We start from the raw sequence: 230,004 nt of genomic DNA on the forward strand, positions 1-230,004 counted from the left end.
ATCAAATCCGCGACAAGAACCACATCGGGGGTATGTCTCGCATTTTGCAAAGGGCGAATAATTCCAAGTTATGTGAATTTGCGTTCCCGTTATGGTTACATGATGCAATCCATATTGCAACCAACGCATATCTGCAGACGGACAAATCTAGATGTACTCTCTGTCCCAAAATTGTACCGTAATTCTCTCAAGCCAGTTCGACTTCGACCCAGAGCCCGCCAGAGCCGAATGCTGGATCACGTACGCCATGCTTGACGGACCGAATCGAGCCTGACGGAACCTGAAAACCCGGCTTCCCGTTCTTGTCCGCAAGCCAGGCGTCATCGGCGCGCACAACGCGCTTGCCCGTCTTCGCCTCAAGATCGGCGACGATGGTATCGTAGGGCATGTCGCCCCAATGGACTTTCGTGGCATCGCCCTTGTTGGTGGGAATGAACGCGGACAGATCCGGGTTCGTCATCATCGAAAGACCCTTAGCCATGGGCGTGGCATTCTGGCTGCCGTGATGGGCGACCTTCAGGAAAACCGTGCGGCCAAGCAGATCCGCGGCATGCACCGTCGAGCCGCCAACCTCCCACGAGCTGTCCTGCCAGCTCAGCCAGTTGCCGATCTGGGCATCGCCGGGAAACAGAAAGACCCGTCCGCTGTCGACCAGTTCGAACGCCAGCACTAGGCTGGTATTGTTGACGCCCCGGTCAAGCTGCATGGCCAGATCGGCGGCAACGCCCAGCCAATCGGCATCGATCCTGCGCCACGACTGGTCGCGCACCACCACGTCGTCGATCCTGGGTTTGGGGCCGGTCGCGGGCAGGCTCTTGACGTAGTGGGCCTGCACGAACTCGGTGATCGTCGATGCAAGGTTTCCTGAAATAGCACCGCTGAGCGGTTCGCCGATATGGGATTCGAAGGGGCTGAGACTGTCCCCACCGCCATCCGCCGGACCCTCGGTGGCCGCAAGGCTGGCAGTCAGCCGCTCGGCAAGCGGATACATTTCGCTCGCCTTTTCCTCCAGTCTGAGCGCCTTCCGGTCGCGGGGTGGGCCCAGCACGTAGACCCTGACATTGGTCAGTCCGGGAATGATGAATGGCTGTGTTTCCGGTCCGAAATAGCTCGGCGGCTGCTTCTTTGACAGGCCCGACGCCGCATCGCGCGCCGCACGCACCCTTTCCCCCGCCGCGCCGAACTGGAAGCCTAGCAGCGACTGCATGCCGTCCCTCAATCCTGCGACAAAGCCTTTTTCTTCTGCCGTTTCGGCATCGAGCCTGCGGCTTGCGCCTTGCAGCGCGGTGATTGCCGCCCCCTTGAACTTGTCGAGGGCGACGGCATCGGGATCGCCCGGATTCTCGCTCCAGGCCATCCAGACCTCGCCGACGCTGATGGTCTTGAATATCTCGGCGGCGTAAAGGAAACCCGACACATGGTCCCAGTGCTCGTGGGTGACGACCAGCACATCAAGCTTGCCCCCGCAGGCCTCCTTGATATCCGCCGCTATCGCCTGGATGAGCTTCGAACCACCCGACACCGAGGAGTGGACACCGCAATCGATCAGCATCCGAAACGGCGAACCGTCGGGCTTGCTGAAGGTCAGCAGATGGCTGTCGCCGATCCCCTGGCAATAGTGGCGCACCGTCAATTTTGGCGCTGGCTGCTGGTGCGGCGAAACGTTGACCGCGGCGCTGACTTGCGCCTTTGCACGGGTGCCCTTGCGCCGTGTCCGGTTGGCTGGCTTCCTAGGCATCTTCTCCCTCCCCATGGTCGCCATGCAGGAGTGCGAAAGGCTCCGCTGCGGTTGCACCGAAATAAAGCGCCCTCAGCGGCGACATGAAATGCGCCGCGGCAGTTTTTGATTGCCGATCCTGCCGATCGTGACTGCCGGTGTTCTTGATGATGGCATAGCGTATTTCGGCATTGTCCTCCCGCGGGTCGATGATCACCGTCGCGCCACCCCTGAACCAACTGAAATTCTCGCCCTCGGCAACGCCCTCAAGCGCAATCTTGCCATCCAGCCGCAGCGGCAAACGCTGCTGGACAACCGCGATCAGTTCGATCCGGAATGACCCGTCAGGATCCACCCGGCGCGTTGGCCGAACGCCCAAGACATCGAACGTCGTTTCCCCTGCTCTCGCCTTCCGCTTCAAGGTTCCGTTCTCATTGTAGCGCGGCAGATCGGCCTGTAGTCCAAACTGACGACAGACATCGGGATCACTTTTGAAGATAGCCTTCAGCTTGCGCCAGAACGTCCAGCGATTGGCCTCATGCAGATCGAATATCTTCGAACGGTCGAAACGATTGTCCCAGCTGAGATCGATGTCTTTCAGCAACCCCGGCAGCCAGTCCGGCGACGGGTCCGCTGGCGCTTCCCAGGACAGCGTTTCATCCGAGAATACCCGCACATTGCGCGGCAACAGCTTCCATCGGCGGAAGGCATCCATGAAGGCAAGCCGGTAATTGAGGCTGTCGACGGGATAGATATCGATATCGGCGGTGATGATCGCCCGAAGATATTCGCCGAAGGTGATATCAACCGCCGGACAATAATCGAGCGCGCGAATGCAGATCGTCAGGACATGATCTGCCGTCTTGCTGACTTCCTCGGTGAGCCGTTCCACCAGCACGGGATGAAGCGCCCCCTCCGGCAGGATCCGGGTTCCGTTGGTTGCAAGACGCACGAGGTCATTTGTGCGCCGCTCGACAATTTTCAGAAAGGCCTCGTAGACCGCATAAACCAGGATAGAGCCGCGGGCATGGGCTTCGAAACTCTTGTTGTAGTCGAGCCCGACCATGCCGCTCTCGCCATAATTGCGGAGCGGCCCCTGGCGCCCGGTTCCTTCGCCAAACTGCTTGGCAAGGCCGGAGAGAAGATTGCGCGAGGAAGCAATGCCCTTTTGGGTCTTGGCCATTTCGAAACGGACGAGCTCCTTCATCGTGAAATGCTGGAACAGGGCAACGATGTCGGCAAAGGCTTCATGAAATGCCGGGACATCGGGATTGGAGGCTTCCTGAAAGCGCCTGTGCAACCCGTCCAGCAATGCATGCGAGGTCTCATGGGCGATGATGTCCGACGACAGGCAGGAGAAAACCATCGATCCCTGCGGCGTGTCCACCTCAAGATCGCTTTCCGCCGGAAAATAGCCGAACAGCAGGGCCTTCTTATCGGGGCTGTAATAGGCATTCTCTGCGCGCAGGGCATGCGGATAAATGCGCAGTCTGGGGACGTCGTAGCCCTTCATGCGGGTCACGCCACCACGCCCCTTGTATTCGCCGTAACGCGGCGCCCAGAGTGCCTTGCGGCCAAGCGCCCGCTCAAAATGCCCGATCGTCGTCATGGCGACCGCATAGACCATTTGCTGGTGGAATTGCGGGCTGCCCTCCGAAGGAGCAAGCCCATCCTGCGCCAGCAGCGTCTTGTCGTTCAGATCGACCGGTGCGTAGACCCTGTTCGAGGCGGGATCGACGTCAATGACCTCAAGATATTCGCCGATAGGGCCAGGAAGCAGCGGGTCGGCCACCGGCCCATCGTCCCAAGGAACGCTCAGCGTCGCCTCATGGATTTCGACAGTCGAGATGTTCTTGGCGATGGACGGATCAAGCGCAAAGACACGCAAGCGCCTGGGCGGCGGCGGCGGAACACGCGGCTTGCGCCGTACAGTTTCAGTCGGCCGTGGCGGCTCCTCGACCGCCACCGCGGCAACCCGTTTCCTTCCAAGTGCTGCTTCAAGCACGGCCTTGAGGGGCTTTGATGGATTGCCCTCCTCAAGGGCCGCCTCGAGATAGCGGCTGCGCGCCGTTGGCGGTATCTTGCCGGGATCGGCGCCCGGATCCGGGATCGCCTCGTCCACCGCGGATACGCGCTGCGCCATCTGGGTCAGTTCAAGCGCCAGCATGCGCTGCTTCTGTTGTGCCGCCGTGCCAAGCGGCGCAAGGCTGACCCCGCCGCCAACGAGCATGTCGAGCCAGCTCCAGCTCTCCCGTGCAGGCTTGAGTTTCTTCAGCTTGGCTTCCGCTAGCGGCGCAATGGCCAGCGCGTCCTCGGCACGCAGCACGCCCTGCCCGATCTTGCGGTGTGTCTCCCTGGCATCCATCATCGGCGTCGACTTCTGTGCCGCCGCGAACAGCGCGTAGCGGACGGCCTCGACCCGCATCCAGGGCTCAGAATAGGTCTTCACCTTGTCCCAGTGCTCCGCCAGCCACAGCGCCGCCGCCGCAGCGATCTGCGGTGTGGCCGCAGAGGTCCCCGCGCCATCCATGTCAACGACCTTGCCGCAATCGATCTCGGCCCAGGGAACGTTTGGCGTATAGGCGCCCAGCGCCGTATCCATCTTCTCGTCCGGCCCGTAATTGCCCTGCATGGTTCTGAAATGCAGCCCGGAATAGGCCCGGCCGTCGGCCATCACGCCACAGGCGGCCAGCACGCGTTTGTAGCGTGCCGGGAAAACGATGCTCTTCGGCGGAAGCGGCACGCCGGCATAATTGTTGCCTGCCGCTGTGACCATCACCAGCCCGCTCTCATAGGCGAGATTGACGGCATCCACGAGCGCCGAAGAGGACACGCCCCCCATGCTCATGGTCAGCACATGCGCGCCCTGCTGCCGCGCATAATCGAACCCCTGAACCATGGTGCCGACCGAAAACCGGGCCACCCAGTTGGCAATGCGAACGGGAATGATGCGGGCGAGCGGCGCGGCGCCGACATAGTCGGCAAAACCGCCCCAGCCCGGAGAATGGCCGTCAAGCTTGTTGCCGGCAAGCAGGCCGAGCGTGCCAGTGCCATGGCCGCGATTCGCTATCGGACTGCCGGCGGGGGCATGGTCAACCGCATCGTTCGGCCCATGCCCGTCATCGACGAAGTTGCGCCAAAGCGCCTGTTCAACAAGATGCTTTGGCACTGTGGCATGCTTCGGGTCGAGTCCCGTATCGAGATGGGCAATGGTGATCTTTTTCTGCTTGCTGCCGACTTTCGCGCACGCGGCGGCAAACTGGCTGTAGGCGTCGCCGAAATTCCATGCGGCGACATCCTCTACGCCGGCCTTTCCACCGCGCTTGTCCTGATCGTCGAACTTGCAGCTGGGACTGGCGCTTGCCGCCATCCCGCGCAAGCCGCCATCCCTGTCGGTATAGTCCCACAGCTGTTCGAAGTCCGGCTCGACGGCGATGACCGCCGGGCCGCCGGCGGCGTTGAAGGCTTCGCCCCGTTCGAAGAGCGCAAAGGCATCATCCCAGGGATTGTCCGATCGCCGCGCCGAACCGCCGATTTTCAGCCAGGTCGCACCCTCGCCGCCGGTCAGGCCCATCGGTCCTCCCGTTTCGGGCGGCAATGTCAGGATGGGCTGGGTGCTCGCCTTGCTGAGCCCAAGCGAACGGTGGCCCCTATCGAAATTCGCCCCGTCGCCACGTATCTTGATGAGGAGTCCCGTGGAATTTGGCATGCCCAGTCACCTCCACTCGCCTTGGCCAGGCCAATCTAAACAACTGCGCTTCCCTCCATACCCATATATTCCCGACCAGAAGAATACAGTACACAACCGTTACGAGAATTCAAGACGAGGCGCCCTGCCGGGCAGTTTCGACGTCAATAATCATGTCAAACGGTCGTCACTTTCCCTGGACTCGAACCAACACCCTGTGTCTTTGTTTGCCAGGGTATCTCATTCTTCGTCGCCCCCATCTATTACACGGCAGGTGATGCGTGCATCACCGAGAGGGCGAGATCATGCTTTTTTGAGCAGACGGTTCTCCAAAGTCAGGTCGCCGAAGCACTCCTTCAGCGCGCCGGTCTCGCGACGCAGGTCCTTCACGTCGTCGGTGGTGGCAGCCCGTGCTGTGTCACAAGCCAGGCGGCGCTTGCCGGCTTCCATGAACTCCTTCGACCAAGTGTAATAGAGGCTCTGGGCAATGCTTTCCTTGCGGCGAAGCTCAGCGATGCTGTCGTCGCCGCGCAGGCCCTCCAACACGATCCGGATTTTGTCTTCCGCTGAGAAATGCCGACGTGTCGCACGACGGATGTCTTTCACAACCTGCTCAGCAGGCGCTTGGCGCTTGAGGATTTGGGTCTCATCTTCGTTCCTTCGATACTACGACGAAACCAAAACCCTCCTCAAATCACAACCTCAAATCTGGGCCATAGGTGCTGACATGGAACAGTTCTTACTTCGATCTCAAAAGTCGGACAGACCCACCACTTTCGTGTCGTGACGCCAAACCGTCGCTCCCGCAGACTCGAAGTGCCCCCCAATAGATCATCCATTGTTCTTGACCGAATAAGGGACTGCAAAATCCCGATTGATTTTATTTGTAGCAGTTATCTGATCCCGTCCCGGCGAGTTCCTTTACGCCAACGCCGTAGGTTTCGGCATAACTGTTTGCCATAAAGTCCGCATATGGTTTGTAGAGGCAATAGAAGGAACGGGCTTCTGGCTGGAAGAAATCCTGGGCGGACTTCTTGTCGCAAAGCTTGCTGCGCACACAGATCGCAAGTTCGTCGAAGAACGAGATGAGTAGGGACACATCTTGCTCGAGATCAGCCCGGTTCCCGCCCGGCAACGAATTCAGCACACTGAAGACCAGTTGGCGGTGTCTTCGTTCAAATCGAGCGGGATCCACGCTGGCCGCGCGCAATTGCTCCAATTGCGCGCGGGCAGTCAGCCAAGCCTTGCCAAGATCGATACGCGCTCCGAGCAACCCGTCCTTGCCATACCTCTCGACATAGTTAAGGGTTTGGGTGACTCGGCGTTGGTGCAGAACATCGGCGAACTGGACAAGGCCCCAAGCAAAACCAACGGCGGCGAGCACCAGGCCGATACCTTTCAGCCAAAGATCGATCTTATCCTTGAGTGTCATCATGGCCGGTCCGCTGCTGTCGCAGTGTTCGTTGTCGAGCAATTTCCTAGGTCCAATTTCGTCTGCGCATACTCGACCCCAATTACCACGCCGTGGCCCCAAGAGAGATCGACAGACGGCGCCGATATTGTGCTGGCGTGTTGAACGAGGCATTTCAGTCCGTCCTTGCGGATTGCAAGCCGAACTGGAGGTGCCGCCGTCGGATCAGGCCTCATCGACACATCGGGAGTGCCGATCCGTACCGAGTTTTCGATACTTTCGCGATCGACGCTCGCCGGACAGAGATCGCCGAAGAACTCCAGCGGGTCATCGGGCAACGCTTGCAACCAGCCAGCATTGTCGACGAGGCATCTCACTATTTTGAGGGAAATTTCCTTTGGCTCCATGTCCTGACCAGCCGCAAAAGTCGATGCTTGCGAAACATAGATCATACAGCCCGAGATAAGGGAAAGCGCTGTTTTTTGCGGAAAAACTCTCATGATCCAAGTGCACCCGTGTAGATTAGCCCTGCCCAATAATATGGGGAATTGAAGACGGGAAGTCGGCCGGACGATGCAAGATAGGCACGGAAATTTGCCAATGCTGAACGAGCTGAACTGTCGCGCATCGCCAGCGGCAAGTACCGGCTCTCGACGATCGCAAGTAACTCTGAGGCTGGCGCGTTGGCAAGCCAGTTCTGAGCCAGCGAAAGCGCTCGCGGCGGCGCCGCGCCATGTCTCATTTCCTGGTGAAACCGTTCCATCAGCAACATGGTGGCGAATTCGTTGACCGGCCATAGGCTCGCGATAACGCCATCCGCGCCCAGCGCCAGAAATGCGCCGGCCAACCCTTCATATTCGTTGCTGGCTGTCCTTACGCCGACAATTCCAGTCTCGCAGGCCGACAGGATAACCAGCCGCGGGGCACCACTTCCTCCGGCGCCTTGGATCTCCGAAACAGACAGTTGATCGCCATTGGCCATCACGAGGTAGGACTTGAGCGGATCAACTGGGTCATACTTGCCATGGCCAACAAACAGTAACGTCCCCGCATTTTTAAATGCAGTGAGGAACCGCGCCGGCGTGACTTCTCTTGGGGAGAGGTTCTCGCTCTTGCCCTTCCATACTTCGGAGGCAACCTTAGCCTCAATGTTGGACACAGGAAGACCGTAGTCATTGCTCGGGTTCGATACGGTGACGAGCAGGTCGGGCTGCTTCTGCGAAGCCTTTCCTGAAAGGAATGCCAAGCTTGGTAGATAGGAAACCTCATAGTCTGCGATCAGCCGCCTCCCGCCTGGCAGGATGGCGGAATGAAGCGGCAGAATCGCAAGCTCGCCCTGAACAGATAAGGCAATTTGATTGAACGGCAACGAAAATTGCTGTTTTGACCAATCCAGAACTGGCGCAGCGAAGGCCGTTCCCAGCCATAAATCTATGGCGTCGATGCCTTTGGGAAGTTGGTGCGCAACCTGTGCGCCCAAGCTCCCTGAAGCCGTTTCGGCATCGGTCGCCGTCTCGTAGCTTTCTAGCCAACCTCCCTCGCCCGCAACATGCGCCACGACGCTGTCGGCATCAAATCCTTCGAGAAATAGCACCGCGATCGTGGGGCCCTTCGGTGTATTCATAATGGCAAGAACCATAGTGCCCTTTGTGGTGATGACCGGAACAAGCACGAGAACGCCGTCAGGAGGAGGACTGGGACGCCATTGCAGCGCCGAGGGGTAACCGGCATCCTCGAGGTTTTCGCCAAGCCGTTTTTTCATCGCCCGGGCGCGACCAAGTTCCACGACTGATAGCGCCTCCCAAAGTTTGCCCTCGCGGGCGAGTGCATAAGCTGCTCGCTCAAAGCGACGCTTTGAATCCTCCAACGCTGCCTCGCGGATAGGACCATCCATCGCCTGGAACAAGTCCAAGTGCTTGGAGAGCACCGTCATGTAAAGGCTCGCGGCCTCCTGCCATTGCCCCGAATTGAAATCAAGGCTAGCCAAATTGGTGATAGTATCAACATACTCTGACGGCAATGCTTCCGTCGTTCGAATAGTCAGCGCCGCCGTATATGCCCGACGCGCAGATGGAATCAGGTCTGTTTGTTTGCGGTTGGCATAAAGGTTGCCGAGATTATTTTGAAGGGACGCCCATATGCGCAGCTCATGGTTTGCTGCCGCAAACGCAATCGCCTTCTGATAGGCCAGCTCGACGTCCGCAAGCGTCGCGTTTCCCTCAATCAAATTCAGTTGCGTCAGCTCCGCAATATCACCCAGTAATGCAAGTTGCTGGGATATTTCGAGCATATCTTGCTCGCTCGCGGCATCCGCAATAGCTTGTTCAGCATCCTGCAGGAGCTCGTGATCGAGCGTAGCCTGGGACAGAAGGACTGTACCCAAGAGCTGATTGGCGTGAGCACGATTATGATCTTCAAGCTGCTCGACGAGGGCGCGGGCTCTTTGTTCCGCTTCGTCGAGATAGGCTTCGACATTTATCGCCGAAGACGACAATGCCAGAATCAGATTGAATTTTGCGGTCACTCTCATCGGATGGTTTTTTGGAAGCTCACTGACCGCCCGCCGATAGGCCTGGACAGCTCTCTCATTTCTGGTCACGCCGTCGCTGGTGATGCCTTGAAATAAAGCGTTCCCCAATACGAGCAGAGCGCTTCCTTTGGTAGCTGGATCCTCAGCGGCGTCGGCCGCCTGCTGTGCCAGATCCGTTGCCTGCCCAAGCGCGGCCGGTGTTCCTACCGAGATCAGAGATGTAGCCAAGTTGATGCGCTCTCTGACGGCCTTCTGCGGGGCACCTAGCCGTTCGTATTCGGAAATCGCCTTTTCGTGTGCGGCGACACCCGCAGCAAGTTCATCTTCGGTGGGCTTCCGTTCCGCAGGACCAAGGCCCAGTAGCACTGCCTTCTGCGCCAAAAGGTCGGTACGCAGCAGTTCGTCGGCGAATGAAGCAGAGCCCAGCGCGGTGTCGATGGCCGCCAATGCCCGTTGCCAGCCATCTGGGTCACGCCACGTCCGGAGTGCCGACTCGAGCCAAACGGTCCGCTCGAGCACTTCGATGTTATCGACATTTTGTGGAGCCGACTTGCGAAGTTCCTCCAGGAGCGCCCGGGCCTCATCCAACGGCTCTCGGCTGCCTCGCAGTTCGGATTCCTCTTCAAGCAGCCGCAAGCGGACCAGTCGGATTTGTCGCCAGTTCAGACGATCGCTTTGTTTGAGTTCGGAGTCGGCTCTCTCAAGGTACTTGAGCGTTTCCAGTACCTTGGCAAGCGGGTCATCATTGCTCAGATAGGCTTCGATCGATAGCTCATATGCAACCTGCCCGAGGATCGCACGATCGACACCACTCTTACACTCGAGCGCTATCTGGAGCTTAGCTCTGCGGGTCTTTCCAGTATCTTCTAGAAGGAGCTTTTCAATTGCGGTGTTTGCGCAAATAGTGTCGGACAGGGCGGGAGATGCAGTAAGCGTGGCGGCGGCAATAATCATCTTTGAAATGAAGTTAACAACTGCCGGTGCAAGAACACTGTTCGCAAACATGCCCGTTCCTCAGATCTCCGGTGCCTATCTTGCCATTCATTGCATTGTTGAGCAACGACCATTTCGAAAGCGGCGTCGGTAATCCCCCCGCAAAATAACTGGCTTCAAAAGTAGAATTTTCTCGGCAATATGATCGAGGAGATTTTGATGAAGACGAGCAGATTTAGCGAACCACAAATCCTGGCGATCCTGCGCCAGGCCGAAGGCGGCGTCCCGATCCCAGAGTTGTGCCGGGAGACGGGATGAGCACTGCCTCATTTTACAAATGGCGCGCCAAATATGGCGGCATGGATGCGTCTATGATCAGCCAGATGAAGGCTCTGGAAGACGAGAACCGTCGGCTGAAGAAGATGTATGCCGAGATGTCCATGCAAGCCGAACTTCTTAAAGAGGCTCTTGGAAAAAAATGACACGGCCATCTCAACGCCGAGAGATGGCCGGGAAGGCAGTGGCGTTGCGCGGGGTGAGCATTGCGCTTGCCTGCCGCACCTTCGAGGTCAGCGAGACCTGCTATCGGTACAGTGCCAAGCTGAACGACGAGAACGAGCAGATCGCCGACCTGCTGATCGGACTGACGCGGGCGAAGAAGAGCTGGGGCTTCGGCCTATGCTTCCTTTACCTGCGCAATGTCCGGGGACATCACTGGAACCACAAGCGCGTCTACCGCATCTACCGGGAGCTGGAGCTGAACCTGCGGATCAAGCCACGCAAGCGCTTGAAGCGGGATAAGCCCTACACACTGGCCGTCCCGGATCAGCCAAACATGGTCTGGTCCATGGACTTCATGGCGGACCGTCTGGAGGATAGAAGGCAGTTCCGGCTGCTGAACGTCCTGGACGAATTCAACCGCGAAGGGCTGGGCATCGAAGTCGATTTCTCTCTTCCCGCCGAGCGTGTGATCCGCAGCCTGACCCAGATCATCGAATGGCGCGGCAAGCCATATGCCATTCGGGTGGAAAACGGCCCGGAATATGTCAGCGGCAAGCTGATGGAATGGGCTGAGAACCAGGGCATCGCCTTGAACCACATCCAGCCCGACAAGCCGCAGCAGAATGCCTATGTCGAGCGCTAAAACCGCACCGTCCGGCATGAATTGCTCGACCAATACATCATCGAAAGCATCGAGGAGGCACAGGAATTCGCCACGCAATGGCTATGGACCTGCAACAATAAACGGCCCAATATGGGCATCGGCGGCATCACACCCGCACAGAAACTGAAAATGGCTGCGTGAATTCTACTGCAGAGCCCCGTTAAAAACGGGGGGATTACCACCCGTCGAGTTCGAAAGACAGCAGGAAATGAGCACCGAGGGCGTCTAGGAAACTCGGGGCTATTCAATTACAGTTATGCTTGTTCGAGAATGTTCTCATTCATCCTCATCCGTTTCCATGTATTGTAAATCTTTAAAGCTTGAATTTCTTTCAATGAACTCCAAGAATAGCTCACGAGATTTTGACTTCGCCCCCCGTGAATTTGATTGCATCACATTTGTTATGGGGATCACTGGCAGTTGATACTGCATGGCTACCTCCGGAAGCGGCAGCGGTGTCGCAAATCCAGTGCTGTTACGATCTAGCCAGTTGTTGAGGGCGTGCCGCATGGGTCCTAACTGAACATCGAGCGCCCACGTATCTCTATAGTTCGGCTGCATATTCGGCGCCCGCACTACGCTGGCTTGAAGGATTTTTCCTAAGGGAGACCAACGATCCGGCACTCTAAGATCACGAAGGAGGTTTGTTCTTCCCAATTTGAACAATCGGCTCAAAACGTTAGCAACCATGTCAGATAACTCCTCTGCCGGGTTAGGAGCCACCGCGCACTCAACTCTTGTTAGTAGCAGGCTCCAAGCCATAATCGAGACGGCGATATTCTTGCTATCTCGTATAAGGCTTCCTGCCTTAGCAACATCAAAGTCCGTCAAACTGACGGCAGAACCAAAACAGCTAATAAACTCCGGCCATGCGGTGGATTTGTTGAACTGTAGCGGCCAGTCCGCGCGCGAGGGGGTCAAATCCAATAGTGTACTGATGTAGCCAAGGGGAATGGGGAGATGCATACTAAAAGCTGCATCAGACTCCGACTCGCTACCCAATGTTCGCAACCAGCCGGTTATAGATTTTGGATTTGGGTGGTTCAGAAGAAACTCTTCTACTCCCTCCTTCACGAGAGAGGCATACATAGGATGCTGTTGATGATCAGGTGGGTTGTTGACCATATGGTCCGCCACCAAAAACTCAGCAAATGACCTATGCTGAAAGAAGTAGGTGCTACCGCCTTTTTCCTCAAGAAAAGCGCCTAAAAGGTATTCTCGCTTCTTTGATTGCTCATCGCTACTATCACCATCATTCAGATCATCTAATAAAGACGGCGGGATGTCGAAAGCACTGAAAGCGGTTTGTCCAGCCTGTTCGGACCACAACCAGAAGGCCAAGCGTCGGAGGAATTCTAGCCGATTCTCCTCTCCAATTGGGCGTCTTGCATCTTTTTCTACTTCTTTCCTGAGTAAAGATCGAAAGAACAAATCATAAAGTTGCCATTGGCTCACCCGGCGACCGAACTCGTGCAGATCGATTGACGGATCCGAAGCAAGATCGCTAAGTATCTTCGCATGAACAGGTTTGCCAAACACCAACGGCTCAGCTTCGGCTAGTCGATTCACTTCTTCGACACGTTGCTTGATCCACTCCTGTCCGGCATCCTCGGAGCTCACATATGACAGATAGCGCATGACAAATTTCGCGCGATCTTCCGCCGAGAAATCCCGTAGGCGATATTCGGTAAATTCGGGCCAGTCTGGAATTCTATACCAACGATCGTCGGCAATCCGTGCCCGACCTCTCAACACATAGTGTCGCTCATCCACTGAAAGAAATGCATTTGGTCGCCCAAGTAATAATACTCTACTGTTACCACGAACGAGTTTATTGATTTCAATGAGCTGTGAACGAAAATCAGCAAAGGTCATTGCGTGTTTCATTTCATCGAATCCATCTAATATAATTAGAAGACGTCCTTCTGCGTTTAGTTCGAGGAATCGATGAGTGTTAAATGACGGCACCGGGAAATCGTGAGTAAACATAGCGCCAAGCAACCCTTCAAGTCGGGTGTGACCGGTGAAAACGCCCAACTTGATTAAGATTGGGCGACGCAAGCTGGGGTCTTGTAGGCAAAGCTTCGCTTGATAAGAAGCAATCCGTTTTGCCAAGCTGGATTTACCTGCACCATATCCGCCTAAGATGGCAATTGGCTTTGGCGAGTTTCCGGCGACCCACTCTTGGATGTCGGCGAAAATTGAACTGCGTTCTACCTCGGACGAAATATCATGAGTTATTGGACTGTATTCGACAAGAGTGGCCTTTGCTTCAATATAGTAGTTTGATAGCCCGTCTTGGGTAAAAATATTTTCTAGAGTTTCGATGTAGTCAGATAAACCGAGAATTTTGTTTTCAAGCCGCCAAATTGTCTCGTGCCGCATCTGGGTCTGCTCGTCATGGATATAACTTTCCGCATCTGGTGTGATCCCATTGCGTGTGATCAACAACAGCAGGGCCGGAGCGTGTTTCCGGACTAGACCTGAGTAGGCGGCCCAAATCTGCTCGACAGCTCTTCGTCCAAGCGGACCTGCATAGTCTTTACACTCGATGAATACAGCTTCCCTGCGACCAAAATGCTCGTGAACAAAAAAGCCATCGGCCCTCTTACCGTCGGTGCGGACCTCTGCCTTGACTGCGCCATATCGGGCTGAGAGCAAGCGTACTGCATGGTTTCTCAATTCGTCGCCGGGCTTAATATGCATCCTATAATCCTTGACGCGTCGTATATGTTGTAGATCTGTGGGCTGCAATTTTTAGTCTATGAACCCTCAACATTGTTCCGGCAAATATACTATGATTTTACAGGATTGATTTGCGCTGAGGGCTTACTTCAGATTCGTGTTAAGAATTGGCTTTGACTCTGACCATCCAGATTCTGACCGCCAATTATTGGGAGATCGTCAGCTTCCCCGATAAGAACCACAGCTGAGGCACGTAATTCCCCGCCCCAGTTCCCGGATTACTTCAGTTCTTTCGTTTTCTATCAAGCATACCGTACTTTGGTCCGTCATCAACGCCATCTTAGTAGAAGTAATCCATTGCCAACGTCGAGATCAGTCCTGATAGATCCCGCTATGCGACCGCATCGACACACTCGCTAAACATTCGGTCTGTGCAGTCTTGTTAGGCCGAGACGGAGTCAATATGCGCGCGTTTGGCTCCGCAAACATTCAACCGCCGCTTCCAAAAGATTCTCGTCCGGTTGAAGCGCGCCCCATTCTTTCCAAAAATCTCGGGTAGCACTGTCAGGTTGAACTTGGGGTTGATCGAGCTTTATCCTCGTCGGCAATAGAACGGCATCGCCCAAAAGCAGTGCCTCGCCAGTATCGAGCAATGGTAGCATCGCGGTAAGGCCAACAAGAGAGTCCGGCATTAGCCGTTTGATGACATTCTGATCGCTATCGTTTGTTAGCCGCAATGCGAGAAAATTATTGCACTGTGAAAGGATCGTCCTGCTCACATCCGAGGGTCGTTGACTTACTACAAGCAGCGAGAACCCATACTTTCTGCCCTCCTTCGCGATCCGTTCGAACGAGTATAGCGCCTGCCTCTGGACTGCATCGGCGTCATCTTTGACGGGCAGATACAGATGCGCTTCGTCACAGAGGAGCGTGACCGGCGTACGCGCGTCAGCGTTCATCCAGAATTGTACGTCATATAATAGACGCGCGAGCGTTCCCGTGACTACCGGGAGGATGTCCGCAGGAACCTCGGAAAAGTCGACGATCTTGATGCCGTTTCCGGTATCTGCGCGCAGTAGCTTTACGATTTGCTTGGCGAGCCAACCATAGTCCAATGCCTCCGCAGGGGGCGCGAACATAAATCCGTAGCGGCGATCATCAAGTTTTGCCTCAAGGCGTGAGATAAATCGCGTGAGCTTGTTTTCCCAATCTCCGGTAACGGCTTTACCTGTGGCGGCAGATACGCCTTTTGCCGTGTTATCCTCATTGAGTTTGTTCACTAGGTCCGAGATTTTGTAAGGAATCGGCGAGTCAACGGTAAAGGTCTCTTTGACCTTTGTTTTACCGGATGCATCCAACGTTCCGCCCTTCAAATCACGGACATGAAGGGTGAAGCGGGACGCCTGGTTCGGGGCGTTTTGGTCGCTGCGATCTAAAATCATCGACAGCATCTCATCCCTGTTCAGCAGCCAGTACGGCAGAAACAGCGTGTCATCCTTTGACGCGGCGAGATCTCCGGGACCGGCAATTCGAAAGCGCTGAGCAAAGCCGCCGTTGTCCTTGTCGGAAAGAGGCTTGTATTCGCCGTGCATGTCGAACACAATAATATTTGGGTATTTTAGCTTTGCAGCTCTTTCGAGAATAAGTGCCACGGCCCAGCTCTTACCCGATCCGGTACTCCCCAAAATCGCGGCGTGCCGTTGAAAGAACCGATCCCCGCTGGCGATTGCTTCCGCACTGCGGTCGGCGACGAATGTCCCCAGTTTCAAACGCTCGTCGTCAGGAAATCCTTCGCCAAGGATGCCCATGAAACGTTGGAGGTTTCCACCTTCAATAACGAAGCAATGCCGGTCGATTTGAGGGAAGCTATCGGCCCCACGCTTGAATGTGTTAGTTTTGTCGCCGTCCACCGTACGGTACGTGCCGATGACAAATGCCTGCATGTGATCGGATGGTAACACGGTAAGGGCTGCGAACCCGCCACCCTCCGGGTCAGGCAAGTCCTCGCGAAGCGACCGTGTAACCCGATCGGTCATCGCAATGAGATATTCAGCTTGCGTCGCGCCTTTGATGGCGACCAACTGGCCTATCCCAACGCGGGTGAGCATTTCGGAATTAGTAACATCTATAGCCACGCGGCTGGTATCAACACCCGCCACGCGACCAATCTGGTCGTTCTCTGTAAATTCAAGCGCTGCGCCAGTCATGCGGATAGTACCCCCTTAACAAATCCCTCCAAGTCCCAATAATCAATATCAGCAGAAAAAAACTCGTTGCCTTCAAATATGATGTTCGCACCTTGCACCTCGGCCACTTCGCGATATTCGATGGCCACCACATTTTTGTTTTCCAACGCAATTTCTTTAGCTTTTGGAGAAAGCATATGGGTCAGGATTACGGTCTTTACGCCTGATTTTATGCGGGGTGTGAGGTGGGTCTCTAGATGGTCGTCATTGAACCCGTAGCCAACAATGAGAAAACGCCGAGCTTTATCGATGGCATCGTTGCCCTTTTCGCGGTGTTTATCAAAAGGGCTTTCATACCCGTTTCTGAATTTATTCAGCCCCGGCGTGATAATTAGCCGGGGTAGCGGAAGCGTGCCAGCATAGCGAACCGGATTGCCCTCCCGATGATACCAATCAAGGCTACCGTGCGGCTTGAAAACATTCGCTTTGGGCGCCCATTTAAATCGAACGATCTTCGCAACTAACTTTGCATTACGGCAAAAGCTCCACAGACTGTCTAGCGGCGCTAGCTTCGCCGCGAAATGGCCGCAGAACATCGTGTCCACGCCGAGGCCGGCCTCCTCGCACGCAAGTTCGACGAGGCGATCGTAGTTCGTCGTGACGATAGGGATGCCCGTATCTGGTTGGAGCAGATAAGGAAGAAGTTTGGTAAGGCGGAGAGTTTTCGTATGGGTGAATATGTCGGCGATAATTGCCGCTTCGGCATCAGCGATAAAATCCGCTGTGCTTTGGACGATGGCGACCTCCAAAGACTCTGTAGGGGTGTGTTTAAGGAGCGCCGCCTCAAGCCCAACCGTTGAGATCAGCGGATGAATCTGTTCCCATAGATTGTTGTCTTGCTCGGAAAGTCTGGCCGGGAGGGTCGTGACGAGGTGATGGCCAAGTGCTCCCATGCCTGGAACACCTTCGGCACAAGAGAGCCCCGAACCAATCACAAGGACGAGCCCGTCACCGAGGTGCTCCTGTAGCTGTTTCTTTAACGCACTAAGTTTCACGAGCCTCCCACTGACGTCGCTGCGCCATTTCGCGGTTAGGTTACATGGATTACCTTACCGCACGCAAGCAAGTCATTCACAGAAACGGAGATTATTGAACTGCGTGGTCCAGTGTGCGTAAGCACTGGCCGCATTCAATCCGCGCAGGGTTGATCGAGGGTTCCAAAGGGGCGCTAAATGCCCCTGGGTCATGGGGCGTCGGGGAGCTCGAAGGCTCCACCGACTGGCGAACGGACGGCCAGACGTTTGGCCAGGGTTTGGTGCCGATGGGGAGGGAAATCTCCAAGCTCGGCAAGTGGGTTCCGTGAGGGGCAGCGATACACCCTTCACGTCGATGGGTGCAGGGAGAGCGAAGTCTCCTTGTGAGTGATCAACCGGCGAAACGGTTGGCTGGCGTTTCGAGGCTCAAGGCTGAGAAAGTGCCACAGGCCGGGAGGCGCGCAGCGGGCCTCCCTTACCAAGATGGCGTGGGTACTACCACGCACATCTTGCGACCTGAGATACTGGCATATTTCAACTTGTACTACTGCGATGGAATGATGCATCCCTAGCTCATTTAGCCGATGTGACCTGCTCCCCATGGAGTCCGCGTCTATAAGTTAGCCCTGTTCAGGTTTTGGTATTCCTTTGACCGATTAGCATATTCCCGTGTTGTCAAACCAGCGAGGCTTGAATGTGGGCGGTGATTGTTAAAATCGTCACGCCATTCCGCTATCAGATTACGGGCATGGCGTAGGTTGTCGAACAGGTGCTCGTTCAAGAGTTCGTCGCGCATCCGGCCATTGAAGGATTCAACGAGGGACTGTCACGAATTCTGTGCTTCGGGTCATGATGATGGAAAAAGGAGTATCATCGCATGGCCATATCGAAACAGATTTTGGATCAGTTGCTTGGCGACCGCGACCCTAAAGAGGTTTTCAGCAAGGACGGGTTGCTTGACGATCTGAAGAAGGCGCTTGCGGAGCGCATCCTGAACAGCGAGCTCGACCAGCATCTGGAGAACGAGCAGGGCTCGGGCAAGGCGAACCGCCGCAACGGCACCTCACCGAAGACGGTGCAGACGGAAAGCTCGAAGGTGCCGCTGGACATTCCGCGCGACCGTGCCGGCACCTTTGATCCACAGCTGATCGCCCGTTATCAGCGCCGTTTTCCGGGCTTCGACGAGAAGATAATCTCGATGTACGCCCGCGGCATGACGGTTCGGGAGATACAGGGCCATCTGGAGGATATCTATGGCGTCGACGCCTCGCCGGCACTGATTTCCCGGATCACCGACACGGTGATGGAGGCGGTAAAGGAATGGCAGGCCCGTCCGTTGGAAGCCTGCTATCCGCTGATCTTCTTCGATGCGATCCGGGTCAAAATCCGCGACGAGGGCTTCGTCCGCAACAAGGCCGTCTACATCGCGCTTGGCATCCAACCGGACGGCACCAAGGAAGTTCTTGGCATCTGGATCGAGCAGACCGAGGGGGCCAAGTTCTGGATGCGAGTGATGACTGAGCTCAAGAACCGTGGCATCGCCGATGTCTTGATCGCCGTCGTGGACGGGTTGAAAGGCTTCCCGGACGCGATCACCGCCGTTTTCCCCAAGACCGTCGTCCAGACCTGTATCGTCCATCTGATCCGAGCCTCGATGTCGTTTGCCTCCTGGAAGGACCGCAAGGAGGTGGCCAGAGAGTTGCGCGCCGTCTACCGCGCCACCGATGAGACGGCCGCCCTGGAAGCGCTCTATGCCTTCGAAGACAGCCAATGGGGCCAGAAATACCCTCCGATCGCGCAGAGCTGGCGGCGGGCCTGGGAGCATGTCGTTCCATTCTTCGCCTTTCCCGAGGCCGTTCGCCGGATCATCTATACGACGAATGCAATTGAAGCTTTGAACTCAAAGCTCCGCCGGGCAGTCAGGACACGGGGCCATTTCCCCAATGACGACGCCGCCATGAAGCTGCTATATCTGGTTCTCAGCAACGCGGCCGAGGACTGGAAACGGCCGCCGCGCGAATGGGTCGAGGCGAAAAACCAGTTCGCCATTCTCTTCGAAGAACGCTTCAGAGCGTATGAATGAAACCGGCCCGAGCACAAGATTCTGGATAGTCCCTTCAACGAAGCCGTTCTGCATGGGCTTTCCTGGCGCGATGTAGTGCCACTCGACCTTGCTGTCTTCTTGCCACTTCAGGATCGCGTTCGACGTCAGCTCGGTGCCGTTATCGCTGACGACCATGCAGGGATAGCCCCGCATCTCCGCGATGCGGTCCAGTTCGCGCGCGACCCTGATGCCCGACAGTGATGTATCGACAACAGCGGCCAGACATTCCCGGCTGAAGTCATCAATCACGTTCAGGATGCGGAACCGGCGACCACACGACAGGCTGTCTGATACGAAGTCCAGACTCCACCGCTGGTTCGGACCCTGCGGGATTGCCATCGGCGCTCTGGTGCCCAAGGCACGCTTCCGTCCGCCACGTTTGCGCACGGTGAGCCCTTCCTCCTTGTAGAGGCGATACAGCTTCTTCCAGTTCACTTGCCACCCCTCACGCCGCAGCAAGACATGCAGACGCCGATAGCCGAACCGCCGTCGTTCAGACGATAAATCCTTCAGCCGTGCTCGTAGCTCAGCATCTTCCGTCCGTGTTGGCGGCCGCCGATAAACACGTGGATCGATAACCGCCAAAGCAAAGGCTCGCCGCTGATGGTATCCCTTTTGTGTCATGGCCCAATTCGCGGCACGCCGCCGCGCACCAGGCCTTAGAAGTTTTTTCCCAGCATTTCCTTCAGCGTCGAGACATCCATCATCTGCTCCGCCAGCAGCTTTTTGAGTTTGGCGTTCTCAGCCTCCAACGCTTTCAGCTTCTTGGCATCCGATACTTCCATGCCGCCAAACTTCGCGCGCCACTTATAGAAGGTCGCGTCGCTGACGCCGTGTTTTCGGCATAGCTCCTTCGCACCCAGCCCTGCCTAGTGCTCCTTCAGAATGCCAATGATCCGTTCCTCGGTGAACCTTGATCGTTTCATCGTCTGTCTCCTTCAGTAGGAACAGACTAACCTCAATTCGAGGACGTTTCAGGGGAGCAGGTCAGGCCGCAAGAATTCGGGAAACCGGGATTTGCACGTTACGTCTACAAACTTTGACGAACCGAGGGGGCATGCCCTCTGATCTGCTCCCCTTCTGATTCCACCGAATGATCTGGTAGCCAAGCTCCCGCGAGCCCAATTTTTGCGGCAGATCATCCAATGGAAAAAGCGATGGGGAGTTTCAGCGGCGGCGCTAAATTATGCGCTTAGTAAGAACGAACTGATTTCCGAATGGCACTATCGCGGCAATTATATTCAACTGAATAAACTCGGCCGGGAAAACGAACCCGACGCTATGGAACAGGAAACATCTCAGGTCTGTAGAAAAATCCTGACGGCGCTATGGGCCGAGGGCGTATCCACATCCCATATAGCGAGAGTACTATCTCTCCCTGAAAGGGAAATTTCAAATCTGCTGTTTGGAATTGTGGCTGCAACGAGTGGACCAGCATTCACTGATGGCCAAAATAGACTTCGCCTCGTGAAGGGATAATCTTGCGCGAATCCCACTATGGCCTTTTCTCGGCAGATATATTGGCGATTTCTTGTCGAATGGAGGCATTATCTTTGCTTAGCGAGGCAATCATCTGAGACATTTCAGCAATTTTCTTCTCTAATTCTGCGTATTGGTCGAATTTAATGCCTAATTCGTCTGCCTTCTTACTCAACGATTCATTCATCGCGAGCGCATCTTCAAGCCTTTTCTCCGCAATTGAAATGTAATTATTGTACAGCGCCAATTGCGATACGTTATATGAATACTGCGTATAGACTAGTGTTACCAAACCAATAAATCCGGCCAAGATCGCTAAACCCGCAGCCCATGATATTTTTGCAGTGTACTTTCTAGCAATTGAAGCGTCGTTTCGTGCAGAAATTGCGTCCTTTCGAGAGTCGCTTACGACTTTGTCAATCGAACTCTGAATTTCTATTAACTTACCATTCCCATTTTCTTTTGCGGCTTTCTGTATAAACTCTGTAATATCCCAGAACTCAGATGTACTTGCATCTGCACCAATGGCCGCGTCACCAGAAACAGTCGAAGTGGTTTTGGTAAATTCCACCCAAATCAGCCCCTCCTCCAGAGGGATATAGTAATCTTCAGACGTCAAGTTGTGTAATGGAATGCACAACTTTCCCCAAAATCCAGGATCGACGATAGGACCCGTGCCGAGCAAAAGCCCTCGATGAACATGTCGAATTTGAAGATTAAAGCGCAAAGCAATGTATTCCGGCAATCTAAAATCTAGATCGCACTCTACAAAGACGATGGAGTTTGCCTTTACTTTCAGCTTTTCGCCTTCAAACGGAACCTTCTTTAGTACTCTTTCTTCGTAAGTATAAGCAACACTTCCAATACGCCCCTCATACGATGCTTTCTTAAGCCGCCGCTTTTTCTTCCCACCCTCAAAAAACGGGCTGATCAGTCCGGTGGCAAGAACATACTCTCTGATATGCTCCGCAGATAATAATGACGGCGGTATTTTCTTTTTGGCAAGAGGATCCGCTTTGTATCTGTGCGCACTGGCAAGCTCAGAAGCACTCTCTCTTGTAAGAGAGCACCATTCGGTGGCTGCGACTACACTCTGAGTCATGCTAAACATTCCTGACGCTCAATTACGTCAAAAGGCGAAAATCCCAACCAATCTGCTTTGCGCGAAATACTGGCCTCAATACCCAGAATAAAACGCCTTACTTGACTCTCAGATCGACCAATATCAGATGATTCACCGATATAGTCCAAATGATTTAATACAACTCGATTTGGTAAATTTACGTCGATAGATTTTCTTACGAGCATAGAATCAAAATGTCCAACTCTGCGAAGCTTTTTAGTTACTGTTGTATACTCTCTGATGTCATTCTTTCCGGTTTTTGCAGCGATCTTTTCCCAGGTCGTCTCGTTAGTTAGCTGGCCTGATTCCCCGGCAACTCGTATCGGAAACGAACGTATCACCATGGTTACGTCATCAACGTCCCTTGGACTTAGCCCTGCTTCAGCAAGAACACCCGCAGCAGTAGTACAGCGCGAGGTGGCCTTCGGCCAATATCCACCGTCAAGCAATGATAACCCAAACCCTTGGGTACCCTCAATCACGATACGAAAGCCCATATTTAGCTGATTACGCAGCAAGGTGGCCACGTCGGCTACAAACTCTTGCAGAGGAGCAAAGTGTGCCGCATCGGGAGAAGGAAGCGGGAAATTTGCGGCTTCACGAGCCACTGACGCCATTACAGCGCCGCCGACACCAGAGCCCGTCGAACCGATAGAGCCCGTTAGTCCCGCCTCCCTTTCCCAGTTTTTATGTTCTGGTAGAATGATTCGAGCGTACGGGCTTACGAATACACGTTCTTTGGGATACTGCAGCTCTTCAATCTCAGATAGCAGGAGTTCGACATCGATATAAGACCCGGCCGGAAATACGACATCTACGTTCTTGTCGATACACGACGCCGGCATCTGCCTCAGAGCCCACTTCTTACCGCTACGATCGTACCCAGTATGACCTGAGTTTGGCCCGCCAACACGGATTACGGTCACAGGCCCTTTAGCTCTGCGGGCAATTTCCAAAGCGACCTTGCCTTTTCCTTCAGAGCCAAACTGGCCCCCTACGACGATTGAAACAGGCATGATTTCCCCTCAGTCAGTTTACTTGCAAGCTCACTCGCGCGATTTTTGAGTGTTAATTTATCTGAGTCGTTGACGAAAATCTCGTGAGCCAGCGACCGCAGCTCTCCCACACGACCCTCAACCTCTGACTTTGCAGCCTGCTCAAAATTCCCGTCACTCATCCGCTCATGGTACCGGATCTTTCTTACACGTTCAGTGGCTTCAATATAGATGTGATGGAAATTGGCTCCAAAACGTTCCACGAGATATGCGTGATCCTCGGGAAAGCGCAGGCCATCGACCACAATCGCAACGCCGCCCGAGACCCGCTGTATGGTCTTTTCGGCCAGCCACCGTTGACGCCCAGTCGCATTGATTTCTCGTCCCAGTTCCTGACGATTGTAACGCGTCAATTCGACTCCGCTTTCGCGCAACATATCATCGATCACCAGGCTGAACCGAGTGTATGAGAAGCCGAGCGACTGAAGTTCTTCGGCAAACGTCGTTTTTCCCGCAGCAATTGGGCCGCTTACTCCGACAACTATCGGATTCGCAACGGCGTCAAGTTTCGGAATAATCAAAGGCGGTTCGTTTTCCGTGCCCAGAGCCTCAGTCAATCCTGCCATATGGAACGTGCCGACCAAAGCCGATGTTATTGCATCAAGTTCGTCATGGGTCACGGTATTTTCAACATAGTCACCCGAGATACCAAAACCATGGAGACCCAGCTTCAGCCATTCAATGCCAGCGCCTTTGCGAGGGATACGCATTATGTCTTGTGCTGCCCCCGGATAGCTCTCGATTACAGCGACCCCGCTTTGTCGGAGCGTGTTGGCAAGTTTCATTCCTCTGGCGGTTAGCTTCTGCATGCTTGGAAGCAGACAAGGGTATACGTTGACACCGCGCCTTTTCAGTTCCCGCTCGCATTGTCGCATAATGCCATAGAGGTCTCTTCCAGGATCAGAGTCTTCAACGGTCACCCGACCGAACGGCAAGCACAGAGGAGAATCAATGGACACCAGCTTGGGCTTAGCCTCCAGAGTGCGCGTTAGAATATCCTCGTCAGAAAATAGCGTTGCGGTCGTGGCATTGTTTCCGTCGAGGACACACCAACCTGTACCCCGTGCTTCCGAACCAGTCAGATCAATTCCGACAATCTTTGCCTTGGCCGCAGGCCCTCGCCCCAGAACGTCCTCAAAGTGAGGCGCCTTTGTCAGGTGGCCTCCCGCCGGATTAAACTTCGGCAAATCCTGCCAACCAGCGGGTGCGGACCAATTAAAGAAACCGACCGCTTGAGTAAAAAGGTCCGGCTGAATTTCAAATTGCCCCCAGACGTGATCGAAGATTGCTCCCATGGCTGCGATATCAAGACGATTGTATCGGACCAGCTTTTCCAGAGCACCGATTTCGCCCCTCAAATAACGATGCCACAATAGAACAGCTGCAAATCCATCGACGTCGGAGAGGTCAGTGCGAAGATCCAGATCAAGCTGCTTTTCAATCGACTTCTGGCCACCGGTAAGACCCACGCGCCTGCAGAGGTACATCAGATCAATATGTGTTTCCGGCAACCGAACGTCTGGAAATTCTTGTCGAAGAAAACGCTGATCAAAGCGAATGCCGTTGAAAGTCACCATCGCTTTCGCCTGACGTGCGTCTGCCAATAGGTTGCGATGATCATCACCCTTAACAAAGGTCGAGGCTTTGCCGTTATAAGCCCATCCAACCACTGTGATTTCGTCGTAGTAATGGCTGAGACCTGTCGTCTCGATATCTAGGAACAAAACCTGGTCAGGATAAGACGCGCAAAGTGCCAAATTTTCCTTCAGATGTCGTGGCAGACGACGAGGTACAGTTGGAGTCATTGTGGACATACGACGTGCATCTGGCATCAGAACTCCAAAGCTACACGCCGTGCGCGCGCACCCAAAATGTGTACAGGACTAAATTCTCCCGACTTCCCCAATTCGTTCGAGAGGCTTAGGATTCCTCTCCGCAGTCCTGTTGCAGTTGTCATAGTGGCTTTGCCGATTGTGATTCTACCGAAAACACAGTAGCTTGAATGGCTAATCGTTACGAGTTCACATTCGGACGACACACTGCAATATTATTGTGACACCGCTAGGACGAGCAGCGCATGAAGCGAGAAAAGTCGACCTACGACCTTGGAGATTATGAGGTTTCCGTTGAACTAATTGTCAACGATGAATCGCGACTCCATGACTACGGAATTCGGCGCTCGGCCTGGCTTCGTGGCGTTCGGATGATGAGGCGCTACGGACCGGAATTAGCTCTCGAACTTTTGGACGAGCGCGCGGAAAAATGCTATAATAGTAAGAATATCGCCATGTGTTATCGTTTGCGTGACCTTATGGTAGCAATTCATGCGATGACTGAAGATGAGATCCAGCCGAACGATCGAGTTCATTGAGGTGCTCTTTCTTCGGTCAGCCATTTGATCGACCATGTTCCCTTCCCCCCACCTAATTTCGAAGCTATATCTCGGCAAAGAAGTGTAGCTTTTTCATCCATTCTCCATGGAGTATTGCAAATAATGATGCCGCTTCCGGCCAAATTCACTCCGTCTTTCCTGAACGGAAGGAATTCAATTCGCAAAGACTTTGGATACTGAGCAATAACAACAGCATCCGCCAGCGCGTCACCTATTTTTGAATCCTTGATTGGGTACCATAGGCAGAAAATACCCGTAGACCATTTGCGTAGCCCCTTTTTCAGGGCGGATATCATGCTTTGAACTTCGTCTTTTTGTTCGAATGGTGGATCGACAAAAATAAGGCCTCGTCTTTCGAGTGGCGGAAGTAGAGCGTTAATGGCATCATATCCACTCCTATTCTGAACTGTGACACGCTGATCAAAGTGGTATCTGTTTTCAAGCTGGATAGCGTCGTCGGGATGCAATTCGCAGGCGATCAACCTATCGGTCGGACGAAGCATGCGACATGAAATCTCGGGGGAGCCAGGATAGTACCTGAACTTACCCGGGTTAATTGACTTAATGATATCGAAATAACGCGGACAAGATGGAATACCAACCTCATTGATTTTTTCTACGCCATTAATTTTCTCACCGGTGCACTGAGATTGCTCCGAGTCTAGGTCATACAGACCTATTCCAGCGTGTGTATCGAGCACCATGAAAGGTTGCGTTTTCTGCAACAGATGCTCCAGAATCAGAACGAGAACTGCGTGCTTGAACACCTCGGTATGGTTTCCTGCATGGTAGGCGTGTCTATAGTTCATCTAAAATGCGCTCAATGTACGTTGATTCTTAAGGTTAACACGGAACAAGGCCGCGTGCTCCAATGCGGTGATCTGTGCTTAATGTTAGTGCATGCGCGGTTTCGCCGCCACTGCTGGCGTTGAAGGCGGGCCTTTTTTTTGCGAGCCCATGCGGTGCTGTAGTGCTGCTGACATATACCTACCAAGTATCCCAACTCCCGAGTGGACTTGCCGCGCAAAGCAAGCATTGCTGTTCGAACCGCTTGGGGTCTAAGTAGCCGGCTCCCGGGGCACAAGACCCTACCACCTGCTCATTGAGCGGGTTTTGCTCAGTGCGAGCGTCGGATTGGCCGGCGCCAGGCCTGAGGAAAAATTCAATGACGCAAATCAATCCAGACGATAAGCCAAGCTTCGAGGCCGAACGAATCGGAGACAGTGGACCTGCCACTGAATCGACAGTTGCCAAGAAGCCCGAACGTCGGCGGGCAGCCCCCAAGACGGCGGCCAAAGTGACTAATTCGGCTAAATCGACTGCGTCGAAATCAGATATAGTCCTCAAAAAACTCCGGGCTAAGAATGGCGCCACCCTCGAAGCGCTCATGGAGGCCACTGGCTGGCAGGCCCATTCGGTGCGTGGATTTCTGTCAGGGGTGGTAAGGAAGAAGCTCGGCCTCCCCCTGACCAGCGACATAGGCAAGGACGGCAAGCGACGCTATCGGCTGGCTGGACCAGAAGCAGGAGCGGAGTGAACCTCATGCACCCGAACGAAACACTCGAACTGGAGATCGGCGCGATTGGCGTTCTCTCGCGGGAAGATCTCGCCGACCGATGGGTGCGGGCACATGGCTGTCCGCCTCCAAAAGGGGTGAAACGTGCACTGCTCGAACGCTCTGCAGCGTGGCAGCTTCAATCCAAGCGGCTTGGCGGACTATCCGCTGATACGAGGCGGCTCATGCGACGCCTACATGCCGCCAAATCTGCCGCGCTTGCTGGCGAGATTGTATCCGGCGCCGGAGCTGACAACGTTCAGTCGCATAATAGGGGCAATCATGCGGATCAGCAGACTGCCATTCTGTCCCGCAAGCAGCTCGACCCAGGGACTCGGCTTGTCCGCGAATGGAACGGCAGAACCCACGTCATCGAGGTTATCGAGAACGGCTTCATCCACGACGGAAAGACCTATAGATCGCTGTCTGCCATCGCCAGACGGATAACAGGAACCCGATGGTCAGGTCCGAGGTTCTTCGGGCAATGAGCACTCCCCCACGTCTACGCTGCGCCGTCTACACCCGCAAATCGACCGAGGAGGGCCTAGATCAAGATTTTAACTCGCTTGATGCCCAGCGCGAAGCCTGTGAAGCCTTCATCGCATCCCAGGCAAGCCTCGGCTGGAAACTGGTTCCAGACCGCTACGACGATGGCGGCATCTCCGGCGGCACCATGGAGCGCCCTGCCCTGCAGCGCATGCTCGAAGACATTAAAGCGGGCCGGATCGATGTCGTCGTCGTCTACAAGATCGACCGCCTTACCCGTTCTCTGATGGACTTCGCCAAGATCGTCGACATCCTCGATTCCAAGAATGTCTCGTTTGCCGCTGTCACCCAAGCCTTCAACACCACCACGTCGATGGGCCGATTGACGCTGAATGTGTTGTTGTCATTTGCCCAGTTCGAACGCGAGGTCACCGCCGAACGAATTCGTGACAAGATCGCTGCCTCCAAGAAGAAAGGCATTTGGATGGGAGGTGCGGTACCGTTTGGTTACCGGGTGGAAAACCGCAAACTGCTTATCAACGAGGATGAGGCCAAAACTGTCCGGCTTCTGTTTAGCCGCTACTGCGAACTGAAATCCGTCAGACTGCTATCCGAAGAAGCAACCCGTTTGAAGCTGACCACGCCGAGGACTCTTCGGCGGAATGGCAAACCTTATGGCGCCGGGATTTTTGAGCGCACTTTTCTCCACCGCCTGCTTTCCAATCCGATTTACGTCGGAAAGATCCGGCACAAGGACGCGATCTACAAAGGCGAACAGCAACCGATCATCGACCCGCAGCTGTTTGAGACGGTGCGGGATTTGTTGGCAACTCAGGCACCGGATCGCGGTCATGCGACAAACCTGAAAGACATCCATCTGCTGACCGGCATCCTGTTCGACGAGACTGGTGATCGGCTCAGCCCGACCCACGCCAACAGACACGGCAAGCGCTACCGCTATTATGTCTCCAACAGGCTGATCACAAAAACCCGCAAAGATGATGAGGATGGTACCGGCTGGCGAATCCCCGCGTTAGAGCTCGACCGCATCGTCGGCCACGAACTCGACCAGATCCTTGCCAACAGCAGCCAATTGATGAAATGGACAGAGCCCTGGTGTCCGACAGACAGCTTGCACGAACTTCTGAACAGGGCAGAACAACGACGCGACGAGTGGAATGGGCTGACATCGGCATCGAAGCGTTCCACCACCACGAAGTTGTTTCGCAGCATCACACTGGCGCCGAATTGGATCCGGTTGGATCTTGATCGTCGTGAACTCGTAGAATGGCTGCTAGGTGAGGTAAGCGTCCAATCTGAATCGGACACCGATCCAATCGAGATCCTGGAGCGGCCATTGTCGATGCGGCGCCGTGGGGTGGAATCGCGATTGATCCTCTCCAACGGCAACTCAGCATCGCGAGCGCCCGACGCCGCGCTGGTTGATCTCATCCTCAGGGCCAACAGCTATTTCGCAGCACTCACCGATGGTTCGGCCAAAAGCATGGCGCAGATCGCAACCGAGCATGGCACAGATTTTTCCGAAGTCAGCCGGCTTTTGCCGCTGGCCTTCCTGTCACCCGCAATCGTCGATGCAATTCTCACCGGCAAACAGCCGGTCGAGCTTAATGCCCAGCGTCTTTCACGCATCACCGGTCTGCCCAATTCTTGGGCCGCGCAATCGGCGCTCATCGGTCTCACGGCCTGACAATCACAATCATGCAGCGCATCAGCCAGCAATCGGCGACCATCGTCTCCGCAAACACTTGGGCAAGGAAAGGAGCCTGCAGAGACTGGGCGAGGAAATCCCGCGGAAATCGCCCGAAATCTGCGTCTCTCCGCCAAGCGTTTGCGGAGTTGCCGCGCAAGTCATTGAAAATGCGATATTATTTTCGACTCTCTGGAGACCCTGCGAACGTGGGGAAAGCTGTGGTGGGCCCGGAGGGACTCGAACCCCCAACCAATCCGTTATGAGCGGACGGCTCTAACCAGTTGAGCTACAGGCCCGGAGGTTCACGACGGCGTCTGCTGCTGCGCGAAAGCCGCAATTTTGAAAATTGCGGGCACTATCCCCCGCCGGACTTGCCGTCCGGACGTTGGCGGTTTAGCCCAAAACATCTGCCTTCACAAGCCGTGCCGTGGCGCGTTCGCAGCCATGGCAGCCGATCAAACGGCGCCCGAATTCAGCCCAGCCAAAGATGCGGCGAAATGCGATGTCGCGGCTTGCGAAACTGCTGGCTGACTGCCACTTCTCCGGTCGCCGCAATCCGTCCACATTCCCTCGCCATTAGATCCGGTGACGGGACATTTGACACAAGATCGGAGTTTTTCATGACCTCAGTTTTCACCAACCGCCGCCGCATGCTTGCTGCCGGCGCGCTTTCAGCCTTGATGTTTTCTCACGTCGCACCGGTTTTCGCCGATGAGGCAAAGCGGCCCGAGCCCGGCGTGATATCCGTCTCCGGCGAAGGCGTGGCTGCAATTGCGCCCGACATGGCGGTCATTTCGCTCACCGTTCTGCGCGAAGCCGAGACGGCGCGCGCAGCACTTGACGCCAACAACGAGGCGATGACGGATGTTCTCGCCGCGATGAAGGCCGAAGGCATTGCCGAGCGCGATCTGCAGACCGGCGCCTTCTCGGTGCAGCCGCGCTGGGTCTACCCCAACAACAAGGATGGCCAGACGGAAGAGCCGAAGATTGTCGGCTACACCGTCAACAACACGCTGACTGTGCGCATCCGTGACCTGAGCCGTCTCGGCGCCATTCTCGACACGTCGGTCAGCCTCGGCGTCAACCAGGGCGGCGACGTGGTGTTCACCAATGACGACCAGGACACCATCCGCGAGAGCGCGCGCCTTGATGCCATTGAAAAGGCCAAAGCCAAGGCCAAGGCGATGACCGAAGCGCTGGGCGTCACTCTTGGCCGCATCACCCAGGTTTCGGAGAATTCCTACTCCGCGCCGCCGGTGCCGATGATGCGCGCCGAAATGGCGATGTCGGCCAAATCGGCCGATTCAGTGCCGATGGCCTCGGGCGAAAACGAATACCGCGTCACCGTCAGCGTCACCTGGGAAATCGCCCAGTAGGCCAGATGTAAGACCAAATACGCAATCATACCCCGCTATTCGCGCGCGGGGACAAATTGAGTTCAGACATGACAAGACCCCGGGAGGCAGGCTCCCCCGGGGTCTTTTTGTATCCGGTTACAGGTCCCGGATCAGCGGCGGAAGTCGATGACCGGGCAGCTGCGCTCATTGGCGAAAACAACCTGCACCGGGCGGTGATGGCGGAAGCCCTCGACCACGACATTGCGGCGACCGGCACGGACGACGTCGGCCCGGCGTACACCCATGTCACGGGCCTTGTTAACGGCCTGGTTCGGGTTGCAGGCATCGCGGTGACCTTCGAAGCGGTTGAAGCCGCCGCGCCTTCCGTCGAACCGGTCCCCGCCGCCGCGGCGATCACGGTCGCTGATGACGATGCCGCCACCGGGGCCACCGATGGAGAGTTCGAAACCCAGCCCACCGGCATTGGCGGGTGCGGTAGCTGCGACGCCGGCGGTGGCGACAACGAGGATGGCGAGTGTGGTGCGAAGCAAGCGGTTCATGACTTTGTCTCCTGGTGTGGCGTGGTGTGCGCGTGGTGTGCGCCCGGGGGGTGGTTGGTGTCTGTCTCGACCGGCTGCCCCGTTCGATTGATATGACCTTAGTCCCGCCCACCTGAACCGAAGCGGAACCACCCGTTCATGGTGCATTCATGCTTGTTCAACCGGCTCGGTGTTCAAGTGGACCGGCGGCCTCGGTCACACCGTCGCCCACGGCCATCTCAGAACGCAACGAAACCCCGGGAGGGAGGCACCCCCGGGGTTTCGGTGTGTCCGATTGCGTTCGGACTAGCGACGGAAGGCGATGACCGGGCAGCTGCGCTGGTTGGCGAAGACAACGCGGACAGCGCGGTGATGGCGGAAGCCCTTGACGACGACACGGCGGTGATTGGCACGAACAACATCAGCGCGGCGCACGCCCATGTGGCGGGCCTTCTGCACGGCGCGGTGTGGCCGGCAGACGTCACGACCACCACGATGGCCCTCGAACCGGTCGCGACCGCCATGACGGCGATGATCGCGGACGACAAAACCGCCGCCGGGGCCGCCGATCGAAAATTCGAAACCGATGCCGCCGGCGTTGGCGGCAGGGGCGGAAGCTGCGATGCCGGCTGTGGCGACAACGAGGGCTGCGAGTGCATTGCGGATGAAGGTGTTCATGACTGTTCTCCAGATTTGGCGGCGCCTGGCGCCTGTGTGGGTGTCCCTGATTTGGATCTCTTGTCTCGACCGGTTGTCCCGTTCGATTGATCCCACACTAATCCGCCTCGCCTGAACCGAATTGGAACTGGTCATTCATCCTGTGTTCATGAAAATCACGGCCCATCCGGGCGCTTGCGGCATCGCTTGGGAAACCGCGCTTCAGAGTTCCCGGCCCCAGACCTGCAGCGGCTTGGGGCTTTCGGCGGACGCGCCGATGTCGCGCCAGGAAAATTCAGCCAGCAGGCCGGGATAGGGCTCATACCCCAGACGCCGCCAGAAGGCGTCGAGCGGCACGTAGGCCTCGGGCCGGGCCGGATGATCATGAGGCCGAACCACCGCGGAAAACACAGTGTGCTCGAAGCCCTGCGCGCGCGCCGCAGCCTCGCGCATTTCGAAGAACTGACGCCCCGCCCCCTGGCCCCGATACTCGGGCAGCAGCACCGATTCAGCCAGATAGAAGAAGGCGTCGGGATCAAGCCCGACACGGGCGAAAGGTACAGCGAATTCATCCGCGTGGTCTGACAGCGGTGCGGCCGTTGCCGCCCCCACCATGCGGCCATTGCCATCCCGTGCGGCCACCACCACTGCGCCCGGCGAAGCGGCAAAGCGAACCAGATAGCGCGCCTCGTACTCCGCGTCACCATCGTAGAGATAGGGCCAGTCGGCAAACACCGCGATCCTGAGCCGGGCCAGATCCTCAAGCGCCAACTCGACCTCGTCAGCCGTGAGAAGCGAGAAACTCAGACCGGACTTAGAGGCCATCAAACGCAAACCTCAGCCGGCTTTGACTTGCGCGATCCAGTCGGTGAGATTGTAGCTCATCGTCACCCGGCTGATCAGATCGTCGTCGATCTCGAAGAAGATCCCGGCTGGCAGCGTGTAGCGCTGGCCGTTGGCCTCGGGCAGGCCCTCATCGGTGGAAAGATAGGTGCCGCGCACCGTAAACTCCGCCGCCGCATGGCCACCGCTGTCATCGACCATGATGACGATGTCGCCGAGTTCCTCGTCATAATGCCGGGTCATCTTGGCGTTGAACCAGCGGAATTTCTCCTTGCCGATCTCGCGCCCGCCCTGATTGATGTCATGCGCCACGTCGTCGGACAGACAGTCGAGCATGCCATCCGAACTCTTGGCGTTGAAGGCTTCAAGATAGCGGCGGATCAGGGCGGCGGTGTCATCTCGGCTCATGGAAGGCTCCAGTATCAAAAGTCGGTTACCCACAGGTGCCACATGCGGACAGCATCGGGCAAGGGGCGTGTACCAAGAGAACGGGCATGGATAGCCAGTCGTTCCAGCCAACGGGTATTTATTCTACATCAGTGCTTTCTGACCGTGCATTATTAGCAATTGCACCATTAATTATGGCTGATATTAAGATTCCGGGTCGGATTTCTCCGACGAATCACCCAGCATCGACAGGAAGCAATCCAGTGAAACATATCATCAGGGCAACCGCAGCCATCAGCATGGCCGCGTTTATGGCAACAGCGGCGCAGTCTGAAGATATCGACACCGCAGGCGACTGGAGTGGCTTCTATCTCGGTGGAGCCGTTGGCTGGCTCAATGGTGTCAGCAATCCAAACTCCTCCACCGTTCAGGGAACCTATTTTGTCACCCAGAACCTGGCGTTGCTGGATTCTGTCCTGAACCGCAATATCCGCGGCGATGCGGTCAGTGCATCGATGATTTTCGGCTACGACATGCAGTCAAACCGTTACACCTACGGCGTTGAAGGCGACCTGACGCTGAGCAATTTCAAGGAGACCCGGGCTTCCGGTGCGGTCAGGTATCTCAACACACCCAGAGATTTCTTCATGGACACCACGGTGCGCTCCAGCGTTTCCGCTGCCATGCGGGCCAAGATCGGCTATTCATTCGGCTCGACTCTCGTCCATGTTTCTGCCGGCCCGGTGATCGCCAACATCAAGTATTCGGCCGCCTTTCGCGATACGTTTTCGCCCGCGACAACCGTCGCCCGGCTTGATGCATCAGAAACCGCCATCGGCCTTTCACTCGGCGCAGGCCTGACCCATCAGCTCAACGCAGGCTGGGCGGTGCGCGGCGATTACGTGTTCAACTATTTCCCCAGGGCGATCAGCGGTACATCCTCGTTTACCGCTGGCGGATCGTTCAATCACAAGGTTGATTTCCAGTCCCACAACCTGCGTCTGGGCCTGATCAAGCGGTTCTGACCGGCCCGACAGGCCGGGGCATCTGTCGAGAGATCGTCGGCGTTGCTGAACTCACGCCAAATCCTCCGCCGGTGACATTTCGCCGGCGGGTGGAAAAAATTCGGGCTCCGGAGGGCCGCGCGCGGACTGCACCTCTGAATGAAGTATGAGTTTGGGTGGCGCATTCCGCGCGCGGGCCCGAACTTCGCCGGATGATGTCCGCATCCGACAGGCAGTCACCGCTTCGAAACGCCTGCCCTGGACAAGGGAAGTGGTCGAAGCATGTCTTGCGCGGTTTCCGGCACGAAGCATCTGCGCGTCTTAAGACCGCCTGTCCGTTATCGTTCAAGCGAACCCGCTTGAACGCGACAGGCGAAACGAGCAAACCTCCGCCACAGACCCGGTCCGCTGTCCAATCCGCCCCTCCGCCCGAAGGCGATTGCGGATTGCGAGGACGTCCCGGTGGCCGACTGAACCCGGGTCATCATTTGCGAAGACCGGGAACGCCGACGGAGCCACACTGGTCACCGCCTCCCCTCAAGCCTCGCCGCACGTTAAGGTGAGATTTGAAGGGCATTCCTCCCGCCTGGTCCGATACGTTCGCGATCCATCCGGCAGCGGGAGCACGGGAAGTGTGGCATGAGGTTTGGGGGGTGGGGAAAAAGTCGGGCGATTTTTCGGAATTTCGGGGTGTAAACGCCCCATCCGGTCCGTTTTGCAAAGGACCTATTCGGTCTGCGCGAAGCCAAATCTCCCCCCATTGCGGGGGAGATTGGAGCACGTGCAAGCCCCCGCCCGCACCCGTCAATAGGACGGAAAGCCCCTTGCCTGCCACTGTGACCGCGGGATCGCGTTGCCGACCTTGAAGGTGAAGTCCACGACCCTGAGCGCATCGGCATCGACGGTGCAGCGGAAATTCAGATCGTACCAGATGCCACGGGCGCGGAAGGCGGCTTTGGGGACTGAGAGCACATTGCCGCCGGGAAGACGGTAGGACGGCAGCAATTCGGGCTGGTAGGGCTCGGGCGCGCGGCGCAACTGCTCGCGCAACTCGGTTGTACAGAGCTGGCTGCCGCGTGCATCGCGCGGCATGTTGCGCATGGCGGTTGTCGCAACAGCGCGGCCGGTGTTGACGCTGGAAGACAGCTGCCGCACCCCGGGCAAGCCATTGTCGCTGGCAGGCGCGTTGTCTGCTGGCCGGGGGTCGGCTGGCGGCTCTATGACTTTGGCTGCGGGCTTTGCCGGCTCGGCAGGTTTTGGCTCGGGCACGGCGGATGCCGGATCAGCGGGGTCTTCGGGCAACGACGCCAGCTCGGTCTCGGCGGCAGCGTCTGGCAGAGCGCCGGGCGTGTCCCCGGCCAGCTCGGCATCAGGCAGGGTGATGTCGTCCGGCATCGCCAGCACCGGGGCAGGATCGGCTGGCGGCTGATCCGCCGGAGTATCGGTTGGCTGCTGATCCTGCACTGCGGTTTCGGCTTCGGGCTCCGCGGCAGGCTCCGGTGGTGGCGTCTCCAGCAACTCCTCGACAGTCAATTCTTCGGCTGGCAGTTCTTCTGCGGGCGGCTCTTCAGCGGGCGGCTCTTCGACGAGTGTCTCCTCAACGGGCGCTTCCTCGGCCGGCGCTGCGCTGGCGCCGCCATCGAGCGCAATTTCCGGCCCGGCATCCTCTTCGCCAAACTGGAACACCGGCCTGAGCACCGGGATCGGCACGCCCTCGCCTTCACTTGCATCGGCTGCGGCAGCCGGGAGCTCCGGCACAGCTTCTTCCGGCGCAGGCTCTTCGGGGGCTGGGGCTTCCGGCTCTGGCGTCTCAGGTTCTGGCGTCTCAGGTTCTGGCGTCTCAGGTTCCGGTGCAGCCTCTTCTGGTGTCGGCTGTTCGGGCTCGGGCTGCTCGGGTTCGGGCTCAGGTTCGGGCGGAGGCACGATGGTCACGGTGACCACCTGTTCCTCGGGTTCGGCTTCCATCTCCGGCTTTGGCAGGTCGATGAGCAATGCGGCTACGATCAGCCCATGCAGAAACAGCGAGAGAAGCACTCCCGCGCTCAAGGCGTTCAGCCTGAATCTGCTGGTATCGATCATCAGCCGATGCATAGCAGAAAATCAGGCGAAACAAGGGTGAAGAGCTCAGATGACGACAATTTGTTCACGAATTTTGCCTGCCCGGAGATTTGGACCTGTCACGCTGTTTCATTCAATTGGAACGGCTTGGGCCCTTTTGCGTTGGCAAGGCAACAGACCTTTACCAAGGAGCATGACCCATGACCGCAAAGACCCTCTTCATCACCGGCGCATCAAGCGGAATCGGCGCAGCAACCGCCCGCGCCGCACGACTGGCCGGATGGAATGTCGGGATGTTTGCCCGCTCGGACAACAAGCTCAACGAACTGGCCGAAGAACTCGGCGACCGGTCGCTGGCGCTGCCCGGCGACGTGACCAGCATGGATGATCAGAACCAGGCGCTGGCGATGCTGCGCCACACCTATGGCGGCGTCGATGCTGCTTTCGCCAATGCAGGCATGGGCGTGCAGACAGCCGGCACCGAACATGGCGACCCGGAGGAATGGAGCAAGCTTGTCGACGTCAACATCAAGGGCCTGCTCAACACCGCCAAGGCAGCGATGCCGCATTTGCGCCAGCGCAAGGGCCACATGGTGATGACCGGCTCGGCGGCAGGCCGGGTGCATATCGCAGGCTCGGTCTATGGCGCGTCAAAATGGTTCGTGCATGGCTATGCCGGCAACCTGGCCGAAGAGATGAAGGAATGGGGCGGCCGCTGCACGGTGATCGCGCCCGGCATGGTCAACACCGCCTTCTTCGATGAGGCAAAGCCCGACAAGCTGCAGCCCGAGGATATCGCCAATGCCGTGGTGTTTGCGCTCGACGCTGACCCGCGCGCAACCGTGCGCGAGGTTTTCGTGATGCCGACCAACTAGGCGTTTCACACGCTCCCCCCTGCTCCGCTCCGCCTTGCCGATGTGCCCCGATGCTGCCATGACAGATGCATGCGCAGCAGACGGGGGACGACCACATGAGCGGATACACGCTGTACTGGAAACCGGGCTCGGGCTCGATGGTGGTAGAGGCAGCGTTGCGACTGATCGGCGTAGCCTTTGACGAAGTCCGGGTTGACGATGCGGACGAGCAGGCAAGGCAGCAACTCCTGGCCCTCAACCCGGCCGGCAAGGTGCCTGTTCTCAAGCTCGCCTGCGGTCCGGTGATCGCCGAGAGCGCCGCCATCCTGATTTCGCTCGACGACATGTTCCCCGAGGCGCGGCTCCTGCCGCCGCGCGGCAGGTCAGGTCACGTCAAGGCGGTGCAGTGGCTGATCTTCATGGCCACCAACATCTACCCCGCCTGCCTGCGCTACTATTACCCCGAGCGTCACACCGCCGACCCGGCGCCCGAGGCCGCCGAGGCGATCCGGAGCCAGGCAGCTCTCGACATGGACCGCGATTTCGCCCAGCTCGCAGCAGTGGTTCAAGGCCCGTTTCTCACCGGCCAGACCATGACGATCACCGATGTCTACGCGGCAATGCTGGCCGACTGGTACGATCCCGCCAAGAACACGCCGGAGATCAAGGCGCTGGTGGGCCGCGTGCTCGAGAACCCTGCCGTCAGCGACGCCTGGCGGCATCACGAGTTTCGCGCGTAAGGAAAAAGCGCGCGGGGATCAGGCCCTATTTGACCGGGTACACCGTCAGCGCCAGCTTGAGCCCGGCGATCAGGAACGGCGTGGCGTGCATCAACAGGTCAAAAATGTCGATCGGCTTCGACAGCGTTCCGGACGCCAGCATCTTCAGCTTCTCCCAGATATGCGGTTCTGGAAAGAAAGGCGCCAGACCCAGCGTCAGACACAGGATAATGACGATCGGCCAGGAAAACTGGTTGAGGATCTGGGCAAGCAATTCCATCGCGACAGGCTCCGGCGTGAGATGGCCGCGCGCGGGACGCGGGCGGCTTTGATGCAGATGTCATGCGGATGGGCGGGGATTTCCAGCAGAATATATTCAATTGCGCGAATATGTCGCGGTGGGGTAGTCCGGTTCAATTGCCTTCGACTATTCTGATGCTGTTGTAGAAGAGCCCGTCCTCTGTGCCCCAACCGGTAAGCTCGATCCGGGTTCCGGGCTCAAGCTGCCGGCGAAGGGGCTTCGGGATGCCGCAAACATTGTCAGGCAGGAACCGCAGGGACTGAAGCTGAGCTCCGTCCGAGCAACCTTTGACCTGTCCGATGTGTACCCTTGCTATGATATATCCCAAGGTGATCTCCTCGCCGCTCAATGCTGCGCGGAGCATCGGATAGACGTTCGTCACCACCATTGAGGCGCAAAAGGCCAACAAACATGGCAAGGCCAATTTGCTGAAAAAAGACTTGGAGTCCGATGGCGGTTTTCCGGTCCACTGACTTAACCAGCGCTTGGGAGTGCTTGTGAACCAGAAAACAAACATCGACCCGGTGGCCACACTAACCGCAAAGAAATACGCAACGAATCTACTCGCCTCAGTGAAAGCGGGTGATGGCAAGAATTTGACTTGCGCAATATCCAGCAGGATTGGTGCCGTACCGATGAACATGAGGGATAACGTGACATAGCGCAGCCATCGGTCGACCGGACGCATCTCGAGACCGGGGTGCTTTTCTGACGCCTGCCCATTCGTATCATTCATTTCCTGAAACCGATTACCTGCGCAATATCCGTTAAGTATCCGCCGCAGGTTCTCACACAGACGCCTACACGTCAAAGCTGCGCCCCGCGCAACAAAAAACCCGGCGCGGTGGCCGGGTCTTTCTGTTTCCGTCAGTCCCTGCGATCAGCTATCCAGAAAGCTCCTGAGCTTCCGTGACCGGCTCGGGTGCTTCAGCTTCCGCAAGGCCTTGGCTTCGATCTGGCGGATACGTTCGCGGGTGACCGAGAACTGCTGGCCGACTTCTTCGAGCGTGTGGTCGGCGGCATATAGCCGGTGCCAGACATGCGCAGATCCGGTCTCAGCGGTAGGCTTGCACAAATCCCAATCCAGAAACCGAGCTGGAGACGCGCAGCGAAACCCGTCCGTACTCGGCATCCCATTCACTTTCCAGAGGCATGAGCAGACCGTCGACCATGCCGATGGCCTGTGGCCGGGTGGTCACCTCCTCCACTGGAATGTTCACATTGATGGATGCCGACGGCCGGTCTTGAATTCCGTTGATCCACATGAAGGGCACGCTGCCTATGGGCACACCGAAATCATTCAGGAGCAGGTCGGACGGGCGCAGGGAAACATAGGAACCCGCAGCTTCGGCAGACCATGACCACCCCGGGGCAACCGTCACCTGCGCATCATCCGGTTGCTCCAGGGTTCCCGGTTCAAAGATGTCCGCAGCCGCTTCATTGGCCAGCATCGAAAACAACATCGCAACCGGCGCCAAATCAACCGGCTCTCCACCGAGTGCCTGTTCCAGACGCTCCATTGCCATGCTGTGCTGGGGGGAATCGACCTTGCCGAGCGCGCGAACCGCCTCCAGCATCTGCTCGAGCACCGGCGACGGCACCGGCATCGGCCGTGGAACGACGATATCCTCGGGATTGCGCACTTTTGGCAGCAATTCCAGCCCCGTGCAAATGTTGCTGTCCGGCGTCACCCGCATGTATTTGCACATGTCGGTGAAAACCGCGCGGGTTCGGATCAGCTGAGTGAGCACATTGACGACCGGGTACAGATCAGCAGGCCCGCCCGGACGCGGCGGCGGAGCCGGTGGATAAGGCATCGTGTAGGCGTAGACTGCGACATTGTTGCTGGAGGTCCGCTCGGGAATATGTCCATCCGGGTCGACCTCGACACGGATCTGGATTGTCCGATTCTGAACCGCGCAATGATTGTACAATGAAACCACCAGCGTGCGCGCTTCTCCGGCTCCCAAGTCTGGCTTGAGCTTGTTCCAGTGTGCAGAGACACAATTGAGAGATGTGGAACCGGCATTGGTTACCGAGACGCTGGTTCGGGCGCCGAGCACCGGCAGAGGACCTTCATTGCGCACGGTGAAGGCGAGCCGAATGGGCGTTCCTGGCAACAATTGCGTCGCCGATGCCGGGCTTTGCACGGCCAGATCATTGAGCTGCAGAACAAGCTTGGCATGGTTGTCGTCCTCGTTTGCTTCGAGAAACTCGCCATCGCTCAAATCCGGGTCAGGCATCACATCGACATCAAGTTTCAAGACGATCGAGTCCTGATCCGGCATGACGCCCTTTGTCTGGAACTGGCCAGTGAACACGCTGTTGGCAGCGAGAGTACCTGTCTGCGTCTCCCTAAAGAACTGTCGCGCGGGCGTAGCGGTGTCATCCACGCTGACCATCAGCTTGACATCGCGCGCGACAAAACGGTTGTCGTTGCGGACCTTATAGCTGCCGCGCAGCGAATTGTTTTGCCAACTGGCGCCGTTGATGGAAGCGGCCGCCAGTTCGATCGAGCTGTAATGCCAGCCGCAGCGTTTGAAGGATGCCGCTACGTCGGCAGGCCGGGACGACGCGCCACCGGCAATCCAGGTTCGGATGTCGAGCATGGCCATATCCTTGAAGCAATTCTCGATCTCTCCGACGGCGTCCCTATGTGTCTTCGGCAGGGTGAAAAATTTTCCGGACCGCACTGTAAACGACGGCTCCGTTGCCGGCATCCAGATTTTCTCATCCGGCGCGAACAATGCGACTTTTTGGCCCACCGAAAATGACAAATAATCCTCGACATAGAAACTCGTGCCGAAACCGTGACAGCGCGAACATTCATTCTGCGGATCCGGTTTCATCCTGATGTTGGCATCCCATTGCGGAAGCTTCGTCCCCCCGGTACCGCGCCGCATGGAGAAATTCGCGTATGGCCGGTCATACCAGTCGAGACGCCCTTCCATTTTCTTGAACCCCGGCAAGGCATTTGAATCGTCAGTGCGCGCCAGGAACGGGGTGACGATGTAGGGATCGGCGTCATGGCAGCTGTTGCAGACACTGCCAGCGATCCCTGCCTGGGACAGCGGCGCCCAACTGCCAGCCTGCTGCGATTGTTGCGGAGAAGTGGCTGGCGGATCCAGCTTGGTCGCAACGCTAAGACGGTTATGGCCCTGTGTATGGTACCAACACGTCGTGCCGGTTCGCGTGTTGTGATGAATCCCGATGACGGAATTCAACACTCCCTTTGTACTGCCTGACCGACAGAGGAAAACAATCTCCGTGTCGGGCGTGTTGTTGACCGGGTTGAGCCGCAGAAGCCGCGACCCCGAACTGCAACCGGTATCGGGAAGCAATGACGGTTCGTGACACAGGTCTCGGCCGAACTGGTCCTTCCCGGCAGAATTCACCACTATTTCCGTGCCCTTGCTGCAATCTATCAGTGGGATATCGCTTATCAGTTTTTCACAGAGTGCAGCATATTGGTGCGCCGGGACCGACTGGGCCATGCTTTCAGGCGTCGAAACAAGGATCGGCACCATGAAAATGACGATGGTCCAAATACACTTAATCATCTGGGACATATCAGACTCCCCTGACACTTCCACGTCCATTCCAGCAACTTTTCAAACTGATGATGAACCAATCAGGAACGGAAGCCAATACTTATAAGTTTCGGAAATTACTGTCGGCCAGAACTGCGCTCAGCTCACAGGATCGAGCTAGGGTGAGCCCGGGAGACTTTTCACCGATGCCCATGAGCTGCGAAGGAGTTCGCAAGCCAACAAAAAACCCGGCACAAAGGCCGGGTTTTGCAATTTTGATTTCCTAGATCCCTTAGCTGTCGAGGAACGACCTGAGCTTCCGCGACCGGCTCGGGTGCTTGAGTTTTCTCAGCGCCTTGGCTTCGATCTGGCGGATACGTTCGCGGGTGACCGAGAACTGCTGGCCGACTTCCTCGAGCGTGTGGTCGGTGTTCATGCCGATGCCGAAGCGCATGCGCAGCACGCGTTCTTCGCGCGGCGTGAGCGAGGCAAGCACGCGGGTGGTGGTCTCTCTGAGGTTTGCCTGGATCGCCGCATCGATCGGCAGGATGGCGTTCTTGTCCTCGATGAAATCTCCGAGATGCGAATCTTCTTCGTCGCCCACCGGCGTTTCGAGAGAGATCGGCTCCTTGGCGATCTTCAGCACCTTGCGGACCTTCTCGAGCGGCATGGCGAGCTTTTCGGCCAGTTCTTCCGGCGTCGGCTCGCGGCCGATCTCGTGCAGCATCTGGCGCGATGTCCGGACGATCTTGTTGATCGTCTCGATCATGTGCACCGGAATACGGATGGTGCGGGCCTGATCGGCGATCGAACGGGTGATTGCCTGCCGGATCCACCAGGTGGCGTAGGTCGAGAACTTGTAGCCGCGGCGGTATTCGAACTTGTCGACCGCCTTCATCAGGCCGATATTGCCTTCCTGGATCAGATCGAGGAACTGCAGGCCGCGGTTGGTGTATTTCTTGGCAATCGAGATCACCAGACGAAGGTTGGCTTCAACCATTTCCTTCTTGGCGATGCGCGCCTCGCGCTCACCCTTCTGCACCATCTGCACGATGCGGCGGAATTCGGAGATCGAGATGCCGGTCTCCGTTGCCAGGAACTGAATCTCGGCGCGGATTTCGCGGATATTGTCGAGCTCGGACTTGGCAAAATCCTTCCAGCCCTTGGCCGACAGGTTGGCGATTGACTTCAGCCAGTTCGGATCAAGTTCGGCACCGGAGTACTGCACCAGGAAGTCGTCGCGCTTGACGCCATAGCTTTCGGCGAGCCGGAGCAGACGGCCTTCGTTGGAGACCAGACGCTTGTTGATGTCGTAGAGCTGCTCAACAAGGCTGTCGATGCGGTTCTGGTTCAGCGACAGCGATTTCACCGCAGTGATCAGCGCGTCTTTCAGTTCCTTGTAGCGGCGCTCCTGCGCCGGCGACAGCGTGCCGGTGGCGGCGAGACGCGCCTCGACCTGCTGGTCCTGCAGCTTGCGCAGCTTCTTATAGGTCTCGGCGATGGTGTCGAGGGTTTCCATCACCTGCGGACGCAGCTCGGCTTCCATGGCGGCGAGCGAGAGATTGTTCTCGTCGTCGTCATCCTCGTCTTCTTCATACTGGCCTTCGCCGCCGACATTGGTAACGTCGTCGGACGCGGCTTTCTCGGCGCGGACCTTTTCCTTTTCCTCGGCCACCTTGCGGTCGGCCTCGATCTTCTCGGGGCTCTGGAACTGCGGCGCAGCCTTGGCCTCGGGACCGGAATAGGTGGTTTCAAGATCGATGATCTCACGCAGCAGCGTGGCGCCCTCGTTGAGCTCCTCACGCCAGATGATGATCGCCTGGAAAGTCAGCGGGCTTTCGCACAGGCCCGCGATCATGGTTTCGCGGCCGGCCTCGATGCGCTTGGCAATGGCGATTTCGCCCTCGCGCGACAGAAGCTCAACCGAGCCCATTTCGCGCAGGTACATGCGCACCGGATCATCGGTGCGGTCGGTCGGCTCTTTTTTCTTGGTCGCGGCAACAGCAGAACCCGAAGCAGTGGTGATTTCCCCACCTTCGCTTTCGGTTTCGGTATCGTCTTCCGCTTCCTTGTCTTCGCTGGCTTCGTCTTCCTCAACCACATTGATGCCCATATCGGAGAGCATCGAAAGGATGTCCTCGATCTGCTCGGAGGTCACCTCCTCCGACGGCAGCACGGCATTGAGCTCGTCCATGGTCACGTAACCCCGTTTTTTCGAGGTCTTGATCATTTTCTTGACGGCATCATCCGACAGGTCGAGCAACGGCCCGTCAGGCGTATTGCCCTCGCGCTCGGTCTCAGTATCGTCTGCTGCTTCTTTTACCTTGCTTGCCATGGGCAGTCACTTTCCCCGGATTTCATTCGGTTGATATCTGCTGCGCCTTTTTAGCTGGCGCATGATGCCCGCCCGACAGGCAGACAGTTTTTGCGAATCATCCGGATTGTTGTGGCGTATGCATGCTTAATTCCCTATTAACCATGCCGGTCATTGAACTCTTCGGTCCTTGGCTTTGCGGTCGTATGCACCACGGGTAACGCAACATCATCACATACCCGTCGAGCCGCATGATCCCGCGTGTTTTATATCAAACAGGTGATTCCCACAAAAAACCTATCCGTCAAGGCTTTGCGGGCAAAAACCACTCCGATTCGGAGAATAGCGCGCAATTGCCTGCATTTTCGGTTTCATCGCTAGATCACCCTATTTAGGGGCCCTGTTTGATTCCACAAGAGCAGCAAGGCTGAATCGCAAGACTCAGGCGCATCTATCAGCTGCCGCGGCCGCCCTTGATGCGGCCGGACAGGACGCCGAAACCGTCAATGATAGCTTCCTGGTTTTCAAGCCGCACCACTTCCAGCTGGACTTCCTGAAGCGCAAGCATTAATCCCGGAATCGTTACGCCGTCGCCGGCTTCGGTGGCCTCCGCAATGTCGCGCTCAAGCTCAGCCTTCTGCCATTTGAGCGCACGGGTGCGTTTGTGCAAAGCCAGCGCCTGCTGGTAGCCTTCATGGGCGTCTTCCGCCGCCGCTTCCACGGTTGCCGTCCAGATCCGCGCATTGCGGATCTGCGCTTCAAGCCGGGCAATGAACGCGCCCTGCCCGTCGGCCTCCAGCGCAGCATAAAGCCGTTCACGGTCAAACCGCCCGCCAACCGAAGCCGCATCGAGCATCACCTGCCAGACCCGCATCAGCCCCTTGTCGTCAAACTCGAGTGCGGCCAGCTCGTCAAATTCGTCGTGCAGCATCTGCGGATGGTTGGCCACCGTCATCACCAGCACGGTTTCGCGGAGCGACGGCATGGCGCCATGGCCGCGCACCATCCCTGACTGGCTGAGCCGCTCGGAGACAGCCATCGTGCGCGAAGATTGCAGCCCGCCGCCGCCTCGCCCGTCACCGGGCCGTCCGCCACGCCCGCCGCCATTGCGGTCAAACCCGCCACGGCCATAGGATCCGCTGCCGGATTTGCCTTGATCGCGGTTGCCGTAACGCGGACCACCGCCAAAAAACGCCTGCATGCGGTCGCGCATGTCCTGCTGGTAATGGCGGCGCAGGCTTTCATCCGCAATCAACGAGGTGGTCTGCCTGAGCTTGGCTTCAAGTTCGGCCCGGCTTTCAGGGGTTTCGAACACGCCGCTGCCGGCCTCGCGCGACCACACCACATCGGCCAGCGGCCGCGCAGAGGCAATCACCTGGTCAAACGGATCGCGACCGTCATGGCGGACAAGATCATCGGGATCCTTGCCCGAGGGCAACACCGCGATCCGCAACGACCGTCCTGCCCCGATATGCGGCAAGGCCAGATCGACCGTACGGTGGGCGGCACGTTGACCTGCCTCGTCGCCATCAAAGCAAAGCACCGGCTGCGGCGTGACCCGCCAGAGCAGCTTGAGCTGGTTTTCGCCCAGCGCCGTGCCCAGCGGCGCCACCACATTTTCGATGCCCGCCTGCGCCAGCGCGATGACATCCATATAGCCCTCGACCACGATCAGCGTACCATCCTGACCGCAGGCGCGTCGGGCACGGGCAAAGTTGTAAAGCACATTGCCCTTGTGGAAGAGCTCGGTCTCGTTGGAATTGAGATATTTGGCAGGCGCGCCCTGCGCCAGCGCGCGACCGCCAAACGCAATCACGCGCTCCCGCGATGACAGGATGGGAAACATGATGCGGTCGCGGAACCGGTCATAGGACACCGCGATCTCGGGCCCGTGCACGACAAGCCCGCAGGCCTCGATCTGATCCTTGTCGACACCGCGTGAGGCAAGATGCTCTTTGAGCGCGCTGCGGCTGTCATTGCTGTAGCCAAGACGGAAGGCGGCAATCGTACGTCCTGAGAGACCGCGGTCACGCAGATAGGCGCGCGCTTTGGCGCCCTGTGGCCCCTGCAGTTCGGCCTCGAAATAGGAGGCAGCCATTTCCATGACATCCTCGAGGCTGGCGCGCTGGCGCTCGCGACGCGCCTCTTGCGGGTCCTGCACCGGCGTAGCGATGCCCGCCATGTCAGCCACACGCTGCACGGCCTCGGGAAAGTTCAGGCTTTCAAGCTCGGTGAGAAACTTGAAATGATCGCCCGACACACCGCAGCCGAAGCAATGATAGCGACCCTTGCGGTCCTCGCAGTGAAAGCTCGGAGATTTCTCGCCATGGAAGGGACAGCACGCCCACCAGTCACCGCGCGAGGTGTTGGTTTTCTTGCGGTCCCACGTCACATGTCTGCCAATCACGTCCGAGATCGGAACGCGTTCGCGGATATCGTCAAGAAAGGACGGTGAAAACCGCAATATCGGCGCGCCTCCGGCGCAAGCAGGGATCGGGTTGAAGATGACGTCTATATAGGCACGGCAGTCGGCGCTGGCAAAGGCCTTGATGCCACCCTCCACGTTATGCACACCGGCCCGCCCAAGCAGACACCCAGCTGAGTGAGCGGGTATGATGAGTCACCCAATCGTTCGAATTTTAGGCATATTTCAAAACATGCTTTCATAAACTACTGTTATTTATTCCTCAGGTGCAGTGGGGACGAGATCCGCGGTCATGATGACGCCGGCCACTGCACAGCCGCACGCAACGGCATGTTCGGGATATTTTCATATGGGTCCTGGCCAATCCAATTTCTGGCCTGACCACCGAGGCGGCGCCTATGGCTGAAAAAGAAAATCATTACGGCACAGGAATTAATTCCCTGGGTTTCAGGTTGACGGCAATCTACGCCACGCTGGCGAGCATGTGCCTTCTGCTTGTCACAAAACCATTTCTTTCCGAGCACAGCGCGGAAGACACGGGTGTTCACTTCACCTATGCGCTCATCGGTCTTGTCGGCACCGCTGCTCTGATGGCGCTGATGAGCCGCAAGCTGACCGGACCTATCCGCGAGCTCACCGCGGTGGCCAAAGCGATCGCGAAAGGCAACCTGGATGTCAAGGTGCCGACCAATTGTTCCTGCGAAATCGGCGCACTCAGCAAGAGCATGGACACAATGGTCAGACGCTTGCGTGATTCGACCGCCGAAATTCGCGACCTTGCCGACAATGATCCCGTCACCGGGCTTCCCAATCGCCATCGCTTCCAGACTTTGCTCGAGCGACAGATGGCAGCCCAATCAACGGATGGAACGAATGCGAGCGGATCAGTCTTTTTTATAAAGGTCATAGAGCTTCGCAAGGTAAGTGACCGGTTTGGTCATGAGACCGCTGACACTTTGCTCCAGAACGTGGCAAACCTGATCGTCAGGGCCTCGCCTTGCCGCACCCTTTATCAAAACCAGCAGAATCTGAAGAACGACGCGACTATCTTTGCTCCGGTCATTGCCAGATTCGGCGGAACGGAACTGATCCTGTCCATACCCGGGCTGACGGACCCATCCGCGATTGAAGCGATTTCGAACCGGCTTCACGAGGCTATGGTGGACCTCATCGAAGTCACAGGCCGCCAGTTTCAGCCGAAAATCGCAATCGGCATTGCGAGGTATCCCGACGATTCCGTCTCGGCAAAAAAGGTCAAGCAATACGCGGCGCTGGCCTGCAACCATGCCATGAGCACACCTGAAACAAGAAAGACCGCGCTGTTTCAATCCAAGATGCTGGAGGTGATCAAGACCCGTGAATCTATTGAGCGCGATCTTCGCACTGCGATCGCTGAGAACCAGTTTGAAGTCTACTATCAGCCCAAGGTCAGTGCCCATGATTGGGCCGTGACGGGTGTTGAGGCATTGGTTCGACTGAACCACCCGGAACGAGGTGTAGTTGGGCCCGGCGAATTCATACCGGTCGCCGAAATCACCGGACTCATCTTCGACATCGGCCGAATTGTCCTTGAGGACGCGGTTGCCCAATGCGCCGCCTGGGCGCGTGCCGGACGACTGATCGAAGTCTCGATCAACGTGTCAATCGAACAACTCCAGAAAGCCGATTTCTCAGAAATGCTGGTTTCCATCATCGAAAAAAATGATTGTCCCGCCCATCTGATCACGATCGAAATCACAGAAACCATCGCCAACACCGACATTGGTGGTGTTGCAGGTCACATCGCCACGCTCCGCTCGGCAGGAATTCGCATCGCAATCGATGATTTTGGCACCGGCTATTCAAATCTCGCGCAGTTGAACGATCTGAAGTTCGACATCCTCAAGGTCGACCGCTCCTTCGTTTCGGGGATAGAGAACGAGGGCACCTCCCGGGAAATTTCAAGAGCGATCATTCAACTGGGCAAGAACCTGGGATGCAGGGTAATCGTCGAGGGAACAGAAACCGCTGGACAGGTGACTGCAGCCGCGGCTCTCGGATGCGATGAACTGCAGGGCTTCTACTTTTCCAAGCCGATGAAACGCTGCGATTTCGAACTATGGACCACACTGAGAAGCAAGAATCCGCTGAAGGACAGCCTCAATCGCATTGCCGCCGGAGGGCTGTTAAAGAGCCCATCCCTAGGTACCGGAATGGTTGCGCAACAGTGTCATCTGCAGTCACTCAGGTGAGCGCCAGCAGTCCGCCAGACGACTTATTTGAACAGGCCCAGACGCATTGCGTAAACCACGGCATGGGTGCGGTTGGAACAGCCCAGCTTCTTGGTCGCAAGCGTTGCATAATGATTGACCGTGTGCTCCGAAAGACCGGTAATCCGGGCAATCTCGGGGCTGGTCTTGCCTTCTGCGGTCCACTTGAGAATCTCGACCTCGCGGTCATTGAGAACCGATTTCGCCGCATGATCTGCAACGCCGATTTTCGATATCTGTTCGACAAGCATGGAGGCGAACAGGGAAAGCGTCGACAACTCCTCCATAGACAGGGGATTGCGATCCCCCATGAAGGAAACCGCATGGCGCAAACCGTGGCTGTCATGTACCGGAAAATAGATGCCCATCGTCAGACCGAACCTGCCAAACAGCTCGCCTGCAGTGGCCGGCTCCTGACCGGGGCGAACACTGTTGACAGCATCAACCCGGAAGATGATCGGCGTGATCTGCTTGCGCAACTGTTCGAGGATGGGACTGTTTCGCGCAAGCCCCAAACGGTCGTATTCCGCGATCAGCTCGGGCGGCCAGCTTGAAATTGTTGCGAGATGAGCAATCGAGTGGTCGTCGCCGGAAACCGAAGATGGCAGGGTGATCACCGAAAAATACTGGAATCCGTAAGACAGGCACGTCTTGCGCAGCACCTGCATGGCATCGAATATGGTGCGGACATCCCCGATCGAATCGAACGGTGTGGAGCGATGAGGCGGGGTTTGGAAAATACTCATTGCTCGCCGCCCTCAAGCACCACCGCGCGCACCATGTCATGGTACTCATGGCAATACCCGATCAGCTCCCCCCCATTGTCCGGCCTGAAGCGGCCGGCGACGGCGATTAACCTGTAAGCCCCCCTGCCATCCTCAACCCGCATGACAAAACGGAAGCTGTTGCGCCGGTAGGTCGCCGATCCCAGCAATTCCTCAATCAGTACAGCGTCTTCGGGATGATAGCAGGCAAGCAGCCTTGCCAAGCTGAGCGGCTCGGAAGTTGGCTTCATACCATGGACGTGAGATGCATCCTCGGTCCAGAAGACACGACCCGTCCTGATCTCCAGGCGCCATGTTCCAAACGCATAGAGCGATCCCAGCAAAGCCACGACTTCGTCACTTGATACGCCCACCTGCTCATTCTGCGGCTCAGGCTTGCGATCAACATGATCGAAATGCACCGGTGATTTGGATTTCAGCAACATCTGGATTACCTCTGAGTGCCAGCCATTACGTCACCGGCTCACACATCCGACGCGACCCCGTGGTTGCAAGCGCACATGCAGTTTTCCCGCTCCGGCATCAAGGAAGCCAGATACGCATTCGTGTCAGACAGAATCGAATGCGCACAGACTTGCCTCGATATATAGAATTTACCTGCCTCTGGAAATGCGTTTACTGCAACAGTCCCTTGACCATGCCGCATGCCTTGGAAAAGTCCATCTGGCCGGGATAACGCTCCTTGAGAACGTTCATGCATTTGCCCATGTCGCGCAGGCCCGAAGCGCCGGTTTCCGACACCACTGACTTGCACAGCTCGCGCACTTCCTCTTCCGGCAACTGCTTAGGCAGGAATTGCCGGATAATTGCAATTTCATCCCGCTCCTGCTGGGCAAGCTCAAGACGTGCGTTTTCCTCGTAGATCGTGGCGGATTCCTCGCGCTGCTTGATCATCTTGGTCAGAATCTGAAGGATATCGTCATCGCTGACAGGATCCTTGCCGCCGCCGCGATTGGCGATATCACGATCCTTGATGGCAGCCTGAATCAGCCGTAGCGTCGACATACGACGCGTATCCTTGGCGCGAATCGCGTCTTTGAGCGTTTCGGTAAAACGTTCACGCATCATCTAACTTTCTCCGGCAGTTCCTTCACATCCCTTTCGGGGCTGCACATGCAGAAGCTGAGGATTACCCCCTTGGCGCCGTCCTGTTCAAGCGAATTATTGGTCGATCCACGCCACGGTATTGATTGACCGCAGCTTGCGGCTTCTCTATTTACCGGGATTTGAAAGACCGGACGAAGATCCATCCATCGCGAGAACTGCTGACCGCGACTGGCTTCCGGACATCATAAATGGCGATGCCCCGATGTAACATCAAGGGGGCCTCAGCCCGGTGTGAACCGGCTTTGCAGCTGTGAACGGAGTTGACATGACCACAAGCCCCTGGACTGAGAAGAAACCAACCGCGGTGCTGGTTTTTGCGGACGGTACCGTCATTCACGGCCATGGCGTCGGCGCCACCGGCCAGGCCCGTGCTGAAGTGTGTTTCAACACTGCGCTGACGGGCTATCAGGAAATCCTGACCGATCCCTCCTATCTCGGCCAGATCGTCACCTTCACGTTCCCCCATATCGGCAACATCGGTGCCAATGACCAGGATATCGAGGATCTGACACCTGCGGCCCACATTGGCGCGGTCGGAGCGGTTCTCAAGGCAGACATCACAGAACCCTCCAATTACCGCTCTGCCACGCATTTCGACACATGGCTCAAGGCGCGCGGCATCATCGGACTGTCGGGCGTCGATACCCGCGCGCTGACAGCGTGGATCCGCGAAAACGGCGCTCCCAACGCAATTATCGCACACGATCCATCGGGCAATTTCGACATCCCTGCGCTCACCGCGCAGGCGGCTGAATGGAGCGGGCTGGAAGGTCTTGATCTGGCCAAGGATGCGACATCGGGCCAGTCATCTAGCTGGACCCAGGGCCCCTGGCTCTGGAACGAGGGTTTCCCTGAAACCGGTGAACCGGTGGCACACATCGTGGCCATCGATTACGGCGTAAAGCGCAACATTCTCAGGCTGTTCAACGGGCTCGGCTGCAAGGTCACCGTGGTTCCGGCCACCATGAGCGCCGAAGAAATTCTCGCCATGGCCCCCGATGGCATATTCCTGTCCAACGGACCCGGCGACCCGGCGGCAACCGGCGAATACGCCGTGCCTGTCATCAGGAACCTCATCGACAGCGGCATTCCGGTGTTCGGCATCTGCCTTGGCCACCAGATTCTGGCACTGGCGCTAGGCGGCACGACGGTGAAAATGCATCAGGGCCATCACGGCGCCAACCACCCGGTCAAGGATTACACCACCGGCAAGGTCGAGATCGTGTCGATGAACCATGGCTTCGCGGTGGATGCGAAGAGCCTTCCAGAAGGCGTCGAGGAAACCCACGTCTCGCTGTTTGACGGCTCCAACTGCGGCCTTCGTCTGGTCGGCAAGCCGGTGTTCTCGGTCCAGCATCACCCGGAAGCCTCCCCCGGCCCTCAGGACAGCCACTACCTGTTCCGCCGCTTCATGAACATGGTCGGCGAACGCAAGGGCCTTGAGGTCCTAGCCGAGCGCTGAGGCCCCAAAGGCGACATCAGCCTGCTGGACGGATGGAGAGGCACAATGATTGGCTACGTCACGGTCGGTGCCGACGACATCCCGCTCGCCGAAAAGTTCTACTCGGCATTCCTGCCAAGCCTCGGCTATGGTCTGGAAGTGTCGTCTGAAGGCCTGAGCTATTCGATCCCGGTTACCGGGGACCAGGGCCACGAACCACCCGATTTCTACGTCAAGCCGCCCTATAACGGGCAAGCGGCATCGACCGGCAACGGCGCCATGGTGGCGTTCCAGATCCCAACTCAGGCCATGGTCCGCGAACTGCACGCCGCAGCACTCGCCGCTGGCGGGCAAGACGAAGGTGCACCCGGCTTCCGGGCCGAGTACAGCGCGCATTTCTACGTGGGCTATCTCCGCGACCCTCAGGGCAACAAGATCGCACTGTACTGTAACAACAGGAGCGAGCCCGGACGACCGGACTGACTGCTTGCAGGAACGCCCCAATCATCCAAAATTGACAGACAATGCCGCAGCAGGAGACACCCGCCGCGGGAAATGGCCGAAATGCATGTCGATCAGGCGTGGGCGTGACGCGGTTGCCGGAAGGCGAGCAGGAACAGCACCACGAAGCTGATATTGCCAACCACGTTGAGCGGGACGCCGGCCATCACCGATCCAATCGAATCCACCACAAACCAGGAGTAAAGCCCGGTCATGGTGATCGAGCGAACCGCGGCCAGATGCTCGGGCATCAGATAATCGGCCGTTTTCCAAAGCGTCACGCCCCAGCCGACCATGACGCCGCCGGAAATGGCGATGAAGACGCGGGTTTCGTGGGCTGCAAGGTTTTGCAGTCCGTCTAATGGCCAGATCAGCAGATCTGCCAGTAACACCACCGGCCCGGAAAGAGGCGGCCACGCCGCAGCCGCGAGAAGCAGCCCGAAACCGATAACGACGGCCGACGCCGCCTTGACCCATGCCAGTGCAGGTGTGCTTTCCATGTCAAGATCTCCGTTGTTGAGGCGACCAGAAAACCGCCTCCCCTGACGTTGATCAATTACCTCCGAGGTAAGTGACAAGGCTGATCACGGATCTATGATACGGGCTGACGGAGGCACGCATGACGACACAATTTGGCGGACTGCTGAGGGAGTGGCGCGAAACCAGGAAGCTCAGCCAGCTTGATCTGGGGCTCAACGCCGATGTCTCGGCGAGGCATATTTCCTTTCTTGAGACCGGGCGAGCTCGCCCCAGCCGTGCCATGGTTCTCAATCTCGGCTCCGTGCTTGAGGTGCCGCGCGGCTCGCGCAATGCCATGCTGCATGCAGCGGGGTTTGCACCCGGCTACCGCGCCCGCGATCTCGACGAAGCCGACATGGTGCCCGTCAAGGCAGCCCTTGAATGGATGCTCGAACGGCATCTGCCCTATCCGGCCATGGTGCTGGATCGTCACTGGACTATCATTCGGTCAAATGCGACCGCGCAGATGATGCTTTCGCAGGTTGGCATCGGCGAAGGCGACAGCCTGATCGACGCGCTCCTTGATGCCACTCGCCTGCCCTCCGTGATCGAAAACTGGCAGGAGGTGGCGCAACATCTGGTCCATCGCCTGCGCGCCGAATCCGCCCATTTTGGCGGAGATGCCTGTCTCGACGAGAGGGCCGCGCAACTGGCCGCGCAGATTGGAACCTTCGCGCCAGGAAGTGGTGCAGGCGGCGAGGCGATCGTTCCCACCCGATACCGGATGGGGACCAGCACCCTGTCGTTTTTCTCGACGCTGAGCCAGTTCAGCACTGCCGAGGACATCGCGCTGGCCGACTGCAGGATTGAACACCTGTTTCCAGCTGACGAGCAGACACGGGAGGTGCTGAAGGCGCTCGTCGCAAGTGAGGGCTGAGCCGCGAGGCTGGCTGTGGGGGGGCATTGTTCTCGACCGGACTGGGCGGGGAGAGGAAGTTCGCAGCTGAAGGATCAAGCGGCAACTTTACATGTTGGACATCAATCGACGACTAATCAGGTTCGATGCAATGGGCGGCGGGTTCTCAACTGCTTCAATTCAACGTCATTTCTCGAATGGAGCGGATGACTGCAGTCGGATCATAAGGCTTCACCATAAACCGAGCCTCCACAGGCAAAGCATCGACATCGACTTTGCGATGTCCCGACGTAACAATAATCTTTATCGGCGGCCACCTGTCACGAACCGATGCCGCGAGTTTCAGACCATCGACGCCACCAGGCATATCTATATCGGTGAACATCAACTCGATGGTGGTGTTGGCAATAAGAACCTCAATCGCCTGCGCCGCGTTCGACGCCTGAAACACTTCAAAGCCAGCGTCCTCCAGTTCTTCGACTATGCTCATTCTGATGAGCGCCTCATCTTCTACGACAAGAACCGCAGTGCGTTGATTATCCATTAAGCGTTCATTCTATTGTTGGCCCGTAGCCGCCTTGTCGGTCGGCATCGAGTTTCTGGTCATCTCCTACCGCCCATTAGATGATGTTAAACTTGCAGGACGATTAATTGTTTCTCATGAGCCTACTAAAACCATCACGAGTAATTTGGGAGCTGTCGTGTCAGAGATCAGGCAGCTTCTGGAGTGAGTAGCCCTTACATTTGTAGACGCCTTCTAACCAAATTTTGAGACAAGGAGACCACCACAAGCACAGCCAAATCCAGTGATGATTTCCAACGCGATGCTTTAAGCCGGTTGCGCCTGCAGTCTGGTTTGCTCTGCATTTGACTGCTGCTGTTCTGCTATTAACTGTCTTGCGTCCTCCCCGCTCATCGGCCGGCCAAACAGGTATCCCTGGATCAGATCGGGCTGAAGGGCCGCCAGAAGGGTCATCTCGTCTTCGGTCTCGACGCCTTCAAGCACACACCTCAAGTTAAGCTTGGAGCACAACCCAATGATGGCTGCCACAATTTCACGCGAAGTGATGCTGTGGGGAACCTTGCGAATGAAATTCCTATCGATCTTGACCTTGTCGAGCGGCAGTTGATCGAGATACTCGAAACTGGAATAGCCAGAACCAAAATCATCGAGCGCGATTTTGCAACCGCTGCTTCTCAAACTGTCGAGAACTGCGCTGGATGTTGCCAGATCAGACATGACCGCGGTTTCGGTTATCTCGAATTCCAAACGGCTTGGCGAGATTTCCGCCTTCATGATCTTACCGAGAAGAGAGAGGACGAAGGTCTGGTCTGAAATGTCCCGTGCTGAAAGGTTGAAGGACAGGCTGATGTCGTCAGGCCATCTCTTGAGTTCCGCCAACCCCTTACGGAACAGAATGTCGGTGACCTTCTGGATGAAGCCGGAGCGTTCGGCCACACGAATGAAATGGTCAGGGCCGACAAGTCCAAGTCTTGGATTTCGCCAGCGGGCCAGCGCTTCGAAGCTCACGACACGCTGCTTGCTCGGTGAGTATTGCGGTTGGAACAGAATGAAGAGTTCCTCTTCGAGGTTGCCTTCACGCAATTCCCGCTCGATGGCGATTGCGTGTTCCATTTCCTTGTTGTCGGTGGTGTCGAAAAGGATGCATTGACCACGGAAATGGGTTTTGGCCTTGTAGAGAGCGAAGTCAGCCTGCTCATAAAGCTGGGCGCTGTAGGTTCCCATATTCGGAAAATGCGAGAAACCCGCCGAAGCCCCCACTGAGAGTTCCTGGTTTTCAATTATGTACGGAGCAGTGATAGCTAATATCCGACTGCCGACCAGCTTCTTGACCTGCAGTTCGGTAAGGTCACCGGGAATAATGGCGGCAAATTCATCACCACCGATCCGGCCGATCATAACCCCCTCGGAAGCCATTTCCATGGCCCGCTCGACTGCTGCGCGCAATAGGCGGTCACCCATCGAATGACCATACACATCATTGATACCCTTGAACCCATCGAGGTCAAATATTCCCAGCCAGAATGGCGTACCTCGTTCGACCAGATTGTCGATCCTCTCGAAGATCGCACGCCTGTTGGGAATCCCGGTTAGCATGTCGGAGTCGGCAAGGGTCTGCGCCTTCACTGTCATTTCATCGGCAAGTAATCGTGCATCGATCTGACGAATGATCGCATGCCTGAGAAGTCCCGTCATACTGATCGAAGCGAAGGCGGTCGCAACGGTAATGGAGACATATTCTGCGTAGAGGTCGCTGGGAAGCGAAGTGGAGAACCAGTAAAGCGTCGCCAGCGTCAGTGGAACGCTGATCATTACCGTGCGTGTTGTTGCGCCAGTTATGGCGAAAATGAATGCTAGCACCACGAAATATATATAACGCGTTTGTACATTGTAGACGAGAAGATAGCTTAGAAGGTTGAGATACATGAAAAGATGCATTGCCAGACCATGCATTTCGAGCCTGGCCAGAGACATTTTCCGATTGCTCGTCAGATACCTGTGAAACAGATAGAAGCTGAGAGCCGTCGTTGTGCTGATCAGGGAGAACATGACCAGCATAAGACCGGTCTGCGTCTGCCAATGCTCCCATGTAACGAATAAGTAATAGGCGCAGGCGGGTATTAGGATAGGCCGCAGAATAGGTGCATATGCATCCGCCATTGCCTGCTGTCGTGCCGGATCGTCCGATTTTCTGAGATAGTTGACCAGGGTGGCGAGTCTCATGGAAAGATTTCTTTATCTACGAGGATTGCGTGCGGCAGCGGCCCAGCCTAATTTCTGGTCAGTCATCAGTAGCTTTATATATTAGCGCGTTTTAACATAAGGTTACGCTGGATTTCATGCAGTCATTTTCAGTGTGTGCAGGTGTGGCTCCGCCGATGCCCATGTCGAGCCATTCATGAATGTCTGCATCATATCTGTTTGGAGATGTAGCTGCCGTTCGTTGCATTCTTCGTCAAGGTCCGCAAAGGGCCGAAAGTGCCATTCTTGCACATTGCCGGATCCGGTGGCCTGATCCCTTATGGCGCCGTTCAGGCCTCGCTTCATGCAGGGCCGGGGCGGCTCTCTGGTCCGATGGGCTTTGATGTCTGCCAGCCTGTTGGTGCCTGACCAGCCCGGTCGCGGGGCGCCTCAGGTCTTGGCGACGTCCAGAAACAGGTGCCGGTTGGCAAAGCGCAGGTTGAGCAGGACCGACGCAACGCCGAGGCCGATGGCGAGGCCCGCCCAGATGCCCGGACCGCCATAGCCAAGACCGAAGCCAAGCCCGTAGGCTGCCGACAGCCCGATCGGCCAGTAGCTGATCACCGCCATCACCATCGGAATGCGGGTGTCCTTGATGCCGCGCAGAAGCCCTGCGGCGATGGCCTGGATGGCGTCGACCAGCTGAAACGCAGCCGCTACCAGCAAGAGCGGCACCGCAACCCCCAGGAGTTCGGCTGCGTCGGCATTGGTCTCGTCAAGAAACAGGCTGACAAGCGCCTCCGGGAACGCCCAGAACAGAGCGCCGGAGGCCAGCGCGATCACCACCGCAAGCCCCATCACCGTATGCCCCGCACGTGCCAGTCCAGCCTTGTCGCCGCGGCCATAGGCCTGACCGACGCGCACGGTGGCGGCATTGGACAGACCCAGCGGCACCATGAAGCTGATCGAGGCCAGCTGCAGCGCAATGCCGTGGGCGGCAAGCGAAACCGTGCCGAGCCACCCCATCATCACCGAAGCCGCCATGAACAGGCCGACCTCTGCAAGAATGGTGAAGCCGATAGGCAAGCCCAACCGGAAAACCTCGAAAAAGGCCGGCCACTCAGGCCGCCAGAACCGCTGGAACAGCCGGTATTCCTTGTGCCCCGGATGCAACACCGCCCAGCCCGCCATGATCAGGAAGATCACGGTGGAACTGAACACGGAAGCCATCGCCGCGCCGCGAACGCCCATTTCAGGCGCGCCGAAATGGCCGAAGATCAGCACGTAATTGAGGATACCGTTCACCACTGTCCCGATCAGCGCCGACCAGAGCACGATGCTGGCGCGCGAGCGCGCGGCAAAGAAGGTCCGCAGCGCCATCATCATCAGCGCCGGGAACATGCCCCACTGCGCGATCCGGATGTAGTCACTGGCAAGTGCGGCAAGCTCAGGCTTCTGCCCAAGCGCAAGCAGCATCGGCTCCAGAAACCACAGCAACGGCATCACCACGACGGCATAGATCAGCAGGATCCACATCCCCATGCGCACCGAGCGGCGCACGTGGGTGGGATCGTTGCGGCCCTCTGCCTGCGCTGCCAGAGGCAGGATCGCGTTGGCAAAGCCGGCACCAAAAATATAGACCACAAAGAAAGCCTGCGAGCCCAGCACGGTGGAAGCCAGCTCTTCCGTGCCGTACCAGCCGAGCATGACCACATCTGTGGTGGCAATCGCGATTTGCGCAATCTGGGTGCCGACAAGTGGCAGGCCAAGCGCCAGCGTCGCCCAGATATGAGCACCCCAGCGTTGCTCTTTCCGTTTATCCACGGATGAACCAGTCATGAAAAACTCCAAAAATCAGTGACCCGCTTATGGTCGGAAGCCTCGGTATTGGCAAGGCATGACCGGGCCGAAACAGTGTGGGGTCGGCATCCCGCGTTTGCCGGGCGCAACAGGCAAGGATCCTCGGTCAGTCACATTGCGATGCGGACAAATCAAGGTCAGCCGAACTCAGCGCTTCTCAAGCAAGCCATTCGCTTCCATAATGATTTCATGGATAGCATTGACCTCCCCGCCTACCTGCAAGCCGTCAGGACCTTTGCCGAGACCGCGAAAGCCTATTTCGGCCTGCCCTGGACCTACTACCAGATTTTTATCGTGGCAGCCTGCTACCTGGCTGGCTGGCTCGTCTCGCGCAAGGTCGAACCGCGTGTCGAAAGCTGGGCCCGCACCATCAAGGGCAAACCCAGCCTGCTGCGTCTGCTCATTGCGGTGATGCGCAGGACCAACTGGATATTCTTTCTGCTTTTCCTGGCCATTGCCCGGCTGATCACGCTGGAGCTCACCTGGCCATCACGTACCTATCTGATGGCGCTTGCCCTGGCACTGGGCTCCGCCTGGCTGGCGATTTCGGTCTCGAGCCGGATCATCCAGAACAGGACCATCGCCCGCCTCGTGGCACTCGGCATCTTTGTCTATGTCGCGCTGGGCATCCTCGATCTTCGCGTCGAGGCAGCGGCCTTTCTCGATCAGTTGGCACTTCAGATTGGCGATCTGCGGATCTCGGCGCTTTTCGTTTTGCGCACGGTGATTGTCACCGCAGGCTTTCTCTGGATCGCAAACATTGTCGGCAATTTCTTCGAAAGCCGCATCAATACGATTGAAGACCTCTCTCCATCGTTCAAGGTTCTGGCCGGCAAGGTGGTCAAGATCGCCTTCATCATCTTTGCTGGCATGATGGCCCTGTCCTCGACAGGTATCGACCTGACCGCGCTCACCGTATTTTCCGGCGCTGTCGGCGTTGGCCTCGGCTTCGGTCTGCAGAAGGTGGTGTCCAACTTCATCTCCGGCGTCATCATTCTGATGGACAGATCGATCAAGCCCGGAGACACGATTGCGCTCGGCGATACCTTCGGCTGGATCAGGGAACTGCGCGCGCGGTTCGTTTCGGTCATCACCCGTGACGGCCGCGAGTATCTAATTCCGAACGAGGACTTCATCACCCAGCAGGTGGTCAACTGGTCATTCTCCGACAAGCTGGTCCGCCTCGATGTGGATTTCGGCGTCTCCTATGACAGTGACCCGCATGAGGTGACAAAGCTTGCAATCAGCGCCGCAGGGTCGGTTGACCGGGTGCTGACGTTACGTCCGCCAGTCTGCTGGATGACGGAGTTTGGCGCCTCGTCGCTGGATTTCAAACTGCGGTTCTGGATTTCCGATCCGCAGGCCGGCCTCACCAATGTGCGCGGCAAGGTGCTGATCGCGCTGTGGGACATATTCAAGGAGAACGGCGTCAACATTCCGTTCCCACACCGCGAGATCATCATGCGCAGCCCGGTCGAGGTGGTGCGCCGCGATGCGCCTGAAGCCGAATAGACTGAAGCGGCTGAGGTTCGTCTGCCTGGACTGACCGGCACCAGACGATCATGGAGTGCAACAAGCGCCTTCGCACAAAGAAGCCGGGAGCCTTTTGGGCTCCCGGCAAGCTGATGAAAACACCCTGATATGGATCCGGTCAGAACTCGGACCACTCCTGCTCGACGGCAGCAGAGCCGTTGGATGCAAAAGCCTGTCTGACCTTGTTGACCATGGAGCGGGCCGGTGATGGCCGGGCCGCAGAGGCCTGCGCAGCAACAACCGGCCTGGAGGGCTCCCGGACAGTTCCGTCAAGACGGAACCGCTGAACCAGGGAAGCAAGCCGGGTCGATTCATCGGAAAGGCGATGCGTGACCGCGGTGGTTTCTTCAACCATGGCTGCGTTCTGCTGCGTGACCTGATCCATCTGACTGACAGCGGAACTGACTTCCTGCAAGCCGGTAGACTGCTCCCTCGCAGCCGTCGCGATTGAATGGATGTGGTCATTGATATCGACGACGTACCCGGCGATGGTCGCAAGGGCGGTGCCGGTAGCCTTGACCAGGTCTACACCGCTGTCCACCGCCTCCGAGGACTTGCCGATCAGGGTCTTGATTTCCTTGGCCGCCGTTGCCGAGCGTTGCGCCAACTCGCGCACTTCCTGGGCCACAACCGCAAAGCCCTTGCCCGCCTCACCGGCGCGCGCTGCCTCCACACCGGCATTGAGCGCCAGCAGGTTGGTCTGGAAAGCAATCTCGTCGATCACACCGATGATCTTGGAGATTTCCTCGGATGCGCCCTTGATGTTGCCCATTGCCGCGACGGCATCGGCAACGACACGGGTCGAAGCCTCGCTGGCAGTCTTGGCTTCGGAGACCTTCGCGTTGGCATCCTGCGCGCGGTTGGACGAACTGGCGACCGTGGAGTTGATCTCCTCGAGTGCTGCGGAGCTTTCCTCAAGCGCTGCGGCCTGCCGTTCGGTGCGTTGCGACAACTCGTCGACCGCGCTGCGCATTTCCTGCGCATTTGCGGAGATGTTGTCGGTGTTGTTCTTCACCTCGATCATCGTTTCGCTGAGCTTGGCGACAGAACCATTAAATGACATGCGCAGGTTATCGAGTTCACCGACGAAGGGCTGCGAGATATGGGCGGTCAGATCGCCATCGGCCAGTTTGCCAAGCCCGTTGGCCAGCGCCGTGATCGCCGTTTCCAGATCCCGTTTGCGCTCTGCATCCACGCGGGCTGCCGCTTCGCGGCGCTCCCGATCTTCTGCATCGCGCGCGCTGGCCGCCTGCTGCTCCTGATGGGCTTTCTCAATCGCGAGCGCCTGACAGGCATCGAAAGCAACGGCAATCTCGCCGATTTCATCCTTGCGATCCCGGCCTTCGATGACAACGCCGTTTTCCCCACGTGCCAGTGCCTGCAGCGCTGACACGGTCGCAGCCAACGGCTTTCCGACAGACCGGGCGACCATGACAGCGACAACACCGATGACGAGGATGGCAAGTCCTGTCACCAGAACGACGATCTTCGCAATACTGGCCTTTGCAGCTTCGAGATTCTGCGCGGTTGCGTCCCGATTTTCGAACACAAAGGCCTGGATTTCAGCCAATGGCGGCTCGATTTCAGTGTAAATCGCAGACAGTTCGGTCCGAAGAGCCTGTTCTTCCAAAGTGGCCGCTGCGAATGAATGGAAGTCAGCCTGGTACTTGTCAATCAGCTGGAAGATCTCATCGCGTTTGCTGATGGAACCGAATGCGGCAACCGGAAACTGCTTGAATTCGGCAATACGCTCATCCAGGCTGTTCACGTATTTCTCGTCGACGCGCATGATGAAATCTTTCTCGTGGCGTCGCATCATCAGCATCTTTACGGTCAGTTCAGGCTGCTCGAGGGTCCCCAGCTCGCCCTCCGCTTCCTTCACCGCGTCCCGCAACGAACCCTGCAGTCCTGTCTTTTCATCAAGGCCCAGCAGCTTGACCTTCTCGACCAGCTTGTCGAACTGCACGACATACCGGCTGAAACCGGCATTCAACGCTTCGATCTGGCTATCAAGTGCGGATGGGAAATCCTGCTTGGCGAGTGTTTGCAGCCGCTCGATCTGTTCGGCGGCTTTCGCGGCCACCTCGGCATGACGGGTCACATCGCTTTCCCGCTTGCGCAGCAGGAAGTCTTTTTCTGACCGTCTTGCCTGAAGCAGCGACATCTCGATGTCCTGATCCAGCGTGTAGAGTTCCTGGATATTGTCGAGGTTGGTGCGATGCTCCTGCTCAACCAAATCCCCGTAATAGAAGATCCCACCCACCATCAACATGCCGAGGATCGCGAGCGGTGCGAGAAGAAAGATTCGTGCCTTGAGTGTCATATCGTCTGCCTGCTTCGAAATTCAGGGGGAGGAACCGTTCATCGGTCCGAAGTGCAGCGTCATGCCACTGATCTTTGCCGAGCCAATCAGGCCCGTTGTTTTAGTTATTTCTCATGCGGCTCACTCACAAAGGGTTAAGCACGTCCCCCAAAATATTAGAACAAGCGTATTTAAGTGAATTTTATGGGGTTCCGGCCGCGGTTCGTCGCTATCAGTCCGAAGCCACGCGCACGAAATTGACAAAGGCACGCAAAGCAGCAGGCATATCTTTGCGCCCCGATCGCACTGCCCGTTAGATCAAAAAAACGGGGGCCCAAAGGCCCCCGGTAGATAGTGCTGAAACCATTCCGTTTCGAAGCGATCAGAATTCCGCCCATTCCTGTTCGACAGCGGCAGATCCGTTGCTTGAAAAAGCCTGCCGCACCTTGTTGACCATGGCCTTTGCCGGCGACGGACGGGCGGCAGCGCCCGATCCCGCAGCCACAGGCGCGCTCCTGCGCGCCGAAGCGGACGATGCATCGGTGGTGAAGCGCGACACCAGAGTGCTAAGTCCGTCAGCCTCGCTCGCCAGGCGGTGCGTGACAGCGGTGGTTTCTTCAACCATGGCCGCGTTCTGCTGGGTCACCTGGTCCATCTGGCTGACCGCGGAGTTGACCTCCTGCAGTCCGGTTGACTGTTCCCGGGCTGCCGTGGCGATGGATTCAATGTCCGCATTGATGGCGACCACATGAGCGGCGATCTTGCTCAGCGACTCGCCGGTGGCTTTCACCAGGTCGACGCCATTCTCGACTTCCGAACTCGACTTGCTGATCAGGTCCTTGATCTCCTTGGCGGCGGTGGCTGAGCGTTGAGCAAGTTCCCGCACTTCCTGCGCAACAACGGCAAACCCCTTGCCAGCTTCACCCGCCCGGGCGGCCTCTACACCTGCATTGAGCGCGAGCAGGTTGGTCTGGAAGGCGATTTCGTCAATCACCCCGATGATCTTGGCGATCTCACCGGAGGCGTTTTCGATGCGGCTCATGGCGCCGACGGCATCCGCGACGACCAGGGCAGAAGCTTCGCCGGCTTTGTTTGCCTCCGAGGCTTTCTGGCTGGCTTCCTGTGCCCGCTCGGCGGAACTCTTCACCGTAGCAGTGATTTCCTCAAGCGACGCCGAGGTTTCCTCGAGCGCGGCTGCCTGCTGTTCAGTACGACGCGACAGGTCTTCCACTGCCGAGCGCATTTCGCCGGCATTGCCATGGATGGAGCTGATGTTTACCTTCACGTCCGACAACGTCTCTGCGAGTTTCTCGACCGATGTATTGAAGTCGGTCCGCAGACGATCCAGATCGCCGGCAAACGGGGTTTGCAGACGGACCGTCAGGTTGCCGTCGGAAAGGCCCTGCAGGCCCTTGGCGAGCGCTTCGATTGCGACGTTAAGGCTTTGGGCTTCCGCGGCCTTGGTGGCTTCGCGTTCCGCCCGTTCCTTTTCGCTCAGGCTGCGGTTCTCATTGCTTTCGCGCTCCATGCGCTCCTTGTCGATGGCCGCATCACGGAATACGAGGATGGATTTGGCCATTTCTCCGATTTCGTCGCCACGGTCTTGATAGGGGACCTCTACATCGTTCTTGCCGGAGGCGAGTGTCGCCATGGTCTTCGTAAGCGAGGACACCGCGCCGCCGATATGGCGGGTGAGCATATACGCGAGAAGCGGACCGATCACGAGGACGGCGGCAATGCCGGCGAGGATGGCCATCTGGCCGAAATTGATCGCATTGGCACGCATGGCGCCGCGTGTGCCGAGCAGCCCGCTTTCGGCCGTTCGGAACTCGTCATAGGCACCCCGCAGCGCATCCATCAGGCCCTTACCCGCGCCCGATGTCTCGATGGCGCGCGCCTGCTCAATGGTGGCGGGATCCTTCATCAGAGCGATCTCGCGTTCGGCAATCGTCGTCCGCCACTCGTTTTCGAGCTGCTGAACCCTCTTCAACCGTGCCTGCTGCGCGTCATTGTCCGATGTCAGATCGAGCAGCGTCTTCATCTTGTCGGCGAATGTGGCCTTCCCGGCAATGAAGGGCTCGAGAAAGTTCTCGTTAGCCGAGACGAGATATCCCCTCACCCCGGTTTCCTGATTGACGACAGCGGCAATCAGTGCATCACCATTCCCGAGTACTTCATAGGTGTGATTGTTCCAGTCACTGGCGGTCTTGACTGTGCGCAGGCTGAAATAGGTCGTTCCGGCGACAGCCAGGAACAGTGCGATCAGTACCGCGAAGGTGGCCGCAAATTTGGCTCCAACTTTGAATCTCGTCAATTGCATTGCTGTTTGATCCCAGCGTTATTTCCAATGCCGGCCTCATGCCTGATATTGAAACCCGTGACGTCTGGACTTCAATCCAGCAAAAAGCACAGTGTTGAAAGCAACAGACCATTGGATCATCCCGGTCCTTTGCCTATCTTTAAAATTGCATGGTTTCTGAATTGCTAAGTTAAGTATATAAGAAACTGCAAAATTTTTCTAAAAGCTTCTAGGAAGCATTGCTCTCAGGATAAAATCCCGACCAACTATATCCAAGATGAAGGCAATGTAGCCGAAATAAGCAATCTTGGAGTCTGTGGTCGCGGAGCGCGCTCTCGCCCGGGAAGCCATCATCAGTCAGGTCAAAGCCGTTCACACCGGGTTGTTGAACGTGTCGCAGGCGTCCAGCCGGCCACTCTCGAAGCCGCGGGCGAACCATGTCTTGCGCTGCGCCGAGGTGCCGTGATTGAAGCTTTCGGGCACGACATAGCCTTGCGTCCGGCGCTGCAGCGTGTCGTCACCTATCTGCTGGGCGGCATTGAGCGCTTCTTCCAGATCGCCACGTTCAAGCAATCCCTTCTGCTCGGTGAAATGCCCCCAGATGCCGGCGAAGCAATCGGCCTGCAGCTCGACCCGGATAGACATCTGGTTCTGCTCGGTCTGGCTCATCGACTGGCGCATCCGGTTGAACTCGGGCAGCACGCCGATCAGGTTTTGCACATGGTGGCCGACTTCGTGAGCAAGCACATAGGCCTGGGCAAAATCGCCCGATGCCTTGAAGCGCTGCGCCAGCTCGTCATAGAAGGAAAGGTCGATATAGAGCTTCTGATCGCCTGGGCAGTAGAACGGCCCCGACGCGGAACTGGCATTGCCGCAGGCGGAACTGACCGCGCCTGAAAACAGCACCAGAGTCGGCTCCGGGTAATCCATCACTTGCGATTTCATGATGCCATTCCAGACGTCTTCGGTCTCAGCCAGAACGGTGGCGACGAACTGGGTCATCTCGTCCTGCCGCGCCGGCGACACCTGACGTTCGGTCTGGCTCTGTCCGCCAGCGAGCCCACCGGGGTCTCCGCCGGCCAGGATCTGAAGCGGATCAATGCCGCAGGCCTTGAGCACCACGAACAGTATACCCAACACGATAATTGTCTTGAAGCTGAAGCCGCCTGAGCCGCGCATGCCGCCCGAGGGCAGCCTGATGCCGCCTCGTCCGAACGGATTGCCGCCACGCGAGGAACGTCCCCGCCGATCTTCGATATTGTCGCTCTGGCGACGGCCTTTCCAGTCCATGGTCTCAGCTCTCCTGCCGGCATTAGACACTGCTTGACTGAGCTTGTACGTGGCGCCGGAACCAGTTTCAATACTATGCTTCCGCCGTCAACCGCTCATCAGCGGCGCCGAGCGGGTTGTACCCCGCCTGGGCCAGGGCGCGAGCCGCCATCAGCGCCGCACAGAAAACCGGCAGCAGCGCAAAAAGTTCCGTCACACCCTGCATTCTGATAATTTCCGGCGCGATGGCAGCAAGCGTGCCTGCGGCAAAGCGGCTGGCGAAGATGCCGAGGATGGCAAACAGCGAGATGAATTCGCCCTTCACCCGCACCCGGTTTCCCGGAAGCATCACAACCGGCACCGCGCGCATGGACCACAATCCGGCAAAGAGGCCAGCCGAGGCCCCGGCGATTGCAGCGGCAAGGGTCGAACCCGTCATCTGCGCGCTCATGGTTGTCGTTAGCGAGACCCCGGTCAGGATCACAGGCAGCAATAGCAACCGCCACAACGGCATGTCGCGGTCACGCATGCGGCTGACACCAAGCGCAACGAGCGCCAGCAGCAGCGGCCACACCCAGACCGGCGCGCCAGCCGCCACCTGTACACTCAGCGGAACGGCAGTTTGAGCCGGTTGGGCAGTTGCGCTGGAGAACACAACATCATGCATGATCCGGCCCGGCAGCAGTGTGAACAGTCCGGCAATGCCGATGCCGCCGAAATAGAGCATCTTCACAATCCGCTTGTGCTTGGCAAAATTGCGCTGCCGCGCCGAGCGGATCACCCCGACCGAGGCCACCAGCACCACCAGCGACAAAAGGTGGATCGGCGAGAAGCCGTGAAACATGTTGATCTCGTGAATGAAGAAAGTCGACAGCGCGGTGAGCATCATCAGTGCAATCCACACCCGGCCTCCCATCCGGTGGATATAGGTTCCTTTATTCGCAAGCAGCATGGCGCCGCCAATCAGCGCCGCGGGCACCACGGTGAGAACATGGAACTGGACGGCCGGGGTGGCATTGAGCAAAGGTTCGAGAGTCATGGTAGAAGGTCCGTTGTTGTGGATCGCGGCTGGCAGAAACCTGAAAAGCCCGTGATCCGATTGCCAAATCTGCCCCCATCGGCCATGGTCGCCGCAAATCCTCAACGCCTCATGCGCCTGTGACCCGGAGAACTTCGTGAGCGACACGTTGCTGCAATCCACGCTTCGTGAACTGCACACACTCCTGGCAAGGCCGAGGCTTTGGCTGGTGTTTGCACTGGTGAGCGGACTGTTTGCCGTGACCGGACCCTTCGGCAGCTATGAACGGCTGCCATTCGTTTCGCGGCTCGGCTACTGGCTAACCGTAAACACCGCAACCTGGGCGACGGCGCTGATCTGCATTTCCTTTGTGAAAGCAGCCCTCATCAGCCGTATACCGAACCAGATCACCCGCTTGATGATTGGTGGATGTATATCGGCCCTACCGGTGGGACTGGTGATCACGGTGATCAACACCGCAGTGATCAAGTCGCCGCTAAACCTCGATCAGCTTGCCGGCAACGTGCTCATCGCCCTGCCGATTGCCATCGGATTCTGCCTGCTATCCTGGCTCAGCCTCAGCAGCGGCGAGCAGGCCCCGGAAACGCTTGAGGCCTACCCGCTGAACACAGAGCACGTTTCTGCACCGGCATCAGCGCCCACCGCAAACCGATCTGCTGCCGACGTCGCCACTGGCGACTTGCCGGACCGCCCTGCCCTTCTCGACCGAATGTCTTTGGACAAGCGCGGCCCCCTGATCCGGCTCGAGGTGCAGGATCATTATGTGCTGGCGGTCACCACCAGAGGCTCGGAACTTCTGCTGATGCGGCTGGCCGACGCGATGGCCGAGGCCGGCGCGGGCCAGCAGATCCACCGGTCGCACTGGGTCGCCGATGCGGGCCTCAAATCCGTCACCCGACACGGCGGCAAGAACCCGCGGCTCACTGTGGAAACCACCGACGGCCAGTCACTGCCCGTCAGCCGCAGCCAGCTGGCCGAGGTCCGCACCCGCTGGAGCGACCGGATCAGCGGCTAGGGTGAGATTGGCGCTGCCACGTCTGCGGATGTCCCGATTGATCCGCGGCGGTTAGCAGAGCGCACAGGCACGGAGCCGCTGGATTTCGGCATCAATCGGCGCAAGACGAAATGGGCCGAGACAACCAGTACAATCGACGCATATCCGTCAATCGCATAATGCCAGCCTAGAAAGACCGAACTGGCCTGCACGACGCCGACATAGACTGTTGCCAGAATACCCCATGACCGGGAGCGCTCGAACACAAACATCGCGTTCATGGTAGCGAGCGCCACATGCACGCTGGGGAAGGCCGAGATGCCGCTGGCAATGCCCGGCATGCGCGCCTCATAAAGCATCCAGAGATACTGCTGATACTCCTGGACCGAACGGGTGCTCTGATCCAGCGCCAGGAAAGCCAGCAATCCGGCGAACCGATCCGTATCACCGGTAACCTGACCGTAATAAACTGGCCCCGCGGACAGGAAAGCGCCTGCCAGCAGATTGCCGATCACGACCCAGACAAACATGAACATCATCAGATAGCGCATCCGGTAACCATCAGCCCGGGGGGATGTGGCCACAAAAAACAAAACACCGAAACACAGTGAAAACCAGATCGGGCCATAATTGAAATTGATGATGGCCGTGATGGTTTCCTGGCCCTCCATCACATGCAGAAAACGCCAGGGATCTATGCCAAAATGCAGCATAGCGTCGAGATCAGCCTGGAACCGGTCATAGAGAAACCCGTCAAACATGATCGGGAGCGTTGTCTTGACCGATGTGAAGGTCCCGTAGAAAACAATGATACCGGCCATCATCAGCAGCCCGGCCAGCAGGCTGGCCAACCGCTTGCGCGAAAACACCCGCCTGAAGGCTAGCGATCGGCGCTGATCAAACCGGACAATGACGGCAATCCCATCATAGCTCAGCGCCACCGCAGGCGCGAAGATCAGCAACCACTTGATCCCCGGCATGATGTAATTTGAATAGGATGTACCGCCGATATTGCCCGCGGCGGCGAGAAACATCAGGCCGGCAACTGTGTAGACAAGCACCGCACAATAAAACCACGCGTCCCGCCAGACACGCGCCATAACATCCGACAAGAGGGCACGGTCAACGTGCTGGTGTGATGACGGTCGCGATAACATACTTAAGCCGGTGCAGAGCAATCATGCAGCGAGACTGCTGGCATTTGCTTAAAATGCAGTTACCCATACGCCTTCCGCCCTGCGCCTTTGCGGCTTCCGTCACGCAAATTGACCGGGATCAAGGCGCGCCGCGCGCCGCTGGCGCATGCTCCTGACAGGATATCGGCATCCGTCCCAAATGAACAGGAAACCCATGGAAATTCGACAGAACAAGACCGCTTCCTGTGCAACGGCCCTTGCCCTGCTCGCGCTGAACGCATTGTTCCTCGCGGCAACGGCATCGTCGGTCCGGGCAGATACCGCCGCAGTGGAACGCGGCCAGGCCGTGGTCGACGAATGGTGCCGCGACTGCCATGTCCGCGAGGGCGAAAAACTGACCCCCGAAATGGCCCCGCCCTACTCAGACCTGGTCTCGATCCCCGGCCGCGACCGCGCCTGGTTCGAGGCGTTTCTTCAAGCCGACCATTTCCCGATGACGACGTTCCGCCTGTTTGATCACGAGAAAGCAGATGTGGTGGAGTGGCTGCTGGATTTGCAGAAGCGGGAGAAGTGAGCGTATTCGCAAAGACATATAATCTCCCCCATCCCGCCATCCCCCTGCTAGTCCCCCACTTTCCCCTGAACAAACCCGCATTGGGGGTTCCCTCAACGCATGCATTTCCCTATAAGCCGCGTCTAGCCTCACATATTGCGCATGGCGTCTCCCGAAGGGTTGATATCCGACGGGGGATTTTTGCGCGAAGCCTGCTCAACAGGGACCCGGACCATGCCAAAACGTACCGATATCAAGTCGATCCTCATCATCGGTGCAGGGCCGATTGTTATCGGTCAGGCCTGCGAGTTCGATTACTCCGGCACGCAAGCCGTCAAGGCGCTGAAGGAAGAGGGCTACCGGGTCATCCTGGTCAACTCCAACCCTGCCACCATCATGACCGATCCGGGGCTGGCCGACGCCACCTATATCGAGCCGATCACGCCGGAAGTGGTGGCCAAGATCATCGCCCGCGAACGGCCTGACGCGCTGCTGCCGACCATGGGCGGCCAGACCGCGCTCAACACCGCGCTGTCACTCAAGCGCATGGGCGTGCTCGAGCGCTACAATGTCGAAATGATCGGCGCCAAGCCGGCTGCCATCGACATGGCCGAGGACCGGGCGCTGTTCCGTGAGGCGATGGCCCGCATTGGGCTTGAGACACCACGTTCGTTCCTGGCCAATGCCACAGACATCAAGGACACCGACCGCAAGCTGCATGAGGCCGAGCGAAAGGTGCTGCGCGACAAGCTCTCGGGCGACGAACTGGACACCGCGCTCGACGCGCTGGAGAACACCTGGAACCTCGGCGAATCCGATCGCAAGCAGCGCTACATGAGCCATGCCATGGCCCAGGCCGTGCAGGCGCTGGATCTCATCGGCCTGCCCGCCATCATCCGCCCGTCCTTCACCATGGGCGGCACCGGCGGCGGCATCGCCTACAACAGGTCCGAATTCTTCGACATCATCGAGAGCGGGCTCGATGCCTCGCCGACCACCGAAGTGCTGATCGAGGAATCGGTGCTGGGCTGGAAGGAATACGAGATGGAGGTGGTGCGCGACACCGCCGACAACTGCATCATCATCTGCTCGATCGAGAACATCGACCCGATGGGCGTGCACACGGGTGACAGTATCACCGTGGCCCCGGCGCTGACCTTGACCGACAAGGAATACCAGATCATGCGCAACGCCTCGATCGCGGTGCTGCGCGAGATCGGCGTCGAGACCGGCGGATCGAACGTGCAGTTCGCCGTCAACCCGGCTGACGGCCGCCTGGTGGTGATCGAGATGAACCCGCGCGTCTCGCGCTCGTCGGCGCTGGCCTCGAAAGCCACCGGCTTCCCCATCGCCAAGGTCGCGGCCAAGCTCGCGGTTGGCTACACGCTCGATGAACTCGACAATGACATCACCCAGGGCGCGACGCCGGCCTCGTTCGAGCCGTCGATCGACTATGTCGTCACCAAGATCCCGCGCTTTGCATTCGAGAAATTCCCCGGCGCCGAACCGACGCTGACCACCGCGATGAAATCCGTCGGCGAAGTCATGGCGATTGGCCGGACATTCGCCGAAAGCCTGCAGAAGGCTTTGCGCGGGCTTGAAACCGGCCTGACCGGGCTCGACGAGATCGAGATCCCCGGCCTTGGCGAAGGCGACGATGACAACGCCATAAAGTCAGCCATCGGCACGCCGACGCCGGACCGGTTGCGCATGGTGGCCCAAGCCTTGCGTCTTGGCATGAGCGCAGAAGAGGTGCATTCGATCTGCAAGATCGACCCGTGGTTCCTGGCCCAGATCGAGGACATTCTGGCCATGGAAGCCCGCATCCGCGAGCATGGCATTCCGACCGATGCGGAGAACCTGCGGCTGGTGAAATCCATGGGCTTTTCCGATGCGCGGCTGGGCTCGCTCACCGGCAAGCGCGGCCATGAAGTGGCCAAGCAGCGCCGGGCGTTGGGCGTCCGCCCTGTCTACAAGCGGATCGACACCTGTGCTGCCGAGTTCGCCTCGCCCACGGCCTACATGTACTCAACCTACGAGCTTCCGTTTGCCGGCAGCCTTGCCTGCGAGGCCCGCGTTTCAGACCGTACCAAGGTGGTGATCCTCGGCGGCGGTCCCAACCGCATCGGCCAGGGCATCGAGTTCGACTATTGCTGCTGCCACGCCGCCTTCGCGCTGAAGGATGCCGGCTATGAAGCGATCATGATCAACTGCAACCCGGAAACCGTGTCGACCGACTACGACACCTCCGACCGGCTCTATTTCGATCCGCTGACCGATGAGGACGTGCTCGAGATCCTGACCAAGGAACAGGAAGCGGGCAAGCTTCTGGGCGTCATCGTCCAGCTTGGCGGCCAGACACCGCTGAAGCTCGCGGAAGCCCTGGAAAAGGCCGGCATCCCGATTCTCGGGACCGCGCCCGACATGATCGATCTGGCTGAGGACCGCGACCGTTTCCAGAAGCTCCTGCACAAGCTCGACCTGATCCAGCCCAACAACGGCATCGCCTATTCGGTCGAACAGGCGCGGCTTGTGGCCACAGACATCGGCTTCCCGCTTGTTGTCCGCCCGTCCTACGTGCTTGGCGGCCGAGCCATGCAGATCATTCGCGACGAGTCCAATCTGTCCAACTACCTGCTCGGCACCGTGCCGGAGCTCGTGCCCGAGGACATAAAGGCGCGCTATCCCAACGACAAGACCGGCCAGATCAACACCCTGCTCGGCACCAACCCGCTGCTGTTTGACACCTACCTGACCAACGCCATCGAAGTGGATGTCGATTGCATCTGCGACGGCACCGACGTCAATGTTACCGGCATCATGGAGCACATCGAGGAAGCGGGCATTCACTCGGGCGATTCCGCCTGCTCGCTGCCGGTTCACACCTTGTCGTCCGAGATGGTCGACAGGCTCGAAGTGCAGACCATCGCGCTCGCCAAGGCACTCAATGTCGGCGGGCTGATGAACGTGCAGTACGCCATCAAGGACGATGTGATCTACGTGCTCGAGGTCAACCCGCGCGCTTCGCGAACCGTGCCATTCGTGGCCAAGACCGTCGGCTCGCCGATCGCCAAGGTGGCCACACGGGTGATGACCGGCGAGAGCCTGGCAGACGCGTTTGCGGCTTACGGCGCTGTGCCCAATCATCGTACCCTGACCCACATTGCGGTCAAGGAAGCCGTGTTCCCGTTCGCCAAGTTCCCCGGTGTCGACACGCTGCTTGGACCGGAAATGCGCTCGACCGGCGAAGTCATGGGCCTCGACCGCGACTATGCGCTGGCCTTTGCCAAGGCGCAGCTCGGCGCCGGCGTCGACCTGCCGCGCTCCGGCCGGGTGTTTGTCTCGGTGCGTGACGAGGACAAGCCGCGCGTCATCGAAGCGATCCGCATTCTGGTCGACAACGGCTTCAAGGTGATGGCGACATCAGGCACAGCCGATTATCTGCGCGCTGAGGGTTTTGAGGTCGAGCACGTCAACAAGGTGCTCGAAGGCCGCCCGCACATCGAGGATGCAATCCGGAACCGTCAGGTGCAGCTGGTGATCAACACCACCGAAGGCGCCAAGACGATCTCGGATTCGAAATCGCTCCGCCGCGCGGCGCTGATGCAGAAGGTGCCCTACTTCACCACCATGGCCGGCAGCCTGTCGACCGCCCAGGCCATCGCCGCACTGAGGGCCGGAAATCTGGAAGTACATCCGCTGCAGAGCTATTTCCCGGCGGCTTGAGGGGTGAGTTGGGGGCTTAGTGCCCTCACCTTCCGCCTCCCCGACTTGAGCCGGGATAAGCAACCGCGCGGCTTTGCGGTGAAGCACTGTTAAGATAGACATCGGGCAGGAGCGGAGCATGAGCGACACGATCGAGATCCTCAACAGCCGCTTGTTCCTGGTTGACCGGGCAACGCTGTTCGATGCCTTCGCCGATCCGCAGAAGCTGGCCCTATGGTGGGGACCGGAAGGGTTCACCAACCACATCTCAACCTTCGATCTGAAACCCGGCGGAAGCTGGCTGATCACAATGACCGCCGACAACGGTACCAACTTCCACAATCGCTGGAGCTTCGAGGAGGTTGTCCCGAGCCAGATGGTGCGGATGACGCACCACGAACCGGTTCATGTCTTCACGCTCGAGATGCGCTTTGCCGATGACGATGGCGGCGCGCGCATGTCATGGCGCATGCAGTTCGACCGCACGGACGAGAACGAGGCCATGCAGAAGTTCCTGCACGCCGCCAATGAGCAGAATTTTGACCGGCTTGGGCGGCTTCTTGAAGAGAGTCAAGACGACCGCTGACATCTCCCCGCGCTAGCCCGAGCCCTGCCTTGGACGAAGGTCGCCCTCCCCCTCCGATTGCACCATCGTCCACCTTCGCGTACCATCCTCCCGGTGGAGGGCCGAGCGATGGCCAAAAACATCGTCATTCTGCTGGACGGCACGTCGAACCAGATCTCCGGCGACCGGACCAATGTGTTGAGACTCTATGGCAGCCTCGAGCGATCGAAGAGCCAGCTGGTGTTTTATCAGCCAGGCGTCGGCACTTTTGGCCTGAGTGGCTGGTGGCAGCGGTTCAAGTCGAAAACCCGGATCGTGCTTGGCCTCGCCACTGGCGCAGGCATTTCTGACAATGTGATGCAGGCCTACGAGTTTCTGGTCAGAAATCATGAGTATGGCGACCGGATCTATATTTTTGGCTTTTCCCGCGGGTCCTACACCGCCAGGCTGCTGGCCGGGTTCATCCGGATTTTCGGGCTGGTGCGGGCCGAGCAGCTGCAGCTGGTGCGCTATGCCTGGCGGGCCTACGCGCGGCTTGGAGAGCCGGGATCCGAGGGGTTCAGGGCCGAGATCGGCCATTTCCAGAAGATCCTCGATGGCTCGGGCGTCCGCATCGAATTCATGGGGCTGTGGGACACGGTCGCCTCGGTATTCGACGCCACTGCCGGCTTCCCCTGGCTGACCACCACGCAGAAGGCCTACACCAACAAGAACGACCGGGTGAAGATCGTCCGCCACGCGGTCGCCATTGACGAGCGACGGACCTATTTCCAGCCCTCGCTGTGGGAACCGGGGCAGAGCTATGAGGCATGGTCGCAAAAGACCCGGTCCTATGAGAAGTCCCCGCAGGATTTTGAGGAGGTCTGGTTCACCGGCTGCCACGGCGATGTCGGCGGCGGCTACCCGGATGCCAAGAGCGGCCTCGCCAAGATCCCGCTCGAATGGCTCTACCGCGAGGCCGTGGCAGCTGGCGTGGTGGGCGACGAAAAGGTTTTCGAGCTCCTGACCCACGGAACCATGCCCAAGGGCGGTGCCGAGATGAACGCCGGGCAGGCCCGTGACCAGGCGGAGAAAAGCACGAAGAGCTATGGCGCACCCGACCCTCTGGCCGACATCAACAATTCGATGAATGCCGCGTGGGCCTTTGTCGAGTTCCTGCCGCGCAAGGTGCCAAAGACATCGTTTTATCGGCAGCTGCAGATCGGCAAAGTCTACTGGCCGGTCTTTGACTACCGCCGCATTCCCGAGGGCGCAAAACTGCATGAAGCGGTGATCGAGCGGCTCAGGAAAAGGCCTGACTACAAACCGCCGAACCTGCCCAGGACCTATGAGGTGGTGAAGACACAGACTGCGCCCGGATCTTAGTCAAAGTTCCCTGCCTGCATCAAAGCGACGGGCCTGGCACCAGTCGACTGCCGTCCGTAAACCGGGAAAACCGGAAGCGCGAGAGATCATGGCCGGTGGGGCGGCCGGCGGCGAGATTGGCAATCGCCTTGCCGAACCCCGGGCCGATGCCAAAGCCGTGGCCGCTCATGCCGGTGGCGACAATCAGGCCCTCATGCCCGGGCACACGGTCGACAATCGGAACCACATCCGGCATGGCGTCGATCATTCCGGCCCAGACATTGAGCAGCTCCGGCGCGCCAAGCGATGGAAAGCGCGCGGCGAAACGCTTGCGCGTCGGCTCGGTGCGGCGGTGTTCGGGATCGGGATTGAGCACCCTGCAACGCTCGAACGGTGTCTCCTCGTCCTTGCTCCAGCTGCGTTTCGTCCCCCATGCATCGGGATAATGTCTGGGCGCAAACGGCAGAAAGCGGGTGTCACCGAGCGATTTCATCGCCACCGGCAACCAGGTCACAAAGTGCCGGAACGCATCCGGGCCGATCATCAGATCATGACTGCCAAGCGCCGAGACGCTGTAGCCGCCATCCTCGCGGCGGCGAAAAGCCAGTTCCTCGTCAAGCGCGTTGCCGGAAAACACCTCAGCCATCGCCGCAGTGCGCGCAACACTCGAACGCACCGCCAATTGCGGTATCGAAACGCCATGGCGTTTCAGCAGCAGCGATGTCCAGGCGCCACCGGCGACGACCACCTGCGAGGCGGCGATGAAACCGTCTTCTGTATGAACCCCGGTGATCTTGCCGGCTGTCGTCTCGAAGGTCCGCGCCGCGCAGTTCTCGCGGATGCCCACGCCTTCGCTTTGTGCCAATCCGGCCACCGCCGGCACGGCAGCCCAAGGCTCGGCACGCGCATCAGTTGGCGACCACACACCACCGGCCCAGCGCTTTCCGCCCGGACCGGTATGAACCAGATCGGCAACGCCCGCGCTGTCGAGCAGCTTCACATCGAGCTGATGCCGCATGGCCACATCAAGCCACTCAGCCTGCTTGTCGAGATCCGCCTTGGTGCTCGAGAGATACAGGATGCCAGAACGCTTGAATCCGGTGCGGCTGCCGGTCTCGGCATCGAGTTGCTCCCAGAGCTTTGAGGCCTCCATCATCACCGGCAGCTCCGCTTCGTCGCGCCCGAGTTGGCGAATCCAGCCCCAGTTGCGCGACGACTGCTCGCCGGCGACCCTACCCTTCTCGACCACGAAGGCAGAAAGCCCAAGCCGGTTGAGATAGAGCGCACTCATGATCCCGATCACGCCACCGCCGATGATGACGACATCGACTTCGGCAGGCAGCGGATCGGAGAACAGGATCGGAGAGGCAGCGGTGATGGGCGCCGCGGGGTGGGACAACATACAGGCTCCGGAAATGGGTCGAGACAGGCAGCAGGATCAGTGAAGCCCGGTTTTGCGGACCCTTTCCGTTGAAATCAAGACCTGGGGACCGATATTCTCGTGTCTTCGGTCACGATCACGCGACCACCCTGCCCTGCCCCATCGAGGTCATCGGCACTGGCGGATGATCCGCCGAACCGCGGTCCTGGTGAAAGGACTTCATCGGTGCGGGTTGTTCGGGTTGAGCACAGCACTTGTAACCCGCCCTCAGAACACCAAAGTAATACGGGGCCATTGCGGTCGACCACAAGACCGCCAGCATAGCGGTTTACCATCTCTTTTTTCAGGTGAATTTTCTTATCGAATTTGATAAGCCTGAAAGAAGGGACTCTGGAACGGCTCCGAAGTGTGTGCTTCGGGGCGCGTTTTGTTTTTGTGTCCTGCCGCCAGTGATGCTGGCGTCGGGGCGATAGGGATAAGGAAAAGACTGATGGTTGAGAAGGTTCCGATGACGCAAGGAGGCTATGCCAAGCTGCAGGAAGAACTGCGCTGGCGTCAGCAATCCGAACGGCCGCGGATCATCGAGGCAATTTCAGAAGCGCGCGCCCATGGCGACCTGTCCGAAAATGCCGAATATCATGCTGCCAAGGAAGCCCAGAGTCACAATGAAGGCCGCATCGGCGAGCTCGAAGACTATGTTGGCCGCGCCGAGATCATTGATTTGTCGAAGCTCTCGGGCGACACCGTCAAGTTTGGCGCCACCGTCAAGCTGGTTGATGAGGACACCGAAGAGGAAAGGACCTACCAGATCGTCGGCGATCAGGAAGCCGATGTGAAGGCAGGCCGGATTTCGATTTCCTCGCCGATCTCCCGCGCGCTGATCGGCAAGTCGGTCGGCGACAGCGTCGAAGTTGTAGCACCCGGTGGCTCCAAGGCCTACGAGATCCTTGCGGTGAAGTGGGGCTGAAACCCGACACGCGTGAATTGAGGTCCGGGGGAGATCCAGTGCTTTCCGATCCATCCCGGACCCTTGTCATCGCTCCTAATCTCAAGCGGCGCCTGTCCGGGGTGACGACGTCGATCATCCAGCTGATCCCGGTGCAGAACCGGCTTGGACAGAAGATTGCCGTTTTCGGCCCCGGCCTCCCCGACCACTTACCGAAGCTGCGCTTCCGCGACCTGCCTCGGCTGTGGCGTGCGCCCGAAGGCCGGCCTTTCCGGATCTGGCACGCAAGGCGCAATGTCGAAATGCTGATGGGCGTGGTGATGCGCGACATCCTGCGCATGCCGCTCAGGCTGGTTTTCACCTCAGCCTCGCAACGGGTGCATTCGCGTTGGACGCGGTTTCTGATTTCCAGAATGGACGGTGTCATTGCCACCAGTCACAAGACTGCATCCTACCTGAAAGTGCCGCACCGGGTGAGCCTGCACGGCATCAATGCCGAACGATTTTCGCCGCCGGCTGACCGCAGCGAAGTGCGGCGCGCACTTTCGCTGCCCCCGGGCCAGAAGCTTGCCGGCTGCTTTGGCCGCATCCGCCACCAGAAAGGCACCGATGTCTTCGTTGATGCGATGATCCGTCTGCTGCCGTCGCGGCCGGGCTGGAGCGCGATCGTTGCCGGCCGGACCACCGCCAGCCACACGTCCTATCTGGCGGAGCTGAAAGCCCGGGTCACGGAAGCAAAGCTTGAAGACCGGATCCTGTTTGTCGGAGAGCATTCCGACATCAATGAATGGTACCGGGCGCTCGACCTGTTCGTTGCGCCACAGCGCTGGGAAGGCTTTGGCCTGACACCGCTTGAAGCCCAGGCCAGCTCCGTGCCGGTGGTTGCCAGCGATGTCGGCGCGTTCCAGGAAATCATTGCGCAAGGTACCGCGGAAACCGGCCTTGTCGTCGCCAAGGATGATCTCGAGGCCCTCGCCGGCGCCATCGCAGCCTTCACTGACGATGACGCCAGGCGCGACGCTGCCGCAAACAGAGCGCGTCCGCATGTGCTGGCGAATTTCACCATAGAGGGCGAGGCAGAGCGGCTTTCCGAGAGCTATGAAGAGGTATGGCAGCGGTTCCAGGCTTGATATTTTAGAGTCAGAATCCGCACCGTTGATGGGGATGACCGGCAGTCCGTCGAGGATGCGGCGATAACTGTGCCTGGCTCGGGTCAGCCACAGGAAAACAGCACCATTTTGTGGTTTTTGGCGCGGCCATTGCGAAACTCCGACAGGCTCATTGTCAAAAACCGGGCGTTGTCGCGGAGAAACGGATTTGCGTCGATGACATGGGCGGTTTCGTACCCGTGCCGACTGATCAAATCCAATACGTCCAAGAATTTCTGACGATGTTTTCTTGCTCGCATTTCCATCGCAAGCAGCGGCCGGTGCGCGCGAAGGGTCTGCGCGGCCCCCTCAAGCGCTTCCAATTCATGACCCTCTACATCGATCTTGATGAAACTGATCTTGTTCTCTGGATTTTCAGCGAGAAAACTGTCCAGCGCAACGACATTGAACAGCAAATTTGGGGTTTCCCCATCTGCGATGCGCGCTCCGCCAATGTTGAAATCGTCCACAATGGCCGGCAATTCAGCAGTACGGTTGGACAGGCCATAATTGACCACGACGACGTTGTCGGCGAGTTCCGAGTTGAATTTCAGCAGGCGGAACGTCCTGTCATTCGGCTCAAAAGAGACAACCTTCTTGAACATTCGAGCGAAAAACAGAGAGTGATTCCCGATATTGGCGCCGACATCCAGACATGTTGCGAGATCTACATTCCTGTGGCGAACAAAATGCTGGAATGCGAGAAGTTCACGCTTTTCAAAAAGTCCATCGATCATGATCTTCTGTGAAATGATATCATGCGAAAAGCAGGCGATTTTTCCGCCCAGGAGTTTTTCTTCTTTGGAAGCAATATCCAACAAAATCTTTGCCAGCTGCCGGTAGATAAAGTTCATATCGATTTGTTGCTTTCATCTGACATTCCAGCGATCGGCATCTCCACCCGGTTACAGCGCCACCAGTCCCTCGTTCTTGACCTGACGGATTGTCAGCATGGTGCGCACAGTATCGACATTGTCCGTTGCGGTCAGTTCCTCGATCACGAAATCCTGCAGATGACTGAGATTGCGCGCAACGCAATGCAGCAGAAAATCACTCTCGCCCGACACCATCCAGGTTTCCCGGACAATCGGCCACTCATTGGTCTTGGCGGCAAATGCCTTCAGGTTTGCATCCGTCTGGTGCTGGAGTCCGACCATGCAGAAGGCGACGAGGTCAAACCCGAGGCTTGGTGCGTTCAGTTGCGCCCGGTAACCGCTGATGATTCCGGCCTGTTCCAGCTTGCGCACGCGCCTCAGGCACGGCGGTGCGGAGATACCCACCCGCTCCGACAGGTCGACATTTGTCATGCGACCATCGTTCTGCAACTCGCGCAGGATCTTGAGGTCAATCGCATCGAGTTCGGCCTTGATCGCCATGAAATCTTCCCTGTTGTCAACGCCGCGGTCCTGCCTCAGGACACCGGGACGGCGAAACTTTATTGCGTCAGCGCGCAGCATCTGTAAAGCCTCGGCGGCTTTCCTAAAGCGAAGTTCTGTGCGTAACTCTGCCGGCAAGCTTGAAACACTGGCTTGCGCGTACCTAAATGGTGGATAGTCACAGCGCATTGTGACACAGACAGCCGAATTCCGGGCTTACGTCATTGATGCGTCACCGGGTATGTCCCACACTGGTGCCAAGCAACATTTGTTTCAGGATCGTTCCATGTCCACTCGCCACGTCCCCGTCCTCATCATCGGCTCAGGCCCTGCAGGCTACACCGCCGCGATCTACGCCGCGCGCGCCATGCTCAAGCCTGTGCTGATCGCCGGCATGGAGCAGGGCGGACAATTGATGATCACCACGGACGTCGAAAATTACCCGGGCTATGCTGACCCGGTGCAAGGCCCCTGGATGATGGAGCAGATGCTCAAGCAGGCCGAGCATGTGGGAACCGAAATCGTCAATGACCTGGTCACCGAAGTGGAGCTGACCAACCGGCCGTTCACGGTGAAGACTGATTCCGGCACGGTCTGGACCTGCGACGCGCTGGTGATTGCCACCGGCGCCCAGGCCAAATGGTTGGGCATTCCCACTGAAAAGGAATTCATGGGCTTTGGCGTCTCCGCCTGCGCCACCTGTGACGGGTTCTTCTATCGTGGCAAGAATGTCGTTGTTGTCGGCGGCGGCAATTCCGCTGTCGAGGAGGCGCTGTATCTGTCCAACCTGGCCGCCCACGTCACCGTGGTTCATCGCCGCGATTCGTTCCGCGCTGAAAAGATCCTGCAGCAGCGATTGTTTGAAAAAGCCAATGTTGATGTGATCTGGGACACCGAAGTTGTCGAATACCTCGGCGCGCCGGCAATTCCGCCGATGCCCGCCTCGGTCAACGGCGTGCGACTTCAGAACCGCAAGACCGGCATCATCACCGACATGCCGATTGACGGCATATTTGTCGCCATTGGCCACGCGCCTGCCGTCAGCCTTTTCAAGGACAAGCTCAAGCACAAGCCGAACGGCTATTTGTGGACAGCGCCAGACTCGACCGCAACAGATGTACCGGGTGTCTTTGCTGCAGGCGATGTCACCGATGACATCTACCGTCAGGCCGTCACGGCGGCGGGGATGGGATGCATGGCGGCCTTGGAAGCCGAGCGGTATCTGGCAAGTCATGTCAGGCACGCGGAAGCTGCCGAATAGGCGCATCCGCGCCATTTCAAGGTCCGAACAACGGGCCAGGGGGAAAGAGTTTGGTGCCGTTAGACTGGGACAAACTGCGCATTTTTCATGCCGCTGCGGAAGCAGGCTCCTTCACCCATGCGGCCGAGAAGTTGCATCTGTCGCAATCCGCCATCTCGAGGCAGGTCTCTGCGCTCGAGATGGACATCGGCGCAAAGCTGTTTCACCGCCACGCGCGCGGCCTGATCTTGTCAGAGCAGGGCGAAATTCTCTACCAGACTGCTCATGAAGTGCTGATGAAGCTGGAGACCGTCAGGAACCAGCTCACCGAAACCCGAGAGCGCCCCTCGGGCAAACTGCGTGTCACCACCACCGTCGGCTTCGGCCAGGGATGGCTGACCGAAAAGGTGCAGGAGTTCCAGACGCTCTATCCTGACGTTCAGGTGCAGTTGCTGCTCGACAACGAGGAACTCGACGTCAACATGCGGCAGGCCGACTGCGCCATCCGTCTGCGACAGCCGCAACAGCCCGACCTGATCATGCGCCGCCTGTTCACCGTTCATATGCATGTCTACGCATCGCAAACCTATCTGGCGCGTCATGGTGAACCCAAGACCATCGAGGATCTGGACCACCATCGAATCATCACCTTTGGTGAGCCCGCTCCGGCCTACCTGACTGATGTAAACTGGCTTGAAACAGCCGGACGAACGCCCGAGAACCGACGGCAGGCGCAGCTGCAGATAAACAATCTGCCGGCTATCCGCCGGGCCACGTTCAACGGCGCCGGGATTTCGTTGCTGCCCGACTACATGATCAATCGTGATCTGGCACTGGTGCAGCTCAATCTTCCCGCCGACATTCCGACCTTCGACACCTATTTCTGCTACGCTGAGGAAATGAAAAACGCGGCTAAGCTCAAAGCCTTCCGCGATTTTCTGATCAGCAAGGCCCGCAACTGGAATTTTTGATCAACGCTTGTGACATGTCGAGCGGGACCGGGAATCAAGAAGTGGTCACGAAACTTGCGTCGCGTTTTTTGCCTAATTATTGAACAGAAATCAGCCATGCATTGCCCGCATGGCTGACATGCGCATCATTCCCTTGCCTAATGCACAAATAAGCACCATATCGGTTGCAGCTGATGCACCTTTGGCGGCCTACTCCTCCCAGTGCCGCCGCATGAGCTGTTCCCCTCTGGAGGTTTTTTGACCTTCATACCTATTGGGCCCGAGAGCAATCTCGTGGCCCATTTTTTTTGGCCGGATCGGACCCAGGTCAAAGCTCCGCCATCTGCGGGTTCAGCGCGGCCCTGCGCAACACGTCGAGAGCGACGATCAGCATCAGCAGGGAATTGGCTGGATGAAACGCATCGATCCATGCGTTCCCCATCTGCATACCGGCGCCAACCAGAGCGAGTTGCAGCAGATAAAACAGAAGCAGCAGCGATCCCGGGCGGCGGTAGAGCCAGCCGCCTGATCCGAGCCAGCCATAACAGGCAAGTCCGATGATCGGAATGGACAGCGAGCCGCCAAACATGCCGTGCACCGCCCAGCCGCCCGAAGTCCCGAAGACAGCAAGCCCGGCCAGGTAAACCTGACCGACCAGACCGCCTGCAATGATGACCGCAAACACCGGCGCCGGGGTCCTCCAGTTGATCTGCCCTGCCCTCATGCCGAAAGCCTCGTTTCACCTGCAACCTCAAGGCTCTTCGGCGTATCCGGGCCAGCTTGCGCGTCAAGACAGCCAAGACTGCTCAAGGTTTCCCGAACCGCCTGATCGATCGGCGTGCGTGGCTCGACGCCAAGCCGCGCCACAAGCCTGTCATTCCGCATATGCAATTCTCTCTGCCATAGATAGCGCATTTCCGTGAGCTCCCGAAATACGGGTACAAAGGGCTTTGCAATGCGCAACATCCACCATGGGAAGCGTTTGGTCGGCAGCTCGGTCAGGCCGGTGACCCGGCGTATGGCGTTGCCCAACTGCTTACCATCAGCATCCCAGAAGCCCTCCATGTGAAAGCGTGCAAAGGTCGGCAGCTCATCCGCCCGGGCGACCAGCCGTACCATCGTCTCGGCAACGTCAGGCAGGTAAGCCCACTGATGCCCCACGCCAGGAGCAGCCGGATTGGTGATGGCCTTCAAAGGCGCACCAGGCTTGACCACCGCCTGGGCAAACCAGTTGTTGCCAGCACCCGGACCAAAGAAATCCCCTGCCCTGACCAGGATGACCTGTATCCCGCGACCGGCCGCAGCCTCAAGCCGCTGTTCCAGCGCCACGCGGATCCCGCCCTTGAACGTTACCGGGTTCTGTGGGCTGTCCTCGGTGATGGTATCAAACGTTTCCGGTGCGAAATTGTAGACTGTCCCCGGCATCAGGATACGGGCGCCGACGGCTTCGGCGGCAGCAATGGTGTTGTCGATCATCGGCAAAACCAGCGCGCCCCAGTTGCGATATCCGGGCGGGTTGACTGCATGCACGATCAGATCGACGCCGGAAGCGGCTTTCATCACATCATCGCGGTTCATCGCATCGCCGCTCACCCATTCATACTGCGGTGACTTGGTGGCGTTGGCTTCAGCATTCCGGTGCATCGCCCGGACCGTATAGCCATTGGCCAGCAGTTTTCCCGCAACCGCTCCGCCAATGCCACCGGTTATGCCCAGAACGAGCGCTACCGGCTTGCACGCCGCTGCACTCTCATTGTTTTCAATCTCAGCCATTGTCATTCTCCTTCGGTTTCGATGAAGGCACCATGACAGCAGGCCGTGTTAAACGAAATTGCCTTAATTATTGGATCTGATATACATAAATGTATGGCTATGATTTCTCTCGACTGGGATCACTACCGGACATTTCTAGCGATCATCGAGGAAGGGTCGCAGTCCGGTGCTGCCCGCGCGCTCGGGCTCACCCAACCCACCGTCGCACGGCATCTGGACGCGCTGGAACTTGCAGCAGGCAAACCGCTGTTCCTGCGCTCCTACCAGGGCCTGCTGCCCACCGAGACAGCACTGAGCATGCGCAGCTATGCCGAGACCATGGCTGCGAGCGCCTCAGCGCTGGCGCGGGCCGCCTCCGGCGACACTGAAAGCCCCGAAGGCACCGTGCGGATCAGCGCCAGCGAGGTGATCGGTGTCGAAGTGCTACCACCGATACTGACCGAGCTGCAGGATCGCTATCCGCGCCTGGCAATCGAGCTCTCGATCTCAGATGCCGTCGAGGATCTGCTCAAACAGCAGGCAGACATCGCCGTCCGAATGGTGGAACCAACCCAGGGCGCACTGATAAGCAGGCGGATTGGCGGCATCCCGATCGGCCTGTTTGCCCATCGCCGCTATCTCGAAAAGCATGGCACGCCAAAGACCATTGAAGACTTGTCTTCGCACCGGATGATCGGCTTTGACAGGCAACTCGCCTATGTGCGCGAGATGTTGAAAAGCCGTCCCGAAATCGCTGACATACGCTTCGACGTCCGCACCGACAGCAACTTGGCTCAGTTGGCCATGATCCGTGCCGGAGGCGGGATCGGCATGTGCCAGGTCGGGTTGGCCGCCCGTGATCCTGATCTGGTGGGGCTGTTTGCCGGGCAAGCCGATCTGCACCTGATGACCTTTCTGGTCATGCACGAGAACCTGAAGATGGTGCCGCGCTGCCGCGTTGCCTTTGACGCTCTCGCCGACGGCCTGCTTGCCTATCGCGGATCGATATCCGGGATTACGCTCTGAGTGGCAATACCAGTCTGCGTTCAGCCCTTTGCCTGGCTTGCTCAACCAGATCCCGGATCTGATCTCAATGCAGCAGTGATCCACTGCTTCCGCCCCCCCGTACAGTGTGACGAATGTAAGGTGCGATGGAACTTTGGCGCAGCAAGTTTGTTGTCTTGGGTCGTTCCATTCTCACGGGGTCTCAAATGCGCATCACCATGATACTCAATCAGGACGGAGGCACCATTCGCGGAATGGACGCACAGCAGTTCGGAGATATGGCCTGTGCCAGACTGTCCGAACGCGGTAGCGAATGTGTTGTGCGTCTGGTGACGGGCGAGAATCTGATCAAGACACTGGAAGAAGTCGCAAACGACGGCGAGACGGACACCATTGTGGCCGGCGGTGGCGATGGCACTATCTCTGCTGCTGCTGGTGTGTGTTTCAAGTCCGGCAAAACACTTGGTGTGCTCCCGCTAGGAACGATGAACCTGTTCGCGCGCAGCCTTTGTCTTCCGCTCGATCCATCTGAAGCGCTTGATGCACTTGTGACTGCCGACGAGCGCGAACTTGATATCGCCACCGCCAATGGCCGCCCCTATGTGCATCAGTTTTCAGTCGGCCTGCATGCGCGCCTCGTTCACCAGCGACAGAAACTCGACACTTCGACGCGCTTTCGCAAGATCACGTCAACGATCAAGTCCCTTGGCCAGGTTATCCTGCATCCGCCACGTTTCGGAGCCGAGATCGATACCGGGTCTGGGCGGACACGCCAGATCGTTTCCGCAGTCTCTGTGTCAAACAATCTGTTTGGAGACACGCCTTTGGCCTATGCAGAGGCACTCGACGAAGGCGTTCTAGGAGTCTACCGGTCCCGCGCACTCGAGCCCGGCAAGGTTTTTCGCATGACCCTGCGCGCGGCATTTGGCAAGATCAAGGAAGACCCAGACATGAGCGTCGAGTCAGCGCACAAGGTCACCTTGAGTTTCCCGAATATTCGCAGTGGAACGAAAGCCGCGATCGATGGCGAGATCATCCCGCTGGAGCGAGACGTTGAATGCGTGTGCCACCCAGGCGCACTGCGCACGCTCGTTCCCAAAGCCTATGCAGCCAATGCCAGAACCAACTTCCATTTGCTTAAACAGGCATCGGCGTAAATCGCGCTATTACCCAGAAAGGCTATTTCCCATGACCCGAAAGATCCTGCTCACGTCTGGCCCCGCTCGAAGCGCAGCACCCGCTGAGGAGGCAACACCATGATCCCGGCAGGATTTCTCAAAGCATGGGCCGGAACCGCGGCTTTCATCCTTGTAATTGACGCCGTCTGGCTCGGTCTTGTCGCCAAGGGGTTTTACAGTCGCTATCTCGGCGACCTGATGCTGGACTCGCCGCGTCTGTCGATCGCGGCCTTGTTCTATGTAATGTACTCGGCGGCCGTTGTTATGCTGGCGTCGGCTCCAGCCTTCCGGTCAGGCTCGCTTCAGGACGCACTGCTGCTTGGCGCCATTCTGGGCTTTGCTGCCTACGGAACCTATGACATCACGAATCTGGCCACGCTCAAGAACTGGCCGGTTGTCGTGAGCCTTGTCGATATGGTTTGGGGAACTGTGATCACAGCCGGCGCAGCTGCGACCGGATACTGGATGCTGCGCTGGGTCGGAAACTAAAAACGACCGCCCGATGAGGCGGTCGCAATGATCAGGCCGCGGCGTTGTTCGGCGCCGCGGCAAATGTGAACCTGCTGCTCAGCGCAGAGCCGCGCAGAACCGCTGGATCCGGTTGCAGGCTTCTTCCAGCAGTTCTTCCGACGTGGCGTAGGAAATACGGAAGTTCGGACCTTGACCAAAGGCTGAACCGTGCACCACGGCAACACCCTCGGTTTCGAGCAGTTCGGTAACAAAATCCTCGTCGGTTTCGATCACCTTGCCCGATGGCGCGGTCTTGCCGATCAGATCGGCGCAGGACGGATAAACATAGAAAGCGCCTTCAGGAACCGGGCACTTGATCCCCTTGGCCTGGTTGAGCATCGACACCACCAGATCACGGCGGCCACGGAAAATTTCCTTGTTCTCCGGAATGAAATCCTGCGTGCCGTTCAATGCTTCCAGCGCTGCCCATTGTGCGATCGAGCAAGCACCCGATGTCTGCTGGCCCTGGATCATGTCCATCGCCTTGATCAACTCGAGCGGGCCGGCCGCGTAGCCGATGCGCCAGCCGGTCATGGCATAGGCTTTCGACACGCCATTCATGGTCAGCGTGCGATCATAAAGAGCTGGCTCGATCTGGGCAGGCGTGGTGAAGACGAAATCTCCATAGGTCAGGTGCTCGTACATGTCATCAGACAGGATCCAGACATGCGGATGGCGCATCAGCACATCCGTCAGCGCCTTGAGTTCGGCTTCGGTGTAGGCCGCGCCCGAGGGGTTGGATGGCGAGTTGAACATCAGCCATTTGGTCTTCGGCGTGATGGCAGCCTCCAGATCGGCGGCGTCAAGCTTGAAACCGTTTTCGATTGTGGTCGGCACGAACACAGAGGTGCCGCCGCAGATTGCCACCATTTCCGGGTAGCTGACCCAGTAAGGCGCGGGAATGACTACCTCGTCGCCCGGGTTCAGGGTCGCCATGAAGGCATTGAACAGGATCTGCTTGCCGCCGGTGCCGACAATGGTCTGCTGCCAGTCGTAATCGAGATTGTTCTCGCGCTTGAACTTTGCGGCAATCGCCTTGCGAAGTTCCGGGATACCCGACACGGGTGTATATTTGGTCTCTCCGCGATTGATAGCATCGATCGCCGCTGCCTTGATATTGTCAGGCGTGTCGAAATCCGGTTCACCGGCGCCAAGCCCGATCACGTCGCGACCCTTGGCTTTAAGTTCCCGCGCCTTCTGGCTAACGGCGATGGTGGCGGACGGTTTGACCCGGGAAAGGGCGTTGGCGAGAAAGGCCATGGAATGCGCTCCGGTGCTGAGACGTAATGCAATGGGACGCGGCGCCCGCGCCCGTTGCCTTCTATGTCGTAAGCCGACCCCCGATGCAAGCCACCAGGTAAGCTTGTAACGGTTGATTTAACCTTGGGGAAAGTTTTAAAGTCTAAAATTCGCAGTCGTCACGAAAATGAATCGGAGTCCAGGACATGATGGCCGGGCATCGCGAACCGCATTTTTTGCAAGATGACAGAGGTTTTTACACAACGTCCTACGGACCATTTGTCCTGCGTTCAGCCTTCCAGCCGATTTTCAGCCAGAATGATCAGGGTCACCTGACAATCGAGGCTTTCGAAGCGCTTATCCGCGCCCAGCAGGACGGAAAACCGGTCTCGCCCCCTCATTTCTTTTCAATGGTCGAGAAAAAAGACGCCGTCACGGTCGATACGCTGTGCCGTGAACTGCACATCCTCAACATGGGCAAACTCGGCCGCCGCAAGGCGCGGCTGTTCATCAACTTCAATCCCGGCCTGTTTGACGTCATCGCCAACATCGACGCGGAAGTCGATCGCATGGTCGATGTCACCTTGCGGGCTGGTCTGAGACCGGGCCGCATTGTCTGCGAGATCACAGAACAGGGCAGCGGCAACGAGGAAGTGCTCAATCGACTTGTCAACGGTCTGCGCTCGAGACTGTTCAAGATCGCAGTCGACGACTATGGCGCCGACGATTCAGATTCGAAGCGCGTCAACGATCTCAAACCCGACGTGCTCAAGTTCGATGCTGCCTGGGTTCGCCGCTTTACCGAAACTTCGGCAGGCATGGGACTGCTCAAGCTGATGGTCGAACAGTTCATAGAACGCGGCATCACCGTTCTGTTCGAGGGGCTCGAGGAGGATCACCAGATCGAGTTCTGTCAGAAAATCGGCGTGCAGCTGATGCAGGGATATGCACTGGCACGACCGGAAATAGTGCCCAGGACATTTGATGACCGGTTTCCCGAACCTGCACTTTCCCAGGTCGGCGACCCTGCTCCAACTGCCTACAAAACGGCCATTCGGCACGATCTGCCCGAGGCCACGCAAACGAGCGAGTTCACGCCGCGAACCGCTGTGCCGCGGCGGGCGGCAGCCTTCGGCAAACGCCTGCGTTAACCCGAAACACAATCTTGACACCACAATACTCCGGCACCGCCACAATCCGGTCCGATTGGCGACGCCTTCGCCCCGTTAGATGACACCCGAACAGCAATGATCGGGGAACGACCATGATTCCGGAAGATGACTTCCTGCTAAACAAGCCAGCCCGTCGAGAATCCGTCACGGCCTTGAGAATTGCGCTGATGGCGTTGTTGGGATGCCTTATCCTGTTGGCAGTCCTGGTCATTCAGGCCCGCGCTGAGCCTGACGCAATGCTCGACCGGCAACTCAGGGAAATGCGCCAGCATGAGCTTCTGCAGCCAGCTGTTGTGCAGCCGACTGTGGGCCCACAAGCCACATCATGATCAGCCAAATCTTGATCAGCCAAGTCTTGATCAAAAAGCAGCGCTGGGCCGGTGGAACGCTTTGCACCGGGCAGAGAGATCATCCATCGCAGCATTCGGGCTCGACAGCCCTGAAACGACCACCGGCGAACCGTTGTTCCTCTCGATAACGAGCGAGCCAGCGCCGGTGATCCAGCCGGACAGACCGTTGCGCAGCGACAGTCCGGTTACCTGAGCATAAGCCACGCTCACCGGATCACGCGCCGGAAAGCCCGGATGAACCTCCAGATGAGCTCCACGAAGCGTAAGCCGCGTGGTCGACAGGCGCAGCCCGGCATAGGCAAGCAGTGACGGCACGACAAGGATCAAGACCATCAGGCAGACACGAGCCAGAGCCCCATCTCCCCTTCCGTTGAAGTACAGCGCCGCCCACAGCGCGCCATATCCGGCAGCGACCACCAGTGCAGGAAGAAACAACGCAAACGCGCTTGCCTGCCACACGGCGCGGCGCTGGGCGCCGTCGGAAGCAGGGTGCGAAGACTTGATAGGCGAATCAGCGCTGTCCATTACCGGCGAGTTTAGCCGGATTTTTGCCACCGTCACCGGCGCTGTCATCGCTTCAAGGGCTTTTCCTGCGCCTTTGCAGCACCATATCTATACCCAGACCCAAACAGAGACCACACGCGAGGAAACAATGGCAAAAGACCGAATCTACTCACGGCCGCGAGCTATCAAGACACTCATTGGCCTCTCCGCTGCAATTTGGCTGGCTTCTTCCGCGAGTGTTCCAGCTGGCGAAATCACACCGACAAACGAAGTGAACGTTGATGTGGAGGTCCTCGCCACCGGCCTTGACCACCCATGGGGCATAGAACCGCTGCCCGATGGCGCATTGCTTGTCACCGAACGGTCGGGCAGCCTGCGACTGGTGCGTGACGGCACAGTCTCCGCGCCGATTTCAGGCTTGCCGGAGATCGCATCCGCTGGCCAGGGCGGCCTGCTCGATGTTGCGCTGGCGCATGATTTCGCCGACAGCCGGGTCATTTTCATCAGCTACTCCACCCGCAACACCAATGGTCTGGGCACGGCAATCGCCCGTGCTCGCCTGTCAGAAGACGGCAGCGCATTGATGGATGTAAAAGAAATCTTCCGGATGAACCGGTTCACGGAAGTCGGCAGGCACTTCGGATCACGCATCGCAGTGGCAAAGGATGGAACCTTGTTCTTCACAATCGGCGATCGCGGCGAAGGTGAGAGAGCACAGGATTTCGGTGATCATGCCGGCGCGGTGCTCAGGATCAACGCCGACGGCACGATTCCCTCTGACAACCCCTTTGCACCCAATCAGGCAAACGCCACGGGTAATGAGGCAGCAGAACTCTGGTCCAAGGGCCACCGCAACCCGCAAGGTCTTGATATCGATCCCAAGACCGGCGTTCTTTACGCCGTTGAACACGGCGCTCGTGGCGGCGATGAAGTCAACCGACCCGAGCCGGGACGCAATTATGGCTGGCCCGAGGTCTCCTACGGGCGTCATTATTCCGGGGCGGAAATTGGTATGGGCACCGCGGCCGAAGGGTTCGAGCAACCGATCCATTATTGGGATCCCTCGATCGCGCCTGGTGGCATGACCGTGTATCGCGGAGAGATGTTTCCGGAATGGGATGGCGACCTTCTGGTCGCTGCACTCAAGTTCCAGTTGCTTGTCCGGCTTGACCTCGACGAGGAATCCGGCGAAATGCTATCGGAAGAACGCATGTTCAAGGGAACATACGGACGAATTCGCGATGTGCAGGTTGCAGCCGACGGCGCTGTTCTGATGGTAACCGACGAAGATAACGGCTCTATTCTGCGGGTATCGCGCGCACCAGCTTCGAGCAATTAGGGACCCTGGCCCTGATCAACCAACTGTGGGTCTCACCCTCGCCGGTCGTGCGGCAGGGCCCGCCCCGCAAGAAGGCCAAGAACGACAATGGTAAAGACAGTGATATTGGGCGTCATCGTTCTTATAGGCGCTGTAATCGCTGCCTTTGTCCTCATCGGTCGGGAGCGCAGTTGGGAGCTGATCGCAGGCTCGCCGGATCGGGGACAGCACGATTTCGATGCCGCCCGGCGCAGTCCCCATCCCAACGATGCGCTCGCCTGCAGTCCCGGCCTTTGCAGCGAGCCCGATTTTGAAATCGCGGCAGTCGAGGATGCACCGGCAATTGCCATAGAGCGCCTGTCACAACGCCTCGTCACCTCCGACCCGCTCGCCCGCCGGGTCGATGACCGCAAAGACCCGTCCAAGGCGCGCTTTATCACCTATTCGCCACTGATGCGGTTTCCCGATGTCATCCATCTCGAAGCCAGGCCCATGCCCGACGGCCGCACCGGAATCATGGCCTATGCCCGCGCGCAACTGGGCAGCGATGACATGGGCAAGAACCGCGCCAGGCTTGAGGCCTTGTTCGGCAAACCCTGACCGACGTCCGTTTGCCAGGATCTTGACGATCTCGGGGACGCACGAGCTTGCCTCTTGCCCCTCCTGAAGCCAACTGCTAGCCGTCCGCGATCAATAATGCTGCCCGGACAATCCCATGCCGCGTCATCTCGCCAATCTGCTGTTGCTTTCAGCCGGAGCCATCTGGGGTGCGGGCTTTGTCGCGCAATCGACGGCGATGGATCATATCGGTCCGTTCCTGTTTATCGGCCTGCGCTTTCTCGTCGCCGCAGTCGTACTGGCTCCATTCGCCTGGCTTGAATCCCGAAAGGCAGAACATCCGGTTTCGGCTGTCCATCTTCGTGGCTTCGCGCTGATCGGACTGGCGCTGTTCCTCGGCATGGCCCTGCAACAGGTTGGCCTGACCATCACCACCGTAACCAATTCAGGCTTCCTGACCGGCCTTTACGTCGTGTTTGTTCCCTTCATCACATTGCTGGTGTTGCGACAGCCGCCGCATCCCGTGATCTGGCCTGCGGTGCTGATGACATTCGCCGGCATCTGGATGCTGGCAGGCGGCAGTCTCGCCGACCTGAACAACGGCGATTTCCTGACCATCGGCTGTGCTGTTCTGTGGGCGCTGCAGGTCATTCTGGTCGGCCGTTTTGTCGGCCCAAGTGGTCGCCCGCTGACGCTGTCCTTTGTGCAGTTCTCGCTCGCCGGCGCGCTTGGCCTCGGCTTTGGCCTCACATTGGAAGGCTTCAATCTCGCTTCGGTGATAGCCACATTGCCCGAAATCCTGTTTGCAGGCGTGATCGCCACCGGACTTGCTTTCACGCTTCAGGTCATTGGCCAGCGCTACACCACAGCGCCACAAGCGGCAATTTTCCTGTCAACGGAATCGCTTTTCGCCGCCTTGTTCGGGGCTCTCGTTCTCGGAGAACAGATCCCGGCACTTGGCTATGCCGGCGGCATGCTGATATTTTTGGCAATCCTGCTGGCTGAACTTGGCCCGATTCTCAGGCCCAGGCCTGTCTCCTGATCCCGATTGCACATGCAGGCGCAAGGTTCGTGATCGGGCTTACATGCGAGGAGCCGCAGGCTCGCCATGATCCGGGCCAAAACAGGGCGAAGCCAACCCCTTGCCGGGCCAGAGATCCGAAGCTCCGCAGACTGTAATCGCCAAATCTCGCCGCCAGACCCGGCTGCAATATGGCAAGATTATGTCATTGATATTGTTGATTTTATTTACGCCAAGTGATTTGCTCAACGCGTCAATCGCCCCCAGATTATGTCCTGCAAGCACCAATAACGGTGCGCAAGCAAGACAAGGGAGACATGACCATGAAGAAGATCATTATCACCGCAGTTTCAGCACTGAGCCTGACGGGTGCTGCTTACGCTGCCGAAGTCGAAGGTGTTGTGACCAGCTATGACCCAGCCACCAAGATGATCGTTCTGGAAAGCGGTGAGGCATTCAGCGTCGCCGATGGCGTTCAGCTCGACAACCTTCAACCCGGTGGCAAAGTTGTCATTACCTATGACGACGGCACCACCGATGCCACGGCCGTGAGCATGGTGGAGTAATTTCCAAGGATTGGTCAGACATAAACCTGCCTGGCCAAACTGCCAAAATTCAAGGCTGGAATGTGGACAAAAAGACAGATCGATCTGATCCGATCATGGCAAAATTGTGCTGCTTTCAGCCTTGAAAATATATCTTTTTGCCGCTTGCGCGGACCTCTCAACCGGCGCATATCAGCGCCGCCCCGCCACTGCCGACTTCAGTCTGGCACATCTGCCAACCGGTTGTGGATCGGGTAACAACCTATGGAAAACATCAATGAAAAAGATCGTTGCAATCGCTTTCGCATCCGCAGCCATGCTCTCGACCGCCTTCGCTGGCGAAGTCGAAGGTGTCGTCAAGACACTTGACCAGGCTACGAGCACCATCGAACTGGAATCCGGTGAAGTCTACACCGTAGCCGAAGGCGTTGAACTCGAAGGCATCGAAGCCGGCAAGACTGTGATGATCATGTTCGACGACGGCACCACCCAGGCCACCGAAATCGCGATCGTCGAGTAATCGCACCTGCCTGGCCGGATCACGCAAGGTGGTCCGGCCAGGAACGGCAACCTGCGTTGGCAGACGCCAACAAACTTTTGCTTGCCAATTTCCAACAAAACAATCATCTTTGTTCCGTTCGGGCAATTTGCGAACACGGGAAGACCAGAAACATGCGCGCCGAAGCCGCACAAAAAACTTCGGACGACTTCAACAAAAGCCCACACGCACAACTGCGTGAAGGGGCGAAGCCGTTACAATCGGGACCTTTCCAAACTTTTCAAAAACTGCCTGCCATAACCCCCGCGCCAATGCGGGATATGACATGATGCGCGCCGACCGGAACACCCGCGCGGAGACCGGAAGGCAATCAAAGGACCTGACAGCATGGGCGAAACTGGTACCGTAAAATTTTTCAACGTCGACAAGGGCTTCGGCTTCATCAAGCCTGACAATGGCGGTGCGGACATCTTTGTTCACATCTCCGCAGTGCAGGCTTCCGGAATGACCGGCCTTGAGGAGAACCAGAAAGTAGCTTTCGACACCGAGCCCGATCGCCGCGGCAAGGGACCAAAAGCCGTTAATCTGCGCCTCGCCTGATTGACGTTGACTCCACAACAGTTTGGAAAGCCCGGCGCCGCAATCGCCGGGCTTTTTATTTTCAGGTTTGCTGCCGTCCGTCTGATTTTCAACCGATAGAAGTGTTTGGATTTCGTTCAGCCACCGTTCAGCTTGGCCTTGATAGTGTTCATGCAAGCCGGAAGCATCGGCCGAAGCAAGATACCTCAACCGGGAAGGACATTCCGATGAACCAGTTCGCCAAGAAGCTCAGCATCACCCTGCTCACAGCAGTGACCGCGATTGCGCCATTGACCACAAGCATGGCCCAGGCCGGCGACCGGTCTTCCTGGCATCAGGGACAGCGTCATCGCGATCACGGCTGGCGCGATGTGTCTCCCCGGCGCCATCATGGCGGCGACCGCGTCCGGCGTCACGGCGACAACAATGACGCCCTTGTTCTCGGCATCATCGGTCTCGGCGCTGCTGCCATCATTGGCGGAGCAATCGCCAACAGCCAGAACAATCCGCGTGTGATCTACAGGCAGCCAGTTGCCCCCCAGGCGGCCAGCGGTGGCGGCTACGAGCCCTGGAGCCGGTCATGGTATCGTTTCTGTTCCAACAAGTACCGCTCTTTCAATGCCTCGACAGGCACCTATCGGGGATATGACGGTCGCGACCACTTCTGCGAAGTCAACTGATCCGAGACTTCACTCAGGCCCTGCAAGTAATAACCGGCCATCGCATCGCGAGTGGCCGGTTTTTCTATTGTGGCAACGACAGCGTCCGTGAACTTTACACGAGCGGACTGTTGCACCGCCAATCTCCACTTTCGAGCTCGATCCAGGATAACGAGGATAAGCTGCGCGCGCCGTCCTTGCACGGAACGAGAACTGGCTCTCACTTGCCTGAACCAATTCAAAAGATTCAAGAAAAACAATAGGAAGAGCAATTTCTCGAGCTGGACCATTCATAAGTGATTAAAGTTTTAAGTTTAGGTCATGAGCTAATGGAACAGGGCAATACTCTCACGCGAGAGACCTGCAATTGCGACTGTTGCACAACCTGAAATCTGGTTCTCGTTTACTCCTACCTCGAAAGTGTCGCGCCATGCGAAATCTAAAAATCTCCCATCAGCTGTTCTTGCTCATAGGCGCCCTGATGGTTGCCTTCGCAGCAACTACATATTTCCAGATCAAATCGGCCTCCGAGGCGATCTATTCCGAACGTTATGACATGCTGCGCACACAGACGGAATCGGCACGGTCGCTTATGGAGTACTTCCATGCAGCCGAAGTAGCAGGCGAGATGACCCGAGAAGCGGCACAAACTGCTGCTTACGACGCTATCGAAGCCATCAGGTTCGAGCCAGATGGCTACTTCTTTGGCTATGACTATGATGCAAACCGCATCTTCTATCCTGGCAAGGTGAGCATCGGGAAGAACTATGCAGGCCTGACCGACAGCGCAGGCAACAAGTTCCTCATGGACATCATCAAGCAGGCCCGCAGTGGCGGCGGGTGGACCGAATACGAATGGCAGAAGCCTGGCGAGCCAAAAGAAAATCTCTACCCCAAGGCAGCCTACGCTCTCGCCTTTGAACCTTGGCAGGTCACCATCGGGACCGGCGCCTATCTCGACGATCTCGATGCCTCCATCGCCGAAGATATCAGGGGCGCAGTCATACTGGGCTTTGGCGTGCTGGCAGTGGCCCTGATCTCCGCCTGGTTCGTCATCCGCGGGATCACCAATCCCCTGGCCTCCATTCATGGCGCGTTGCGCGCCGTTGCGGACGAAAACGTAACCATAGAGATACCCCATACCGACATGAGCAACGAAGTCGGCATGATGGCAAAGGCTACAAAGGAACTGCAGGAAAAGGTCCGCGATCGTCATACGATGGCCAAAAGCCAGCAAGAGCAGCAGCAGCAGCTCAATACGGAACGCCAGCACAATGCCGACATGCAGCAGGAAGAGACAGTCCAGCAGGCCCGTGTTGTCTCCACCATCGGTGCTGCTCTGGGGCATCTTGCCAAGGGCGACCTGACAATCCGTTGCGACGATCTGGGAACCAAGTACGCAACCCTTCGCGACAACTTCAACGATGCCCTCTCCCACCTCGAAGCCGCCATGGCCAAGGTCAACGCCAAGGGCGTGGATATTTCCGGCTCGAAGGAAGAAATCCGTCGCGCATCAAACGAGCTGTCGCAGCGTACCGAACGGCAGGCCGCAAACCTTGAGGAAACGTCCGCAGCACTTGACGAGCTGACCGTTGCAGTCCGTCAGACCGCCGACGGCGCCCATGAAGCCGCAAAGCGGGTGACCTCGATCAGCGAAGAGGCAACCAAATCCGATGCCATCGTGGCAGAAGCAATTGGCGCGATGAGCGGCATCGAGCAGTCATCGGCCGAGATCACCAAGATCATCGGTGTCATCGACGAAATCGCTTTCCAGACCAATCTTCTGGCACTCAACGCAGGTGTCGAGGCGGCTCGCGCCGGTGAATCAGGTCGTGGCTTTGCTGTCGTCGCCCAGGAAGTTCGCGAACTGGCCCAGCGCTCGGCCGCGGCTGCCAAGGAAATCAAGGGCCAGATCTCCAACTCCTCCGGACAGGTCCAGAACGGCGTGCAACTCGTCGGCGAGGCTGGCGAGGCGCTGAAGCGGATTTCCGACCAGATCAAATCGGCCAACGACATTGTCACCAAGATTGCCCACTCCGCCTCGGAACAGGGCACGACCCTGGGCAGCATCTCGTCGTCCATGAACCAGCTGGACGTGGTGACACAGCAGAATGCCGCCATGGCGGAAGAGACCACGGCTTCGGCCGAAGTGCTCGCCACCGACACAGAGGACCTTCTGGAACTGATCCGCAGCTTCAAGGTATCAGCCGGTTCCGCGTCCGGTCAGAACCTCAGGAATATGGCCCAGACCATGCGTCGCGCCAGCTGATCTGACAGAACGAAACAAAAAGGCCGCCGCGAGAGATCGCGGCGGCCTTTTGCGTAACGACTGGCGATAAAGGCAGATAGCCTCGGCTACAGGCCTTTTAGAAACGGATTGGTGCGGCGTTCGTTGCCGATCTTGCCACCCGGTCCGTGGCCGCAGATGAAGCCGGTCTCATCGCCCAGCGGAAACACCTTGTCACGGATCGAGTTGAGAAGCGTCTGGTGGTCGCCGCCCGGCAGGTCGGTGCGGCCGATCGAGCCCGCAAACAACACATCGCCCAGATGGGCAAACCCCTCTGCACGATTGAAATAGATCACATGACCTGGCGCATGTCCGGGCGTGTGCGAGACCTCGAACTCGTGCACCCCGAAAGACACCTTGTCGCCTTCATCAAGCCATTGGTCCGGCGTGACGTTGCGCACGTCCATTTCCAGACCGAACATCTTGGCCTGCGCCTCGAGCCCCGACAAAAGCGGAAGATCGTCCTTGTGCGGGCCGATGATCTTGACGCCCAGTTTGTCGCGCAACTCGTCGGCACCGCCGGCATGGTCGATATGCCCATGCGTCAGCCAGATCGCCTCGATGGTAAGCCCGTTCTCGGTGATGGTTTGCATGATCACGTCAACGTCACCGCCCGGATCGATGACGACGCCAGACTTGGTGTCCTGGTCAAACAGCACCGTGCAATTCTGCTGGAAAGGAGTGACGGGGATAATGCCCGCTTGCAGATTTCCCATAAGGCTTGTTCCTGTTCTTCGACTCATTGGCGGTAAATTGGACGCACGGACGACGGATGTCACCCTGCAAAGTCCGTGCTTGCCGGGGTGGTGCAGATTATTGCTGGGCCTGATCCGAACCCGTTTCCTGCGGGTCTCGCGGTTCAAGGTCCAGGGAACCGGAATAGGTGACCTGTGGGAACGGGATCGAAATGCCTTGCGCGTCAAATGCAAGTTTGGCGGCCTTGGTCAACTCTCGGCTTGTGGTCCACCAGTCCGATGTTGTCGTCCAGTAGCGCAGCGTCACAGCTACCGCGCTATCGCCAAGTTCAGACACAAAGGCCCAAGGCTCGGGATTGGACAGAACCCGACCGTCCGCTCTTGCCAGATCCATCAGAACCGATTGTGCCTTTTCGATATCATCCTCGTAACCGATCCCGACAACCAGATCATACCGACGCTCGGACAAACGCGAATAATTGGTCACCTCGACATTCCACAGCTCCGAGTTGGGCGCCATCCGGTACAAACCGTCCAATGTCTTAAGTTCAGTCGCGAAAAGCCCGATCTCCACAACGGTACCGGTGATCCCGCCCGCATCAATATATTCACCGACGCGGAAGGGCCGCAGGACCATCAGCATGATGCCCGCGGCGATGTTTTGCAGCGTGCCCTGCAGCGCCAGACCAATGGCCAGACCTGCCGCACCAAGGGCGGTGATGATCGAGGCCGTTTGCACACCGAACTGGCCAAGCACCATGATGACGACAACGACCAGAACCGCGTAACGGACAAAGATCGAGAAAAATCCGGCGACTGTCGGGTCTATGCGCTGAGTTCTGGACAGCAGCTTGTGCACCCAGCTGCCCAACAGGCGAGCCGCTGTCCAACCAACGATGAGAATAACAATCGCGCCGATCACCGACAATGCGTAGGTCACGACCAGAACTTCAAGACCCTTGATCGCATCACCCCAGGTGCCCAGTATGTCGCCCAATCCCGATGGAGATGCCGTCGTTGTTTCATTTTCCATATTGATTATCTTAACTCTCTGAATCCGCGTTTGTGTTCGAGCAGCCGAATTGGCCAAGCCAGGACAACGCGAGTCAAGAGATTTTGTTCCACCGAATTGGTGCAAGACGCATCAGACGCCTTCGATCCGCACATCAACGCTCGATTGAGGACGGACTACCGGGATTGTCAACGAGCAGCCGAGCTGCAACTCAAACCGGCAGCCCGCCGCCCTCCTTCAATGTGTCGAGAACGATTGCGGTTTTGACGTGCTGGACGGATTCATGTGGCAGAAGAACATCACTGACAAAGGCTGACAGACTGCGCAGATCCGGCGTCACCACCTTGATGATGTAGTCCATCTCCCCTGTCAGCGAATAGGCTTCGAGAACCTCAGGCAACGCTCCGATCAGCCGCGCAAAGCGCTGGGCGTTGTCGCGATTATGCGTCGCCAGCGTCACCGTGATCAGGTTGACGATACCGATACCGAGCTTCTCCCGGTCCAGATCAGCCCGGTAGCCCCTTATGTAACCCTCCTGCTCCAGCCGGGTTCGACGCCGTGAGCATTGCGAGGCCGACAGATTGATCTTCTGCGAGAGCTCGTTGTTGGTAAGCCGCCCATCCGCCTGCAACAGGCGAAGCAGTTTGCGGTCGAATTCATCCAGATGCACGATGATGGGCCTCTTGAAGCAGAATGTGCACGATATGTGCATCAATTCTCGCCAAACTGCGATCAACGCATGCACCTTGCAGCAAATATGCAGCATCATGCGCAACAGTCAACAAGCGCGGGCGGCTATGATCCGCGCGTACAAAAGAGGAGAGACAAGATGGGCCCGTTTCCGCACGACGCACCGCGCGCAACCATTTCAGAAGACAACCCGGCAGGCACCAACGGGTTCGAGTTCGTCGAGTTCGCCCATCCTGAGCCCGAAGCGCTGGAAGCGCTGTTTGCCCGCATGGGCTACGAGCCGGTCGCCCGCCACCGCACCAAGGCCATCACTGTCTGGCGCCAGGGTGACATCAACTACATCCTCAATGCTGAAAAGGGCTCTTTTGCAGACCGCTTCGTCAGCACCCACGGCCCCTGCGCTCCGTCGATGGCCTGGCGTGTTGCCGATGCCAAACAGGCGCTCGCCCATGCAGTTTCGAAGGGTGCGGAAGAATACACCGGTGACGACAAGACGCTCGATGTCCCGGCCATCGTCGGCATCGGCGGATCGCTGCTCTATTTCGTTGATACCTGGGGTGACGAAGGATCGGTTTACGATGCCGATTTCGAGTGGCTGGGTGAGCGCGACCCGAAGCCAGAAGGTGCGGGCTTCTATTATCTCGACCACCTCACCCACAATGTCATCCGCGGCAACATGGACAAGTGGTGGGATTTCTATCGCGACCTGTTCAACTTCAAGCAGATCCATTTCTTCGACATCGAAGGCAAGATGACCGGTCTGGTCTCGCGTGCCATCACCTCGCCGTGTGGCCGGATCCGTATTCCGCTCAACGAGTCCACTGACGACAAGAGCCAGATCGAGGAGTTCCTGCGCAAATATAACGGCGAAGGCATCCAGCACATCGCCGTTGGCTCCGACGACATCTATCAGGGCACCGACTGGATCGCCGACAAGGGCGTCAAGTTCATGCCCGGACCGCCGGAAACCTATTACGAGCTGTCTAGGACACGCGTGCACGGCCATGACGAGCCGATCGAAAAAATGAAGAAGCACGGCATCCTGATCGATGGCGAAGGCGTGGTCGATGGCGGCATGACCAAGATCCTGCTGCAGGTCTTCTCCAAGACCGTGATCGGCCCGATCTTCTTCGAATTCATCCAGCGCAAGGGTGACGAAGGCTTTGGCGAGGGCAACTTCCGCGCCCTGTTCGAATCCATCGAGGAAGACCAGATCCGCCGCGGCGTTCTGACCGACGCTGCAGAGTAACAACCGCATCCCGAAAATGAAAAAGGCGGCGCTCCATCCGGAACGCCGCCTTTCTTGTTTCTAGGGGAAAGACCTACTCCGCGGCAGCCTTCTTTGGCTGCACCTCGGCCATGTAATCATTGACCAGGTTCATCGCGATCTCGCCGACCGTGAAGGAATAGGGTCCGATTTCGGACACCGGCGTCACTTCAGCCGCGGTTCCAGTCAGGAAGCATTGCTCAAAACCTTCAAGCTCTTCCGGCATGATCGCGCGCTCGATCACCTCGTAACCGCGCGTCTTGGCAAGACCGATGACGGTGCGGCGGGTGATGCCGTCGAGGAAGCAATCAGGCGTCGGCGTGTGGATCTTGCCATCCTGGACAAAGAACACATTTGCGCCGGTAGCTTCCGCCACCTGGCCACGCCAGTCGAGCATCAGCGCATCGGCATAGCCACGCTCCTCGGCCCGGTGCTTGGACAGCGTGCAGATCATGTAAAGCCCGGCAGCCTTGGACTTCGACGGTATCGTGCGCGGGTCGGGCCGGCAGTACTCGGCCATATCAAGGCGAATGCCCTTCATCCGCTCTTCCGGCTTGAAGTAGCTTGGCCATTGCCAAATGGCGATCGCCAGGTTGATCGTGTTCTTCTGGGCTGACACGCCCATCATTTCTGATCCACGCCAGGCGATCGGGCGGACATAGGCGTCCTCGAAACCCTGCCGCGCCAGAAGCTCGACACAGGCCTGATCGATTGCGGAAACACTGTAGGGGATCTTGAAGCCGAGGATTTCACCGGATGTGTGCAGCCGCTCGGTGTGCTCGGTCAGCTTGAAGATCTCGCCGCCATAGGCGCGCTCGCCCTCGAATACGGCGCTGGCATAATGCAGCCCATGGGACAGCACGTGAATTTTCGCATCTTTCCACGGCACGAACTCGCCATTGAACCAGATTTCGCCTTCGAGCTGGTCAAAAGGTACGGACGCCATCGCGTTTCCTCCAGGCGGTATGCCGCCGTGATAATGGTTGTCTGAAGCCGGTGTCGGTGACCGTGGCACAAGCGCCGGAGCGCGGTGTGAGACAAACGGACATTGGCAAGCCGGCGGGCAAGGCCAGTTTGCCTCGTGCGCAATTCCTAGCTAGCAATTGCGCCAATTTATGTCAACATAGCTGACGTATTCGAAAGGAAAAGTCGCCATGAGCCTTGAGGGCGCAATCAAGTCCGATTCAGCAGGAATCCTCGACCAGCCGATGGGGGAAACCGAGGGCATTGATTTCGAAATCATAGAGCTGCTGTTTTTCGCCTACCGCGACTTCATCTCGGACCCCGATGCGATCCTCGATACCTCTGGCTTTGGCCGGGCCCATCACCGCGTGGTCCACTTCGTCAACCGCGAGCCCGGGCTGACGGTGGCGGCCTTGCTCGACACGCTGAAGATCACAAAGCAGTCGCTTGCCCGGGTGCTCAAGCAACTTATCGATTCAGGCTATATTGAACAGGTCGCAGGACCCGAGGACCGCAGGCAACGCCGCCTTTTTCCAACGGACCGGGGACGCGAACTTGCTCTGGCGCTGGCAAGGCCACAGTCTTGCCGTATCGCCAATGCAATGGAAGGTCTTGACGAAAGTGGACGTGCGGCGGTCAAGACGTTCCTTTCCGGCATGATCAATCCTGTCACGCGCGGAGCGGCGCTTGATGAGGACGACACAAATGAGGGACAAGAGCAATGACACCCCCCTTGCCGGATGATGACGCGGCCCATCTCCTCGTCGTCGATGACGACACCCGTATCCGTGATCTGCTTTCACGCTATCTCACCGAACAGGGGTTTCGTGTCACCACAGCCGCTGACGCCAGCGAGGCACGACGCAAGCTCGAGGGCATCGATTTCGATCTTCTTGTCATCGACGTCATGATGCCGGGCGAAAGCGGACTGTCGCTGACCCGGTCGTTGCGCGAGATCAAGACCGTTCCGATCCTGATGCTCACAGCACTTGCAGAGGGCGAAGCCCGCATCGACGGCCTGGAAGCCGGTGCTGATGATTATCTGGCAAAGCCCTTCAATCCGCGCGAGCTGGTGCTCCGGATCAACAACATCCTCAAACGCGGCGGCCAGCCTGCCACACCCAAGGTCGAACAGGTGGTCTTCGGCCCCTTCACCTTCGTCATCGCCCGCCGGGAACTGAAGAAATCCGGCGAACCGGTGCGGCTCACCGACCGGGAGCGCGAGATCATGGTCACCTTCGCCGAGAATGCCGGCGACACCGTCCCCCGCCATGAACTCGTCGGCGCCGACATCGAAGTCGGCGAACGCACCATCGACGTCCAGATCAACCGGCTGCGCCGCAAGATCGAGGATGATCCGGCCAACCCGGTCTGGCTACAGACCGTGCGCGGGATAGGCTACCGGTTGAGTGTCGAGACCAAGGTCTAGAGATCCGTAGTATCGCTTGCGACTGAAAGCCGTGCTCTTGAGGCAAAAGCTTTGCTGTCGATAAAGTTGCAGACTAAGATAATATTCCCGGAATTGAACAGGTCCACACAAACAGGAGGGGACAAACTCCATCCTGCACTCTTGAATGAATTCATACTGGAACAACCTCGAAATACCATAAGATTAGTGTACACTTTTATTAACCAGAAAAGACTAGATTTACCCCCAAAATATGGGGTGTAAATATGTCGATCTTCTCTCGCTTCGGTGTGGTCAAAACTGTCACTGTTATGACCATTGCTATTCTTCTCATCGCAGTTGCAGTATTGGAACTTGCGGTCTCCTCCACCATCAGCACACGAATCCAGGCACAGGCCATTGACAGCCAAAACGCCAGTTTGCGCACAGCGGCAACAATCGTTACGCGCGATCTTCCGGGCACGAACGTGACCTGGGCCGAAGATGGCAACGTCAAACGCATCGTGATGGAATCGATCCCGACCGGGTTCGAAAGCCATGACATGATTGACACCATCGGCCGCATGACCGGCCAGACTGCGACGATCTTTGCATGGGATACTGAGACCAAGGATTTCTGGCGCAAGACCACCAACATCATCAAGCCTGACGGCAACCGGGCCGTCGGAACGCCGCTTGGTCAGAAAGGTGCGGTTTATCCGGTGCTGACCCAAGGCAAGACGTTCCGTGGCGAGGCCGTGATTCTGGGCACTCCCTATTATACGATCTATGAACCGATCTTCTCGCCAACAGGTGAAACCATCGGCATCCTCTACGCCGGGGTCCGCTCGGCGGAGATCAATGCGGTGGCTAGCGAACTCGCATGGACCATCAGCATCGCCGCCATTGTGGTCTTGCTGATAGCAACCGCCATCGCAGCACTTGTTACCAAGCAGGTTCTTGGAAGGATCCCGCGCTTGACGGCTGTCGCAACAGCTCTCGCAGACGGAAATCTCGAAATCGAAGTCCCGGGCCAGAACCAGCGCAATGAAATCGGCTCCCTCGCCCGTTCCCTGGTGGTGCTGCGCGACGGCGCCATCGAGAAAATTGCCCTGGAATCCGACTCCGTTCGCAGCCGCCAGCAAACCGACCAGGAGCGCCAGCGCCGCGAGGCTGACAAGGCCGCCCACGATCAGGAGATCGAATCCGCCGTCGCTGAACTGGGCGCAGGCCTGAGCGAACTGAGCAAAGGCAATCTGCAGGTCAGACTTGAACACTCGTTCTCCGGCGAGTTCGAAAAGCTGCGCACTGATTTCAATCAGACAGCCGAACGGTTGAGCCATACGATGGGAGAGCTTCGTGGTGAGACCCACGAGATCAATGCCGGTGCATCTGAAATGCAGGCTGCGACCGATGACCTGTCACGCCGCACCGAGCAGCAGGCTGCCTCGCTTGAGGAAACATCGGCTGCACTCGATGAGATCACCGCAACAGTCCGCAGTGCTGCCAACCGTGCCGAAGAAGCCCGCGACATGGCGGTGAAGGCACAGGGCAGCACCGTAAACTCCCGCAGCGTAGTGTCGAACGCAGTCGAAGCCATGTCGCGGATTGAATCGGCATCGGGCGAAATCTCAAAAATCATCACCGTGATCGACGAGATCGCCTTCCAGACCAACTTGCTGGCACTCAATGCCGGCGTTGAAGCGGCCCGCGCAGGGGAAGCCGGTAAAGGCTTCGCCGTCGTCGCCCAGGAAGTCCGTGAACTGGCGCAACGCTCGGCGAGCGCCGCAAAGGACATCAAGGAGCTGATAACCAAATCAGGGACCGAAGTCGCAAGCGGTGTGCATCTGGTCAACGAGACCGGCGAAGCTCTCGGCACGATCTCCGAGCAGGTTGCCGCGATCAATGATCATATCGCCTCCATCGCGACTTCTGCCCGGGAACAGACAACCGGCCTCGGCGAGATCAACAGCGCGGTCAACCAGATGGACCAGGTCACGCAACAGAACGCAGCCATGGTTGAGGAGGCCACGGCTGTCATGCACAAGCTTGCAGACAGCGCCCAGAAGCTCACCAGCATGGTCGACCAGTTCGACATCGGATCAGGCCATAACGCTGGACGTTCCGCGCCCCGGCACGCCAGAGCTGCCTGAGCTTTCCCGGGCAGCTGGCAACAGCTTCAACTCCGCACAGCCAACAAAAAGCCCCGCAATCAAAATTGCGGGGCTTTTGCGCGTCTGGAGCAAATTCTCCCAAACAAATTGGTGACTGCGCCATGTGTCACCCGGTAATTTTTGGTTGTATTATGATTACCATTGCAACCAAAAATCTTGAGGTGACATGATGACATCGCTCCAATTCCTGTACCGCCTGTTGCTGCCGATGATAAGCGCAGCGGTGATCTCCGCCCTCGCAGTGACCGCCGCTCAGGCGGAAAAGGTAACGGTCAAGATTGTCCCCCGCCCCGCCCAGGCCGCTGCTGTGACCGGATGGAGCCCGCAGCTAAACACAGATGTTGCCGCGGCGCTGACAGGAAAAGCACTTGCGGCCGGTGTCACCAACGCGACCTGGACCGGCAGGAACTTCGCCAAGCATCACATTATCCCGCAAACCTATCTGCAGGCGGCGGCAGGCCTTGCCCTGCTGAACACTGTCGGCGATCAGAGTTTGCGCGACCGGTTGGTGGCCGCCATTCGGACCATCTCGGCGGGTGCTGCAGGTGGCCCTCCGGCAGCCTGGAACCTTGGTCCGGTGGTCTGGGCACCTATCAATCTGTTTGAAGGCCCTGACGGCTTCTATCGCTCTGACGATCCCGGCGAAGGCGGAGAGAAGACGCGCCCGAGATCTTTTGATCAGACGCGCTGGACCCTGCTTCAGACAGCGCTCAAATCGCTCGAGAACGCCGGAAAGATGACGGCTCAGGCCTACACCTCCAGCACGGATTACCTCAACAAGATGCAAAAAGGCGGCAAGACCGGGTTTGGCATCATTGTCGAGGCTTTCGAGGGACTGGCAAACTTTCAGGGCGGGCAAGCCGGTGTCAGCGCTTTCGCAAGGACCGACTGGGTCGATAACTCCAGCAACACTTTTGTCGTGGCCGATCTGATTGTCTACTTGAACAGTCAGGTCGTGGCGCAACTGTCCGGCGCCAAAAAGAATGCCTATCACCTCAGATAGTCCGCGACGTCTTGTTGCGGGCCAATCGACGATTTACCGAACCCTGCTGTAGCTCTTTGCCCATCGACTTGGCTATAAAGGCTGAGGCGCGCGCCGCGACAGGCGCCGCCCGAGGAGGCAAACCGGGCTAATTGACATGACCAGCATGGACTCCATTCGCCGGGAATACGAGCGCTATCCGCCGAGCGGCTTGCGCCGTTTCACGCGCTGGTTCACCAAGCGTATCCCGACCCGGCTCTATGCACGTGCGCTGCTGATCATCATCATTCCAATGGTGCTGCTGCAGTCGGTGATCGCGTTCGTCTTCATGGAACGGCACTGGCAGACCGTGACCCAGCGGCTGTCCATGGCGGTCACGCGTGATATCGCCGCCATCATCGATGTGCTTGCTACCTTCCCGCAAGATGCTAATTATGACCAGATCATCCGCATCGCGCGCGAACGGTTGGAACTCAACATTGCCATCGAGCCGCCGGGCGACTTGCCCGCTCCGCGTCCCAAGCCGTTTTTCTCGATCCTGGACCAGATCCTGTCGGAAGAGATCACCCGCCAGATCCGGCTGCCGTTCTGGATCGACACGGTTGGCAATTCGAACATTGTGGAGGTGCGGATCAAGCTCGAAGACAAGATCCTCCGCGTCTTCGCCAAACGCAGCCAGGCCTATGCGTCCAACACTCACATATTCCTGTTGTGGATGGTCGGCACCTCGCTGGTGCTGCTGGTCATCGCCATCCTGTTCCTGCGCGGGCTGGTACGGCCGATCCTGCAACTGACGCAAGCCGCGGAAAGCTTTGGCAAGGGTCAGCGCATGCCCGATAACTTCCGGCCACGCGGTGCAGACGAGGTGCGCCGCGCCGGCCTCGCCTTCATCAAGATGCGCGAGCGCATTGAGCGCCAGCTCGAACAGCGCACCGCCATGCTCTCGGGCGTCAGCCACGACCTGCGGACCATCCTGACCCGGTTCCGCCTGCAACTGGCGCTTGTTGGCGATGGCCCCGAGATGGACGACCTCAACAAGGACATCGACGACATGCAGTCGATGCTCGACAGCTATCTGTCCTTCGCACGTGGCGAAGCCGAGGAAGACGTTGGCGCGGTCAGCCTCAACAGCGTGATCGAGAAAATCGCGGCAGACGGCCGCCTGCGCGGAACAACAGTGGCTGTGTCAGTGGAAGGGAACGATGAGATCAGTGTACGGCCCAACGCCTTCAATCGGCTCCTGACCAATCTGGTGTCAAACGCCTGCCGCCACGCCGACGAGGTCTCCATCGAAGCGGTAAACCGCGGCAGATGGCTCACCATAACTATTGACGATGATGGACCGGGCATTCCCGCCGACGCGCGTGAGGATGTGTTCAGGCCGTTCTATCGTCTTGATGCTGCACGCAATCAGGATGAAACCGGCACAGGCCTCGGACTGGCAATCGTCCGCGACATTGCCCGCAGCCATGGCGGCGATGTCACCCTGTCCGACAGCGCCATGGGCGGCCTGCGCGCCACTGTGCGCCTGCCCGCGTAGGTTCAGAAGCATTTCAGAACCATGCTTCAAAATTCCGGATGAAGGCTACCGCCTTTGCGCAGGCTTGCGCCAATGCGCCCCACTCGTTTCAGGAGCCCGCAGCACCCCGCCCGGCTTTCGTTCGCATCACCCAAAGCGCCAGCAGTGGAAAGCCGATCAACTCGATCAGCAATGACGGGGCAATGTCCGAGCCAACAAGCAGGCTCACGTCTGTGGCGCTTAAGCGTGCCAATCCACCAGTCACGAACAGCAAGGCGATAATCGGTACAGCAGTTCTGGCAAACTCGAACCTGAAACCGGAATAGGCGAGCAATCCTCCGATCGCGATCAATGTGCCGCCGATAAACCGGATGTGGTTGTCGCGGATATCGAAGACCTGCTGGTTGGTGATCTCGAAGAACTCCGTCGGCCCCTGCAGCCCAAGTGTGCTGATGCCTCCAATGCCGACATTCAAGCCCAGAAGAGCCACAATGAGACCGGTGGAGACAAGGACCGCTCTGAGTATTCTGGTTGACATTCTTCATCTCCGCTTATTTTATCATACATGTATATTTTATTATTTAATGTACGCGTATAATTATTTATTTGCGGAGTCAAGACGCATGAGCAGCAACCCAAGCCCACCCGACGAGCGCGCGCCTCCCCAAAAGCGCGGACGGCCCAGGAAAACGGACGCGCAACAGGCAGCGGTCAGACAAGAGATCGCCGACACCGCGTCTCGTCTGTTCAGGAGCGAGGGCTATCATGCGGTCTCGATGCGCCGCCTTGCGAAAGAGATGAACGTGACGCCAATGGCGCTCTATTCCTATTTCCCGTCGAAACTTGCGATCTTGAGCTGTCTCTGGATAGACATACTGGAGGAAGTCCGCGGGGAAATGACACAGGCCGCCGCCGGCGCCCAAACGCCAAGAGCCTGCCTGTTGGCATTGTCACAAGCATACGTTTCGTACTGGTTGCAACGACATGATTACTATCACCTGGTGTTCATGTCTGCCGGCCTGACGCAGGCTGATGTGACCGAGTTTGTCGCTGAAGGATCGGCCGTTTCCAAGTTGGAGCTCTTCTTTGAAGCCATTGCGGCAATCACCGCATCAGACCGCAAGGACGAACAAGTCAAACAGAAGGCTGACCAACTTATCTGCTGCCTTCACGGTGTCATGCATTGCATCATCACCGTACCCGGCTACCCGTGGACGGATACAAATGTTCTGGTCAAGAACATCGTGCGCGATATCTGATTGCGGCTCTGATCCGGCTCACATCAGCCGTGAACCGTTGGCGACCTTCCTGTCGACCCCGGCCAGCACCACTGCGCCCTGCTCGTCGAGAAATCCGAGCGTCAGCACTTCCGACATGAACGGCCCGATCTGGCGCGGTGGAAAATTCACAACCGCCATCACCTGACGTCCGACCAGCTCATCTGGAGAATAGTGCTCCGTGATCTGCGCCGAGGATTTCTTCTCGCCGATCTCGGGGCCAAAATCGATCCGCATCTTGATCGCGGGCTTCCGCGCTTCGGGAAACGGCTCGGCAGCAATCACAGTTCCGGTTCTGATGTCGACCTTTTCAAAATCGTTCCAGGTGATGGTGTCAGTCATTGAAAAACCCGTTTCAAGTCTGCTTCAGCCAGCCAGCTCGCGGGAGCGATCGGCGGCTGCCTTGAGCGCTTTGTCAAACAGCGGCTGGATGCCGTCTTCCGCCATCAGCACCGACAGCGCCGCTGCGGTCGTGCCATTGGGGGACGTCACGTTCTGTCTCAAGGTTGCTGCGCCGTCAGGGGACCGGTGCATCAGTTCACCACCCCCCGTGACGGTCGCGCGTGCGAGCCGCATGGCGAGGTCCGCCGGCAGGCCGCATTTGCGTCCCGCCTCCGCCATGCACTCGACCAGGTAAAACACATAGGCCGGGCCGCTACCCGATACCGCTGTAATGGCATCGATCAGGGCTTCATCCTCGACCCATTCGACAGGGCCACAAACCGACAGCAAAGCATCGATCTCATCTTTGGCCTCGGCACTGACGGCAGCATTGGCAACCGCGCCGGTGATGCCACGGCCAACCATGGCCGGCGTATTCGGGATCGACCGCACAATTGCGCCACCGAGACGTTCCTCGAAATAGGCGATGGTCTTGCCTGCCGCGATCGACAGACTCACAGTCTTGGGACCGACCAGACCGGTCAATCCTTCGAGTACGGCATCCATGACCTGCGGCTTTACCGCAAGCATCAGGATACCTGCCGTCAATCCCTCAGGTACGGAACTTTCACAGCGAACCCCGGCCGCAGCCAGCCGCGCCGCCATCGCTTCCGACGGCTTGGGGTCAATCACCACAATCGCAGCAGGATCGGTTCCCGCGTCCAGCCACCCATTCAGCATGGCGCCGCCCATGTTTCCGGCACCGACAAGAACCAGAGGGTTGGCGGGAGAAACCATCTTATGCCTCGCCGCGGGTTTCGAACATCACTGCAGTGATCGCGGACTTGGCGTCCATCCCGGACCAGACGACAAACTGGAAGGCCTGAAAATAGGCTTCGCAGGAATCGAGCGCATTCGACAACAGCACCTCGACCTGACGGTTGGTCGGCTCAGCCCCACCGGCGAGCAGCAGCGACTGGCGGAAAATGATCACGTGCTCCTGCTGCCACAGATCGAAATGCCCCATCAGCACCTGACCGTTGACGTGAGACAGAAGCTTCATAACCTCCGTCACGCGAACGTCGGGCACCTTGATATCGAAGGCGCTGGCGATGTGAAGCGCCTCGCAATCCTCCATCCAGGAAAACGAGACGTGGTAGTCCGTCCAGTGCCCCTCGACCGTCATCGCGATTTCATGCTCGCCCGACCGCTCGAACGTCCAGTCGTTGGACGCCGCCACGAACTCGATCATGTCTACCGGATTGGAGTGCCGTTCGAATTCGAGATTACTGAGATTCATGCCCCACCCTAGTTTCATTTCAAGCGTCTGCCGCACCGCGCTAACGGGAACCAGACAACAACATTTTCTACGCATGATTCACCCGCGACCCGGGGCGTCCGCACTTGCGACTTCTGCCGGGGCATTTTGACGCCCGTTCCGAATCATCATTTAGAATCAGTGTATAAATGCAGAGTCTGAGCGCCAGTCCCCCAACCGCATTTTGTCAGCCGCTGCCTGTGGACCAAGCTGCCAATCTGATTCCGCCGTGACTCATAACTGACTCACGCAAAAGGCTTTTTAAGCTTCGCAGTGCGGTGGATAACCTGCGTAAAAAAAAGTGGGTACAATCTGCGGTCAGGCGTTCTTGGTCGAGGCCTTCTTGGCTGCAGACGGTTTTTCGCCTTCCGCAGTGTCCTTTGCAGACTTTTTCGCTGGATTTTGCTCCAGCGCGTCGAGCCGTGCCGACAGCGCATCATTCTCTTCGCGCGCCTTGATCGCCATGTCGCGAACCGCCTCGAATTCCTCGCGCTTGACCAGATCCATGGAATTGAGAAGCCGCTCGAGCTGACTGCGCATCGCGGTTTCCATTTCCCGCCTCACACCTTGTGCCGCGCCCGCAGCATCTGTCATCAGCTTGGCAAGTTCGTCTAGAAGTCTGTTCGATCCGCTGTTCATCATCATCATCCCTGTTTCGGGTCCAGTTCGGGCAGTTCTGCGTATGCAGTCAACACCCTTGAGGTAGGCGCTCCAGCACCCGGTTGCAAGCCAAAGCATATGGCGCAAGGCTTGCGCAAAGCACGTATGGCATGCCACAGGAGCAAAGTTTTACGGAATCCATGTGGGAAACCTTCGTTGAAGCCATAAATATGCTGGTCCGGCCGTATAAGACAGAACCGGAAGCAGGAAGGATGCCGCTTTGGAGTATACAGCAACGCTGTTGTCGCTCATGGCCTTTCCGGACATTGATCCGGTGATCTTTGCCATCGGCCCGGTTCAGGTGCGCTGGTATGGTCTTGCTTACGTCATCGGCATCCTGCTTGGCTGGCGCTACGCCCGCAAGCTCGTTGAGAACGAGAAGCTCTGGCCAGCCACCGGCCCGCGCATGACAGCGCTCGATGTCGATGACTTCCTGCTCTGGGCAACGGTCGGCATCGTTGCAGGCGGACGGATAGGCTACATCCTGTTTTACGACTTTGCTGCCGTATCAGCCAATCCTGTGCGTGCTCTCGAGATCTGGAATGGCGGAATGTCGTTCCATGGAGGATTGCTCGGAACGCTTGTCGCCATGCTGCTTTTTGCCCGCAGCAGAAACATCCCGGTCTTCAACCTGTTCGATGTGGTCTGCGCGGTTGTTCCCGTGGGCCTGTTTTTCGGCCGGCTGGCGAATTTCATCAATTCCGAACTCTGGGGCAAGCTGACCGATGTACCCTGGGCATTCGTGTTCCCCACCGGCGGCCCCTTCCCGCGTCATCCGACCCAGCTCTATGAGGCCGCGCTCGAAGGCCTGCTGCTGCTCTCGGTGCTGGCCTGGATGATCTACCGCCGCCAGGCGCTCAAGCAGCGCGGGCTCATAGCCGGCAGTTTTGTCATGGGCTACGCACTGTCGCGCATATTCGTCGAGTTTTTCAGGGAGCCTGATATCCAGATCGGATATCTCGCCGGCGGCTGGCTGACCATGGGCATGGTGCTGTCCCTGCCGATGCTCGCTGTGGGCCTCTTTGTCGTCGCCACCGCAAGGTCGCGCGCTTGAGCAGGTCCGGAAAGGTCCCAGCCATGACGCCGCTTGCCGAGAAAATCAGGAATCTGATCGCGCAGACGGGCCCGATCAAGGTATCGGATTATTTCGCCATGTGTCTGGCAGATCCGGATCACGGCTATTACCAGACCCGCGAGCCTTTCGGCGAGTCAGGCGACTTCACAACCGCGCCGGAAATCTCGCAGCTGTTTGGCGAGATGATCGGAGTCTTTCTGGTGCAGGCCTGGCAGGTGCAGGGTGCGCCCGAACAGGTGCGCATCGTCGAGATCGGCCCCGGTCGCGGAACCCTGATGTCGGATGCCTTGCGGGTGATCGCTCGTCTTGCTCCGGAGCTCTATGCGTCAGCCACCGTTCACATGGTCGAAACCAGCGAGCGGCTGCGCAACGTGCAGCGCCAGACGCTGGTGAGGATGAAGCAGCGGATAACCTGGCACGACGCCTTTGAAGAAATTCCGGCTGGCTTCACCCTTATGGTCGCCAATGAATTGTTCGACGCGATTCCCATCCGACAGTTCGTCAAGACACCGCACGGGTTTTACGAACGCATGGTGGGCCTGGACGACAAGGGAGCGTTGACGTTCGGCCTCGGCCCGGACGGCCTCGACATATCGCTCCTGCCCATTGATGAGGACCGGATCCCCAATGGAGAGATCTTTGAAATCTCACCGGCAAGGTCAGCTGTCATGCAAGCTGTTGCGGCAAAGATAGTGAGCGACGGAGGCACTGCGCTGACCATCGACTATGGCCATCTCATCACCGGTTTCGGCGACACGCTGCAGGCTGTTCACCAGCATGAATTCGATCCGCCACTGGCTCGGCCCGGTGAGTCCGACCTGACCAGCCACGTGGATTTTCAGGTCCTGGCCGACGCCGCCAGGGCAGCGGGCGCCCATGTCCACAGACCCGTCACTCAGGGAGATTTTCTCGTCGGTCTCGGCATTGTGGAACGCGCCGGCGCCCTCGGGACAGGTCGTGACACTTTGACTCAGGCCACCATTAGCGACGCGGTCAATCGCCTCGCAGGAGAAGGCGAAGGCCGCATGGGAGCATTGTTCAAGGTGCTCGCCATCAGTGGCAAGCCGGTCCGGATCTCACCCTTTGATCCCCAGCCTGCGTGAGTTGGTGAATTGACAGACGGAGCCCGGATGGCCACCATCGGCACGGAGTAAGGCATAATCTGCGGATTCGCCTCGCCCTTTGGGCCCACGGGAGGACTAATTCATGACGGTTGACCGCAGCGCACCCGATCCGGTGCGGAGCGCACTGCTGGGTGACAGTTCCGCTGCCAATCCGATCGCCCACGGTTTCTTCAACCGGGCCGGCGGCGTGTCCAAGGGGCTCTATCGCGGTTTGAACGTCGGACTGGGCTCGAAGGACGACCGGAGCGACGTGATCGAAAACCGGACCCGGGTCAGCAAATGGTTTGACCTCGATGTCGACCGGCTTGTCACCGTGCACCAGGTTCATTCGCCGCGCGTCCAGATCGCAACATTGGAAAACCGCAACGAACGCCCGGAGGCCGATGCGCTGGTCACCAACACGCCCGGTCTGGTGCTGGGCGTACTGTCGGCGGATTGCGGACCGGTGTTGTTCGCAGACCCGGAAGCCGGCGTCATCGGCGCGGCCCACGCCGGCTGGCGCGGTGCCTTTGATGGCGTACTCGAAAGCACAGTTGCCGCAATGCAGAGCCTCGGCGCTGAAACAGGCCGCATCATAGCGGTGCTAGGCCCTTCGATCAGCCAGGACAATTACGAGGTCGGACCTGAATTCGTCGATCGCTTCCTGCAGCAAGACCAGGCCAACCAAACCTATTTTGTGCCGTCGGCCAAATCAGGCCATGCACTTTTTGACCTGAAACAGTATACAGTCGATCGGTTGCGCTCAGCCGGACTGAAGGCAGGGATGCTGCCCAAGTGCACCTACGCCGATGAGGACGCCTGGTATTCCTACCGGCGATCCACCCATCGCAACGAACCGGATTACGGACGACAGATCTCCGCTATCGCCATCAAGGAGGATGCCCATGGCCCTGCATTTTGAACGCGAGGAATACGCCGCCCGTCTGGAAAAGCTGACAGCCAGCATGCGCGAGGAGAAACTCGACGCCATGCTGCTGTTTGCCCAGGAGAGCATGTACTGGCTGACAGGCTACGACACGTTTGGCTTCTGCTTTTTCCAGTGCCTTGTGGTCAAGGCAGATGGCACGATGACGTTGCTGACGCGTTCGGCGGATCTGCGTCAGGCCCGCCAGACCTCGAACATTGAGCGCATTGTCGTTTGGACAGACCGGACCAATGCCGACCCTGCGCTGGATCTGAAGAACCTGTTGTCCGATCTGGATCTGCTCGGCGAACGCATTGGCGTGGAATACGACACGCACGGGCTTACCGGCGCGAACTGCCGCAAGCTCGACAATCAGCTGCAGAGCTTTGCCGAACTTGTTGACGAATCCTATCTCGTCAGCCGGTTGCGGCTGATCAAGAGCCCAGCAGAAATCGCCTATGCCAGACGCGCAGCCGAGCTGGCCGACGCGGCACTCGATGCGGCTCTGCCGCTGATCAAGCCGGGAGCCAATGAAGCCGACATTCTCGCCGCCATGCAGGGCGCGGTTTTCTCGGGCGGTGGCGACTATCCGGCCAACGAGTTCATCATCGGCTCGGGCGATGACGCGCTTCTGTGCCGCTACAAGGCCGGGCGCAGGCAATTGACGGCCACCGACCAGCTAACGCTGGAGTGGGCCGGGGTGTTTGCCCATTACCATGCGCCCATGATGCGCACCGTCATCATTGGCGAACCGACGCCGCGCCATGTCGAACTCTATGAAGCCTGCCGCGAATCGCTCGACGCCATTACCAGCATTCTCAAACCCGGCACCACGTTCGGCCAGGTTTTTGACGCTCATGCAGAGGTGATGGACGAACGCGGATTGACCAGGCACCGGCTCAACGCCTGCGGCTATGCGGTTGGCGCACGGTTTACGCCAAGCTGGATGGAGCACCAGATGTTCCACACGGGAAATCCGCTCGAAATTGCCCCTGACATGACGCTTTTCGTTCACATGATCATCATGGATTCTGAAACCGGCACCGCCATGACCCTGGGGCAAACCTACCTCACCACGGCAGACGAGCCTCAATCCCTGTCGGCCAAATCTCTCGACCTGATCACCGCATCCTAGGGACACATGCCTCCTGTGTGCCCCGCACAGCTTGTCAGTCGCAAGACCTGTCAAACCTTCAAAGATTGACAGGGCCGCCTCCGGGATTTCATAACAACAACGGAAAACGGGCGGGAACCATGATGCAACGCATCAAGACAGTCGGCATGATAGGGGCGTTGGCCGTAGCGATTGCGGGCTGCAACAGCACCGAGCAGACGCTTCAGCCCATTCCCGGGGACCAGCAGGCCACGGCAGACACGATGACGCCGGGCGGCGTTGATCCGTTTGCTGGCACCCCAAACCCTGCGACTGGACCTCAGGCACCGGGAACCGCGCCCGCTGCAGCACAAGGCCAGGCCTCCCTGCCCGCAGGACAGATGCGCGGGCAGATCCGTTTCATGCCGGTTATCGGCGCACCCGTGAACGCAGTGACGCCGCTGTCGCGCCAACTTGCTGTGGAAGCACGCAATCGCGGACTGGCGATTCTGAGCGCTTCCGATCCCGGCGGCGACCACGTCCTGAAAGGCTATTTCTCAGCCGACAATTTTGATGGCCAGACAACCGTGTTTTACGTCTGGGACATTCTGGATTCAGCAGGCAACAGATTGACCCGGATTCAGGGACAGGAGGCCTTCCCTGGAGGCAGCGGCGATCCATGGGCTTCGGTGTCAGCCGAAGTGATGGAACGGATCGCAACCCGGACCTTGGCGGACTACGCCGCTTGGCGCCGTCTCTGACAGCTCGAAAGCCGGTTCTTCTGTGCTTTGCCGGCGTCACTTCTCAAGAAGTTTAACAGAAAAATTACATCGCTGACCGATGCGCGCTTGCAATCATCAAATCCCCCGCTAAAACGCGGGCCAACGGGTTGGCGCCCCGTCCTGATGCGTGATCCTGCGCATGAGCGACGCGGCCGGAAAAACAGGCGGTCCCAAATGAAGGTTTTCGCAGGAAACTCGAACCGGCGTTTGGCGGAGTCCATTTGCAATTATCTCAATGTGCCTTTGGGCAAGGCAAGCGTCCGGCGCTTTGCCGATCAGGAGATATTTGTCGAAATCCAGGAAAACGTTCGCGGCGAAGACGTTTTCATTCTTCAGTCGACCTCCTATCCGACCAATGATCACCTGATGGAACTGCTGATCATGATCGACGCCTTCCGCCGCTCCTCGGCCAGGCGCATCACTGCGGTGCTGCCCTATTTCGGCTATGCCCGCCAGGACCGCCGCGCGTCGGGACGTACGCCGATTTCGGCCAAACTCATCGCCAACCTGATTACCGAAGCCGGCGCCGACCGTGTTCTCACACTTGACTTGCACGCAGGCCAGATCCAGGGATTTTTTGACATCCCGACGGACAACCTGTTCGCCATTCCGGTGATCGCACGTGACATCAAGTCGAAGTACGAGCTCGAAAATGTCATGGTCGTATCACCTGACGTCGGCGGCGTGGTTCGCGCCCGTGCGCTGGGCAAGCGACTGGGCTCCTTGCTGGCGATCGTCGACAAGCGTCGCGACCGGCCGGGTGAATCCGAAGTCATGAACATCATCGGCGAAGTTGAGGGCAAGGACTGCATCCTGATCGATGACATCGTCGATTCCGGCGGCACCTTGTGCAACGCCGCCGAAGCCCTTCTTGCCAATGGCGCAAAGTCAGTGACGGCTTACATTACCCATGGTGTGCTGTCGGGTGGCGCGGTGGCACGCGTTTCGTCTTCAAAGCTGAAAGAGCTTGTGATCACGGATTCGATCCAGCCGACACAGGAAATTCAGCAGGCTCCCAATATCCGGGTGATTTCGACCGACGCCCTGATCGGCGAAGCCATCAACCGCACCGCCGCCGAACAGTCGGTCTCCAGCCTGTTCGACTGACATCGGTCAGCTCAACAAGACGGCTGCGATACCGGCCAGCGTGGCGGCGCCAAGTAGCACGAACAGGTTGATGTGGAAGCGGAGCAGCGCCACGCTGGCACAAAGCGCAATGGCGAGTGCGGCTATATTAAACGTCGAAACATCCGGAACCGGCAGGGTGAACGGCCAGAACGCGGCCTCGCGCACACGTCCGAACAACACGTGAAGCGCGAACCAGACCGCAAGATTGCAGATCACGCCGACCACGGCTGCGGTGATCGCCGACAATCCGGCTGACAGCCATTTGACCGAGCGCAGCCGCTCGATGTGCGGCGCACCGGCAAAGATCCAGAGGAAGCACGGCGCGAAGGTAAAGAACATCGCCAGCGTTCCGCCAATCAGCCCTCCCGTCAGCGGATCAAGCCCCGCTTCCCGCGCGCCACCGAGAAAACCGACAAATACAAGCACCAGGATCAGCGGCCCCGGCGTCGTCTCCGCAAGCCCAAGGCCCGCCAGCATATCGCCGGGCATCAGCCATCCATGCACCTCCACCGCCTGCTGCCCGACATAGGCCAGCACCGCGTAAGCGCCGCCGAAGGTGACAATCGCCGCCTTGGAGAAGAACAGCGCCATGGCGGCATAAGCATCGGGAACGCCGGGCACGAGAAGCAGCATGGCCAGCGGCGAAAGCCAGATCAGGCCCCAGACAAGAACCGCCCGCAGCGTCGGCCCGGCCAACCCCGGCAAATCGGTGGCCAGTTTCTCCAGATGCAAGATTTCACCTGAAGGCCGGATCACCGAAGCCAGGATGCCGATTGCCCCTGCCCCAAGCACAATGAGCGGAAATGGCAATTTCAACAGCGCGATGGCGACAAACGCCGAGACCGCCAGCACCCAGGCGAGACGCGACTTGAGCGCACGCTTTGACACCCTGATCAGCGCCTCGACGACGATTGCCAGCACCGCGGCTTTCAGCCCGAACAGAATGCCCGCCACCACCGGCAGATCCCCGTGATGGAAGTAAAGCGCGGACAGTCCCATGATCACCACGAAGCCCGGTAGGACGAACAGCAGACCGGCCAGCAGGCCGCCACCAACACCCCGCAGCAGCCAGCCCGAATAGGTCGCCAGCTGCATGGCTTCAGGCCCGGGCAGCAGCATGCAGAAATTCAGCGCATGCAGAAATCGCGGCTCATCCAGCCATTGCCTTTCCTCGACCAGTTCGCGGTGCATCAGCGCGATCTGGCCGGCTGGCCCGCCGAAGGACAAAAGCCCGATGCGCCCAAAGATGCGGAACAGTTCGCTGTAGGATGGCGTCGCAATGGAGAACTCACGCATCGGTGTCAGCCACCGGCTCGACCGGAAGACCGGACTGCTTCCAGGCTTCGAAGCCGCCCTCCAGCAGCACAGCCTCGATCCCCGTATCAGCGAGATAACCGCGCACTGCCTGGCTCACCTCATGTCCATGGACGCAATACGCCGCCACCCTCATTCCCTTGAATTCACCCGCCCAGTTTGCCGCATCGAACGGATGCCGCCAGCGCGCGCCGGGAATTGCCAGACCGGACCCAGATCGTGCTGCGGGCTTTCTGACATCAAGGATGATGATTTCGTCCCCAAGCGTTTCCAGCTCGGTTGCCGATACAGATATTTCGTTGTGGTTTTGTGACATGAGTGCGCTCCGCAAGATCTTGCGTTTTTCGCGGAGCTTGGAGCCACTCCAGCACGTGGTAGGCTCTCAACGGGAGGTCCGGATTTCCCCGTTCGTGAAAACTACTCATGTGGAGTTGCATGGTCAATACGCAGCATTGGAATGCCCCCTCTCGCACTCAGTGCCTCGACCATCTCCTGTGCTCAGCCCGCCGGTCAGGCCATCGCTCTCTTGATGATATCGTTGAGAACCGCGTCCCGGTCCTCTGGCGCCTTGCAGTCCGGGAAGCCAAGTCTGTCGGAAATGTAAAGCTCCGAAAAACCATGCACCATGCTCCAGATCGCCATCACATCGGTCATTGCCGTTGGCTCTTCGAAAGGCGACACGCCTCGCAGCCGGGCGACCCCATCAGCCAGATGCATGAACGAGGCCTGTGCGGCTGCGGCCAGTTCCTCTGATTTGACGTTCGACATGTCGGTCGCGAACATCAGCCTGAACAAGGCCGGCGAGCTGATGGCAAAATCCAGATAGCCGTGACTGGAGGCAAGCAATTGCTGCCGTGCGTCCTTGCTCGTCTCGGCTGATTGTCGCGCCTGCATGGCCGCGAGAAAACGCCTGAAGCCTTCAGTGGCGAGCGCATCAAGCAGTCCCTTTGCATCGCCGAAGTGATGCGCCGGCGCCGAATGGCTGACACCGACATTCTTGGCCACCGATCTGAGCGAAAAGCCCGCAACCCCGGTTTCCGAAAGCACGGCTTCGCCCGCCTTGATCAGCGCCGCGCGCAGGTCGCCATGATGGTAGCTATCTTTTGATTTGAGCATGAGCGAACAATAGCGCGCCATCTGGACAGCGTCAATTTCATCTTGACAATGACAAGATAAAGCCTCAGCCTTGATCTAGTCACTGTCCAGATGGAGTTCTCCCATGCAATCCGACACCCTCTTTCAACTCTCCGGCCCGCTGGCGATGCTCGGCTGGCTGGCCTTGGCGGCATCCCCGCTCGCCCCTCGGCTGACCCAGCTTGCAGCCAGCCTTGTCATTCCGGTCATCCTGTCGCTCGGCTACACCGCTCTCATTCTTGCCAACTGGTCGGGTGCGGAGGGCGGGTTCAGCAGCCTGCCCGATGTCATGCTGCTCTTCACCAATCCGGCAGTCGCTCTTGCCGGCTGGCTGCACTACCTCGCATTCGACCTGTTCGTCGGCGCCTGGGAGGTTCGCACCGCGCGTTCCGCGTCCATCCCGCATCTTCTGGTCCTGCCCTGCCTGGCTCTCACATTCCTCTTCGGCCCCATCGGTCTGCTGGCATTTCTCGGCCTGCGGCTGGTGCATGGCCGGTTCGCAACCCAGACCACCAAAGGTGCCGCATGACCGACATGGCTTTCGCTCCCCTCTCCCGCTCAACCCGGAAGCCCGGCCTGTTTGACGCCGAGCCGCTGTTTGCAGCAACCGGGCTGCTGATCGGCCTGTCGCTCGCCCCCACTTTGGCGGCCATGGCGCTAGACCACAGGCAGTTTCTCGGCGAAAACGTCTGGCTCAAGCCGATCAAGTTCCAGATCGCGCTGACGCTCTATCTGCTGACGCTTGCCTACTTCGCCCGCTGGCTGCCAACAGGCATGACCGCACGCCGCAGCTATCGGCTCTACTCAGGCGTTGTCATCTTTGCGATCGTGGCAGAACTGGCCTGGGTCAGCGGCGCTGCCATGTATGGCGTCGCGTCCCATTTCAACGTGACCACTCCGGTGATGCAGGGCATCTATGGCCTCATGGGGCTCTTTGCCGTCCTGCTCACCTCCGCGACGCTTGTTCATGGCATTGCCATCTGGCGCAATCCCCGGACCGGCCTGGCGCCAGCCCTGCATCTGTCCATTGCGCTCGCTCTGGTTCTGACTTTCATTCTGACGCTGATGGTCGCGGGAACCATGGCCTCGCTGCCCGGTCATCTGGTCGGCACGCCTTTGACGGGAGCAACTGTGCCGATCATCGGCTGGTCACGCGAGGTGGGCGACATGCGGGCCCCGCATTTCTTCGCCACCCATATGATGCATGCATTGCCGGTCGCCGGACTGCTGGCGGTAGCACTGCTGCCGCAACGATTGGCATCACTCGCCGTCTGGGCCTTTGCCATCCTTCTCACCGCTTTCATCACGGCAAGCTTTGCCGGCGCCCTCGCGGGCCTGCCGCTGATCCCGCAGTTCTGAACCGGACGATCCGATATGGCCGCAGCAATCGCCCGGGCAGACGGGCGCTCAACGAAAGCCAATCGACCAAAGCATAAATCGCACAACTGCTCCATCCGCCATGCAGTTCCATAAATGCGTCCTCATCCCGCAGCGCCTTTGACTTATCGGCTTGCGGAAATGGCACATTGCCATTTCCCATGCTGGGCTTGTCGTTCTCCATCTTTGTCTCCTTTCAAAATCCGCCGGGCCGCTCCCTTGACGTGGGCACGTTTTAATGGCTCGGTGCGGGCAATGAAATGAAACGCTTTGAACAGTTCTTTTCATGAATGAAACGAAAATCAGCTGGGACGACCTTCACCTGTTTCTCGCGGTCGCGCGTGAAGGCGGCTTGTCGCCTGCCGCCAGAGTGACCGGACGCAGCGCCGCCACGCTCGGACGGCGCATGCTGGCGCTCGAACGCTCGCTCGGGCGGGAACTCTTCGTTCGCCATGAACGCGGCTATGAGATGACGGAGGAAGCACGCAAATTGCTCGACGATCTGGCCGAGGTGGAAACCCGCATCGCCAGACTGCCTGCTTCATCTGACAGCAAGGACCGACCACTGGTAAAAGTCTCCGCAGGAACATGGACGACCCTCGCCCTGCTTGAAGGACTGGACGACATCACCGGAGAACCCGCCGACATCCGGATCCGCTTTGTGTCCGCCGAAGCCACTCTCGACATTCAACACCGCGAAGTTGTCATTGGCTTCCGCAACCAGCGTCCGACACAAGACGGTCTGGCCGGACGGAAATTGTCACGCGTCGAGTTCGCACCCTTTGCAAGAAAGGATGCGCCCGAACGCTGGATCAAGGTCCTGGCTGACACCCCATCGGCACGCTGGCTCGACAGGATGATCGGCAACGATGCCGTCTGCGAGGTCACATCGCCCCGCAACAGCCTAGACCTGGCGCTGGCCGGCAAGGGCATCGCGCTCCTGCCAACATTCCTTGGTGACCGGCAGAGCGGGCTCAAACGAGCCGGCGGCACCATACCCGAGCTCGACCATGACCAGTGGATCGTCACCCATCACGATGATCGCCATCTGCCTGAAGTTCGCCGGACCATCGACCGACTATGTCAGGTTCTTGAACCGGGGCATCGCTAAGGCCAAGCCTAGTTCGGCTTCAATGGCCACCCTGCCTGCAAAAAACATCCGAATGCCTTGCCGGTGAACCGTCAGCAGGTCGCTGAACCTGCCAAAGCCTTGCAAATGCCCCTCGCAAGCTTGCTTTTGCGCGGTCGCTCGTCTATAGCGGCCACGTCCGTGCAGACACCCTTGGAGGCAACGCGGATGAAGCGCCGGAAACGGCGCTTGATGTTTTTTAGGACCGACGCAAGCCGGTGACCGAAAAACAGCCCCATATAGAACCTCGAAAGGTTATGCCATGAGCAATGCTGCATATGAGCTGAAGGCCGAGGCGCGCGCACAGGTTGGTAAGGGGTCCGCCCGTGAACTTCGCCGCAACGGTTTGATTCCTGCTGTCATCTACGGTGACAACAAAGACCCTGTTTCCATCGCGCTCTCGCGCAAGGATGTGACCAAGAAGATCCACGACGGCGGTTTCCTGACCACTCTCGTGACCATCGAAGTCGACGGCAAGAAGCACTCCGTGCTGCCGAAGGACTATCAGCTTGATCCCGTCCGTGACTTTCTGATGCACGTCGATTTCCTGCGCGTGTCGAAAAACACCCAGGTGACTGTGGAAGTTCCGGTTCACTTCGAAAACGAAGAGAAGTCCCCCGGTCTCAAGCGCGGCGGCGTTCTCAACGTCGTGCGTCACACGGTCGAGTGCAACTGCCCTGCAAACGCCATCCCGGATTCGATCACTATCGATCTTACCGGTCTGGAACTCGGCGCAGGCATCCACATTTCGCACGTCACCTTGCCTGAAGGCGTCGAGCCGACGATCACCGATCGCGATTTCACCATCGCCACCATCGCATCGCCTGCCGGCCTCAAGAGCGACGACAACGCCGCTGGCGGCGACGACGCTTCTGAAGAAGCTGAAGACGAAACCGAAGAATAAGCCGCTTGGCGGATTTTTGAGGGTCTGGCTCCATGTTGCTCATCGCAGGACTTGGAAATCCCGGCCCTCAATACGCCAGGAATCGGCACAATGTCGGATTCATGGCGGCGGACGCAATTGCCCGCCGCCATTCGTTTTCCGGGTTTTCGAAAAAATTCCGGGGTGAAATCGCCGAAGGCACGCTTGCCGGCGAAAAAGCACTGATCATCAAACCCATGACCTTCATGAACCTGTCGGGTGACAGCGTCGGCGAAGCCATGCGGTTCTACAAACTCAGCCCTGCCGACATCATCGTCATTCACGACGAACTCGATCTTGCGCCCGGCAAGCTCAAACTCAAGCTCGGTGGTGGCAATGGTGGCCATAATGGCCTCAAATCCATCGACGCCCATTGCGGCAAGGACTACCGGCGGCTCCGGATCGGGATCGGCCATCCCGGGCACAAGGACCGCGTCAACCCGCATGTGCTGGGCGACTTTGCCAAGGCCGACGCCGAATGGCTGGAGCCGTTGCTCGATGCGATTGCCGACAATGCCGAGCTGATCGCCAAGGGCGACGACGCTGGCTTTTTGAACAAGATCGCGCTGGCCACGGGAGCTGCTGAGCCAAAGCAGGCCAAGCCCGAAAAGCCTGCGAAAGCCGGTGCCGGCGGCAAACCCGCTGCGACGGCAAAATCCCACATCCGGCAAGCCCACAACTCCGCTCAGCCGAAGAAACTGCCGACCTCCGGCCCGATGGCCGACATGCTGAAAAAACTGTTCGGCAACAAGGACGAGTAAGCCGCTTCTGCACGGCGATCAGACAGCAGGACAGCTTATTAGCTGCCTGCTCATTCCTCCGGCTCAGTGGCAAACATCAGCGGGAAACCAGCCTGCTTGGCGAGATCCGTCGCCTCCTTGGCCTTGGTCTCAGCCACATCCTTGGTGCACACCACGATGACACAGCTGCCGAAACGGTGCGCCGTAAGCATCAGGCGGTAGCCGGTGTCCTCGCTCAGACGGAAAACCGCCTTGAGCACCAGAATGACGAACTCGCGCGGCGTGTAGTCGTCGTTGAACAGAATGACCTTGTAGAGCTTTGGCTTCTCGAGCTTCGGTTTCACCTTCTGCTTCGGCGCCACTTTGGTGTTGTTGTCGCTCATCGAAAAAACCTCCTGAGAGGGGTGGAGCGTTGACACACCTTGATACTTGCATCACGGCCGCGGTGTTTCAAGGTGCTGCACCGCGGCGGGGCGTTATCACGGATTACCATGACGCAGCTCACACGATCGTCATTCCCGCTTGAACGGCGAATTTGCTAGGCTCTGAATTGAAGATCAAAGCCCGGAGGAGCGCAAATGACCATGATCGAAAAAGCAGGCAGAACGATAGCCTCGTCATTTCTGGCCTTTATGATCCTTGCGGGCGCGGCAATCGCCGGCGACAAGAACCTGACGTTCCACGGCATAGCGATACAGGGCTACGACCCTGTCGCCTATTTCACCGATCACAAACCGGTCCCCGGCAACCCCGATATCACCGCGGCGCATGACGGAGCGATCTATCAGTTCGCTTCTGAGGACCACAAGGCGGCCTTCGACGCCGACCCGGAAAAGTATGTCCCGCAATATGGCGGCTACTGTGCCTATGGCGCATCTCAGGGCTACAACGCCTCGATCGAGCCTGAGCAGTTCACCATCACCGACGGCAAGCTCTATCTCAATTACAATGCCGATGTCCGCACGCGCTGGGACCAGGACCGAGCCGGTTACATCAGCAAGGCGGATGTCTACTGGGCTTCGCAATAATTTCAGGCAAATCCGGCAAAGCCCGAGCGATTACAGTTCCGCGATGCGCTGCCAGAACAGATCGACAAATGCGTCGATGCCAGCATCGATAAGCTGGGCAATACCAACTCCTGCACCATCCATGAACAGCATCGCGGCAAGGCCACCCAGGACGCAGGACACCACGTAAAGCCGCAGGTTCTTGAGGCTGTCGAGGCGGTAGTACCCGGCATCATCGAATTCCGTGCCCCAGATATGGTCACCCCAACTGTAGTCGCCGGACACGAATATGTTGACCGCCGGTGTATCGGAAATCTTGTCGGGAAAAACGTTGAATACCGCCCGACCAACATGCGCGAGCACGCCAAACAGCGCGAACGCAAAACCGGCGACAACAAAATGCCAGGTGGCAAGCTCGGTTTCCATGACACTCTCTCCTGGAACTGACCGTCGCAGGATCATACAAAAACCTTTCCACCGGGTTGATTGCCCTGACGCCGCAGGGACCGGCGATCTCGGCCGGCCCCTGCTCGCAACAGCTCCTGACGTGGCGCCCGTGACTTACAGGTACATTCCGCCCGACACTTCGATACGCTGCGCGGTCATCCACTGGTTATCGCCCAGAAGGATCGAGGCCACAGCACCGCCGATGTCATCAGGCAACCCCACCCGGCCCATCGCGGTGTTGCTCGCCACCATGGCGTTCAAATCCGCAATATCGCGAACCGCGCCGCCGCCGAAATCGGTCTCGATGGCACCAGGAGCGATTACATTGACGGCAATGCCGCGCGGCCCGACTTCCTTCGCGATATAGCGGCTCAAAACCTCGACCGCCCCCTTCATGGCGCTGTAAGCGGCATAACCCGGCAGGCTGAAACGGGCCAGGCCTGAAGATACATTGAGGATGCGACCACCATCGGCCATCAGCGGCAGCAGCCGCTGGGTGAGGAAAAACACACCTTTGACATGGACATTCATCAGCGTGTCGAACTGCTCTTCAGTTGTCTCTGCAAAAGCAGCGTTGATGCCCATGCCGGCGTTGTTGAATAGGAAGTCGAATGTGCCTCGCTCCCACACAGTCCCGAGTGTTTTGGTGAACTGGTCTGCAAAGGCGTCAAAGCCTGCCGTCTTCCCGGTATCGAGCTGCAGGGCCGCAGCCTTGCCACCAAGTGCCTCGATTTCCGCGACGACTTCCGCCGCCTCCTCGGCGCGGGAGAGATATGTGATGACGACACCCACCCCTTGGCGAGCGAGATGAAGGGCTGCATTGCGGCCCAGGCCGCGGCTGCCGCCGGTGATAAGTGCGATTTTGTTGGTCATGACAGGTTCCTTAGGTTGGCTGTGTGCCCTTGTAAGCCGCAGCGCGGGCGAACAGCCTGCCATATCCTCCGGGAGTTCTGCCCATTCCTCCGAAACAGCAAATCCGAGAGTGACCTGCCGCCCCCGAGAGCGTATCTCTTTGAAGTGAAAGGAACACGTCATGACCACGCTGGATTTCGCTCAAAAAGTCGATGAGTTCATCGGCAAGAGCACCGATACCATCAAGAGTTCCGCAACGAGCATCTCTGGACTGTGGGTTCACCGTCAGACAATGCCCAATGCTTACGAAGCGACGATCTATGAGCCGGTCATTTGCCTTAACCTCCAGGGGCGCAAGGAAATCTCCATCGGTGACAGGACGGTGGAATTTGGCGCCGGGCAATCCCTTATCGTAAGCCACGGTCTGCCGGTGATGGCACGGGTGACAGAAGCCAGCCCGGAACGCCCCTATCTGGCAGTCATCGTGGCACTCGACAGCGCAATCTTGCTAAGTCTCAGCGATGAAGTCGGAAACGCCTTTCTCGAAGAGCGCCAGGCGCGATCGCTTTCGACCAACATGACCGATTTCAGGCTGGTTGAGGCGATTGCACGGTATTTCGCCCTCACCTCCGACCCCGTCGAGGCCAAGGTGATGGCGCCCCTCATCCTCAAGGAAATCCATTTCCGGCTGCTTATGGCAAGTCATGGCGGCATGCTCAGGCAGTTGATGCAGCGCGACAGCCATGCCAGCCGGATATCCCGTACCATTGCCAAGATCCGCACTGATTACCGCGCACCACTGGCAGTGGCAGGCCTTGCCGATGAGGCGGGCATGAGCCCGTCATCGTTTCACGAGCACTTCAAGCAGATCACCGGAACCACGCCGCTTCAATACCAGAAGGATCTGCGCCTGATGGAAGCGCGGCGCCTGATCGCCATCGATGGGGTATCGGTATCGTCTGCGGCCTATGATGTTGGCTACGAGAGCCCCACCCAGTTCAGCCGTGAATATTCGCGCAAGTTCGGCACCCCTCCGCGAAACGATGCCTATCGTTCCGCCATCGCGGTCTGAGCGGCCTTCTTTAACCGGGCGAACGCACTAATTTGGCGGCAAGTTGGCAACTCGCCGCCGGATCGCCCCTTGACGCGGCACGCCACATCCATACAAAGCCGCAAGTATCTACTCGAAGGACACCAATTCCATGGGTTTCAAATGCGGCATCGTCGGCCTGCCCAATGTCGGCAAGTCCACACTGTTCAATGCGCTGACGCGGACGGCCGCCGCGCAGGCGGCAAATTATCCGTTCTGCACGATTGAGCCCAACACCGGCGAAGTCGCAGTACCCGACCCGCGGATGCAGAAGCTCGCGTCGATCGCCGGCTCCAAGGAACTCATCCCGACCCGGATCTCGTTTGTCGATATCGCCGGCCTTGTGCGCGGCGCCTCCAAGGGCGAAGGTCTCGGCAACAAGTTCCTCGCCAACATTCGCGAAGTCGACGCCATCGTTCACGTGCTGCGCTGTTTCGAGGATGATGACATCACCCATGTCGAGGGGCGCATCAATCCGGTTGGCGATGCAGAGACCATCGAAACCGAACTGATGATTGCCGATCTTGAAAGCCTTGAGCGCCGCACCGAGCAGACCCGCAAGCGCGCCGGCTCCAAGGACAAGGAGTCAATGACGGTCCTGCCGATGATGGAAGCTTCGTTGAAGCTCTTGCAGGACGGCAAACCAGTCCGCACCATGCTGAAGTCCCTGGCCGCTGAGGACATCGAGATCCTCCAGGGCCTGAACCTTCTGACATCGCATCCCGTGCTTTATGTCTGCAACGTATCCGAGGAAGATGCTGCAACGGGTAATGCGCACACTGAAGCCGTCGCCAAGATGGCCGCAGAACAGGGTGCCGAAAGCATCGTCATTTCTGCAGCCATTGAATCGGAAGTGGCGCAGCTGCCGGATGAGGAATCAAAGGAATTCCTCTCAGCCCTTGGTCTGGACGAAGCAGGCCTCGACCGCTTGATCCGCGCGGGCTACCAGCTCCTCGACCTGATCACCTATTTCACCGTTGGCCCGAAGGAAACCCGCGCCTGGACGATCGAGCGCGGCACCAAGGCACCTGCCGCCGCCGGGGTCATCCACACGGATTTCGAACGCGGCTTCATCCGGGCCTTCACAATTGCCTATGATGACTATGTCACGCTCGGCGGTGAAGTTCCCGCCAAGGAAGCCGGCAAGGCGCGTGACGAAGGCAAGGAATACGTCGTTCAGGATGGTGACGTCATTCACTTCCGCTTCAACACCTGAGGGCATACGCTCTCAAAGCTGAGGCAGCCATTTTGGCGGGGTCGCCGGTGCCACGGTCGGCGCTCACGGGCCGCAAGTGGCGAATTCCCGGCTTGCCTTGGCACACAAACACGCCCGAGCTTGAAAACTCGGGCGCACGGCCGACAGACAAGCGCCGCTGCGTCAGGCCTTCTTGACCGGACAGGTAGATAGACCAATAATCGAATAGAGCGGACAAGTGCCAAACAGGCCGGTCGCGAGCGGGACAATTCCAATCAGCGCAAAGTAGCGCCAGGATGCATCAGGATAGACAAAGAACAACGCGATCAACACCAGGCCTGCGATGATGCGCAGTGCGCGATCCAGGCCACCGACATTTGAATTGAACATTTATAGCTCCTGTTTTTCTTTCATTCGGCAAACACACCGAATTTCAAACAAACTAGAGCATGCAGGAACAAGCGCTTTGACGGGGATCAACATATAAGGCCGATGCGATCGCCAGTCTGTTCAGGCAGGCCAGCGGGACCAAGGCAAAATCAATTAGCCGGATCGGCGCTGACCTTCCATACCTGAATAAATTCCAATAGGTTAGGTTTCAAGCCATACAGAGGAAGCTTCAAATCCATGCCCAAGGACGACCTTCTCCATTTTGAGGACATGCCCCCCGGGAAAGTGTTCCCTCTCGGACCCAAGAATGTCACGGCGGACGAAATCATTGCATTCGCCATGGAATATGATCCGCAGCCGATGCATCTCGATGCAGAAGCGGGCAAGGAGTCTATTCTGGGCGGGCTGGCCGCCTCGGGTTGGCACAGCTGCTCCATGATGATGCGCATGATGACCGATGCCTACCTTCTCCGGACAGCGGCAGAAGGTGCTCCGGGCATCGACTACGTCAAATGGAAGAAACCTGTCCTCGCCGGCGACGTGCTGTCCGGGGAAACACGGGTGCTCGACAGCCGGGAATCGCAGTCCAGGCCAGGCATTGGCATTGTCAGCCTTCGCCATGAATTGCGAAACCAGAACGGTGAAACCGTGCTGGAATCGGAAAACCCGGTGATGATCCGTCTACGGAACCCCGGGAGTGCCAGTTCATGAGTATCGATTCTTCGTTAGAGCCAGGCGCTCGCAGGGAATTGGGAAGCTACGTATTCACCGCGGATGCGATCATTGCCTTTGCGCAACAATTTGACCCGCAACGCTTTCATGTTGACGCGGAAGCCGCAAAGGCCAGCATGTTTGGCGGCTTGTGCGCATCAGGCTGGCAGACTGCGGCGACGTGGATGAAGCTCAACATCGCTGCCAGTGAGGCTGACACAAAGCAAGCGGTCGCCGAGGGCCGTTCACTCCCCGAATTCGGTCCCTCTCCAGGGATCCGTAATCTGAGATGGTTCAAACCTGTCTTTGCCGGAGACGAGATTTCTTACTCGCGCACTGTCAGGGGCACAAGGCCATTGAACTCACGTCCCGGCTGGTCGATCCTCGAATCGTCCGCAGAAGCCCGGAACAAGGCTGGCGAGCTGGTCATGAGCTTTGATTCCGCAGCACTGATCCGGCTCCCTGACGGCATCGACCAAACGACCTGACATCCCGGCGCAGAACACACGTTCAGCGCGACATCTGGCCCACGGATAGCTGCCGCCAGCAGCAGCCTCTTGCAGCTGTCAGTGGCCTTCGTAGGACACCAGCGTGCGCACCTGAACGCCGAGATCCTCGAGCTTCTTGCGGCCACCAAGGTCCGGCAAATCGATCACGAAACAGGCGGCAACGATGTTGGCGCCCATCTGACGAAGCAATTTGACGGCACCTTCCGCCGTGCCACCCGTTGCAATCAGGTCGTCGACCAGAATGACGCTTTCACCCTCAGCCACCGCATCAGTGTGCATCTCCATCTCGTCGACGCCATATTCGAGGCTGTAAGCCACGCGGACGGTGTGGTGCGGCAGCTTGCCCTTCTTGCGGATCGGCACAAAGCCTGCCGACAACTGATGCGCCATCGCACCGCCGAGAATGAACCCGCGCGCCTCGATGCCGGCAACCTTCGACACCCTGAGACCCGCATAGGGATGCACCAGCTCGTCTACCGCACGCCGGAAGGCTCGCGGCGCACCAAAAAGGGTGGTGATGTCACGGAACAGAATACCCGGCTTGGGATAGTCCTTGATGGTGCGGATGGACGCGCGAAGTTCGTCTTCGAGATCAGACATGTTAGCTCCTGTATGGATGTCTCAATGTGCGGCGGGCCCACCCCCTGTGCAAGCCTCTTTCGTGGCCAGGCCAACTCCACGACACGTGCGGCCCATCGGCTCGCCTCAAGTCTGGCAAGCGTCAAGGGGAAAGCACTGAACATGAAAACGCCGCCCGAAGGCGGCGCTTTCGATACAGAACGGATCCTGAGAAAGGGATCAGTGCTCCTTGTTGGAGTACACAGCCTTCTTGGTCAGGAACATCAGCGCCGAGAAGATCGCCAGGAACAGGATCACCATGAAGCCGGTGTGCTTGCGGTCTTCCATGTGCGGCTCTGCTGCCCACATCATGAACGCAGCGACGTCATGAGCATACTGGTCCAGTGTCTCGGGCGATCCGTCATCATAGGTGACATAACCGTCATCGATCGGCTGAGCCATGGCGAGCGCTGCAGCACTGATGAAGTACGGGTTGTAATGCGTGCCTTCAGCAATCTCCACACCTTCAGGTGGCTCTTCATAGCCGGTCAGCAGCGAGTAGATGTAGTTCGGACCGCTCTCGTTGTAGCCGGTGAAAATGTCGAAAATGAACTGCGGGAAGCCGCGCTCGACATACCGTGCCTTGGCAAGAAGCGAAAAGTCAGGCGGAATTGCACCATTGTTGGCGTAGGCGGCCGCCTGGTCATTCGGGAAAGGCGACGGGAAGTAGTCCGCCGGAATGGCAGTCCGGGTGAACATCTCACCTTCATCATTCGGACCGTCCTGAACTTCATAGTTCGCCGCGAAAGTTTTGACCTGGTCTTCGGAATAACCCAGATCTTCCAGTGTGCGGAAGGCGACAAGGTTCATCGAGTGACAAGCCGCGCACACCTCGGTGTAGACCTTCAGGCCGCGCTGCAGCTGGCCCTTGTCATAGGTACCGAAGGGCCCTGAGAACGACCAGGACTGCTCTTTTGGATGATGAATGGGGTAGTGCGGGGTTGCGCCCTCCCCTTCGGCTGCGACAGCCGAGCCCGCGCCAATCATGGCGACCAGAGCGAACGGAACGATGCTTGCAAGAAGCTTTTTCATATCTCGGATCCTTTCCGTCTCGCCGCTCAGCCGCGGGTTTCTGGTGACGCAGCCGCGGATGCCGCAGCCCCGCCATTGCCGCCCTTTTTGGCGAGCACGGCTTCGGTAATGGAGTTCGGCAGACGTTTCGGCGTTTCGATCAGACCCAGCACTGGCAGGATGATCAGGAAGAACCCGAAGTAGTACAATGTCGAAATCTGCGCCATCGTCGTGTAGGTGCCTTCAGCAGGCTTGGCGCCGAGCCAGCCTAGGAAGATCGCGTTGGCCACGAAAATCCAGAAGAACAGCTTGTACCAGGGCCGGTAGACCGCCGAACGAACCTTCGAAGTGTCGAGCCAGGGCAGCACGAACAGCACCGCAATGGAGCCGAACATGGCAAGCACGCCGCCAAGCTTCGAGTCGATCGGTCCGATATTGAAGGTGATGGCGCGAAGGATCGCGTAGAATGGCAGGAAGTACCATTCAGGAACGATGTGCGCCGGGGTCTTCAACGAGTCCGCAGGGATATAGTTGTCCGCATGGCCGAGGAAGTTCGGCATGAAGAAGATGAAGTAGGCGAACACCATGAGGAAGATGCTCATCGCCAGACCGTCCTTGACGGTTGCATACGGCGTGAACGGCACGGTGTCGGTCTTCGACTTCACTTCAACGCCGGTCGGGTTGGTCTGACCGGTCACATGCAGCGCCCAGACGTGCAGGATCACAACGCCGGTGATCATGAACGGCAGCAGGTAGTGCAGCGAGAAAAAGCGGTTGAGTGTCGGGTTGTCGACCGCAAAGCCACCAAGCAGCAACTGCTGAATCGGCTCGCCGATGCCCGGGAAAGCCGTGAAGAAGCCGGTGATCACCGTAGCCCCCCAGAACGACATCTGGCCCCAAGGCAGAACGTAGCCCATGAACGCTGTTGCCATCATCAGAAGCAGGATCACGACGCCAAGGATCCACAGCACTTCGCGTGGAGCCTTGTAGGAGCCGTAATACATGCCGCGGGCGATGTGGATGTAAACTGCGACGAAGAAGAACGACGCGCCGTTGGCATGCATGTAGCGCAGCAGCCAGCCGGAGTTCACATCGCGCATGATTTTTTCAACCGACTGGAAGGCGATCGCGGTGTCAGCCGCATAATGCATCGCCAGCACGATGCCGGTCAGAAGCTGCACCACCAGCATCACCATAAGGATGCCGCCGAAAGTGTAGGCGTAGTTCAGGTTCCGCGGCACCGGGTAGGAGACGAAACTGTCATGCACCATCCGCATAAGCGGGAGGCGTGCATCCATCCACTTTCCGAAACCGGTAGCGGGCTGATAGGTCGAATGATCACTGCTCATGGTCTACTGCCCCTTAACCGATTTTGATGACGCTGTCAGACACGAAGGAAAACACCGGAACCGGCAGGTTTTGCGGCGCAGGACCCTTACGGATACGGCCAGCCGTGTCGTAGTGCGAGCCGTGGCAAGGGCAGAACCAACCACCGAAGTCACCGGCCTGTCCGAGCGGAATGCAACCCAGGTGGGTACAGACGCCGATCATCACCAGCCAGTTTTCCTTGCCTTCGCCAGCCGAACGATCAATGTCGGTCGCCTCGGCCGCACCGGAAATATTTGCGTTGCGCGCAACCGGATCCTTGAGATCGGCAAGCGCAACAGCTTGTGCTTCCTCGATTTCAGCTTCGGTGCGGTTGCGGATGAACACCGGCTTGCCGCGCCATTTTACTGTCAGCGACATTCCCGGCTCCAGGCTCTCGACGTTGACCTCAATCGAGGACACCGCAAGTGTCGAAGCATCCGGACGCATCTGGTCGATGAACGGCCAGGCGAAACTGCCTGCGCCGACCACGCCCGCCATTCCGGTAGCGATGTAAAGAAAATCGCGACGGGTCGGTTCGCCCGTGCCTTCGCTTTGTGTCATTGGCTCACTCACGGCTCAACGTCCTCTTCAAGCTGCGTCTGGACAAGTATCCCGTCTCACTGCCCCACGCAGATCCACTTGGTCCGCTATAGGCAGATTCGGCCACGAACGACAATGCGGCGGAATTCTGTCAATCGCGCGGTTTCTATGCGGGATAGAAGGAGAAGTCCAGACCAGACAAGAGCAAAGGGGCACAATGTCGCGGGGAAATTGGGCCAACTACTCCGCGGCTTCATCAACACCAATGAATCCGCCTGACTGACGGGCCCACAAATCGGCGTAAAGCCCGCCACGCGCTATCAATTCGGCATGGGTGCCAGTCTCGAGAACCCGGCCATTGTCCATCACCACGAGGCGGTCCATGCGGGCAATCGTCGAGAGCCGGTGTGCAATGGCAATCACGGTTTTGCCCTGCATCAGCTCATCCAGATTTTCCTGGATCGCCGCTTCGACTTCCGAATCGAGCGCTGATGTGGCCTCGTCCAGCACCAGGATCGGCGCGTTCTTCAGCATCACCCTTGCAATGGCGATTCGCTGGCGCTGGCCGCCTGACAGCTTGACCCCGCGATCACCAACATGGGCATCAAGCCCCTTGCGTCCGCGTTGGTCATATAGCTGGTTGATAAAATCGAGCGCCTCGGCCCGCCGCGCCGCCTCAAGGATCTCCGTGTCATCGGCGTCTGGACGGCCGAACACGATGTTCTCGCGGATCGACCGATGCAGCAGCGACGTATCCTGGGTCACCATGCCGATCGAGTGACGCAGCGATTCCTGGTTCACGCTGGCAATATCCTGGCCATCGATCTCGATCCGACCCGATTGCAGGTCATAAAACCTCAGCAGCAGATTGACGAATGTCGATTTGCCCGCGCCGGACCGGCCAACGAGGCCAAGTTTTTCCCCGGGCGCGATCATCAGCGACAGGTCGTCGATCACCGGCCGCTCGGCGTTGTAGCCGAAACTCGCCTTGTCAAACCGGATGCCTGCCTTTTGAACCACAAGCGGCTTGGCATCGTCTCGATCCTCAAGGCCAATAGGCCGCGCCACCAGCTCGGCCGAATTCTGCAGCGTGCCGAGATTGCGCATCAGCCCGTTGAGCTGGGTCATCATCCGTCCGAGAAGCATGTTGAGCCTGAGAACCAGCGACAGCGTGAACGCGACCGAGCCGACCGAGATGGCGCCAGCCAGCCACAGATCGATGGAAAAGCCAGCAATGATCGCAATCATCAGCCCGGAGAGTGCGGCCAACGAGGCGCGAACCCCGGTCAGATGCCGCGTGAACGGCAGAATGGTGGCAATGAACTGATCAAACCCTTCACGGATATAGCGGTCATTGTCTGCGTCACGCGCGTAGAGCTTGAGCGTCTGGATGTTGGAATAGCTGTCCGTGATCCGCCCCGTCAGCATGGCGGAAGCCTCCGCACTTGCCCTGGCGTGACGGCGGATACGCGGCACGAAGAACCGGGCCAGCAAGCCGAACACCACGATCCACACGAGAACCAGCGCTGACAACCGCCAGTCCAGCTGCGCCACCAGCGCCATGGTGGTGACGGTGTAGATCATGATGAACCAGACCACCTGCAGCAGCGAGACCATGAAATCGCCGGTGGCCTGGCCCGCCGACCAGACCTTTGAGACAATGCGGCCTGCAAAATCGTTCTGGAAAAACGCCAGGTTCTGCCGCGACACATGGGAATAGGCCTGCCATCGCACGAGATTGAAGAATCCCGGCACCACTGCCTGCTCCTCAACCAGCGCCGCGATGGTGACCACAGCAAACCGCGCCAGCACCACAACAAACAACATGAAGGCCAGCGCAGGACCATGCGCGGCGATCAGTCCGTCCCATCCTGCAGCGGGTTCCGACGCATCAAGCACATCGACCAGCTGTCCGACGAAATAGAATAACGCCGCCTCGAGCAGCGCCACCAGCCCGCCAAGCGCCAGCATCGCGGCAAACGCGCCTTTCGCCTGTCCGACATAGTGCCACAGGAATTTGCGCGTCGAATTGGGCGGCCGGTAACTCGAACGCCGGACAAACGGATCAATCCAGCCTTCAAAAAGGTCAAGCAGTGGTCTGAAAATCATGGTCGACAGAATAGAGCGGGCGACGGGTTTGGCAATATGGACATCACCCTACTCCGCCGCCGTCGCATCTTCGTGCGCGTCGATGAACCCGCCCGATTGCCGCGACCACAGGTCGGCATAAATGCCACCTGTCTTGATCATCTCGTCATGCACGCCGGTTTCCACGATCTCGCCCTGGTCCAGCACCACCAGCCGGTCCATTTGCGCAATGGTGGATAGCCGGTGCGCAATCGCGATCACGGTCTTGTTCTCCATCAGCGCAAACAGGTTCTCCTGGATCGCCGATTCCACCTCCGAATCGAGCGCAGACGTTGCTTCGTCGAGCACCAGAATCGGCGCGTCCTTGAGGAAAACGCGCGCGATGGCGATGCGCTGGCGCTGGCCACCCGAAAGCTTGACCCCGCGTTCACCGACATGAGCGTCCATTCCTGTGCGCCCGGCCAGATCCTCGAGACCTTCAATGAAGTCGAGCGCATTGGCCTTGCGCGCCGCCTCGATGATCTCGGCCTCCGTCGCCTCTGGCCGCCCGTAAGCGATGTTGTCGCGCACCGAGCGGTGCAACAGAGACGTATCCTGGCTCACCATGCCGACCTGGCCGCGCAGACTGTCCTGGCTCACCTGGGAGATATCCTCGCCGTCAATCAGCACACGCCCGGATTCCAGATTGTAAAACCGGAGCAGCAGATTGACGAGCGTCGTCTTGCCCGCACCCGACTTTCCGACAAGACCGATTTTCTGACCCGGCTCAATCGTCAGAGACAGATCTTCGATCACGCCGCTCTGCTTGCCATAGTGGAACCGGACATTGTCGAAGATGATGCCGCCCTTCCTGGCCACAATATCGTTGGCGCCTGGCTCGTCGACCACGTCATGCGGCTGAATCATCATGCTCATGCCGTCCTGAACAATGCCGATATTCTCGAAAAAGCCCGAGACTTCCCACATGATCCACTGCGACATGCCGTTGATCCTGAGCGAAAGCCCGATGACGACAGCAATGGAGCCGACCGAGACAATGCCGGTCATCCAGAACCCGATCGACATTGCCGAAACGAGGAACACCAGAACACAATTGTTGAAGTACACGAGCGATTCAAACAGGGTCACCTGGCGCATCTGCCGGTGCACAGCATTAAGGAACATGTCCATGCTTTCCTGCGCGTAAGCCTCCTCGCGGCCTGCGTGGGAAAACAGTTTGACTGTCGAAATATTGGTGTAGCTGTCGACCACTCGCCCCGTCATTGCCGAGCGGGCATCGGCCTGATCAGCAGAAATGCGTTTGAGCTTCGGCACGAAATGCATGATCAGGCAGATATAGATCGCCAGCCAGATCAGCAGAGGCAGCACCAGCCGCCACTCGGCGCTCGCCACCATGCCGATCATGGCGATGAAGTAGACCGAAACAAAGACGAACACATCGAGCAGCTTCATCACCGACTCACGGATCGACAACGACGTCTGCATCACCTTGGTGGCGACCCGACCAGCGAATTCATTGGAAAAGAAGCTCAGACTCTGCCTGAGCAGATAGCGGTGCATCTGCCAGCGCGCGATCATCGGGTAGTTGCCCAGAAGGGTCTGATGCACAATCAGCGAATGCAGCATCACCGTGATCGGCAGGCCGACAAGCAGCACGGCACCCATCAACACAAGTCGCAACCATTCACGCTGCAGGAACCCTTGCGGGTCGGTGTTGGACAGCCAATCGACAATCGAGCCCAGAAATCCGAACAGCATGACTTCGCCAATGGCAATCAGCGCGGTCAGGACAGAGAGGACGATCAGCCAGGGTGCGGCTTCCCGCGAATAATGCCAGCAAAAAGCCACGAGCCCTTCGGGCGGCGCAGTCGGCACCGCCTCGGGATAGGGGTTTAGTCGACGTTCAAACCATCCAAACATGGATGTCTCCTTGAAGAACTCCGCATGCCGGCATCTCGGATGCACCGGCAGGACAGAGAGTCAGGCTAAGGTCACGAGAGGATGACTGCCGCCCGGCGATTCGGGCACGAAAGCTGACTTGTGAAACTGAAACCGCGTTAGACCTGTATGTTCAGCGTGGCTTTGCCGCTGCAAGAAAGCTGGTATCGATGATGCGCATGTCAGCCTCCGTCAGGTTCGCGTTGAAGATGCAGCCATTTAGACAGGATTTGCCAATTCCGCCAGATTGCGCCGTCAGTTTTTGCTCCATGACCTGACATCCTTGCTTGATATTGTGATAAAATGACCACAGAAACCGTCTCCATGACCAAACCTCTCATCGCGCTTTACCAACCCGACATCCCCGGCAATACCGGATCCATCCTGAGGCTCGGCGCCTGCCTTGGCCTCGGCGTGCACATCATTGGCCCTGCAGGCTTTGACATGACCGACCGGTCGCTCAAGCGCGCCGGGATGGATTACATCGAGATGGCCAACCTCACCCGCCACGACGGATGGGAAGAATTCGAGATCTGGCGGCAGTCGGAAAGCCGACGCCTGGTGCTGATGACCACACAATCCGCCACGCCCTATATCGACGGCAGCGAGGAGACGATCATGGCCCGTGACGTGGTGCTGTTCGGACGAGAAAGCGCGGGCGTCCCGCCCAAGGTCCATGAGGCCGCCGACGCGCGTCTGACGATTCCCATGGTCGAAGGCCGCCGCAGCCTCAACCTCGCCATGAGCGTCGCCATCATTGCCGGCGAGATCACCCGGCGGTTCGGGCTGTAGCCAAACACGCCATCAGTCATAGCTGACCACCTCGAACTCGATGCCGTTTTCATCCTCGAAATAGAAGCGGCGTCCGGGCTCGTAATCGGCATGGTTGAACGTCGCATACCCCTGCGCCTTGACCTTGACCTCAACGGCATCGAGATCATCGACCACGATGCCGATGTGGTTCATCGCACCCGTCGCATCCCCGCTTGAGGTACTTGGCAAGGATCCGTCCTTAGGCGTGAACACCACCAGATAGTCATCGTCCGAGCCAACATGGATCGACTGACCGCCACTGCGCGCGGCTCCCTGCCAGCGGACCTTCCAATCAAACACCTCGCACAGCCATCTGGCAGTTGCAGGTGCATCTGGAACGGTAAAATTGACATGTTCGAGAACGGCTTGGGACATGGTCCTACTCCTGAAATTCGCGTGATTGCCTAACTTTGGAACCATGCTACTTTCTCAAGTTAACTTGAGGTCAAGAGGTTTTTTCATCATGCCCGCAAACAGCAATCAGGGTCTCCTCACAATCGGCGAAGTGGCCGGCCGTACCGGCCTGGCGGTCTCGGCGATCCGCTACTATGACGATCAGGGGCTGGTCTCGGCGCGGCGCACGCCGGGCGGAAAGCGCATGTTCATCCGCTCCGACATCAGGCGCCTCTCTTTCATCCTGATCGCGCAACAAATGGGATTTTCGCTCGAGGACATCCGAACCCAGCTCAAGCAATTGCCGCTCGAGCGCACGCCAAACAAACGCGACTGGGAAAAGATCAGCCGCGGCTTCCGGGCCCATCTCGATGCCCGCATCGGCATGCTCGAACGGCTGCGCGACCGCCTCGACGGCTGCATCGGCTGTGGCTGCCTCTCGCTCAAAGCCTGCAAGCTCTACAATCCTGACGACCGCGCCCGCGAAACCGGAACCGGGCCACGGTTGGTGGTGCAGAAATCTGTGAAGGGGAGTTGAGACTGAATTCGAGTTGGACGATCAATCTGCAGTCGGCAACCGGCGCATGGTGAATTCGATCGTGTCACCCTCGCCCGGCAGTGAACGCCAGCTTTCGACTTCGGTCCAGTAGGCGGCCTTCGGCCAGGTGGAAAACCACTCCCGCGCCTTATCGCGCGCCTGGCCCCGGCTTAACCGATAGGTCTCGCGCACGAAGCTGCCAGATGATTGACCACCGGATTTTTCCTGGCGCGCACGGGCGATCTCCCGGCGCAGCCCCTCGAGCGGGGGGCGTTGCTGATACCGTTTCATGGTCCTTCCTCGGCCTTCATGGCTCCACAGATAGTAACCCAAAACATTTTGCTCGGCGAGTCTCGTCTCGACAGCCGCAATCGGGAGCTAAGGTAAGGTTTCATCGAACCAACTCTGCTGCTATGACAGGTCAAAAGCCAATACGAGGAAGCCCTATGCAACGCCCAAGCCTGCCGGTCGGCCTGCCCGACGACATCGAGGAAAAGAAGACCAAAGCGCGCCAGTGGTTTGAGCAGCTGCGCGATCAGATCTGCCAGAGCTTCGAGGCACTTGAGGACGAAGTCGACAATCCGCAGTCGACCGGCGAGCCGGGGCGCTTCGAGCGCACGCCCTGGCAGCGCGACGAAGGTGCCGGCGGCGGCGGTACCATGTCGATCATGAAGGGCCGGCTGTTTGAAAAGGTCGGCGTCCATACCTCAACAGTCCACGGCGAATTCTCGCCCGAATTCCGCGCCCAGATTCCGGGCGCCGACGAAGACCCCAGGTTCTGGGCCTCGGGCATCTCGCTGATCGCGCACCCGACCAATCCGCATGTGCCGACCGTCCACATGAACACCCGCATGGTGGTGACGACGAGCCAGTGGTTCGGCGGCGGCGCTGATCTCACGCCTGTTCTCGACAATCGCCGCACCCAGACCGATCCTGATACGCAGCTGTTTCACCGCGCCATGGAAATCGCCTGCACCCGCCATGCGGTCGCCGATTACCCGAAATACAAGGCCTGGTGCGAGGAATACTTCTTCCTGCCGCACCGTGATGAACCCCGCGGTATCGGCGGCATCTTCTACGACTGGCTGCACACAGATGACAAGAACGGCGGATGGGAAGCCGATCTTGCCTTCACCCAGGATGTTGGCCGGGCGTTTAACGTGGTCTATCCGAAGATCGTGCGGTCCAATTTCAACAAGCCCTGGAGCGAGGCAGAACGCACCGAGCAATTGATCCGCCGCGGCCGCTATGTCGAGTTCAACCTGCTCTATGACCGCGGCACCATTTTCGGGCTGAAGACCGGCGGCAATGTCGCCTCGATCCTCTCCTCGCTGCCACCGGTGGTGATGTATCCATAAGAGAGAACCGGGCTTCCATGATTTGCGCGACGCTTAAATCCTGCGCAGCGCTTCATCGACCATATGGTTTGCGATCTTCATGCGGATGGTGGCAGCCTCTCGCCATTCCGCGGGCGTACGGTCCGGGTGATTAAGCCGGGCGAAGCTTCGGCGTTTTGATTGAAGCTCGGCCGCTGTATCAGAGGCCAGCAAATTTATGTCCTTCGCAACCTCCTCGGGGCTTAGCCGTTTGAAGAGCGAAGTGTCGATGGTCGGTTTGGGTTTAGCCTTTTGCAGCGGCGGCTCTTGCGGGAGCTGGGGAACAAGTGTGTCGGTGTGACAAGCCGAAGCGGCCAACCCGGGCTGTTCCCTGCTTGGCCAGGGTTGAGCCCTGAGACCAGCCGCAATGAAACTCGAATTCCAGCCGTGCCGTGCTGACCATGACCCTGATCTCTGGGTCGAGGTGTCTTCCTGTTCATGGCTCACGCGATCCAGAACGGCTTCGAACGAACTCAAACCCACAATCATCCCTGAATCCTGCAAAAGGAGCGAAATCGTCATGTTCACTGCTAGGGAAACAAGGTTAACACTTTCGAAAAATTGACAGAGGCCAGCATGATCAGTTTGATCGCCGGGCAAACGATTAGGGCGAAAATCGAACAGCACACAAAACGTAAGCCTCAATCTCAATCGAGCTCCGCCGGTGGTGGTTTACCCGCAAGCGGTCCCCGGTCCGGGGTGCGTCAGTGGCGTTTTTGATGTAGGATGATTTACCGTCGGCCGGTGCGCCGGCTTGGGCGGGCTCTTGAACTTCGACATCGAAAAGAGGAGACAGCCATGAAAACCTTCCATTGCGGATCCCTCGTTCCCGGTTGCGACTGGCACACGCGGTCTGACAGCGAAGCAGAGATCGTTTCCCGCACCGTTAACCATCTGCGACAAACCCATGGCGAGACCATCATCCGTCCATCGATCGTGGAGCAGATCAAGCAACGGACGCTTGAGGAGACTGACGCCGCCTGACGGGGCGCCGATCATCCATCCCGTAATCAGTTCTTGGCTTCAAGCAGCGCTGTCTTGTCGAGAGTGAAATTGCTCTCGACCCAGCGCTGTTCAAGCGCTGAAAGGTGCTTGCCCATATCAGGGCCGGGCTCGACGCCCAAAGCGATGAGATCCGCGCCGGCAACCGGGAAGACCGGTTGCTCCCAACTCAGTGCCCGAGCAAGATGACGGCTGTGCCCTGCGGTATCGGTCAGCGCTGAGGCATCGATCTCGGTGCGGCTGCGCGCGGAAACCAGCGACAGCCGGATGCGATCGCCGAGCGGCTGGACGCCATGACGGTAAAGCAAACGGTCGAGCGCCGTGATTGCCAGCGTCGGCGCAATCGCCGGCGCCTCCGCCCATTTGACCAGCCGGTCGGTTTCGGCGCGCGACATTTTCAGCCTGGATGAAAGCTCACCCATCCGCGCCACATCCGGCGGTACCATGGCCATCAGCCGCAGCATTGGATCGGGTTCCCAATCGAGCGCGGTTTCCGCGGCAATCAGCGGGCCGATGGAATCAATGCCCCATTTTTCGCTCTCGGGCAGAACCGCAGAAAGCACGCCCGACTGACGCATCCATAATAATGCCCGCCCCGGATCGCGCGCCTTGAGCAGGGTCTTGAGCTCTTTCCAGACCCGCTCCGCAGACAGTTTTCCAAGCCTGTCACGCGCTCTGGCGCAGGCTTTCAGCGCTGCGGCATCGGGCCGGCCGGTGCCGTAGTGGGCAAAGAAGCGAAAATAGCGAAGCACACGCAGATAGTCCTCGGCAATACGGGCGTCGGCGTCCCCGATGAACCGCACGGTGCGGGTCTCGATATCTTCCAGCCCGCCGACAAGATCGATGATCGTGCCAGCCTGATCGGCATAAAGCGCATTGATGGTGAAATCCCGCCGTTCTGCGTCTACCTGCCAGTCCTTGCCAAAGGTCACCTTGGCGCGCCTGCCGTCGGTTTCGGCATCATGACGCAGCGTGGTGATCTCGAACCCGCGGCCGTCGATCACCAGCGTCACGGTACCGTGCTCGATGCCGGTCGGCACCGCGCGAATGCCTGCAGCTTCAGCCCGCTTGACCACCTGCTCGGGCGCCCAGGTCGAGGCCAGATCGGTATCGGTGACCGGCAGGCCCATCAGGGCATTGCGCACCGCGCCGCCAACCACGCGTACTTCCTCGCCGTCCTGGTTGAGCAGCGCAAAAATTCGCGCCAGCGCCGGATCGGTGAACCAGCTCTCGTCAGCCACGTTCGCTTCAGTGCTCATGCGTAAAGTCTTTCATACAATGTGCGGATGATCCCGGCGGTAACACCCCAGATATGATGTTCGCCGTAGGGCATGACATAATAGTGCCGCTCGATGCCCTCCCAGACGCGGCTTTCGCGCCGGTGGTTGGCCGGATCCATCAGAAATGACAGTGGTGTTTCAAACACCGCGTCAACTTCATCAGGGTTTGCAACAAGGGTGAAGCCCGGCCGCACCACCGCAAGCACCGGCGTGATCCGGAAGCCTGTGGTGGTCATGTAGACCGGCAGCCGTCCGACAGGTTCGACGAACTTGCGATCCAGCCCGATTTCCTCTTCGGCCTCCCGCATGGCTGCAATTTCCACGCTGCCATCTTCCGGATCAACCGAGCCGCCAGGAAACGCCACCTGCCCCGAATGCCTGCGCATGGCGGTCGAACGGCGCGTCAGGATCACTTGCGCTTCAGGCCCGGTATCTGTGACCGGAACCAGAACGGCAGCCTCTCTCAGCTTGGCGCCGACCAGTCCCGAAACCATACCGGGATTGAGCACATGATCGCCATGTCCGAGATGCGCCGGCTCAGACCCGAAAGCGTGATCGGGATTGTGGTGCTGCGCACGAAATCTAAATCCGTTGGCGTCGAACCCTTGCGGCATGGTGGACACGGTATCTGTCAAACACCCGCCTCCAGCCTGGCCATCGGCATCACCGGAAACACCGCGCCGGCTGAGCGGATCGCATACATCGCCTCGCCATCGATCTCCACTTCCTCGCCCAGCGCCAGGAGATCGTAGGTCACAGCCCGGTTGACCAGCGCTTCCAGCCGGCCACGCACCATGAGATAGGGCTTGAGCTGATCAGTCTCGCCGGTGACGACGAATCGCAGCGGATTGTCCGGCCCGGCGCGCACGACATCGCCGACATTGGTGCGGAAAGTCAGCACCTGGGAGCCATCTTCTTCGCCCACAGTCATCTCGACACCCAGAAAAGGCGCATCAACGACGCGGATTCCGATCTTTTCCACAGGCGTGACCAGATAGGTCTTGTCGTCGTCATCGCGCCGCAAGACCGTGGAAAAAAGTCGCACCAGGGCCGGACGCCCGATCGGGGTGCCCATGTAGAACCAGGTGCCATCTGCACGGATTTCCATGTCGATATCGCCGCAATAGGGCGGATTCCAGTGCTCAACCGGCGGCAAACCATCCTTGCCGGCGTTCCGGTCGCCCTGGGCGCGCGAAATCAGCGCGGCAAGATCGTCCGCATCTGATTTCGTGTTGGTCCTTGTTTTTGCCATTGTCCTGTCCAGCTATGGTTAAAGGTAACCAGATAGTCATCTGAAGGGCTCTTGTCAGCCTTTGAGCGTAGAATAAGCTGTTTGCCAGCCACGAACCAGAACGCGCGGAGAGACCCATGGGACGCATCGACACTGGCGCAAAGCCAATTGACGACAAGGCAGTCATCGCTGCCGCTGAACAGGCGCTGGCGGAAATTTCCGCGATCAAGCAGGCCGTGTCCGACGTCATCTTTGGTCAGGAAAGCGTGGTGGAGCAGACCCTGCTGGCGGTTCTGTCCGGCGGCCATGCGTTGCTCGTCGGCGTCCCTGGTCTTGCCAAGACCAAGCTGGTGACAACGCTCGGCACCGTTCTCGGTCTCAATTCAAACCGCATCCAGTTCACCCCCGATCTGATGCCGTCCGACATTCTCGGCTCGGAAGTCATGGACCAGGACGAGACCGGGCGCAGGTCCTTCCGCTTTGTTCCGGGCCCGGTGTTCACGCAACTGCTGATGGCTGATGAAATCAACCGCGCTTCGCCGCGCACCCAGTCGGCGCTTCTGCAGGCGATGCAGGAATACCATGTGACCGTGGCGGGAGCCGCGCACAACCTGCCGCGCCCCTTTCACGTGCTGGCAACGCAGAACCCGCTTGAGCAGGAAGGCACCTACCCGCTTCCCGAAGCCCAGCTTGACCGCTTCCTGATGCAGGTCGACGTGCCCTACCCGGAAATGGCGGCTGAACGTCGGATCCTGCTCGAAACCACCGGCTCTCAGGAGTCAGTGGCACGACCCGCCATCACCATGGAGCGGCTGGCCGAGATCCAGGCGCTGATCCGTCAGATGCCAGTGCCCGAATCGGTGGTCGACGCCATCCTCGACCTTGTCCGTTCCGCGCGGCCCGGCCATGGCAACGCCAAGGTCGACGAAACAGTCTCCTGGGGTCCTGGCCCGCGTGCTGGTCAGTCCCTGATGCTCTGCGCCCGCGCCCGTGCGCTTTATGATGGCAGGCTTGCCCCGTCGATTGACGATGTGCGCGCGCTCGCCGAACCCATCCTGCAGCACCGCATGGCGCTGACCTTCTCGGCCCGCGCAGAGGGCATAGGCATTCGCGACGTCATCGCCGATCTTATCACCCCGAAAGCGGGGTGAGCCGATGGCCCCGATCGGCCAGCTGACCCAGCAGACCGCGCGGCTTGATGCGCTGGCACGTGCCCGGCAGCGTGCAGCACTGTTGCCCGATTGCCTGGCCGAAGCCCGTCGCGTCGCCAATACCGTGATTGCCGGCTGGCATGGCCGCCGCAAACGAGGCATCGGCGAAACCTTCTGGCAGTTCCGGCCTTATGTCGACGGTGAATCGCTGTCACGCATCGACTGGCGGCGCTCGGCCCGCGATGACAACCTCTATGTCCGCGACCGTGAATGGGAAGCCGCTCACACGATCTGGCTTTGGGCCGACCAGTCGCCCTCCATGCTCTACAAATCCGATGTCGCGCTTGTCAGCAAGGAAAGCCGCGCCCTTGTGCTGATGCTGGCGCTCGCGGAAATCCTGTCGCGTTCCGGCGAACGTGTCGGCTGCCCCGGCGTCATGGAACCTGTTGCTTCCAGAAACGCTGCGGAACGACTTGCGCTGGCTCTGGCCCATGCACCGATACAAACCGCCCTTCCCGATCTGGGTCAGATCGGGCGGATGAGCGATGTCATCCTGATCAGCGATTTTCTTGATGCCGACGACACGCTTGAAACCTGCATCGGACCTGCCTCAAGGCGCGGAATTCGCGGTCACATCATCGAGGTTTCCGATCCGGCTGAGGAAACCTTTCCCTATACCGGACGCACCGAATTCCGCGATCCCGAAACCGGTCAGAAGCTGATCGCCGGCCGCGCCGAAACGGTCGCTGCGGACTACCGCAAAGCCTGGCTTGCCCGCCGCGAGGCGCTGGGACAAGGCGTGCGGCGCATGGGCTGGAGCTTTCTCGCCCATCGCACCGACCGGCTGGCATCCGAAGCCCTTGCCGCGGCGCACGGCCATCTGTCCGGCATTCCGGCAGCCAAGAAGGCGGCATTGTCATGATTGCAGGCATCCCATTGGCCTTTGGCGCACCGGCGATCCTGTTCGGACTTCTGGCCCTCCCGGTGATCTGGTGGCTTCTGCGCCTGACCCCGCCGCGCCCGCAGGCCGAACCATTTGCACCGCTGGCTATTCTTGCCCGCGTGCTCAAGGCCGAGGAAACCCCGTCCCGCAGCCCCTGGTGGCTGACCCTTCTGCGTTTGCTGATCGCCGGACTTGTGATCCTGGCGCTTGCTGAACCGGTGCTCAATCCACGCGACCGGGCCTTGTCATCGAACGGCCCGCTGGCGCTGGTCATCGACAACGGCTGGGCCACGGCACCTGACTGGCAGGCACGGACCGAGGCCGCCGAAACGCTGATCGCGGAAGCCGAGGATCTCGATATTCCGGTGTCGATCGTTTTCACCGCCAACCGCCGCCATGACGCGACGCCGACCAGCTTCGAGCGCGCCCGGGATCAGCTGCGTGCAGCCAAGCCGCAACCGCTGCGCCCCGAGCGCAGCGCATCTGTGACCGCGCTGATCGCAGCACTGGGCCAGACCCGGCCCGGCACAATTGCCTATATCTCCGATGGCATCGACACCCCGGACGCCACAGATGCATTCAGCCGCCTCTCCGCGCTCGAGGCCTCGGCGATCCGCATCATAGGAGCAGACGACACCAATGCGCTCGCTCTGACAGGAGCTGATAATGGCGCCGAAGAACTCAGCGTGACCGCGAGCCGTCTGAATTCCACGGACGCGGCAAGCTATGGATTGACCGCGAGCGACGGCAAAGGCCGCGAAATTGCCGCCGGCGAAATCCGCTTCGACACCGGCGAAGCTGAAGCAACAGGCACGATCTCGACGCCCTTCGAGATCCGCAACGACATTGCCCGCCTTGATGTCACCGGAATTGACACTGCCGGCTCAGTGCGGCTGCTCGACGACAGTTTCCGCCGCCGCCGGGTGGCACTGATATCGGGAGAGGCAAGAGACATTGCCCAGCCGCTGCTCTCGCCGCTCTACTACATAAATCGTGCACTCTCGCCCTTTGCCGATCTGATCGAGGCCGACAGCGAGGAAATGTCCGTTTCAATCCCGAAACTGCTGGAGCAATCCCCCGCAGTGGTGGTGATGTCGGATATCGGCACGCTGCCCGAAGACGTGAGCCAGAGCCTGAATGAATGGATCGAACGCGGCGGCACGCTGATCCGCTTTGCCGGCCCGCGTCTGGCCGCAGCCCCGGGCAATGATGAGCTGCTGCCTGTGCTGTTGCGCAAGGGCGAGCGCGAACTCGGCGGCGCCCTCTCCTGGATCGAGCCGCAGCCACTGGCAAACTATCCCGCAACCGGGCCGTTTGCCGGGTTGCCGACACCGCGCGACATCACCGTAAGGCGTCAGGTTCTGGCCGAACCCTCGGCTGATCTTGCTGCCCGCACCTGGGCAAGCCTTGCCGACGGCACCCCTCTGGTCACCGCCGCCGATCGCGGTGCTGGCCGGATCGTGCTGTTCCATGTCACCGCAGAGGCGAGCTGGTCCAACCTTCCGATCTCGGGCCATTTCGTCGACATGCTGCGCCGCGTGGTGCAACTGTCACGCGCGGTCTCGGGCGGCGGCGAAGCCGGATCTGGCATCCTTCCGCCATGGCGTCTGCTCGATGCCAACGGCGCGCTGCTGCCGGCAAGCGGAGACGCAAAGCCGCTTGACCTTACCGACCGCACGGCCGTTGTGCAGGCAGGCCCCGACAACCCGCCGGGTCTTTATGGCGGCGAAGACGGTTTCGTCGCACTCAACCTTTTCAGTGCCGATGAGACCTTGGCCCCGATTGCCATCCCCGAGTTCGAAGCGCCGGTCACCCGCTCAGCCATCACCGGCGACAGCACTGTTGATTTCAGGCCATGGCTGTTTGCAGCGGCCCTGTTCGCCTTGCTGGTCGACACGCTGATTGTGCTGCTGCTCAACGGCGCCTTCCGTCGCAAGACATTCAAACAGGCGTCTGCTGCAGCCCCTGCGCTTTTCATCGTCGGCCTGTCGCTGGCAATGTTCACTGCCCCTGGAACAGTCCGTGCCCAGGATGCCCAGCCCGGCGACGTCGATCTTCTCGAAAGCCTTGATCGCACCCGTCTGGCCTATGTGATCACCGGCGACGAAGAAGCCGACAGAACCAGCCAGGCGGGTCTCGACAGCCTGTCAAACTATCTCTTCAGCCGGACCGCTCTCGAGCCCGGCACAGCGATTGGCGTCGATCTCGAGACCGCACCGCTGTCGCTCTATCCGCTGATCTACTGGCCTATGAGCGAGGATGCCGATACGCCGTCGCCGGAAGCCATAAGCCGGCTTGACGCCTACATGAAGAATGGTGGCTCGGTGCTGTTTGACACCCGCGACCGGATTGTTGATCTCGGTGGCGGCTCCAGCGCTCTGACGGTGAGACTGCAGCAGATCCTTGCCGGCCTCGACATTCCCCCGCTTGAGCCGGTTCCCGCCGATCACGTGCTGACAAAATCCTTCTTCCTGCTCGACACTTTTCCGGGCCGCTATTCCGACGGCCCGCTCTGGGTGGAGGCAACGCCTGAAACCAACGACCCGGCAGAGCGCCCTGCGCGTACCGGAGACGGCGTCTCATCGATCCTGATCACCGGCAATGACATGGCAGCGGCCTGGGCGCTCGACGATCAGGGGTTTCCGATGTTCTCCACCATCCCCGCCGATCCCTGGCAGCGCGAATACGCCTATCGCGCCGGGGTCAACATCGTGATGTACATGCTGACCGGCAACTACAAGGCCGACCAGGTGCACATCCCGGCACTGCTTGAACGGTTGGGGCAATAAGATGAGCCTGGCATTTGATCCATTCCTGCCACTGCCCCTGATCCTGGCAATCGCCTTTGTCGCGATCCTGCTTGTTGGCTGGGCCATTGCCAAGCGGATGCGCGGCGCTGCCCTTCGCGCGCTGGCGCTTGCAGCCCTCGTTCTGGCGCTGGCCAACCCGGTCGCCAATTTCGAAGACCGTGAACCGGTCACCAGCGTGGTCGCCATCGTTGTCGACCGCAGTCCGAGCCAGATGAGCCCGGACCGCACCGCAAGGACCCATGCTGCGCTCAAGGCGCTCACCGAGCGCATCGCCCGGTATCCGACCTTTGAAGCCCGGGTCATCGAATCTGTGTCTGATCCTGATGCGCAGTCGCCATCCACCCGCCTGTTTGAAGCACTGTCCTCCGGCATTCGCGATGTTCCAAGTTCCCGGCTTGCCGGCGCGGTGATGATCACCGACGGACAGGTCCACGACGTTCCCGGCTCGCTCTCGGCGCTCGGCCTGGACGCGCCGCTTCACGGGCTGATCGTTGGCGAGCCGGATGAAATCGACCGAAGGGTCGACATCGTACGCAGCCCCCGCTTCGGCATCGTCGGCGAGGACCAGGAAATTGTCTACCGCGTCAATGAAGATGGCGCCGCATCCTCCGGCACTCCGGTCAATGTCACTGTTCGGGTCAATGGCGAAGAAATTGCCACTGAAACTGCCCCAACAGGCCAGGAAAGCTCGTTTTATCTCAACCTGCCGCGCGGCGGCGAGAACATCGTCGAGTTCAGCGTTGATCCACTGGATGGCGAGGTAACCACCGCCAACAACCACACGGTCACCCTGATCGAAGGCATTCGCGAAAACCTCCGCGTGCTGCTGGTCTCCGGTGCGCCGCATGCCGGTGAGCGCGCCTGGCGCAATCTGCTCAAATCCGACGCCTCTGTGGATCTGGTGCATTTCACCATTCTGCGCCCGCCTGAAAAGCAGGACGGCACGCCGATCTCCGAACTCTCGCTGATTGCCTTTCCAACGCGCGAACTGTTTGTCGAGAAGATCGATGAATTCGACCTGATCATTTTCGACCGCTACCAGAACCGGGGCGTGCTGCCGGTGCTCTATTATGATTATATCGCCCGCTATGTCGAAGATGGTGGAGCCTTGCTGGTTGCCGCTGGTCCCGAACTTTCTGGAATGGAATCAATCGCGGAAACCCCGCTGGCGCCGGCGCTTCCTGCCGTGCCAACCGGTGATGTCACCAATGCGGGTTACTATCCGCGATTGTCGGACGATGGCCGACGTCACCCGGTCACAAGAATGCTTCCCGGGGGATTGAACGAGCCTCCAGCATGGGGCCGCTGGTTCCGCAGTGTTGGCGTTCGCGACACCGTTGGTGATGTCGTCATGCGTGGCGCGGACAATGAACCGCTTCTGGTGCTCAACCGCTACGGTGAAGGCCGGGTGGCAATGCTTTTGTCCGATCACGGCTGGCTCTGGGCGCGCGGCTTTGAAGGTGGCGGTCCACATGTGGCGCTCTACCGGCGTATTGCCCACTGGCTGATGAAAGAACCGTCATTGGAAGAAGAGGCTCTCAGAGCAACCGCCAATGGCAGAACGCTGGTCGTCGAGCGTCAGACCATGGGCGACACCACGGACCCTGCTACCATCACGCTGCCTTCGGGTGAGACCCGTGAGGTGATCCTGGCGCCAGCCGGCGACGGCCTGTTCCGGTCCGAACTGGTGCTTGATCAGCCAGGTCTTGTCCAAGTCACCTCCGGAGATCTGCGGGCACTGGCCCATGTCGGCGCCGTCGATGCGCCGGAATTCCGCGCCACCGTTTCGACCACCGATGTGATAGCCCCGCTGTCTAAAGAAAGCGGGGGCCTGACAACACGGGTCAATGCAGCCGCCACCGATCTTCCGCAGATACTGCCAACCCGGTCAGCGCGCATTGATGCGGGCGAGCGCATGGGCCTGCGCGCAAGCAACGAAACCGTGCTCAAGGGCGTACGTTCTGTGCCGCTGTTTGGCGGCTTCCTCGGCCTTGCCTTGATGATCCTGGCGCTCGGCGCCACGTGGTTCCGCGAGGGCCGCTGAAACGAAAAAGGGGAAAACCGCGATGGTTCTCCCCTTTGTTCCAAGCCGATTTCAGGCCGGTAAAGCGTTTATGATCAACTGGCCTTCGACATTACCTTGTCGTCGACGAAATAACTCATCTGATCTTCGGCCCAGGCCTTGATGCCATACTTCTGAACTGTCTTGCGCATCATCGTCATGCGCTGCCGGCGCTCTTCCTCAGGCATTTGCAGCGCCTGCTCAATGCCCATGTCCATGGACCGGTGCGAGAACGGATTTGTAATGACGGCGGAGGACAGTTCAACCGCAGCGCCCGCAAATTCCGAAAGGACCAGCACACCGTCGCCATCGACGCGGGCTGCAGCATATTCCTTGCAGACCAGGTTCATGCCATCGGCCAGCGGCGTGATCCAGCAGACATCAGCCAGCTGGTAATAGGCAATCAGATCCTTGAAAGGCACAGCGGTCGAAATCAGCGCCACCGGCTGCCATTCGAATGAACCGAAAGTTCCGTTGATCCGGCCGGCCACCTGTTCGATCTCGCCCTGGATCTCTTCATAGGCGGCCATGCTTCGATTGGCACCAACAGAGACATGCATCAGCCGCACATTGCCGTGCAATTCGGGGTGGGCGTGCAGAAGCCGCTCATAGCTTTCAAGCTGCTGAACACCACCCTTGGTGTAGTCGGTGCGGCCCACCGACAGGATCAACTTGCAATCGCCGAGTTCCGAGCGGATGGCGGCCGCATTTTCGCGCGTTTGGTCTGAAGCCGCCAGGTCCTGGATGAAGTCCCAGTCGATCCCCACCGGGGCACTGGAAATCTTGATCTCGCGACCCTGATACATCACCGCTTCGGGCACGCGCCGATCTGAAAGCGCCGTCCCTTCCCAGATGAAATCGGGATTCACATCCTTGCGCGTGACCGGGCCAACGTCGAGAAGGCTCTGCGCCACATGAACGAAGTTCACGGCGTAACGCGGAATATGGAAGCCGACCACATCACAGGCCAGAAGGCTCTCGACGATCTCGCGCCGCCACGGCAGAACGTTGAACATGTCGGCAGATGGGAAAGGCGTGTGATGGAAAAACGAAATCCGCACATCGGGCCGCAATTTGCGCAAGTAGCCTGGAACCAGCCAGAGATTGTAGTCATGCACCCAGACCACAGCGCCGGGGGCTGCTTCCGCAGCGGCGGCTTCTGCAAAGGACCAGTTCACTTCACGAAATGTCGGCCAATCAACCGGGTCGTAATTGTAGCGTTCCTTGAACGAATGCAGGATCGGCCAGAATGCTTCCTTCGAGGTGATGTGATAGAAACTTGAAACCTGATCAGGAGTCAGAGGTAGACGGGTGACGGAGTATTTTCCGTAACTGTCTTCAATTTCGATGACGCGCTCAAAATCAGGATTGGAAGCATCTTCGGCCAGTTTCCAGGCAACCCAGGCGCCTTTGTCGACACGGCCAAAAAAGCCCTTCAGCGTCGGAACGATGCCGTTGGGGCTTTTGTTTTCCTTGAAAACGATCTTTCCGTTTTCTTCGACTTCCTCGTAGGGTTGACGGTGATAAACGATGACAAGATCGCTGGCCATGAACTCAATATCCTTTTGGTAGTTCGTGCATGTCGAACGCACGAATAGCCTCCAGTATGCCCGCAGCGCCGTGCGCTTGCGCCATATGAAGGTGCTCGAGATGAGCAACGCGCTCAACCAGAGAAGGTTCCGAATTTCCTACCGCGACTGCGGGCAAGCCGCATTCGAGCATGGAAAGATCGTTGAGCGTGTCGCCGGCGCACAGAACGCGGGTTGGCTCGATTTCCAGATAGTTCACCAGCCTGCGCAGCGATGGTCCCTTGCTCACGCCATCGGGCAGAACATCAAAGAACCGGTTGTCGGAAATCAGCCATTGATGCCCCATCTCCTCGATGATCGAGCAGGCGGAATCGTCAAAGTTGGCGGAATCGAGATCGTAGCTGACGCGGTAGCGGAAATTGGTCGGCTGCAAGGCAAGGCCCGGATGGCCATCTAGTCTGGCGCGGACGATTTCGCCTGCATTGCCCCACCGTTCAGCAATCTCTTCTTCCAGATGCAGGATCGGCGAGACACCGTCTTGCTGAGACACGGTGGCAATGGTCGTGCCGACATCGCCCACCGCATAGTCCGGCCACGGCACCCCTCTTTCAGAGCAGAGCTCACCGATGAATTCCGGATCCCGCCCGGTGACGAAAATCAGCCCGACAGTGTCGCGATTGTCCTCGATCCAGCCATAGAGCCGCTTGCGGTCTTCTTCGCTGCCGCCAAGAAATGTGCCGTCGAGATCCGTGGCCAGCACGAATTTTCGGGTGTTCAGCGCATGGCTCGCTGTGGATATGGAGTTCATTGGACGACGTCCCCTGTCAGAGCGTGGGGGTGATCGATATAGATTGACAGCCCCCGCCTCTCGCCTTGAATTGGTCGCGACCAGTACTCGGCAAATGTTTCCTTCACATCAGCACCCTGATGCAGGATCCGGTACACGCTTTCGCAAATCGGCATGTGGATGTTCATCCGCCGCGCAAGGTCCATGACGGAGACCGAGTTCACCTCGCCCTCCACCACAACCGGTCTGCCTTCGAAGCACTGATCGCGCGGAATGCCCTTGCCGAGCTGAACGCCCAGCGACATGTTGCGCGAGGTCTGCGAGGAGCAGGTCAGCGTCAGATCGCCAGCGCCTGCAAGGCCTGTCACGGTTTCTCGGCGACCGCCGAACACGTCGGCAAGCGTCTTGATCTCGTCCATGCCGCGAACGATCAGCGCTGCCCTTGTGTTTTCGGCATAGCCGGAGCCGGTCATCATTCCGCAGGCGATAGCGATGACATTCTTCACCGCACCGCTGACCTCGACGCCGACCAGATCATCAGAAATATAGGGCCGGAAAAAATCCGACCCCAGCGACAGCGCCAGACGCGCCGCTGGACTGGAAGCGGTATCGAGCCTGTCGGCATAGGAAAACTGGAACGCGATTGTCGCCGCCGTCAGGTGGCCGAGTGCAGTCTCGGTGGCAAAGGTCGGTCCAGACAAGGCCCCGATCTGATGATCCGGCAGCATCTCCGATGCGACTTCGCTGAGCAGATATCCGGAACCGGCTTCAATCCCCTTGGCACAAAGCGCGATCGGAACCCCTGCCGCAAGATGCGGTCGCATCTGGGTACAGATATCGCGCAAGGTCCGCGACGGTGTAACCAGCAGCACCGCCTCCGCCCCTGCCAGCGCCTCCGCCATATTGGTGGTCGCAATGATTCCCTCTGGCAATTCGATACCCGGAAGGTATCGGGGATTTTCATTGCCGTTGTTTATTGCATCGACGGTAGCCTGATCTCTTCCCCATATGGCCGTGGTTCGGCCGGCGCGGCGCGCCACGGAGGCCAGTGCGGTCCCCCAGGCTCCCGCACCGATAACGCAGATTTTAGCGTAGGGACGTGCAGGAGAAGACAGGTCGTCGGCTTGTTCGCCTAGATAAGTCATGGGGTTCTATTTAGGCTGCCTCGTGCTGCAGCGCAACCTCTTGGCTGCTGCAACGCAACCCCGACAGGCAAAAACCTGTAGATCAAGCCCCGGCAAAGGGAACCGGAACCTGCCCTTTGCCGCACCTGAACGCCAGGCCGTGTGAGCAACTCCAGACCCTACGGAACGACAGTGCCGACCTGAGTGCCTCTAGCTGTCGCGGTGGCGGATCTCACCGGCAAGCGCCATAGGATCAACACCTCCGTAGCAGGCCGCCAGCAGCCGGCGTGCATCGAACGGCCCCGGCATGGTGAGCGCGCCGGGCTTTGTCGGTGCAAAGCCGAGCGGTGCATAATAGGGCGGATCACCAACCAGCAGAACGGCATGGCTGCCGCCTTTCTGCGCCGCAGCCAGAACAATGCGAACCAGTTCGCGTCCGATGCCGAGGTTCTTGTGCGACGGCCGAACCGCTAGCGGCCCAAGCAGGTGGCCCTCCACTGTGCCCGCATAAATCGGCGTCATGCGAACAGACGCGATGATTTCCCCCCGGTCACTGGCAACAAATGAAAGCTGCTGGTCATGGGGGCCCTGTTCACGCACCCTTTCAGACGAGCGCACGAACCGGCCCGGCCCAAAGGCTTCTTCATTGATGTGATTGATGACCGCGTCGTGAGAGGCGTCTTCGGTCAGAAAGACAATATCCTGGAAAGTCATGATGGTAATCCGGAAAGAATCGACAAGACGTGTTGAACCGCCCCACATATCGAGCAGGGGAAATATCTGTTCAGCGTCGTCGCAAGGCCGTGGCAGGCATCCGGTTATCCTTCTTGTCCTTCGCCCATAGCAAAGCTTCTCCCCGTCGTCCAATGCAAAACGCACCGTTCACCCTATCGGCCTTCGCTTTTTGAGCTCGCGGACTTATGTCTTGTCAAAAGGAGAATGCAAATGGGAATGCTTGTAGATGGCGTCTGGAAGGACGTCTGGTACGATACGAAATCGACAGGTGGTCAATTCAAGCGCTCGGAATCGGCGTTTCGCAACTGGGTAACCGCTGATGGATCAGCCGGCCCGTCAGGCGTCGGTGGCTTTGCGGCCGAAGCCGGTCGCTATCACCTCTATGTCTCGCTCGCCTGCCCCTGGGCGCACCGCACGCTGATCTTCCGCAAGCTCAAGGGTCTGGAAGACGCGATCTCCCTGTCGATCGTGGATCCCTACATGGGCAAGAACGGCTGGGAGTTTCATGAACGCGATGGCGGCACCAGGGATCACCTGGGTGGTGCAGATTATCTCTGGCAGGTCTACACGGCAGCCAAATCCGACTATTCGGGCCGGGTGACGGTTCCTGTTCTGTGGGACAAGAAGACCAACACCGTGGTCTCAAACGAATCCGCTGAAATCATCCGCATGCTCAACTCCGCCTTCGATGCGATTGCCAAGCCTTCGCCCGATTACTACCCGGCGGCGCTTCAGTCGGAGATCGATGAGATCAACGAGATCGTCTACAACACGGTCAACAACGGCGTTTACAAGGCAGGCTTTGCCACGACCCAGGAAGCCTACGTGGAAAATGTCGATGCCCTGTTCGACACGCTCGACATGCTCGACAAGCGCCTGCAGAAGACCCGGTATCTGGTGGGCGACACGCTGACGGAAGCGGACTGGCGGCTGTTTACGACGCTTGTCCGCTTTGATCCGGTCTATGTCGGCCACTTCAAGTGCAACATCCGCCGCATCGCTGACTATCCTGCGCTGTCGGGTTATCTGCGCGAACTTTACCAGATGCCCGGCATTGCCGAGACCGTGAACATGGATCACATCAAGAACCATTATTACGGCAGCCACGACACCATCAATCCGACCGGCATCGTGCCCGTCGGCCCGGCGCTTGACCTGCTGGAGCCACACGGTCGCAACGGCTTGCCGAAAGCCGCCTGAGCGCTCTCCCATCGCCCTCCGTCAGGGGCACGACGTTGATATCTCGTATATTGAATACCATATCAATGAGTATCCCTGACGGCAGGTGAACCTAGGAGACAAAGCTATGGCCTACACAATCGACAGAGCATTCAGCGCGTCCTCGTTCGATGACATCACCGAACGGACCCGCAAGGCGCTTGCGGACCATGGTTTTGGTGTTCTCACCGAAATTGATGTTGCTGCGACGATGAAGAAGAAGCTCGACGTCGACATGCCGAGCTACCTCATTCTCGGTGCGTGCAACCCGTCCATGGCCCATCAGGCCATCGGCATCGAACCCCGGATCGGCGCAATGCTCCCGTGCAATGTCATCATCCGCGACAGCGGCAATGGCGAAGTGACAGTCAGCGCGGTTGACCCGGTCGCCTCCATGCAGGCTGTGGCCAACGACCGTCTGACAGAGGTCGCCGGCGAAGTCCGAACCATGCTCGATAACATGGTTCGCGACATCTGACCCCTTTGGGGTCGGTTGCCTTTCGGCCTCAGGTCTTGATCTTGTAGCCGGTCTTGAAGGTCCAGCCGATAATTCCAAGACAGATGAACATGAACGCGGCGATCATCATCAGGCTGACGCCGATATTGATGTCGGCAGTCCCGTAGAAGGCCCAACGGAATCCGGAGATCAGATAGACGACCGGGTTGAACAGGGTCACCGTCTGCCAGATTGGCGGCAGCATCGAGATCGAGTAGAAGCTGCCGCCGAGAAACACCAAGGGCGTGATCACCAGGAGCGGCACCATCTGCAGCTGTTCGAAATTCTTAGACCAGACACCGATGATGAAGCCAAACAGGCTGAACGATATGCAGGTCAGCGCCAGGAACGCCAGCATCGCACCCCAGTGCAGGATCTCGAAATCGACGAAGAATTCGGCCGTTCCAAGAATGACCAGCCCGATCAGCGCCGATTTGGTGGCCGCAGCGCCGACATAGCCAAGCACGATCTCGACGAACGATACCGGCGCGGTGTGCAACTCGTAGATCGACCCCAGGAATTTTGGAAAATAGATCCCGAACGAGGCGTTTGAAATGCTCTGGGTCAGCACCGAGAGCATGATCAGACCCGGCACGATGAAAGCGCCGTAACTGACGCCATCGATCTCGTCGATGCGCGAGCCGATGGCTGCCCCGAAGACGATGAAATAGAGCGACGTCGACAGAACAGGCGAAATCAGGCTCTGCGAAAGAGTGCGGAAAAACCGCGCCATTTCAAATGAATAGATGGATTTTGCTGCAAGAAGATTCATGACTTGTCCTCAACCAGACCGACGAAGATATCTTCGAGCGAGCTTTGTCGTGTTTCGACATCACGCAGGATGAGGCCGGCCTTGCTCAGGTCCGCAAACAGCGACGCAATGCCGGTGCGTTCGCCATTGGCCTCGTAGGAATAGACCAGCGTCTGCTCGTCTGCCAGATAGTCGAGATTGTAACGAGCGAGCGCTTCCGGAATTTTATCGAGCGGCTGCATCAGCTCGACCCGCATCTGCCGCTTGCCCATGCGCTGCATCAGCGTTTCCTTCTTCTCCACCAGAAGCAGCTCACCACCGCGGATCACGCCGACCCGGTCGGCAATCGCTTCGGCTTCCTCGATGTAATGGGTGGTCAGGATGATGGTCACGCCATCTTCCTTCAGCTGCTGGACGACGTCCCACATCTCCTTGCGCAATTCCACATCGACGCCAGCGGTAGGCTCGTCGAGAAACAGCACCCGCGGCTCGTGACACAGCGCCTTGGCGATCAGCACCCGGCGCTTCATGCCGCCAGACAATTCCATCGTCTTGGCGTCTTTCTTGTCCCACAGCGACAGTTTCTCAAGAATGCTCTTGAGCAGCGCCGGGTCATTGCGCTTGCCGAACAGGCCGCGGGTAAAGCGCAGCGCGTCAAGCACGGTCTGAAACGGCTCCAGCGCAATTTCCTGCGGCACCAGTCCGATCAAAGACCGGGCCTGGCGATAGTCGCTCACCACATCGAAACCGCCCACCTTGGCAAACCCGGAGCTGGCATTGACCAGGCCGCAGATGATCGAGATCAGCGTCGTCTTGCCGGCCCCGTTGGGCCCGAGAAGCGCCAGGATCTCGCCCTCGTCGATCTCGAGATTGACATTTTTCAGCGCCTGAAAGCCGCCATCATATTGCTTGGATAGGTTCTGAACCGAAAGAATCGCGGTCATGGTCTTCTTTTCAAAATGAACGGAATGACCCGGCAGCTGCACAATGGCCGGAAAGGGAGAGCAAGTTTCACAAGTTGCCAAGAGTTAAGCGCTCACAGCCTGTGTTCAAGTGCCGCAGGGCAAAGTCGTGTCAATTCCTGTCAGCAGCCTTAGCCGCGACGAGCCTATGTCGAGATACAAATCGGCACGCTCCAGTGTTGACGCGCATCACCATTTCTCGCTGATGGCCGCACGACCGGCCAGTTCCTCGAGCCGTCGCCATGTCGCCGGCGTCACCCCGTCCGGCAGCGCATCGAGAGCGAAAAATCCGCTTTCGACGATCTCCCGGTCCGCAAGCTTCAGTGCTGTCTGCGTGACCCTGCAACGGTAGAAAGCCACATGATCGCGGCGGCTGGTGCCGCTGTTGAAATAGACCGCGAACAGCTCCGCGTTTCCGATGATCTGAAGATTGCCCTCTTCGCTGAGCTCCTTGATCAGCGCATCATTCAGCGTCTCGCCGCGTTCGACACCGCCACCGGGCATATGCCAGCCCGGCACATAGGAATGACGCACCAGAAACACCCGGCCCTCATCGTCAAAAGCTGCGCCGCGAACCCCCAGCGTCATGCCGCGCGAGAGCGCAAACCAGATGTGAACCACCCTTGTTACCAGCCGCGCCCGCCAGTTTCGCATCTCGGGCGGCGGCGCAGTCTTGCCATCCACCGCTTGCGGCGCTCTCGCAGGATCGCTATTGCTCACATCATGTTCCGACTTGCTCATCTTTCCGATATCCATCTCGGCCCCCTGCCACGGGTGACCATGGTCGAACTCGCGTCCAAGCGCATCACCGGCTATGTGAACTGGCATCGCAATCGCCGCAAGCACCTTTTTGGCAACACGCTGGAGAATGTGCTGACCGGTCTGCGTCTGTCGGCACCCGATCATGTGGCGATCACCGGCGATCTGGTCAATCTGGCGACACGGACCGAAATCGAGGTTGCCCGGCTCTGGCTCGAGACCCATTTCGATCCGCTAAAGACCACTCTGGTGCCCGGCAATCACGATGCCTATGTGCGCGGAGCGCTGGGCAGGACCACGGCTGCCTGGCGGCCTTGGCTGTTGTCCGACAGTCCTGCGCCCGACGGCTCGCTGTTCCCGAGTTACCGCCAACGCGGGCCCATTGCGCTCATCGGCCTGTCGACCGCCAACGCCACGCTGCCCTTCATGGCCACCGGCGATTTCGGCCGCAAGCAGGCGCGCGCGGCAGGGCAACTGCTCGAAAAGGCCAAGCAGGATGGGCTCTACCGCGTGGTGCTGATCCATCATCCGCCGGTGCGGGGCGCAGCCAAATGGCACAAGCGGATGCGCGGTATCGGCCATTTTTCAAAGATGCTGAAGCAGCACGGCGCCGAACTGGTGCTGCATGGTCATACCCATCTCGATACGCTGCACCATCTCAAGGGCCGTGACGGACCGGTTCCGATCGTGGGCATTGCCTCGGCAAGCCAGGGACCGGGCGGTCGCAAACCGATGGCAGGTTTCAACCTGTTCGAGATCGACGGCGAACCGGGCAACTGGCAGACCATTCATCGCCGCATGCAACTGGGCACCGATGGCCCCGGCCTGATCGAAAATCCGGAAGGTCTGATAAGGTTCGAAAGAGACCTTAGCTGATCATTGCCGACAGCCGGTCCCAGAAGGCCACCACAAGGGCGGCAGCGCCTGCGACACAGCCCAGAATGAACCATGACGCGCCAAGCACCAGACCGGCACCGCCGGTGCGTGCAGAAGCGGACGCCGCGGGTGTCTTGACGGGCGCAGCGCTGGCAGCAGGCTGTGCCGGTTGGCTGACAGCCACATCCTGTCGGCTCTCTTCCTGCTCGGAAAACGCATTCATTGCACGAGGCATGGCAGCAGGCGCCGGTTCGCTGGCCTCATCCGACACCGCATTTCCTGCAGCACCGGCCTTCAGCGATTCGAAATCGCCCTCCAGGATCCGTTCACGCTCTATCACCCGTTCGGCGATGTAGCGTCCGACCGAATCCGCCGTCGCCGCCATGTCGCTGGTATCCGACATGATCACCCGGCCAAGCCGCGTGTCGCGGACAAAGCGGAACACCCGGCGGTCATGGCCCATGTGCACATGCGCAACCGCATCTATCCACAGCCGCGGCTGCAGGCCGGTGGAAATGCCAAAATCAAACCGGTCGTCGCTCGGTTCGATATCGCCGAGCATCGGGCGGACTTCGTCGGCCAGCAGTTCCAGCCGGGCGCGATCGGCGTCACGCATGTCGACGACCACGTCGGTGCGGTCAGCAGCGGCGATCTTGACCTCGCGCACGATATCCGACAGGCGGCGGTCATTGGCTGGTGTCTTGGGTCGGTCGGTCATGGCAATGTTCCGGACAGGGTTGGTTAACAACTCCTTACCACAGACCGGCGTTGATGGCGACAATGCGGCAGCGCCCGATTGTGGACGTGGTAAAGGGCCACAAACCGGGCTCAGCCGCGGTTTGCACCGGATTCACGCCCCTGTGTGGGCAAGCCTACTGCCGGTCGTCAGGCGCCGCTGGTCAGCGCCTGCCCCAGCACCCGGATGATCGCGTCAGGTGATTCCTCGGGCAGCATGTGGCCAAGCTCGGGCAACACGCTGAAAGCGAAGGAGGCAGGCAGCGAACTTGGCGACGGACAGGGCAGAACCGTGTCCTCGGTGCCCCAGATCACGAAAACGGGCATCGCAAGGGCCGCAAGCGCATCGCCCGGCAACACGCCCTGCCCCTCCTCCGCCCCGTTCGGGAACATCGCCTGATAGGTCTCGTCCAGCGCCTCGAGCTGACCGGGCTTCGAGCGGGCGGCGACACAATGCGCAACCACAGCCTCGGACATCACAAACCCCGGCGCCGACATCTCGTTGAGACATCCACGGATTTCGGCCTCGGTCGTGGCCTTGGCATAGCGATTGAGCAGATCGGCATTGATCGCCTTCGCCATGCCGCCGGGCGCCACCAGTGTGAGCGATTTCACCCGTTCAGGCGCACGCATGGCCATCAGCGCCGAAACCGCGCCGCCCATCGAGTGCCCGCCGAGATGGAACCGGTCGACGCCTGCAGCCTCAAGCCCCGCGAGAATGGCCTTGGCCATCCTGCCTGCGCCGCCACGACCATCAGCATTGAGCGAGCCGCCATGCCCGGGCAGATCAACCGTGATCACCCGAACCGTGCCCGGCAATCCGGCCTTCACCGCATCCCAGGTGGAGCCGTCGCCGCCAAACCCGTGCAAGAGCACCAGCGGAATACCGTCTTCGGGTCCCGAAATATCAAGGTGAAGTTCGCTCAAGCTGCTCTCCTTCCAATGCATGTCGCGTCAAATTCGTTCAGTTGCACGATAAGTTACATGCACCATTTCAAACTGTCGCAGTCAAAAACAAACCGCCGCGCCTGGTGGGGCGCGGCGGTCCATTCATGTCATCTCAGCTCTTGGCAGCCAGCGCCCGGTTGGCCGCCGATACCACCGCTTCGAGCGACGCCGCCACGATGTTGGTGTTGACGCCCGCGCCATAGAGCTTGCCCGTCGGCGTTTCCATCTGCATGTAGCAGATCGCCGCCGCATTCGATCCGTGCTGCATCGAATGCTCGGAATAATTGGCCACCGTCAGCTCGATGCCGAGATAGGCGTTGAGCGCGTTGACAAACCCGTCGATCGGGCCGGTGCCGCGGCCCTCGATGCGCCTGGTCTCGCCATTGTCGGTGATCTCGGCCGAGACAATGCGGATGCCCTTGTTGTTCGGGTCGGTGTGTGTGTGATGATCGACAAACCCGAGCCGCGAACCCGGCTGGCTGACATAGAGCTCCATGAAGCTCTCGTAAATCCGCTTCGGCGGAAGCTCCACGCCCTCTTCATCGGTAATGCGCTGGATCTCCTCACGGAACTCCACCTGCAGGTTGCGCGGCAGGTCGAGACCGTAATCCTCCTTCAGGATATAGGCGATGCCGCCCTTGCCCGATTGCGAGTTGATCCGGATGATCGCCTCATAGGAACGACCCACATCGGCCGGGTCGATCGGCAGGTAAGGCACTTCCCACTCGGGCTTGTTGGCCTGGCGGATCGCCTTGATGCCCTTGTTGATCGCATCCTGGTGCGAGCCGGAGAACGCCGTGTAGACCAGTTCGCCGACATAGGGATGCCGCTCGGGGATCTTCATCTCGTTGGAATATTCAAACACCGCCTTGATCCGCTCGATGTCCGAGCAGTCAAGCTTCGGGTCCACCCCTTGGGTGAACATGTTCAGCGCGAGCGCAACCACATCGACATTGCCGGTGCGCTCGCCATTGCCAAACAGCGTGCCCTCGACCCGGTCGGCGCCTGCCATCAACCCCAGTTCCGTCGCCGCAATTCCGGTGCCGCGGTCATTGTGCGGATGCAGCGAGATCAGCACGTTCTCGCGGTTGTTGATGTTGCGGCACATCCACTCGATCTGGTCGGCATAGATGTTCGGCGTCGCCATTTCCACCGTCGACGGCAGGTTCAGGATCAGCTTGTTGTCCGGCGTCGGCTGGATGATGTCGATCACCGCATTGGAGATCTCCAGCGCCACTTCGAGCTCTGTGCCGGTGAAGCTTTCGGGCGAATATTCAAACCGGAAATCGCCACCGGCCTTCTCGGCCATGTCCTTGACCATCTTCGCCGCATCAACCGCAATCTGCTTGATGCCCGCCACATCCTTGTCAAACACCACGCGGCGCTGCAATTCAGACGTCGAATTGTAAAAATGCACGATCGGCCGCTTCGCACCCTCCAGCGCCTCGAAGGTGCGGGTGATCAGCTCCGGCCGGCACTGCACCAGCACCTGCAGCGACACGTCATCGGGCACCCCGCCCTGTTCAACACACCAACGGGCAAAATCGAAATCGGTCTGCGAGGCCGAGGGAAACCCGATCTCGATTTCCTTGAAGCCCATGTCGATGAGCAGCTGGAACATCCGCGCCTTGCGGTCATGCCCCATTGGGTTGATCAGCGACTGGTTACCGTCGCGCAAATCCACCGAGCACCAGATCGGCGCCGTCTCGATGCGCTTGGACGGCCAGGTCCGGTCGGCAAGATTGATCAACGGATAGGCATGGTATTTCTGGGCAGCCGTCGGCATGCCCTTCTGTCCGGATGAAGAATGTGCGGTCATGAGTGTCTCTCGTTTCCTGGCCCAAATCCCGGGAGCCGCGCTTTGGCGACATCAACCGGCCTCAAGCCGTCATGTTGCATTCAGGAAAAAATGTAAAGTCGCGAGAGAGGAGCGGGTCGCGCAAACGGCGGTCTCGACCGCCGGACGCTCCTCAACGAGCCCGGCGATCGCCGCTAAGCGCGAGAAGAAGTAGACCGCCCAGACGCGCATGCGAAACCACCGCCGCTGCAAAGCGGGCAAAGTTGGTCTCGGAGGAGCGCGTGGTCGGGTTCATGGAGGCGATTATTAGCGGGGGTGGGATGGGTTGGCAAGGGGGGATTGGTGGGCTAACCCAGACGGAGGCCCGAAAAGGCATTAAACAACAATCAGGCGATAGAATCTGTTATTGCCACCAAGACCGGACAATGCGTCAAACATCAGATCTCCGAACTCATAAGATTCGGTCATCCACTCTTTGCTATTTTTCTCGAACTCAGCGATCAGCTGGTCTTTGGGCTGATCAGTTCTTTTCAAGAACTCCGCATATTTTTCCAAAAGCTTATAAACTGTAGAATGAACAGCTTCAAATTCTGACTTCTCCAACAACCACCGCAACCGATCCGTAGGGGTAAGTTGCGTCATTATTTTTGCACGTTCCGGAGAGACGGTTCGATCTAATTCAAAAACCCCAAGAAGATATAAAAGCGCTGAATAGCAAGTAAGCATTCGACTGTGCTTCAACTTATAGTTTTTTATCTTACCTTCTATTTTCTTATCGTGCGGATCGCGCACTGTTTTAGCCTCATAGTTCACGCAAAATGTTCGCCACAAACGCAGGATGTCGTTTGCTAGAAACGCGGGCATAAAACCTTCTGCATGATCACCATAATCGCGCCAGTACGACGCAATAACATCATCAATGATATCACTGTATGCAATCTCACCCAGCAAAGGCCGGCTCTCAAGAAATAACAATAATCGACCAGTCAAAGTGTTGCTGGCATCGTCGTCGGGAGCGCCAATGGAGGAAGTAAATTGGGTAACTGAGTAGTGCCCCAAATATTTACCGTCAGCATCAAAATCAGGAATACTCATTTTACGGATTGCACGGATTAGCTCTGCCTTCACCAAAATCGCATCCAAATTACGGAGTTGGCTAGTTGTTGCGCCATCAACTTCCGCAATCTTACTTACTATAAATAGATCTAAGTCGCTTTTGCTACCGGCCTCAAGGCGCCCAAACGATCCTGTTGCATAAACACAAGCCTTATCTCCCAGCTGATTGGCCGAATCCTTTAATTCAGCCTGGAGCTTACTTAAACGCAATTCCGTGTCGACCTTACGAGTTGCAAGATACTCCAATTTCAAGCCTCCCATTCGAAGACATTTGCAAAAATCTCAGCCTGCTCAACAGCGTCATCAAGGGCATGATGCGTATGTGGCCCGGAAGGAAGAAGCTGCCTCGGAAGCTTCGACCTGCCAGAGTCTGCAATTGGAAACCCCGTTTTCACCGAAACAGCAGTTTTAATATCAAAGCATCTAGAATGCCCGAACGGGGAACCATGCTTTGAAAAGCGAACAAAATACCAATAGATCCAGGTCCAATCAAAACTCAAAGGATAAGCAACAAATACCGGGTCGCCGTTACCAGCAATATCCAAAACCCAATCCCTAGCCTCCTCCATTGCCCGTTCGGGGTTCATCCCATTCTCAATAAGCGACAACCGATCAAGTCCGTTGACCTCAAGAGCTTCCTTTTCGTAATTTGGCGAAATCGGCTTTAATTCTCGATAAAAGCTTTGTTCATAGTTTTTTGGCCGCCTAAAATGCTTGCCGTCATACGACCCAGCGTAAACCAATGCGAATGACAAAATCGAATATGGTCCAGGTATCGGTCCGTCTGTTTCAATGTCAGCGGAAAAATAAACGTCCAATTTGCTCTCCGATGCCCTATTAGAAGGGTGGCCCCGCATGTCAGACTCCACGACCGTCGCGCGTGACTGCTCTAAGCTCATTTGGACCATTTGGCTTTATCCTTATCTTCCGAATCGAGACTGCACTAGCTAGCGTGTGCGAGGCTTTCAACAACACCGATCCAGCAGAGTCCACAATGGCAACCGAAAGAAATCGTGTTTTACCAATGCGTCTCAAATACCGGTCTTCTCGTCCAATGGTCAAAGATCGACATATCTCATGCGGGACAGGCCGCGCTCAATCTGATGCATGTCCAGAACGGACATCAGAAACTCACCAAAATTGGCCTTAGTATCTATTTCACGGACGGTGGACAATGGCGGCTCCTTAATTGCGGCTCGACAGACAATACAAAGATTATCTGGCCTTTGGGAAGGCCCCTCCCCACAGTTGAGCGGGGCCCACCAGCTCAATGGAGCACAAGCGAACCACTGCCCCCAATCTCCCCCTTGCGGCGGGGTCCGAAGGACGGGCGAGACCCGTGGCTCGCCCTTGGTCGCCGTAGTTGACAGAGGGGGGTGACACCGCAAACACCGAATCCGGATCATTACCCCCCTCTGCCCTGTCGGGCATCTTCCCCGCAAGGGGGGAGATCGGACGTCGCGCCCGCAGCACCCCACCTCCCCCTTGAGGGGAGGTCGGAGAGACAAGCGTCAGCGCAGGCGATCCGGGTGGGGGTATCTTGGCCTGGGTGAAAAACATTCGAAATCAACATCTGTGCGGAAGCCCACCCCCACCCCTGACCCCTCCCCTCAAGGGGGAGGGGAAAAGCCGCACGTTCCAATTAAAACAACCCCTTAGCCAAAATCCACCCCCATTTCATCCCCACCTTCCACCCCCATGCCATACTTCGTCCGCTCCCGCTGCCGGATGGACCCTGAACGTGTTGGACCAGGCGGGAGGAAGGCCTTTCGGGATCTGCCGTAACGTGCGGCAGGTCGCGCAAGGAGGCGGAGGCCATCGGGGCTCCGCTGGCGGGCGGTCGACCTTGACCGTGCAAAGCCAGCCACCGGGCCGGCACCCGTTTTCGCAACGCCGCCATTGCGGCAGGAAACGGAAGCTCCGGTCCGGGCCTGTGGCGGACATGACGAGCCATCCGTGGCGCGTCAGCGTCCGTGCCGGACCCCGAGAAACATTCACGCGGTCAGTCCAGACCGCGGCCGGAGCAATCCGGGCGGGAACCTGGTGGATAAGCCACTCCCGGGAGTGCAAGGCGCCGCCTGTCGGATGCGGACATCATCCGGCGATACTCGGGCCGTGCGCGCGCTGCGCCACCGTTTTTACTCACTATCCAGAGGCAAAGCCCGCGTGCGGCCCTCCGGACTTGAATGTGATCCAAACCCGCCGGCGAAACTTCGCGCGCGGAGAATTTGGCGTGACATGCGGCGAAGGCCGCCCTTTTTCACCATTTTCCCCTTTCGCCCTTGCCTATGACAGCGGATTTTCCTAATTCCCCCTCACGCCCGGCCGCCGGGACAACGTTTAACCCGTTATCCCGCAGCCCCGCTGCCGTTGCCGGCATGCCCTCCCCCATTGAGCTAGGATGCCCCAGGATGGATGAGACCATGATCCAGACGCCCTATTATCTGATCGACAAGTCAAAGCTCTTGATCAACATGGAGAAGATCGCCCGTTTGCGCGAACTCTCGGGCGCCAAGGCGCTGCTGGCGCTCAAATGCTTTGCCACCTGGGGCGTGTTCGATTTCATGGCCGACTATATGGACGGCACCACTTCGTCGTCGCTCAACGAAGTCCGCCTCGGTCGCGAGAAATTCGGCAAGGAAACCCACGCCTATTCCGTGGCCTACGCCGATCACGAGATCGACGAAGTGGTTTCACACGCCGACAAGATCATCTTCAATTCCATAGGTCAGCTCAATCGCTTTTCTCACAAGGCTCAGGGCATAACGCGCGGCCTGCGCCTCAATCCCGGCGTCTCCTCTTCGACCTTCGATCTCGCCGATCCCGCCCGGCCCTATTCCCGCCTTGGCGAGTGGGATCTGAAAAAGGTCGAACCGGTGATGGAGATGATCTCCGGCTTCATGATCCACAACAATTGCGAGAACGGCGATTTCGCCTTGTTTGACACCATGCTCTCCGAGATCGAGCAGAAGTTCGGACCGCTCTTGAAAAAGGCCGAATGGGTCAGCCTCGGCGGCGGCATTCACTTTACCGGCGACGACTACCCGCTGGAACAATTTGCCGAGCGGCTGAAGCGTTTTTCAGGCGAGTATGGCGTGCAGGTCTATCTAGAGCCCGGCGAAGCCTCGATCACCCGGTCGACAACGCTGGAAGTCACCGTGCTCGACACGCTGTTCAATGGCAAGAATCTCGCCATTGTCGACAGCTCCATCGAAGCCCATATGCTGGATCTGTTGATCTACCGCGAAAACGCCAAGATTGCCCCAAACACAGGCGATCACCGCTACATGATCTGCGGCAAGTCATGCCTCGCCGGCGATATCTTCGGCGAGTTCAATTTCCCGACCGAACTTTCCATCGGCGACCGGATCTCGGTCCAGGACGCCGCCGGTTATACAATGGTCAAGAAAAACTGGTTTAACGGCGTGCGAATGCCGTCAATCGCCATCCGGGAACTGGATGGCAGCATCAGAACGGTCCGTGAGTTTGATTACGCGGATTTCGAACACAGCCTCTCCTGAGGCATCTGACGATTGGACATAGGAGTTAGTCCCCCATCATGAAGAAGAACGTCCTCATCATCGGCGCCGGTGGCGTAGCCCAAGTTGTCGCCCACAAATGCGCCCAGAACAACGACGTGCTTGGCGACATCAACATCGCCTCGCGCACCAAGGCCAAGTGCGCCGCCATCATCGCCTCCATCGCCGAGAAGAGCGCGATGAAGCAGGAAGGCGTGCTCCAGGGCCACGCGCTCGACGCCATGGACATCGAGGCCACCAAGGCGCTGATCAAGTCGACCGGCTCCGAGATCGTCATCAATGTCGGTACGGCATTCCTCAACATGTCGGTCATGCGCGCCTGCATCGACACCGGTGCCGCCTATATCGACACCGCCATCCATGAAGAGCCGGGCAAGATCTGCGAAACCCCGCCCTGGTACGGGAACTATGAGTGGAAGCGTGCTGACGAATGCGCAGAGAAGGGCATCACCGCCATCCTCGGCGCGGGCTTTGATCCCGGCGTCGTCAACGCCTACGCGGCGCTTGCCAAGAACGACTATTTCGACACCGTCACCGATGTCGACATCGTCGACATCAATGCCGGCAGCCACGGCAAGTATTTCGCCACCAATTTCGACCCGGAGATCAATTTCCGCGAATTCACCGGCGTGGTCTATTCCTGGCAGAACGGCGAATGGCAGACCAACAAGATGTTCGAGATCGGCAAGACCTATGATCTGCCCGTCGTCGGCCCGTCGAAGGCCTATCTCTGCGGCCATGACGAAGTCCACTCGCTGGCGAAAAACATGGACGGCGCCGATGTGCGCTTCTGGATGGGCTTTGGCGATCACTACATCAACGTCTTCACTGTGCTCAATTCGATCGGCCTTCTGTCAGAACAGCCGGTCAAGCTGGCTGACGGCTCGGAAGTCGTGCCACTCAAGGTGGTCAAGGCTTGCCTGCCCGACCCGGCATCGCTGGCGCCAGACTACACCGGCAAGACCTGCATCGGCGATTTCGTCAAGGGCACCAAGGACGGTCAGGAACGCGAAGTCTTCATCTACAACGTCGCCGACCACAAGGACGCCTACAATGAAGTCGGCAGCCAGGGCATTTCCTACACAGCCGGCGTGCCGCCTGTTGCAGCCGCCATGCTGGTCGCCACCGGCGAATGGGACGTCAAGCGCATGGCCAATGTCGAGGAACTCGACCCCAAGCCGTTCCTCAACATCCTGAACCACAACGGCCTGCCGACCCGCATCAAAGACGAAAACGGCGACCGCGCGCTCGACTTTTCCTGAGCGTAACGATGGCTGAAAAGCCGCAAGACAATGAGAGCCCTCGCTGGAAAAACCGGCGGGGGCTTTTTTGTGCCTGCAAAACGGCCGTGCAGGAACCAACTGTGCAGAACGTACCGGCTATATATAATGTTGCTACATTAATAATATCTCATACATATGCGTGTTCAATGCAGGCTGGGTCAGAGTTGGCTCGACTGCAGCGGAGCGCGTGCAAGATTGAAGTTTGATTTCTCAGCCACCGGCAAGGGAAGGGTCATCGCTGGAACCAGCGGCGGCACCCTTTTCTGTCTCGGAACAGCTTTACTGGTCGATTCAACCAATTTTGACAGGCTATCACCCGAAGCCCTGAAATTCGCAATTCTGTTCGACATCCTGGTGCCTGTGGGATTGGCAGCACCTATGCTCTTCCTGCTGCTTCACAAGATGCGTCTGCTGGCCATTGCCCACCGCGAGATGAGCATCTTTGCGGCAACTGACAGCCTCACAACGGTCCTTAACAGGGGGGCATTCAAGATGATGGTCGATGCATTTTTAAGGCAGGCTTCCGAGCACAAGACCCACGCAGTCGGCGCGTTCCTCATTGTCGATGCTGACCATTTCAAATCGATCAATGACCGCTTCGGTCACCAAAGCGGTGACGAAGCGCTGAAGATCATCGCACAAACCATTCACAAATCACTCAGACAAGGCGATATCGTCGGGCGAATTGGCGGTGAGGAATTCGGCGTTTTCCTGCCAAAGGCAGGCTTTGATCAGGCCACCACAGTAGCCGAACGCATAAGGCAGCAGATCAGCGCAGCCGAATTCCCCCCGGATGAGAGAACGAACCAACTGTCAGTCAGCGTGGGTGGCGTGGCATTCGGCGGCGATACGGCTTACGACGAGCTGTTCCGTCGAGCCGACAAGTGTCTCTACTCGGCAAAGTCCCGCGGACGTAACATGGTGATATTCGAGCCGCTGGCCGCCTGAAGCGCAAGCGACGGCTCCTTCACCTAGCCTTGTGCCGGTAGACCAGAACCTCAGGCCCCGGGCGCTCCGGATCAAGTTCCAGCTCGGCGCCCAGCCGTTCCGCCAGTTTGCGCGAACGGTGGTTTTCCGGATCGACGTGGCTGACCACTGTTTTAAGCCGACGCTCGCCAAACCCCCAGTCGCGCAAGGCCCCCGCCGCCTCAAACGCATAGCCGTTGCCCTGGGCCGCCGGATAGAGCATCCAGCTCAGCTCATGCTCGGGAAACAGCGGTCCGTGATTGATGCTGACCTGCCCCAGACATTGCCCTGTTTCGCGGGCTTCGATCATCAGTGCGCCGCACCCCAGAAGCGGCCATTGCGCCATATCGTGACAGAACAGCCCCCAGGCTTCAGCCGAAGTGTGCGGCCCTTCCATATGGACAGCATGCTCGGACATCATCATGCCCGCATAGGCCGGCCAATCGTCCATTGTCTGCGGCCTCAGCCACAGCCGTTCGGTCTCAAGTGTCGGGATCAAGGGGGAGTGCCTCGCGGTTTTTTCTGCATTGCTCTGAAAAACAGAATCGATTTCCGCATCGATAGCATAGAATGCTACTCTGAAAGCCTGTACGCAGCGCAAGGATCGCGCAATGCGAGGCATTTGCATGAAAACTCTATCTGCTCGCGCAAGCTTTGGGACCTGAAGCATGAAAGCTATACACGATGACGCGTGATTATTCAGCGTTCCAGCCGCCCGCGTCTGGCAGTGGAACCGGCAAGCCTGCGGCATCCGTCCTGCAGACGCTCGGCTGGCAGAGTTTCTTTGCCCAGCAGATCAGTGTCGACGACATGCAAGCAACGCCGCCGGTCCGGGTCACCGAAGTGCATCGCAGCGGCCTTCGCGTTCTGGGTGACGGGATCGACATGATGGTCCCTCCGCGCGCGGATGCCACGGTGGGCGACTGGCTGCTGCTCGACCACGATCTGCCGAGCGCCAGCCAGTTGATGGAGCGCAAGAGCCTGATCAAGCGGCGCGCCGCCGGCCACGACCGCTCCGTCCAGCTGATCGCCGCCAACATCGACACCGCCTTCATCGTCACCTCGTGCAATCTCGATTTCAACGTCGCAAGGCTGGAGCGCTATGTTGCGCTCGCTTTTGATGCAGGCGTGACGCCTGTGATCCTGCTGACCAAGGCCGATCTCTGCGAAGATCCTTCCGCATATGTCACGGACGCCGAGGCGATTTCAGCCGAAGTTGCGGTGCTGACGCTCAATGCCAAGAGCGACGAGCCAAAGGAAAAACTCGCGCCATGGTGCAAGCCGGGCCAGACCATCGCCTTTCTTGGCTCTTCCGGAGTTGGTAAGTCAACGCTGACAAATGCGCTCTCGGTCAGCGAAGTCGCCGTCACCCAGTCCATCCGCGAAGATGACGCCAAGGGCCGCCACACCACCTCCCACCGCCAGTTGCACATACTGCCCAATGGCTGCGCCGTACTCGACACGCCGGGCGTGCGCGAATTGCAGCTGACAGATGCGGAAGAAGGTGTTGCGGAAGTCTTCTCCGATCTCGATGCCCTGTCGCTCGAATGCCGCTTCAACAATTGCACCCACGTCAGTGAACCCGGATGCGCGGTTCAGGCAGCACTGAAGCGCGGCGACATCGACGAAGCGCGGCTGACCCGGTGGCGCAAGCTTGTTGCAGAAGACCAGCACAACACCGCAAGCCTCGCCCAGCGCCGGTCCAAGGACAAGGCGTTCGGCAAGATGATCAAGCAGGCGAAAAAACACAAGTCGCAGAAGAGCTAGAGCCGATCATCTTTAGCTGGAAGCAGTTTGATGGGCAGGATTTTTCGTGTCAGCTAGGAAAAACCGCAAGCGCGATGCCGCGCATCGTGCGAGGATTTTGACGACGTTGGCGCAGAAAAGACGCCCAAGCTTGGTTAAGTAAGGCGTGTTGGCCAAGAAAGAACCATTGCAATCGTCTGAACTTGATCTTTCACGCCCTGGACGTCGTCGCGCGAGGCTAACGGCGCTCGCGCCGCGTCGCCTCACGCTCCTAGCCAGATCATGAAATCCCTGCTTTCAAACGATTCCATCTAAAGATGATCGGCTCTAAACAAAAAGCCCCCGCCGGTTCTCACCAGCGGAGGCTTGAATGGTAAGCGATTGAGCTCGGCTCAGATTTCGCTCTGGCTGGTGATGATCTTGCCCACCAGGCCGTATTCCTTGGCATCCTCTGCCGACAGCCAGTAATCGCGGTCGGTGTCAGCTGCGATCTTTTCGATCTTCTGGCCGGTGGCCTTGGCGAAGATCGCGTTCAACCGGGCATTCATCTTGATGATTTCGCGCGCCTGGATCTCGATATCAGAAACCATGCCGCGGGTGCCGCCGGATGGTTGATGCAGCAGGAAGCGGGTGTTGGGCAGGCAGAGGCGCTGCTCTTTCGGCACAGAGACATAAATCAGTGCGCCTGCGGAGGCGACCCAGCCGGTTCCGATGATCCAGACCTTGGGCTTGATGAAGCCGATCATGTCATGGATCGAATCGCCCGATTCCACATGGCCGCCCGGTGAATTGACGAAGATGCGGATATCATCGTCGCTGGCCGCAGCAAGCGCTGCAAGCTGGGCGCTGACCTTGTGCGCCAATTCCTGGGTAATGCCACCATAGATGAAGATCGAGCGCGATTTGAACAGGTTTGCTTCCGCTTCCTTGCCCAGCGGCAGTTCTGTCGTCTTCTCTTCTTCGTCGCTCATAAGCCAGTCTCCGTGTGATTGCATGTCTCGCAGATAGTACGATACGGCCCGCGAAACAATGGCTGAACAGCGAATGGGTTTCCAACATGCAAATGGCGCAGCGAAAAATCGCTGCGCCATTTGCGTCTTTACTCTCTCACGCCGAACCTGAAATCAGCTCCGGCGGAAATCCGGCGACTGGTATCAGCCGCGAGCAATTGCCTTGTCGCCAGCCTGCTCAGGCCGCGGACGGCGATCGCTGCGGCGACGACGCGACTTTGCTGCCGGCTGATCACCATTCTGATTTGCGGCTGCTGCCGGCTGATGCCGGTTGCCGCCGGGCTTTCCTGCCTGCTGACCATTGCCGGAGTTGCGACCCTGGCCTTGCGGCTTTCCACCCTGGCCCTGACGTTGATCGGGCCTGCGGCCCTGACCCTGCGGCTTGGCGCCTTGCGGCCGTGCACCCTGGCGCGGACGCTGGGTCTTGTTCAGCGGAGCAAAATCGCCATCAGGATCAGCCAATGCGTCGACATAGGTGCCTTCAGGCGCCTTTTCGACCGGAATCTCTGTCTTCAGCATCTTTTCGATGTCGCGCAGAAGCGAACGTTCGTCTGGTGCACAGAAGGTCACGGCAGTGCCTTCAGCGCCAGCGCGCGCGGTGCGGCCGATGCGGTGAACATAAACTTCCGGCACATTCGGCAGCTCGTAATTGACCACCAGGGTCACGCCCGGCACGTCAATGCCACGGGCAGCAATGTCGGTGGCGATCAGCACAGGCACGGTGCCGGCGCGGAAACCTGCAAGCGCGCGTTCGCGCTGGCCCTGAGACTTGTTGCCGTGGATGGCGGCTGCGTTGAAGCCATCCGTTTCAAGCCGCTTGACGGCCTTGTCGGCGCCGCGCTTGGTGCGGGTGAACACGATCACGCGTTCGCCCTTGCGGTCACGGATCAGCGAAGCCAGTGCGCCCATCTTGGCAGGTGTCGGCATGTGCATGACCGAATGCTCGACGCGGTCGGCAGTCTTCTTGGCAGGAATCACCGACACTTCGATCGGGTCCTTCAGATGACGGTCGGACAGCTGGCGGATTTCCTTGGGCATGGTCGCCGAGAACAACAGGGTCTGGCGATTTTGCGGCGTCATCGCGAGAATGCGCTTGATCGCCGGCATGAAGCCGATGTCGAGCATCTGGTCAGCCTCGTCGAGCACCACGACTTCAATTTCGTTGAGCGAGACAGCGCGCTGCTCGATCAGGTCCATCAGCCGGCCCGGGGTGGCGATGAGAATATCGATACCGCCAGCCAGCGCCTTGATCTGCGGGCGGATCGAAACACCGCCAACAACAACGGACGAGGTCAGATGCAGCTTGCGACCGTAGTCCTTGACGCTCCGGGCAATCTGGGCGGACAGTTCGCGGGTCGGCGAAAGGATCAGCGCACGGACTTTCTTCGGCGCGGCTTTCTTGCCGGGCGCGAGGCGATGCAGGATCGGCAGCGAGAACGCTGCGGTCTTGCCGGTGCCGGTCTGCGCCAGGCCGATAACGTCACGGCCTTCGAGAACGGGAGGGATAGCCTGCACCTGGATCGGTGTCGGTGTGGTCAGGTGAAGACCATCAAGCGTGTCGAGGAGGGCCTTGGACAGACCGAGTTCGGAAAACAACATGGTATAACTTTCGAATTTTGGGCAATACGTCGGGGGAGCGCTTGCGCGCTGCCATTCGCGGACCATGCCCGATCACAAAATTCCCGCCGGCTACGGCATGACCGCAATCGGAGGAGTTCGGGTTGGGCGCATCGCCGCTGGCCGACGCGAAATTTCAAGGTGGACGTTAGGGGAAGTCAGAACACGCTCATCTCGACTCTAAGGAGGCGTGCAGCGGCCGATTTGGCCCCTATCCAGTTGCGCCTCTTAGGCCTGATAATTGCGGCTGTGTCAAGGCAGGGGGCAGATTTTCGCTGCATCGCAGCAAACAAGCTTAACTGAATATGCGCTCTTTCTCCTCACCCGGAAGGCTCGCAGCCACACTGCGAATGGACTTTCCCGGCGTCAGCGCAATTGCCGAAATGACGATGGCGCAGGCAATCCACTGCGCCAAGCCGATCGGCTCCGCAAAGGCAAACCACCCCACCAGAAACATTGTCGGCAGCTCGAAACTTCCGGCAATCGCAGTCCGTGCGGTGCCTATGGCGGGCGCAGCGACGGTGTAGAGAAGTTGTGGAACAAGCGCCGAACCAAAGGCGATGCCAGCCACAAGCCACCAGCCTGACACAGTGCCGGGGACAAGCGCTGCAATCGGCGTGGCGATCATCAATGGCAAAAGCCCTAGCACAGAACCGAGACTGACGCAGGCGATGCGCGCCACCGGATTGAGCACTGTGAGCTTGTGCACCAGCACATTGATGCCAAACCCGAATCCCAGAGGCGCTGCCAACGACAAAATCAGGGCGGGCATCTGATCGACAGTCACTGCACCCGGTGAGGTGGCAAGTGCAGCTGCCGCGATGATCATCAGTGACGCCAGAACGGCGCGGCGACCCGGCTTATCTCCGAACATCAGCCAGGCAATCAGCAGCGTAAACACCGGGTATGTCATGTAGAGAATGCCCGCTGTCGACACGGGAACAATCTCCACCGCGCGAACATAACCGATCCACCCCACGCCCATGCCGACACCGGCGATCAGGCCCCAGAGCAGAGCAGGCCATCTGGCCCTGGCGCGCCAGACGAAGGGCACAAGTACAATTGCCGCAAAAGCATACCGGAAAAAGGCAATGGCGTGCGGCGCGATGCCTTCAGCAGTCAGCGAACGGGCAAAATACGGGACCAATCCGAACCCGACCGATGCTGCGATGACACCAAGGGTTGCCAGCCCGGGGCCGAGCCAGTGCGGAAAGTCGGTGTTTTCAGTCCTCATGAAGATTGAGTAACAGTCAGCTCCAACACGGGCAATCCGCCTCGGCAGCCTGCCCCACGGAAAAGCTGCAAAGTTGCGGGATGCGGCTTAAAACGTCGTGTTTTCAGATTGCTATCTGGTCAGCTCCAGAATACGAATTGCTTGTTCGGGTTCCATGAAGGCCAAGCTTTCGGGATTAAAGGGGAACACGGTAGGGACGACCTGAAACAGGGCCCGATCCGTGGCTGCCCTCGCAACTGTGAGCGTGAGTCGCATCCATAATGCCACTGGGGATCCCCCGGGAAGGCGGATGACGGCGATCAAGCGCAAGCCAGGAGACCTGCCCGGACTATGGAATCCGCAGTCGCGGGTTTCCAACTCCAACCTCTTGCACGATGGGTGCAGAAAGGGCTTAGAAATGCATATTGAACCCGGCGTCGTAGACGGCGCAAAACTGGCTTTGAGCTACGCAACCGCGGCTGCGGCAGGCGGCCTGACACTGAAGATGTCCTGGGACACGATCCGCGAGGATGGCGGCGCAACCGCGCTGGCGATGCGCTCGGTGATCACCACGCTTCTCGTCTTCACGTTCTTTGAAGTGTTTCCGCATCACGCTGTTGGCGTCTCGGAAGTCCACCTCATCCTCGGCTCGACGCTTTACCTGATGTTCGGCGCCGGTCCGGCAGCGATAGGCCTGGCTTTGGGTCTTTTGATCCAGGGCGTGCTTTTCGCTCCCTTCGATCTGCCGCAATATGGCATGAACGTCACCACATTGCTGGTGCCGCTCTACGCAATGTCGCTCATTGCCAAGCGGATCATCCCGGCGGCGACCGCCTACAAGGATGTGTCCTACAAGCAGGCGCTTGCGCTTTCGACCAGCTACCAGGGTGGCATTGTCATGTGGGTCGGTTTCTGGGCACTTTATGGCCACGGCTTTGGCGTTGAAAATCTGTCGCAGATCGCGGCCTTCGGTGGCGCTTACATGCTGGTCGTGATTGTCGAGCCGCTCGCCGATCTCGGCGTTCTGGCTATCGCCAAGAACTGGCACAAGCTTGATGGCACTCCGATTGTCAGCAACCGGGTTTACGGCCACGCTGCCTGAGCAAGCGAGCCATACCAAGTGATACGCCGCGTGAGCCAGCCTCGCGCGGCGTTTTTTGTGTCCCATGAAATCAATTGATTGTACCCATCTGTCAGGCCTGCCGCATACTGCCTCAAACGGCGTAAGTTCCGCGTGATTTTTCAATCGCACACAGGCCGGCCATTCAGATTGGGAAACAGATGAACATCGAGATGATCCGCGAAGCGCAAGCCCGGCTTGAAGGCCATGTCCGCCGCACGCCCTTGCTCAACTCTCCGTTCCTCGATGAGATTGCAGGCCGACGCGTCTGGGTCAAAGCGGAATGCCTGCAACACACAGGCAGTTTCAAGTTTCGCGGCGGATGGTCGGCGCTGTCGGGGATGGCCCCTGACCTTCGGGCACGCGGCGTCATCGCCTTTTCCAGCGGCAACCATGCCCAGGGTGTGGCTTTGGCTGCTGCGCGGCACGGCGCACGCGCTATCATCCTCATGCCATCCGACGCACCAAAGATGAAAATCGACAATACCCGTACCTTGGGTGCGGAAGTGGTTCTCTACGACCGCGCCACAGAGGACCGGGACGAGATCTGCGCCCGGCTGACGGCGGAGCACGGCCTGACGCTGATCAAACCCTTCGATGACCCGATGGTGATTGCCGGTCAGGGCACCTGTGGGTTGGAAATCGCCGAACAGGCAGCTGCGGAAGGCATTTCGCAAGCGGATATCCTTGTCTGCTGCGGCGGCGGTGGATTTGCCTCAGGCATTGCACTGGCTTTGGAGGCTAACGCTCCAAAGCTTCGGGTACGTACGGCGGAGCCCGAAGGATTTGATGACATGGCTCGCAGCCTGGCTTCCGGCACCATCGAGCGCAACAGTCGGATGTCTGGCTCGCTTTGCGACGCAATCCTCACCCCGCAGCCCGGCGATCTGACATTCCCGATCCTGTCGCGGCTTGCAGGCCCGGGCCTGGCGGTGAGTGAGGATGAGGCGCTGCAGGCCATGGCGTTTGCGTTTTCGCGGCTCAAACTGGTTGCCGAACCCGGAGGCGCAGTCGCCCTGGCGGCCGCCTTGTTTCATGCCGATGAAATCGAGGGAGAGGATGTGATTGTCACCATCTCCGGCGGAAATGTGGATGCGGGCATGTTTCACATGGCGCTGGAGCGGTTCGGCGCATAATCGAGAACGCCGGCTTTCAATCGGCAAGCTGATCACAACCGGCCCGCTCTATTCTCAGGTCAACAGAACGCCTTCGTCCTTGGCCTTGTGACTGGGTTCCACATGGATGATCACCCGAATGCCTTCGACCCCATTGCGGAGTGCTGACTCGAGCCGGTCGCAAATCCGGTGTGATTCCTCAACACTCATGTTGCCGTCCACCACCAGGTGAAACTCGACGAACGACACCCGGCCAGCCATGCGGGTCCGGATATCGTGCGCTTCGATAGCGCCTTGGGCCTCGGCCTTGATGATGGTCTGGATGCGCAGTTCGTCGGCAGGATCGACCGCCCGGTCCATCAACCCGTTGACGGAGGACGAGATCACCTTCCAGCCCTGCCACAGAACGTTCATTGCGACAATGATCGCCAGCAGCGGATCGAGACGCGGCTGATCCAGCGCAAGCGCCAGACCCAGCCCAAGGATCACGCCTACCGACGTGACCACATCTGACAGGATGTGATGACCATCTGCCTGCAGTGCCGGGGATCGATGCCGACGGCCAAACCGCAACAGAACTGCCGCCCAGATCCCGTTGACAAGCGCGGCACTCGCATTGACAGCCAAACCAAGCGCTGGCGCTTCGATCCGTTGCGGCGCCAGGAGCCCGCCGGCCGCTTCATGCACGATCAACAACGCTGCCACGACAATAAGCACGCCTTCCAGCACGGCGGAAAAATACTCCGCCTTGTGGTGACCATAGGGGTGATCGGTGTCAGCCGGTTTCTGGGCGTAACCAATGGCAAAGAACGCCGCCAGCGCGGCGATCACGTTGACGATGGATTCAAGCGCATCGGAATAGAGCGCGATCGAGCCGGTTAAATGCCAGGCGACGAATTTCAGTCCCATCACTCCAAACGCCAGAGGGATGGACCAGAAGGCCAGTTGGCGGACGGTCTTGGAAGCGTGCGGCATCGGGCCTAGCCCTGCAGCGAAGCGATATAGGCGATGATCGCTTCCACCTGCTCCGGCGTAGCGATGAATTCGGGCATGTCGGGATGGCCTGAATAGATGCGGCCATCGGCAAAGGCTTCCTCAAGCGCATCTATCGGAAAGCGGTCTGACAGGTCGCGGAACGGCGGAGCGCCCTCGTGCGGACTGGCATCCGCCTTGCCTACGCCATGACAGCCGCCGCAATTGACCTCGACCAGCTCACGGCCCTGCTTTACCCCGTCGTCAGACTGAGCCGAAGCGGGATTGGCTCCCGACAGGACGCAAAGCGCCGATACCGCGAGACTTGCGGCAACCAGACCCCTCTTGATGCCAAGCGTCTCACTCATCCTGCCTCGACCTTCTTCTGTCGCGTCAGATGCGCAACAACATTCTCGATCATCCGCATTCCTGCGTCCTGACCCAGCGTCATGATCGATTCGGGGTGGAATTGCACGCCTGCGATCGGCAGAGTTTCGTGCTCGATTGCCATGATCACCCCGTCATCGGTTTCCGCAGTAACACGGAATTCCTTTGGCAATGAGGCATAATCGGCAAAAATGGAATGATAGCGCCCGACGGTAACCTCCTTTGCGAGGCCCGAGAAAATAATCCCGTTTGGCTGCACCCGGATCCGCGATGGCTTGCCGTGAACCGGAATAGCCAGTTCCCGCAAGGTGCCGCCAAAACTCTCGGCCAGCGCCTGCAATCCCAGACAGACGCCAAACACCGGCAGCTCGCGGGCGCGGATCTTCTTGATCGTGGCGGCACAATCAAAATCCTTTGGGCTTCCCGGTCCGGGCGACAGCACCACCAGATCCGGCGACACACGGTCGAAGACATCGTCGGCAACCGGCGAGCGCACTGTTGTGACCTTGGCCCCGGTCTGGCGGAAATAATTGGCCAGCGTGTGAACAAAGGAATCCTCATGGTCAACCAGCAGGATTGAGACCCCCTCGCCGACTTTCGCGGTTTGCCTTCCCTGGGTTCCTGCATTGCCGAGCCGCGCATCGCGGATCGCCGACAGCATCGCCGAGGCCTTCAATTCCGTTTCGGCTTCTTCTTCCTCGGGATTGGAATCATACAACAGCGTCGCTCCGACACGCACTTCCGCAATGCCGTCCTTGATACGGATGGTCCGAAGCGTCATGCCGGTGTTCATATCGCCATTGAAACTGACCATGCCGACAGCCCCGCCATACCAGACGCGGGGGCTTTTCTCGTTGTTTTCGAGAAATCGCATTGCCCAGAGTTTGGGCGCGCCGGTCACCGTCACCGCCCAGGCGTGGCTCAGGAAACCGTCGAATGCATCCATGCCGTCGCGCAACCGGCCCTCAATATGGTCGACGGTGTGGATCAGCCGCGAATACATCTCGATCTGACGCCTGCCGATCACCTTGACCGACCCCGGCTCACAGACCCGGCTCTTGTCATTGCGGTCGACATCCGAACACATCGTCAGTTCGGACTCGTCTTTCTTCGAATTCAGCAGTTTGAGGATCTGTTCGGAATCCGAGATCGCATCATCGCCGCGCTTGATGGTGCCGGAGATCGGACAGGTCTCGATCCGCCTGCCGTTGACCCGCACGAACATTTCCGGCGATGCGCCGACCAGATATTCCTGGTTGCCCAGATTGATGAAGAACGAATAGGGCGACGGATTGATCGCCTTTAGCCGCCGGCTGATTTCTGACGGACGCGCTTCACAGCGCTCGAAGAACGTCTGGCCCGGCACCACTTCGAACAGATCCCCGCGCCGGAAACTGTCCTTGGCGCGCTTGACCAGTTCCGCATATTCACCCGGGGTATGGTCACCGCGCGGAGGATTCCCGTCGGAAGGCTTGAACGGCTCCGGCGCGATACTCGCGTCCCGGCCCTCGGTGGTCACGCCATCAAGGCTGAAATCATAGCGGTCGATCCAGGCCTTTGCCGCATGGTGGTCAACCACGAGAATTTCATCAGGCAGAAACACCATCAGATCACGCTGGTCGTCACGGCGCACAATCTTCTGCGGAACCGAGTCGAACTGGAACGCCAGATCGTAGCCAAACGCACCGTAAAACCCGATATTGCCATCCTCGGATGAGTGAAACAGGCCGACAATGTGCCTGAGCACAGAAAATACGGTTGGCGCGCGAGAGCGCTCTTCTTCGGAAAACACCCGGTCGGGTTCGGCGATATCTATTTCGATGGTCCGTGCATGTTGCCCGGAGATCGCAAACTCTGCATGGCCTTCAAGCCGGCCTGCAAGAATTGAAATCAGGGCTTCGCCACGGCCATTATAGGCCTCGATGGTAAGCTTCCGCCCCTGTGAGGAAATCCCCAGCGGCGGATCGACAATTGCCGTATCCCAACGGGTGTAGCGTCCGGGATACTCGTAGTTTGATGAAAACACCGCCCCGCGCCGGCTGTCGAGCGCATCGATATAGCCCGAGATCGCATCTCGATAAGGCGTTTCGCGACGCCGCCGCGTGACCAAGACCCCGCCGCGCGTCTGGTATTGCGCTGCGTCATCCGAAAGTACCGTCGTGCCCATGTTCAAACTCCATTTGCACCGGCCCGGCCTGCGTCATCCGGCGGGTCAAAGAAAAAGCCGCCGGACCTTGAGGTCCCTGGCGGCTTGTTGATCTCTAACGCGCATGCGTGGTCAAGGCCGCCTAGAAGCGAACCCACCACCAATTGTTCTGTGCCACGTGCATCGTCATGCCAAAGCTCTTAGCGCACGCCGGGACTTGCTTCAAGTGGAGATGAATACTTCACGCATCTTCAACATTGATCCGCCGCCAGACAGCTTCCGAGAAGGAATAGACCGAGAACAGGAAAAATCCTGCTCCGGTGGCGCCCAGCAGCCAGGATCCGAGGGGAAGCCCGGCAATGAAGTTCAGCGCATCAGCAAGGCTCGCTTTACTATGTTCGCCGGCAAGGCCATGTTGAACCAGCAGATAGGCAATGATGAAAAAGATCACCCCGCGGGCAATCAGGCCGCCGGTGGCTGCCAAGTCTATCCAGCGCAGAACCGCTTCGGAAGCCTGAATATGATCTCGGTACTTGCCGGAGATCGCCTTGTAGATATGTGCACCGCCAACAATGGCGAAGATCAGGCTCAGGATCAGCGAGACAGGTCCCGCGCCAATAAAGGCTGCGGCGGTCTTGGCAAAACCGTCACTGCCACCACTGTCGCCAGAAGCTATCGTGTTCCCCCACCACAAAGAGAACGCATAAAGTGCCAGAAACACGTAGGTGGCGGCAGAGCCCAGCAACCCGGCGCGGACCGCCAGACCTGACGGCTTGAACCCGTGATCATCTGTGTCGAAGATGGCCTGCACCAGGCGCCACAGGCTGTACCCGCCAAGACTGACAACAAGCAGCGGGGTTATGATTGCGCTCGCGGTCGATTGGGTGATGAACCGCACCGCATCCTTGGAATCGCCGCCGCTGCCAGTCGTCAGCGCTGCGGTGCCAATGAAAAAGGCGAGCACAAGATACACCATACCCCGTGCACCGTAACCAAGCCGGGCGAAGGGCTTGAAAAAGTCGCGCCAGCTTGTTGGCTTGGAGGGATCGAGGCTCATGGATTGCGCTCCAGTTCAGTTTGCCCACGTTTGTAATGATTGATGAAATGAAGGATCAGCCAGGAAAAACTGGCCCAGGCCGCACCCAGCGCCCAACCGGCAGCGACATCGCTCGGCCAGTGCACCCCGAGATAGACACGGCTGACGCCAACGATGACGGCGACAAAGACAGCAACCGAAATCACGTAAGCGCGCACCCGGCCGTCTGAAACAAACCCGGTCACCAGCGAAGCAAGCGTCAGGTAGGCGACGGTCGTGACCAGGGCATGACCGCTGGGGAAACTCAAGGTATGGACGGTATCAAGCTGGTCGATGAGATCGGGCCTTGGGCGACCGTAATACTGCTTGAGTGTCTGGCTCAGCAAAGCGCCTGAGCCCACCGACAGGACGGCATAGGCAGCAGCACCATAGCGCCTGGTGACGATAAAGAACCCGGCGACAGCCGCAAATGTCAAGGTGATGAGCGGGTAGCCACCGATGGAGGTGATCTCGACTGCTGTTTCCTGGAGCCAGGCCGGCCCCCAGGTGGTGGACGGATCACCCGCCACCCGCATGCTCAGCAGCAGCGCCTCATCCAGTTTCCGTATCTCGCCTTCCGCCATTTCATCAGCGATCTGGATGAAAAGAAAAACGCCGAGCGTCAGTATGCCGAAGAGGACGACCGGCAAGCGATGGGCGTTGCCGGTCTTCACCCCACGAGCCAGCCAGTCTCTGAGAGTTGCAAAATTCAAGCTGTCGTTCATGCAGTCTGGTGCCCCTTTTGTCCAATAATCGTTAACCCGCAAAGCCCGGCTTCGTTCCCAAATTGTTCAAAATTGCGAAAATGACAAATCTGTAATTTGCCGGTCATGCCGCGGAAAGGTGGCAAACGTGATGCTCGACTAGTCCAGATTGACGAACACCAACAGCATAGGGGAACTCGATGGACCGTCCGCTCTCATATCTCCTCATCACCGGCGTGACCCTTGCCGGCATTGCCGCAAGCGCTGCCGTGGCACAATCCGCCTCGGGTTCCGTTGCGATCACCAAAAGCCATGGCAATATCTGCATGACCTCGAACGGCCTGCCCGACCATTCGACCGGCAAATTCCCGAACTCCGGAAACCCGAACAGGATTTCAGCGCAATTCATCGAGGTTTGTGTTCCTGAAAACCCGGTGAAGACATCACACGCAACCCAATTGCGCGGCTCAACCGGCTTTGCTCTCAACGGAGTCATGATCCGGCCAGGCACCGCGGATTATTATGATCCGTCCTCACCGCGCGGGTTCAGCCGAAACCCCGCATCGGGCTGGAAGCTTGACGGCAAGGGCGCAGGCTCGATGCTGGGTCTTGATCAGAACAACGCCCACGTTGATAACCGCGGGCTCTATCATTACCACGCCAAACCGGCCGGATTTCTCAAGGGCAGGAACTCGACGCTGGTCGGATTTGCCTCCGACGGCTTTGAAATTCATTATGTCGGCTCAAAAGCCAGATCCGGATACACGCTCAAACCGGGCAACCGAAACAGCGGCCCGGGAGGCAAGCACGATGGTACCTATGTTCAAGACTGGCAGTACACCGGCGGATCGGGCAGGCTTGATCAATGCAATGGCGGAACGCTGAACGGCAAGTTCGTCTATTTCGTCACCGACAGCTATCCCTATTTCCCGCACTGTGCCTGGGGCAAGGTCAGCCGGGATTTCGGCCGACCGTGAGTGCAGCAGGGTTAAGTCCCGAAGCGGAGGATAAAGTAATATTTCAAGCCTGCCCGAGACGTGATGCATCTTTCCGGCAGTTTGTGCGTTGTCACACCAATCGGCGCAATCAAAACGGCGCCGTCACAGTCGGAAACGGGGCGAGACGTCGATGGACAGCATCCAGATTATTCTAGCAGTTGTAGCCGCAACATTTGCCGCAGCGGTGACATTCAGCAAAGCAAACTCCGCTACAATGGATGCCGCGTCCATCAACTCCGCCACCTTCGTCGGCGAGCAATTGCCCGAAGGCCAGAGCCCGCTTGCAGTAAACCTTCAGATCCTGCTCGACAGGGCCGGAGCATCACCCGGCGTCATCGACGGCTATTCCGGCGATAACGTTGAAAAGGCGATCCGCGGCTTCGAACAGGTCAACAAGCTTCCCGTTGATGGCCTGATCGATCAAAAGCTCTGGGACGCTCTGCAGGCATTGGGTAGCGAAGTCATCGTATCCTACACCATCACAGAAGAAGACGATTCAGGTCTCTCGGCGGATCTGCCCAAGGATTATGCCGAGCTCGCCAAGCTCGACAAGATTGGCTTCACCAGCGTTCAGGAGAAGCTCGCCGAACGCTTTCACATGGATATGGATTTCCTGGCCGAGCTCAATCCCGGCGCAGCCTTCACTCCGGGCGAAACCATTTCCGTTGCCGATCCTGGCACGGATCAGCAGGCCGAGGTCACAAGTCTCGTCGCCGACAAATCGGAAGCCCGGCTTCTGGCCTATGATGCTTCGCAGACACTGATCGCGATTTATCCGGTCACCATCGGCAGCTCGAGCACTCCTTCCCCGACAGGCATCCACACCGTCAACGCCGTCGCCATCGATCCGACCTACAGCTACAACCCGAAGAACTTTGTACAAGGCGACAACAAGGAGCCGCTCACCCTGCCGCCAGGACCCAACGGCCCCGTTGGCAATGTCTGGATCGACCTGTCCGAGCCAACCTACGGCATTCACGGAACACCCGAGCCTTCAAAGATCGACAAGGCGAGCAGCCACGGTTGCGTGCGCATGACCAACTGGGATGCCATGGAGCTGGCCCACATGGTCTCCGAAGGCGTCACCGTAGAGTTCAGGGACTGATTGAATGCGCCGGTTGCTTGCACTGCCCGTTCTGATGATTGTCTTCATGGGCGTCGAATTGCCCGAAAAAGGGCCAGTTCCTGTCGAAGACCCTCGTCCACAGCCATCGCTCGAGAAAAGCGCTCCGGTTCCCGAAGCGAAGCCAGATACGGAAACAACGAAGCCTGAGCCTAAAGCTGGCACTCCTGCAAAGCCAGAAACGGAACCGAAAGAGCCGGCATCTTCAGAGCCTGAAACCGATAAGGCGCAAGAGCCTGCTCCACTGCCGGGTATCACCGCTCCGAAAGCAGATGAAGCAGCGCTTGTCCAATGCGAAGCAGAACTGCGAAAACTGGGTTCAGTCTTCAAGCGGGAAGAGCCGTTGCGCGGCGAAAACGGCTGCGGCATAGAGGCGCCCTACAGCATTGATCAGATTGTCAAAGGCGTCACGCTGTCACCCGCTTCGCAATTGCGCTGTGAGACAGCCCTCGAGCTCGCCCGCTGGACTGACTCAGTGGTAGTCCCGGCCGCTGAAGCCATGCCCGACAGGATCACCCTCACCCAGATCAATCACGGCTCCACCTATGTCTGCCGCCGCCGCAACAGCGCCTCGGCGGGGAAGATGTCCGAGCACGCGATCGGCAATGCCGTCGATATCATGAGTTTCGAATTCAAGGGGCATGATCCAATTCTGGTCTCGCCGCGCGCCGGCGATGGAACCGTGGAGGAAGCCTTCCAGCGCGCCGTGCGCGGCGGCGCCTGTCTGCACTTCACCACCGTTCTCGGCCCTGGCACCAATGCCAGCCACTCAAATCATCTCCATCTCGACGTCATCAAGCGCAAACGCGGCTACCGGCTCTGCGAGTGAAGGCAAGCCGCCTGTACGCCAGGTATGTAGCAGCACAGATCAGAACAGTCCTTCTATCTGGCCAGCCTGGTTGAGATAGATCTTTTCCGAAGACGGGGTTCTGGGCAGGCCCGGCATGGTCATGATCTCGCCGGTGATGACGACCACAAAGCCCGCTCCCGCAGACAGCCGTACTTCGCGTACTGAGACTATGTGATCCGACGGCGCACCGCGCAAATTGGGATCTGTCGAGAATGAATACTGGGTCTTGGCCATGCAGATCGGCAGCTTGCCATAGCCCTGCGCTTCCCACTGCCGGAGCTGTTCCCGCACCGATTTATCGGCAACCACCTCACCTGCGTGATAGATCGACTTGGCGATTGTTTCGATCTTGCCAATCAGCGGCATCTCGTCGGGATAGAGCGGCGCGAATTGCGCGCTTCCCGATTCAGCCAGCTCGACCACCTTGTGGGCGAGATCCTCGATCCCTGCCGAGCCCTGCGCCCAGTGCCTGCACAAGATGGCCTCAACGCCGAGTGTGGCGACATAATCCTTCACCGCCTGGATTTCAGCCTCGGTGTCGGCGACAAAATGGTTGATCGCGACCACCACCGGAACACCAAATTTCTTCACGTTCTCGACATGCCGGCCAAGATTGGTGCAGCCATCTTTGACAGCGTCGACACTCTCGGTTCCAAGATCATCCTTCTTGACGCCGCCGTTCATCTTCATCGCGCGCACTGTGGCGACGATCACCGCTGCATCAGGTTTCAGGCCGGCCTTGCGGCACTTGATATCAAAGAATTTTTCCGCACCCAGATCGGCCCCGAAGCCTGCTTCCGTGACCACGAAATCGACAAGCTTAAGAGCCGTCGTCGTCGCCACCACCGAGTTGCAGCCATGCGCAATGTTGGCGAACGGGCCGCCATGCACAAAGGCCGGATTGTTTTCCAGCGTCTGCACCAGATTGGGCTGCATCGCCTCCTTGAGCAGCACCGTCATTGCACCATCGGCCTTGATGTCGCGGCAGTAGATAGGCGTCTTGTCACGGCGATAGGCCACTACGATGGAACCAAGCCGCTGCTGCAGATCCTCGAGATCCTTGGCAAGACAGAGGATCGCCATGACTTCCGATGCCACGGTGATGTCGAACCCGGTCTGGCGCGGAAAGCCGTTGGCGACGCCACCGAGATTGACCACGATGTCGCGCAGCGCCCGGTCGTTCATGTCCATCACCCGGCGCCAGACAATGCGGCGCGCGTCGATTTCCAGCTCATTGCCCCAGTAGATGTGGTTGTCGATCATCGCCGAGAGCAGATTGTGGGCGCTGGTGATGGCGTGAAAATCGCCGGTGAAATGCAGGTTCATCTCTTCCATCGGCACAACTTGCGCCATGCCGCCGCCGGCTGCACCGCCCTTCATTCCGAAGTTCGGCCCGAGCGAAGCTTCGCGGATGCAGATCATCGCCTTCTTGCCGATGCGGTTGAGCCCGTCGCCCAATCCCACCGTCGTGGTGGTCTTGCCCTCGCCCGCAGGTGTCGGGTTGATTGCGGTCACGAGGATAAGCTTGCCATTGGGCTTGTCCTTCTGCCGGGCGATGAAATCGGCAGAAATCTTGGCCTTGTCGTGGCCGTAGGGAACCAGATCCTCAAGCGGGATGCCGAGCTTCTCGCCAATCTGCTGGATGGGTTTCTTCGTTGCCGCGCGGGCTATCTCGATATCGGATTTGAACTCAGCCATGATTTTGGTTCCTCTGCCCAATCAGTCCCGCCTCCCCGCGCGACCTTAGGCCACGAATAGAAACGGAATGCCAAACCTATGCCGGTATGAAAGCGGACGCGCAATACGCCAATTGCGACACGCGCGGCAAAGCAGCCCCATGCCGAAATCGCCTACTCCAGGTGAACCATGAGTGCGTAGACTTCGCTCCCGCCCATTGTTCGCGCAGAATGCCCCTTGCCTGTGGTGTCTTCCATCAGGATCACGTCGCCCGGACGCAGATCCATCAGGGCGCCATCGCTGGCTTGTCCCTGAAACTCGCCGGACAGCATGACAAAGAGTTGCCGTCGCGGCGCCGGATGCAAGCCACTGTCCCAACCTTGAGGAAAATGCACCGTGATGAAGCGCTTGGCATCGGTCGGATCCGACACGCCGAATGCCGGTGCAGGCGGAGCATATTCCGCCATGTTGAACTTCGCCTGCAATTCTTCGACATGGCTTTCGCCATCGTCACCGGCATAAAGCCGCAGATACTTCATGGAATTTCCCCTCCCGTAGCCAAAGCCGCGATCAGCGCGGCACAACGCGTCCACTCAATGCTTATTAGCGCACCAGGCAATTTTCCGGCCGGCGGCTGCTCTTGCAAATCCGATGGCCAACGAGGGATTCGATCTCGTTGATCTCGGTAACCACACCGAGGCTCTTCAGCTCCTCCAAGCTCAGATATCTGATGTCCTCAGGAGGCGTTGACAGCATCAGATCAATCAAAGCTGGCTTTACATCCATAGCGGACAGATATTCGGTCAACTCGCTGCGAAGGGAGTCTCGCAATTCTGTTGATCTTACCGTCCCGATTTTTTTCCGCTCCACCAGCTCCCTTTTGGTGACAACCTCGCCACTGCTGAGCGTTTTCTTGTAAACCTTGTATCTGCTCCGGAATTTTTCCCGGGTTGTCACAATCTGATGAACACCCACTCGGGCAAATGGACTTGCAATGCGACGGACGCCACCACCAAGCAATATGGGACAGGCTGAATTGCACACGCCGAACGTGGCATTGCCGTATCCGTAAAAGGTGCCGTCTTCGAAATCAGGCTCACATTTATCGTCCCAGGGCTCGCAGCGCGGATAATCCGTCCGCGCAACTTCGACCGTCATTTTACGATCACGGATCAAACGGCCCATTGTCATCGCGACGTCCACTCTGCCGCCGTACGAATTGACCAGCAATGGAAGCTTCCGCTCGCCTAGCGTCTTGAGAATGGTCTCGAACGCCTTTGCGGTCTTGTCCGTAATGTCGCCATCGGCCGCTATCCACTCCGGGCAATCCGGCTCACAGGCCGTATTGCTCGTCCGGACAATGGAAAACACCATTTCCCGGGACGGCACTTTCTCCGGCGCTTCCTCCGCCGCTGCGGCTGAAAAGGCGGCAGCGAACAAGGTGAACCCGATTGCGGCCAAGGCAACCGCCAGAACAGGTTTCATTCTGGACTGTGGAATCAGGGAGAAAACAGGGATCACACGTGCCGCCATACTCACTCATTCTGCTGCCGAAACATGAATGCATGGCATGGGTTGCAGACTAGACCGAGAGGCTATCAATCAAGGGCAGTGCTTACAAGGCGCTGCTCTCGATTGACGCTGGTGGCCCCTCGATCTGAAAATGCCGTGGTTTAGCCGTCTCCCATTGCAATCAGCCCGGCATTGCCGCCGGCAGCCGCGGTGTTGACCGAAACCGCCTGTTCGACGGCAAAGCGCATCAGGTAGTGCGGGCCGCCGGCCTTGAAGCCGGTACCTGAGAGGCCCGAGCCACCAAACGGCTGGGTGCCGACCACCGCGCCGATGATGTTGCGGTTGACGTAGACATTGCCGGTATCGAGCCGATCGATGACCTTGCGCACCGTCGCTTCAATACGCGAGTGAATACCCAGTGTCAGGCCAAAGCCGGTGGCGTCGATGGCGTCCAGCACCGCGTCGAACTTCTTGGCCTTGTAGCGAACCACATGCAGCACCGGACCGAAGATTTCGCGGTCAAGCGCGGCGGCGTCCTTCAGTTCGACAATATGCGGAGCAAAGAACAGCCCCTCTTTCGGGGCGTCACCTGCATAGACCAGCTTCTGGGTCTTTGAGATCGTCGAAATATGGGCGGCCAGCATGTCGCGCTGCGCCTCGTCGATCACCGGTCCGATGTCGGTCGATGCCTTCGACGGATCACCCAGCTTGAGCTCGCGTGCCGCCCCCTCGATCATCTCGAGCATGTGGTCGGCAACATCTTCCTGCACGAACAAAAGCCTCAGCGCCGAGCAGCGCTGCCCTGCAGACCTGAACGCCGACATAACAACATCATCGGCCACCTGTTCGGCCAAGGCCGTCGCATCAACGATCATGGCGTTGAGGCCGCCGGTTTCCGCGATGAACGGCACGATCGGCCCGTCCTTGGCAGCGAGCGTCCGGTTGATGGCGCGCGCGGTCTCGGTCGAGCCGGTAAAGGCCACGCCGCCGATCTTCGGATGCGAGGTCAGAGCCGCGCCCACATCGCCTTCGCCGGGGAGACACAGAAGCACGTCCTTGGGCACACCCGCCTGGTGCAAGAGCTGGATCGCCTCATGTGCAATCAGCGATGTCTGTTCTGCAGGCTTTGCGATCACCGCATTGCCGGCTGCCAACCCTGCCGAGACCTGACCGAGAAAGATTGCCAGCGGAAAATTCCACGGCGAAATGCACACGAACACGCCGCGCCCACGCCAGCCAAGGCGATTGTCCTCACCCGTCGGGCCGGGCATCGGCTGCATTTTCGCAAACATCTCACGCGAGCGGACAGCGTAATAGCGCAGGAAATCCACAGCCTCACGGATTTCGGCTATGCCGTCATCGAGCGTCTTGCCCGCTTCGACGGAGAGCAGCGCCATGAACCGGTCACGCCGCTCTTCGATCAGGTCAGCGGCCCGGTCGAGTGCCGCCGCACGAAGGCCTGGATCGGTGCGTGACCACGATTTGAAGCCCTGAGAAGCGATACCCACCGCCTTGTCGACATCCTTGGGATCGGTAAACCGCACCGTACCTGCGACGATCGAAGCATCAAATGGCGAGCGAACCTCCTGCGCTTCACCGCCTTTGAGGCCCGGTGCAAGCGGTCCAGCTTCGACAGCCGCGGACGACCGTTTCATGCCTTCGAGCAGGGACGCGAGTTGAAAGCGGTCGCCGAATTCGACACCACGCGAATTGGGCCGATCCGGGTAGATCGCCACCGGCAGCGGAATCTGGCTGTTGCGCGACGATTGCCCTCTGGAAAGGCCAAGCTTGGCGTCCGGACGTTCCAGCATCGTGGCGATCGGCACGTTCTTGTCACCAGCCACCGCCACGAATGACGAGTTGGCGCCATTCTCAAGCAACCGGCGCACGAGATAGGCCAGAAGGTCGCGATAGCCGCCAACCGGGGCATAGATCCGGCACGGCACGCGGTCATTGCTCTTGCTCAGGCTGTCATAGACAACTTCGCCCATGCCATGCAGACGCTGGAACTCAAAGCCGCTGCGGTCCTCGGCCATCTCGATAATGGTGGCGACAGTCAGGGCATTGTGCGTGGCAAATTGCGGATAGATGACATCGCGCAGGTCGAGCAACTGGCGCGAACAGGCGAGATAGGACAGATCGGTCGCAGCCTTGCGGGTGTAGACAGCGTAGCCTTCAAGCCCGCGCTCCTGCGCACGCTTGATCTCGGTGTCCCAATAGGCCCCCTTGACGAGGCGCACCATCATCCGGCGGCCATGCTTGCGGCACAGACCGGCAATGTGGTCGATCACTTCCGGCGCCCGTTTCTGGTAGGCCTGAATGGCGAGGCCAAAGCCGTCCCAGCCTGCCAGTGACGGGTCGGCAAACGCCCGGTCGATGACATCAAGCGAGAGTTCCAGCCGGTCGACCTCTTCGGCATCGACGGTGAAATTGAGCTCATGCGCCTTGGCCATCTGCGCAAGCTTGATCAGGTCCGGAACCAGTTCTTCAAGCACTTGCTCACGATGGGTTGCCAGATAGCGGGGATGCAGCGCCGAAAGCTTAACCGAGATGCCCGGGCGATCCGGCAGCTTGCGTCCGGCTGACACCTTATCGGCCGATTTTCCGATCGCCGCGATGGCATCGGCATAGGATTTGAAATAGCGCTTTGCATCAGCGTGGGTGCGGGCCCCTTCACCGAGCATGTCGTAGGAATGCCGGAAGCCACGGGACTCGTTTTTCACAGCGCGATTAAGTGCTTCGCCGATGGTTTCACCGAGCACGAAATGATGCCCGAGAAACCGCATAGCCTGTTTGGTTGCGGTCCTGACTGTGGGCATGCCCATCCGCTTGACCAGACCGCGCATCACCCCTTCAGGCGTCTCGCCAGGCTTGATCACACGTGCCGACATCCCCAGCGCCCAGGCGGAAGCCGAGACAAACCATGTGTCGCCATGGGTCTCATGATCGCTCCAGCCACCTTCCTTGAGCTTGTCTTCAATCAGCCGGTCCTGGGTAAGGGCATCAGGCACCCTGAGCAGCGCCTCGGCGAGCACCATCAATGCGAGACCTTCACGCGTCGACAGCCCGTATTCGCGCAGAAAGTCCTCGACACCGCCCATCTGGCCCGAGTCGGACCGGATAGCCTGGATGAGCTTTGTCGCGCGGGTATCGATCGCCCGTTCCTGCGCGCTGCTGAATGTGAGACGCTCGCTGAATTGGCGGATCAGGCGATCATCGTCCGGAGCATGTGGGGCATGGAAAGAAGTCAGAACTGGCGTGGCAGTGGCGGTCATGGCAATCTCCCGGTGATTGACACATCATAACTCTTGAAGAGCCGCATTTCTCGCTATATTTTAGTCTCAAGATGAGATGTTTCACTATAAAATTGCGAAACAGGGGTGATTGATTGAAGGAAATTGACCGCATAGACCGAAAGATCCTTCGCGCCATGCAGGACGATGGCCGGCTCACCAATCTGGAACTGGCAGACAAGATCAGCCTGTCACCCACTGCCACTGCGGAACGCCTCAAACGGCTGAACCGCGACGGCTACATCCAGGGCTACACTGCAAAGCTGTCACCTGAGAAACTTGACCGCGGCATGTTGGTCTTCGTCGAAGTCAAACTTGACCGCACCACACCGGACGTGTTTGACGCATTTTCCCTTGCCGTTCGCAAATCGGATGATGTGATGGAATGCCATATGGTCGCCGGCGGCTTTGATTATCTGGTCAAGGCACGTGTCAAAGGTATGGAGGCTTACCGTGCCTTTCTCTCAGATGTCATACTCTCTCTGCCCGGTGTGCGCGAAACGCATACATATCCGGTCATGGAGGAAGTCAAGAACACCGGGAAACTGCCAGTCTGATTGCTTAATTACTTTGATGGGCCTAGTATTACCCAAAGAAAGATATTTACACCACACATGCCATCAAAAAATCGAAACATCTGCAACAAAACAACCAACATTACGGATGGCTTGATTTCCATTGCCGTGCCAGAGCGTAGCTAATGCCAAACCAGAGCGCGCTTTTAGACAATCTGGAAAAAATCCGGACGGAAACAGATCTGCTCGAGTTTTTGCGCCGTCTTTCCAGGTATTTCGATTTCACCGGATTCATGCTGCTCAACATTCCCTCGGAAGCTGATCAAAGCCTTGAAGCAATTGTTCACCTGTCAGATTTACCGGAAGGCATGATTGCATCCTATGACAGACTGGGGCTGCTCAAAAACTCTCTGGTCTTTCAAACCTTGCGGCGCTCGACCATCCCGATGACGCTGAACATGCAGACCGCGCATGATGCTCGACCTTCCGAGGAAGCCCAGTCAGCCGCCCGGCTGTTTGAAAATTACAGCATAGCGACGGCCGCATTTTTCCCCGTGCATACACCTGGTGGTTCCAGGGCCGCTTTCGGGTTTCTGGGAAGCCGCTCTCAATTGACGCGCGCAGAACTTGGCGAGCTGGCTATTTTCGCCTCACACGCCTTCAACATCTATTCCAGCTTGAAGCAAAGCGATCAGGTCAAAGAAGACCCGTTGACCAAACGCGAACTCGAAGCCCTGCACTGGGCCGCCAATGGCAAGACATCAGGCGAAATAGCGTCGATCATTTCACTGTCCGAGCACACCGTGAACACCTACATGAACAACGCCATGCGCAAGCTCGACTGTGTCAACAGAACCCAGCTCGTAGCCAAGGCGCTGCGACTACGTCTCATTTACTAGGCTTTTCCTGCTCAATCTGACGGAATTGCAGACAATAGCGGCAATTCCGTCAGTGCGTTCAAAGACCCTCAGCGATCCAGAATGGCGCGCAGTTCGACGAGGTTCGAGCGGAACCGCAGCACGTAAAAGCCCATGGTTGCAAGATGCGTCGGCATGATCCATCCGCTTTCATTGCCATTCGAGATGATGAACGGCTGGATTTTCAGCGCCGACGACAACTGCACGTCCATGTCATCCCACAGTTGGCCAAGATTGCGTTGTGCGACCACATCGCGGAAGTCTTCGCGGGTTGCCTTCAGGATCCCGTAATAGCCATAGAGCTGGCCGTAGGAAAACCAGAACCTGTCGTCTGCGCGGGTATCAAACCAGCCGGAATTGAAGTTCTCCGACCGGTCACGCAGGATCGCCGAAGTCGATCCGACGTCGGATGCAATCCTGTCGAGGAACTGAACCAGGTTGTCGGTGCGGGCATCGTAGGTTGCCTCGCATTTGCTCAGACGGGTGTTGAATGCCTGCAGGTTCGTGATTGCCGAGCGGTAGAATGACGGCGTCGGTGTCTTTGGACCAAACGGGCTGATGCCGAAGTACCAAGTGTATTCATCAAACTGCATCGCGCCGCGCGCATCCTGCAGGTCGCCGTCGACCTGGCTGGTGCCACGAACGCGTCCGAGCGTGTCGACAAACTCGACAGTCGTGCGCCGTATTGCCTGGTTTACGCCGCGCTGAAACGCGGCCTTGTTGTCAAAGAACGGCGTATGATCCCACTCCACGCCAAACAGGCCGGCCTTGTAGAGGATCATCGACGAGGTCCAGGCATTCTCGTTGACGTTGAAGTCAATCAGGTCCGAAGTCACCGACACCATCGCCGAGGGCGCACAGGAGCCATCGGCCTGCTTGGTTCCAGGCGTCAGTGCCAGCGTTTCGCGCTTGGAAGGATAGTCAGGATCGAACCCGCTCCAGACCTGCGTCTGCCAGAAAAAATAGCCGTAAAGCCCGACAAAGACGATGATGATGCCGCCAACGATCGCCTTGAGCAGGAAGCCGCGGCGACGGTACCAGCCTGCCATGGTCACAAATGGCCAGAGGATAAAGGAAATCAACATACCGATACCACGGCCAATGGCGTTGAAGATCCGTTCGAAGAATTCAATCACCGGGTCAAGCATCGTCTTGGTATCCTTCCAGTCCGTAAAGCCGCGACCTGAGCGCTGCCTTGTTATTCAGATAGGTTGTCCCGAGCACGTCCACAACATGGGCGCGGTAGCTTTCGGAATAGCCTTCATAAGCTTCGTAAAAGCCCTGCTTGTCAAAGACGAAGCGGCTGACAAAGTCAAACGGCGCCAATCGTGCCAGAAGCCGGTTGACGAGCCACTGGTCCGGATGCCCGGCAACGGCGCGGCAAAGCATGAGCCGCCGGTCGGCGCGCACTTCCCGCATCTTGACCTGCCCGGTGGACGTGATCTCACGCATCATTTCCTGCAGGAATGGATAAATCCCGTCCTCGGCAATCAGCGCTGAATTGCGGTGCATCCATGTCTGCAGCCAGATCCGGTCGGTTCCCGCCAGATCAACTGCAGGATCAGCCCGGCGAATGAGATCATCCACCGCCATCTCCGCCCGGTGAGCGAAAAAACCTGATGGTTCGACCCAGGATGCGCGTGGCAACTGCAGCCTTTCGGATTTGGACAGATAGTCGAAGATATGCGCGTGGTCAGCGATATCGATATAGCTCACCTCCCAGGGGCGCGACCGCCGGAACCCCGGCGCATGGCTGTCGCAGATCACCGTTGTGGTCCGGTCATCGCGGAAGATGAACACGCCGCCAAAATGATTGGCCCAATAGGAGGTATGCGGGAACACAAGCTTGTCGGGCACCAGCGCGTTCTGCCTTATGTCACCGGTCTCCCGTGCAAGCTCGACCATACGGTTGAGCATGACATCATCCCGCCAGCCGTCCCCGGGTGACTTGAGCCGATCAACCAGCGCACGCAATTCCGTGGCCTTTCCCAGCATGTTTTCAGCCGACATCACCCGGAACCGGACTTCATTGATCGACAGCAGGTCCTCGACCCCGGTCACCTCATCAACGGGTTCTTCAATCTCGCCGAACAACGCATCCTTGATCGTCACCGCATGAACGGCACGACGATTGCCGTCAAAGAACTCATGCATCAGCCCGGCGGTGTTGGAAAACTGGGTGTGGACCACCGGCAGGTTTTCCTGCTCCGGCGTCAGGACAACAAAGCGGCGGTTGACGCCGTTGGGATCAAGATACTGGATATCGCCAAGCTCCTCGGCAATTTCCGGCGAGAAGCCGGTCATGTCTATCCGGAACTGGCCGAGCTTTGTCTCCGGCAGTCCGAACGCTCTGAGCGCCTTGTTGTAGCGCTCGATCAGATGCGGCTCCGCAACAGGAAGCAGGCGACCGTAGATCAGTTCGTTTTCGACCAGACGCTTCATTGCTGCCAGCGCCCGTCCCGCTTCATGCTTTCGATTTCGCGGATCGCACGTTCGCGCTGCCGCTCGCGCCTTATGATGTCATCAACGGCAGTCGCATCCGAGCGGTCTGTGTAGCGGAATTCGGAGTCTGCGTAGCGGTTGATCTCCTGCAGCACCATCTCGATTGTGAAGGGCTTGCGAAGCTCGGAGATCATCGCGATCTTGTCATCGTAAGGCTTGTGCATGAAGGCTTCAGCCGTCTCGAACCATTCATCCGGCAGATCTATGTCCATCGCCCGCATCTTGATCGCGTCGGTGATGTTCTTGATCGCCCGACCGGTAAAGCGCGGCTCGGCCAGCTTGATCTGGTGCAGATAGGCGCCGATATCGGCGATGGACTTGACCTTGCCGTGCTCGCTCTCGAACCTCTCCCAGACAGACAGCAGCCCCTCTTCCTGCGGCCGGTCATGGCCGTCATAGGATCGCTCCACAGCCTTCTTGATTTCCTGGCTGGCAAACAGCGCATGCGATCCGAGAGGGATCGAATGGTTCTTGCCCGCAAGCAGCGCGAAGATGTCGATGTAGTCATCAAGCGATTGCGGCCCGTCAACCAGCCAGCGCGCGCCGGCGCGTTGTCTCAGCGCATCGTCGACATTCTCCGGATAGTTGGAGAACATGCCGAAGCTGCAGTTTCCCCGCACCACGGTGGAGGCGCCGGCAAAACTCTCCATCAAAACTGCGGTGACTTCCTGCTGGCCCGCCGACGCCTTGTCATCGGAGCGTTTGGCAGCAACCTGGTCGATATCGTCGATGGTGCCGAAACCGATGGCGCGCGGGTTGAGCACATTGTCGACGAAGGTCTTGCAGTTCTGGCCCGACTTGCCCTGATAGGACGAGATCTGGTCGACACCGAAATTCTCGTAGTGAAACGGATAGCCTGCGACCTCGCAGTAATCATTGATCATGCCTGCCAGCATCTGGATCAGGATGGTCTTACCGGTGCCCGGCGCACCATCGCCCATGAAGGTGAACAGGAAACCGCCCAATTCGACGAAGGGATTGAGCTGGCGGTCAAAATCATAGGCCATGACCATGCGCGACAAACGCATCGCCTGGTGCTTGGCCAAATGGTTGCCGATGATCTCGTTGGGCTTCTTGAAGCTCATCACCAGCGGCTTGCGGCGCTGCCCCGGGGCCACGTCGAAGCCGTCGAGGGTGAAGTTGTCGCTCTCAAGCCGAAGATGCGATTGGGCGAAATTGCCCAGCGCGTCAAACCGGTTGCGCCTGCTGATAAGGCCTTCGATGGCTACCCGCGCCAGCGCCCGCGCCCGCGAGGTCATTGCGGTCTCGTCAGGTGCGCCCGATATCGCCTCGTCAAGCGCTGCCACAATCGATTTCAGCGCGTCCTGCGGTGTGTCGAACTGGAAATCAGGTTCTTCGGTGTCGTTGGCCGGTTCGCTTTCGCCATCAATGGTCTGCAGCACAAAGGCCGCGAGCGTGAAAGCAGCGACATAGGCTGACGCCGACAGCAACCGCTTGAACCGCTCCGCCTCCTCGCCCTGCAGGGGCGCACCGGCGTTGCGTGATTGCAGGCTTTCGAGATCGGTCTGCTCGGCAAACATTTCCGCCACGGCGAGCGCCACCGAGATCCCCCGCCGGGTGCGGTACAGCAGCGTATGCTGCGGGATCGACAGCATCTGGTCATTGGCGCGCACAGACTGGATTGTCTTGCCGAGTTCAATCTCGCGGGTCCGTCGCATGCCGCTGGTCGAGACCGTGGAGACGAAGCGGCGGTTGGTACCGGCGATCGGCGTCGAAGATGCGTCGTCCTGCTTGCTGAGCACGACCACTCGGGTCACCATCGACTGCGCTACCGCCTGATGGCGAGCGATGTCTTCCTCGGAAATTGTCGTCAGCCCCGTTGTCTGGCTCATGATCTCATACCTCGCTGATGACCTGGTTGCCCGAAATCACATGCACGGTGAAGCCCGAGAAAATGCTCTCCGCTTCGCCCGAAGCATAAAGCGCCTGATAGGCTTCATGCGGCACAAGCGCATGTTTCTGGTAAGCACTCACGCCCTGCCGGGTCGCCTCCAGATCATCGGTCTCGATGTGATACTCATCCCGCGCCGGCGCCGAACTCCACAGCCCGTGCTTGGCCGGACGCTCGGTCTTGGAAAACACTTCCTGCATGGTCCAGGTCAGAAGCCATGCATTCTCGTCCTTGCGCACTTTCGACAGGATGTTCGAGATCCGGTCTGAGTTGTCGGTTACACCCGCCGAGTAGAATGGCCCGAGCACGAAACGGCGCAACTGCTTGGGATGCAGAAACTCGAAATCCGCATCCAGGTTCTGCGCAATCGTGACCGGCGAAAGCGAATAGGCGCCGTTCTTTTCGGCTGAAGCATCAAAGGCACGCGCAAACTCGGGATTGAGCAGCCCGCCGACCGGCAGCTGTATCTCGACATCAGGGTTGAGCTTGCCATCCCTGGTCACCAGCATCTTTGCGATGGAGTCGCTCGAATCCTCGATCGTCGCCATGTAGACCATCGGCAGGGTCTGGCTGCCGTCGAACACGCCCCAATGCACGACATAGAAAGGCCGCCCGTTTTTCGGATTGACCGAAACCCGAATTGTCTCGGGCAGGATGAAGGGCGCGAACACCGCGTCCTTGCCGATTTCCTCCAGATAGAGCCGTTCGGCGACCTGCTCCTGCAGCGTGCCGGGAAACGCCTTGTGGCGAAGGATGAAGTCGGCCATTTCCGCTTTGAGCGTGTCGACATCCGGGATTGCCGCCAGCCGTTCTTCGGCCGTTGCGCGGTCGTTTTCCAGCGTCAACACGTTCTGGTAGGTCGGAAAACCGCTGTCGGCCCGGCTGATGCGAAACCGCTCGATAAAGCCGACCCGGTTTTCCCAAGCCGAGAATGTTGCTTCCAGGCGGTCGACATAAGGAATGATCACCTGGCCAACCAGGCCATGCGCGTAGAGCGGCGACTTGTCGTCAGCAAGATAGACCCGCAGGCCTTTGAGCGCCGCATGCATCGATCTGAAATAGGCGCCAGCTGCGCCGGTGTCAGCCCGCATGGCCGGCCTCCGGTATCATCACAGCGCGCTTAGGACTTCACGTAATTGGCTGAATTGTGCTTTTCCAGTACCTCGGAAAACCGTCTGGCAAACGCGTCGTCGGCAAGCTGCTTGCGGCGCTGGATATCCTGCGTCGAGAGCATGTTCTTCTCGTGCATTTCCAGAAGATCGCCGATATGGGCCTGAGCGGCTGCGCCAATCCCGGCCATGGTTTCTTCAGCTGCGGTATCGACCCGGCTTCCCAGAGTGTTGATCTTGTGGGCAACATCCTGCTGGGCGGCGGTCTTCAATGAATCCTCAAGCGCCTTGTAGAGCACAATGCGCTGTTCGGTATCGATGGTCAGCTTGTTGATCAGGGTGTTCTGCGCCGCAATCTGGTTGTTGAGCGAATCCACAAATGTCTGGAACATCGAGGTGTAGCGCTCGAGCGTCTGGCTTTCTGCAAGCAGTTCCTGCTCCTTGGCCTGCCGCTCATTGTATTCGGTGGCAAGCTTCGAGCGGTCACTTTCCAGATCCGTACGGGTTTTCTGATCGGTCGATGCGGCAATCTTGTTCTCGATGTCCATCAACAGCGGATTGAGCTCCTCGATGCGCTGCTGCGTGGTTTCGAGATTGGCCATGGTGACCTTGCGGCGCTCGATCACCTTGATCAGGCTCGCTTCCGAGGTCTTGTAGCGGCTGTCGAGAATATCCTTCTGATCCTTCAGAATGCCGGTGATGGTGTCTGACTTTTTCAGAAGCTCCTGCAGATTGCCTGACAGCGACATGTTGCGAACCCGGTCAGACCGCATCCGCTGCGCCCTGCCCTTGGAGAAGATAGCCACGAAGCTTTCCATTCCGGAAAAGCCCTTCATGCTCTCGAACTCGGAGCCGAACACATTGGTGGCATCCTCGAGGCCGATAATCAGATCGGCGATGTTGGTCTCCATCATGCGCTGCTGGCGCAACACGTCCTGGATACGGGCATTTTCAATATCAAACTGGGGATCGCCGAGCTCGGCATCAGATTCTGACAGCTTCTCGAGCACAACACCGGATGCCTCGATCTTGGACCGCATATCATTGACAACGGAGCGTGTTTTTTCGATTTCTGCATCAAGCGCCTTGATATCGGCCATGTCCAATTCTCCTGTTTATCGTCGTCACATGAAAATGACGCACAGAACCCGTCCAGTAGCGCCGGACACCAAAGCTTTATTAGCACCGGTTCAGTGCTGCGAAAACCTCACCTGGCAAGGTGGGGACTCCGAAGCCCAAAAAAAAGGCCGTCCCCGAAGGAACGGCCATTCATCTCCTCTGCGCCAGCCGGTTTTACTCGGCGGCAGCAGGATCTTTCAGATACGCGATGACATTGGCAATATCATCATCCTTCTTCAGACCTGCAAAAGCCATCTTGGTGCCCTTCACCACGCCCTTAGGGTCGTGAAGATAGGTAGCCAGCGCTTCTTCGGTCCAGACCGGAACTTCGGCCGCATGCTCTGTCATCGCCTTGGAATACTTGTATCCCTCGACTGAAGCGACAGGGCGGTCAACGACACCCATGAGGTACGGGCCGACCCTGTTTTTTGCTTCAGTTGCTACGTGGCAAGCGGCGCATTTCTTGAACACCTTGGCGCCGGCAACAGCGTCGCCGTCAGCAAGGGCGGCGGTAGGTGCAGAAAGGCCAGCCACAATTACGGCGCCAAACATCATGGAAAGGGAAATGCGCATAAGACAGTCTCCGTTCGTGTTTAATAGATACCCATTGTTATAGCGCAGGTCACAGCAAGGACAATGCGCCGTCGAAGGCTTTTGCCGAAAATCTGAGGCGAAATTCAATCGGCCTTCACTCTATCAAACACATTGCGGCGCTATTTTGTTCCATCAGGGTTCATGACATCGTCCCAGTGCCGTCGGCAATAGGACACGTATTTCTCGTTGCCGCCGACCTCGATCTGGGCACCCTCATGCATAACCCTGCCCTGATCATCCATCCTCACCACCATTGTGGCCTTGCGACCGCAATGGCAGATCGTGCGCACTTCGCGCAACTCGTCCGCAAGCGCAAGCAATGCCTGGGAACCGGGAAACAGTTGCCCGCGAAAATCGGTACGCAGACCATAGGTCATCACCGGGACCCCCAGCCTGTCGGCGACACGCGCCAGCTGCCAGACCTGCGCTTCGGTGAGAAACTGCGCCTCATCGACAAACGCACAGGCAATATCACCCTCTGTTTTCAGGCTCTCGAGTGTCTTGTAGAGATCGTCTTCGGGGCGAAACGTGTAAGCCTCACTGTCCAACCCGATGCGAGATGCAATGCGTCCCACACCGCCGCGGTCATCGAAGGCCGCGATAAACAGCACCGTTCTCATTCCGCGTTCCCGGTAGTTGTAGGAAGCCTGCAGCAGAAGCGTCGACTTCCCCGCATTCATGGTGGAATAGCTGAAATAGAGCTTTGCCAAGATGGGCTCCCGATTTGTACCCGGTTGTGATGTTTTACCGGCTTCAAACCCCGGATATGCCTGCGCTGACTGGTAGCCACCGGCGAACTATCTATTGCCGGTCAGCGCTGCGAAATTCCACCCCTGCCACCGCCCTTTCAACAGCCGTTTTCGCTACCAGCACAAAATTTGAAGGCATTGCGGCTTGAGTTCACCGCATATAGGTGGTTGTTTCTGCACTCGGAACACGGGAGATACCGACCATGACAAGAAAAATGACACTCACTTTCGCAGCTCTTCTGCTTGCCGGAACCGCGACTGCTCAGGCAGCGGATCCTGAATCCTGCAAGACCGTCCGCTTCGCGGATGTTGGCTGGACTGACATTCAGGCCACCACCGCAGTCGCTGGCGTTGTGCTTGATGCACTGGGATATAACCAGGAAGTTCAGGTGCTTAGCGTGCCTGTGACCTACCAGTCGCTCAAGAACAAGGACATGGATGTTTTCCTTGGCAACTGGATGCCATCGATGGCCGCCGATGTTCAGCCATTCCTCGATGACGGATCGGTTGAAACCGTTGCCCAGAACCTTGAAGGCGCCGGCTACGGCCTCGTGGTGCCCACCTATGCTGCCGAAGGCGGCGTCAAGAGCCTGAGCGACATCGGCAAGTTCAAGGACAAGTTCGACGGCAAGATCTATGGCATCGAGCCGGGCAATGACGGCAACCGCATCGTGCTCGAAATGATCGCCGACCCGGCCAACGGCCTTGATGGCTTCGAGCTGGTTGAAAGTTCGGAAGCAGGCATGCTGTCGCAGGCTGAAAAGGCAATCAGGAACGACGAGTGGATCGCGTTCCTTGGCTGGACCCCACATCCGATCATGGGCGAAATGTCGATTGCCTATCTTGATGGCATGGGCGATTCCGGCTTCGGCGCCGCCACCGTGCACACCAACGTGCGCGCCGGTTACACCAGCGAATGCCCGAACGCAGGGACGCTGGTCAAGAACATGTCGTTCTCGCTGTCGATGGAAAACAAGATCATGGACGACATCCTGAAGGGCGAAGACGCCAACGCGGCGGCCCTTGCCTGGCTGAAGGCCAATCCGGACACAGTCAAGCCATGGCTTGAAGGCGTGACCACTTTCGACGGCGGCGACGCTGCCGCCGCAGTCTCTGCCAAGCTCGGCATGTAAGACTTGAAACGACGGTCCGGAGCTGTGTCAGCGGCTCCGGACCGCTTTACGCGTCGGGGGACACGACATGGATGGACTGGCGAATTTCATAACGGCCTGGAAAATCCCGGTCGGCAAATGGGGAAAAAGCTTCTTCAATTTCCTCACCGACAATTTCGAATTCGCCTTTGACGCCATCGCCGACACTCTCAAATTGCTCCTCGACGGCATGATTGACGGCCTGTTGTGGCTGCCACCGCTGATCCTAGTTCTGGTGATCGCGGCGATAGGCTGGCGCATTCAGAAATCATGGAAACTGGCAGTCGGCATTGTGCTCGGGCTGGTGTTCATCATCAACCAGGGTCTCTGGAAGGAAACCGTCGAAACCCTTGTGCTGGTGATTTCTGCCGCCTTCATGTCAATGTTGATCGGTGTGCCGATCGGCATCTGGCTGGCGCATCGGCCCAAGCTCTATACGTACCTGCAACCGGTTCTCGATCTGATGCAGACGATGCCGACCTTCGTCTATCTGATCCCGGTCCTCATTCTGTTCGGCCTCGGCCTGGCGCCCGGACTGCTGGTCACCATCATCTTTGCGTCTCCAGCCCCGATCCGCCTTACCTATCTCGGCATCACCTCGGTCCCAAGACCAATGGTCGAGGCCGGTCAGGCCTTTGGCGCCTCGCCAACCCAACTGCTGCGGAAAGTCGAACTGCCAGCCGCGCTGCCGACCATCATGGCGGGCCTGACGCAGTGCATCATGCTGTCATTGTCGATGGTCGTGATTGCAGCACTGATCGGCGCCAACGGACTTGGCAAGCCGGTGGTGCGCGCGCTCAACACGGTCAATATACCGCTCGGGCTTGAAGCCGGCATCGCCATCGTCATCCTGGCCATCATTCTTGACCGCATGTGCCGCGTACGCATTGGAGCCACGTCATGAGCCTTGGCGCCGATCGCGGCTCGGTCCGCATAGAAAATGTTTCCATCATCTTCGGTGACAACACCGCCGAAAGCCTGGCCCTTGCTGACGCGGGCAAGTCCCGCACCGAGATCCAGGAACAGACTGGCGACGTGCTCGGCGTGCATGATTGCACCGTCGATATCAACGAAGGCGAGATCCTGGTGCTGATGGGGCTGTCGGGCTCCGGCAAATCCACACTGCTGCGCGCGGTCAACCGTCTCAATCCGATCAGCCGTGGAAAATTGACGGTCAACTGCGGCGACGAGACATTCGACGTTGGCGCATGCGATGACAAGCAGCTCAAGCAATTGCGCATGGACACCGTGTCGATGGTGTTCCAGCAGTTCGGCCTGCTGCCCTGGCGCTCGGTTGCTGACAATGTGGGCTTTGGCCTCGAAATTGCCGGCATCGAGAAAAAGGAACGTGATCGGCGGGTCACCGAACAACTCGCTCTGGTCGGACTGTCCGACTGGTCCGAAAGGATGGTGGCTGAACTCTCCGGCGGAATGCAACAGCGCGTGGGTCTTGCCCGCGCCTTCGCCACCGGCGCACCGATACTTCTGATGGATGAGCCGTTCTCGGCGCTCGACCCGCTGATCCGCACCCGGCTGCAGGATGAGCTGCTTGAGCTGCAATCCCGGCTCGGCAAGACCATCATCTTCGTCAGCCACGATCTCGATGAGGCCATGAAGCTCGGCAACCGGATTGCTATCATGGAAGGCGGGCGCATCATCCAGTGCGGTACGCCTCGCGAGATCGTCAATTCGCCTATCAACCAGTATGTCGCTGATTTCGTTGCCAACATGAACCCGATCGCCATGCTCACCGCGCGCGATGTGATGGCTGCCGGCAAGCCCGATGCGTCACGCGGCCAATCGCCGCTGTCGGCTTCGGTCACACCCGATACACCGCTTTCCGACGTGATGGATGCGCTGGCCAGGCGAGAAGGAACAATTGGCGTGATTGACAAGGGCGTCGTGACAGGCTCCATCACTGCCGATGATATCGTCCGTGGCCTGACGCGGCATCGCCGCTGAAGAAGACGGACGCCAGACACTGCAGAGCATTGAATTCAAGGAGATCAGAGTATGGAAGTTAAGGGCAAAGCCGCCATTGTGACTGGTGGAGGCTCAGGGCTTGGCGCGGCAACCGCACGGGCTTTGGCGAACGCAGGAGCGAAAGTCTCCCTGCTCGATGTTAATCTCGCACAGGCAGAAAAAGTCGCGACCGAAATCGGCGGCAAGGCAATTGCCTGCGATGTCTCCAACGCCGCAGCGGCCGAAGCAGCACTCGCTGAAGCTGCTGAAGCCTATGGCGAAGCGCGGATCCTGATCAACTGCGCGGGCATTGCACCCGCCGTTCGTGTTGTTGGCCGCGAAGGTCCGCACGATCTGGATGTGTTCCGCAAGGTGATCGAAGTCAATCTGATCGGCAGCTTCAACATGCTGCGGCTCTTCTCGGATCGTGCTTCCAAGCTTGAACCGCTCGCTGGCGGCGAACGCGGCGTGGTCATCTCGACTGCGTCGGTTGCGGCCTTCGATGGCCAGATCGGACAGGCAGCCTATTCCGCCTCAAAGGGCGGCGTTCATGCCATGGCGCTTCCGATCGCGCGTGAGCTTGCCCGTTTCGGCATCCGGATCATGACAATCGCACCCGGCATTTTCGCAACGCCGATGCTGCTGGGCATGCCGCAGGAAGTTCAGGACAGCCTTGGCGCTTCCGTGCCATTCCCGTCCCGTCTGGGCCAGCCGGAAGAATATGCCAGCCTTGCCATGCACATCATCGACAATGTCATGCTCAACGGCGAGACGATCCGTCTTGATGGCGCAATTCGGATGGCCCCCAAGTAAGGCCTGAGGCAGACCAATGAAGGAACCGGTCAACACCATTCGCGAAACGGATGAGGAAGCGCGCCGTCTGGCGCGCCGCCTTATCCGTGGCGCCCGGTTTGGCGCTATTGGCGTGCTTGAGCCAGGCACCGGCTTCCCTTTTGCCAGCCGGGTTCTGACCGGGACCGATATTGACGGCACGCCGTTGATCCTGGTCTCGGCTCTGTCGGTTCACACCGGCGCGCTGGCTGCGGATCCGAGGGCTTCACTTTTGTTCGGGGAACCGGGAAAGGGCGACCCGCTTGCCCATCCCCGCATCACCGTCAGGACGCGGGCAGAACGGGTGGCACGGGACGACCCATCCCATGACCGCCTGCGCGCACGTTTTATCGCCAGGCATCCCAAGGCCGCCCTCTACGCAGACTTTCCTGATTTTTCATTTTTCCGCATGATCCCCGAATCAGCCAGTCTTAATGGAGGCTTCGGTAAGGCCTTCGTGCTGGCGTCTGGGGACCTCCTCATTGCCTCTCCGGCCATCCCCGATCTTGAAAAAATCGAACCCGATGCAATTTCTCACATGAATGCTGATCATGGCGATGCCGTTGACTCATATGCACGAATTCACGGGAAATCGAAGAAAACAGGCTGGAAAATCTGCGGAATTGACTGCGCAGGGATCGATCTGGTCAATGGCGACGAACTTTTGCGCATAGAATTTGACGATCCGCTAATGCACGCGTCAGGATTGCGTGCCAAGCTTGCCGAACTCTCGCGTACGCTGTGAAAAAATAGGGGTGTACATTGACCGTTTTATAGTTGAAATATGTCTGACGAGTTTTTTTGAGCATTTGGATTAATTTATTGAAAACCGCCTCGTGCGGAGGGCTATGGAAGATACCCATGATTGATGCACGCCGCCTTGAAACGCATTCCGAGGAAGCCGCAGACCTGTTGGCCGCAATGGGAAATCAGAAGCGAATGATGATTCTCTGCAATCTCGCCGACGGTGAAATGCAGGTGGGTACACTCGCTGAGAAAGTTGACCTGAGCCAGTCGGCCCTGTCCCAGCACCTCGCCAAACTGAGAACACGCCAGCTGGTCAAGACCCGCCGCGAAGCGCAGGCGGTCTATTATTCGATCAACTCGGAACCCGTTCTTCAGATGCTGCGAACACTCACAAGCATTTATTGCAACTGAGACATCCGGCCTGACCGAATATTGGCGCGGCACCCATGAAGTGCGGCGTCAGGGTAAACTCGCCCACCCTCCCCATTACGCGGAGGAAAAACATCACGAATGTGGTTTTCTTCATGCAAAAAGCCCGCCTCCTGAGAGGCGGGCTTTTTGGTGTCTGGGCGAATTCGTATAGGGCTCAAGCAGCTCAGAATTCTTCCCAGCTATCCTGGGCAACAGCAGCATTGCCCTGGCTGCGCATCTGTGGCTGCGAAGTCTTGGCAGCCGCTTGCTGACGAGCTGCAGGCTGGCGTGCTGCCGGCTGCGCCATGGTCCGCGCTGTTGCACGCAGGGCGCTCGATTGCGCCGATGCCGAACCATCGATCGTGAACTGCGAGATCAATTCGCGAAGCTTTCCGGCTTCGACAGCCAGCTCAGCGGATGCCGCGTTGGATTCTTCCACCATCGCAGCGTTCTGCTGGGTTGTCTGGTCCATCGAGTTGACCGCCTGATTGACTTCCGACAGGCCGGTGGACTGTTCCTTGGCCGAAATCGCGATCGCGTCCATATGGGTGTTCATCTCGGTGATGAAGCCACCGATGGTGCGAAGCGCTTCACTTGCCTTGCGGACAAGGTCAACACCGCTGGAAACTTCGGTCGAGGAGTTGTGAATGAGCTCCTTGATTTCCTTGGCGGCATTGGCTGAACGCTGGGCAAGCTCGCGCACTTCCTGAGCGACCACTGCGAAGCCCTTGCCGGCTTCGCCAGCGCGGGCGGCCTCGACACCGGCGTTGAGTGCCAGCAGGTTGGTCTGGAAGGCAATCTCGTCGATCACGCTGATGATGTTCGAGATCTGCTTCGAGCTCTCTTCGATGCGGCGCATCGCGTCCTCGGCCTGGCCGACGACCTGCGAAGACTGGACGGCCGACGAATTGGCCTGCGAGGCGACGCCGCGTGCTTCTTCTGTCCGCTGGGTCGAGTTCTGGACGTTGGCGGTGATTTCTTCGACAGCCGCCGCCGTTTCCTCAAGTGCTGCAGCCTGACGTTCTGTGCGCTTTGCCAGATCATCCGTGCCGTTTGCAATTTCCCGGGTTCCAGTTTCCATCATCGACACACTTTCGGTGATGGATCCCATCGTCGAGCTCAACTGCCTGACCGACTGGTTGAAGTCATGCCGCAGTGCTTCAAAGTCTGGTGCGAAGGCTTCTGTGAGCTGGAACGAAAGGTCACCAGCGGCAAGGCGCTGCAGACCAGTTGCCAGACCCGAGGTGGCAATTTTCAGGCGCGCAGCAGCGTCCGCTTCAGCTTTTTCCTGAGCCTCGATGCGGTCGGTTTCGGCCTGCTTGCGATTCTGTTCGGCTTCGGCCTGCAGACGCTGGTTTGCAATACCGGCTTCGCGGAAGACCTGCATGGCTTCAGACATCTTGCCGATTTCGTCCTTGCCGCCCTTTTCAATGGTGACGTCGAGTTCACCATTTGCGAGCCGCGCCGTCGCGTCAGCAAGCTTGCTCAGCGGACGGGAGACGAGCTGGAAGTTCAGAAAGCCCATGAGGGCAGCTATCAGCGCCACAACGATTGCAGCCGCAAGGCTGATGAATTCAACCGATGAAAGAGCAGCTTTCTGATCCACTGACGCAATGTCGGTAAGTTTCTGGATATCTGAACTCACCGCACTGATCTTGGACCCAAAATCACCGAGCAGCTTGGCGCCCTCTCCGGTCAATTCCAGCACGCGGGCCAGTTCGACAGTCATCGGATCACGCATCAGCATGATCTGCCGATCAACGAGGGAACTGCGCCATTCAGTGATCACGCCCTTGGCTTCATTCAGCAAAGGCATTTCTTCAGCTGCGTTTGCCGAATAGAGAGTTTCCAGGACAGAGAACTGCGTATCGATTTCCGCGCTGACGCCGTTGTAGGCCGTGACAAAATCACGATTGCCGGTCAGCAGGAAATTCTTCAGTTCCAGGTTGGCCTGATTGACATGATCACTCAGCTGAGCTGTCTCGTTCAACAACTCTCCCATGGTCTGGCTGCGCTCAACCAGTTCCGTGGCCGTTATGGATCGAGTATAAATATACCCTGACGCGCCAATCGCAATGAAGGCGAGAATTGCGAAGGCCGCAAAACCCTTGGTGCTGACTGATATGTTCTTAAGCATGATAAACGTCCTGTTGTGTGTCAGAAGTCGTGACTTGGATTCTACAAGAGATCACGACACTGCTTGAATTCAATGCATCATGCACCGGGTGATGAACGGCGTTGCAGTTCCGTCAGGTTGACTTCCATTGTCACGGCACCGATTTTCTTTTCAGCATCTGTCAATGTGAAGCTGACTTGTCCGCGCCAGATCTTGTTGTCTTCGTCCCATTCGGGATCGTCAATGAAAAGAGCGTCGCCCGAGACATCGTAGGTCTTCTGGAACTTGGCTTCGTCGCCCTGCCAGTAATCGCCCGTGATTGAACTCTGTCCGACATTGAGACCATTCTGGTCCATCACGAAGATTTCGGCGTAAAGGCCAAGGGACTTGCCCTGCAAACGGGCTAGGTAGACCGAAAGCGGGTTGGACAGCGTAGCTGCGATCAATGGCTTGTCATCGCTTTCGCGTTCGGCAACCCACTGCTTGTCCAGCGCATCGATCTGATCCTGGGTCTGCTTTGCCAGACGGGCGTTTTGAGCGCCAACCGAGATACGAACGATATCGGTTTCGATCCACTCGCGCATATCTTCGATAACTGACGGTGTGATCAATCCCTGAATGTCGGGTTTGGCGGTTTGTGCAGAAACAGGTGATACCATCACACAGACGGCGGCCGCGGCGAATAGACTTTTGCAAATGCCCATAGTTGTCTCCTTTTTGACAATATTTGAAGCAACTAATTTAATATGCCGTTAAGAACGCCAGCAATTTTATGGGGTTACGAGACACCCGGACAGCCAGGAAGCAGAAACCCGGCCGCCCGGATCGGCAAAGAACTCCGGCGTACAGATAAGGAAAGTGGCCCGCTTCGAGTTAGCCCAGCAGTAAACCCGATCACGTTCTGAAAGGGCAGCCCGGATCAGCCGGCGGAACTGCAAGCACTGGCGCGTCTGGAACACGCGCGCGGCTATATCTGACGGGCGTCACCCGGCGAGGACAACGCCCGTCAAGCGACGGCAGGGAAATCCCTGCCATGCCGCCGGTCGTTGGCGAAAATGAACACCTAATCTTGCACCGGCCTGACGTCGCAAACAAGCCATCTTGTGGCAGGTAGTTTGACATGGCATTGGAGAGCTGAGGCAAGAAGGAGCTGGCCATGAAACACAAAATCATCATCGATACTGATCCGGGAATCGATGACGCCATGGCCATCGCCTATGCCATCGCTCATCCCGACCTCGAACTTCTGGCGCTGACCACCATCTTTGGCAATGTCCGGACACACGAGGCAACCCGCAATGCGCTGGCTCTGCTCGAGCACTGGGGCTCTGACGCTGATGTTGCAGAAGGCGAAGCGGCGCCGCTGTCCATACCCGCCAACGAACCAAGCTACATGGTTCATGGAAGAAACGGCTTCGGCGAAGTCGACATACCGCCATCCACCAGAACCAAGCATGCACTGGACGCGGTTGATTACATCATCGAGGCCACGAAGCGGTTTCCCGGTGAAATCACAATTTGCGCCGTCGGGCCGCTGACCAATCTGGCAAGGCTGCTTGAGCGTGATCCGCAGGTTGTCGCCCGCCTCAAGGCCGTCATCGTCATGGGTGGCGCTGTGCATCACAACGGCAACGTCACTCCAGTTGCCGAAGCGAATTTCTGGAATGACCCGCATGCCGCGGATGCGGTATTGGCTGCAAGCTGGCCGCTTGTTCTGGCGCCTCTGGATTGCACCATGCCGGTGGTGTTCACACCCGACTTCATGCAGGCGCTGGCAAAGGAAAACCCCGGCCTTGGAACGCCTCTCGCTGCCATGGCGGAATTCTACGCCCGGTTTTACCGCTCGCATCTGGGGATAGGCGGCTGCGTGCCGCATGATGTGATGGCCGTGTCCTGGCTGACGGTGCCCGGCGCCTTCCGCCTGCAGAAAGGCGCCCTCGCCGTTGTCACTGACGGACCCGCCATCGGCCAGACCTTGTTTCAGCCCGGCGGCACACAGAGCCGCGCCCGTTGTTTTGACGGAAGACCTGACCATATGGTGATGGTCGGCACTGATGCCCGTATGTTCATGGCTGACTACATGATGGTGATGACCCGCCACGCCCAGTGACGCAATCATGCCAGTCAACTGGCTGAACGGAGCACCGGTATGCAAAATTTGAAAAGCGGCGGACTGGCCGTCGTCATCGGCAGCACCGGTGGAATTGGTGCAGCAATGGTGGACACGCTGAGCCAGTCTGGCACCTTCGCCGAAGTGGTTGGCTATTCACGCGGAACCGAGCCTGGAATTGATCTGCTCGACGAGCAGACAATCATAGCGGCCGCGAAAGCCATCAAGGCGAAGGAATTGGATCTCCGGCTGGTGTTTGACGCGACCGGTTTTCTGCATGGCAGCAGCTTTGCTCCGGAAAAATCCCTGAGCGCTATCAGCCCCGAGCACATGGCCCATTCCTTTGCCGTCAACGCCATGGGACCTGCGCTGCTGATGAAGCATTTCCTGCCATTGCTTGCCAGGGATGGCAAGGCGGTCTTTGCCACCCTGTCGGCAAAGGTGGGGTCGATCAGCGACAATGCACTCGGCGGCTGGTACAGCTATCGCGCTTCCAAGGCCGCACTCAATCAGCTTGTCCACACGGCCGCCATAGAGCTGGCCCGCCGGAAACCTGAAGCCATATGCTTGGCGCTGCATCCCGGAACCGTCGACACCGGACTGTCGTCAGATTTTGCCAAGGCAGGTCTGAACGTGCGGCAACCGGCACAAGCGGCAACTCTCCTTATCGAAGTCCTGGATGGCCTCACGCCCGCCCAGAACGGCGGTTTCCTTGACTACAACGGCAATCCACTGCCCTGGTGAGAAGGGCAAGCTTCAACCGGACAGTTTCGCTGGCAAGGACCGGCCTTTACCGTGTTTTCATCAGCGTTGTCATATAAGCAAGTCATGACACAGAACAAAACCATCCGCTGGGGCATCGCCGGAACCGGGAGCATTGCCAAGCAATTCGCGTCCGACATTGCCCTGGCGCACGGCGCTGTCCTGTCGGCTGTCTGCTCCCGCGATGCCGCCAGAGCAAATGGTTTTGCCAGCCGCCATTCCGGTGTCTCGGGCTTTGGCTCGCTGACATCCATGATCAATTCTGACGCCATCGAAGCGGTTTATATCGCCACGCCAAACACGGCACATCATGCCCAAACACTCGAGTGCATTGCCGCCGGCATGCCTGTGCTGATCGAAAAACCGATGACAACGGTTCTCGATGAAGCCCTGGAAATTCAGCATGCCGCCAGTGACAAGGGCAGCTTCGTGATGGAGGCTCTATGGAGCCGCTACCTGCCCGCAATTGCGGCCGTACGCGCCGCCATTCGCGATGGCGTGATCGGCACCGTGCGCAAACTGGAGGCCGATATCGCCTGGAAGAAGGATTTCGAGCCGACCAGCCGGTTCTTCGACAAGGCCCAGGGTGGCGGCGCGCTTTACGATCTGGGCGTCTATCCAATATCCCTCGCACGCTATTTTCTGGGTGAGCCGGACAGCATCGATGCGAACTGGCGCGCAGCTCCATCCGGTGTTGATATGGCGGCAACGCTGTACATGCGGTTTGCCGGGACGGAAGCCGAAATCCACTGCGGCTTTGATCGCAATGGAACGAACCGGATGCTGATTGAAGGCGACAAGGGCATGCTGGTGATTGCTGCGCCCTTCATCAAGGCCCACAGCTTCTCCATCTATCCTTCCCGCCGCCTCGCCGATCTGGCCCAGCCGGGGGGCAACAAGCTGGCAGACAGACTGAGGCGGAAAATGTTCACGCATTTGCCGATTTCTGGCAGAACCCGCCACAATTTCAGATTTGAAGGCGGTGGATTGCAATTCGAGATCGAAGCCGCCTCAAACGCCATCCGGCAGGGCTTGAGCGAAGAGCCTGACAACAGCCTCCACGACACAATCGCCACGCTGCGCATCATTGACGCAGCGCTCGCCAGTCCCCCGACCGCTCGGTAATTTAAGTCGGTTCATTGCGTTCTAAAAATCGGACTTCGGAACAAACGCTCCCACGCCAGCATTCATCGCCAAAGCCAGTTCCGTCAGATGCAGCGCTCGTTTGCCTGAAAAGAACGGAGCCTGCCCGGCAGACACAGCTTGCGCCATCACGGCTATGCCACGGGCGAAATCGATTTGCGACGGGAACGCGGCCAGCTTGCCGGCTTTTGCTGGAGCAGGATAGGCAACCGCTCGGCCGTGAACCAGCCTGAGCGGCAATACCTGGCCGCGTTTGCGTTCGAACCGGCCCGCAAGGCGCTGCAGTAATGGCCGTTTTCCGTCGAACCTGCTCAGATGGACCGGTGACCGATCATCCCACAAATCCCGCACCACGATGGTGCCTTCCTCCCCCACAATCGTCAGCGACCGGTCGCGCGGAGCGGCAAGGCCGCAGGTCAGACGCGCCGTCACACCGGAGCGGAAAGACAGGCAGCCGACTGCAAAATCCGGCGCCAGTTCAAGGTTCGCAGTACCCGGCCCTTTGTCAGGGAACGTCAGCGCGGAAAAAGCCTGCCCCTTTTCAACTGCACCAAACAGCGAAACCAGCCATGACAGGCCATACCCCGCGTGCTCCAGCGTGCACCCGACTTCAAACTCGTGCAGCCCAGGCCATTTTGCACCTGAACGCGAGCGCCATTCCATCCAGTTGTCCTTGAACACCGGCCCGTCTTCCATCTCGGCATAGGCGAGCCGCGGCGCACCGATCCGCCCGGCTTCAATCAGGCTGGCGACCATTTGCTGCGCATCCGAAAGACCGTTGGCGGGGGCGCCACAGACAGTCAGCCCCTTGCGTTCCGCCAGTTCAATCACCGCGTGCGCCTCCTCGAACGTCATGCCCAGCGGCTTTTCGCAATAGACATGCTTGCCCGCATTCAGCGCCGCGCAATTGAGCTCAGAATGGCTTTCCGGCGACGCAAGATTGATGATGATGGTGGTCTCATGATCACCCAGACACTCCTCAAGCGATCCGTACGACCAGATGTCGTGGAAAAGGCAAAACTGCGTGAGCCGGTCCGCGTCATGATCCCACGCCCCGACGAGTTTGAGCTCGGGATAATTGGCAAGCGTGGTGATGTAATAGTCGGCGACATAACCGGTGCCGACAAATGCGATTTTGGTCATGGCTCTATGTTCCCGGCCAGCTGTGGTCCCGAAACTAGCATTCCGGTGTTAAGATGCAGTTGAATTCAATCTTGCTAATACTGCACGATCTAGGGCGTATCGGCCAGAAACGAAGCGATCCAGCTCAAGGGCGCATTCCAGTTGATGGCAATTTCATTGGTCGAGAAGGACCGTGGATCGTCAATATAGCAGGCCTGCGGTGCGCAGCCTTCCAGTTTCCCGATGGCATAGTCGTCGGCGAGCCCGCTGTTGGGTCCGCCCGCAAGCGCACCCTTGGGCACGGCCGGATAGGATGGGTCGGTCGCGGCTGCAAACATGTAGGAAAATTGCCGCTGCGCGTAGGTTGTTCCGTAGCCGGTGACATAGGATATCCCCAGAGCATTCCGCCCCAGAATGTAATCCATGCTTTCGCGAACTGCCTGCAGATAGCGCTTATCGCCAGTGATGTCATAGGCTGTGGCAACGACGATCATGTTTTGGATCAGGGACTGGTTGGACCCCCATCCAAAACGCTCGGTGTTATACATGTAGCCAAATGCTTCTTTTCTCTGATCGTCCAGATAAGTCTCGGCTGCCTCTCTGACTGAGACCTGGACCGCCTTCAGATCACGCTTTGGCAGCTTGGACGGAACAGTGGCGAGCTGGAGGCGGCCAAGCGCCGCGACCGAGCGCCAGTCAAATCCGTTGGGCTGGAAAACCGGGCCGGACCAATGCGGTGAGGCTTTCGCGCGATCAAGCCAGACCTGGTCTCCGGTGCTCAGATACAATTCTGACGCGGCCCAGTAGAATTCATCGCTGACATCATCGTCCTGGTAGTCGCCACCACCGATGGTGCCGTCGCTATAAGGCGCATAGACCGCAGGGTTGGCTTCCGCAGCCTGATAGGCGCTGACCGCCGCCGAAAGCAGCTTATCCGAATAGGCCGGGTCATACCGCGCAAACAACCGCGCGCCCTGCGCTGCTGCCGCCGCCAGATTGAGTGTGGCTGCGGTCGATGGCCGGTGTAGCACGCGCAGCTCAGGATCCAGGTTTGGCAGGATAGGCCCAGACGGCCAGCGGTCGCCGTGTACCTTGTGATGCGCCATCCCGGCGTAGGGTTCGCCTTCGGGGACAACCATCGACATCAGGAAATCCAGTTCCCAGCGCGCTTCATCCAGAATGTCCGGAATTCCATTTCCGGCCTCGGGAATACGAACCAGCCCATCGCCAACTGCCGGAGAGGATCGACGGTTGTGATTGAGAGCCCTCTCGTAGACACCAAGCAACTGCGCGGTAGCAATGCCGCCATTGACGACATATTTGCCAAAATCGCCCGCATCGTACCAGCCACCGGCGACATTGAGCTTGTAGCCGCAGCCCCAATCCTCGCCGTAGACCTTGCGCGCTGTGCGGCTGTCGACACAACCAACTGATGTATCGCCGCGGTTTGGGGCCTTGCCCAGATGTCCGGCCGGATGGCCATAGCCCTTTCCGGCAAACTCCTCCTTGATCTCGATGCCGCTGCGCACCTTGTAGAAATAGCTCAGCGCATCGGCACGCAGGTCACCATAAGCCGTATCGGAAATCGAGAACGGAGGGCTCGTGTCCCCCTCGACCACCAGTCGGTAACCATCGCCGATTTCGCGGTAACCGCCAAAATCGATGACGTGCACATCAAGCCCTGAGGATGCATTGTAACCTTGAGGCTTGCTGGTTCCCGATAGAACAGTCTGGCCCGAAGCCGAAAGCAACTGCCACGGAACCCGCGTTGGATCCGAGCGCACCAGGGTAGCGTGCTTCGGGCCGCCCGGAAAATAGGCCAGCTGATTGACGCGTATTGCCGACGTGGCATCGGAAGCGGTCTTTGCAAGCTGCTCCTGGCCGGTCTGCAAGGAGGCCGAATTCAGACAGAAACGCCAGGGCTTGTCTGCGCCTCCAAGCTGAAACACCAGCTGAGCCTCCGCGTGGGTTTCAGCGGCGGTAAAATCCTCGGTCAATGTTTGTTGCCTGGGGCCCAGGCCACGTACGATCTCGCCCTCAACAGTCCAGGGCTCGGCTGCCTTCTGCGCCACGGCCCGCATCGGTCCGCCCGGATCCCCGGACACTGTGATCGACAGACGGTAGCTCTCGCCTTGTGCAAGACTGAGTCCGTTGAACCCGACGATTGCATCCCAAGGCTGGGCCGTTCCGCCCGCCACCAGACCACACAACGCGCCTGCCTGGTACTCCAGCTGAATGTTTTGTGTCGCCCACCATTCTCCGACGAACGCTGAATTGGCAAAGGCAGGATCAGGCAACAGCTCGCGAGCTGCTGCGCTTGTCGAGGGCATGGCGTGGGCCGCCAGCAATGCAAGGAGGCCCATCATGGCCCTGAAGTGCGTCATGGCTGTTTCCGGATTCGGGGATCGGGAAGTATGACGGCCCTGATGGCCGCAGTGCATAAGCTGTTGCAACAAAACTAGGCTGTTGCAATGAACAAAACTTTAATCGCGCAAGCTCCACCTGTCCCTTTGCCTTTGGCTGTCTTCAGCCCTCAAATCCGACAAACGCCCGGCACAACGGATGGTCAGGGTCTGAAAGCCCGTCAATGACATCGAAATGGTGCTTTCCGACATCTTCATGCATACGCATCGACGTCGCGAAGCCGCGCCACATCTCGTAGAGCGCCCGGTTCTGACGCACGAATTCAGGCCGTTCGCTGGCCCCGACCCAGGCGGTGACCGGAATGGCCGCAAGCGGCGCCAGCAATGCGGGGCTTTCGGTTTGCGCCTCGGCCGCATCGAGCTTCAATGAATCATTCATCTCGGTCTGCATAAGCGGGCGGAGATCGTGAACACCGGAGATCGAGGTAACGCCTGCGATACGGTCCAGGACCTCCCCGGACAGCAGCGGCACACCGCTGATCATGCGGGTAACCAGTTGTCCACCAGCGGAATGGCCGGTGAGCCTGATCGGTCCAGCAACTTCCTGTGCCGCGAGGGTCACGGCTGCCGCAATCTCGCGGGCAATCCCGGAGATGCTGTTTTCCGGACAAAGAGTGTAGCTTGGCATCGCCACCGCAAATCCGTGCGCCAGCGGTCCCGTTGCCAGATGTGACCAGTAGGATTTGTCGAAAGCCTTCCAGTATCCGCCATGCACAAACACCGCGAGACCCTTGGCAGAGCCCTCCGGCAGGAACAGGTCGAGCCGGTTGCTTGAGGCTGGTCCATATTCAAGATCAAGACGGGCTCTCCCCGCTGCGCTCAACTTGTCGCGGAAAGCTGCCGCCAGCACGGTCCATCTTGGTGGATAATCCGCAGCCCCAGCGATGTGAGCGCCATTCGCGTAGGCATCGTCATAGTCCGTAATCGGGTAGTCTGTCACAGCCAAGCTCCTTGATTTGCGACATATTTACCGGACTTCAAGCGAAGCGCAATGTTGAGGCCAAAGGTCAATTTTTTATCATCTGATAAAAAAATTGACCTTTTGATAAAACCGTTTCATTCTTCCCAAATCGCGGCAGTGGGGCGCTGAGGAGTTGCCCCAAAAAGACCGCACGAGGTTCTCGCAACGAGAGGGGTCCTGATGACTGTGTCCGAGACGAGCGACGTGAAGGCAAACCGTCTTTCCAGCGCCGAATACACTGAAAATTTTTCCGACATCCATCCGCCGATGACGCAGCATGAAGCGTTTGTCGAAGCGGATCGCTGCTACTTCTGCTACGATGCGCCGTGCATGACAGCGTGCCCGACCTCGATCGATATTCCGATGTTCATCCGCAAGATCCAAGCAGCAAACCCGGTCGGCTCTGCAAAGACAATCTTCGAGCAGAACATCATGGGCGGCATGTGCGCCCGCGTCTGTCCGACCGAAACGCTCTGCGAAGAAGTCTGCGTGCGCGAAACCGCTGAAGGCAAGCCAGTCAAGATCGGCCTGCTGCAGCGCTACGCCACCGACACCTTCATGGAACGCGAACAGCCCCATCCATTTACCCGCGCAGCATCGACCGGCAAGAAGGTTGCCGTCATCGGCGCCGGCCCGGCCGGACTGTCCTGCGCCCACCGTCTGGCAACCCATGGGCACGACGTCACCGTCTACGAGGCGCGCGAGAAAGCTGGCGGGCTCAACGAATATGGCATCGCCTCCTACAAGACGACCAATGACTTCGCCCAGGATGAGGTCGACTTCATTCTCGAAATCGGCGGCATCACCATCGAGAACGGCAAGGCGCTTGGCCGCGACGTCAAGCTGGACCAGCTGACTGCTGATTTCGACGCCGTCTTCCTCGGCGTCGGACTGCCAGGCGTCAACGCGCTTGGGGTGGAGGGCGATGATGCCTCGGGCGTCATTGATGCCGTGGATTTCATCGGCGTGCTGCGTCAGGCAGATGATCTGTCCCTGCTGGAAGTGGGCCGCCGTGTTGTCGTCATCGGCGGCGGCATGACCGCGATCGACGCTGCCATGCAGTCAAAGCTGCTTGGCGCGGAGGAAGTCACCGTGACTTATCGCCGTGGCCAGGAGCACATGAATGCCTCGCTCTATGAGCAGGAGCTGGCGCAGACTCATGGCATCGCGATCCGCCACTGGATGATGCCCAAAAGTCTTGAGGTCACGGATGGCGCAGTATGCTCGATTACACTGGAAAAGACCGAACTCGACGCCGGCGGCAAGCTTGTAGGCACCGGAGAACTGGTGACCATTGAAGCTGATCAGGTGTTCAAGGCCATCGGTCAGACGCCGGATGACGGACCGCTCGCAGGGCTGCCGATCGAGTTGGTGAAAGGCCGCATCAGCGTCGACGAAAACCGTCGAACCTCGCATCAGAAAGTCTGGGCAGGCGGGGACTGCATTGCCGGTGGCGAAGACCTGACCGTGGTCTCAGTTGAAGATGGCAAGATCGCCGCTGAAAGCATTCACAAAGCCCTGATGGCTTGAGGAAGGAAAAGATATCATGGCTGACCTTTCCACCAATTTCATTGGCATCAAATCACCCAATCCATTCTGGCTCGCCTCGGCCCCGCCGACAGACAAGGCCTACAATGTCGAGCGCGCGTTCGAGGCCGGCTGGGGCGGCGTCGTCTGGAAGACGCTCGGCGAAGCAGGCCCTCCCGTCGTCAATGTCAACGGTCCGCGCTATGGCGCCATCTGGGGGCCAGACCGCAGGCTGCTCGGTCTCAACAATATCGAGCTGATCACCGACCGCGATCTCGAGGTCAATCTGCGCGAGATCACTGAAGTCAAGAAACGCTGGCCCGACCGGGCAATGATCGTCTCGATCATGGTGCCCTGCGAGGAGGAAAGCTGGAAGGCGATCCTTCCGCGTGTCGAGGACACCGGGGCCGATGGCATCGAGCTCAATTTCGGCTGCCCGCACGGCATGAGCGAACGCGGCATGGGCGCAGCCGTTGGGCAGGTGCCCGAATACATCCAGATGGTCGCAGAATGGTGCAAGCACTATTCCAAGATGCCGGTCATCGTGAAGCTGACGCCCAACATTACTGATATCCGTTATCCTGCGCGCGCGGCCAAGGCCGGCGGTGCGGATGCCGTTTCACTGATCAACACCATCTCTTCGATCGTCTCGGTCGATCTCGACAATTTCGCGCCCATGCCCACCATTGACGGCAAGGGCTCGCATGGCGGCTATTGCGGTCCTGCGGTCAAGCCGATCGCGCTCAACATGGTGGCCGAAATCGCCCGTGACGCCGAAACCCGCGGCCTGCCGATTTCCGGCATCGGCGGCGTGCAGACATGGCGTGATGCGGCAGAATTCATTGCGCTTGGCTGCGGCACGGTGCAGGTCTGCACTGCGGCCATGACCTACGGCTTCAAGATCGTGCAGGAAATGGCGCAGGGCCTCTCGGACTGGATGGACGAGAAGGGCTACGAGACCATCGCCGACTTCCAGGGCCGCGCGGTGCCGAATGTGACCGACTGGCAGTATCTCAACCTCAACTACATCACCAAGGCCAAGATCGATCAGGACCTCTGCATCAAGTGCGGCCGCTGCCACATCGCCTGCGAGGACACGTCGCACCAGGCGATCACCTCGATGGTAGATGGAGTCAGGCATTTCGAGGTGATGGACGACGAATGCGTCGGCTGCAATCTCTGCGTCAATGTCTGCCCGGTCGATGACTGCATCACCATGGTTGAGATGACCGAGGGATCGGATCCGCGGACCGGCAAGCCGATTGACCATGACTACGCCAACTGGACGACGCACCCCAACAACCCGATGGCCAAGCAGGCCGCCGAGTAAACCTGCGCGACTGCCTTGGGTCGACTTGCAAGAGACCGGCCGTTTTTGACGGTCGGTTTTTTGACTTTAAAGTGAGCATGTCTGCGCGCTCACTGAGAATGCAAGCCCCCCTGCGACCACACAGACAGACCTCTGCCTTGGTTGTCTACGGTACGTCAAATTGCTATTAATTTCCGCGGGCTGTCTGCTTTCGGGGGAAAATGCATGAGATCGTATTCTGTTCTGGTTCTTCTTGCGTGTCTCGTGCTGGGGTCATGCCAAACCTTGTCGAAAGAGGAATGCGCCGTCGCCGACTGGCGGGTGATCGGGGAACAGGACGGGGCTGCCGGGTACAATCCGCAAGACCGCTTTGCCCGCCACGTCAAGGCCTGCTCCAAGGCAGGTGTCGCCGCCGACCAAAGCGCCTGGTATCAGGGTTATCAGCAGGGCCTACCGCGTTACTGCACACCGCTCAATGGTCTTAGTGTCGGCAGTCAGGGCAACTCCTATGGCAATGTCTGCCCCGCCAATCTCGATGCAGGATTCCGTGAAGGGTACGAGCTGGGGCGGGTGCATTACAGCAAGAAACGCGAAATCAGTTCGCTGGAATCGCGCATCCGCAGCCTGGAGCAACAGATCCGCGACGATGAGAAGCTGATAAGCGCGGGCTCAGAGGACCGCCGCACGCTGGAACGGCGAATTGATGACAATCGCCGCAACATTCGCGGCATGGATCGTGACATCGGCCGGTTGCAATCCGAGTTGCGCCGCATTGAAGATGATATGGAAGACTTCCGCTACCGCGCGGTGCCGCTATCACAAGGATGAAGGCTGAGGGCCCTAGATCCAGGCGTTAGACCCGGCCGGTCGATGCCCGCGCATGGCCAGTGGATTGTGTCCGTATTGCTGCCGGAAGGCTCTCGCGAACCCTTCCGCTGATCGGTAGCCGTAGCGGCGCGCCACGGCATCGACGCGACCACCCTTTTGAAGATCCTGCCGCGCCAGAAGAAGCCGCCATCTGCGCAGGTAGGCCGCCGGCGTTTCCCCGACGACGGCCACGAAGGTCTCCGCAAAACGGCTGAGCGACAATCCGGCTATCTCGGCCAGGTCGTCATTGCGCCAGCTTCGCCCGGGATTTTCGTGAATGGCTACGATAGCCCTGTTCAGCCGCACATCCGATAGTCCCGACAGCAGCCCCGGCTCGGTCGAGCCCGCCTCGATCTGCGCCCGCAGCAGCCGCACGATCATGACTTCGCCAAGCCGGTTGACGACAGACGCCGATCCGCAGCGGGCCGCGGCAAGCTCCGAATGCATCAGGTTGATCAGGCTGGCAGCCTCCAGGTCCTCGGAAAGGTCGAAACAGATCCTTTCCGGCAACGCCGCCAGCAACGGGTTCGACACCCCGCCCCAATCGACCGTGGCGGCAAACAGCACGGTTTCGGCAGGCAAATCGGAGCCGACGGCGGCATTGCCGAACCAGACATGGCCTGATGCGCCGTCCGCACCGGCGGTCACCACCATGGAGGCCTCTGTCAAAGGCGCGGGCTGCACCTGCAAGGCAAACCGCTCCATCAGCGTTGTCAATCTGTCGATACGAGCCATCTCGGTGTTCTGGTCTGTTAAATCGGATTTTCCAGACTGTAATTCCGATATGATGCCTGCACAACCCCTGCAGAAAGGCCTCACCATGCTTGTGCCCCGTCAGAAAACACCTGATCTGAATGTACCGACACTCAACCACGGCACGTTCGACCTCACCACCGACGCTTCGGAACGCGGAACCATCATCTGTTTTTATCGCGGGCTCCACTGCCCGATCTGCGCCACCTACCTCACCGAGTTTCAAAAGCGTGTGGCAGACTTCGCCGAACGCGGCGTCGCCACCATCGCCATCAGTTCCGATGGCGAAGACCGTGCCCGTCAGATGGCAGAGAAGATCGGCGCTGACACATTGCGGTTCGGATACAATTTGTCCCTGGCCAAAGCACGTGAGTGGGGGCTCTATATCTTCACTTCGCGCGGCAAGACCTCGATCGGCATCGAAGAGCCTGCCCTGTTCTCCGAACCGGGCCTCTTCATGGTAACGCCACAGCAGACGCTGTTTTACGGCTCAGTCCAGACCATGCCATTCGTGCGCCCGCATTTCTCCGAACTCGTCGGCGCGCTCGATTTCGCCATCAAGAACGATTACCCCGCACGCGGCGAATACACCGGCGCGGTCTGAATCCTTCGCTGACCGCCAGTGCTAGATCGAGCGCTGGTTCACACGCAGGGAAAGCGCTTCGGCGCTTTCCACCCGCTCGGAATAGCGATCGACAAGGTAGTCTGAACGCCCACGGGTCAGCAGGGTGAACTTCATCAGTTCTTCCATGACATCGACCATGCGATTGTAATAGGGCGACGGCTTCATCCGGCCTTCTTCGTCAAACTCCCCAAATGCCTTGGGCACGGATGACTGGTTGGGAATGGTGATCATCCGCATCCAGCGGCCCAGAACCCGCATCTGGTTGAGCGTGTTGAAGCTCTGCGATCCGCCGCTGACCTGCATCAGCGCCAGCGTTCGCCCCTGCGTTGGCCGCACCCCGCCAATCGGCGCCAGCGGCAACCAGTCAATCTGCGTCTTCATGACCCCGGTCATGGCGCCGTGCCGTTCCGGCGAACACCAGACCTGCGCTTCCGACCAGAGCGACAGATCGCGCAACTCCGTGACCTTGGGATGGCTTTCAGCGTCATCCGAGACCAAAGGCAACCCGGTCGGGTCATAGATCCGGACCTCGGCGCCAAGCGCTTCAAGCACCCGCTTTGCCTCATGGGTGAGAAACCGCGAATACGACCGTGCCCGCAAGGATCCGTAGAGCATCAGCACGCGGGGCGCATGACCGGGTTCGCCCGGCAAGGCGAGTTTTTCAATGTCCGGACGTTGAAAATTTTCCGGCTGGAGATTTGGCAGATCCTTGATCATGGCGCGACAATCACCTCGCCGTCTTCCTTGGTGTAGGTAGCGCCCGCAGCAACATCGAGAAGCCGGAACACTTCTTCCGACGGGCGACACAGCGCCACCCCTTTGGCGGTGCAGACGATCGGCCGGTTGACCAAAACCGGATGCTCGAGCATCGCATCAAGTATGGCATCGTCTGTGACGGTCGGATCAGTTAACCCCAGCTCCTCGGCGGGAGATTTCGATGTCCGCAAGGCTTCGCGTGGGGTCAAACCGGCAGCAGCAAACAGCGCCTGCAATTGTCCACGAGTCCAGCCGGTTTTCAGATACTCGACAATGACCGGCTCGCCAGTGAAAGCCCTGATGATTTCGAGAACATTGCGGGAGGTTCCGCAACCGGGATTGTGGTGAATTACGATGCTCATGATCGGCTCCTCTGGCTCTGGCGTCCTGATTGATCCCGCTTAACCCACCCGGCCACGCAATGCCAGAATTATATCAAGATTTCTTGATTAGTCATCTTGCGACGTCTCCGGAAGGTCAGGATAGAAGCGGGCACCACTCCCCGCCCTGCGCACGCGCGGAAAATTGATCATCACATTCACACCTCCCATCTTGATTGCGCGCGCCATCGGTTCCAAAAGGTCATCAGCAAAAAGGAGTTCACAATGGCTATCGACCTCACCGGCAAGACAGCACTGATCACAGGCGCCAGCCGCGGCATCGGCGAAGCAGCAGCCCGCATCCTCGCAGGATACGGTGCAAATGTTGTTCTGGCAGCGCGATCGGCGAACGACATCGAACGTATTGCTGCTGAAATCGGCGACAAGGCTTTGGCCGTCACCTGTGATGTCGCGCGCTACAGTGATGTCGATAATGCCGTCAAAAAGGCGGCAGAACATTTCGGCAGTCTGGATATCCTGGTCAACAATGCCGGCATGATCGACCCCATCGCCCGCATCGAGGATTCCGACCCCGAAGCCTGGGACCTGGTGGTCGATATCAACCTCAAGGGCGTCTATCACGGCCTGCGCGCCGCGATCCCGGCGATGAAAAAGCAGGGCGGCGGCGTGATCATCAACATCTCGTCAGGCGCTGCCATCGCCGCACTGGAGGGCTGGAGCCACTATTGCGCCACCAAGGCCGCGGTCCTGTCGCTAACGAAGCTGGCCTACAGGGAATCCATGGCGGACAATATCCGCGTGGTCGGCCTGTCGCCCGGGACGGTGGCGACCGACATGCAGAAATCGATCAAGGATTCGGGCATCAATCCTGTCAGCCAGCTCAACTGGGAAAGCCACATCTCGGCTGAATGGGTGGGAGAGGCCATCGCCTGGCTGGCAACCGATGCCGGCCGAGCTCATGATGGCGGAGATTTCTCCCTCAAGACCGAGGAAGCGCGCCGCGCCGTCGGCCTGATCGCCTGACGGGCACAAAGCTTCAGACGTCGCGCACGCGCGGCGTCCCGCCACCTTTGGCCTGCGGCCGCAGCCCATCGAGAAACAGCGTTTCGAGATAGCGCGCAGCGTCCTCGAAACGGCCCACCGCGCCGCGATCCGGGCCCAGGATCACCTGCACCTGGGTGTCAAAATCGGCGTAATGCTGCGTCGTTGACCAGATCGAGAAGATCAGGTGCCGTGGATCGACCGAGTTGATCTGCCCGGCCTTCATCCAGCCGCGCAGGACTTCTACCTTCTCGTCCACCAGCGGTTTGAGTTCACTCTCGAGCAGGCGTTTGATGCGCGGTGCACCTTGCAGGATCTCGTTGGCGAACAGGCGGCTTTCGCGTGGAAAGTCGCGCGCCATTTCGAGTTTGCGGCGGATGTAGGATTGCAGCTCCGGCAGCGGGTCGCCTACGCCATCAAGCTCGCGCAGCGGCTCAAGCCAGGTATCGAGCAGACGCGCGATCAGCGCCTCGTACATGTCTTGCTTGCGGCGGAAGTAATACAAGAGGTTCGGCTTCGACATACCCGCCTTTTCGGCGATCTGGTCAATCGTGGCGCCACGGAATCCATGGACTGAAAACACTTCAAGAGCGGCATCGAGGATGCGCTCCTCGTTTTCCATCTGGATGCGCGTCTTGCGCTGGGTCTCGGTCGCCCGTGCCTTCAAGTCTCGCGCTCCATCTTGCCTTCGATTTCAACCACACTCCGCCATGACGATGCACTTGCGAACAACGCCGAATTGGCCTTGACCGAATGATTGGCCCTGTTAGAGTTTTATCAAACAGTCAAGATTTTCGTAACACAGCTTGCGTGCGGAAACAAAGCCCTCGAAATGGCAATTGACTAAGGATCGGGAACCCATGCGTCAGGAGGCGCACCAGCCATGTCAAACCGGCTCAACACAACCCCAAATGACCTGCGCGCATTCTGGATGCCGTTTACTGCCAATCGCCAGTTCAAGCAGAACCCGCGCATGCTGGTCGGCGCCAAGGACATGCACTTCACCACCTCCGACGGCCGCAAGATCCTAGACGGCACCGCCGGCCTCTGGTGCGTCAATGCCGGCCATTGCCGCCCCAAGATCACCGAGGCGATTGCCCAGCAGGCCGGCGAACTGGATTACGCACCTGCCTTCCAGATGGGACACCCGAAAGCGTTTGAACTGGCCAACCGCCTTGTCGATATTGCGCCTGAAGGCATGAACCATGTGCTGTTCACCAATTCCGGCTCGGAGTCGGTGGAAACCGCGCTCAAGGTAGCGCTCGCCTACCACCGGGTGAAGGGCAACGGTTCCCGCACCCGGCTGATCGGCCGCGAGCGCGGCTATCACGGTGTCAATTTCGGTGGCATCTCGGTCGGCGGCATTGTCTCCAACCGCAAGATGTTCGGCACGTTGCTGACCGGCGTCGACCACATGCCGCACACCCACCAGCCGGACAAGAACGCCTTCACCAAGGGCCAGCCCGAGCATGGCGGCGACATTGCCAGCGAACTGGAACGCATCGTCACGCTGCATGATGCCTCGACCATCGCCGCTGTCATCGTCGAGCCTGTGGCGGGCTCCACCGGTGTGCTGATCCCGCCCAAGGGCTACCTCAAGAAACTGCGCGAAATCTGCACCAAGCACGGCATCCTGCTGATCTTCGATGAGGTCATCACCGGATACGGCCGTCTCGGCTCGCCCTTTGCGGCTCAGCATTACGACGTCATGCCGGACATGATGGTCACCGCCAAGGGGCTGACCAACGGCGTTATTCCGATGGGTGCGGTGTTTGTCACTTCGGAGATCCATGACGCCTTCATGCAAGGCCCCGAGCACATGATCGAGTTCTTCCACGGCTACACCTATTCGGGCAACCCGATTGCTTCTGCGGCAGCCCTCGCAACGCTCGACACCTACAAGGAAGAAGGCCTGCTCACCCGCGCTGCCGAGATTGCGCCCTACTGGGAAGAGCAGCTGCATTCGCTCAAGGATTGCCCGCACGTCATCGACATCCGCAACACCGGCCTGATCGGCGCCATCGAGCTCGACCCCATTGCCGGCGAGCCGACCAAGAGGGCCTTCTCAGCCTTTCTCAAGGCCTATGACGACGGATTGTTGATCCGCACCACCGGCGACATCATTGCGCTCTCTCCGCCACTTATCATTTCAAAGGACCAGATCGACGAGTTGTTCGAAAAGCTCCGCACAGTCCTGGGACAGGTAGCCTAATCATGCAGATCATTGAAAACGCCATTGGCGGCAAACTGACGATTTCCGGCTCGGATCGCCGCTCCCCGGTGTTCAACCCGGCCACCGGCGAGCAGATCGCTGAACTGCCCTTGTCGACGGTTGAGGAAATCAATGCTGCCGTGGCATCCGCCAAGGCGGCACAGCCCGCCTGGGGCGCAATGCCGCCGCTCAAGCGCGCGCGCTTCATGTTCAAGTTCAAGGAACTGCTGGACCGCCACGCGGCCGACATCGCCCGCGAAATCTCGCGCGAGCACGGCAAGACCCATGACGATGCGCTGGGCGAAGTCACCCGCGGTATCGAGGTGGTGGAGTTCGCCTGTGGCATCCCCAACCTGCTCAAGGGCGATTTCTCGCGCAATGTCGGTCCGGGCGTCGATTCCATCGCCGACCGCCAGCCGCTGGGCGTGGTCGCGGGCATCACCCCTTTCAACTTCCCGGCCATGGTGCCGATGTGGATGTATCCGATCGCAATCGCCTGCGGCAATACCTTCATTTTGAAGCCATCGGAGCGTGATCCGTCAGCCCCGATGCTGGCGTGGAAACTGTTTCAGGAAGCGGGCTTCCCTGAAGGCGTGCTCAACATTGTGCATGGCGACAAGCTTGCCGTCGATACACTGCTCGATCATCCCGATGTCAAGGCTGTGAGCTTCGTTGGCTCCACCCCGATTGCCGAATATGTCTATTCCCGCGGCACCGCCAACGGAAAGCGCGTGCAGGCACTGGGCGGCGCCAAGAACCACATGGTGATCATGCCCGACGCCGATATGGACCAGGCAGCCGACGCACTGATGGGCGCCGGTTACGGCTCCGCCGGCGAACGCTGCATGGCGATCTCGGTTGCAGTTCCCGTTGGCGAAAAGACCGCCGACGCGCTCATCGCCAAGCTCAAGCCCCGCGTCGAGGCTTTGAAGATCGGCCCGGCCACAGACGAAGCTGCCGAAATGGGTCCGGTTGTCACCAAGCAACACCAGGAAAAAGTGCTCGGATACATCGACCATGGCGTCAGCGAAGGTGCAGAATTGGTGGTTGATGGTCGCGGCTTCTCGCTGCAGGGCTATGAGAACGGCTACTTCGTCGGCGGCACGCTGTTTGACCGCGTCACCACCGACATGACCATCTACAAGGAAGAGATCTTCGGCCCTGTTCTTTCGGTTGTCCGCGCTGGCACCTTCGACGAAGCCGTCAAGATGATCAACGACCATGAATATGGCAACGGCACCGCGATCTTCACCCGCGACGGCGACGCCGCCCGCGCCTTCTCCGATTCCATCGAAGTCGGCATGGTCGGCATCAACGTGCCGATCCCGGTGCCGGTGGCCTATCACTCCTTCGGCGGCTGGAAGCGCTCGTTGTTCGGCGATCATTCGATCTACGGTCCCGAAGGTGTGCGTTTTTACACACGTCTGAAAACCATCACCTCGCGCTGGCCCAACGGCATCAAGTCGGGTGCAGTGTTCAATTTTCCGAGCTGAACCATGAAACGTGAACCTGCCACCGCAACAACCCTGGTCGATGACGAGCGCGTTCGCGTCACCCGCTTCGATTTCGAGCCGGGTCAGGAAACGGGATGGCATGTTCATGGCCATGATTATGTCGTCACCCCGGT

The 230,004-nt window shown here is 58.6% G+C and carries 208 protein-coding genes, 1 tRNA gene, 6 pseudogenes and 1 riboswitch (1 of these 216 only partly in view); of the genes and pseudogenes, 99 read left to right on the forward strand and 116 right to left on the reverse strand.

From position 1 onward, the window contains the following. Nucleotides 1-187: 187 nt before the first annotated feature. From WNZ14_RS19150 to WNZ14_RS19175, 6 genes and pseudogenes are all read right to left on the reverse strand, one after another. Nucleotides 188-1,738, reverse strand: a complete 1,551-nt coding sequence (locus tag WNZ14_RS19150) for an MBL fold metallo-hydrolase (RefSeq protein ID WP_342870286.1) — start codon at nt 1,736-1,738, stop codon at nt 188-190. After that, nucleotides 1,731-5,426 (reverse strand): S8 family serine peptidase, encoded by a 3,696-nt coding sequence (locus WNZ14_RS19155; RefSeq protein WP_342870287.1) that lies wholly within the window; start codon nt 5,424-5,426, stop codon nt 1,731-1,733. The genes WNZ14_RS19150 and WNZ14_RS19155 overlap by 8 nt, the downstream gene beginning before the upstream one ends. 288 nt (nt 5,427-5,714) lie before the next feature. Beyond that, a pseudogene (locus WNZ14_RS19160) lies at nt 5,715-6,044 on the reverse strand (transposase); the annotation flags it as partial. Nucleotides 6,045-6,285: 241 nt separating this feature from the next. Next, nucleotides 6,286-6,840, reverse strand: coding sequence for a hypothetical protein (locus WNZ14_RS19165; RefSeq protein ID WP_342870288.1), 555 nt, complete (start codon nt 6,838-6,840; stop codon nt 6,286-6,288). Next, nucleotides 6,837-7,316, reverse strand: coding sequence for a hypothetical protein (locus tag WNZ14_RS19170; RefSeq protein WP_342870289.1), 480 nt, complete (start codon nt 7,314-7,316; stop codon nt 6,837-6,839). Before WNZ14_RS19170 ends, WNZ14_RS19165 begins: the two co-directional genes overlap by 4 nt. Further along, nucleotides 7,313-10,351, reverse strand: coding sequence for a CHAT domain-containing protein (locus WNZ14_RS19175; protein WP_342870290.1), 3,039 nt, complete (start codon nt 10,349-10,351; stop codon nt 7,313-7,315). Before WNZ14_RS19175 ends, WNZ14_RS19170 begins: the two co-directional genes overlap by 4 nt. A gap of 147 nt (nt 10,352-10,498) precedes the next feature. Between WNZ14_RS19175 and WNZ14_RS19180 the strand changes: the two are divergent. Then, a pseudogene (locus tag WNZ14_RS19180) lies at nt 10,499-11,585 on the forward strand (IS3 family transposase). A 135-nt stretch (nt 11,586-11,720) separates the two neighbouring features. Here WNZ14_RS19180 and WNZ14_RS19185 read toward each other — a convergent pair. From WNZ14_RS19185 to WNZ14_RS19200, 4 genes and pseudogenes are all read right to left on the reverse strand, one after another. Further along, nucleotides 11,721-14,150, reverse strand: coding sequence for an NACHT domain-containing protein (locus WNZ14_RS19185; RefSeq protein ID WP_342870291.1), 2,430 nt, complete (start codon nt 14,148-14,150; stop codon nt 11,721-11,723). 437 nt (nt 14,151-14,587) lie between these two features. Continuing rightward, nucleotides 14,588-16,336 carry an ATP-binding protein gene (locus WNZ14_RS19190; RefSeq protein WP_342870292.1) on the reverse strand — a complete coding sequence of 583 codons (1,749 nt, stop codon included), beginning with the start codon at nt 16,334-16,336 and terminating at the stop codon, nt 14,588-14,590. Continuing rightward, nucleotides 16,333-17,370: an SIR2 family protein gene (locus WNZ14_RS19195; RefSeq protein ID WP_342870293.1), complete on the reverse strand. Its 1,038-nt coding sequence runs from the start codon at nt 17,368-17,370 to the stop codon at nt 16,333-16,335. Before WNZ14_RS19195 ends, WNZ14_RS19190 begins: the two co-directional genes overlap by 4 nt. Nucleotides 17,371-17,962: 592 nt before the next feature. After that, a pseudogene (locus tag WNZ14_RS19200) lies at nt 17,963-18,166 on the reverse strand (transposase); the annotation flags it as partial. A 60-nt stretch (nt 18,167-18,226) separates the two neighbouring features. Between WNZ14_RS19200 and WNZ14_RS19205 the strand changes: the two are divergent. Then, nucleotides 18,227-19,432: an IS256 family transposase gene (locus WNZ14_RS19205; RefSeq protein ID WP_342870294.1), complete on the forward strand. Its 1,206-nt coding sequence runs from the start codon at nt 18,227-18,229 to the stop codon at nt 19,430-19,432. Nucleotides 19,433-19,465: 33 nt separating this feature from the next. Here WNZ14_RS19205 and WNZ14_RS19210 read toward each other — a convergent pair. The 4 genes and pseudogenes from WNZ14_RS19210 to WNZ14_RS19225 form a co-directional block, all read right to left on the reverse strand. Further along, nucleotides 19,466-20,379, reverse strand: a pseudogene (locus WNZ14_RS19210) (IS3 family transposase); the annotation flags it as partial. Between the two features lie 569 nt (nt 20,380-20,948). Beyond that, nucleotides 20,949-22,034 (reverse strand): hypothetical protein, encoded by a 1,086-nt coding sequence (locus tag WNZ14_RS19215; protein WP_342870295.1) that lies wholly within the window; start codon nt 22,032-22,034, stop codon nt 20,949-20,951. After that, nucleotides 22,031-23,071: an adenylosuccinate synthetase gene (locus WNZ14_RS19220; protein WP_342870296.1), complete on the reverse strand. Its 1,041-nt coding sequence runs from the start codon at nt 23,069-23,071 to the stop codon at nt 22,031-22,033. The genes WNZ14_RS19215 and WNZ14_RS19220 overlap by 4 nt, the downstream gene beginning before the upstream one ends. Then, nucleotides 23,050-24,942 (reverse strand): ribonuclease H-like domain-containing protein, encoded by a 1,893-nt coding sequence (locus WNZ14_RS19225; RefSeq protein WP_342870297.1) that lies wholly within the window; start codon nt 24,940-24,942, stop codon nt 23,050-23,052. Before WNZ14_RS19225 ends, WNZ14_RS19220 begins: the two co-directional genes overlap by 22 nt. A gap of 245 nt (nt 24,943-25,187) precedes the next feature. On the opposite strand from WNZ14_RS19225, the gene WNZ14_RS19230 reads away from it, so the two are divergent. Further along, complete coding sequence (locus WNZ14_RS19230; protein ID WP_342870298.1) at nt 25,188-25,481, forward strand: hypothetical protein; 294 nt, start codon at nt 25,188-25,190, stop codon at nt 25,479-25,481. Here WNZ14_RS19230 and rlmJ read toward each other — a convergent pair. Next, the gene (gene rlmJ, locus WNZ14_RS19235; protein WP_342870299.1) at nt 25,475-26,269 is read right to left on the reverse strand and encodes a 23S rRNA (adenine(2030)-N(6))-methyltransferase RlmJ; all 795 of its coding nucleotides are present in this window, start codon (nt 26,267-26,269) and stop codon (nt 25,475-25,477) included. The two genes, WNZ14_RS19230 and rlmJ, sit on opposite strands and share 7 nt — an antisense overlap. A 398-nt stretch (nt 26,270-26,667) precedes the next feature. Here rlmJ and WNZ14_RS19240 point away from each other — a divergent pair, with 398 nt between their 5' ends. Genes WNZ14_RS19240 through WNZ14_RS19250 form a run of 3 tightly spaced genes read left to right on the forward strand, consistent with a single transcriptional unit; the run spans nt 26,668 to nt 29,251 of the window. Beyond that, the gene (locus tag WNZ14_RS19240) at nt 26,668-27,039 is read left to right on the forward strand and encodes a DUF3489 domain-containing protein (RefSeq protein WP_342870300.1); all 372 of its coding nucleotides are present in this window, start codon (nt 26,668-26,670) and stop codon (nt 27,037-27,039) included. A 5-nt stretch (nt 27,040-27,044) separates the two neighbouring features. After that, the gene (locus WNZ14_RS19245) at nt 27,045-27,545 is read left to right on the forward strand and encodes a DUF2924 domain-containing protein (RefSeq protein WP_342870301.1); all 501 of its coding nucleotides are present in this window, start codon (nt 27,045-27,047) and stop codon (nt 27,543-27,545) included. Next, entirely contained in the window at nt 27,542-29,251 is a 1,710-nt protein-coding gene (locus tag WNZ14_RS19250) for a recombinase family protein (protein WP_342870302.1), read from the forward strand. The genes WNZ14_RS19245 and WNZ14_RS19250 overlap by 4 nt, the downstream gene beginning before the upstream one ends. Nucleotides 29,252-29,473: 222 nt before the next feature. On the opposite strand, the gene WNZ14_RS19255 is transcribed toward WNZ14_RS19250, so the two are convergent. After that, nucleotides 29,474-29,550, reverse strand: a tRNA-Ile gene (locus tag WNZ14_RS19255). 324 nt (nt 29,551-29,874) lie between these two features. Between WNZ14_RS19255 and WNZ14_RS19260 the strand changes: the two genes are divergently transcribed. Beyond that, nucleotides 29,875-30,630, forward strand: a complete 756-nt coding sequence (locus tag WNZ14_RS19260; RefSeq protein WP_342870303.1) for an SIMPL domain-containing protein — start codon at nt 29,875-29,877, stop codon at nt 30,628-30,630. A gap of 131 nt (nt 30,631-30,761) precedes the next feature. On the opposite strand, the gene WNZ14_RS19265 is transcribed toward WNZ14_RS19260, so the two are convergent. From WNZ14_RS19265 to WNZ14_RS19280, 4 genes are all read right to left on the reverse strand, one after another. Next, nucleotides 30,762-31,151, reverse strand: a complete 390-nt coding sequence (locus tag WNZ14_RS19265) for a hypothetical protein (RefSeq protein WP_342870304.1) — start codon at nt 31,149-31,151, stop codon at nt 30,762-30,764. A gap of 285 nt (nt 31,152-31,436) precedes the next feature. Then, nucleotides 31,437-31,808 carry a hypothetical protein gene (locus tag WNZ14_RS19270; protein WP_342870305.1) on the reverse strand — a complete coding sequence of 124 codons (372 nt, stop codon included), beginning with the start codon at nt 31,806-31,808 and terminating at the stop codon, nt 31,437-31,439. Nucleotides 31,809-32,009: 201 nt separating this feature from the next. Then, nucleotides 32,010-32,612, reverse strand: a complete 603-nt coding sequence (locus WNZ14_RS19275) for a GNAT family N-acetyltransferase (protein ID WP_342870306.1) — start codon at nt 32,610-32,612, stop codon at nt 32,010-32,012. A 12-nt stretch (nt 32,613-32,624) separates the two neighbouring features. Beyond that, nucleotides 32,625-33,038, reverse strand: coding sequence for a ketosteroid isomerase-related protein (locus WNZ14_RS19280; protein WP_342870307.1), 414 nt, complete (start codon nt 33,036-33,038; stop codon nt 32,625-32,627). Nucleotides 33,039-33,280: 242 nt separating this feature from the next. Here WNZ14_RS19280 and WNZ14_RS19285 point away from each other — a divergent pair, with 242 nt between their 5' ends. Next, nucleotides 33,281-34,042, forward strand: a complete 762-nt coding sequence (locus WNZ14_RS19285) for an outer membrane beta-barrel protein (protein ID WP_342870308.1) — start codon at nt 33,281-33,283, stop codon at nt 34,040-34,042. Nucleotides 34,043-34,825: 783 nt separating this feature from the next. Here the strand turns inward: WNZ14_RS19285 and WNZ14_RS19290 are convergent. Continuing rightward, complete coding sequence (locus tag WNZ14_RS19290) at nt 34,826-36,100, reverse strand: DUF930 domain-containing protein (protein ID WP_342870309.1); 1,275 nt, start codon at nt 36,098-36,100, stop codon at nt 34,826-34,828. 179 nt (nt 36,101-36,279) lie between these two features. Here WNZ14_RS19290 and WNZ14_RS19295 point away from each other — a divergent pair, with 179 nt between their 5' ends. Together WNZ14_RS19295 and WNZ14_RS19300 are read left to right on the forward strand one after the other, a co-directional pair. Beyond that, complete coding sequence (locus WNZ14_RS19295; RefSeq protein WP_342870310.1) at nt 36,280-36,954, forward strand: SDR family oxidoreductase; 675 nt, start codon at nt 36,280-36,282, stop codon at nt 36,952-36,954. Nucleotides 36,955-37,049: 95 nt separating this feature from the next. Further along, nucleotides 37,050-37,673, forward strand: coding sequence for a glutathione S-transferase family protein (locus WNZ14_RS19300; RefSeq protein ID WP_342870311.1), 624 nt, complete (start codon nt 37,050-37,052; stop codon nt 37,671-37,673). Nucleotides 37,674-37,698: 25 nt separating this feature from the next. On the opposite strand, the gene WNZ14_RS19305 is transcribed toward WNZ14_RS19300, so the two are convergent. The 6 genes and pseudogenes from WNZ14_RS19305 to dnaG all read right to left on the reverse strand — a co-directional run bounded on the left by WNZ14_RS19305 (nt 37,699) and on the right by dnaG (nt 46,261). Further along, nucleotides 37,699-37,932, reverse strand: a complete 234-nt coding sequence (locus tag WNZ14_RS19305) for a hypothetical protein (RefSeq protein WP_342870312.1) — start codon at nt 37,930-37,932, stop codon at nt 37,699-37,701. Nucleotides 37,933-38,065: 133 nt separating this feature from the next. After that, entirely contained in the window at nt 38,066-38,689 is a 624-nt protein-coding gene (locus WNZ14_RS19310; RefSeq protein WP_342870313.1) for a hypothetical protein, read from the reverse strand. Between the two features lie 144 nt (nt 38,690-38,833). Beyond that, a pseudogene (locus tag WNZ14_RS19315) lies at nt 38,834-38,968 on the reverse strand (sigma factor-like helix-turn-helix DNA-binding protein); the annotation flags it as partial. Nucleotides 38,969-39,008: 40 nt separating this feature from the next. Continuing rightward, entirely contained in the window at nt 39,009-41,522 is a 2,514-nt protein-coding gene (locus tag WNZ14_RS19320; RefSeq protein ID WP_342870314.1) for a CARDB domain-containing protein, read from the reverse strand. A gap of 253 nt (nt 41,523-41,775) precedes the next feature. Next, on the reverse strand, nt 41,776-43,818 hold the full coding sequence (rpoD, locus tag WNZ14_RS19325) for an RNA polymerase sigma factor RpoD (RefSeq protein WP_342870315.1): 2,043 nt from the start codon (nt 43,816-43,818) through the stop codon (nt 41,776-41,778). A 433-nt stretch (nt 43,819-44,251) separates the two neighbouring features. Continuing rightward, a complete protein-coding gene (dnaG, locus tag WNZ14_RS19330; protein WP_342870543.1) occupies nt 44,252-46,261 on the reverse strand; it encodes a DNA primase in 2,010 nt (669 codons plus the stop codon). Nucleotides 46,262-46,620: 359 nt separating this feature from the next. Between dnaG and WNZ14_RS19335 the strand changes: the two genes are divergently transcribed. Continuing rightward, nucleotides 46,621-48,453 (forward strand): EAL domain-containing protein, encoded by a 1,833-nt coding sequence (locus WNZ14_RS19335; RefSeq protein WP_342870316.1) that lies wholly within the window; start codon nt 46,621-46,623, stop codon nt 48,451-48,453. A gap of 23 nt (nt 48,454-48,476) precedes the next feature. On the opposite strand, the gene WNZ14_RS19340 is transcribed toward WNZ14_RS19335, so the two are convergent. From WNZ14_RS19340 to WNZ14_RS19350, 3 genes are all read right to left on the reverse strand, one after another. Then, on the reverse strand, nt 48,477-49,217 hold the full coding sequence (locus WNZ14_RS19340; protein WP_342870317.1) for a LuxR family transcriptional regulator: 741 nt from the start codon (nt 49,215-49,217) through the stop codon (nt 48,477-48,479). After that, entirely contained in the window at nt 49,214-49,681 is a 468-nt protein-coding gene (locus WNZ14_RS19345; RefSeq protein ID WP_342870318.1) for a hypothetical protein, read from the reverse strand. Before WNZ14_RS19345 ends, WNZ14_RS19340 begins: the two co-directional genes overlap by 4 nt. Before the next feature lie 190 nt (nt 49,682-49,871). Continuing rightward, nucleotides 49,872-50,321, reverse strand: coding sequence for a GatB/YqeY domain-containing protein (locus WNZ14_RS19350; protein ID WP_342870544.1), 450 nt, complete (start codon nt 50,319-50,321; stop codon nt 49,872-49,874). A gap of 307 nt (nt 50,322-50,628) precedes the next feature. Between WNZ14_RS19350 and carA the strand changes: the two genes are divergently transcribed. Next, a complete protein-coding gene (gene carA, locus WNZ14_RS19355; protein ID WP_342870319.1) occupies nt 50,629-51,825 on the forward strand; it encodes a glutamine-hydrolyzing carbamoyl-phosphate synthase small subunit in 1,197 nt (398 codons plus the stop codon). Nucleotides 51,826-51,870: 45 nt separating this feature from the next. Continuing rightward, nucleotides 51,871-52,287: a VOC family protein gene (locus tag WNZ14_RS19360; protein ID WP_342870320.1), complete on the forward strand. Its 417-nt coding sequence runs from the start codon at nt 51,871-51,873 to the stop codon at nt 52,285-52,287. A gap of 92 nt (nt 52,288-52,379) precedes the next feature. Here WNZ14_RS19360 and WNZ14_RS19365 read toward each other — a convergent pair whose 3' ends face one another. After that, nucleotides 52,380-52,805 carry a hypothetical protein gene (locus tag WNZ14_RS19365; RefSeq protein ID WP_342870321.1) on the reverse strand — a complete coding sequence of 142 codons (426 nt, stop codon included), beginning with the start codon at nt 52,803-52,805 and terminating at the stop codon, nt 52,380-52,382. A 119-nt stretch (nt 52,806-52,924) separates the two neighbouring features. Between WNZ14_RS19365 and WNZ14_RS19370 the strand changes: the two genes are divergently transcribed. Next, on the forward strand, nt 52,925-53,701 hold the full coding sequence (locus WNZ14_RS19370) for a helix-turn-helix transcriptional regulator (RefSeq protein ID WP_342870322.1): 777 nt from the start codon (nt 52,925-52,927) through the stop codon (nt 53,699-53,701). Nucleotides 53,702-53,855: 154 nt separating this feature from the next. Here the strand turns inward: WNZ14_RS19370 and WNZ14_RS19375 are convergent, their stop codons facing one another. The 3 genes from WNZ14_RS19375 to WNZ14_RS19385 all read right to left on the reverse strand — a co-directional run bounded on the left by WNZ14_RS19375 (nt 53,856) and on the right by WNZ14_RS19385 (nt 58,223). Then, nucleotides 53,856-54,224, reverse strand: coding sequence for a response regulator (locus WNZ14_RS19375; protein ID WP_342870323.1), 369 nt, complete (start codon nt 54,222-54,224; stop codon nt 53,856-53,858). A 285-nt stretch (nt 54,225-54,509) separates the two neighbouring features. Continuing rightward, complete coding sequence (locus tag WNZ14_RS19380) at nt 54,510-56,426, reverse strand: EAL domain-containing protein (RefSeq protein ID WP_342870324.1); 1,917 nt, start codon at nt 56,424-56,426, stop codon at nt 54,510-54,512. Between the two features lie 408 nt (nt 56,427-56,834). Next, on the reverse strand, nt 56,835-58,223 hold the full coding sequence (locus WNZ14_RS19385) for an MATE family efflux transporter (RefSeq protein WP_342870325.1): 1,389 nt from the start codon (nt 58,221-58,223) through the stop codon (nt 56,835-56,837). A gap of 210 nt (nt 58,224-58,433) precedes the next feature. Here WNZ14_RS19385 and WNZ14_RS19390 point away from each other — a divergent pair, with 210 nt between their 5' ends. After that, a complete protein-coding gene (locus WNZ14_RS19390; RefSeq protein WP_342870326.1) occupies nt 58,434-59,756 on the forward strand; it encodes a mechanosensitive ion channel domain-containing protein in 1,323 nt (440 codons plus the stop codon). 139 nt (nt 59,757-59,895) lie between these two features. On the opposite strand, the gene WNZ14_RS19395 is transcribed toward WNZ14_RS19390, so the two are convergent. From WNZ14_RS19395 to WNZ14_RS19410, 4 genes and pseudogenes are all read right to left on the reverse strand, one after another. Then, nucleotides 59,896-62,100 (reverse strand): methyl-accepting chemotaxis protein, encoded by a 2,205-nt coding sequence (locus WNZ14_RS19395; RefSeq protein ID WP_342870327.1) that lies wholly within the window; start codon nt 62,098-62,100, stop codon nt 59,896-59,898. A gap of 361 nt (nt 62,101-62,461) precedes the next feature. After that, a complete protein-coding gene (locus WNZ14_RS19400) occupies nt 62,462-64,399 on the reverse strand; it encodes a methyl-accepting chemotaxis protein (RefSeq protein ID WP_342870328.1) in 1,938 nt (645 codons plus the stop codon). 351 nt (nt 64,400-64,750) lie between these two features. Continuing rightward, a complete protein-coding gene (locus tag WNZ14_RS19405; protein WP_342870329.1) occupies nt 64,751-65,668 on the reverse strand; it encodes a neutral zinc metallopeptidase in 918 nt (305 codons plus the stop codon). Between the two features lie 619 nt (nt 65,669-66,287). Beyond that, nucleotides 66,288-66,686: pseudogene (locus tag WNZ14_RS19410) on the reverse strand (DUF2306 domain-containing protein); the annotation flags it as partial. Nucleotides 66,687-66,822: 136 nt separating this feature from the next. Here WNZ14_RS19410 and WNZ14_RS19415 point away from each other — a divergent pair. After that, nucleotides 66,823-67,701, forward strand: coding sequence for a LytTR family DNA-binding domain-containing protein (locus tag WNZ14_RS19415; RefSeq protein WP_342870330.1), 879 nt, complete (start codon nt 66,823-66,825; stop codon nt 67,699-67,701). On the opposite strand, the gene WNZ14_RS19420 is transcribed toward WNZ14_RS19415, so the two are convergent. Further along, a complete protein-coding gene (locus WNZ14_RS19420; protein WP_342870331.1) occupies nt 67,698-68,780 on the reverse strand; it encodes a phosphatase PAP2 family protein in 1,083 nt (360 codons plus the stop codon). The two genes, WNZ14_RS19415 and WNZ14_RS19420, sit on opposite strands and share 4 nt — an antisense overlap. Before the next feature lie 250 nt (nt 68,781-69,030). Between WNZ14_RS19420 and WNZ14_RS19425 the strand changes: the two genes are divergently transcribed. The 4 genes from WNZ14_RS19425 to WNZ14_RS19440 all read left to right on the forward strand — a co-directional run bounded on the left by WNZ14_RS19425 (nt 69,031) and on the right by WNZ14_RS19440 (nt 75,004). Continuing rightward, on the forward strand, nt 69,031-69,390 hold the full coding sequence (locus tag WNZ14_RS19425) for a hypothetical protein (protein WP_342870332.1): 360 nt from the start codon (nt 69,031-69,033) through the stop codon (nt 69,388-69,390). 213 nt (nt 69,391-69,603) lie between these two features. Further along, nucleotides 69,604-73,095: a carbamoyl-phosphate synthase large subunit gene (gene carB, locus WNZ14_RS19430; protein ID WP_342870333.1), complete on the forward strand. Its 3,492-nt coding sequence runs from the start codon at nt 69,604-69,606 to the stop codon at nt 73,093-73,095. A gap of 118 nt (nt 73,096-73,213) precedes the next feature. Further along, the gene (locus WNZ14_RS19435) at nt 73,214-73,660 is read left to right on the forward strand and encodes an SRPBCC domain-containing protein (protein ID WP_342870334.1); all 447 of its coding nucleotides are present in this window, start codon (nt 73,214-73,216) and stop codon (nt 73,658-73,660) included. 108 nt (nt 73,661-73,768) lie between these two features. Further along, nucleotides 73,769-75,004: a DUF2235 domain-containing protein gene (locus WNZ14_RS19440; protein ID WP_342870335.1), complete on the forward strand. Its 1,236-nt coding sequence runs from the start codon at nt 73,769-73,771 to the stop codon at nt 75,002-75,004. A 19-nt stretch (nt 75,005-75,023) separates the two neighbouring features. Here WNZ14_RS19440 and WNZ14_RS19445 read toward each other — a convergent pair whose 3' ends face one another. Then, entirely contained in the window at nt 75,024-76,385 is a 1,362-nt protein-coding gene (locus WNZ14_RS19445; RefSeq protein ID WP_342870336.1) for an FAD-binding oxidoreductase, read from the reverse strand. Between the two features lie 469 nt (nt 76,386-76,854). Between WNZ14_RS19445 and greA the strand changes: the two genes are divergently transcribed. Continuing rightward, nucleotides 76,855-77,331: a transcription elongation factor GreA gene (gene greA, locus WNZ14_RS19450; protein ID WP_342870337.1), complete on the forward strand. Its 477-nt coding sequence runs from the start codon at nt 76,855-76,857 to the stop codon at nt 77,329-77,331. Nucleotides 77,332-77,369: 38 nt separating this feature from the next. Beyond that, entirely contained in the window at nt 77,370-78,440 is a 1,071-nt protein-coding gene (locus WNZ14_RS19455; RefSeq protein ID WP_342870338.1) for a glycosyltransferase family 4 protein, read from the forward strand. An 83-nt stretch (nt 78,441-78,523) separates the two neighbouring features. Here the strand turns inward: WNZ14_RS19455 and WNZ14_RS19460 are convergent, their stop codons facing one another. Both WNZ14_RS19460 and WNZ14_RS19465 read right to left on the reverse strand, forming a co-directional pair. Next, on the reverse strand, nt 78,524-79,312 hold the full coding sequence (locus WNZ14_RS19460; protein WP_342870339.1) for an FkbM family methyltransferase: 789 nt from the start codon (nt 79,310-79,312) through the stop codon (nt 78,524-78,526). Nucleotides 79,313-79,363: 51 nt separating this feature from the next. Next, nucleotides 79,364-79,834, reverse strand: a complete 471-nt coding sequence (locus tag WNZ14_RS19465; protein WP_342870340.1) for an Lrp/AsnC family transcriptional regulator — start codon at nt 79,832-79,834, stop codon at nt 79,364-79,366. A 286-nt stretch (nt 79,835-80,120) separates the two neighbouring features. On the opposite strand from WNZ14_RS19465, the gene trxB reads away from it, so the two are divergent. Both trxB and WNZ14_RS19475 read left to right on the forward strand, forming a co-directional pair. Further along, nucleotides 80,121-81,095 (forward strand): thioredoxin-disulfide reductase, encoded by a 975-nt coding sequence (gene trxB / locus WNZ14_RS19470; RefSeq protein ID WP_342870341.1) that lies wholly within the window; start codon nt 80,121-80,123, stop codon nt 81,093-81,095. A 53-nt stretch (nt 81,096-81,148) separates the two neighbouring features. Next, on the forward strand, nt 81,149-82,045 hold the full coding sequence (locus WNZ14_RS19475; protein ID WP_342870342.1) for a LysR family transcriptional regulator: 897 nt from the start codon (nt 81,149-81,151) through the stop codon (nt 82,043-82,045). 307 nt (nt 82,046-82,352) lie between these two features. On the opposite strand, the gene WNZ14_RS19480 is transcribed toward WNZ14_RS19475, so the two are convergent. Both WNZ14_RS19480 and WNZ14_RS19485 read right to left on the reverse strand, forming a co-directional pair. Next, nucleotides 82,353-82,748: a DUF6220 domain-containing protein gene (locus WNZ14_RS19480; RefSeq protein ID WP_342870343.1), complete on the reverse strand. Its 396-nt coding sequence runs from the start codon at nt 82,746-82,748 to the stop codon at nt 82,353-82,355. After that, nucleotides 82,745-83,797, reverse strand: a complete 1,053-nt coding sequence (locus WNZ14_RS19485) for an NAD-dependent epimerase/dehydratase family protein (RefSeq protein ID WP_342870344.1) — start codon at nt 83,795-83,797, stop codon at nt 82,745-82,747. Before WNZ14_RS19485 ends, WNZ14_RS19480 begins: the two co-directional genes overlap by 4 nt. Nucleotides 83,798-83,890: 93 nt before the next feature. Between WNZ14_RS19485 and WNZ14_RS19490 the strand changes: the two genes are divergently transcribed. From WNZ14_RS19490 to WNZ14_RS19500, 3 genes are all read left to right on the forward strand, one after another. Further along, the gene (locus WNZ14_RS19490) at nt 83,891-84,802 is read left to right on the forward strand and encodes a LysR family transcriptional regulator (RefSeq protein WP_342870345.1); all 912 of its coding nucleotides are present in this window, start codon (nt 83,891-83,893) and stop codon (nt 84,800-84,802) included. Nucleotides 84,803-84,987: 185 nt separating this feature from the next. Next, complete coding sequence (locus WNZ14_RS19495) at nt 84,988-85,938, forward strand: diacylglycerol kinase family protein (RefSeq protein WP_342870346.1); 951 nt, start codon at nt 84,988-84,990, stop codon at nt 85,936-85,938. 99 nt (nt 85,939-86,037) lie between these two features. Then, a complete protein-coding gene (locus WNZ14_RS19500; protein ID WP_342870347.1) occupies nt 86,038-86,448 on the forward strand; it encodes a DUF2177 family protein in 411 nt (136 codons plus the stop codon). A 78-nt stretch (nt 86,449-86,526) separates the two neighbouring features. Here the strand turns inward: WNZ14_RS19500 and WNZ14_RS19505 are convergent, their stop codons facing one another. Beyond that, on the reverse strand, nt 86,527-87,729 hold the full coding sequence (locus WNZ14_RS19505) for a pyridoxal phosphate-dependent aminotransferase (RefSeq protein WP_342870348.1): 1,203 nt from the start codon (nt 87,727-87,729) through the stop codon (nt 86,527-86,529). Between the two features lie 185 nt (nt 87,730-87,914). Here WNZ14_RS19505 and WNZ14_RS19510 point away from each other — a divergent pair, with 185 nt between their 5' ends. Further along, the gene (locus WNZ14_RS19510) at nt 87,915-88,859 is read left to right on the forward strand and encodes an EAL domain-containing protein (RefSeq protein WP_342870349.1); all 945 of its coding nucleotides are present in this window, start codon (nt 87,915-87,917) and stop codon (nt 88,857-88,859) included. 113 nt (nt 88,860-88,972) lie between these two features. Next, complete coding sequence (locus tag WNZ14_RS19515; RefSeq protein ID WP_342870350.1) at nt 88,973-89,209, forward strand: hypothetical protein; 237 nt, start codon at nt 88,973-88,975, stop codon at nt 89,207-89,209. Nucleotides 89,210-89,239: 30 nt separating this feature from the next. Here WNZ14_RS19515 and WNZ14_RS19520 read toward each other — a convergent pair whose 3' ends face one another. Beyond that, nucleotides 89,240-89,803, reverse strand: a complete 564-nt coding sequence (locus WNZ14_RS19520) for a PH domain-containing protein (protein WP_342870351.1) — start codon at nt 89,801-89,803, stop codon at nt 89,240-89,242. A 79-nt stretch (nt 89,804-89,882) separates the two neighbouring features. Between WNZ14_RS19520 and WNZ14_RS19525 the strand changes: the two genes are divergently transcribed. The 8 genes from WNZ14_RS19525 (at nt 89,883) to WNZ14_RS19560 (ending at nt 97,182) form a co-directional block, all read left to right on the forward strand. After that, on the forward strand, nt 89,883-91,073 hold the full coding sequence (locus WNZ14_RS19525; RefSeq protein WP_342870352.1) for a PQQ-dependent sugar dehydrogenase: 1,191 nt from the start codon (nt 89,883-89,885) through the stop codon (nt 91,071-91,073). Nucleotides 91,074-91,160: 87 nt separating this feature from the next. Next, nucleotides 91,161-91,652 (forward strand): DUF1499 domain-containing protein, encoded by a 492-nt coding sequence (locus WNZ14_RS19530; RefSeq protein ID WP_342870353.1) that lies wholly within the window; start codon nt 91,161-91,163, stop codon nt 91,650-91,652. Between the two features lie 115 nt (nt 91,653-91,767). Beyond that, nucleotides 91,768-92,652 (forward strand): DMT family transporter, encoded by an 885-nt coding sequence (locus tag WNZ14_RS19535; protein WP_342870354.1) that lies wholly within the window; start codon nt 91,768-91,770, stop codon nt 92,650-92,652. 302 nt (nt 92,653-92,954) lie between these two features. Next, complete coding sequence (locus tag WNZ14_RS19540) at nt 92,955-93,197, forward strand: DUF1344 domain-containing protein (protein ID WP_342870355.1); 243 nt, start codon at nt 92,955-92,957, stop codon at nt 93,195-93,197. Nucleotides 93,198-93,453: 256 nt separating this feature from the next. Then, nucleotides 93,454-93,696, forward strand: a complete 243-nt coding sequence (locus WNZ14_RS19545; protein ID WP_342870356.1) for a DUF1344 domain-containing protein — start codon at nt 93,454-93,456, stop codon at nt 93,694-93,696. A gap of 366 nt (nt 93,697-94,062) precedes the next feature. Then, complete coding sequence (locus tag WNZ14_RS19550; RefSeq protein WP_097105498.1) at nt 94,063-94,275, forward strand: cold-shock protein; 213 nt, start codon at nt 94,063-94,065, stop codon at nt 94,273-94,275. 206 nt (nt 94,276-94,481) lie between these two features. Continuing rightward, a complete protein-coding gene (locus tag WNZ14_RS19555; RefSeq protein WP_342870357.1) occupies nt 94,482-94,934 on the forward strand; it encodes a BA14K family protein in 453 nt (150 codons plus the stop codon). Nucleotides 94,935-95,343: 409 nt separating this feature from the next. Then, entirely contained in the window at nt 95,344-97,182 is a 1,839-nt protein-coding gene (locus WNZ14_RS19560; protein ID WP_342870358.1) for a methyl-accepting chemotaxis protein, read from the forward strand. 86 nt (nt 97,183-97,268) lie between these two features. Here the strand turns inward: WNZ14_RS19560 and WNZ14_RS19565 are convergent, their stop codons facing one another. From WNZ14_RS19565 to WNZ14_RS19575, 3 genes are all read right to left on the reverse strand, one after another. Beyond that, a complete protein-coding gene (locus WNZ14_RS19565; RefSeq protein ID WP_342870359.1) occupies nt 97,269-97,916 on the reverse strand; it encodes an MBL fold metallo-hydrolase in 648 nt (215 codons plus the stop codon). Between the two features lie 97 nt (nt 97,917-98,013). Next, entirely contained in the window at nt 98,014-98,928 is a 915-nt protein-coding gene (locus WNZ14_RS19570; RefSeq protein ID WP_342870360.1) for a mechanosensitive ion channel domain-containing protein, read from the reverse strand. A 190-nt stretch (nt 98,929-99,118) separates the two neighbouring features. After that, nucleotides 99,119-99,619, reverse strand: a complete 501-nt coding sequence (locus tag WNZ14_RS19575) for an Lrp/AsnC family transcriptional regulator (RefSeq protein WP_342870361.1) — start codon at nt 99,617-99,619, stop codon at nt 99,119-99,121. A 117-nt stretch (nt 99,620-99,736) separates the two neighbouring features. Here WNZ14_RS19575 and hppD point away from each other — a divergent pair, with 117 nt between their 5' ends. Then, nucleotides 99,737-100,846, forward strand: a complete 1,110-nt coding sequence (hppD, locus tag WNZ14_RS19580; protein WP_342870362.1) for a 4-hydroxyphenylpyruvate dioxygenase — start codon at nt 99,737-99,739, stop codon at nt 100,844-100,846. A gap of 73 nt (nt 100,847-100,919) precedes the next feature. Here hppD and WNZ14_RS19585 read toward each other — a convergent pair whose 3' ends face one another. Beyond that, nucleotides 100,920-101,810 (reverse strand): branched-chain amino acid aminotransferase, encoded by an 891-nt coding sequence (locus WNZ14_RS19585; protein WP_342870363.1) that lies wholly within the window; start codon nt 101,808-101,810, stop codon nt 100,920-100,922. Between the two features lie 208 nt (nt 101,811-102,018). Here WNZ14_RS19585 and WNZ14_RS19590 point away from each other — a divergent pair, with 208 nt between their 5' ends. The 5 genes from WNZ14_RS19590 (at nt 102,019) to WNZ14_RS19610 (ending at nt 107,910) form a co-directional block, all read left to right on the forward strand. Further along, on the forward strand, nt 102,019-102,552 hold the full coding sequence (locus WNZ14_RS19590) for a MarR family transcriptional regulator (RefSeq protein WP_342870364.1): 534 nt from the start codon (nt 102,019-102,021) through the stop codon (nt 102,550-102,552). Then, nucleotides 102,549-103,256 (forward strand): response regulator, encoded by a 708-nt coding sequence (locus WNZ14_RS19595; protein WP_342870365.1) that lies wholly within the window; start codon nt 102,549-102,551, stop codon nt 103,254-103,256. The genes WNZ14_RS19590 and WNZ14_RS19595 overlap by 4 nt, the downstream gene beginning before the upstream one ends. A gap of 245 nt (nt 103,257-103,501) precedes the next feature. Next, nucleotides 103,502-105,367, forward strand: coding sequence for a methyl-accepting chemotaxis protein (locus WNZ14_RS19600; RefSeq protein WP_342870366.1), 1,866 nt, complete (start codon nt 103,502-103,504; stop codon nt 105,365-105,367). 190 nt (nt 105,368-105,557) lie between these two features. Next, nucleotides 105,558-106,391 carry a hypothetical protein gene (locus WNZ14_RS19605; RefSeq protein ID WP_342870367.1) on the forward strand — a complete coding sequence of 278 codons (834 nt, stop codon included), beginning with the start codon at nt 105,558-105,560 and terminating at the stop codon, nt 106,389-106,391. A 136-nt stretch (nt 106,392-106,527) separates the two neighbouring features. Next, nucleotides 106,528-107,910 carry an ATP-binding protein gene (locus tag WNZ14_RS19610; RefSeq protein WP_342870368.1) on the forward strand — a complete coding sequence of 461 codons (1,383 nt, stop codon included), beginning with the start codon at nt 106,528-106,530 and terminating at the stop codon, nt 107,908-107,910. A gap of 88 nt (nt 107,911-107,998) precedes the next feature. Here the strand turns inward: WNZ14_RS19610 and WNZ14_RS19615 are convergent, their stop codons facing one another. Beyond that, nucleotides 107,999-108,427, reverse strand: coding sequence for a DUF4345 domain-containing protein (locus WNZ14_RS19615; RefSeq protein WP_342870369.1), 429 nt, complete (start codon nt 108,425-108,427; stop codon nt 107,999-108,001). An 85-nt stretch (nt 108,428-108,512) separates the two neighbouring features. On the opposite strand from WNZ14_RS19615, the gene WNZ14_RS19620 reads away from it, so the two are divergent. Continuing rightward, nucleotides 108,513-109,148, forward strand: a complete 636-nt coding sequence (locus tag WNZ14_RS19620) for a TetR/AcrR family transcriptional regulator (RefSeq protein WP_342870370.1) — start codon at nt 108,513-108,515, stop codon at nt 109,146-109,148. 18 nt (nt 109,149-109,166) lie between these two features. Here WNZ14_RS19620 and WNZ14_RS19625 read toward each other — a convergent pair whose 3' ends face one another. The 4 genes from WNZ14_RS19625 to WNZ14_RS19640 form a co-directional block, all read right to left on the reverse strand. Continuing rightward, nucleotides 109,167-109,508 (reverse strand): tRNA-binding protein, encoded by a 342-nt coding sequence (locus WNZ14_RS19625; RefSeq protein ID WP_342870371.1) that lies wholly within the window; start codon nt 109,506-109,508, stop codon nt 109,167-109,169. A 24-nt stretch (nt 109,509-109,532) separates the two neighbouring features. Beyond that, nucleotides 109,533-110,345 carry a pyrroline-5-carboxylate reductase gene (gene proC, locus WNZ14_RS19630; RefSeq protein ID WP_342870372.1) on the reverse strand — a complete coding sequence of 271 codons (813 nt, stop codon included), beginning with the start codon at nt 110,343-110,345 and terminating at the stop codon, nt 109,533-109,535. 1 nt (nt 110,346) lies between these two features. After that, nucleotides 110,347-110,847, reverse strand: a complete 501-nt coding sequence (locus tag WNZ14_RS19635; RefSeq protein ID WP_342870373.1) for a YbjN domain-containing protein — start codon at nt 110,845-110,847, stop codon at nt 110,347-110,349. Nucleotides 110,848-111,183: 336 nt separating this feature from the next. Beyond that, entirely contained in the window at nt 111,184-111,504 is a 321-nt protein-coding gene (locus tag WNZ14_RS19640; protein ID WP_342870374.1) for an accessory factor UbiK family protein, read from the reverse strand. Between the two features lie 241 nt (nt 111,505-111,745). On the opposite strand from WNZ14_RS19640, the gene lgt reads away from it, so the two are divergent. From lgt to WNZ14_RS19670, 6 genes are all read left to right on the forward strand, one after another. Further along, nucleotides 111,746-112,579, forward strand: a complete 834-nt coding sequence (gene lgt / locus WNZ14_RS19645) for a prolipoprotein diacylglyceryl transferase (RefSeq protein WP_342870375.1) — start codon at nt 111,746-111,748, stop codon at nt 112,577-112,579. Between the two features lie 23 nt (nt 112,580-112,602). Next, a complete protein-coding gene (locus WNZ14_RS19650) occupies nt 112,603-113,703 on the forward strand; it encodes a class I SAM-dependent methyltransferase (protein ID WP_342870376.1) in 1,101 nt (366 codons plus the stop codon). Between the two features lie 103 nt (nt 113,704-113,806). Continuing rightward, a complete protein-coding gene (gene pgeF, locus WNZ14_RS19655; protein WP_342870377.1) occupies nt 113,807-114,625 on the forward strand; it encodes a peptidoglycan editing factor PgeF in 819 nt (272 codons plus the stop codon). Further along, nucleotides 114,609-115,763 (forward strand): Xaa-Pro peptidase family protein, encoded by a 1,155-nt coding sequence (locus WNZ14_RS19660; protein WP_342870378.1) that lies wholly within the window; start codon nt 114,609-114,611, stop codon nt 115,761-115,763. The genes pgeF and WNZ14_RS19660 overlap by 17 nt, the downstream gene beginning before the upstream one ends. Nucleotides 115,764-115,882: 119 nt before the next feature. Beyond that, the gene (locus tag WNZ14_RS19665; RefSeq protein ID WP_342870379.1) at nt 115,883-116,482 is read left to right on the forward strand and encodes a hypothetical protein; all 600 of its coding nucleotides are present in this window, start codon (nt 115,883-115,885) and stop codon (nt 116,480-116,482) included. Between the two features lie 195 nt (nt 116,483-116,677). After that, nucleotides 116,678-117,610 (forward strand): ribose-phosphate pyrophosphokinase, encoded by a 933-nt coding sequence (locus WNZ14_RS19670; RefSeq protein WP_342870380.1) that lies wholly within the window; start codon nt 116,678-116,680, stop codon nt 117,608-117,610. Nucleotides 117,611-117,616: 6 nt separating this feature from the next. On the opposite strand, the gene chrA is transcribed toward WNZ14_RS19670, so the two are convergent. The 3 genes from chrA to WNZ14_RS19685 all read right to left on the reverse strand — a co-directional run bounded on the left by chrA (nt 117,617) and on the right by WNZ14_RS19685 (nt 120,061). Continuing rightward, nucleotides 117,617-118,927: a chromate efflux transporter gene (gene chrA, locus WNZ14_RS19675; protein WP_342870381.1), complete on the reverse strand. Its 1,311-nt coding sequence runs from the start codon at nt 118,925-118,927 to the stop codon at nt 117,617-117,619. Beyond that, a complete protein-coding gene (locus WNZ14_RS19680; RefSeq protein WP_342870382.1) occupies nt 118,920-119,261 on the reverse strand; it encodes a rhodanese-like domain-containing protein in 342 nt (113 codons plus the stop codon). Before WNZ14_RS19680 ends, chrA begins: the two co-directional genes overlap by 8 nt. A gap of 194 nt (nt 119,262-119,455) precedes the next feature. Next, nucleotides 119,456-120,061, reverse strand: coding sequence for a TetR/AcrR family transcriptional regulator (locus WNZ14_RS19685; protein ID WP_342870383.1), 606 nt, complete (start codon nt 120,059-120,061; stop codon nt 119,456-119,458). 103 nt (nt 120,062-120,164) lie between these two features. Between WNZ14_RS19685 and WNZ14_RS19690 the strand changes: the two genes are divergently transcribed. The 5 genes from WNZ14_RS19690 to pth all read left to right on the forward strand — a co-directional run bounded on the left by WNZ14_RS19690 (nt 120,165) and on the right by pth (nt 124,268). Next, nucleotides 120,165-120,608 (forward strand): ABA4-like family protein, encoded by a 444-nt coding sequence (locus tag WNZ14_RS19690; protein WP_342870384.1) that lies wholly within the window; start codon nt 120,165-120,167, stop codon nt 120,606-120,608. Then, nucleotides 120,605-121,438, forward strand: a complete 834-nt coding sequence (locus WNZ14_RS19695; RefSeq protein WP_342870385.1) for a hypothetical protein — start codon at nt 120,605-120,607, stop codon at nt 121,436-121,438. The genes WNZ14_RS19690 and WNZ14_RS19695 overlap by 4 nt, the downstream gene beginning before the upstream one ends. 304 nt (nt 121,439-121,742) lie before the next feature. Then, on the forward strand, nt 121,743-122,567 hold the full coding sequence (locus tag WNZ14_RS19700) for a LysR family transcriptional regulator (protein ID WP_342870386.1): 825 nt from the start codon (nt 121,743-121,745) through the stop codon (nt 122,565-122,567). 280 nt (nt 122,568-122,847) lie between these two features. Then, nucleotides 122,848-123,489: a 50S ribosomal protein L25/general stress protein Ctc gene (locus tag WNZ14_RS19705; RefSeq protein WP_342870387.1), complete on the forward strand. Its 642-nt coding sequence runs from the start codon at nt 122,848-122,850 to the stop codon at nt 123,487-123,489. Between the two features lie 32 nt (nt 123,490-123,521). Beyond that, on the forward strand, nt 123,522-124,268 hold the full coding sequence (gene pth, locus WNZ14_RS19710) for an aminoacyl-tRNA hydrolase (RefSeq protein ID WP_342870388.1): 747 nt from the start codon (nt 123,522-123,524) through the stop codon (nt 124,266-124,268). A gap of 50 nt (nt 124,269-124,318) precedes the next feature. On the opposite strand, the gene clpS is transcribed toward pth, so the two are convergent. Next, complete coding sequence (clpS, locus tag WNZ14_RS19715) at nt 124,319-124,630, reverse strand: ATP-dependent Clp protease adapter ClpS (protein ID WP_342870389.1); 312 nt, start codon at nt 124,628-124,630, stop codon at nt 124,319-124,321. 195 nt (nt 124,631-124,825) lie between these two features. Between clpS and WNZ14_RS19720 the strand changes: the two genes are divergently transcribed. Beyond that, nucleotides 124,826-125,275, forward strand: coding sequence for a YHS domain-containing (seleno)protein (locus tag WNZ14_RS19720; protein WP_342870390.1), 450 nt, complete (start codon nt 124,826-124,828; stop codon nt 125,273-125,275). A 30-nt stretch (nt 125,276-125,305) separates the two neighbouring features. Here the strand turns inward: WNZ14_RS19720 and WNZ14_RS19725 are convergent, their stop codons facing one another. Both WNZ14_RS19725 and WNZ14_RS19730 read right to left on the reverse strand, forming a co-directional pair. After that, nucleotides 125,306-125,680, reverse strand: coding sequence for a hypothetical protein (locus WNZ14_RS19725; RefSeq protein ID WP_342870391.1), 375 nt, complete (start codon nt 125,678-125,680; stop codon nt 125,306-125,308). Nucleotides 125,681-125,815: 135 nt separating this feature from the next. Continuing rightward, complete coding sequence (locus tag WNZ14_RS19730; protein ID WP_342870392.1) at nt 125,816-126,574, reverse strand: SDR family oxidoreductase; 759 nt, start codon at nt 126,572-126,574, stop codon at nt 125,816-125,818. Between the two features lie 160 nt (nt 126,575-126,734). Between WNZ14_RS19730 and WNZ14_RS19735 the strand changes: the two genes are divergently transcribed. Beyond that, the gene (locus tag WNZ14_RS19735; protein ID WP_342870393.1) at nt 126,735-127,625 is read left to right on the forward strand and encodes an AraC family transcriptional regulator; all 891 of its coding nucleotides are present in this window, start codon (nt 126,735-126,737) and stop codon (nt 127,623-127,625) included. Between the two features lie 130 nt (nt 127,626-127,755). Then, complete coding sequence (ychF, locus tag WNZ14_RS19740; protein WP_342870394.1) at nt 127,756-128,859, forward strand: redox-regulated ATPase YchF; 1,104 nt, start codon at nt 127,756-127,758, stop codon at nt 128,857-128,859. Nucleotides 128,860-129,021: 162 nt separating this feature from the next. On the opposite strand, the gene WNZ14_RS19745 is transcribed toward ychF, so the two are convergent. Further along, nucleotides 129,022-129,228, reverse strand: a complete 207-nt coding sequence (locus WNZ14_RS19745; protein WP_342870395.1) for a DUF2892 domain-containing protein — start codon at nt 129,226-129,228, stop codon at nt 129,022-129,024. Between the two features lie 237 nt (nt 129,229-129,465). On the opposite strand from WNZ14_RS19745, the gene WNZ14_RS19750 reads away from it, so the two are divergent. Both WNZ14_RS19750 and WNZ14_RS19755 read left to right on the forward strand, forming a co-directional pair. Further along, nucleotides 129,466-129,939 (forward strand): MaoC family dehydratase, encoded by a 474-nt coding sequence (locus tag WNZ14_RS19750; RefSeq protein WP_342870396.1) that lies wholly within the window; start codon nt 129,466-129,468, stop codon nt 129,937-129,939. Then, nucleotides 129,936-130,427 (forward strand): MaoC family dehydratase, encoded by a 492-nt coding sequence (locus WNZ14_RS19755; RefSeq protein ID WP_342870397.1) that lies wholly within the window; start codon nt 129,936-129,938, stop codon nt 130,425-130,427. Before WNZ14_RS19750 ends, WNZ14_RS19755 begins: the two co-directional genes overlap by 4 nt. Before the next feature lie 78 nt (nt 130,428-130,505). Here the strand turns inward: WNZ14_RS19755 and WNZ14_RS19760 are convergent, their stop codons facing one another. The 7 genes from WNZ14_RS19760 to WNZ14_RS19790 all read right to left on the reverse strand — a co-directional run bounded on the left by WNZ14_RS19760 (nt 130,506) and on the right by WNZ14_RS19790 (nt 138,282). Further along, entirely contained in the window at nt 130,506-131,048 is a 543-nt protein-coding gene (locus WNZ14_RS19760) for an adenine phosphoribosyltransferase (protein WP_342870398.1), read from the reverse strand. 198 nt (nt 131,049-131,246) lie between these two features. Further along, nucleotides 131,247-132,098: a cytochrome c1 gene (locus tag WNZ14_RS19765; protein WP_342870399.1), complete on the reverse strand. Its 852-nt coding sequence runs from the start codon at nt 132,096-132,098 to the stop codon at nt 131,247-131,249. A 26-nt stretch (nt 132,099-132,124) separates the two neighbouring features. Continuing rightward, nucleotides 132,125-133,426: a cytochrome b N-terminal domain-containing protein gene (locus tag WNZ14_RS19770; RefSeq protein WP_342870400.1), complete on the reverse strand. Its 1,302-nt coding sequence runs from the start codon at nt 133,424-133,426 to the stop codon at nt 132,125-132,127. A gap of 13 nt (nt 133,427-133,439) precedes the next feature. Beyond that, complete coding sequence (gene petA, locus WNZ14_RS19775) at nt 133,440-134,018, reverse strand: ubiquinol-cytochrome c reductase iron-sulfur subunit (protein WP_342870401.1); 579 nt, start codon at nt 134,016-134,018, stop codon at nt 133,440-133,442. A gap of 207 nt (nt 134,019-134,225) precedes the next feature. Next, on the reverse strand, nt 134,226-136,094 hold the full coding sequence (locus WNZ14_RS19780; RefSeq protein WP_342870402.1) for an ABC transporter ATP-binding protein: 1,869 nt from the start codon (nt 136,092-136,094) through the stop codon (nt 134,226-134,228). A 48-nt stretch (nt 136,095-136,142) separates the two neighbouring features. Further along, nucleotides 136,143-137,993 (reverse strand): ABC transporter ATP-binding protein, encoded by a 1,851-nt coding sequence (locus tag WNZ14_RS19785; RefSeq protein ID WP_342870403.1) that lies wholly within the window; start codon nt 137,991-137,993, stop codon nt 136,143-136,145. 151 nt (nt 137,994-138,144) lie between these two features. After that, on the reverse strand, nt 138,145-138,282 hold the full coding sequence (locus WNZ14_RS19790; RefSeq protein ID WP_342870404.1) for a hypothetical protein: 138 nt from the start codon (nt 138,280-138,282) through the stop codon (nt 138,145-138,147). Between the two features lie 53 nt (nt 138,283-138,335). Here WNZ14_RS19790 and WNZ14_RS19795 point away from each other — a divergent pair, with 53 nt between their 5' ends. Then, nucleotides 138,336-138,803 (forward strand): tRNA (cytidine(34)-2'-O)-methyltransferase, encoded by a 468-nt coding sequence (locus tag WNZ14_RS19795; RefSeq protein WP_342870405.1) that lies wholly within the window; start codon nt 138,336-138,338, stop codon nt 138,801-138,803. 12 nt (nt 138,804-138,815) lie between these two features. Here WNZ14_RS19795 and WNZ14_RS19800 read toward each other — a convergent pair whose 3' ends face one another. After that, nucleotides 138,816-139,199, reverse strand: a complete 384-nt coding sequence (locus tag WNZ14_RS19800; protein WP_342870406.1) for a VOC family protein — start codon at nt 139,197-139,199, stop codon at nt 138,816-138,818. Nucleotides 139,200-139,287: 88 nt separating this feature from the next. Here WNZ14_RS19800 and soxR point away from each other — a divergent pair, with 88 nt between their 5' ends. Next, nucleotides 139,288-139,755, forward strand: a complete 468-nt coding sequence (soxR, locus tag WNZ14_RS19805) for a redox-sensitive transcriptional activator SoxR (protein ID WP_342870407.1) — start codon at nt 139,288-139,290, stop codon at nt 139,753-139,755. Nucleotides 139,756-139,776: 21 nt separating this feature from the next. Here soxR and WNZ14_RS19810 read toward each other — a convergent pair whose 3' ends face one another. Continuing rightward, complete coding sequence (locus tag WNZ14_RS19810) at nt 139,777-140,046, reverse strand: hypothetical protein (protein ID WP_342870408.1); 270 nt, start codon at nt 140,044-140,046, stop codon at nt 139,777-139,779. A 155-nt stretch (nt 140,047-140,201) separates the two neighbouring features. On the opposite strand from WNZ14_RS19810, the gene hemF reads away from it, so the two are divergent. Further along, nucleotides 140,202-141,113 carry an oxygen-dependent coproporphyrinogen oxidase gene (gene hemF / locus WNZ14_RS19815; protein ID WP_342870409.1) on the forward strand — a complete coding sequence of 304 codons (912 nt, stop codon included), beginning with the start codon at nt 140,202-140,204 and terminating at the stop codon, nt 141,111-141,113. Between the two features lie 33 nt (nt 141,114-141,146). Here hemF and WNZ14_RS19820 read toward each other — a convergent pair whose 3' ends face one another. Then, entirely contained in the window at nt 141,147-141,758 is a 612-nt protein-coding gene (locus WNZ14_RS19820; protein WP_342870410.1) for a hypothetical protein, read from the reverse strand. A gap of 171 nt (nt 141,759-141,929) precedes the next feature. Between WNZ14_RS19820 and WNZ14_RS19825 the strand changes: the two genes are divergently transcribed. Continuing rightward, nucleotides 141,930-142,115 carry a DUF1059 domain-containing protein gene (locus WNZ14_RS19825; protein WP_342870411.1) on the forward strand — a complete coding sequence of 62 codons (186 nt, stop codon included), beginning with the start codon at nt 141,930-141,932 and terminating at the stop codon, nt 142,113-142,115. Nucleotides 142,116-142,141: 26 nt separating this feature from the next. Here the strand turns inward: WNZ14_RS19825 and WNZ14_RS19830 are convergent, their stop codons facing one another. From WNZ14_RS19830 to WNZ14_RS19840, 3 genes are read right to left on the reverse strand one after another with little or no spacing between them, the layout of a single operon-like run. Continuing rightward, complete coding sequence (locus WNZ14_RS19830; protein WP_342870412.1) at nt 142,142-143,392, reverse strand: CCA tRNA nucleotidyltransferase; 1,251 nt, start codon at nt 143,390-143,392, stop codon at nt 142,142-142,144. Continuing rightward, entirely contained in the window at nt 143,389-144,027 is a 639-nt protein-coding gene (locus WNZ14_RS19835) for a CoA pyrophosphatase (RefSeq protein WP_342870545.1), read from the reverse strand. The genes WNZ14_RS19830 and WNZ14_RS19835 overlap by 4 nt, the downstream gene beginning before the upstream one ends. Nucleotides 144,028-144,044: 17 nt before the next feature. Continuing rightward, nucleotides 144,045-144,665 carry a DUF1285 domain-containing protein gene (locus tag WNZ14_RS19840; protein WP_342870413.1) on the reverse strand — a complete coding sequence of 207 codons (621 nt, stop codon included), beginning with the start codon at nt 144,663-144,665 and terminating at the stop codon, nt 144,045-144,047. Between the two features lie 116 nt (nt 144,666-144,781). Here WNZ14_RS19840 and WNZ14_RS19845 point away from each other — a divergent pair, with 116 nt between their 5' ends. The 4 genes from WNZ14_RS19845 to WNZ14_RS19860 are packed head-to-tail and all read left to right on the forward strand — an operon-like array spanning nt 144,782 to nt 151,592. After that, a complete protein-coding gene (locus tag WNZ14_RS19845) occupies nt 144,782-145,795 on the forward strand; it encodes a MoxR family ATPase (RefSeq protein ID WP_342870414.1) in 1,014 nt (337 codons plus the stop codon). Nucleotides 145,796-145,799: 4 nt separating this feature from the next. Further along, complete coding sequence (locus WNZ14_RS19850; RefSeq protein WP_342870415.1) at nt 145,800-146,717, forward strand: DUF58 domain-containing protein; 918 nt, start codon at nt 145,800-145,802, stop codon at nt 146,715-146,717. Then, entirely contained in the window at nt 146,714-149,527 is a 2,814-nt protein-coding gene (locus WNZ14_RS19855; protein WP_342870416.1) for a DUF4159 domain-containing protein, read from the forward strand. The genes WNZ14_RS19850 and WNZ14_RS19855 overlap by 4 nt, the downstream gene beginning before the upstream one ends. A 1-nt stretch (nt 149,528) precedes the next feature. Further along, complete coding sequence (locus WNZ14_RS19860) at nt 149,529-151,592, forward strand: hypothetical protein (RefSeq protein ID WP_342870417.1); 2,064 nt, start codon at nt 149,529-149,531, stop codon at nt 151,590-151,592. A gap of 74 nt (nt 151,593-151,666) precedes the next feature. Here WNZ14_RS19860 and ggpS read toward each other — a convergent pair whose 3' ends face one another. The 4 genes from ggpS to WNZ14_RS19880 form a co-directional block, all read right to left on the reverse strand. Then, a complete protein-coding gene (gene ggpS, locus WNZ14_RS19865; RefSeq protein WP_342870418.1) occupies nt 151,667-153,160 on the reverse strand; it encodes a glucosylglycerol-phosphate synthase in 1,494 nt (497 codons plus the stop codon). Between the two features lie 4 nt (nt 153,161-153,164). After that, nucleotides 153,165-153,947, reverse strand: coding sequence for an HAD-IIB family hydrolase (locus tag WNZ14_RS19870; protein WP_342870419.1), 783 nt, complete (start codon nt 153,945-153,947; stop codon nt 153,165-153,167). Then, nucleotides 153,944-155,071 (reverse strand): NAD(P)H-dependent glycerol-3-phosphate dehydrogenase, encoded by a 1,128-nt coding sequence (locus tag WNZ14_RS19875; RefSeq protein WP_342870420.1) that lies wholly within the window; start codon nt 155,069-155,071, stop codon nt 153,944-153,946. The genes WNZ14_RS19870 and WNZ14_RS19875 overlap by 4 nt, the downstream gene beginning before the upstream one ends. A gap of 189 nt (nt 155,072-155,260) precedes the next feature. After that, on the reverse strand, nt 155,261-155,764 hold the full coding sequence (locus WNZ14_RS19880; RefSeq protein WP_342870421.1) for an N-acetyltransferase: 504 nt from the start codon (nt 155,762-155,764) through the stop codon (nt 155,261-155,263). 231 nt (nt 155,765-155,995) lie between these two features. Between WNZ14_RS19880 and WNZ14_RS19885 the strand changes: the two genes are divergently transcribed. Continuing rightward, a complete protein-coding gene (locus WNZ14_RS19885) occupies nt 155,996-156,985 on the forward strand; it encodes a glutathione S-transferase family protein (RefSeq protein WP_342870422.1) in 990 nt (329 codons plus the stop codon). Between the two features lie 106 nt (nt 156,986-157,091). Continuing rightward, a complete protein-coding gene (locus tag WNZ14_RS19890; RefSeq protein WP_342870423.1) occupies nt 157,092-157,481 on the forward strand; it encodes a DUF302 domain-containing protein in 390 nt (129 codons plus the stop codon). A gap of 28 nt (nt 157,482-157,509) precedes the next feature. Here WNZ14_RS19890 and WNZ14_RS19895 read toward each other — a convergent pair whose 3' ends face one another. The 3 genes from WNZ14_RS19895 to WNZ14_RS19905 form a co-directional block, all read right to left on the reverse strand. Continuing rightward, nucleotides 157,510-158,271, reverse strand: coding sequence for an ABC transporter permease (locus tag WNZ14_RS19895; protein WP_342870424.1), 762 nt, complete (start codon nt 158,269-158,271; stop codon nt 157,510-157,512). Next, nucleotides 158,268-159,194, reverse strand: a complete 927-nt coding sequence (locus tag WNZ14_RS19900) for an ABC transporter ATP-binding protein (RefSeq protein WP_342870425.1) — start codon at nt 159,192-159,194, stop codon at nt 158,268-158,270. Before WNZ14_RS19900 ends, WNZ14_RS19895 begins: the two co-directional genes overlap by 4 nt. 207 nt (nt 159,195-159,401) lie before the next feature. Next, the gene (locus WNZ14_RS19905; RefSeq protein ID WP_342870546.1) at nt 159,402-159,866 is read right to left on the reverse strand and encodes an NUDIX domain-containing protein; all 465 of its coding nucleotides are present in this window, start codon (nt 159,864-159,866) and stop codon (nt 159,402-159,404) included. A gap of 69 nt (nt 159,867-159,935) precedes the next feature. Here WNZ14_RS19905 and WNZ14_RS19910 point away from each other — a divergent pair, with 69 nt between their 5' ends. Then, on the forward strand, nt 159,936-160,847 hold the full coding sequence (locus WNZ14_RS19910) for a metallophosphoesterase (protein ID WP_342870426.1): 912 nt from the start codon (nt 159,936-159,938) through the stop codon (nt 160,845-160,847). On the opposite strand, the gene WNZ14_RS19915 is transcribed toward WNZ14_RS19910, so the two are convergent. The 5 genes from WNZ14_RS19915 to WNZ14_RS19935 form a co-directional block, all read right to left on the reverse strand. Further along, nucleotides 160,840-161,565, reverse strand: a complete 726-nt coding sequence (locus tag WNZ14_RS19915; RefSeq protein WP_342870427.1) for a hypothetical protein — start codon at nt 161,563-161,565, stop codon at nt 160,840-160,842. The genes WNZ14_RS19910 and WNZ14_RS19915 overlap by 8 nt on opposite strands. Before the next feature lie 167 nt (nt 161,566-161,732). After that, entirely contained in the window at nt 161,733-162,509 is a 777-nt protein-coding gene (locus tag WNZ14_RS19920; RefSeq protein ID WP_342870428.1) for an alpha/beta fold hydrolase, read from the reverse strand. Between the two features lie 133 nt (nt 162,510-162,642). Beyond that, a complete protein-coding gene (gene leuA, locus WNZ14_RS19925) occupies nt 162,643-164,349 on the reverse strand; it encodes a 2-isopropylmalate synthase (protein WP_342870429.1) in 1,707 nt (568 codons plus the stop codon). 354 nt (nt 164,350-164,703) lie between these two features. Then, on the reverse strand, nt 164,704-165,690 hold the full coding sequence (locus WNZ14_RS19930; RefSeq protein WP_342870430.1) for a nucleotidyltransferase domain-containing protein: 987 nt from the start codon (nt 165,688-165,690) through the stop codon (nt 164,704-164,706). Nucleotides 165,691-165,692: 2 nt separating this feature from the next. Next, nucleotides 165,693-166,262, reverse strand: a complete 570-nt coding sequence (locus tag WNZ14_RS19935) for an exonuclease (RefSeq protein ID WP_342870431.1) — start codon at nt 166,260-166,262, stop codon at nt 165,693-165,695. A gap of 1,605 nt (nt 166,263-167,867) precedes the next feature. Here WNZ14_RS19935 and WNZ14_RS19940 point away from each other — a divergent pair. From WNZ14_RS19940 to WNZ14_RS19950, 3 genes are all read left to right on the forward strand, one after another. Next, the gene (locus WNZ14_RS19940; RefSeq protein WP_342870547.1) at nt 167,868-168,965 is read left to right on the forward strand and encodes a carboxynorspermidine decarboxylase; all 1,098 of its coding nucleotides are present in this window, start codon (nt 167,868-167,870) and stop codon (nt 168,963-168,965) included. Nucleotides 168,966-169,003: 38 nt separating this feature from the next. Next, the gene (locus WNZ14_RS19945) at nt 169,004-170,245 is read left to right on the forward strand and encodes a saccharopine dehydrogenase family protein (RefSeq protein ID WP_342870432.1); all 1,242 of its coding nucleotides are present in this window, start codon (nt 169,004-169,006) and stop codon (nt 170,243-170,245) included. A gap of 216 nt (nt 170,246-170,461) precedes the next feature. Beyond that, a complete protein-coding gene (locus WNZ14_RS19950) occupies nt 170,462-171,214 on the forward strand; it encodes a GGDEF domain-containing protein (protein ID WP_342870433.1) in 753 nt (250 codons plus the stop codon). 19 nt (nt 171,215-171,233) lie between these two features. Here WNZ14_RS19950 and WNZ14_RS19955 read toward each other — a convergent pair whose 3' ends face one another. Next, complete coding sequence (locus tag WNZ14_RS19955; RefSeq protein WP_342870434.1) at nt 171,234-171,731, reverse strand: GNAT family N-acetyltransferase; 498 nt, start codon at nt 171,729-171,731, stop codon at nt 171,234-171,236. Between the two features lie 185 nt (nt 171,732-171,916). On the opposite strand from WNZ14_RS19955, the gene rsgA reads away from it, so the two are divergent. After that, nucleotides 171,917-172,999 (forward strand): ribosome small subunit-dependent GTPase A, encoded by a 1,083-nt coding sequence (gene rsgA / locus WNZ14_RS19960; protein WP_342870435.1) that lies wholly within the window; start codon nt 171,917-171,919, stop codon nt 172,997-172,999. 371 nt (nt 173,000-173,370) lie between these two features. Here rsgA and WNZ14_RS19965 read toward each other — a convergent pair whose 3' ends face one another. From WNZ14_RS19965 to WNZ14_RS19975, 3 genes are all read right to left on the reverse strand, one after another. Next, a complete protein-coding gene (locus WNZ14_RS19965) occupies nt 173,371-173,949 on the reverse strand; it encodes an ATP-dependent Clp protease proteolytic subunit (protein WP_342870436.1) in 579 nt (192 codons plus the stop codon). A 183-nt stretch (nt 173,950-174,132) separates the two neighbouring features. Further along, nucleotides 174,133-175,587 carry a DEAD/DEAH box helicase gene (locus WNZ14_RS19970; protein WP_342870437.1) on the reverse strand — a complete coding sequence of 485 codons (1,455 nt, stop codon included), beginning with the start codon at nt 175,585-175,587 and terminating at the stop codon, nt 174,133-174,135. 313 nt (nt 175,588-175,900) lie between these two features. Continuing rightward, nucleotides 175,901-176,839, reverse strand: coding sequence for a DMT family transporter (locus WNZ14_RS19975; protein WP_342870438.1), 939 nt, complete (start codon nt 176,837-176,839; stop codon nt 175,901-175,903). Nucleotides 176,840-176,969: 130 nt separating this feature from the next. Then, nucleotides 176,970-177,181: riboswitch (cobalamin riboswitch) on the forward strand. 55 nt (nt 177,182-177,236) lie between these two features. Between WNZ14_RS19975 and WNZ14_RS19980 the strand changes: the two genes are divergently transcribed. After that, complete coding sequence (locus WNZ14_RS19980) at nt 177,237-177,920, forward strand: energy-coupling factor ABC transporter permease (protein ID WP_342870439.1); 684 nt, start codon at nt 177,237-177,239, stop codon at nt 177,918-177,920. 179 nt (nt 177,921-178,099) lie between these two features. Beyond that, entirely contained in the window at nt 178,100-179,074 is a 975-nt protein-coding gene (locus WNZ14_RS19985) for a threonine/serine dehydratase (RefSeq protein ID WP_342870440.1), read from the forward strand. A 54-nt stretch (nt 179,075-179,128) separates the two neighbouring features. Here the strand turns inward: WNZ14_RS19985 and WNZ14_RS19990 are convergent, their stop codons facing one another. The 5 genes from WNZ14_RS19990 to WNZ14_RS20010 all read right to left on the reverse strand — a co-directional run bounded on the left by WNZ14_RS19990 (nt 179,129) and on the right by WNZ14_RS20010 (nt 184,358). After that, the gene (locus WNZ14_RS19990) at nt 179,129-180,028 is read right to left on the reverse strand and encodes a cation diffusion facilitator family transporter (protein ID WP_342870441.1); all 900 of its coding nucleotides are present in this window, start codon (nt 180,026-180,028) and stop codon (nt 179,129-179,131) included. 5 nt (nt 180,029-180,033) lie between these two features. Further along, nucleotides 180,034-180,393 (reverse strand): cytochrome c, encoded by a 360-nt coding sequence (locus tag WNZ14_RS19995; protein ID WP_342870442.1) that lies wholly within the window; start codon nt 180,391-180,393, stop codon nt 180,034-180,036. Further along, nucleotides 180,390-182,579 carry an anthranilate synthase gene (locus WNZ14_RS20000; RefSeq protein ID WP_342870443.1) on the reverse strand — a complete coding sequence of 730 codons (2,190 nt, stop codon included), beginning with the start codon at nt 182,577-182,579 and terminating at the stop codon, nt 180,390-180,392. The genes WNZ14_RS19995 and WNZ14_RS20000 overlap by 4 nt, the downstream gene beginning before the upstream one ends. A 220-nt stretch (nt 182,580-182,799) precedes the next feature. Further along, nucleotides 182,800-183,615, reverse strand: coding sequence for a DUF1206 domain-containing protein (locus tag WNZ14_RS20005; protein WP_342870444.1), 816 nt, complete (start codon nt 183,613-183,615; stop codon nt 182,800-182,802). Further along, the gene (locus WNZ14_RS20010; protein ID WP_342870445.1) at nt 183,612-184,358 is read right to left on the reverse strand and encodes a phosphatase PAP2 family protein; all 747 of its coding nucleotides are present in this window, start codon (nt 184,356-184,358) and stop codon (nt 183,612-183,614) included. The genes WNZ14_RS20005 and WNZ14_RS20010 overlap by 4 nt, the downstream gene beginning before the upstream one ends. Before the next feature lie 179 nt (nt 184,359-184,537). Here WNZ14_RS20010 and WNZ14_RS20015 point away from each other — a divergent pair, with 179 nt between their 5' ends. The 3 genes from WNZ14_RS20015 to WNZ14_RS20025 all read left to right on the forward strand — a co-directional run bounded on the left by WNZ14_RS20015 (nt 184,538) and on the right by WNZ14_RS20025 (nt 187,287). Beyond that, the gene (locus WNZ14_RS20015; RefSeq protein WP_342870446.1) at nt 184,538-185,314 is read left to right on the forward strand and encodes a YHYH protein; all 777 of its coding nucleotides are present in this window, start codon (nt 184,538-184,540) and stop codon (nt 185,312-185,314) included. A 235-nt stretch (nt 185,315-185,549) separates the two neighbouring features. Continuing rightward, entirely contained in the window at nt 185,550-186,440 is an 891-nt protein-coding gene (locus WNZ14_RS20020) for a L,D-transpeptidase (RefSeq protein WP_342870447.1), read from the forward strand. Nucleotides 186,441-186,444: 4 nt separating this feature from the next. After that, on the forward strand, nt 186,445-187,287 hold the full coding sequence (locus WNZ14_RS20025; RefSeq protein WP_342870448.1) for an extensin family protein: 843 nt from the start codon (nt 186,445-186,447) through the stop codon (nt 187,285-187,287). Between the two features lie 39 nt (nt 187,288-187,326). Here the strand turns inward: WNZ14_RS20025 and WNZ14_RS20030 are convergent, their stop codons facing one another. The 4 genes from WNZ14_RS20030 to putA form a co-directional block, all read right to left on the reverse strand. Further along, on the reverse strand, nt 187,327-189,006 hold the full coding sequence (locus WNZ14_RS20030; RefSeq protein ID WP_342870449.1) for a formate--tetrahydrofolate ligase: 1,680 nt from the start codon (nt 189,004-189,006) through the stop codon (nt 187,327-187,329). A gap of 152 nt (nt 189,007-189,158) precedes the next feature. Beyond that, nucleotides 189,159-189,524, reverse strand: coding sequence for a hypothetical protein (locus WNZ14_RS20035; protein WP_342870450.1), 366 nt, complete (start codon nt 189,522-189,524; stop codon nt 189,159-189,161). Nucleotides 189,525-189,588: 64 nt separating this feature from the next. Continuing rightward, nucleotides 189,589-190,518: a hypothetical protein gene (locus tag WNZ14_RS20040; protein WP_342870451.1), complete on the reverse strand. Its 930-nt coding sequence runs from the start codon at nt 190,516-190,518 to the stop codon at nt 189,589-189,591. A 140-nt stretch (nt 190,519-190,658) separates the two neighbouring features. Continuing rightward, entirely contained in the window at nt 190,659-193,772 is a 3,114-nt protein-coding gene (gene putA / locus WNZ14_RS20045) for a bifunctional proline dehydrogenase/L-glutamate gamma-semialdehyde dehydrogenase PutA (protein ID WP_342870452.1), read from the reverse strand. A 113-nt stretch (nt 193,773-193,885) separates the two neighbouring features. Between putA and WNZ14_RS20050 the strand changes: the two genes are divergently transcribed. Both WNZ14_RS20050 and WNZ14_RS20055 read left to right on the forward strand, forming a co-directional pair. After that, nucleotides 193,886-194,347: an Lrp/AsnC ligand binding domain-containing protein gene (locus WNZ14_RS20050; protein ID WP_342870453.1), complete on the forward strand. Its 462-nt coding sequence runs from the start codon at nt 193,886-193,888 to the stop codon at nt 194,345-194,347. 143 nt (nt 194,348-194,490) lie between these two features. Beyond that, nucleotides 194,491-195,204 (forward strand): LuxR C-terminal-related transcriptional regulator, encoded by a 714-nt coding sequence (locus WNZ14_RS20055; protein ID WP_342870454.1) that lies wholly within the window; start codon nt 194,491-194,493, stop codon nt 195,202-195,204. Between the two features lie 68 nt (nt 195,205-195,272). On the opposite strand, the gene WNZ14_RS20060 is transcribed toward WNZ14_RS20055, so the two are convergent. The 7 genes from WNZ14_RS20060 to WNZ14_RS20090 form a co-directional block, all read right to left on the reverse strand. After that, on the reverse strand, nt 195,273-196,370 hold the full coding sequence (locus tag WNZ14_RS20060; RefSeq protein WP_342870455.1) for a DUF2333 family protein: 1,098 nt from the start codon (nt 196,368-196,370) through the stop codon (nt 195,273-195,275). Beyond that, entirely contained in the window at nt 196,363-197,664 is a 1,302-nt protein-coding gene (locus WNZ14_RS20065) for a DUF6638 family protein (RefSeq protein WP_342870456.1), read from the reverse strand. Before WNZ14_RS20065 ends, WNZ14_RS20060 begins: the two co-directional genes overlap by 8 nt. Beyond that, nucleotides 197,661-199,577 carry an AAA family ATPase gene (locus WNZ14_RS20070; RefSeq protein WP_342870457.1) on the reverse strand — a complete coding sequence of 639 codons (1,917 nt, stop codon included), beginning with the start codon at nt 199,575-199,577 and terminating at the stop codon, nt 197,661-197,663. Before WNZ14_RS20070 ends, WNZ14_RS20065 begins: the two co-directional genes overlap by 4 nt. Before the next feature lie 4 nt (nt 199,578-199,581). Further along, complete coding sequence (locus WNZ14_RS20075) at nt 199,582-200,727, reverse strand: hypothetical protein (RefSeq protein WP_342870458.1); 1,146 nt, start codon at nt 200,725-200,727, stop codon at nt 199,582-199,584. Between the two features lie 29 nt (nt 200,728-200,756). Continuing rightward, nucleotides 200,757-201,845 (reverse strand): hypothetical protein, encoded by a 1,089-nt coding sequence (locus WNZ14_RS20080; protein ID WP_342870459.1) that lies wholly within the window; start codon nt 201,843-201,845, stop codon nt 200,757-200,759. 193 nt (nt 201,846-202,038) lie between these two features. Further along, entirely contained in the window at nt 202,039-202,437 is a 399-nt protein-coding gene (locus WNZ14_RS20085; protein ID WP_342870460.1) for a cytochrome c family protein, read from the reverse strand. Between the two features lie 140 nt (nt 202,438-202,577). Beyond that, the gene (locus WNZ14_RS20090; RefSeq protein ID WP_342870461.1) at nt 202,578-203,168 is read right to left on the reverse strand and encodes a thymidine kinase; all 591 of its coding nucleotides are present in this window, start codon (nt 203,166-203,168) and stop codon (nt 202,578-202,580) included. Between the two features lie 242 nt (nt 203,169-203,410). Between WNZ14_RS20090 and choX the strand changes: the two genes are divergently transcribed. The 6 genes from choX (at nt 203,411) to WNZ14_RS20120 (ending at nt 208,309) form a co-directional block, all read left to right on the forward strand. After that, on the forward strand, nt 203,411-204,340 hold the full coding sequence (gene choX, locus WNZ14_RS20095) for a choline ABC transporter substrate-binding protein (protein WP_342870462.1): 930 nt from the start codon (nt 203,411-203,413) through the stop codon (nt 204,338-204,340). 67 nt (nt 204,341-204,407) lie between these two features. Beyond that, on the forward strand, nt 204,408-205,262 hold the full coding sequence (choW, locus tag WNZ14_RS20100; RefSeq protein WP_342870463.1) for a choline ABC transporter permease subunit: 855 nt from the start codon (nt 204,408-204,410) through the stop codon (nt 205,260-205,262). Then, nucleotides 205,259-206,320, forward strand: coding sequence for a choline ABC transporter ATP-binding protein (gene choV, locus WNZ14_RS20105; RefSeq protein WP_342870464.1), 1,062 nt, complete (start codon nt 205,259-205,261; stop codon nt 206,318-206,320). The genes choW and choV overlap by 4 nt, the downstream gene beginning before the upstream one ends. 51 nt (nt 206,321-206,371) lie before the next feature. Then, nucleotides 206,372-207,133 (forward strand): SDR family NAD(P)-dependent oxidoreductase, encoded by a 762-nt coding sequence (locus WNZ14_RS20110; protein WP_342870465.1) that lies wholly within the window; start codon nt 206,372-206,374, stop codon nt 207,131-207,133. Between the two features lie 16 nt (nt 207,134-207,149). Continuing rightward, nucleotides 207,150-207,896 carry a DUF2470 domain-containing protein gene (locus WNZ14_RS20115; protein WP_342870466.1) on the forward strand — a complete coding sequence of 249 codons (747 nt, stop codon included), beginning with the start codon at nt 207,150-207,152 and terminating at the stop codon, nt 207,894-207,896. Nucleotides 207,897-208,012: 116 nt separating this feature from the next. After that, a complete protein-coding gene (locus WNZ14_RS20120; RefSeq protein ID WP_342870467.1) occupies nt 208,013-208,309 on the forward strand; it encodes a metalloregulator ArsR/SmtB family transcription factor in 297 nt (98 codons plus the stop codon). Nucleotides 208,310-208,493: 184 nt separating this feature from the next. On the opposite strand, the gene WNZ14_RS20125 is transcribed toward WNZ14_RS20120, so the two are convergent. Next, complete coding sequence (locus tag WNZ14_RS20125; protein ID WP_342870468.1) at nt 208,494-210,446, reverse strand: methyl-accepting chemotaxis protein; 1,953 nt, start codon at nt 210,444-210,446, stop codon at nt 208,494-208,496. Nucleotides 210,447-210,523: 77 nt separating this feature from the next. Then, nucleotides 210,524-211,129, reverse strand: a complete 606-nt coding sequence (locus tag WNZ14_RS20130; protein ID WP_342870469.1) for a hypothetical protein — start codon at nt 211,127-211,129, stop codon at nt 210,524-210,526. Nucleotides 211,130-211,581: 452 nt separating this feature from the next. On the opposite strand from WNZ14_RS20130, the gene WNZ14_RS20135 reads away from it, so the two are divergent. The 3 genes from WNZ14_RS20135 (at nt 211,582) to WNZ14_RS20145 (ending at nt 214,422) form a co-directional block, all read left to right on the forward strand. Continuing rightward, nucleotides 211,582-212,535, forward strand: a complete 954-nt coding sequence (locus WNZ14_RS20135) for a nucleoside hydrolase (protein WP_342870470.1) — start codon at nt 211,582-211,584, stop codon at nt 212,533-212,535. Between the two features lie 39 nt (nt 212,536-212,574). Beyond that, nucleotides 212,575-213,279, forward strand: coding sequence for an SDR family NAD(P)-dependent oxidoreductase (locus WNZ14_RS20140; RefSeq protein WP_342870471.1), 705 nt, complete (start codon nt 212,575-212,577; stop codon nt 213,277-213,279). 84 nt (nt 213,280-213,363) lie between these two features. Next, nucleotides 213,364-214,422, forward strand: a complete 1,059-nt coding sequence (locus tag WNZ14_RS20145; RefSeq protein WP_342870472.1) for a Gfo/Idh/MocA family oxidoreductase — start codon at nt 213,364-213,366, stop codon at nt 214,420-214,422. Between the two features lie 21 nt (nt 214,423-214,443). Here WNZ14_RS20145 and WNZ14_RS20150 read toward each other — a convergent pair whose 3' ends face one another. The 3 genes from WNZ14_RS20150 to WNZ14_RS20160 all read right to left on the reverse strand — a co-directional run bounded on the left by WNZ14_RS20150 (nt 214,444) and on the right by WNZ14_RS20160 (nt 218,925). Further along, nucleotides 214,444-215,583 (reverse strand): Gfo/Idh/MocA family oxidoreductase, encoded by a 1,140-nt coding sequence (locus WNZ14_RS20150; protein WP_342870473.1) that lies wholly within the window; start codon nt 215,581-215,583, stop codon nt 214,444-214,446. Nucleotides 215,584-215,672: 89 nt separating this feature from the next. After that, entirely contained in the window at nt 215,673-217,946 is a 2,274-nt protein-coding gene (locus tag WNZ14_RS20155) for a glycoside hydrolase family 9 protein (RefSeq protein ID WP_342870474.1), read from the reverse strand. Nucleotides 217,947-218,088: 142 nt separating this feature from the next. After that, nucleotides 218,089-218,925, reverse strand: a complete 837-nt coding sequence (locus tag WNZ14_RS20160) for an alpha/beta hydrolase (RefSeq protein ID WP_342870475.1) — start codon at nt 218,923-218,925, stop codon at nt 218,089-218,091. A 201-nt stretch (nt 218,926-219,126) separates the two neighbouring features. Here WNZ14_RS20160 and WNZ14_RS20165 point away from each other — a divergent pair, with 201 nt between their 5' ends. The 3 genes from WNZ14_RS20165 (at nt 219,127) to WNZ14_RS20175 (ending at nt 222,610) form a co-directional block, all read left to right on the forward strand. Beyond that, entirely contained in the window at nt 219,127-220,476 is a 1,350-nt protein-coding gene (locus WNZ14_RS20165) for an NAD(P)-dependent oxidoreductase (RefSeq protein ID WP_342870476.1), read from the forward strand. A 16-nt stretch (nt 220,477-220,492) separates the two neighbouring features. Continuing rightward, nucleotides 220,493-221,803, forward strand: coding sequence for an NAD-dependent dihydropyrimidine dehydrogenase subunit PreA (gene preA / locus WNZ14_RS20170; RefSeq protein WP_342870477.1), 1,311 nt, complete (start codon nt 220,493-220,495; stop codon nt 221,801-221,803). A gap of 204 nt (nt 221,804-222,007) precedes the next feature. After that, on the forward strand, nt 222,008-222,610 hold the full coding sequence (locus tag WNZ14_RS20175) for a DUF2799 domain-containing protein (RefSeq protein WP_342870478.1): 603 nt from the start codon (nt 222,008-222,010) through the stop codon (nt 222,608-222,610). A gap of 12 nt (nt 222,611-222,622) precedes the next feature. On the opposite strand, the gene WNZ14_RS20180 is transcribed toward WNZ14_RS20175, so the two are convergent. Next, a complete protein-coding gene (locus WNZ14_RS20180; protein ID WP_342870479.1) occupies nt 222,623-223,384 on the reverse strand; it encodes an AraC family transcriptional regulator in 762 nt (253 codons plus the stop codon). 85 nt (nt 223,385-223,469) lie between these two features. Here WNZ14_RS20180 and WNZ14_RS20185 point away from each other — a divergent pair, with 85 nt between their 5' ends. Then, a complete protein-coding gene (locus WNZ14_RS20185; protein ID WP_342870480.1) occupies nt 223,470-224,006 on the forward strand; it encodes a peroxiredoxin-like family protein in 537 nt (178 codons plus the stop codon). A 21-nt stretch (nt 224,007-224,027) separates the two neighbouring features. Here WNZ14_RS20185 and arsH read toward each other — a convergent pair whose 3' ends face one another. Both arsH and arsC read right to left on the reverse strand, forming a co-directional pair. After that, entirely contained in the window at nt 224,028-224,744 is a 717-nt protein-coding gene (gene arsH, locus WNZ14_RS20190; protein WP_342870481.1) for an arsenical resistance protein ArsH, read from the reverse strand. Further along, on the reverse strand, nt 224,741-225,145 hold the full coding sequence (gene arsC / locus WNZ14_RS20195; RefSeq protein ID WP_342870482.1) for an arsenate reductase (glutaredoxin): 405 nt from the start codon (nt 225,143-225,145) through the stop codon (nt 224,741-224,743). Before arsC ends, arsH begins: the two co-directional genes overlap by 4 nt. Before the next feature lie 243 nt (nt 225,146-225,388). Between arsC and WNZ14_RS20200 the strand changes: the two genes are divergently transcribed. Next, nucleotides 225,389-226,147: an SDR family oxidoreductase gene (locus WNZ14_RS20200; protein ID WP_342870483.1), complete on the forward strand. Its 759-nt coding sequence runs from the start codon at nt 225,389-225,391 to the stop codon at nt 226,145-226,147. Between the two features lie 13 nt (nt 226,148-226,160). On the opposite strand, the gene WNZ14_RS20205 is transcribed toward WNZ14_RS20200, so the two are convergent. Continuing rightward, nucleotides 226,161-226,787 (reverse strand): TetR family transcriptional regulator C-terminal domain-containing protein, encoded by a 627-nt coding sequence (locus tag WNZ14_RS20205; RefSeq protein WP_342870548.1) that lies wholly within the window; start codon nt 226,785-226,787, stop codon nt 226,161-226,163. A 261-nt stretch (nt 226,788-227,048) separates the two neighbouring features. On the opposite strand from WNZ14_RS20205, the gene WNZ14_RS20210 reads away from it, so the two are divergent. The 3 genes in view from WNZ14_RS20210 to WNZ14_RS20220 are tightly spaced (at most 3 nt apart) and all read left to right on the forward strand, a layout consistent with a single transcriptional unit that may run on beyond the window. After that, a complete protein-coding gene (locus WNZ14_RS20210) occupies nt 227,049-228,377 on the forward strand; it encodes an aspartate aminotransferase family protein (RefSeq protein ID WP_342870484.1) in 1,329 nt (442 codons plus the stop codon). A 2-nt stretch (nt 228,378-228,379) separates the two neighbouring features. After that, nucleotides 228,380-229,870 carry a CoA-acylating methylmalonate-semialdehyde dehydrogenase gene (locus WNZ14_RS20215; RefSeq protein ID WP_342870485.1) on the forward strand — a complete coding sequence of 497 codons (1,491 nt, stop codon included), beginning with the start codon at nt 228,380-228,382 and terminating at the stop codon, nt 229,868-229,870. 3 nt (nt 229,871-229,873) lie between these two features. After that, nucleotides 229,874-230,004: the 5' end (the start) of a cupin domain-containing protein gene (locus WNZ14_RS20220; protein WP_342870486.1), read on the forward strand. The gene runs 157 nt beyond the window's last position; the window shows 131 of its 288 coding nt (coding positions 1-131); it begins with the start codon at nt 229,874-229,876; its stop codon lies off the right edge, out of view.

This window comes from Hoeflea sp. AS60 (genome assembly GCF_038900115.1).
In the GTDB taxonomy this organism is placed as follows: domain Bacteria; phylum Pseudomonadota; class Alphaproteobacteria; order Rhizobiales; family Rhizobiaceae; genus Hoeflea.

Bases quoted from the DNA above. Each gene is read 5' to 3' on its own strand.
- WNZ14_RS19150 (WP_342870286.1), bottom strand. From the start codon at position 1,738: ATGCCTAGGAAGCCAGCCAACCGGACACGGCGCAAGGGCACCCGTGCA.
- WNZ14_RS19155 (WP_342870287.1), bottom strand. From the start codon at position 5,426: ATGCCAAATTCCACGGGACTCCTCATCAAGATACGTGGCGACGGGGCG.
- WNZ14_RS19165 (WP_342870288.1), bottom strand. From the start codon at position 6,840: ATGATGACACTCAAGGATAAGATCGATCTTTGGCTGAAAGGTATCGGC.
- WNZ14_RS19170 (WP_342870289.1), bottom strand. From the start codon at position 7,316: ATGAGAGTTTTTCCGCAAAAAACAGCGCTTTCCCTTATCTCGGGCTGT.
- WNZ14_RS19175 (WP_342870290.1), bottom strand. From the start codon at position 10,351: ATGTTTGCGAACAGTGTTCTTGCACCGGCAGTTGTTAACTTCATTTCA.
- WNZ14_RS19185 (WP_342870291.1), bottom strand. From the start codon at position 14,150: ATGCATATTAAGCCCGGCGACGAATTGAGAAACCATGCAGTACGCTTG.
- WNZ14_RS19190 (WP_342870292.1), bottom strand. From the start codon at position 16,336: ATGACTGGCGCAGCGCTTGAATTTACAGAGAACGACCAGATTGGTCGC.
- WNZ14_RS19205 (WP_342870294.1), top strand. From the start codon at position 18,227: ATGGCCATATCGAAACAGATTTTGGATCAGTTGCTTGGCGACCGCGAC.
- WNZ14_RS19215 (WP_342870295.1), bottom strand. From the start codon at position 22,034: ATGACTCAGAGTGTAGTCGCAGCCACCGAATGGTGCTCTCTTACAAGA.
- WNZ14_RS19220 (WP_342870296.1), bottom strand. From the start codon at position 23,071: ATGCCTGTTTCAATCGTCGTAGGGGGCCAGTTTGGCTCTGAAGGAAAA.
- WNZ14_RS19225 (WP_342870297.1), bottom strand. From the start codon at position 24,942: ATGCCAGATGCACGTCGTATGTCCACAATGACTCCAACTGTACCTCGT.
- WNZ14_RS19230 (WP_342870298.1), top strand. From the start codon at position 25,188: ATGAAGCGAGAAAAGTCGACCTACGACCTTGGAGATTATGAGGTTTCC.
- WNZ14_RS19240 (WP_342870300.1), top strand. From the start codon at position 26,668: ATGACGCAAATCAATCCAGACGATAAGCCAAGCTTCGAGGCCGAACGA.
- WNZ14_RS19245 (WP_342870301.1), top strand. From the start codon at position 27,045: ATGCACCCGAACGAAACACTCGAACTGGAGATCGGCGCGATTGGCGTT.
- WNZ14_RS19250 (WP_342870302.1), top strand. From the start codon at position 27,542: ATGAGCACTCCCCCACGTCTACGCTGCGCCGTCTACACCCGCAAATCG.
- WNZ14_RS19260 (WP_342870303.1), top strand. From the start codon at position 29,875: ATGACCTCAGTTTTCACCAACCGCCGCCGCATGCTTGCTGCCGGCGCG.
- WNZ14_RS19265 (WP_342870304.1), bottom strand. From the start codon at position 31,151: ATGAACCGCTTGCTTCGCACCACACTCGCCATCCTCGTTGTCGCCACC.
- WNZ14_RS19270 (WP_342870305.1), bottom strand. From the start codon at position 31,808: ATGAACACCTTCATCCGCAATGCACTCGCAGCCCTCGTTGTCGCCACA.
- WNZ14_RS19275 (WP_342870306.1), bottom strand. From the start codon at position 32,612: ATGGCCTCTAAGTCCGGTCTGAGTTTCTCGCTTCTCACGGCTGACGAG.
- WNZ14_RS19280 (WP_342870307.1), bottom strand. From the start codon at position 33,038: ATGAGCCGAGATGACACCGCCGCCCTGATCCGCCGCTATCTTGAAGCC.
- WNZ14_RS19290 (WP_342870309.1), bottom strand. From the start codon at position 36,100: ATGATCGATACCAGCAGATTCAGGCTGAACGCCTTGAGCGCGGGAGTG.
- WNZ14_RS19295 (WP_342870310.1), top strand. From the start codon at position 36,280: ATGACCGCAAAGACCCTCTTCATCACCGGCGCATCAAGCGGAATCGGC.
- WNZ14_RS19300 (WP_342870311.1), top strand. From the start codon at position 37,050: ATGAGCGGATACACGCTGTACTGGAAACCGGGCTCGGGCTCGATGGTG.
- WNZ14_RS19305 (WP_342870312.1), bottom strand. From the start codon at position 37,932: ATGGAATTGCTTGCCCAGATCCTCAACCAGTTTTCCTGGCCGATCGTC.
- WNZ14_RS19310 (WP_342870313.1), bottom strand. From the start codon at position 38,689: ATGAATGATACGAATGGGCAGGCGTCAGAAAAGCACCCCGGTCTCGAG.
- WNZ14_RS19320 (WP_342870314.1), bottom strand. From the start codon at position 41,522: ATGTCCCAGATGATTAAGTGTATTTGGACCATCGTCATTTTCATGGTG.
- rpoD (WP_342870315.1), bottom strand. From the start codon at position 43,818: ATGGCAAGCAAGGTAAAAGAAGCAGCAGACGATACTGAGACCGAGCGC.
- WNZ14_RS19335 (WP_342870316.1), top strand. From the start codon at position 46,621: ATGGCTGAAAAAGAAAATCATTACGGCACAGGAATTAATTCCCTGGGT.
- WNZ14_RS19340 (WP_342870317.1), bottom strand. From the start codon at position 49,217: ATGAGTATTTTCCAAACCCCGCCTCATCGCTCCACACCGTTCGATTCG.
- WNZ14_RS19345 (WP_342870318.1), bottom strand. From the start codon at position 49,681: ATGTTGCTGAAATCCAAATCACCGGTGCATTTCGATCATGTTGATCGC.
- WNZ14_RS19350 (WP_342870544.1), bottom strand. From the start codon at position 50,321: ATGCGTGAACGTTTTACCGAAACGCTCAAAGACGCGATTCGCGCCAAG.
- carA (WP_342870319.1), top strand. From the start codon at position 50,629: ATGACCACAAGCCCCTGGACTGAGAAGAAACCAACCGCGGTGCTGGTT.
- WNZ14_RS19360 (WP_342870320.1), top strand. From the start codon at position 51,871: ATGATTGGCTACGTCACGGTCGGTGCCGACGACATCCCGCTCGCCGAA.
- WNZ14_RS19365 (WP_342870321.1), bottom strand. From the start codon at position 52,805: ATGGAAAGCACACCTGCACTGGCATGGGTCAAGGCGGCGTCGGCCGTC.
- WNZ14_RS19370 (WP_342870322.1), top strand. From the start codon at position 52,925: ATGACGACACAATTTGGCGGACTGCTGAGGGAGTGGCGCGAAACCAGG.
- WNZ14_RS19375 (WP_342870323.1), bottom strand. From the start codon at position 54,224: ATGGATAATCAACGCACTGCGGTTCTTGTCGTAGAAGATGAGGCGCTC.
- WNZ14_RS19380 (WP_342870324.1), bottom strand. From the start codon at position 56,426: ATGAGACTCGCCACCCTGGTCAACTATCTCAGAAAATCGGACGATCCG.
- WNZ14_RS19385 (WP_342870325.1), bottom strand. From the start codon at position 58,223: ATGACTGGTTCATCCGTGGATAAACGGAAAGAGCAACGCTGGGGTGCT.
- WNZ14_RS19390 (WP_342870326.1), top strand. From the start codon at position 58,434: ATGGATAGCATTGACCTCCCCGCCTACCTGCAAGCCGTCAGGACCTTT.
- WNZ14_RS19395 (WP_342870327.1), bottom strand. From the start codon at position 62,100: ATGACACTCAAGGCACGAATCTTTCTTCTCGCACCGCTCGCGATCCTC.
- WNZ14_RS19400 (WP_342870328.1), bottom strand. From the start codon at position 64,399: ATGCAATTGACGAGATTCAAAGTTGGAGCCAAATTTGCGGCCACCTTC.
- WNZ14_RS19405 (WP_342870329.1), bottom strand. From the start codon at position 65,668: ATGGACTGGAAAGGCCGTCGCCAGAGCGACAATATCGAAGATCGGCGG.
- WNZ14_RS19420 (WP_342870331.1), bottom strand. From the start codon at position 68,780: ATGGCGCGTGTCTGGCGGGACGCGTGGTTTTATTGTGCGGTGCTTGTC.
- WNZ14_RS19425 (WP_342870332.1), top strand. From the start codon at position 69,031: ATGGAAATTCGACAGAACAAGACCGCTTCCTGTGCAACGGCCCTTGCC.
- carB (WP_342870333.1), top strand. From the start codon at position 69,604: ATGCCAAAACGTACCGATATCAAGTCGATCCTCATCATCGGTGCAGGG.
- WNZ14_RS19435 (WP_342870334.1), top strand. From the start codon at position 73,214: ATGAGCGACACGATCGAGATCCTCAACAGCCGCTTGTTCCTGGTTGAC.
- WNZ14_RS19440 (WP_342870335.1), top strand. From the start codon at position 73,769: ATGGCCAAAAACATCGTCATTCTGCTGGACGGCACGTCGAACCAGATC.
- WNZ14_RS19445 (WP_342870336.1), bottom strand. From the start codon at position 76,385: ATGTTGTCCCACCCCGCGGCGCCCATCACCGCTGCCTCTCCGATCCTG.
- greA (WP_342870337.1), top strand. From the start codon at position 76,855: ATGGTTGAGAAGGTTCCGATGACGCAAGGAGGCTATGCCAAGCTGCAG.
- WNZ14_RS19460 (WP_342870339.1), bottom strand. From the start codon at position 79,312: ATGAACTTTATCTACCGGCAGCTGGCAAAGATTTTGTTGGATATTGCT.
- WNZ14_RS19465 (WP_342870340.1), bottom strand. From the start codon at position 79,834: ATGGCGATCAAGGCCGAACTCGATGCGATTGACCTCAAGATCCTGCGC.
- trxB (WP_342870341.1), top strand. From the start codon at position 80,121: ATGTCCACTCGCCACGTCCCCGTCCTCATCATCGGCTCAGGCCCTGCA.
- WNZ14_RS19480 (WP_342870343.1), bottom strand. From the start codon at position 82,748: ATGAGGGCAGGGCAGATCAACTGGAGGACCCCGGCGCCGGTGTTTGCG.
- WNZ14_RS19485 (WP_342870344.1), bottom strand. From the start codon at position 83,797: ATGGCTGAGATTGAAAACAATGAGAGTGCAGCGGCGTGCAAGCCGGTA.
- WNZ14_RS19490 (WP_342870345.1), top strand. From the start codon at position 83,891: ATGGCTATGATTTCTCTCGACTGGGATCACTACCGGACATTTCTAGCG.
- WNZ14_RS19495 (WP_342870346.1), top strand. From the start codon at position 84,988: ATGCGCATCACCATGATACTCAATCAGGACGGAGGCACCATTCGCGGA.
- WNZ14_RS19500 (WP_342870347.1), top strand. From the start codon at position 86,038: ATGATCCCGGCAGGATTTCTCAAAGCATGGGCCGGAACCGCGGCTTTC.
- WNZ14_RS19505 (WP_342870348.1), bottom strand. From the start codon at position 87,729: ATGGCCTTTCTCGCCAACGCCCTTTCCCGGGTCAAACCGTCCGCCACC.
- WNZ14_RS19510 (WP_342870349.1), top strand. From the start codon at position 87,915: ATGATGGCCGGGCATCGCGAACCGCATTTTTTGCAAGATGACAGAGGT.
- WNZ14_RS19515 (WP_342870350.1), top strand. From the start codon at position 88,973: ATGATTCCGGAAGATGACTTCCTGCTAAACAAGCCAGCCCGTCGAGAA.
- WNZ14_RS19520 (WP_342870351.1), bottom strand. From the start codon at position 89,803: ATGACAGCGCCGGTGACGGTGGCAAAAATCCGGCTAAACTCGCCGGTA.
- WNZ14_RS19525 (WP_342870352.1), top strand. From the start codon at position 89,883: ATGGCAAAAGACCGAATCTACTCACGGCCGCGAGCTATCAAGACACTC.
- WNZ14_RS19530 (WP_342870353.1), top strand. From the start codon at position 91,161: ATGGTAAAGACAGTGATATTGGGCGTCATCGTTCTTATAGGCGCTGTA.
- WNZ14_RS19535 (WP_342870354.1), top strand. From the start codon at position 91,768: ATGCCGCGTCATCTCGCCAATCTGCTGTTGCTTTCAGCCGGAGCCATC.
- WNZ14_RS19540 (WP_342870355.1), top strand. From the start codon at position 92,955: ATGAAGAAGATCATTATCACCGCAGTTTCAGCACTGAGCCTGACGGGT.
- WNZ14_RS19545 (WP_342870356.1), top strand. From the start codon at position 93,454: ATGAAAAAGATCGTTGCAATCGCTTTCGCATCCGCAGCCATGCTCTCG.
- WNZ14_RS19550 (WP_097105498.1), top strand. From the start codon at position 94,063: ATGGGCGAAACTGGTACCGTAAAATTTTTCAACGTCGACAAGGGCTTC.
- WNZ14_RS19555 (WP_342870357.1), top strand. From the start codon at position 94,482: ATGAACCAGTTCGCCAAGAAGCTCAGCATCACCCTGCTCACAGCAGTG.
- WNZ14_RS19560 (WP_342870358.1), top strand. From the start codon at position 95,344: ATGCGAAATCTAAAAATCTCCCATCAGCTGTTCTTGCTCATAGGCGCC.
- WNZ14_RS19565 (WP_342870359.1), bottom strand. From the start codon at position 97,916: ATGGGAAATCTGCAAGCGGGCATTATCCCCGTCACTCCTTTCCAGCAG.
- WNZ14_RS19570 (WP_342870360.1), bottom strand. From the start codon at position 98,928: ATGGAAAATGAAACAACGACGGCATCTCCATCGGGATTGGGCGACATA.
- WNZ14_RS19575 (WP_342870361.1), bottom strand. From the start codon at position 99,619: ATGCACATATCGTGCACATTCTGCTTCAAGAGGCCCATCATCGTGCAT.
- hppD (WP_342870362.1), top strand. From the start codon at position 99,737: ATGGGCCCGTTTCCGCACGACGCACCGCGCGCAACCATTTCAGAAGAC.
- WNZ14_RS19585 (WP_342870363.1), bottom strand. From the start codon at position 101,810: ATGGCGTCCGTACCTTTTGACCAGCTCGAAGGCGAAATCTGGTTCAAT.
- WNZ14_RS19590 (WP_342870364.1), top strand. From the start codon at position 102,019: ATGAGCCTTGAGGGCGCAATCAAGTCCGATTCAGCAGGAATCCTCGAC.
- WNZ14_RS19595 (WP_342870365.1), top strand. From the start codon at position 102,549: ATGACACCCCCCTTGCCGGATGATGACGCGGCCCATCTCCTCGTCGTC.
- WNZ14_RS19600 (WP_342870366.1), top strand. From the start codon at position 103,502: ATGTCGATCTTCTCTCGCTTCGGTGTGGTCAAAACTGTCACTGTTATG.
- WNZ14_RS19605 (WP_342870367.1), top strand. From the start codon at position 105,558: ATGACATCGCTCCAATTCCTGTACCGCCTGTTGCTGCCGATGATAAGC.
- WNZ14_RS19610 (WP_342870368.1), top strand. From the start codon at position 106,528: ATGACCAGCATGGACTCCATTCGCCGGGAATACGAGCGCTATCCGCCG.
- WNZ14_RS19615 (WP_342870369.1), bottom strand. From the start codon at position 108,427: ATGTCAACCAGAATACTCAGAGCGGTCCTTGTCTCCACCGGTCTCATT.
- WNZ14_RS19620 (WP_342870370.1), top strand. From the start codon at position 108,513: ATGAGCAGCAACCCAAGCCCACCCGACGAGCGCGCGCCTCCCCAAAAG.
- WNZ14_RS19625 (WP_342870371.1), bottom strand. From the start codon at position 109,508: ATGACTGACACCATCACCTGGAACGATTTTGAAAAGGTCGACATCAGA.
- proC (WP_342870372.1), bottom strand. From the start codon at position 110,345: ATGGTTTCTCCCGCCAACCCTCTGGTTCTTGTCGGTGCCGGAAACATG.
- WNZ14_RS19635 (WP_342870373.1), bottom strand. From the start codon at position 110,847: ATGAATCTCAGTAATCTCGAATTCGAACGGCACTCCAATCCGGTAGAC.
- WNZ14_RS19640 (WP_342870374.1), bottom strand. From the start codon at position 111,504: ATGAACAGCGGATCGAACAGACTTCTAGACGAACTTGCCAAGCTGATG.
- WNZ14_RS19650 (WP_342870376.1), top strand. From the start codon at position 112,603: ATGACGCCGCTTGCCGAGAAAATCAGGAATCTGATCGCGCAGACGGGC.
- pgeF (WP_342870377.1), top strand. From the start codon at position 113,807: ATGACGGTTGACCGCAGCGCACCCGATCCGGTGCGGAGCGCACTGCTG.
- WNZ14_RS19660 (WP_342870378.1), top strand. From the start codon at position 114,609: ATGGCCCTGCATTTTGAACGCGAGGAATACGCCGCCCGTCTGGAAAAG.
- WNZ14_RS19665 (WP_342870379.1), top strand. From the start codon at position 115,883: ATGATGCAACGCATCAAGACAGTCGGCATGATAGGGGCGTTGGCCGTA.
- WNZ14_RS19670 (WP_342870380.1), top strand. From the start codon at position 116,678: ATGAAGGTTTTCGCAGGAAACTCGAACCGGCGTTTGGCGGAGTCCATT.
- chrA (WP_342870381.1), bottom strand. From the start codon at position 118,927: ATGCGTGAGTTCTCCATTGCGACGCCATCCTACAGCGAACTGTTCCGC.
- WNZ14_RS19680 (WP_342870382.1), bottom strand. From the start codon at position 119,261: ATGTCACAAAACCACAACGAAATATCTGTATCGGCAACCGAGCTGGAA.
- WNZ14_RS19685 (WP_342870383.1), bottom strand. From the start codon at position 120,061: ATGCTCAAATCAAAAGATAGCTACCATCATGGCGACCTGCGCGCGGCG.
- WNZ14_RS19690 (WP_342870384.1), top strand. From the start codon at position 120,165: ATGCAATCCGACACCCTCTTTCAACTCTCCGGCCCGCTGGCGATGCTC.
- WNZ14_RS19695 (WP_342870385.1), top strand. From the start codon at position 120,605: ATGACCGACATGGCTTTCGCTCCCCTCTCCCGCTCAACCCGGAAGCCC.
- WNZ14_RS19700 (WP_342870386.1), top strand. From the start codon at position 121,743: ATGAATGAAACGAAAATCAGCTGGGACGACCTTCACCTGTTTCTCGCG.
- WNZ14_RS19705 (WP_342870387.1), top strand. From the start codon at position 122,848: ATGAGCAATGCTGCATATGAGCTGAAGGCCGAGGCGCGCGCACAGGTT.
- pth (WP_342870388.1), top strand. From the start codon at position 123,522: ATGTTGCTCATCGCAGGACTTGGAAATCCCGGCCCTCAATACGCCAGG.
- clpS (WP_342870389.1), bottom strand. From the start codon at position 124,630: ATGAGCGACAACAACACCAAAGTGGCGCCGAAGCAGAAGGTGAAACCG.
- WNZ14_RS19720 (WP_342870390.1), top strand. From the start codon at position 124,826: ATGACCATGATCGAAAAAGCAGGCAGAACGATAGCCTCGTCATTTCTG.
- WNZ14_RS19725 (WP_342870391.1), bottom strand. From the start codon at position 125,680: ATGGAAACCGAGCTTGCCACCTGGCATTTTGTTGTCGCCGGTTTTGCG.
- WNZ14_RS19730 (WP_342870392.1), bottom strand. From the start codon at position 126,574: ATGACCAACAAAATCGCACTTATCACCGGCGGCAGCCGCGGCCTGGGC.
- WNZ14_RS19735 (WP_342870393.1), top strand. From the start codon at position 126,735: ATGACCACGCTGGATTTCGCTCAAAAAGTCGATGAGTTCATCGGCAAG.
- ychF (WP_342870394.1), top strand. From the start codon at position 127,756: ATGGGTTTCAAATGCGGCATCGTCGGCCTGCCCAATGTCGGCAAGTCC.
- WNZ14_RS19745 (WP_342870395.1), bottom strand. From the start codon at position 129,228: ATGTTCAATTCAAATGTCGGTGGCCTGGATCGCGCACTGCGCATCATC.
- WNZ14_RS19750 (WP_342870396.1), top strand. From the start codon at position 129,466: ATGCCCAAGGACGACCTTCTCCATTTTGAGGACATGCCCCCCGGGAAA.
- WNZ14_RS19755 (WP_342870397.1), top strand. From the start codon at position 129,936: ATGAGTATCGATTCTTCGTTAGAGCCAGGCGCTCGCAGGGAATTGGGA.
- WNZ14_RS19760 (WP_342870398.1), bottom strand. From the start codon at position 131,048: ATGTCTGATCTCGAAGACGAACTTCGCGCGTCCATCCGCACCATCAAG.
- WNZ14_RS19765 (WP_342870399.1), bottom strand. From the start codon at position 132,098: ATGAAAAAGCTTCTTGCAAGCATCGTTCCGTTCGCTCTGGTCGCCATG.
- WNZ14_RS19770 (WP_342870400.1), bottom strand. From the start codon at position 133,426: ATGAGCAGTGATCATTCGACCTATCAGCCCGCTACCGGTTTCGGAAAG.
- WNZ14_RS19780 (WP_342870402.1), bottom strand. From the start codon at position 136,094: ATGATTTTCAGACCACTGCTTGACCTTTTTGAAGGCTGGATTGATCCG.
- WNZ14_RS19785 (WP_342870403.1), bottom strand. From the start codon at position 137,993: ATGTTTGGATGGTTTGAACGTCGACTAAACCCCTATCCCGAGGCGGTG.
- WNZ14_RS19790 (WP_342870404.1), bottom strand. From the start codon at position 138,282: ATGGAGCAAAAACTGACGGCGCAATCTGGCGGAATTGGCAAATCCTGT.
- WNZ14_RS19795 (WP_342870405.1), top strand. From the start codon at position 138,336: ATGACCAAACCTCTCATCGCGCTTTACCAACCCGACATCCCCGGCAAT.
- WNZ14_RS19800 (WP_342870406.1), bottom strand. From the start codon at position 139,199: ATGTCCCAAGCCGTTCTCGAACATGTCAATTTTACCGTTCCAGATGCA.
- soxR (WP_342870407.1), top strand. From the start codon at position 139,288: ATGCCCGCAAACAGCAATCAGGGTCTCCTCACAATCGGCGAAGTGGCC.
- WNZ14_RS19810 (WP_342870408.1), bottom strand. From the start codon at position 140,046: ATGAAACGGTATCAGCAACGCCCCCCGCTCGAGGGGCTGCGCCGGGAG.
- hemF (WP_342870409.1), top strand. From the start codon at position 140,202: ATGCAACGCCCAAGCCTGCCGGTCGGCCTGCCCGACGACATCGAGGAA.
- WNZ14_RS19825 (WP_342870411.1), top strand. From the start codon at position 141,930: ATGAAAACCTTCCATTGCGGATCCCTCGTTCCCGGTTGCGACTGGCAC.
- WNZ14_RS19830 (WP_342870412.1), bottom strand. From the start codon at position 143,392: ATGAGCACTGAAGCGAACGTGGCTGACGAGAGCTGGTTCACCGATCCG.
- WNZ14_RS19835 (WP_342870545.1), bottom strand. From the start codon at position 144,027: ATGCCGCAAGGGTTCGACGCCAACGGATTTAGATTTCGTGCGCAGCAC.
- WNZ14_RS19840 (WP_342870413.1), bottom strand. From the start codon at position 144,665: ATGGCAAAAACAAGGACCAACACGAAATCAGATGCGGACGATCTTGCC.
- WNZ14_RS19845 (WP_342870414.1), top strand. From the start codon at position 144,782: ATGGGACGCATCGACACTGGCGCAAAGCCAATTGACGACAAGGCAGTC.
- WNZ14_RS19850 (WP_342870415.1), top strand. From the start codon at position 145,800: ATGGCCCCGATCGGCCAGCTGACCCAGCAGACCGCGCGGCTTGATGCG.
- WNZ14_RS19855 (WP_342870416.1), top strand. From the start codon at position 146,714: ATGATTGCAGGCATCCCATTGGCCTTTGGCGCACCGGCGATCCTGTTC.
- WNZ14_RS19860 (WP_342870417.1), top strand. From the start codon at position 149,529: ATGAGCCTGGCATTTGATCCATTCCTGCCACTGCCCCTGATCCTGGCA.
- ggpS (WP_342870418.1), bottom strand. From the start codon at position 153,160: ATGGCCAGCGATCTTGTCATCGTTTATCACCGTCAACCCTACGAGGAA.
- WNZ14_RS19870 (WP_342870419.1), bottom strand. From the start codon at position 153,947: ATGAACTCCATATCCACAGCGAGCCATGCGCTGAACACCCGAAAATTC.
- WNZ14_RS19875 (WP_342870420.1), bottom strand. From the start codon at position 155,071: ATGACTTATCTAGGCGAACAAGCCGACGACCTGTCTTCTCCTGCACGT.
- WNZ14_RS19880 (WP_342870421.1), bottom strand. From the start codon at position 155,764: ATGACTTTCCAGGATATTGTCTTTCTGACCGAAGACGCCTCTCACGAC.
- WNZ14_RS19885 (WP_342870422.1), top strand. From the start codon at position 155,996: ATGGGAATGCTTGTAGATGGCGTCTGGAAGGACGTCTGGTACGATACG.
- WNZ14_RS19890 (WP_342870423.1), top strand. From the start codon at position 157,092: ATGGCCTACACAATCGACAGAGCATTCAGCGCGTCCTCGTTCGATGAC.
- WNZ14_RS19895 (WP_342870424.1), bottom strand. From the start codon at position 158,271: ATGAATCTTCTTGCAGCAAAATCCATCTATTCATTTGAAATGGCGCGG.
- WNZ14_RS19900 (WP_342870425.1), bottom strand. From the start codon at position 159,194: ATGACCGCGATTCTTTCGGTTCAGAACCTATCCAAGCAATATGATGGC.
- WNZ14_RS19905 (WP_342870546.1), bottom strand. From the start codon at position 159,866: ATGCGAAACTGGCGGGCGCGGCTGGTAACAAGGGTGGTTCACATCTGG.
- WNZ14_RS19910 (WP_342870426.1), top strand. From the start codon at position 159,936: ATGTTCCGACTTGCTCATCTTTCCGATATCCATCTCGGCCCCCTGCCA.
- WNZ14_RS19915 (WP_342870427.1), bottom strand. From the start codon at position 161,565: ATGACCGACCGACCCAAGACACCAGCCAATGACCGCCGCCTGTCGGAT.
- leuA (WP_342870429.1), bottom strand. From the start codon at position 164,349: ATGACCGCACATTCTTCATCCGGACAGAAGGGCATGCCGACGGCTGCC.
- WNZ14_RS19940 (WP_342870547.1), top strand. From the start codon at position 167,868: ATGATCCAGACGCCCTATTATCTGATCGACAAGTCAAAGCTCTTGATC.
- WNZ14_RS19945 (WP_342870432.1), top strand. From the start codon at position 169,004: ATGAAGAAGAACGTCCTCATCATCGGCGCCGGTGGCGTAGCCCAAGTT.
- rsgA (WP_342870435.1), top strand. From the start codon at position 171,917: ATGACGCGTGATTATTCAGCGTTCCAGCCGCCCGCGTCTGGCAGTGGA.
- WNZ14_RS19965 (WP_342870436.1), bottom strand. From the start codon at position 173,949: ATGAGCGACGAAGAAGAGAAGACGACAGAACTGCCGCTGGGCAAGGAA.
- WNZ14_RS19970 (WP_342870437.1), bottom strand. From the start codon at position 175,587: ATGTTGTTTTCCGAACTCGGTCTGTCCAAGGCCCTCCTCGACACGCTT.
- WNZ14_RS19975 (WP_342870438.1), bottom strand. From the start codon at position 176,839: ATGAGGACTGAAAACACCGACTTTCCGCACTGGCTCGGCCCCGGGCTG.
- WNZ14_RS19980 (WP_342870439.1), top strand. From the start codon at position 177,237: ATGCATATTGAACCCGGCGTCGTAGACGGCGCAAAACTGGCTTTGAGC.
- WNZ14_RS19985 (WP_342870440.1), top strand. From the start codon at position 178,100: ATGAACATCGAGATGATCCGCGAAGCGCAAGCCCGGCTTGAAGGCCAT.
- WNZ14_RS19990 (WP_342870441.1), bottom strand. From the start codon at position 180,028: ATGCCGCACGCTTCCAAGACCGTCCGCCAACTGGCCTTCTGGTCCATC.
- WNZ14_RS19995 (WP_342870442.1), bottom strand. From the start codon at position 180,393: ATGAGTGAGACGCTTGGCATCAAGAGGGGTCTGGTTGCCGCAAGTCTC.
- WNZ14_RS20000 (WP_342870443.1), bottom strand. From the start codon at position 182,579: ATGGGCACGACGGTACTTTCGGATGACGCAGCGCAATACCAGACGCGC.
- WNZ14_RS20005 (WP_342870444.1), bottom strand. From the start codon at position 183,615: ATGAGCCTCGATCCCTCCAAGCCAACAAGCTGGCGCGACTTTTTCAAG.
- WNZ14_RS20010 (WP_342870445.1), bottom strand. From the start codon at position 184,358: ATGAACGACAGCTTGAATTTTGCAACTCTCAGAGACTGGCTGGCTCGT.
- WNZ14_RS20015 (WP_342870446.1), top strand. From the start codon at position 184,538: ATGGACCGTCCGCTCTCATATCTCCTCATCACCGGCGTGACCCTTGCC.
- WNZ14_RS20020 (WP_342870447.1), top strand. From the start codon at position 185,550: ATGGATGCCGCGTCCATCAACTCCGCCACCTTCGTCGGCGAGCAATTG.
- WNZ14_RS20025 (WP_342870448.1), top strand. From the start codon at position 186,445: ATGCGCCGGTTGCTTGCACTGCCCGTTCTGATGATTGTCTTCATGGGC.
- WNZ14_RS20030 (WP_342870449.1), bottom strand. From the start codon at position 189,006: ATGGCTGAGTTCAAATCCGATATCGAGATAGCCCGCGCGGCAACGAAG.
- WNZ14_RS20035 (WP_342870450.1), bottom strand. From the start codon at position 189,524: ATGAAGTATCTGCGGCTTTATGCCGGTGACGATGGCGAAAGCCATGTC.
- WNZ14_RS20040 (WP_342870451.1), bottom strand. From the start codon at position 190,518: ATGGCGGCACGTGTGATCCCTGTTTTCTCCCTGATTCCACAGTCCAGA.
- putA (WP_342870452.1), bottom strand. From the start codon at position 193,772: ATGACCGCCACTGCCACGCCAGTTCTGACTTCTTTCCATGCCCCACAT.
- WNZ14_RS20055 (WP_342870454.1), top strand. From the start codon at position 194,491: ATGCCAAACCAGAGCGCGCTTTTAGACAATCTGGAAAAAATCCGGACG.
- WNZ14_RS20060 (WP_342870455.1), bottom strand. From the start codon at position 196,370: ATGCTTGACCCGGTGATTGAATTCTTCGAACGGATCTTCAACGCCATT.
- WNZ14_RS20065 (WP_342870456.1), bottom strand. From the start codon at position 197,664: ATGAAGCGTCTGGTCGAAAACGAACTGATCTACGGTCGCCTGCTTCCT.
- WNZ14_RS20070 (WP_342870457.1), bottom strand. From the start codon at position 199,577: ATGAGCCAGACAACGGGGCTGACGACAATTTCCGAGGAAGACATCGCT.
- WNZ14_RS20075 (WP_342870458.1), bottom strand. From the start codon at position 200,727: ATGCGGGCTGACACCGGCGCAGCTGGCGCCTATTTCAGATCGATGCAT.
- WNZ14_RS20080 (WP_342870459.1), bottom strand. From the start codon at position 201,845: ATGGCCGATATCAAGGCGCTTGATGCAGAAATCGAAAAAACACGCTCC.
- WNZ14_RS20085 (WP_342870460.1), bottom strand. From the start codon at position 202,437: ATGCGCATTTCCCTTTCCATGATGTTTGGCGCCGTAATTGTGGCTGGC.
- choX (WP_342870462.1), top strand. From the start codon at position 203,411: ATGACAAGAAAAATGACACTCACTTTCGCAGCTCTTCTGCTTGCCGGA.
- choW (WP_342870463.1), top strand. From the start codon at position 204,408: ATGGATGGACTGGCGAATTTCATAACGGCCTGGAAAATCCCGGTCGGC.
- choV (WP_342870464.1), top strand. From the start codon at position 205,259: ATGAGCCTTGGCGCCGATCGCGGCTCGGTCCGCATAGAAAATGTTTCC.
- WNZ14_RS20110 (WP_342870465.1), top strand. From the start codon at position 206,372: ATGGAAGTTAAGGGCAAAGCCGCCATTGTGACTGGTGGAGGCTCAGGG.
- WNZ14_RS20115 (WP_342870466.1), top strand. From the start codon at position 207,150: ATGAAGGAACCGGTCAACACCATTCGCGAAACGGATGAGGAAGCGCGC.
- WNZ14_RS20120 (WP_342870467.1), top strand. From the start codon at position 208,013: ATGATTGATGCACGCCGCCTTGAAACGCATTCCGAGGAAGCCGCAGAC.
- WNZ14_RS20125 (WP_342870468.1), bottom strand. From the start codon at position 210,446: ATGCTTAAGAACATATCAGTCAGCACCAAGGGTTTTGCGGCCTTCGCA.
- WNZ14_RS20130 (WP_342870469.1), bottom strand. From the start codon at position 211,129: ATGGGCATTTGCAAAAGTCTATTCGCCGCGGCCGCCGTCTGTGTGATG.
- WNZ14_RS20135 (WP_342870470.1), top strand. From the start codon at position 211,582: ATGAAACACAAAATCATCATCGATACTGATCCGGGAATCGATGACGCC.
- WNZ14_RS20140 (WP_342870471.1), top strand. From the start codon at position 212,575: ATGCAAAATTTGAAAAGCGGCGGACTGGCCGTCGTCATCGGCAGCACC.
- WNZ14_RS20145 (WP_342870472.1), top strand. From the start codon at position 213,364: ATGACACAGAACAAAACCATCCGCTGGGGCATCGCCGGAACCGGGAGC.
- WNZ14_RS20150 (WP_342870473.1), bottom strand. From the start codon at position 215,583: ATGACCAAAATCGCATTTGTCGGCACCGGTTATGTCGCCGACTATTAC.
- WNZ14_RS20155 (WP_342870474.1), bottom strand. From the start codon at position 217,946: ATGACGCACTTCAGGGCCATGATGGGCCTCCTTGCATTGCTGGCGGCC.
- WNZ14_RS20165 (WP_342870476.1), top strand. From the start codon at position 219,127: ATGACTGTGTCCGAGACGAGCGACGTGAAGGCAAACCGTCTTTCCAGC.
- preA (WP_342870477.1), top strand. From the start codon at position 220,493: ATGGCTGACCTTTCCACCAATTTCATTGGCATCAAATCACCCAATCCA.
- WNZ14_RS20175 (WP_342870478.1), top strand. From the start codon at position 222,008: ATGAGATCGTATTCTGTTCTGGTTCTTCTTGCGTGTCTCGTGCTGGGG.
- WNZ14_RS20180 (WP_342870479.1), bottom strand. From the start codon at position 223,384: ATGGCTCGTATCGACAGATTGACAACGCTGATGGAGCGGTTTGCCTTG.
- WNZ14_RS20185 (WP_342870480.1), top strand. From the start codon at position 223,470: ATGCTTGTGCCCCGTCAGAAAACACCTGATCTGAATGTACCGACACTC.
- arsH (WP_342870481.1), bottom strand. From the start codon at position 224,744: ATGATCAAGGATCTGCCAAATCTCCAGCCGGAAAATTTTCAACGTCCG.
- arsC (WP_342870482.1), bottom strand. From the start codon at position 225,145: ATGAGCATCGTAATTCACCACAATCCCGGTTGCGGAACCTCCCGCAAT.
- WNZ14_RS20200 (WP_342870483.1), top strand. From the start codon at position 225,389: ATGGCTATCGACCTCACCGGCAAGACAGCACTGATCACAGGCGCCAGC.
- WNZ14_RS20205 (WP_342870548.1), bottom strand. From the start codon at position 226,787: ATGGAAAACGAGGAGCGCATCCTCGATGCCGCTCTTGAAGTGTTTTCA.
- WNZ14_RS20210 (WP_342870484.1), top strand. From the start codon at position 227,049: ATGTCAAACCGGCTCAACACAACCCCAAATGACCTGCGCGCATTCTGG.
- WNZ14_RS20215 (WP_342870485.1), top strand. From the start codon at position 228,380: ATGCAGATCATTGAAAACGCCATTGGCGGCAAACTGACGATTTCCGGC.